The organism is Streptomyces sp. NPDC052721, assembly GCF_040678315.1.
Classification (GTDB): domain Bacteria; phylum Actinomycetota; class Actinomycetes; order Streptomycetales; family Streptomycetaceae; genus Streptomyces.
Map to the genome: position 1 here is coordinate 71,320 of NZ_JBFATL010000006.1, position 176,587 is coordinate 247,906.

The 176,587-nt window shown below is 71.0% G+C and carries 152 protein-coding genes, 6 tRNA genes and 2 riboswitches (1 of these 160 cut by a window edge); of the genes, 76 read left to right on the plus strand and 82 right to left on the minus strand.

Annotated features, from left to right (window positions below; genetic code table 11):
* The 5 genes from paaB to AB0L21_RS08450 all read left to right on the plus strand — a co-directional run.
* On the plus strand, positions 1 to 57 hold the end of the coding sequence (gene paaB / locus AB0L21_RS08430; RefSeq protein ID WP_014673816.1) for a 1,2-phenylacetyl-CoA epoxidase subunit PaaB. It extends 231 nt beyond the left edge of the window; only the last 57 of its 288 coding nucleotides appear in the window; its start codon lies off the left edge, out of view; it ends in the stop codon at positions 55 to 57.
* Positions 58 to 104: 47 nt separating this feature from the next.
* Complete coding sequence (paaC, locus tag AB0L21_RS08435) at positions 105 to 806, plus strand: 1,2-phenylacetyl-CoA epoxidase subunit PaaC (protein ID WP_365783060.1); 702 nt, start codon at positions 105 to 107, stop codon at positions 804 to 806.
* Positions 800 to 1,351, plus strand: a complete 552-nt coding sequence (gene paaD / locus AB0L21_RS08440; protein WP_365700083.1) for a 1,2-phenylacetyl-CoA epoxidase subunit PaaD — start codon at positions 800 to 802, stop codon at positions 1,349 to 1,351. The genes paaC and paaD overlap by 7 nt, the downstream gene beginning before the upstream one ends.
* Complete coding sequence (locus AB0L21_RS08445) at positions 1,351 to 2,415, plus strand: 2Fe-2S iron-sulfur cluster-binding protein (RefSeq protein ID WP_365782919.1); 1,065 nt, start codon at positions 1,351 to 1,353, stop codon at positions 2,413 to 2,415. The genes paaD and AB0L21_RS08445 overlap by 1 nt, the downstream gene beginning before the upstream one ends.
* Positions 2,416 to 2,610: 195 nt before the next feature.
* On the plus strand, positions 2,611 to 3,753 hold the full coding sequence (locus AB0L21_RS08450) for an acyl-CoA dehydrogenase (RefSeq protein WP_365700087.1): 1,143 nt from the start codon (positions 2,611 to 2,613) through the stop codon (positions 3,751 to 3,753).
* Between the two features lie 118 nt (positions 3,754 to 3,871).
* Here AB0L21_RS08450 and AB0L21_RS08455 read toward each other — a convergent pair whose 3' ends face one another.
* From AB0L21_RS08455 to AB0L21_RS08480, 6 genes are all read right to left on the minus strand, one after another.
* Positions 3,872 to 4,201 carry a rhodanese-like domain-containing protein gene (locus AB0L21_RS08455; protein ID WP_365700340.1) on the minus strand — a complete coding sequence of 110 codons (330 nt, stop codon included), beginning with the start codon at positions 4,199 to 4,201 and terminating at the stop codon, positions 3,872 to 3,874.
* Positions 4,202 to 4,250: 49 nt separating this feature from the next.
* Positions 4,251 to 5,063 carry a hypothetical protein gene (locus tag AB0L21_RS08460; protein WP_365700089.1) on the minus strand — a complete coding sequence of 271 codons (813 nt, stop codon included), beginning with the start codon at positions 5,061 to 5,063 and terminating at the stop codon, positions 4,251 to 4,253.
* Between the two features lie 133 nt (positions 5,064 to 5,196).
* The gene (locus AB0L21_RS08465; protein ID WP_365782921.1) at positions 5,197 to 6,627 is read right to left on the minus strand and encodes a DUF2252 domain-containing protein; all 1,431 of its coding nucleotides are present in this window, start codon (positions 6,625 to 6,627) and stop codon (positions 5,197 to 5,199) included.
* A 208-nt stretch (positions 6,628 to 6,835) separates the two neighbouring features.
* Positions 6,836 to 7,342: a DUF3293 domain-containing protein gene (locus AB0L21_RS08470; RefSeq protein ID WP_365782923.1), complete on the minus strand. Its 507-nt coding sequence runs from the start codon at positions 7,340 to 7,342 to the stop codon at positions 6,836 to 6,838.
* A 45-nt stretch (positions 7,343 to 7,387) separates the two neighbouring features.
* Positions 7,388 to 7,503, minus strand: a riboswitch (SAM riboswitch).
* Between the two features lie 140 nt (positions 7,504 to 7,643).
* Positions 7,644 to 10,901, minus strand: a complete 3,258-nt coding sequence (locus AB0L21_RS08475; protein WP_365782925.1) for an FG-GAP-like repeat-containing protein — start codon at positions 10,899 to 10,901, stop codon at positions 7,644 to 7,646.
* A 322-nt stretch (positions 10,902 to 11,223) separates the two neighbouring features.
* Positions 11,224 to 11,307: transfer RNA gene (locus AB0L21_RS08480), tRNA-Leu, on the minus strand.
* Between the two features lie 484 nt (positions 11,308 to 11,791).
* Between AB0L21_RS08480 and AB0L21_RS08485 the strand changes: the two genes are divergently transcribed.
* The 6 genes from AB0L21_RS08485 to pknB all read left to right on the plus strand — a co-directional run bounded on the left by AB0L21_RS08485 (position 11,792) and on the right by pknB (position 20,081).
* Positions 11,792 to 12,658, plus strand: coding sequence for a DUF3662 and FHA domain-containing protein (locus AB0L21_RS08485; RefSeq protein WP_365700095.1), 867 nt, complete (start codon positions 11,792 to 11,794; stop codon positions 12,656 to 12,658).
* Between the two features lie 10 nt (positions 12,659 to 12,668).
* The gene (locus tag AB0L21_RS08490) at positions 12,669 to 13,199 is read left to right on the plus strand and encodes an FHA domain-containing protein (RefSeq protein ID WP_365700097.1); all 531 of its coding nucleotides are present in this window, start codon (positions 12,669 to 12,671) and stop codon (positions 13,197 to 13,199) included.
* A 140-nt stretch (positions 13,200 to 13,339) separates the two neighbouring features.
* Complete coding sequence (locus AB0L21_RS08495; protein WP_365783062.1) at positions 13,340 to 14,932, plus strand: Stp1/IreP family PP2C-type Ser/Thr phosphatase; 1,593 nt, start codon at positions 13,340 to 13,342, stop codon at positions 14,930 to 14,932.
* A gap of 27 nt (positions 14,933 to 14,959) precedes the next feature.
* Positions 14,960 to 16,405: an FtsW/RodA/SpoVE family cell cycle protein gene (locus tag AB0L21_RS08500; protein ID WP_365782927.1), complete on the plus strand. Its 1,446-nt coding sequence runs from the start codon at positions 14,960 to 14,962 to the stop codon at positions 16,403 to 16,405.
* Positions 16,402 to 17,889: a penicillin-binding protein 2 gene (locus AB0L21_RS08505; protein WP_365782929.1), complete on the plus strand. Its 1,488-nt coding sequence runs from the start codon at positions 16,402 to 16,404 to the stop codon at positions 17,887 to 17,889. Before AB0L21_RS08500 ends, AB0L21_RS08505 begins: the two co-directional genes overlap by 4 nt.
* Before the next feature lie 194 nt (positions 17,890 to 18,083).
* Positions 18,084 to 20,081 carry a Stk1 family PASTA domain-containing Ser/Thr kinase gene (gene pknB / locus AB0L21_RS08510; RefSeq protein WP_365700103.1) on the plus strand — a complete coding sequence of 666 codons (1,998 nt, stop codon included), beginning with the start codon at positions 18,084 to 18,086 and terminating at the stop codon, positions 20,079 to 20,081.
* A gap of 67 nt (positions 20,082 to 20,148) precedes the next feature.
* Here pknB and AB0L21_RS08515 read toward each other — a convergent pair whose 3' ends face one another.
* Genes AB0L21_RS08515 through AB0L21_RS08540 form a run of 6 tightly spaced genes read right to left on the minus strand, consistent with a single transcriptional unit; the run spans position 20,149 to position 24,430 of the window.
* Entirely contained in the window at positions 20,149 to 20,904 is a 756-nt protein-coding gene (locus tag AB0L21_RS08515; RefSeq protein WP_365782931.1) for a class E sortase, read from the minus strand.
* A gap of 28 nt (positions 20,905 to 20,932) precedes the next feature.
* A complete protein-coding gene (locus AB0L21_RS08520) occupies positions 20,933 to 22,108 on the minus strand; it encodes a class E sortase (protein ID WP_365782933.1) in 1,176 nt (391 codons plus the stop codon).
* The gene (locus AB0L21_RS08525) at positions 22,105 to 22,743 is read right to left on the minus strand and encodes an aminodeoxychorismate/anthranilate synthase component II (protein ID WP_365700108.1); all 639 of its coding nucleotides are present in this window, start codon (positions 22,741 to 22,743) and stop codon (positions 22,105 to 22,107) included. Before AB0L21_RS08525 ends, AB0L21_RS08520 begins: the two co-directional genes overlap by 4 nt.
* A complete protein-coding gene (locus AB0L21_RS08530) occupies positions 22,740 to 22,901 on the minus strand; it encodes a hypothetical protein (RefSeq protein ID WP_030609287.1) in 162 nt (53 codons plus the stop codon). The genes AB0L21_RS08525 and AB0L21_RS08530 overlap by 4 nt, the downstream gene beginning before the upstream one ends.
* 53 nt (positions 22,902 to 22,954) lie before the next feature.
* Positions 22,955 to 23,620: a class E sortase gene (locus tag AB0L21_RS08535; protein ID WP_365700110.1), complete on the minus strand. Its 666-nt coding sequence runs from the start codon at positions 23,618 to 23,620 to the stop codon at positions 22,955 to 22,957.
* Between the two features lie 21 nt (positions 23,621 to 23,641).
* A complete protein-coding gene (locus tag AB0L21_RS08540; RefSeq protein WP_365700112.1) occupies positions 23,642 to 24,430 on the minus strand; it encodes a DUF881 domain-containing protein in 789 nt (262 codons plus the stop codon).
* A 152-nt stretch (positions 24,431 to 24,582) separates the two neighbouring features.
* On the opposite strand from AB0L21_RS08540, the gene crgA reads away from it, so the two are divergent.
* Entirely contained in the window at positions 24,583 to 24,837 is a 255-nt protein-coding gene (gene crgA, locus AB0L21_RS08545; protein WP_059250060.1) for a cell division protein CrgA, read from the plus strand.
* Between the two features lie 249 nt (positions 24,838 to 25,086).
* Here crgA and AB0L21_RS08550 read toward each other — a convergent pair whose 3' ends face one another.
* Positions 25,087 to 25,974, minus strand: coding sequence for a rhomboid family intramembrane serine protease (locus AB0L21_RS08550; protein WP_365700114.1), 888 nt, complete (start codon positions 25,972 to 25,974; stop codon positions 25,087 to 25,089).
* Between the two features lie 85 nt (positions 25,975 to 26,059).
* Positions 26,060 to 26,590, minus strand: coding sequence for a peptidylprolyl isomerase (locus AB0L21_RS08555; RefSeq protein WP_365700116.1), 531 nt, complete (start codon positions 26,588 to 26,590; stop codon positions 26,060 to 26,062).
* 275 nt (positions 26,591 to 26,865) lie between these two features.
* On the opposite strand from AB0L21_RS08555, the gene AB0L21_RS08560 reads away from it, so the two are divergent.
* A complete protein-coding gene (locus AB0L21_RS08560) occupies positions 26,866 to 27,567 on the plus strand; it encodes a DUF5324 family protein (protein WP_365782935.1) in 702 nt (233 codons plus the stop codon).
* A 130-nt stretch (positions 27,568 to 27,697) separates the two neighbouring features.
* Here the strand turns inward: AB0L21_RS08560 and AB0L21_RS08565 are convergent.
* Positions 27,698 to 27,770: transfer RNA gene (locus AB0L21_RS08565), tRNA-Ala, on the minus strand.
* Positions 27,771 to 27,952: 182 nt separating this feature from the next.
* On the opposite strand from AB0L21_RS08565, the gene AB0L21_RS08570 reads away from it, so the two are divergent.
* Both AB0L21_RS08570 and AB0L21_RS08575 read left to right on the plus strand, forming a co-directional pair.
* Positions 27,953 to 28,501 carry a DNA-binding protein gene (locus AB0L21_RS08570; RefSeq protein WP_365700120.1) on the plus strand — a complete coding sequence of 183 codons (549 nt, stop codon included), beginning with the start codon at positions 27,953 to 27,955 and terminating at the stop codon, positions 28,499 to 28,501.
* A gap of 109 nt (positions 28,502 to 28,610) precedes the next feature.
* Positions 28,611 to 29,963, plus strand: coding sequence for a serine/threonine-protein kinase (locus tag AB0L21_RS08575; RefSeq protein ID WP_365782937.1), 1,353 nt, complete (start codon positions 28,611 to 28,613; stop codon positions 29,961 to 29,963).
* Here the strand turns inward: AB0L21_RS08575 and AB0L21_RS08580 are convergent.
* Together AB0L21_RS08580 and AB0L21_RS08585 are read right to left on the minus strand one after the other, a co-directional pair.
* Positions 29,927 to 31,267, minus strand: coding sequence for a hypothetical protein (locus AB0L21_RS08580; protein ID WP_365782939.1), 1,341 nt, complete (start codon positions 31,265 to 31,267; stop codon positions 29,927 to 29,929). The genes AB0L21_RS08575 and AB0L21_RS08580 overlap by 37 nt on opposite strands.
* Before the next feature lie 337 nt (positions 31,268 to 31,604).
* Positions 31,605 to 31,733 (minus strand): DLW-39 family protein, encoded by a 129-nt coding sequence (locus AB0L21_RS08585; protein ID WP_003999697.1) that lies wholly within the window; start codon positions 31,731 to 31,733, stop codon positions 31,605 to 31,607.
* Positions 31,734 to 31,988: 255 nt separating this feature from the next.
* Here AB0L21_RS08585 and AB0L21_RS08590 point away from each other — a divergent pair, with 255 nt between their 5' ends.
* Complete coding sequence (locus AB0L21_RS08590) at positions 31,989 to 32,372, plus strand: DUF6344 domain-containing protein (RefSeq protein ID WP_365700126.1); 384 nt, start codon at positions 31,989 to 31,991, stop codon at positions 32,370 to 32,372.
* 161 nt (positions 32,373 to 32,533) lie between these two features.
* Complete coding sequence (locus tag AB0L21_RS08595) at positions 32,534 to 33,316, plus strand: glycosyltransferase (protein ID WP_365782941.1); 783 nt, start codon at positions 32,534 to 32,536, stop codon at positions 33,314 to 33,316.
* 56 nt (positions 33,317 to 33,372) lie between these two features.
* Here AB0L21_RS08595 and AB0L21_RS08600 read toward each other — a convergent pair whose 3' ends face one another.
* On the minus strand, positions 33,373 to 33,573 hold the full coding sequence (locus tag AB0L21_RS08600; protein WP_365782943.1) for a ferredoxin: 201 nt from the start codon (positions 33,571 to 33,573) through the stop codon (positions 33,373 to 33,375).
* A gap of 97 nt (positions 33,574 to 33,670) precedes the next feature.
* The gene (locus tag AB0L21_RS08605; protein WP_365782945.1) at positions 33,671 to 34,087 is read right to left on the minus strand and encodes a hypothetical protein; all 417 of its coding nucleotides are present in this window, start codon (positions 34,085 to 34,087) and stop codon (positions 33,671 to 33,673) included.
* A 552-nt stretch (positions 34,088 to 34,639) separates the two neighbouring features.
* Here AB0L21_RS08605 and AB0L21_RS08610 point away from each other — a divergent pair.
* Positions 34,640 to 39,010, plus strand: a complete 4,371-nt coding sequence (locus tag AB0L21_RS08610; protein WP_365782947.1) for a WD40 repeat domain-containing protein — start codon at positions 34,640 to 34,642, stop codon at positions 39,008 to 39,010.
* A 188-nt stretch (positions 39,011 to 39,198) separates the two neighbouring features.
* Here AB0L21_RS08610 and AB0L21_RS08615 read toward each other — a convergent pair.
* The 9 genes from AB0L21_RS08615 to dnaA all read right to left on the minus strand — a co-directional run bounded on the left by AB0L21_RS08615 (position 39,199) and on the right by dnaA (position 52,077).
* Positions 39,199 to 39,275: transfer RNA gene (locus tag AB0L21_RS08615), tRNA-Ile, on the minus strand.
* A 111-nt stretch (positions 39,276 to 39,386) separates the two neighbouring features.
* On the minus strand, positions 39,387 to 40,136 hold the full coding sequence (locus tag AB0L21_RS08620) for a DUF3566 domain-containing protein (protein WP_365782949.1): 750 nt from the start codon (positions 40,134 to 40,136) through the stop codon (positions 39,387 to 39,389).
* 18 nt (positions 40,137 to 40,154) lie between these two features.
* The gene (gene gyrA, locus AB0L21_RS08625) at positions 40,155 to 42,749 is read right to left on the minus strand and encodes a DNA gyrase subunit A (protein ID WP_365700162.1); all 2,595 of its coding nucleotides are present in this window, start codon (positions 42,747 to 42,749) and stop codon (positions 40,155 to 40,157) included.
* A 42-nt stretch (positions 42,750 to 42,791) separates the two neighbouring features.
* Complete coding sequence (gene gyrB / locus AB0L21_RS08630) at positions 42,792 to 44,873, minus strand: DNA topoisomerase (ATP-hydrolyzing) subunit B (RefSeq protein ID WP_365700164.1); 2,082 nt, start codon at positions 44,871 to 44,873, stop codon at positions 42,792 to 42,794.
* Positions 44,874 to 45,269: 396 nt separating this feature from the next.
* Positions 45,270 to 45,836, minus strand: coding sequence for a DciA family protein (locus tag AB0L21_RS08635; RefSeq protein ID WP_365782951.1), 567 nt, complete (start codon positions 45,834 to 45,836; stop codon positions 45,270 to 45,272).
* Positions 45,833 to 46,990, minus strand: a complete 1,158-nt coding sequence (gene recF / locus AB0L21_RS08640; RefSeq protein ID WP_365700168.1) for a DNA replication/repair protein RecF — start codon at positions 46,988 to 46,990, stop codon at positions 45,833 to 45,835. The genes AB0L21_RS08635 and recF overlap by 4 nt, the downstream gene beginning before the upstream one ends.
* Before the next feature lie 53 nt (positions 46,991 to 47,043).
* Positions 47,044 to 47,919, minus strand: a complete 876-nt coding sequence (gene gnd, locus AB0L21_RS08645) for a phosphogluconate dehydrogenase (NAD(+)-dependent, decarboxylating) (protein WP_365700170.1) — start codon at positions 47,917 to 47,919, stop codon at positions 47,044 to 47,046.
* A 228-nt stretch (positions 47,920 to 48,147) separates the two neighbouring features.
* Positions 48,148 to 49,278 (minus strand): DNA polymerase III subunit beta, encoded by a 1,131-nt coding sequence (dnaN, locus tag AB0L21_RS08650; protein WP_365700172.1) that lies wholly within the window; start codon positions 49,276 to 49,278, stop codon positions 48,148 to 48,150.
* Between the two features lie 891 nt (positions 49,279 to 50,169).
* Positions 50,170 to 52,077, minus strand: coding sequence for a chromosomal replication initiator protein DnaA (dnaA, locus tag AB0L21_RS08655; RefSeq protein WP_365782953.1), 1,908 nt, complete (start codon positions 52,075 to 52,077; stop codon positions 50,170 to 50,172).
* 374 nt (positions 52,078 to 52,451) lie between these two features.
* On the opposite strand from dnaA, the gene rpmH reads away from it, so the two are divergent.
* From rpmH to AB0L21_RS08700, 9 genes are all read left to right on the plus strand, one after another.
* Positions 52,452 to 52,589, plus strand: coding sequence for a 50S ribosomal protein L34 (gene rpmH, locus AB0L21_RS08660; RefSeq protein WP_003956500.1), 138 nt, complete (start codon positions 52,452 to 52,454; stop codon positions 52,587 to 52,589).
* Positions 52,590 to 52,610: 21 nt separating this feature from the next.
* The gene (rnpA, locus tag AB0L21_RS08665; protein WP_078611778.1) at positions 52,611 to 52,982 is read left to right on the plus strand and encodes a ribonuclease P protein component; all 372 of its coding nucleotides are present in this window, start codon (positions 52,611 to 52,613) and stop codon (positions 52,980 to 52,982) included.
* Positions 52,979 to 53,353 carry a membrane protein insertion efficiency factor YidD gene (gene yidD, locus AB0L21_RS08670; protein WP_365700176.1) on the plus strand — a complete coding sequence of 125 codons (375 nt, stop codon included), beginning with the start codon at positions 52,979 to 52,981 and terminating at the stop codon, positions 53,351 to 53,353. Before rnpA ends, yidD begins: the two co-directional genes overlap by 4 nt.
* A 3-nt stretch (positions 53,354 to 53,356) precedes the next feature.
* Entirely contained in the window at positions 53,357 to 54,628 is a 1,272-nt protein-coding gene (gene yidC / locus AB0L21_RS08675) for a membrane protein insertase YidC (protein ID WP_365782955.1), read from the plus strand.
* A gap of 15 nt (positions 54,629 to 54,643) precedes the next feature.
* Positions 54,644 to 55,156, plus strand: a complete 513-nt coding sequence (locus AB0L21_RS08680) for a R3H domain-containing nucleic acid-binding protein (RefSeq protein ID WP_030786398.1) — start codon at positions 54,644 to 54,646, stop codon at positions 55,154 to 55,156.
* A 117-nt stretch (positions 55,157 to 55,273) separates the two neighbouring features.
* Positions 55,274 to 55,990: a 16S rRNA (guanine(527)-N(7))-methyltransferase RsmG gene (gene rsmG, locus AB0L21_RS08685; protein ID WP_365700180.1), complete on the plus strand. Its 717-nt coding sequence runs from the start codon at positions 55,274 to 55,276 to the stop codon at positions 55,988 to 55,990.
* A gap of 319 nt (positions 55,991 to 56,309) precedes the next feature.
* Positions 56,310 to 57,383, plus strand: coding sequence for a ParA family protein (locus tag AB0L21_RS08690; protein WP_365700346.1), 1,074 nt, complete (start codon positions 56,310 to 56,312; stop codon positions 57,381 to 57,383).
* Positions 57,380 to 58,480 (plus strand): ParB/RepB/Spo0J family partition protein, encoded by a 1,101-nt coding sequence (locus AB0L21_RS08695; protein ID WP_365700182.1) that lies wholly within the window; start codon positions 57,380 to 57,382, stop codon positions 58,478 to 58,480. Before AB0L21_RS08690 ends, AB0L21_RS08695 begins: the two co-directional genes overlap by 4 nt.
* A gap of 222 nt (positions 58,481 to 58,702) precedes the next feature.
* A complete protein-coding gene (locus AB0L21_RS08700; RefSeq protein WP_365782957.1) occupies positions 58,703 to 59,320 on the plus strand; it encodes a GNAT family N-acetyltransferase in 618 nt (205 codons plus the stop codon).
* Positions 59,321 to 59,392: 72 nt separating this feature from the next.
* Here AB0L21_RS08700 and trxA read toward each other — a convergent pair whose 3' ends face one another.
* From trxA to AB0L21_RS08735, 7 genes are all read right to left on the minus strand, one after another.
* Positions 59,393 to 59,725, minus strand: coding sequence for a thioredoxin (trxA, locus tag AB0L21_RS08705; RefSeq protein WP_356335619.1), 333 nt, complete (start codon positions 59,723 to 59,725; stop codon positions 59,393 to 59,395).
* A 48-nt stretch (positions 59,726 to 59,773) separates the two neighbouring features.
* Positions 59,774 to 60,742 carry a thioredoxin-disulfide reductase gene (gene trxB / locus AB0L21_RS08710; protein WP_365700187.1) on the minus strand — a complete coding sequence of 323 codons (969 nt, stop codon included), beginning with the start codon at positions 60,740 to 60,742 and terminating at the stop codon, positions 59,774 to 59,776.
* A gap of 153 nt (positions 60,743 to 60,895) precedes the next feature.
* On the minus strand, positions 60,896 to 61,837 hold the full coding sequence (locus AB0L21_RS08715) for a hypothetical protein (protein ID WP_365782959.1): 942 nt from the start codon (positions 61,835 to 61,837) through the stop codon (positions 60,896 to 60,898).
* Positions 61,834 to 62,583, minus strand: a complete 750-nt coding sequence (gene sigM / locus AB0L21_RS08720) for an RNA polymerase sigma factor SigM (protein WP_365782961.1) — start codon at positions 62,581 to 62,583, stop codon at positions 61,834 to 61,836. The genes AB0L21_RS08715 and sigM overlap by 4 nt, the downstream gene beginning before the upstream one ends.
* A 26-nt stretch (positions 62,584 to 62,609) precedes the next feature.
* The gene (locus tag AB0L21_RS08725) at positions 62,610 to 64,331 is read right to left on the minus strand and encodes a protein kinase family protein (RefSeq protein ID WP_365782963.1); all 1,722 of its coding nucleotides are present in this window, start codon (positions 64,329 to 64,331) and stop codon (positions 62,610 to 62,612) included.
* 118 nt (positions 64,332 to 64,449) lie between these two features.
* Positions 64,450 to 66,825, minus strand: coding sequence for a murein biosynthesis integral membrane protein MurJ (murJ, locus tag AB0L21_RS08730; RefSeq protein ID WP_365782965.1), 2,376 nt, complete (start codon positions 66,823 to 66,825; stop codon positions 64,450 to 64,452).
* A gap of 45 nt (positions 66,826 to 66,870) precedes the next feature.
* Positions 66,871 to 69,243, minus strand: coding sequence for a DUF6049 family protein (locus AB0L21_RS08735; RefSeq protein ID WP_365782967.1), 2,373 nt, complete (start codon positions 69,241 to 69,243; stop codon positions 66,871 to 66,873).
* A gap of 257 nt (positions 69,244 to 69,500) precedes the next feature.
* On the opposite strand from AB0L21_RS08735, the gene AB0L21_RS08740 reads away from it, so the two are divergent.
* Positions 69,501 to 70,943, plus strand: a complete 1,443-nt coding sequence (locus tag AB0L21_RS08740; protein WP_365700199.1) for a CCA tRNA nucleotidyltransferase — start codon at positions 69,501 to 69,503, stop codon at positions 70,941 to 70,943.
* A 92-nt stretch (positions 70,944 to 71,035) separates the two neighbouring features.
* Here AB0L21_RS08740 and AB0L21_RS08745 read toward each other — a convergent pair whose 3' ends face one another.
* From AB0L21_RS08745 to AB0L21_RS08755, 3 genes are all read right to left on the minus strand, one after another.
* Positions 71,036 to 72,298 carry an MFS transporter gene (locus AB0L21_RS08745; protein ID WP_365782969.1) on the minus strand — a complete coding sequence of 421 codons (1,263 nt, stop codon included), beginning with the start codon at positions 72,296 to 72,298 and terminating at the stop codon, positions 71,036 to 71,038.
* 100 nt (positions 72,299 to 72,398) lie between these two features.
* Positions 72,399 to 73,481 carry an inositol-3-phosphate synthase gene (locus AB0L21_RS08750; protein ID WP_365700203.1) on the minus strand — a complete coding sequence of 361 codons (1,083 nt, stop codon included), beginning with the start codon at positions 73,479 to 73,481 and terminating at the stop codon, positions 72,399 to 72,401.
* Between the two features lie 43 nt (positions 73,482 to 73,524).
* Complete coding sequence (locus tag AB0L21_RS08755) at positions 73,525 to 74,208, minus strand: helix-turn-helix transcriptional regulator (RefSeq protein ID WP_365700205.1); 684 nt, start codon at positions 74,206 to 74,208, stop codon at positions 73,525 to 73,527.
* Between the two features lie 396 nt (positions 74,209 to 74,604).
* Here AB0L21_RS08755 and AB0L21_RS08760 point away from each other — a divergent pair, with 396 nt between their 5' ends.
* Entirely contained in the window at positions 74,605 to 77,283 is a 2,679-nt protein-coding gene (locus AB0L21_RS08760) for a transglycosylase domain-containing protein (RefSeq protein WP_365700207.1), read from the plus strand.
* A 129-nt stretch (positions 77,284 to 77,412) separates the two neighbouring features.
* A complete protein-coding gene (locus AB0L21_RS08765; RefSeq protein ID WP_365782971.1) occupies positions 77,413 to 78,966 on the plus strand; it encodes a glycosyltransferase 87 family protein in 1,554 nt (517 codons plus the stop codon).
* 124 nt (positions 78,967 to 79,090) lie between these two features.
* On the opposite strand, the gene AB0L21_RS08770 is transcribed toward AB0L21_RS08765, so the two are convergent.
* From AB0L21_RS08770 to AB0L21_RS08780, 3 genes are all read right to left on the minus strand, one after another.
* On the minus strand, positions 79,091 to 80,122 hold the full coding sequence (locus AB0L21_RS08770; RefSeq protein WP_030640115.1) for an alanine racemase: 1,032 nt from the start codon (positions 80,120 to 80,122) through the stop codon (positions 79,091 to 79,093).
* An 85-nt stretch (positions 80,123 to 80,207) separates the two neighbouring features.
* Positions 80,208 to 81,326: a peptidoglycan bridge formation glycyltransferase FemX gene (gene femX / locus AB0L21_RS08775; RefSeq protein WP_365700211.1), complete on the minus strand. Its 1,119-nt coding sequence runs from the start codon at positions 81,324 to 81,326 to the stop codon at positions 80,208 to 80,210.
* A gap of 120 nt (positions 81,327 to 81,446) precedes the next feature.
* The gene (locus tag AB0L21_RS08780) at positions 81,447 to 81,761 is read right to left on the minus strand and encodes a hypothetical protein (protein ID WP_365700213.1); all 315 of its coding nucleotides are present in this window, start codon (positions 81,759 to 81,761) and stop codon (positions 81,447 to 81,449) included.
* Between the two features lie 273 nt (positions 81,762 to 82,034).
* Between AB0L21_RS08780 and rpsF the strand changes: the two genes are divergently transcribed.
* The 4 genes from rpsF to rplI all read left to right on the plus strand — a co-directional run bounded on the left by rpsF (position 82,035) and on the right by rplI (position 83,767).
* Entirely contained in the window at positions 82,035 to 82,325 is a 291-nt protein-coding gene (gene rpsF, locus AB0L21_RS08785; RefSeq protein WP_014673750.1) for a 30S ribosomal protein S6, read from the plus strand.
* A gap of 80 nt (positions 82,326 to 82,405) precedes the next feature.
* Complete coding sequence (locus AB0L21_RS08790; protein WP_208033179.1) at positions 82,406 to 82,984, plus strand: single-stranded DNA-binding protein; 579 nt, start codon at positions 82,406 to 82,408, stop codon at positions 82,982 to 82,984.
* Between the two features lie 81 nt (positions 82,985 to 83,065).
* Entirely contained in the window at positions 83,066 to 83,302 is a 237-nt protein-coding gene (gene rpsR, locus AB0L21_RS08795; RefSeq protein WP_003949403.1) for a 30S ribosomal protein S18, read from the plus strand.
* Between the two features lie 18 nt (positions 83,303 to 83,320).
* Complete coding sequence (gene rplI, locus AB0L21_RS08800) at positions 83,321 to 83,767, plus strand: 50S ribosomal protein L9 (RefSeq protein WP_365257341.1); 447 nt, start codon at positions 83,321 to 83,323, stop codon at positions 83,765 to 83,767.
* Between the two features lie 148 nt (positions 83,768 to 83,915).
* On the opposite strand, the gene AB0L21_RS08805 is transcribed toward rplI, so the two are convergent.
* Entirely contained in the window at positions 83,916 to 85,259 is a 1,344-nt protein-coding gene (locus AB0L21_RS08805) for an MATE family efflux transporter (protein ID WP_365782973.1), read from the minus strand.
* A gap of 475 nt (positions 85,260 to 85,734) precedes the next feature.
* On the opposite strand from AB0L21_RS08805, the gene dnaB reads away from it, so the two are divergent.
* Together dnaB and AB0L21_RS08815 are read left to right on the plus strand one after the other, a co-directional pair.
* The gene (gene dnaB / locus AB0L21_RS08810) at positions 85,735 to 87,213 is read left to right on the plus strand and encodes a replicative DNA helicase (protein ID WP_365700219.1); all 1,479 of its coding nucleotides are present in this window, start codon (positions 85,735 to 85,737) and stop codon (positions 87,211 to 87,213) included.
* Positions 87,214 to 87,318: 105 nt separating this feature from the next.
* Entirely contained in the window at positions 87,319 to 88,704 is a 1,386-nt protein-coding gene (locus tag AB0L21_RS08815; protein WP_365782975.1) for a serine hydrolase domain-containing protein, read from the plus strand.
* A gap of 65 nt (positions 88,705 to 88,769) precedes the next feature.
* Here the strand turns inward: AB0L21_RS08815 and AB0L21_RS08820 are convergent, their stop codons facing one another.
* Both AB0L21_RS08820 and AB0L21_RS08825 read right to left on the minus strand, forming a co-directional pair.
* Entirely contained in the window at positions 88,770 to 89,222 is a 453-nt protein-coding gene (locus tag AB0L21_RS08820) for a GNAT family N-acetyltransferase (protein ID WP_365782977.1), read from the minus strand.
* 9 nt (positions 89,223 to 89,231) lie between these two features.
* A complete protein-coding gene (locus AB0L21_RS08825) occupies positions 89,232 to 89,690 on the minus strand; it encodes a MarR family transcriptional regulator (RefSeq protein WP_365700225.1) in 459 nt (152 codons plus the stop codon).
* Positions 89,691 to 89,835: 145 nt separating this feature from the next.
* On the opposite strand from AB0L21_RS08825, the gene AB0L21_RS08830 reads away from it, so the two are divergent.
* Complete coding sequence (locus tag AB0L21_RS08830) at positions 89,836 to 91,044, plus strand: MFS transporter (protein WP_365782979.1); 1,209 nt, start codon at positions 89,836 to 89,838, stop codon at positions 91,042 to 91,044.
* A gap of 100 nt (positions 91,045 to 91,144) precedes the next feature.
* Positions 91,145 to 91,564 (plus strand): heme-binding protein, encoded by a 420-nt coding sequence (locus tag AB0L21_RS08835; RefSeq protein WP_365700229.1) that lies wholly within the window; start codon positions 91,145 to 91,147, stop codon positions 91,562 to 91,564.
* Between the two features lie 74 nt (positions 91,565 to 91,638).
* Here the strand turns inward: AB0L21_RS08835 and AB0L21_RS08840 are convergent, their stop codons facing one another.
* From AB0L21_RS08840 to AB0L21_RS08865, 6 genes are all read right to left on the minus strand, one after another.
* A complete protein-coding gene (locus AB0L21_RS08840; RefSeq protein WP_365782981.1) occupies positions 91,639 to 92,505 on the minus strand; it encodes a GNAT family N-acetyltransferase in 867 nt (288 codons plus the stop codon).
* 248 nt (positions 92,506 to 92,753) lie between these two features.
* Positions 92,754 to 93,236 (minus strand): NUDIX hydrolase, encoded by a 483-nt coding sequence (locus AB0L21_RS08845; RefSeq protein WP_365700233.1) that lies wholly within the window; start codon positions 93,234 to 93,236, stop codon positions 92,754 to 92,756.
* Positions 93,237 to 93,319: 83 nt separating this feature from the next.
* A complete protein-coding gene (locus AB0L21_RS08850; protein WP_365783064.1) occupies positions 93,320 to 94,225 on the minus strand; it encodes a LysR family transcriptional regulator in 906 nt (301 codons plus the stop codon).
* A 215-nt stretch (positions 94,226 to 94,440) separates the two neighbouring features.
* A complete protein-coding gene (locus tag AB0L21_RS08855; RefSeq protein WP_365782983.1) occupies positions 94,441 to 95,589 on the minus strand; it encodes a cystathionine gamma-lyase in 1,149 nt (382 codons plus the stop codon).
* Positions 95,586 to 96,077 carry a low molecular weight protein-tyrosine-phosphatase gene (locus AB0L21_RS08860; protein WP_365782985.1) on the minus strand — a complete coding sequence of 164 codons (492 nt, stop codon included), beginning with the start codon at positions 96,075 to 96,077 and terminating at the stop codon, positions 95,586 to 95,588. The genes AB0L21_RS08855 and AB0L21_RS08860 overlap by 4 nt, the downstream gene beginning before the upstream one ends.
* A 4-nt stretch (positions 96,078 to 96,081) precedes the next feature.
* A complete protein-coding gene (locus AB0L21_RS08865) occupies positions 96,082 to 96,459 on the minus strand; it encodes a phage holin family protein (RefSeq protein ID WP_365700241.1) in 378 nt (125 codons plus the stop codon).
* A 104-nt stretch (positions 96,460 to 96,563) separates the two neighbouring features.
* On the opposite strand from AB0L21_RS08865, the gene AB0L21_RS08870 reads away from it, so the two are divergent.
* From AB0L21_RS08870 to AB0L21_RS08885, 4 genes are all read left to right on the plus strand, one after another.
* Positions 96,564 to 96,881 (plus strand): cupin domain-containing protein, encoded by a 318-nt coding sequence (locus tag AB0L21_RS08870; RefSeq protein ID WP_208033166.1) that lies wholly within the window; start codon positions 96,564 to 96,566, stop codon positions 96,879 to 96,881.
* 133 nt (positions 96,882 to 97,014) lie between these two features.
* Positions 97,015 to 97,227 carry a DUF5326 family protein gene (locus AB0L21_RS08875; protein WP_030640080.1) on the plus strand — a complete coding sequence of 71 codons (213 nt, stop codon included), beginning with the start codon at positions 97,015 to 97,017 and terminating at the stop codon, positions 97,225 to 97,227.
* 421 nt (positions 97,228 to 97,648) lie between these two features.
* The gene (locus AB0L21_RS08880; protein ID WP_365783066.1) at positions 97,649 to 98,383 is read left to right on the plus strand and encodes an IclR family transcriptional regulator C-terminal domain-containing protein; all 735 of its coding nucleotides are present in this window, start codon (positions 97,649 to 97,651) and stop codon (positions 98,381 to 98,383) included.
* Between the two features lie 99 nt (positions 98,384 to 98,482).
* Positions 98,483 to 98,920, plus strand: a complete 438-nt coding sequence (locus AB0L21_RS08885; protein ID WP_365700246.1) for an SsgA family sporulation/cell division regulator — start codon at positions 98,483 to 98,485, stop codon at positions 98,918 to 98,920.
* 154 nt (positions 98,921 to 99,074) lie between these two features.
* On the opposite strand, the gene AB0L21_RS08890 is transcribed toward AB0L21_RS08885, so the two are convergent.
* Positions 99,075 to 100,493, minus strand: a complete 1,419-nt coding sequence (locus tag AB0L21_RS08890; RefSeq protein WP_365700248.1) for a YibE/F family protein — start codon at positions 100,491 to 100,493, stop codon at positions 99,075 to 99,077.
* 71 nt (positions 100,494 to 100,564) lie between these two features.
* A riboswitch (TPP riboswitch) is annotated at positions 100,565 to 100,742 on the plus strand.
* Here AB0L21_RS08890 and thiC point away from each other — a divergent pair.
* On the plus strand, positions 100,735 to 102,519 hold the full coding sequence (gene thiC / locus AB0L21_RS08895; protein WP_365782987.1) for a phosphomethylpyrimidine synthase ThiC: 1,785 nt from the start codon (positions 100,735 to 100,737) through the stop codon (positions 102,517 to 102,519). (Overlaps the previous riboswitch by 8 nt.)
* Positions 102,520 to 102,635: 116 nt before the next feature.
* Here the strand turns inward: thiC and AB0L21_RS08900 are convergent, their stop codons facing one another.
* The 3 genes from AB0L21_RS08900 to AB0L21_RS08910 all read right to left on the minus strand — a co-directional run bounded on the left by AB0L21_RS08900 (position 102,636) and on the right by AB0L21_RS08910 (position 106,158).
* On the minus strand, positions 102,636 to 103,499 hold the full coding sequence (locus tag AB0L21_RS08900; protein ID WP_365700252.1) for a hypothetical protein: 864 nt from the start codon (positions 103,497 to 103,499) through the stop codon (positions 102,636 to 102,638).
* A gap of 181 nt (positions 103,500 to 103,680) precedes the next feature.
* Entirely contained in the window at positions 103,681 to 104,757 is a 1,077-nt protein-coding gene (locus AB0L21_RS08905) for a metallophosphoesterase (protein WP_365782989.1), read from the minus strand.
* Positions 104,758 to 105,045: 288 nt separating this feature from the next.
* Positions 105,046 to 106,158: a LacI family DNA-binding transcriptional regulator gene (locus AB0L21_RS08910; RefSeq protein ID WP_030982269.1), complete on the minus strand. Its 1,113-nt coding sequence runs from the start codon at positions 106,156 to 106,158 to the stop codon at positions 105,046 to 105,048.
* 453 nt (positions 106,159 to 106,611) lie between these two features.
* On the opposite strand from AB0L21_RS08910, the gene hisC reads away from it, so the two are divergent.
* From hisC to cydD, 4 genes are all read left to right on the plus strand, one after another.
* The gene (gene hisC / locus AB0L21_RS08915) at positions 106,612 to 107,691 is read left to right on the plus strand and encodes a histidinol-phosphate transaminase (protein WP_365700256.1); all 1,080 of its coding nucleotides are present in this window, start codon (positions 106,612 to 106,614) and stop codon (positions 107,689 to 107,691) included.
* A 381-nt stretch (positions 107,692 to 108,072) separates the two neighbouring features.
* Positions 108,073 to 109,581: a cytochrome ubiquinol oxidase subunit I gene (locus AB0L21_RS08920; RefSeq protein ID WP_365782991.1), complete on the plus strand. Its 1,509-nt coding sequence runs from the start codon at positions 108,073 to 108,075 to the stop codon at positions 109,579 to 109,581.
* A gap of 15 nt (positions 109,582 to 109,596) precedes the next feature.
* Positions 109,597 to 110,616 (plus strand): cytochrome d ubiquinol oxidase subunit II, encoded by a 1,020-nt coding sequence (gene cydB, locus AB0L21_RS08925; protein WP_365700260.1) that lies wholly within the window; start codon positions 109,597 to 109,599, stop codon positions 110,614 to 110,616.
* A 61-nt stretch (positions 110,617 to 110,677) separates the two neighbouring features.
* The gene (gene cydD / locus AB0L21_RS08930) at positions 110,678 to 114,427 is read left to right on the plus strand and encodes a thiol reductant ABC exporter subunit CydD (protein WP_365782993.1); all 3,750 of its coding nucleotides are present in this window, start codon (positions 110,678 to 110,680) and stop codon (positions 114,425 to 114,427) included.
* A 222-nt stretch (positions 114,428 to 114,649) separates the two neighbouring features.
* On the opposite strand, the gene AB0L21_RS08935 is transcribed toward cydD, so the two are convergent.
* The 5 genes from AB0L21_RS08935 to AB0L21_RS08955 all read right to left on the minus strand — a co-directional run bounded on the left by AB0L21_RS08935 (position 114,650) and on the right by AB0L21_RS08955 (position 120,335).
* Positions 114,650 to 115,522, minus strand: a complete 873-nt coding sequence (locus AB0L21_RS08935) for a Cof-type HAD-IIB family hydrolase (protein WP_365782995.1) — start codon at positions 115,520 to 115,522, stop codon at positions 114,650 to 114,652.
* A gap of 102 nt (positions 115,523 to 115,624) precedes the next feature.
* Positions 115,625 to 116,527, minus strand: a complete 903-nt coding sequence (locus AB0L21_RS08940) for an LLM class flavin-dependent oxidoreductase (RefSeq protein WP_365782997.1) — start codon at positions 116,525 to 116,527, stop codon at positions 115,625 to 115,627.
* A 529-nt stretch (positions 116,528 to 117,056) separates the two neighbouring features.
* Positions 117,057 to 117,605, minus strand: a complete 549-nt coding sequence (locus AB0L21_RS08945; RefSeq protein ID WP_365700268.1) for an RNA 2'-phosphotransferase — start codon at positions 117,603 to 117,605, stop codon at positions 117,057 to 117,059.
* Positions 117,606 to 117,741: 136 nt separating this feature from the next.
* Positions 117,742 to 119,496, minus strand: a complete 1,755-nt coding sequence (locus AB0L21_RS08950; RefSeq protein WP_365782999.1) for an SDR family oxidoreductase — start codon at positions 119,494 to 119,496, stop codon at positions 117,742 to 117,744.
* Positions 119,493 to 120,335 carry a M24 family metallopeptidase gene (locus tag AB0L21_RS08955; RefSeq protein ID WP_365783001.1) on the minus strand — a complete coding sequence of 281 codons (843 nt, stop codon included), beginning with the start codon at positions 120,333 to 120,335 and terminating at the stop codon, positions 119,493 to 119,495. The genes AB0L21_RS08950 and AB0L21_RS08955 overlap by 4 nt, the downstream gene beginning before the upstream one ends.
* A gap of 205 nt (positions 120,336 to 120,540) precedes the next feature.
* Here AB0L21_RS08955 and AB0L21_RS08960 point away from each other — a divergent pair, with 205 nt between their 5' ends.
* From AB0L21_RS08960 to AB0L21_RS08980, 5 genes are all read left to right on the plus strand, one after another.
* Entirely contained in the window at positions 120,541 to 121,506 is a 966-nt protein-coding gene (locus AB0L21_RS08960) for an ABC transporter ATP-binding protein (RefSeq protein WP_365783068.1), read from the plus strand.
* Complete coding sequence (locus AB0L21_RS08965; protein ID WP_365783003.1) at positions 121,496 to 122,407, plus strand: ABC transporter permease subunit; 912 nt, start codon at positions 121,496 to 121,498, stop codon at positions 122,405 to 122,407. Before AB0L21_RS08960 ends, AB0L21_RS08965 begins: the two co-directional genes overlap by 11 nt.
* A 49-nt stretch (positions 122,408 to 122,456) precedes the next feature.
* Positions 122,457 to 123,368, plus strand: coding sequence for an ABC transporter ATP-binding protein (locus tag AB0L21_RS08970; protein ID WP_365700276.1), 912 nt, complete (start codon positions 122,457 to 122,459; stop codon positions 123,366 to 123,368).
* Positions 123,369 to 123,378: 10 nt separating this feature from the next.
* Positions 123,379 to 124,098: an ABC transporter permease gene (locus AB0L21_RS08975; RefSeq protein ID WP_365700278.1), complete on the plus strand. Its 720-nt coding sequence runs from the start codon at positions 123,379 to 123,381 to the stop codon at positions 124,096 to 124,098.
* Positions 124,099 to 124,176: 78 nt separating this feature from the next.
* Complete coding sequence (locus AB0L21_RS08980) at positions 124,177 to 124,419, plus strand: hypothetical protein (RefSeq protein ID WP_365700280.1); 243 nt, start codon at positions 124,177 to 124,179, stop codon at positions 124,417 to 124,419.
* 401 nt (positions 124,420 to 124,820) lie between these two features.
* On the opposite strand, the gene AB0L21_RS08985 is transcribed toward AB0L21_RS08980, so the two are convergent.
* The 9 genes from AB0L21_RS08985 to AB0L21_RS09025 all read right to left on the minus strand — a co-directional run bounded on the left by AB0L21_RS08985 (position 124,821) and on the right by AB0L21_RS09025 (position 134,768).
* Positions 124,821 to 125,621 carry an HAD family hydrolase gene (locus tag AB0L21_RS08985; RefSeq protein ID WP_365700282.1) on the minus strand — a complete coding sequence of 267 codons (801 nt, stop codon included), beginning with the start codon at positions 125,619 to 125,621 and terminating at the stop codon, positions 124,821 to 124,823.
* Complete coding sequence (gene serS / locus AB0L21_RS08990) at positions 125,618 to 126,895, minus strand: serine--tRNA ligase (protein WP_365700284.1); 1,278 nt, start codon at positions 126,893 to 126,895, stop codon at positions 125,618 to 125,620. Before serS ends, AB0L21_RS08985 begins: the two co-directional genes overlap by 4 nt.
* 564 nt (positions 126,896 to 127,459) lie before the next feature.
* Positions 127,460 to 128,392 (minus strand): prephenate dehydratase, encoded by a 933-nt coding sequence (pheA, locus tag AB0L21_RS08995; RefSeq protein ID WP_365700286.1) that lies wholly within the window; start codon positions 128,390 to 128,392, stop codon positions 127,460 to 127,462.
* A gap of 108 nt (positions 128,393 to 128,500) precedes the next feature.
* Positions 128,501 to 129,781 carry an iron uptake transporter deferrochelatase/peroxidase subunit gene (efeB, locus tag AB0L21_RS09000; protein ID WP_365700288.1) on the minus strand — a complete coding sequence of 427 codons (1,281 nt, stop codon included), beginning with the start codon at positions 129,779 to 129,781 and terminating at the stop codon, positions 128,501 to 128,503.
* 8 nt (positions 129,782 to 129,789) lie between these two features.
* Entirely contained in the window at positions 129,790 to 131,769 is a 1,980-nt protein-coding gene (locus AB0L21_RS09005) for a copper resistance protein CopC (protein ID WP_365783005.1), read from the minus strand.
* Between the two features lie 13 nt (positions 131,770 to 131,782).
* Entirely contained in the window at positions 131,783 to 132,247 is a 465-nt protein-coding gene (locus AB0L21_RS09010) for a copper chaperone PCu(A)C (protein ID WP_365783007.1), read from the minus strand.
* A complete protein-coding gene (locus tag AB0L21_RS09015) occupies positions 132,244 to 132,897 on the minus strand; it encodes an SCO family protein (RefSeq protein WP_365783009.1) in 654 nt (217 codons plus the stop codon). The genes AB0L21_RS09010 and AB0L21_RS09015 overlap by 4 nt, the downstream gene beginning before the upstream one ends.
* Positions 132,898 to 133,002: 105 nt before the next feature.
* A complete protein-coding gene (locus tag AB0L21_RS09020) occupies positions 133,003 to 133,725 on the minus strand; it encodes a YcnI family protein (RefSeq protein WP_365783011.1) in 723 nt (240 codons plus the stop codon).
* A gap of 173 nt (positions 133,726 to 133,898) precedes the next feature.
* Positions 133,899 to 134,768 (minus strand): hypothetical protein, encoded by an 870-nt coding sequence (locus tag AB0L21_RS09025; RefSeq protein ID WP_365783013.1) that lies wholly within the window; start codon positions 134,766 to 134,768, stop codon positions 133,899 to 133,901.
* Between the two features lie 186 nt (positions 134,769 to 134,954).
* Between AB0L21_RS09025 and AB0L21_RS09030 the strand changes: the two genes are divergently transcribed.
* Complete coding sequence (locus AB0L21_RS09030) at positions 134,955 to 135,398, plus strand: ATP-binding protein (RefSeq protein ID WP_365783015.1); 444 nt, start codon at positions 134,955 to 134,957, stop codon at positions 135,396 to 135,398.
* Here the strand turns inward: AB0L21_RS09030 and AB0L21_RS09035 are convergent.
* The 3 genes from AB0L21_RS09035 to AB0L21_RS09045 all read right to left on the minus strand — a co-directional run bounded on the left by AB0L21_RS09035 (position 135,388) and on the right by AB0L21_RS09045 (position 139,883).
* Complete coding sequence (locus AB0L21_RS09035; RefSeq protein WP_365783017.1) at positions 135,388 to 136,785, minus strand: PLP-dependent aminotransferase family protein; 1,398 nt, start codon at positions 136,783 to 136,785, stop codon at positions 135,388 to 135,390. The two genes, AB0L21_RS09030 and AB0L21_RS09035, sit on opposite strands and share 11 nt — an antisense overlap.
* Before the next feature lie 70 nt (positions 136,786 to 136,855).
* Positions 136,856 to 138,340, minus strand: a complete 1,485-nt coding sequence (locus AB0L21_RS09040; RefSeq protein ID WP_365700305.1) for an aminopeptidase P family protein — start codon at positions 138,338 to 138,340, stop codon at positions 136,856 to 136,858.
* Positions 138,341 to 138,497: 157 nt separating this feature from the next.
* On the minus strand, positions 138,498 to 139,883 hold the full coding sequence (locus AB0L21_RS09045) for a PP2C family protein-serine/threonine phosphatase (protein WP_365700306.1): 1,386 nt from the start codon (positions 139,881 to 139,883) through the stop codon (positions 138,498 to 138,500).
* Between the two features lie 612 nt (positions 139,884 to 140,495).
* Between AB0L21_RS09045 and AB0L21_RS09050 the strand changes: the two genes are divergently transcribed.
* Entirely contained in the window at positions 140,496 to 141,161 is a 666-nt protein-coding gene (locus tag AB0L21_RS09050) for a bifunctional DNA primase/polymerase (protein WP_365700307.1), read from the plus strand.
* A gap of 172 nt (positions 141,162 to 141,333) precedes the next feature.
* Complete coding sequence (locus AB0L21_RS09055) at positions 141,334 to 141,807, plus strand: hypothetical protein (protein WP_365783070.1); 474 nt, start codon at positions 141,334 to 141,336, stop codon at positions 141,805 to 141,807.
* 261 nt (positions 141,808 to 142,068) lie between these two features.
* On the opposite strand, the gene AB0L21_RS09060 is transcribed toward AB0L21_RS09055, so the two are convergent.
* From AB0L21_RS09060 to AB0L21_RS09070, 3 genes are all read right to left on the minus strand, one after another.
* Positions 142,069 to 143,031: a DUF5926 family protein gene (locus AB0L21_RS09060; RefSeq protein ID WP_365783019.1), complete on the minus strand. Its 963-nt coding sequence runs from the start codon at positions 143,029 to 143,031 to the stop codon at positions 142,069 to 142,071.
* Positions 143,032 to 143,186: 155 nt separating this feature from the next.
* Positions 143,187 to 143,840 carry an ATP-binding protein gene (locus AB0L21_RS09065; protein WP_365783021.1) on the minus strand — a complete coding sequence of 218 codons (654 nt, stop codon included), beginning with the start codon at positions 143,838 to 143,840 and terminating at the stop codon, positions 143,187 to 143,189.
* 87 nt (positions 143,841 to 143,927) lie between these two features.
* Positions 143,928 to 144,755, minus strand: coding sequence for a glycerophosphodiester phosphodiesterase (locus AB0L21_RS09070; RefSeq protein ID WP_365700310.1), 828 nt, complete (start codon positions 144,753 to 144,755; stop codon positions 143,928 to 143,930).
* Between the two features lie 238 nt (positions 144,756 to 144,993).
* Here AB0L21_RS09070 and AB0L21_RS09075 point away from each other — a divergent pair, with 238 nt between their 5' ends.
* On the plus strand, positions 144,994 to 146,427 hold the full coding sequence (locus tag AB0L21_RS09075) for a trypsin-like peptidase domain-containing protein (protein ID WP_365783023.1): 1,434 nt from the start codon (positions 144,994 to 144,996) through the stop codon (positions 146,425 to 146,427).
* Between the two features lie 142 nt (positions 146,428 to 146,569).
* Here the strand turns inward: AB0L21_RS09075 and AB0L21_RS09080 are convergent, their stop codons facing one another.
* From AB0L21_RS09080 to AB0L21_RS09090, 3 genes are all read right to left on the minus strand, one after another.
* On the minus strand, positions 146,570 to 146,929 hold the full coding sequence (locus AB0L21_RS09080; RefSeq protein WP_365700313.1) for an ASCH domain-containing protein: 360 nt from the start codon (positions 146,927 to 146,929) through the stop codon (positions 146,570 to 146,572).
* Positions 146,926 to 148,041 (minus strand): hypothetical protein, encoded by a 1,116-nt coding sequence (locus AB0L21_RS09085; RefSeq protein ID WP_365783025.1) that lies wholly within the window; start codon positions 148,039 to 148,041, stop codon positions 146,926 to 146,928. Before AB0L21_RS09085 ends, AB0L21_RS09080 begins: the two co-directional genes overlap by 4 nt.
* A gap of 338 nt (positions 148,042 to 148,379) precedes the next feature.
* On the minus strand, positions 148,380 to 148,634 hold the full coding sequence (locus AB0L21_RS09090; RefSeq protein WP_365700317.1) for a hypothetical protein: 255 nt from the start codon (positions 148,632 to 148,634) through the stop codon (positions 148,380 to 148,382).
* Positions 148,635 to 148,729: 95 nt separating this feature from the next.
* Between AB0L21_RS09090 and AB0L21_RS09095 the strand changes: the two genes are divergently transcribed.
* The 4 genes from AB0L21_RS09095 to AB0L21_RS09110 all read left to right on the plus strand — a co-directional run bounded on the left by AB0L21_RS09095 (position 148,730) and on the right by AB0L21_RS09110 (position 152,178).
* Complete coding sequence (locus tag AB0L21_RS09095) at positions 148,730 to 149,473, plus strand: XRE family transcriptional regulator (RefSeq protein WP_365700319.1); 744 nt, start codon at positions 148,730 to 148,732, stop codon at positions 149,471 to 149,473.
* A 2-nt stretch (positions 149,474 to 149,475) separates the two neighbouring features.
* Complete coding sequence (locus AB0L21_RS09100; protein ID WP_365783027.1) at positions 149,476 to 149,946, plus strand: NUDIX domain-containing protein; 471 nt, start codon at positions 149,476 to 149,478, stop codon at positions 149,944 to 149,946.
* 755 nt (positions 149,947 to 150,701) lie between these two features.
* Positions 150,702 to 151,835: a Shedu anti-phage system protein SduA domain-containing protein gene (locus AB0L21_RS09105; protein ID WP_365700323.1), complete on the plus strand. Its 1,134-nt coding sequence runs from the start codon at positions 150,702 to 150,704 to the stop codon at positions 151,833 to 151,835.
* Positions 151,836 to 152,091: 256 nt separating this feature from the next.
* Positions 152,092 to 152,178: transfer RNA gene (locus AB0L21_RS09110), tRNA-Ser, on the plus strand.
* An 81-nt stretch (positions 152,179 to 152,259) separates the two neighbouring features.
* Here AB0L21_RS09110 and AB0L21_RS09115 read toward each other — a convergent pair.
* A complete protein-coding gene (locus AB0L21_RS09115; RefSeq protein ID WP_365700325.1) occupies positions 152,260 to 153,132 on the minus strand; it encodes a bifunctional DNA primase/polymerase in 873 nt (290 codons plus the stop codon).
* Positions 153,133 to 153,398: 266 nt separating this feature from the next.
* Here AB0L21_RS09115 and AB0L21_RS09120 point away from each other — a divergent pair, with 266 nt between their 5' ends.
* The 5 genes from AB0L21_RS09120 (at position 153,399) to AB0L21_RS09140 (ending at position 158,396) form a co-directional block, all read left to right on the plus strand.
* On the plus strand, positions 153,399 to 154,289 hold the full coding sequence (locus AB0L21_RS09120; protein ID WP_365783072.1) for an OB-fold domain-containing protein: 891 nt from the start codon (positions 153,399 to 153,401) through the stop codon (positions 154,287 to 154,289).
* Positions 154,286 to 154,678, plus strand: coding sequence for a MaoC family dehydratase (locus AB0L21_RS09125; RefSeq protein ID WP_365783029.1), 393 nt, complete (start codon positions 154,286 to 154,288; stop codon positions 154,676 to 154,678). The genes AB0L21_RS09120 and AB0L21_RS09125 overlap by 4 nt, the downstream gene beginning before the upstream one ends.
* Positions 154,675 to 155,841: a lipid-transfer protein gene (locus tag AB0L21_RS09130; RefSeq protein ID WP_365783031.1), complete on the plus strand. Its 1,167-nt coding sequence runs from the start codon at positions 154,675 to 154,677 to the stop codon at positions 155,839 to 155,841. Before AB0L21_RS09125 ends, AB0L21_RS09130 begins: the two co-directional genes overlap by 4 nt.
* A 146-nt stretch (positions 155,842 to 155,987) precedes the next feature.
* On the plus strand, positions 155,988 to 156,545 hold the full coding sequence (locus AB0L21_RS09135; RefSeq protein ID WP_365783032.1) for a SigE family RNA polymerase sigma factor: 558 nt from the start codon (positions 155,988 to 155,990) through the stop codon (positions 156,543 to 156,545).
* 195 nt (positions 156,546 to 156,740) lie between these two features.
* Positions 156,741 to 158,396 carry a long-chain fatty acid--CoA ligase gene (locus AB0L21_RS09140; protein ID WP_365783034.1) on the plus strand — a complete coding sequence of 552 codons (1,656 nt, stop codon included), beginning with the start codon at positions 156,741 to 156,743 and terminating at the stop codon, positions 158,394 to 158,396.
* A 68-nt stretch (positions 158,397 to 158,464) separates the two neighbouring features.
* Here the strand turns inward: AB0L21_RS09140 and AB0L21_RS09145 are convergent, their stop codons facing one another.
* Both AB0L21_RS09145 and AB0L21_RS09150 read right to left on the minus strand, forming a co-directional pair.
* Positions 158,465 to 163,501, minus strand: coding sequence for a PAS domain-containing protein (locus AB0L21_RS09145; protein WP_365783036.1), 5,037 nt, complete (start codon positions 163,499 to 163,501; stop codon positions 158,465 to 158,467).
* Positions 163,502 to 163,727: 226 nt separating this feature from the next.
* A complete protein-coding gene (locus AB0L21_RS09150) occupies positions 163,728 to 164,198 on the minus strand; it encodes an SSI family serine proteinase inhibitor (RefSeq protein ID WP_365783038.1) in 471 nt (156 codons plus the stop codon).
* A 257-nt stretch (positions 164,199 to 164,455) separates the two neighbouring features.
* On the opposite strand from AB0L21_RS09150, the gene AB0L21_RS09155 reads away from it, so the two are divergent.
* Both AB0L21_RS09155 and AB0L21_RS09160 read left to right on the plus strand, forming a co-directional pair.
* Positions 164,456 to 164,546 (plus strand) — tRNA-Ser (locus AB0L21_RS09155).
* A gap of 203 nt (positions 164,547 to 164,749) precedes the next feature.
* Positions 164,750 to 164,822 (plus strand) — tRNA-Arg (locus AB0L21_RS09160).
* 49 nt (positions 164,823 to 164,871) lie between these two features.
* On the opposite strand, the gene AB0L21_RS09165 is transcribed toward AB0L21_RS09160, so the two are convergent.
* A complete protein-coding gene (locus AB0L21_RS09165; protein ID WP_365783040.1) occupies positions 164,872 to 165,363 on the minus strand; it encodes a MarR family transcriptional regulator in 492 nt (163 codons plus the stop codon).
* Between the two features lie 86 nt (positions 165,364 to 165,449).
* Between AB0L21_RS09165 and AB0L21_RS09170 the strand changes: the two genes are divergently transcribed.
* From AB0L21_RS09170 to AB0L21_RS09210, 9 genes are all read left to right on the plus strand, one after another.
* Positions 165,450 to 165,833: an HGxxPAAW family protein gene (locus tag AB0L21_RS09170; protein WP_365783042.1), complete on the plus strand. Its 384-nt coding sequence runs from the start codon at positions 165,450 to 165,452 to the stop codon at positions 165,831 to 165,833.
* Positions 165,834 to 165,963: 130 nt separating this feature from the next.
* Positions 165,964 to 166,161 carry a hypothetical protein gene (locus AB0L21_RS09175; RefSeq protein ID WP_365783044.1) on the plus strand — a complete coding sequence of 66 codons (198 nt, stop codon included), beginning with the start codon at positions 165,964 to 165,966 and terminating at the stop codon, positions 166,159 to 166,161.
* 119 nt (positions 166,162 to 166,280) lie between these two features.
* On the plus strand, positions 166,281 to 167,153 hold the full coding sequence (locus AB0L21_RS09180) for a DUF2797 domain-containing protein (RefSeq protein ID WP_365783046.1): 873 nt from the start codon (positions 166,281 to 166,283) through the stop codon (positions 167,151 to 167,153).
* Positions 167,154 to 167,247: 94 nt separating this feature from the next.
* Positions 167,248 to 167,988: a response regulator transcription factor gene (locus tag AB0L21_RS09185; RefSeq protein WP_365783048.1), complete on the plus strand. Its 741-nt coding sequence runs from the start codon at positions 167,248 to 167,250 to the stop codon at positions 167,986 to 167,988.
* A complete protein-coding gene (locus tag AB0L21_RS09190) occupies positions 167,985 to 169,589 on the plus strand; it encodes a HAMP domain-containing sensor histidine kinase (protein WP_365783050.1) in 1,605 nt (534 codons plus the stop codon). Before AB0L21_RS09185 ends, AB0L21_RS09190 begins: the two co-directional genes overlap by 4 nt.
* 14 nt (positions 169,590 to 169,603) lie before the next feature.
* The gene (locus tag AB0L21_RS09195; RefSeq protein ID WP_365783052.1) at positions 169,604 to 171,106 is read left to right on the plus strand and encodes a glycosyltransferase; all 1,503 of its coding nucleotides are present in this window, start codon (positions 169,604 to 169,606) and stop codon (positions 171,104 to 171,106) included.
* Entirely contained in the window at positions 171,103 to 173,244 is a 2,142-nt protein-coding gene (locus AB0L21_RS09200; protein ID WP_365783054.1) for a glycosyltransferase family 39 protein, read from the plus strand. Before AB0L21_RS09195 ends, AB0L21_RS09200 begins: the two co-directional genes overlap by 4 nt.
* Positions 173,245 to 173,333: 89 nt before the next feature.
* Positions 173,334 to 174,719, plus strand: a complete 1,386-nt coding sequence (locus tag AB0L21_RS09205) for an MFS transporter (RefSeq protein WP_365710710.1) — start codon at positions 173,334 to 173,336, stop codon at positions 174,717 to 174,719.
* A 171-nt stretch (positions 174,720 to 174,890) separates the two neighbouring features.
* Entirely contained in the window at positions 174,891 to 175,649 is a 759-nt protein-coding gene (locus AB0L21_RS09210) for a TetR/AcrR family transcriptional regulator (RefSeq protein ID WP_365710746.1), read from the plus strand.
* Positions 175,650 to 176,017: 368 nt separating this feature from the next.
* Here the strand turns inward: AB0L21_RS09210 and AB0L21_RS09215 are convergent, their stop codons facing one another.
* Positions 176,018 to 176,485 (minus strand): PPOX class F420-dependent oxidoreductase, encoded by a 468-nt coding sequence (locus tag AB0L21_RS09215; protein ID WP_365710708.1) that lies wholly within the window; start codon positions 176,483 to 176,485, stop codon positions 176,018 to 176,020.
* Positions 176,486 to 176,587: the final 102 nt, after the last annotated feature.

A 176,587-nucleotide genomic window follows, 5' to 3' on the forward strand; every position in this document is an offset into this window, starting at 1 on the left:
AAGCCCTACCGGCACCCGACCTTCTACGAGATCCCGGAAGGGGTGAAGCACCTGTGACCGCCACCGGCCCCGCGGCCCGCCCCGCCACCGGCTCCCCCGTCCCCGTGACCGCCGCGCTCGCCCTCGGCGACGACGCCCTGGTGCTCTCCCACCGCCTGGGGGAGTGGGCCGGGCACGCCCCCGTCCTGGAGGAGGAGGTCGCCCTCGCCAACATCGCCCTGGACCTGCTCGGCCAGGCCCGGGTGCTGCTGTCCCTGGCCGGCGACGAGGACGAACTGGCCTATCTGCGCGAGGAACGCGCCTTCCGCAACCTCCAGTTGGTCGAGCAGCCGAACGGCGACTTCGCGCACACCATCGCCCGCCAGCTGTACTTCTCCACCTACCAGCAGCTGCTCTACACCGAACTCGCCGCAGGCGACGGCCCCTTCGCACCGCTGGCCGCGAAGGCGGTGAAGGAGGTGGCCTACCACCGCGACCACGCCGAGCAGTGGACGCTGCGGCTCGGCGACGGCACCGGGACCAGCCACGAGCGGATGCGGCGGGCCTGCGACGCGCTGTGGCGGTTCACGGGCGAGATGTTCCAGCCGGTGGAGGGCCTGAGCGCCGACTGGGCCCGCCTGGAGCAGCGCTGGCTGGAGTCCGTCACCGATGTGCTCGGCCGGGCCACCCTCCCGGTCCCGGACGGTCCGCGCACCGGAGCCTGGTCGGCGGGCGCCGGCCGGCAGGGCCTGCACACCGAGCCGTTCGGCCGGATGCTCGCCGAGATGCAGCACCTGCACCGCAGCCACCCGGGGGCGTCATGGTGACCGCCACCGCCCTGGAGGAGCGGCTGCTGGAGCTGGCCGGCGCGGTCCCCGACCCCGAGCTGCCCGTACTCACGCTGCGCGAGCTGGGCGTGCTCCGCGCGGTGCGCGTCCACGGCGGCGACGCGGTGGAGGTCGACCTGACCCCCACCTACACCGGCTGCCCGGCCATCGAGGCGATGAGCCTCGACATCGAGCGGGTGCTGCGCGCCCACGGCATGCGCGAGGTCACCGTCCGCACGGTGCTCAGCCCCGCCTGGTCCACCGACGACATCACCCCCGAAGGGCGCGAGAGACTCCGGGAGTTCGGCATCGCCCCGCCACGCGTGCGCCACGGCGACGGCCCGGTGCCGCTGACCCTCGGCCCGACCCGCACGCACGCCACACCAGGCACGCACGCCACGGACACCGCGACCGAACCGGTCCGCTGCCCGCACTGCGGATCGGCCGACACCGAACTGCTGAGCCGGTTCTCCTCCACCGCGTGCAAGGCACTGCGCCGCTGTCTGGCCTGCCGTGAACCGTTCGACCACTTCAAGGAGTTGTGATGGCCCGCTTCCACCCGCTCCCGGTGGCCGCGGTCGACCGGATCACCGACGACTCCGTCGCCGTCACCTTCTCCGTCCCGCCCGAGCTGCGCGAGGAGTACCGGCACGCGCCCGGCCAGCATCTCGCGCTGCGCCGCCGGGTCGACGGCACGGAGATCCGGCGCACCTACTCGATCTGCTCCCCCGCCCCCGATCCGGCCGGCGACGGCCCGGACAGCCTGCGGGTGGGGGTGCGGCTGGTCGAGGGCGGGGCCTTCTCGGCGTACGCGCTGAAGGAGATCAACGTCGGGGACGAGCTGGAGGTGATGACCCCGGCGGGCCGCTTCACACTGGAACCGGCGCCCGGCCTGTACGCGGCTGTCGTCGGCGGCAGCGGCATCACCCCGGTGCTGTCCATCGTCGCCACACTGCTGGCGCGCGAGCCGGCGGCCCGGTTCTGTCTGATACGCAGCGACCGTACGGCCGCCTCGACGATGTTCCTGGAGGAGGTCGCCGATCTGAAGGACCGCTACCCGGAGCGGCTTCAGCTGGTGACCGTGCTCTCCCGGGAGGAACAGCAGGCGGGTCTGCCGTCCGGCCGGCTCGACCGGGAGCGGCTCACCGGGCTGCTGCCCGCGCTGCTGCCGGTGGACGAGGTGGCGGGCTGGTTCCTGTGCGGGCCGTACGGGCTGGTGCGGGGCGCGGAGCAGGCGCTGCGCGAGCTGGGAGTGACCCGGGACCGGATCCACCAGGAGATCTTCCACGTGGACGCGGGCTCGGCCCCGGCGGCCACGGCTCCGGCGCCCGCGCACAGCACCGTCACCGCGCGGCTCGACGGTCGCGGCGGCACCTGGCCGGTGCGGGAAGGCGAGTCGCTGCTGGAGACGGTGCTGCGCAACCGGCCCGACGCGCCCTACGCCTGCAAGGGCGGGGTGTGCGGGACGTGCCGGGCCTTCCTGGTCGCGGGCGAGGTGCGCATGGACCGCAACTTCGCGCTGGAGACGGAGGAGACGGAGGCCGGGTATGTGCTGGCCTGCCAGTCGCATCCGCTGACGGAAAGGGTGGAGCTGGACTTCGACCGCTGAGGCACGCAGGACCGTTCCCTTCTCCTAGAACCTGTTCTATCTTGACGGATCGTCAGACGGTCGGCCTGTAAGACGGCCGGCCCGTCAGACGGTCGGTTCTTCGCACGGTCGCACGGTCGCACCTTCAGACCGTCAGACGTCGGACCGTCGGACGACCGGATGACCGGATCACCGGACCCGCCAGGAGGACAGGCCGTGGACTTCACCTTCAGCGAGGAGCAGCGGGCGGCGGCCGAGGCGGCACGCGGGGTGTTCGCCGGGGTCGCGCCGGACGCGGTGCCCAGTCCGGCGCTCACCACCGGCGCCGTGGCCGAGGGCTTCGACCGGGCGCTGTGGTCCCGGCTCGCCGACGCGGACCTGCTGAGCCTGCTGCTGGCCGAGACGCACGGCGGAGCGGGCCTGGACGCCATCGCGCTGTGCCTGGTGCTGCGCGAGGCCGGCCGGGTGCTCGCCCGGGTGCCACTGCTGGAGCACTGCGCCGCCGCGGCGGCCGTGCAGGCCTACGGCGGTCCGGAGCTCGCGGACCGGCTGCCGGCCCCGGCGGGCCGGGGGGAGCTGGTGCTGACCGTCGCGGCACAGGGCCGTACCGGACACGATCCGGCCGAGCTGGCCGTCACCGCACGGCGGGAGGGGCGGGCCTGGCTGCTGGACGGGGTGCAGACGGCGGTGCCATGGGCGTTCGACGCGGACCTGGTCGTCGTACCGGCGCACGTCGAGGGCGCGGCCGGCGACCGGACCGTGCTGGCGCTGGTGCCGCGCGAGGCGGCCGGGCTGGTGCTCGCCGAGCAGGTCTCCACCAGCGGTGAGCGGCTCGCCGAGCTGCGGCTGCGGTCCGTGCGGGTCGAGCCGGGTGAGGTGATCGAGGCCGACGGCGCCTGGGAGTGGCTGCACGGGCTGCTGGTGACGGGCACGTGTGCGCTGGCGCTCGGGCTGGGCGAGCGGGTGCTGCGGATGACCGGTGAGTACACGGGCAAGCGGGAGCAGTTCGGGTATCCGATCGCCACGTTCCAGGCGGTGGCCGTGCAGGCCGCGGACCGGTACATCGACCTGCGTGCCATGGAGGCCACCCTGTGGCAGGCCGCGTGGCGGTTCGCGTCCGGGGCGCCGGGGGCGCTGCCCGCCGCCGGGGACATCGCCGTGGCGAAGATCTGGGCGGCGGAGGGGGTACGGCGGGTGGTGCAGACGGCACAGCATCTGCACGGCGGGTTCGGCGCGGACACCGACTACCCGCTGCACCGCTATCACGCCTGGGCCAAGCACCTGGAGCTGGCGCTCGGCCCGGCGGCGGCGTACGAGGAGAGGCTGGGCGACCTGCTGGCCACCCATCCCCTCGGCTGACCGGCACCGGGGGCCGGTCAGCCGAGAGCCGGGGGCCGGCAAGCCCCGGGGCTAGGCCCTGTCGTCAAACTCCCGTCTGCCGCGCTCCGGGCGGACGACGGGAGTTTGACGACAGGACCTAGAGGACGAAGCCCGGCTTGCCGTCGTCGGTGACGACCGGGCGGCCGGCGGCCTGCCAGTGCTGCATGCCGCCGTCGACGTTCACCGCGTCGACGCCCTGCTGGACCAGGTACATGGCGACCTGGGCGGAGCGGGCGCCCGAGCGGCAGATGACGTGGACGCGTCCGTCCTGCGGGGCGGCCTCCGTCAGCTCGCCGTAGCGGGCGACGAACTCGCTGAGGGGAATGTGCAGGGCTCCCCCGGCGTGACCCGCCTGCCACTCGTCGTCCTCGCGGACGTCCAGCAGGAAGTCGCCGTCCTTGAGGTCCGTGACCTGGACCGTGGGCACACCAGCTCCGAAATTCATGGCTCCGACGCTACCCGAAGCGAGGGGCGGGTCAGGCCTGGCCCAGCAGGGCGGCCAGTTCCGCCTCCCGCTGGGTGATGTCGGCGCGCAGCCGGTCGGCGATCTCGTCGAGCAGCCCGTCGGGGTCGTCGGGGGCGAGGCGGAGCATGCCGGCGATCGCGCCCTCCTCCAGTTCGCGGGCGACGAGGGTGAGCAGTTCCTTGCGCTGGGCGAGCCATTCGAGGCGTGCGTACAGCTCCTCGGCGGGGCTCGGGCTCCGCTCGGGCGGTACCGGTCCGGCGGCCCACTCCTCGGCCAGCTCCCTGAGCAGGGTCTCGTCGCCACGGGCATAGGCGGCGTTGACCCGGCTGATGAACTCCTCGCGCCGCTTCTGCTCCGTTTCCTCCTGGGCCAGGTCGGGGTGGGCCTTGCGGGCCAGCTCGCGGTAGAGCTTGCGGGCCTCCTCGCTGGGCCGCACCCGCTGCGGGGGCCGTACCGGCTGGTCGGTGAGCATGGCGACGGCCTCCGGGTACAGGCCGTCACCGTCCATCCAGCCGTGCAGCAGCTCCTCCACGCCCGGGATCGGCATCACCTGGGCACGGGCCTCCGCGGCGCGGCGGATGTCTTCGGGGTCGCCGGTGCGGGCGGCCTTCGCCTCGGCGATCTCCGCGTCCAGCTCCTCGATGCGGGTGTAGAGCGGGCCGAGTCGCTGTTCGTGGAGGCGGGCGAAGTTCTCGACCTCGACGCGGAAGGTCTCCACGGCGATCTCGTACTCGATCAACGCCTGCTCGGCGGCCCGTACGGCCCGTTCCAGCCGTTCCTCGGGGCGGGGGGCCTGGGACTGGTCGGCTTCCGGGGTTGTCACCCGCCCAGCGTAGCCGTTGCCCGCGGCTCGGTCCGGGTGCAGTTCCCCCGCTCCCGGCGAACCGCCCCTCGGACCCGGCGAGCCGTCCCGCACCACGCCCGGGGAACCCGCCCCCCGGCCCCCGGGAACCCCCTCACACGCCCAGCTCCGCCTCGATCCGCCCCGCCCTGATGCCCGCGACCAGCTCGGCGTGGTCCGCCTCCGTGCGGTCGGCGTAGGCGACGGCGAACGCGGCCATCGCCTCGTCCAGCTCCTCGTTCTTGCCGCAGTAGCCGGCGATCAGCCGGGGGTCGGCGCTGTGGGAGTGGGCGCGGGCCAGCAGGGCGCCGGTCATGCGGCCGTAGTCGTCGATCTGGTCGGCGGCGAGGGCGGCCGGGTCGACGCTGCCCTTGCGGTTGCGGAACTGCCGCACCTGGTACGGGCGCCCTTCGACGGTGGTCCAGCCCAGCAAGGTGTCGCTCACGACCTGCATCCGCTTCTGCCCGAGGACCACGCGGCGTCCCTCGTGCGGCACCGCGGGCGCGGCGAAACCGGCCGTGGCCAGGTGCGGGACGAGCGCGGAGGGGCGGGCCTCCTTCACCTGGAGGACCAGGGGCTCGCCGCGGTGGTCGAGGAGCAGGACGACGTAGGACCGGGTGCCGACGCTGCCGGTGCCGACCACCCGGAAGGCGACGTCGTGCACGGCGTGCCGGGCGAGCAGCGGGTGACGGTCCTCGCCGAGGGTGTCGACGTACGACTCCAGGGACGCGGCGACCGCTGTGGCCTCCGCGTCCGGTATGCGGCGCAGCACCGGCGGCGCGGGCACGAACCGCCGTCCGCCGTCCGGCACCGACTCGGTCGACTTCGCGGCGAACCGGCCGCTGGTGTTGGCCCGGGCCTTCTCCGCGACCCGCTGGAGCGTGCCGAGCAGGTCGTGGGCGTCGGTGTGGGAGACCAGTTCCTCGTCCGCGATGGCGTTCCAGGCGTCGAGCGCGGGCAGCTTGGCGAGCAGCCGCATGGTGCGGCGGTAGGCGCCGGCCGCGTCCCGGGCCGCGGCGCGGCAGGTGTCCTCGTCGGCGCCCGCCTCGCGGCCGGCGAGCACCAGCGAGGCCGCGAGCCGCTTGAGGTCCCACTCCCAGGGGCCGTGCGCGGTCTCGTCGAAGTCGTTGAGGTCGATGACGAGGCCGCCGCGGGCGTCGCCGTACAGCCCGAAGTTGGCCGCGTGGGCGTCACCGCAGATCTGGGTGCCGATCGTGGTCGTGGGGGTGCGCGCGAGGTCGTACGCCATGAGTCCGGCGGATCCGCGCAGGAAGGCGAAGGGGGTGGCCGCCATCCGGCCCACCCGCAGCGGGGTCAGTTCGGGGATGCGGCCGGCGTTGGACTCGGCCACCGCGCTCACCGCGTCGGGGCGGGCGGCGTCCAGGTCCATCGTGCGGTGGGCGGAGCGCGGCACGCTCGACCGGAGCGCCTTGCCCTGCTCCTTCGGCGAGCCCTGCGGCGGCCATGCGGCGAACCCGCGCACCCGGGGCAGGCGGCGCGCGCCCCGGTCCGCCGCGTCCGTCACTCCCACATCGGTTCCGGTCACCGCGACCGCCTCCCCCGCACGGCCCGCCGCCTTCGAACAGGCGACGGTACGAACATCAACTCGGGGAGACCGTACAACCGGTGGCCGAAACGCGTCAGACCCTGTGGAAAACTCCGCCGACGCCGGGGCGGTCGCCGTGGCCGGAAACCGCGGCCGGCGCCACGGCCCGGCCCGGCAGCCGTGCGGTACTCGACGCCGCGCTCGGCCCTCACCCCACCGGGAAGCCCCGCGCTCCCTCGGGCGAAGGCTCCGCTGTCGCCCGCCATCCGAGTGTCAGTGCCTCTTCGGCGCCGAAGCAGGTGAGCAGCCTCCATGCCGGCGCCGACCAGGCGAACACCGCGTCCTGCCCGAACTCCCGTCCCAGCGCGCGTGCTTCGTCGTCGCTCAGGCCGGCGATCGCCGCGCTCGCCTCGGTGTGCCGGCCGTCCGGGTCACCGCCGGCAGCGGGCCACCACGGAAGCCCCCGCCGGCGCAGCAGGCCGAGCAGTTCCTGATGCGCGCGGTGGTTGTGCTGTCGGGAGGCGCGGGCGCCCCGGGGGTTGTGGGCCGTGACCACATGGATCGTCTCCCCGTGGGGGACGGGAAACCGGCCGACCACCACGCCGGGCGGTGCCGGGGTGATGCGGACCGGCCCTTCGGGCAACTCCACGTCCACGACGGCCTGCTGGTAGAGGCCCCACTGGCGGGTTCTCGTGATCGGGATGCCGGCGGTCATGAGGGTCTCCGTTCGGGAGGGACCCCCTTACCCGCCGGGCAGGGAGATCCGCGCTTACCCCCACGGGAGCGTGGGGGCCCGGTCTTCCCTGGAGGGCACCTTGCGCGGTGAGCGAGGTTGCCAGCCGACGCTCGTCCAGGGGCGCGATCGGCTTCGTGACCGAGGCGGATCCTGACACAGGGTCCGGCGGGAAGTCCAGCTTCCGGAAGGCGGAGGCGCCTCCACGCCGCCTCGCGAAGAACCGGCCACGGACCCCGCGTCCGGATCCGTGGCCGGCCCCCCGACGGCCCCGGCGCAGCCGTCACATGACGGCCTTGTACCCCTTCCACCCCGTGGCGATCTTCACGCGGCCCCCGAACGAGCCCTTGCCGTTGCCGTTGTAGCGCCACACGGTGCCCGCGGTGTCGCGGGCCACGAGGTCCGCGCGGCCGTCGCCGGTGAAGTCGCCTGCGCCGACGACCGCGTTGTAGGAGGCGCCCCAGTCGGCGAACACCTTGACGCGGGCCTTGAGACCGCCCGTGCTCGTGGTGTTCGCCTCGTACCGCCACAGCTCGTCGGACTTGTCCTGGACGAGGAGGTCGCCGCGGCCGTCGCCGTTGAGGTCACCGGCGCCGACGATCTTCTTGTAGCCGGTCCAGTGGGAGGCGATCTTCGTGCGGGTGGAGAGCTTGCCGTTCGCCGCGCCCTTGAAGAGGTAGACGTCTCCGGTCGAGGACTGGCGGCCGATCAGGTCGGGCCGGCCGTCACCGTTGACGTCGCCGGGTGAGGTCAGGACGTCGTACGCGTTCCAGCCGGAGGTGCCGAGCGAGGTGTACTGCGTGCCGGGCGTGGGGGCCTTGCCGCAGGCCGGGCGGTAGGCCCGCAGGGCGCCGCCGGTGCGGACCAGCACGTCGTTGCAGTGGTCGCCGTCGAGGTCGCCGAACGGCACGATCCGGGCGGTGGCCGGCCAGCCGGAGCCGGAGACCGTGCCGCCCAGTGTGCCGGTACCGGTGCCGCGCCGGACGGTGAGGGTGCCGGAGGAGCTGAGGGTGAGGACGTCACCGACCCCGTCGTTGCCGGCGTAGTCGCGCGGTGCCGCCGCTCCGGCCGTCACCTTGACGTCTCCGGAGAGGGTGAGCGCGGCGCCCTGGCCGTCGGCGGGCCGGGCGGTGAGGGTCCAGGTGTAGGTGCCGTTGGCGACCAGACGGCCGGCGGTGTCCTTGCCGTCCCAGGCGGCCTTCAGCAGGCCCCGGGCCGTGGCACCGGAGAGCGTACGGACGGTGGCGCCGGACGTCTTCCGACGGACGGTCACCTTCCAGTCGGCGGCGGGCTTGGACAGCCACCAGGTGCCGGACCAGGTCGCGGGGCCCGCGGTGACCGTGGCGTCGACGGCCGTGAGGGGGGACGCCGGCACGCCGGCCGGTACGACGTGCACGCGCTGGTCGCGGTCGGCGTAGGCGACGCCGCCGCCGAAGCGGTCCACGGTCCAGCTGGTCCCGGCCCCGGTGTTGTCCTGGCCGATGTCGGTCCAGTCGGCGAGCTCGCGGCTCGGCAGGTCGGTGTGACTGCCGCCGTCCGGCAGCCCGTTGTGCAGGTCGAGCAGCCTCAGCCCGCTGTCCGACTGGGTGCCGGCAACCCGCTCGACCAGGTATCCGTCCCCGAGCAGGACCCGGCCGTCCGGGGCGGTGGAGGTGCGCTTGGTCGTACGGTCGTACAGGCCCGAACCCTGGACGTCGCCCCAGGCGTCCCGGCACACCCAGTAGACGAAACGGCCCACGGCCTGGAGGGCGGACGGGGTGCAGCCGTTGCGGGTGGTGAAGGACTCGACGGCGGTGCCCGCGGGCAGCCGGGTGGCCGTGACCTTTCCGCCGCTCGCCGCGCCGCTCCACAGGGTGTTCCCCCACACGGCCGCGGCGACCCGGTCGCGCTTGAGCAGGACCTTGCCCGCCCCGGCGGTGGCGAACTCACCGATGTACTGCTTGCCGGAGGAGGCGCCGTCGACGACGGCGTACCGGCCGGAGAGATCCGTGAGCTGCGGGGAGTCGTCGCCGGTGTCGAGGGTCGGGCCCCAGTCGGCGGCGCCGTTGGCGCGGAGCATCGTCAGGCCGGACTCGGTGGCGTCGCGGCGGCCGTGGTGGCCGGTGCCGTCGGCGAACATCCGGATGCAGCGGGGCGTGGTCTCGTCGCAGAACCCGTCCCAGCCGCTGACCAGGCCGTCCACGGTGGTCCGCGCGGGGCTCGGGGCGCCGCTCGTGGTGAGCCAGGTGCTGCGGTAGGCGCCGAGGATCGTGTGCGGCTCGTAGAGCGTGCTGTTGTCGGCCGTGGTGAGGACGCCGCTGCCGAGGGAGAGTCCGTGGACCTGCGCGGGCATCGGCTGTACGGCGGTCAGGCGGCTGCGGGTGACCGAGCCGTCGGCGCCCTGGGCGACCCGGTACACGCCCCAGTCGAGGTCGCCCCGGTCGATGTACTTCGCGGCGCCCGCCACCAGGACGGAGCCGTCCGGGGCCTGGACGAGCTGACGGGCGGCCGGGTCCATGACCTTGGTCATGGCCGTGTCCGAGCCGTCGGACGTGAGGGCGAACAGGGGCTGGCCCCGGTACTTGTTGTCCCCCGGTGACATCGGCTCGACGCCCAGCAGGGCCGAGCCGACGACACCGTAGGCGGCCTGGTACGACAGCGAACTCGTCTCCAGGGTGCGGGGCGTCGCGTCCGGGTCGGCCCGGTCGAGCAGGTCCGCCTTGCCGCGTCCGGTGCGCAGCCGCAGCACCGAGCCGGGGCTCAGCCGGAAGCCGGTCACCTCCCAGGCCTCCTGCGGACTGGGCCGGTCGGGCAGCGCCTGCGCCCCGCCGGTGGCGAGGTCGACGATGCTCCAGTGGCCGCCGTCCTCCGTCTCGTAGCGCAGGATGACCGACCGGGCGTCGCCGTCCTCGACGCGGAGGTCGTGGGCGCCGCCGGGCAGGCCCGTCACCGGCGTCCGGCGGACCTCGCCGTTCTCGGCCCGCAGCAGCTCCCACGCGTCCGGGTTGCCGGCGACGTTGCTCGTGCTGGTGAGGATGGTGTCGCCGAACGTGCCCTGGTACGTGTGGCCCTCGGGCACCGGCACCACGACGGTGCCGCCCGGCGTCCCCGCGCCCCGGACGAGGGTGACCTGGGCGTCCTCCTCCGAGTAGAGGGCGACGGTGTCCGACCCGTCCCCGTAGTGGCCGGGTGCGAAGGAGACGTCCCCGCGGTAGGTGCCGTTGTCGATGTCGTACCAGAGCGGGACCGGCAAGCGCTGTCGCAGCGCGGTGGTGGCGCCGGTGGCGTAGTCCGTCCACAGGAACCGGTCATCGCCCTCCTGCACCCACAGGAAGCCGCTGGTCCCGGCGTTGAGGATCCAGGTGAACCGGGGGACGGCCCGCGCGGCGGCGGGCAGGACGAGTTCTCCCGCGGAGACCGTGGGCGCGGCCGGCGCCGCCGTCGCGGGCGTGTTCGCGAGGGGCAGGCCGAGGCCGAGTGCCGCCGCGAGGACGGCCGCGGTGCGTCGTGCCGGGCGTGATCCGGGCCGGGGTCTGTGCCGGTGCGTACCGAGTCGGGCCACCGTTCCTCCAGAGAGCAGGGGTGGCATGGGCGGAGGTACGGCAACGCCCTGGCATCCCCTCCGGCCCCCCGGCCGCTCCCCCCACGCGCGCGTGCCGAGAAGGCTAACAGCATGGACATGACTCTCTCGGCGCGTCTCCCGAGGGAGAGCGGAGCCCGGCATGGCGCCTGGACCCCGGACCTCGTCCGTGACTTAGTTCACAGACGGGTCCCAGCACACCCACGCCTGGCTGTGCGATCCCTCACAACTCCGCACACAACGAGAAACGGGCCCCTGCCGTGACTTCCGTCACCGGCAGAGACCCGTCTCATCGGTTTCTCTGTGCGCGAGGGGGGAGTTGAACCCCCACGCCCTTGCGGGCACTGGAACCTGAATCCAGCGCGTCTGCCTATTCCGCCACCCGCGCATTGGGTGTGTCTTCCGGCTCCGGCCCTTTCGGCCCGGCCCCTTCCGACACGCAGAACATTAGCACGTCGTACGGGGTGGCTTCACATCGCTTCCCGCCGGTCCCACCCCCGGCCACCGCCCCCGGCGCGCGCGGCGCGCCCATCAACGACGCACCCACCGAACGCCGCACGTATCAGGGAGGCGCGCTTCTCGTATCAACCTCGTACCGGTCCAGGCCATCTGCCCGGGAGGCGGACCGGGTCCACAGCCGGGTGCGGGACACTGGACTTCGCCCGCCTCTACGATCCATGACAGCAGGACACGCACCCAGGAGTTCGAAGGGGAGCCGCTGGGGGAACCGGCTGATTGGCGGGCGCGTAGATACGATCAGTGAGCAGTACCAGCAGTACCCGGCAGGACAGCCGCCCGAGCGGCGGCCGAGCAGCGGCCAAGGCAGCGGCACAGATCAGGCAAGACGACGGCAGGGACGGAGGAGGTGCCCCATGGGAGTCCTGAAGAAGTTCGAGCAGCGTCTCGAAGGTCTGGTGAACGGCACCTTCGCCAAGGTCTTCAAGTCCGAGGTCCAGCCCGTGGAGATCGCCGGAGCGCTCCAGCGGGAGTGCGACAACAACGCCACCATCTGGAACCGTGACCGGACCGTCGTACCCAACGACTTCATCGTGGAGCTGAGCGCGCCGGACTACGAGCGCCTGAGCCCCTACTCCGGGCAGCTCGGGGACGAGCTGGCCGGCATGGTGCGCGACTACGCCAAGCAGCAGCGCTACACCTTCATGGGCCCGATCAAGGTCAACCTGGAGAAGGCCGACGACCTGGACACCGGCCTGTACCGGGTGCGCTCGCGCACCCTCGCCTCCTCCAGCAGCCAGCCCGGCGCCCCGGCTCCCGGCGCGCCGGCGGCCGGCCGCCCCCCGGCGGGCGCCCCCGGCGGCTACGGCTACCCGCCGGCCGCCCCGCCCGCCGGCGCGCCCCCGATGCCGTCCGCACCGCCGCCCGGCACCCGCCCCGGCGGGTACGGCTACCCGCAGCCCGCCACACAGCGGCCGGCCGCGGCCCCGATGAGCGGCGCGCGCACCCGCTACTGGATCGAGATCAACGGCACCCGCCACCAGATCTCCCGCCCGACGCTGGTGCTGGGCCGCAGCACCGACGCCGACGTGCGGATCGACGACCCCGGCGTGTCCCGCCGGCACTGCGAGATCCGGACCGGAACGCCCTCGACGATCCAGGATCTCGGCTCCACCAACGGCATCGTGGTGGACGGGCAGCACACCACCCGCGCTACGCTCCGCGACGGCTCGCGGATCGTCGTGGGCAGCACCACCGTTATCTATAGGCAAGCCGAAGGGTGAAGCGGGGGCAATGTCAGAGCTGACCCTCACGGTCATGCGGCTGGGTTTCCTGGCCGTACTGTGGCTGTTCGTGATCGTGGCCGTGCAGGTCATCCGGAGCGACCTGTTCGGTACGCGCGTCACCCAGCGCGGATCGCGTAGGGAGGCGGCCCGGCCGCAGCAGCCGGGCCGGCAGCAGGCCCGGCAGCAGGCCACGCCCCCGCCGCAGCGCGGCCAGCAGGGCGGCGGCGGCCGGCGTGGCCGCAACGCCCCCACCAAGCTGGTCGTGACCGAGGGCACGCTGACCGGCACCACCGTCGCGCTGCAGGGCCAGACGATCACGCTGGGCCGGGCGCACGACTCCACGATCGTGCTGGACGACGACTACGCCTCCAGCCGCCATGCCAGGATCTACCCGGACCGTGACGGCCAGTGGATCATCGAGGACCTCGGTTCCACCAACGGCACCTACCTGGACCGGTCCAGGCTGACGACCCCCACACCGATCCCGCTGGGCGCGCCGATCCGCATCGGCAAGACCGCAATCGAGCTGCGGAAGTAGTGCTACGTCATGAATGAGCGCGAGCGGAGCGAGCACGCAGCGGCAGGCCGCCACCCGGTCTCCGGCGCGCTCCCAACCGGAGGGTGGGCAGTGTGGCTCGACACGACCGGCTGTACCCGGAGCCGACGGGCGAGGTGCGCATGAGTCTGTCACTGCGCTTTGCCGCCGGATCGCACAAAGGCATGATCCGGGAGGGCAACGAGGACTCCGGTTACGCCGGTCCGCGCCTGCTCGCCATCGCCGACGGCATGGGCGGCCAGGCGGCGGGCGAGGTCGCCTCCTCCGAGGTGATCTCCACCCTGGTCACACTCGACGACGACGTGCCCGGCTCCGACATCCTCACCTCCCTCGGCCAGGCCGTGCAGCGCGCCAACGACCAGCTGCGCGCCATGGTCGAGGAGGACCCCCAGCTCGAAGGCATGGGGACGACCCTCACCGCGCTGCTGTGGACCGGGCAGCGGCTCGGTCTGGTGCACGTCGGCGACTCGCGCGCGTACCTGCTCCGTGACGGTGTGCTCACCCAGATCACCCAGGACCACACCTGGGTGCAGCGGCTCGTGGACGAGGGCCGGATCACCGAGGAAGAGGCCACCACCCACCCGCAGCGCTCGCTGCTGATGCGCGCCCTCGGCAGCGGCGACCACGTCGAGCCCGACCTGTCGATCCGCGAGGTCCGGGCCGGCGACCGCTATCTGATCTGCTCCGACGGCCTGTCCGGCGTGGTCTCCCACCAGACGATGGAGGAGACCCTCGCCAGCTACCAGGGCCCGCAGGAGACCGTGCAGGAGCTGATCCAGCTCGCGCTGCGCGGCGGCGGCCCCGACAACATCACGGTCATCGTCGCCGACGTGCTCGACCTGGACACCGGTGACACCCTGGCCGGGCAGCTGTCCGACCAGCCCGTCGTGGTCGGCGCCGTCGCCGAGAACCAGCACCACCTGCACGACAACGGCATCATGCAGACCCCGGCCGGCCGCGCCTCCCACCTGGGCCGTCAGGGCCGGGGGCACGGCGGCGGCGAGTTCGGCCCGCCCGGCTCCGGCGACACCACCGGCTACATCCCGGCCGGCGGCTTCGGTGACTACGCCGACGACGACTTCACCAAGCCGCGCAAGGGGCGCAGATGGCTGAAGACCTCGCTCTACGGCGTCCTCGCCCTCGCCGTCGTCGGCGGCGGCCTGTACGGCGGCTACCGCTGGACGCAGACCCAGTACTACGTCGGCGCCAAGAACGAGCACGTCGCGCTGTACCGCGGGATCAGCCAGGACCTGGCCTGGGTGTCGCTGTCGAAGGTGGAGAAGGACCACCCCGAGATCGAACTCAAGTACCTGCCGCCGTACCAGCAGAAGCAGGTGAAGGCGACGATCGCGGAGGGCGGCCTGCAGGCGGCCCAGACGAAGGTCCAGGAGCTGGCCGTACAGGCTTCCGCCTGCCGCAAGCAGGCCGAGCGCCAGGCGGCCGAGCGCGCCAGCAAGGCCAAGAACGGCCAGGACAAGACCGGCCAGGACAAGACCGGCGGCACCAACAGCTCCGGTGGCACCGGCACGACCACGCAGACCGCCTTCGTCAAGGCCTCCCCGACGCCGAGCACGACCCCGAACCCGTCGGCCTCGAAGACGTCCCCGGCGTCGCCTTCGAAGTCTCCGTCCACGACCCCGTCCGCGACCCCCAGCCCCGGCCCCACTCTCTCGGAGGATGAGCAGAAGGTCGTCTCGCTGTGCGGTAAGCAGTAGGCAAGCCGTGAGAGGCCCTGTCACACGATGAGCAGTACTACGAACTCGCCGACGCACCACACGTCCACGATCGGCGCGATCGGCGCGCCGAGCCGCCGCAACACCGAGCTGGCCCTGCTGGTCTTCGCCGTGGCCATCCCCGTGTTCGCCTACGCGAACGTGGGCCTGGCCATCGACGGCCAGGTCCCCGCGGGCCTGCTGAGCTACGGCCTCGGGCTCGGTCTGCTGGCCGCCGTCGCCCATCTCGTCGTACGGAAGTTCGCCGCGTACGCCGACCCGCTGCTGCTGCCGCTCGCCACCCTGCTCAACGGGCTCGGACTGGTGTGCATCTGGCGGCTGGACCAGTCCAAGCTGCTCCAGCAGCTCCATGTCGCGGGCGGCAAGGCGACCAACCAGCTGATCTACACGGCGATGGGCATCGCGCTGTTCGTGGCGGTGCTGATCTTCCTCAAGGACCACCGCACGCTCCAGCGCTACACCTACATCTCCATGGTGGCCGCGCTGTTCCTGCTGCTCCTGCCGCTGGTCCCGGGCCTCGGCGCGGACGTGTACGGCGCCAAGATCTGGATCTCGATCGGCAGCTTCACCATCCAGCCCGGTGAGTTCGCCAAGATCGTGCTGGCCGTGTTCTTCGCCGGCTACCTGATGGTCAAGCGCGACGCGCTCGCGCTCGCCAGCCGCCGTTTCATGGGCCTGTACCTGCCGCGCGGCCGCGACCTCGGCCCGATCCTCGTCGTCTGGGCGATCTCGATCCTCATCCTCGTCTTCGAGACCGACCTCGGTACGTCGCTGCTGTTCTTCGGCATGTTCGTGATCATGCTGTACGTCGCCACCGAGCGGACCAGCTGGATCGTCTTCGGTCTGCTGATGTCCGCCGTCGGGGCGATCGGCGTGGCCAGCTTCGAGCCGCACATCAAGGTCCGTGTGCAGGCCTGGCTCGACCCGATGCGCGAGTACACGCTCAGCCGCACCCCCGGCGTCGCCGGTGTCCACTCCGACCAGCTCCAGCAGGCCCTGTGGGCGTTCGGCTCCGGCGGCACCCTCGGCACCGGCTGGGGCCAGGGCCACTCCGAGCTGATCCGGTTCGCCGCCAACTCCGACTTCATCCTCGCCACCTTCGGCGAGGAGCTGGGCCTGGCCGGCATCATGGCGATCCTGCTGATCTACGGCCTGATCGTGGAGCGCGGCGTGCGCACCGCCCTCGCCGCCCGCGACCCGTTCGGCAAGCTGCTCGCCATCGGCCTGTCCGGCGCCTTCGCGCTCCAGGTCTTCGTCGTGGCCGGCGGTGTGATGGGCCTCATCCCGCTGACCGGTATGACGATGCCGTTCCTCGCCTACGGTGGTTCGTCGGTCATCGCCAACTGGGCACTGATCGGCGTCCTGATCCGCATCAGCGACACCGCCCGCCGCCCGGCGCCCGCCCCCGCCGCCAACCCCGACGCCGAGATGACCCAGGTGGTCCGCCCGTCATGAACAAGCCCCTGCGCCGGATCGCGATCTTCTGCGGCCTCCTCGTCCTCACCCTGCTGCTGCGGGACAACTACCTGCAGTACGTCCGGGCCGACAAGCTCAAGGACGACCCGAACAACCGCCGCGTCACCATCGCCCGCTACGCCACCCCGCGCGGCGACATCATCGTGTCGGGCGGCGACCCGATCACCGGGTCCACCCTGACCAGCAAGACCGGTCTGAACGACCTGAAGTACAAGCGCACGTACAAGAACGGCCCCATGTGGGCGCCGGTCACCGGCTACGCCTCGCAGGCCTTCGGCGCCACCCAGCTGGAGTCCATCGAGGACGGCATCCTCACCGGCGACGACGACCGGCTGTTCTTCCGCAAGACGCTGGACATGATCACCGGCAAGGAGCAGCAGGGCGGCAACGTCGTCACCACGCTCAACGCCGCCGCGCAGAAGGCGGCGTACGAGGGTCTGAAGCAGCGCGGCGGCAAGGGAGCGGTCGTCGCCCTGGAGCCCTCCACCGGCAAGATACTGGCGCTGGCCTCCTACCCGTCGTACGACCCCTCGTCGTTCGCGGGCAACACCAACGACGACGCCGCGGCCTGGAAGAAGCTCCAGAAGAAGTACAACCCCAGCGACCCGATGCTGAACCGGGCGCTGCGCGAGACCTACCCGCCGGGCTCCACCTTCAAGGTGGTCACGGCCGCGGCGGCGCTGGAGAACGGCAAGTACACCTCGGCCGACGAGAAGACCGACTCGCCGCTGCCGTGGACCATGCCGGGCACCACGACCCAGCTGAAGAACGAGGGCAACATCCCGTGCGAGAACGCGACCATGCGGGTCGCGCTCCAGTACTCCTGCAACACCGTCTTCGGCAAGATCGGTTCCGACCTCGGCAACGACAAGATGCTCGCGGAAGCGAAGAAGTTCGGCTTCGACGCCGAGCAGTTCACCCCGGTCCGATCCAGCGCCTCGGTGTTCTCGGACGACATGAACCAGTCGCAGACCGCGCTGTCCTCCATCGGCCAGTACAACACCGCCGCCACCCCGCTGCAGATGGCCATGGTCGCCTCCGCGGTCGCCAACGACGGCAAGCTGATGAAGCCGTACATGGTCGACTCGCTGCAGTCCTCCAACCTGGACCCGGTCGCCACGACCCAGCCGGAGGAGCTGAGCCGGCCGCTGTCGCCGAAGAACGCGCAGATCCTGCAGGACATGATGCAGACCGTGGTCGAGAAGGGCACCGGTACGCGCGCGAAGATCGACGGCGTCACGGTCGGCGGCAAGACCGGTACCGCACAGCACGGCGTCGAGAACAGCGAGAACCCGTACGCCTGGTTCATCTCCTACGCCAAGCTCAGCGACGGCAGCTCGCCGGTCGCCGTGGCCGTGGTGATCGAGGACGAGAGCGCCAACCGCGACGACATCTCCGGTGGCGGCCTGGCCGCGCCGATCGCGAAGAACGTCATGGAGGCGGTCATCGACTCCAAGAAGTGACCGCGCCGGCCACCGGGAGTGACCCCGCTCACACCTCCTTCACATCGCCGCACGTTGCGATACCGGTCCTGTATCGGGTTACGGGCTTGGCCAGGTCACACACAGCGAGCCGGGTACGGTAGGCCCGGACGGCAGCCTCCGGCCGCGCACAGGGGTGCGCGGCCGAGACCGACGGAGAGGGCTGGTAGGTAGCTATGGAAGAGCCGCGTCGCCTCGGCGGCCGGTACGAGCTGGGCCAGGTGCTCGGCCGCGGTGGCATGGCGGAGGTCTACCTCGCGCATGACACCCGGCTCGGCCGCACCGTGGCGGTGAAGACGCTGCGCGCGGACCTCGCGCGCGATCCGTCCTTCCAGGCCCGGTTCCGCCGGGAGGCCCAGTCGGCCGCCTCGCTCAACCATCCCGCGATCGTCGCGGTCTACGACACGGGCGAGGACTACATCGACGGAGTCTCCATCCCGTACATCGTGATGGAGTACGTCGACGGCTCCACGCTCCGCGAGCTGCTGCACTCCGGCCGCAAGCTGCTGCCCGAGCGCGCCATGGAGATGACCATCGGCATCCTCCAGGGCCTGGAGTACGCGCACCGCAACGGCATCGTCCACCGCGACATCAAGCCGGCCAACGTCATGCTGACCCGCAACGGCCAGGTCAAGGTGATGGACTTCGGCATCGCCCGCGCCATGGGCGACGCCGGCATGACCATGACCCAGACCGCGGCGGTCATCGGCACCGCCCAGTACCTCTCGCCGGAGCAGGCCAAGGGCGAGCAGGTCGACGCCCGGTCGGACCTCTACTCCACCGGCTGCCTCCTCTACGAACTGCTGACGGTACGGCCCCCCTTCGTGGGCGACTCCCCGGTGGCCGTGGCCTACCAGCACGTCCGGGAGGAACCGCAGGCCCCGTCGGTCTTCGACCCCGAGATCACGCCCGAGATGGACGCGATCGTCCTGAAGGCACTGGTCAAGGACCCCAACTACCGCTACCAGTCGGCCGACGAGATGCGCGCCGACATCGAGGCGTGCCTGGACGGCCAGCCGGTCGCGGCCACGGCCGCGATGGGCGCGGTCGGCTACGGCGGCTACCCCGACGACCAGGCGACGACCGCCCTGCGCTCGGAGCCGGGCGGGGGAGCGACCACCATGCTCCCTCCGATGAACCCCGACGACGGCGGCTACGGCTACGACGAGCGCCCGGACCGCCGCCGCCAGCAGAAGAAGTCCAACAGCTCCACGATCCTGCTGGTCGTCGCGGGCCTGCTGGTCCTCGTCGGCGCGATCCTGATCGGCATGTACGCGTTCGGCGGTGACGGCGGGGGCGACGGCAAGGTGCCCGTGCCGTCGTTCGTGGGCCAGCCGGAGAAGACGGCCCGCAAGATGGCCGGCAACGTCGACCTCAAAGTGTCGGTCACCAAGAAGGCCTGCGAGAACCAGGCCACGGGCAACGTGTGCTCCCAGAACCCGGAGCCGGGCCAGAAGGTCGAGAAGAACAGCACGGTCGACCTGGTGATCTCCACGGGCGCCCCCAAGGTCACCGTGCCGGACGTGCGCGGCATCCAGTTCGACCAGGCCGAGGCCCAGCTCAAGGAACGGGGCTTCCAGGTCGAGAAGAAGACCCAGGTGTCGACCCAGACGCCCGATGTCGTCATCACCCAGGACCCGGAGGGCGGCTCCCGCAAGGAGAAGGGCACCACGATCACCCTCACGGTCGCCAAGGCCGAGGAGAAGGTCACCGTCCCCGACGTCAGCGGCAAGTCCTGCGACGAGGCTAAGGCCGAACTCCAGGCCAAGGGCCTGGCGCCGAACTCCAGCTGCACCGAGACCCCGGTCACCGACCCCGCCCAGGACGGCAAGGTCCAGAACACGAACCCGGCGGCGGGCCAGCAGGTCTCCAAGAACACCCCCGTCGCGATCAACGTGGGCAAGGCGCAGCAACCGCAGCAGAAGCCGGTGCCGGACGTGCAGGGCAAGCCCCTGAAGGAGGCCCAGCAGATCCTGCAACAGCAGGGATTCACCCAGATCCAGGTCAACGGACCCAGTGACGACAAAGCACGGGTCGTCCTCCAGACCCCGCCGCAGGGCACCCAGGGCGACCCCGGCAGCACGCAGATCGTCCTGACGACCGCGGACTTCGACGGCGGCAACAACGGCGGCGGCAACGGCGGCGGCAACTTCTTCGGCGGCATCACCGGCTGACGCGTCCCGCACGCGCGTGGGCCCCTGCCGGGAATCCCGGCAGGGGCCCACGCGCGGTCTCAGCGTCTCAGCGCAGTTCCTTCGGCGGCGTCCGGTCGGCGTCCACCTTCTCCACGCGGACCAGCTCCCCCCACACCACGTACCGGTAGCGGGAGGTGTAGACGGGGGTGCAGGTCGTCAGGGTGATGTAGTGGCCCGGCTTCTTCCTGCCGGACTCCCTGGGGACGGCGGAGAGGACCTTGACGTTGTACTTCGAGGTCTCGGGGAGGACCGAGTAGACCTTGTAGACGTACCAGTCGTCCCGCGTCTCGAAGACGATCGGGTCGCCCTTCCTCAGCTTGTCGATGTTGTGGAACTTCGCGCCGTGCCCGTCCCGGTGGGCGGCTACGGAGAAGTTGCCGTCCTTGCCGGTGGTGGGCAGCGTGGCCTTGACCGGGTCCGTGTAGTAGCCGGCCACACCGTCGTTGAGGACGTCCGTGTCCGTGCCCTTCTCGACCAGCACCTCGCCGTTGCGCATCGCGGGCACGTGCAGGAAGCCGATGCCGTCCTTGGTGTCGAGCGCGCCGGGACCGGACTGCTGCTGCTCGGCCCAGTGCTCGCGCACCTTGCCGGCCTGCCGGTCCGCCTTGCGGTCCGCTATCACGTTCGTCCACCACAGCGAGTAGACGACGAACAGGCCGAGCAGCACGCCCGCCGTGATGAGGAGTTCCCCGAAGACGCTGACCGCCAGCGCGATCCGGCCGGGGCGCCGGCGCGGAGCCGGATCCGGGTCCGGTTCGGACGCGTCCGTGGTCTCTTCGGTCTCGTCGGCGGTCGCTGCCACTGTGTCCTCTGCCCTTACTCGATGAGCCCTACTCGATGAGCGCGTCCGGCTTGCCCTTGCTGCGCGGGCGTTCCTGGACCATCTTGCCCCAGACGATCAACCGGTACTTGCTGGTGAACTCCGGCGTGCAGGTGGTGAGGGTGATGTAGCGGCCGGGCGCGGTGAAGCCGGAGCCCGGCGGGACCGGGTCCAGCACGCTGGTGTTGGACGGCGGGGTCACCGGAAGCATCGAGGTCACCTTGTACACGAAGTAGGTGTCCTGCGTCTCGACCACGACCGCGTCGCCGGCCTTGAGCCTGTTGATGTACCGGAACGGCTCACCGTGCGTGTTGCGGTGCGCGGCGAGACCGAAGTTGCCGGTCCTGGCGTCGGGCATCGCCGTCTTCAGCGGGGCCTCGCCGTAGTGCCCCACCATGCCCTTGTCGAGCACCCTCTTGTTGCTGACGCCCTCCGCGATGGGCGCCACCACGTCCAGCTTCGGGATGTGCAGGATGGCGAAGCCCTGCCCGGGCTCGAAGACGCCCGGATTGCGCTTGCCGTTGGCCCAGTCGTCCTGGAGCTGGTGCGTCTCGCTGCCGGCCTGCGCGTGCGCTCGGACATTCGTCCACCACAGCTGGTAGGTGACGAACAGCAGCATCAGGACGCCGGTGGTGATGAACACCTCGCCGATCGCCCGGCTCGCGACGGTCGCCGGGCTCGGTTTGCGCAGCCGGGCCTGCCGCCGGGCCTCCACCCGGCTCAGGGGCCGCTGCGGGTCCCGTGCCGTGGGGGGAGCCGCCGGCTCACGGACGTCCCTGGCCCCGCCGTGCCGCCCACCACGCCGCTTGGCTGCCCTTCTCCGGGCCGCACGGCCGCCGGGTGTGACTCGGGTGGCCTCAGCGGCTGATGGGGCTCCAGAGGCCCCTGTGCCTGTCCGAGTGGCGTCGCTCCGCGCGCCGTACCCCGCCGGCCGCGGAATCCGCAGCGCCATCGTCTCCTCGTCGACGGGAGGCAGGGATGCCGTGAGGTCCTCGCCGAGAGCAGGCGGCGGCACCGTCAGGTTCTCCTCGGTGAGCCGGGGCATCGGAGCCGTCGGCGGATCCTGCCGCCGCCCGGCGTACGGCCGCGCGCCACCGGAGGACTCGTACGGCCGCGCACCGCCGGAGGACTCGTACGGGCTCTCGCCGCCGTACAAGTCCTCGCGCTCGGGGCGCAGCGCGGTCACGCCGTGGCCCTGCCCACCACCGGGGCGAGCCCCGCCGATCTCGCCACGGCACCGTGGTCGCCGCACTCCGCCAGCCAGTTGGCCAGCATCCGGTGTCCGTGCTCGGTCAGCACCGACTCGGGGTGGAACTGCACGCCCTCCACCGGGAGTTCCCGGTGGCGCAGGCCCATGATGATGCCGTCGTGGGTGCGGGCGGTCACTTCCAGCTCGGCCGGGACCGTGGCCGGTTCGGCGGCCAGGGAGTGGTAGCGGGTCGCCGTGAAGGGGGAGGGCAGGCCCGAGAAGACGCCCTTGCCCTCGTGCTCGACCAGCGAGGTCTTGCCGTGCAGCAGCTCGGGCGCCCGGTCGACCACACCGCCGTACGCCACCTGCATCGACTGCATGCCGAGGCACACCCCGAAGACCGGCACCCCGGTGGCCGCGCAGTGCCGGACCATGTCCACACACACGCCCGCCTCCTCGGGGGTCCCGGGCCCGGGCGACAGGAGCACGCCGTCGAAGCCGTCCTGAGCGTGCGAGGTCGACACCTCGTCGTTGCGCAGGACCTCACACTCCGCGCCCAGCTGGTACAGGTACTGGACGAGGTTGAAGACGAAGCTGTCGTAGTTGTCGACGACGAGAATCCGCGCACTCACTGGTTGTCCACCGTCACATCGTTGAAGGGCAGCAGCGGTTCGGCCCACGGGAAGACGTACTGGAAGAGGACGTAGACCACGGCCAGGATCAGTACGAGGGAGATGAGGGCCTTCACCCACGCGTTGCCCGGCAGATGCCGCCAGATCCAGCCGTACATGCCGTCCCTTCCGTATCCCCTACGGCACCAGACCCACGCCGTACGTCACCAGACTAACGGCGCAGAGCCCTCGGTTCGCCTGCCTCCACAGGCTGTGTGGAATCCAGGTGCGCCCAGACGATCAGCCGGTGACTGTGCCCCCATTCCGGATCGCACGTGGTCAGCGTCAGATACCGGCCCGGACGCGTGTACCCGGACTTACGGGGGACAGGATCGATCACCTCGACATCGGTCGGCACTGTTTTGTAGGGGCCTTTGTCCATCCGATACGTGAACCAGGTCGTCCCGTCCGTGAGCACCACCGCGTCGCCCGGCCGGAGCCGGGGGAAGTCCTTGAACGGGTCGCCGTACGTCCGCCGGTGCCCGGCCACCGCGAAATTGCCCTTCTGGCCGAGCCGCGCGGTGCTCGCGTAGTGGCCGAGGCCCTTCTTCAGGGTGCCGGTGCCGGTGCCCTCCAGCACCGGCTTGTTCCACGTGAAACCGAGCCGCGGGATGTACATGATCGCGAAGGGGGCGCCCGGTTCATACCTTCTGGGTGCCGCCACGGTTTCCGGCTGGACGTTCCCCCGCGACCACTGCTGCTGCAACCGGTCGATCTGGTCGCCCATCACCCGATCGGCCTGCACGCCCGTCCAGAACAGCACATAGACGACGAAGAGCACGATCACGGTGCCGACGGTGATGCACAGCTCGCTGACGGTCCTGACGATCACGCGCACCGGCGGCTCCCGGACGGACGTCTATCCCACTGGCTTCGCGTAGCGCAGATCCACTGTGCCGGAGTAGCCGGGAAGAGTCACCGTCCCGTCGTCGGTGACTTTCCAGCCGAGGCCGTACACATTGACGTAGACCATGTAGGTCTGGATCGCCTTGCTCGCGGCGAGCGCCTGCTTCAGCCGGTCCGGGTCCCCGACCGCCGTGATCTTGTACGGCGGTGAGTACACGCGGCCCTGGAGGATCAGGGTGTTGCCGACGCAGCGCACCGCACTGGTGGAGATCAGGCGCTGGTCCATGACCTTGATGCCCTGGGCGCCGCCCTGCCACAGCGCGTTCACCACGGCCTGGAGGTCCTGCTGGTGGATGACCAGGTAGTCGGGCTGCGGCTCGGGATAACCGGGGAGTTTGGCGGTGGCGCCCGGCGGGGCGTCGTTCAGGGTGACGGTGATCGCCTTGCCGGTCAGCTTCTGGGTGCCCGCGCTCTTCTCCAGCCGGCCGAGTTTCTCGTCCTCGGCCTTGGTGCTGCCGTCGTCGCTCTCGGCCAGCGACTCCACGCTGTCGCGCAGGGTCGCGTTGGACTCGTCCAGCTCCTTGTTCTTGCGGCTGCGCTGCTGGATCAGGTCGGACAGCTTCAGCAGGGAGCCGTCCTGGCGGATGTCCGTGCCCCTGGCCGTGTTGAAGCTGGTGAAGAAGATGAGCCCGGCGAGCGCGAAGACGGCCGCCGTGAGGATCCGCACGGGCCGCACACGCGGCCGGCGGGCGGGGCCCGAACCCGTTGATCCCGTCCCGGGGGAGTCGGCAGAATTGCTCAACGTACCCTTATCTCCTTCGGCGCCACGGAAGCACTACGCTAACGGACGCCCGGGGGAGCACACAGAGTCGTCATGTTGGCCCCTTGTACGCTGCCCCGAGCCCGACCCCGTTACCTGCGCGGCCACGCAGCGCATCGACAGGAGAGACCCTCGTGCCGAAGTCACGTATCCGCAAGAAGGCCGACTACACGCCGCCGCCGGCGAAGCAGGCGCAGGCCATCAAGCTCACCAACCGCGCGTGGGTCGCGCCCGTGATGCTGGCCATGTTCCTGATCGGCCTGGCCTGGATCGTCGTCTTCTACGTGACCGACGGCTCGCTGCCGGTCGACAGCCTGGACAACTGGAACATCGTGGTCGGGTTCGGCTTCATCGCCGCCGGCTTCGGCGTCTCCACGCAGTGGAAGTAGCTCTGCCCAGGGCTATCCGCGGAGTTATCCACAGGCCAGGGGTGCTGTCCACAATCCCCCTGGGGAAAAGAAACTACGATCTGTGGATAACTCATCGGGCGTTGACGCCGGTGTGACTGGCCCACCGATTCCCATACATCTGTTCGCCCCCTGCCTGACCTGCGGAAACACATCCGAGCGGCAGGGGGCGCAGCTGTGTCCGCACGCCATGCACAAGATCCGCCACAGCCTGTGGACAACGGTTCGGTATCAGGTGAGCTGAGCGGTCCTGACCAGCGCCAGCGCCACCGCCAGCACCAGGACGACGGCACAGGTGCCGTACTGCACCAGTGCCCGCTTCTCGCGCGGGGCGTGGACCATCGCGTACCCGGTGACGACACCGGCGACCAAGCCGCCGATGTGTGCCTGCCAGGCGATGTTGCTGAACCCGAAGGTGAAGATCAAGTTGATCACCAGCAGCGCGATGACCGGGCGCATGTCGTAGTTGAGCCGGCGCATCAGCACGGCGGTCGCGCCGAAGAGGCCGAAGATCGCGCCCGAGGCGCCGAGCGAGGCGGTCTGCGGGGAGGTGAGCAGATAGGTCAGCGCGCCGCCGGCCAGGCCGGAGACGAAGTAGACCGCCAGGTAGCGGGCCCGCCCGAGGGCCGCTTCCAGCGGGCCGCCGATCCACCACAGGCTCAGCATGTTGAAGCCGATGTGCCAGTACTCCTCGTGCGCGAACATCGAGGTCACGAAGCGGTACCACTCGCCGCCGGCGACGCCCGAGGTCGGTGCGAACGGCTTAGGGGGCCAGGCGCCGTAGAGCACCAGGTGGTCCAGGAGGGAGCTGTCGGCCTGGACGGCGATGAACACCGCGAGGTTGATCCCGATCAGGATCTTGGTGAGCAGCCGTGGGTCGGCCGTGACCGTGCCCCCGGCGACCGTGCGCGGCCGGGACGCCGCCGCCGCGTGCCCCGTGCCCGACCCCTCGCGGACGCAGTCCGGGCACTGGAAGCCGACCGAGGCGCTGACCATGCACTCCGGGCAGATGGGCCGGTCACAGCGGGTGCAGCGCACGCCGGTCTCGCGGTCCGGGTGCCGGTAGCACACGGGCACGCTCCGGGCAGCGTCCTGCGCGCTCCCTGCGGCCTGGTCCATCAGATCCCCTTGTTCGTCGTGTCCGTCCTGACGGTACTGTCCTGCCCCGTCCATCCTTACGGACGGGCGGGGTATTTGGTTCCCCTCAGTCCTCGCGCGTCTCCACCACCACCGTCTCGATGACGACATCGGCCAGCGGACGGTCGTTGCGACCGGTCGGCACGTTCGCGATGGCGTCGACCACCTTCCGGGAGGCCGGGTCGGTGACCTCGCCGAAGATGGTGCGCTTGCCGTTCAGCCAGGTGCTCGGGGTGACGGTGATGAAGAACTGCGAGCCGTTGGTGTCCGGGCCGGCATTGGCCATGGCCATCAGATACGGGGTGTCGAAGGCCAGGTCCGGATGGCACTCGTCCTCGAAGCCGTACCCGGGCCCGCCGAGGCCGTTGCCCAGGGGATCACCGCCCTGGATCATGAAACCGCTGATGACGGAGTGGAAGACCGTGCCGTCGTAGAGCGGGTTCCTGCTCTTCTCGCCGGTGCCCGGGTGGGTCCATTCGCGTGCGCCGCGGGCGAGCTCGACGAAGTTTCTGACCGTGACGGGGGCGTGGAGGGGGAAGAGCCGCACCTCGATGTCGCCGAGGGTGGTCTTCAAGGTGGCATACAGCTGCTCGGCCACGATCTGCCTTCCGTCGTCGTCCGCCGCGACACCTTCGATCCTTCCACGGTCCCGTCCGCGCGTCGCCGGGCGGCCGTGACTTCCGCCGGGTGGGCGGCGCGCGCCGGAGATTCGTGGCAGTGTCGACCGCAAGCCCCTGCTTGCCCTGGAACAGGCCGGAGGGGGCGATGGGCACCCATATGCCCGCCCGCGCATGCCGCACCGGCCGCGGACAGGCATGATCCGTAAAAGGGTGGAAAGTCGAAATACCGTACGCCACCGAGGAGGAGGAACCCGTGACCCGCATCGACAGCGTGCGCGCCGCGACCGGCTCGGCGAAGGACAGCGTGCTGCACGCCGCGGAAGTGGTGGCGCCCTACGCCGACACGGCCAAGGAGCGTGCCGCGTACTACGCGCAAGAGGCACGCGTACGGCTGGCGCCCGTGGTGTCGCAGGCCGCCGAACAGGCCCGCGTGCAGTACGACGCCCGGCTCGCCCCGCGCCTGGAGCAGGCCCGCACGCATGTACCGCCGAAGGTGGACCTGGCCGCACAGGAAGCCGCCGTCCGCACCCGCAAGGCGGCCCGGCAGGCCGCAGCCTACTCACGTCCGAAACTCGAACACGCCGTGGCCGCGACCGCTCCGGTCCGCGACGAGGCCGCCGCGCGCGGCGCCGCCGCGCTGGCCGCGCTGCGCGGCCAGGTCTCGGCCCAGGACATCCAGAAACTGGCCCGGCGCAACGCCCGGCGGTCCCGGACCGGCCGCGCCCTGAAGGTGGTGGCGGTGCTGACCGCCGTGGCGGGCGGCGCCTTCGCGGCCTGGAAGTGGTGGGACAAGCAGGCCAACCCCGACTGGCTGGTCGAACCGCCCGCGGCGACGGAGGTCCCCGACGAGGGCCGCATCACCTCCGTGGACGGCAGCGACGCCCAGAGCCTGGACCCCGAGGTCCAGGCGAAACAGGCGGAGGGCGACGCCGCGGACCGCGACGACGAGGTCTGAGCGCCAGGCATACATCGGGCAGACACCAGGAGACCCTCCGGCCGTGATCGATCGGGCCGGAGGGTCCTTCATGCGCGCAAAAAAGCCCCCTGAGACCGCGTTTCCGCAGATCAGGGGGCATTTCTCGGGGTGGAGCCTAGGGGAGTCGAACCCCTGACATCCGCCATGCAAAGACGGCGCTCTACCAACTGAGCTAAGGCCCCGGGAAGGAGCGACCGGCCGGAGGGATCACGTTCCGGCGGGCGCCGCAGACCAGAGTACCGGGTCACCCCCCGTATCCCGCAAAAAGATTGGGGGTCCCCGCGGATGACCACTCTCCGTAAGATGCTCGGCGTGGTTCGCTACAGCGAACCGCGGTTTTCAGGGGAAGCGATGGGGAGACGCAATGGACGCCGCACAGCAGGAAGCCACCGCCAGAGCGCGGGAGCTGCAGCGGAACTGGTACGGGGAGCCGTTGGGGGCGCTCTTCCGCAAGCTCATCGACGATCTCGGGCTGAACCAGGCCCGGCTCGCGGCGGTCCTGGGCCTGTCCGCGCCGATGCTCTCGCAGCTGATGAGCGGCCAGCGCGCGAAGATCGGCAATCCGGCGGTGGTCCAGCGGGTGCAGCTGCTGCAGGAACTGGCGTCCCAGGTCGCGGACGGCAGCGTCAGCGCCGCCGAGGCGACCGAGCGGATGGACGAGATCAAGAAGTCGCAGGGGGGCTCCGTGCTCAACAACACCACCCATACCACGAACAGTTCGGGTGCGCCCACGGTCAAGCGGGTGGTGCGCGAGATCCAGTCGCTGCTCCGCTCGGTGGCCGCCGCGGGTGACATCATCGACGCCGCGGACACCCTCGCCCCGAGCCACCCCGAACTCGCCGAGTTCCTCCGCGTCTACGGCGCCGGCCGCACCTCCGACGCCGTCGCGCACTACCAGTCCCACCAGAACTGACCGGCGGCCGGTTCGGGCAGGGGTCCGGGCCGGCCGGACGCGGGTACGTGGGGCAGGGGCGCGGGGGCGTGGGGGGCTTCGTCGGACCAGGGGAGGAGCGGCGGCTGCCATGGGTGAGGTCTTCGCCGGCCGGTACGAGCTGGCCGACCCGATCGGACGCGGTGGCGTGGGCGCCGTATGGCGTGCCTGGGACCATCGCCGCCGGCGGTATGTGGCCGCCAAGGTCCTCCAGCAGCGCGACGCCCACTCCCTGCTCCGCTTCGTCCGTGAGCAGGCGCTGCGCATCGACCACCCGCACGTCCTCGCCCCGGCCAGCTGGGCCGCCGACGACGACAAGGTGCTGTTCACCATGGACCTGGTCGCCGGCGGCTCCCTGGTGCACCTGGTCGGCGACTACGGCCCCCTCCCGCCGGCGTTCGTGTGCACGCTGCTGGACCAGCTGCTGTCCGGGCTCGCCGCCGTCCACGCCGAGGGCGTCGTCCACCGGGACATCAAGCCCGCCAACGTGCTCCTCGAAGCCACCGGCACCGGCCGGCCCCGGCTGCGGCTGTCCGACTTCGGCATCGCCATGCGGCTCGGCGAACCCCGGCTGACGGAGACCAACCTCGTGGTGGGGACGCCCGGTTACCTCGCCCCGGAGCAGATGCTGGGCGCCGAACCCGACTTCCCCGCCGACCTGTTCGCCGTCGGCCTGGTCGCCCTGTACCTCCTCGAAGGCGCCAAGCCCGACGCCAAGGCGCTGGTGCAGTACTTCCTGGAGCACGGAACGCCCGGCCCGCCCCAGGGCATTCCGGAACCGCTCTGGCAGGTCGTCGCCTCACTGCTCCAGCCCGATCCCGTGGACCGGTTCCGCACGGCCACGGGCGCGCGCAAGGCGCTCGCCGCCGCCGCGGAACTCCTGCCTGAGCCGGGTCCCGACGACGAACTCATCGAGATCTTCGACCAACTCGGCCCGCTTCCGCCGGGGTTCGGTCCCGGCGGTCCCCTCCAGCAGGCATCCGGCGTGGCGTCGGAACTGGTTCCGGGCGGGGTGGACGACTCGGGCGCGGCGGCTGATCCGGTTCAGGGCAGGGCGGTTGAGCGTGTCGACGGCAGGACGGCCGACCCCGTTCCGAGTTCCGCGGTGGAGACGGGTACGACGTCCCCCTACACCGGCTCCCTCTCGGACACGGGAAGCTTCCGCCTGCCGCAGCCCCAGCAGGTACCGGTCCACCCGGCCACGCCCCCGGGCCTCCTGCCGGCCCCGGCGCCGGACCCCCGTGTCGACACCGCCACCGCCGCCTACACCACCCGCGACCCGCAGGCTCCACCGCCCCCATCGGCCCCCCGTACGACCACCCGCGGGCGTCGGGCGCGGCGCGCGGCCCGGCGGCCCGGTCCCCCGGCCAGGGCCGCGATCCCGATCCTGCTGCTGGCGCTCGCCTGCTACGCCGTGGGTTTCTGGGCGCTGACCCGGGTGTGAGCCCGCCGGGCCGCCACCGTCCACCCGCCCAGGACCAGCAGCAGCGCGGTGCCCGTGCCGATCCCGCCGACGGCGACCAGCCGCATCACCCGGTCGCCGGCCCCGCCCCCGGTGTTCCCGGTCAGCGCGGCCTCCCGGTCCTCGTCGGTGACCGTGAAGACGTCGTCCGGCACGGGCCGGCCGGCGTACGCGGGCCCCGCCTGCGCGTGTCCGCCCACCCGGACCCGCAGGGTCACCTCGAACGGCCCCTGCCCGAAGGTGCCGGCCAGCTGCGTGCTGAGGTGCAGGACCAGGTAGTACGCGCCGGCGAAACGGACGGAGGTCACCCCTGCCGGAACGGCGTACCGGTTGGTGTACTCCACCGGCGGGAGCGGTGCGAGGGTGGCGGACTTCGGGGCGCCGGTGTAGCCGAGGGAGGCGTCGTCGACGTAGCCGCGGACGGGGTTGTGGAGGGAGAGGTTCAGGGCGCCGCCGACGTAGCCGTGGCCCGGGGCTCCGCGCAGGTCGGCGGAGGCGTGCAGCTGCCGGCCCCAGTCCAGCGGCACCTTGTAGAACCGGGTCTCGCCGGGGGTGAGACGGGTGCGCCAGATCCCTTGGCCCACCGGGCGCGCCGTGGCGAAACCGGTGCCGCCGGAGCGGTCCCGGGGGGTGCCGGTGAGGGGTTCCGGGGTGGCGGAGTCCCAGGTCCGCGGCGCGGTGCTGGGCGCGGCCCGCGTGAGGCCGGGTTCCGTGGCGGGCGCGATCTCCAGGTCCCAGGGCTCGGCCGAGGCCGCCGCGCCGGAACCCTCGGCGTCGAGGCGTTCCACGAGCAGGTAGTACGTCCCCCCGCCCTGGCACAGCGCCTTGCCGGCCTCGCGCTGGGCCAGGGCCGTGACCGGGCGGGGGCTGAGCCCGGCGCCGATGCGGGCGGAGGCGTAGAAGCAGGAGGCGCCGTTCGCGTCCCGGAGCGAGACGCGGATGCCGTCGGTGGCGGAGACGGTGGCGTCCGCCGGCGGTACGGCGGTGACGGGGACGTACGCCGTGTCCGTGGCGGTCAGGCGGAGGCGGTAGTACAGCCTGCCGTTGCGGGGCAGGGAGCTGCGGTAGGTGTGGCGGGGGTCGAGCAGGGCGGCGTCCGTGGTGCCCTTCGTGCCCGCGACGGTCAGGGCTCCGGGGGTGAAGGTGTACGGCTCCGGGCGCGCGTCGGCGGCGGCCGGAGGACCGGCCGGCAGGGCGAGGGCGGCGGTCGGCAGAGCGAAGACGGCGGAGACTCCCAGCAGCAGCACGATCACGGCACCCCGGGCGACGACGACCCGCCGCCGCACCCACGCCCCCGCCGGACACGCCGCCGGCCACCCGGCCGGCCCCGCCCCCGCCGCCGTACCGCCCCCTCGGCCCCGCACGCGCCACACCCCCAGTCGTCGGACGGCCGCACCGGACCGGCGACCGCAGGCCCATCCTGCCCCGGCCACCGCTGCGCCATCCGGGCAACGCGTACGCCCGTCCGAAACGCCCGGCACCGTCCGGCCCCGCCCGCCCCGCCCGTCTACCTCACCCGCCGGGACCCCGCAACACGCGGCAGGCGCCCGCGCGGCACGGCCGGGGAACGCGAAACCCCGACCGCGCAGGCGGCCGGGGTCGGTACAGATCGGGTATCGGGACTCACGAACCCGTGGGCACGGAGTCAGTCGCCTCCGTCCACAGATCCTGCTCGGCGCGATCCGCCTGGATCTGGCGGTACACGAGGAGCCCGCCGATGGCGGCCAGTGCGACCAGGAGCAGCTTCTTCACCGCGCGACCTCGTCTTTCCTTGACGTAGGGGACCTCTGGCGCCCGACTATACACACCGACCGATATCGATCGGTGACCTGCGTCGGGGCCCAACTCCCGCCCCGGGCAGCGGCCGAGGTTCCTCGCCCCCGTGCACCCGTCCGAGTGGTGTTGATCTGAACATCGACGCGCCACGGGCGTCGGTCCACCACTTCCCGGCCCACATACACATCATGAGGAAAGTACGCAAATCGCCCAACCCGAAAGTGAGGGGCCATGACCGCCCAGAACAAGGTCATGAAGCTGTGGACCGCCATCGTCACCGCCTTCCTCGCGCTGTGCACGGCGCTCGGACTCGTCTCCGCCACCACCACGACCGCCGCCGCGGCCGCACCCCAGACCGAGACCCCGAGCACCGGCACCGGCACCGCGCACCGCACCACCCCGACGATCCCGGCGATGCGCCACCGGGCCTGGTCACATGCCAGGGCCCTGCCCCCCACGATGAAGCAGCGGATCCGGGCCGAGGCCCACGGCAAGACGCCGAGCTGCCGCCACCGCCCCCTCGCCGAGACGCAGACGGAATCGCAGACGTGGGTACCGGAGCAGACGGGCACCAGGGCCCACGACCCCCACCTCTCGGACTCCCTCGACTGCTGATCCCTCCCCCACCGCAGTACCGCAACGTCTCGACCGCACGGCGACTTGCGTACGCACCAGTCGACACGGAACAGACCCCCGGCCGGGTTCGGCCGGGGGTCTCGCGCTTTTCCCGGTAGGTCATCCTCGTACGGCAACGACCCGCACCCCACGGAAAGGTGGTGAGCGCTGCCGTGAACCGGCGCGTCACCGTAGTCACCGCTGTCCACGGCCCGTCCGCCCGGTTCCTGCCGGACGCGTACACGTCCCTGTGCGCGCAGCGGCTGCCCTCCGGGTGGGAGTGGGAGTGGATCGTCCAGGAGGACGGCACGACGGACGCGGTCCGCCCGTACGTCCCCGACGACGCCCGCGTGAGCTTCCGCCAGGGCCGGCCGGGCGGACCCGGGGTCGCCCGGACGATCGCGCTGGCGCGCGCCGAGGGCGCGTACGTCAAGGTGCTGGACGCCGACGACCAGCTCACGCCGGGCGCGCTCGCCCGCGACCTGGCCGTACTGGAGGCGGACCGCACCGTCGGCTGGACGACGTGCCGCGTCCTCGACCTGCTGCCCGACGGTTCCACGGCCGCCTTCCCCAGTGATCCCGACGAGGGCCCGGTCGAGCGCGGTACCGTCCTCGACCACTGGAAGCGGAACGACTTCCTGGCCCCGGTCCACCCGGCGAGCCTGTGCGTGCGGCGGGAGCTGCTCACCGCGCTGGGCGGCTGGATGGCGCTGCCGGCCTCGGAGGACACCGGCCTGCTGCTGGCGCTGGACGCGGTGAGCCGCGGCTGGTTCTCGGCGGAGCCCGGTCTGCTGTACCGGAAGTGGGAGGGTCAGCTCACGGGGCGGGCGGCCCATGTCGACCCCGCCGAACGCGAGGCCCGCATGGCCGTCGCGGAGGCCCGGGCGCGCGCGCTCGCGGCCTTCGGCTGGACCTATCCACCGGCTCCTTCCGCTGCTCGGTGAACGACGGCCGTGCTACTCGGTCACGAAGGCCGTGCTGCTCGGTGACGACGGCCGTGCTACTCGGTGAGGACGATCGCCTGCGAGGGGCACTTCTCGGCGGCCTCCAGGATCGCCTCCCGGACCCGCGGGTCCCCGGCCGCGTCCGCTCCGCCGGACCGGACGACGCCGTACCCGTCCTCGAACGCGAACACGGCCGGCGCCCGGTGCGCGCACTCGGCGGAGCCGTAGCACAGGGAGCGGTCGACGGAGACCTTCATCTGTCCTCCAGTCGTCGGCGGTGGCCTTCAGATGGCCTTCAGGACGTCACTGCCCGGCCGCGCACCGCCTGAACCGGACCACCGGCTCGGCTCGTGACTACCGCTGCCCGCCCGCCGCCGCCAGCCAGTGGGCCACCCGGCGGACCGTCGGCTCGTCGAGCCGGTCGGCCAGGGTGCGGAGCGCCTCGCCGTCCTCGGGGCTCAGGTCGTACAGGCCCGCCTTGCTCAGCCCGGCCATGAGCACCTGGTGGCGGCGGTCCGTCATGCGTTCCGCGAGCCGGGCCGGTTCCGGGGAGCCGGGCGCGGGCCGCTCCGGTGCGGGGGCGGGGGCCTTGGCGGACGGGGTGCCGAAGAGCTGCCAGGCGCCGTCCTCGGGGCCCCACAGCGCGACCGTCACCTCGTCTCCGCGCGCCCGCGCGGTCCGGGTCATGTCGCCGACGGCGTACAGCACGGGAGCCCGGTACGGGGACTCCGCGCCCACCGTCCAGGAGTCCCGGGCGGGCTCGTGGAACATCGCCACCCAGCGTGGTTCGCCAGGCGGTCGCGGGCACCGGGGACGCTGCTTCTCCATGGCACTCACCCCTTCGGGAACGGCGGGCGAGCCGAACCGTAGCTGACACACCCTCAGATAGCCAGGTTCCCGCCCGCCCGGCACCGGTCCCTCCCCTCGTGGGGACCGGTGCCGAACGGTGCGGGGCTGTCGACCCGCGCCAAGTCGGCGGGGCGGCGCGGGTCGAAGAACGAGGACGGTTTCCGGGGTGCGCGCGGGTGGGCGCGGTCGCGGCGGGCGTACGTGGGTGTGCGTGAGGCTCACCCGCCGGGCGCGATGGGAGGTGGCCGACTTTGACCGAGAACGTTCGGTGCCATGGGCTGTCTCTCCGAGCGCTGAGCCGGTGGCCTGTCCGGACGGTACGTGACGGGTCCGCTACCGGGTTCGGATCCTGCCATCTGTCGCCGCCGCGGAGGAGGTTCCGGACTCCGGTCCAGCCCTTAACCGCAGGTCAGGCGTATAAGGTGAGTTTTCCGGTCCGGACGTCACACGCGGGGGAAAGTAAGGGGTGGGACCTTGAGTTCCGACTCAGGGGCACGCACAGCCTTCGCCGAGCGCCTCGCGCTGCTGTACAAGGAGGCCGGAAATCCTCCCCTCAAGAGCGTCGCCGAGGCGGTCGTACGGCTCCAGCGGGTCGATGAGCGCGGCCGGCCGGTCCGGGTGTCCGCGCAGCGGATCAGCGACTGGCGCCGGGCCAGGAACGTACCGGCCCAGTTCGCCGCACTCGCGGCGGTCCTGCAGATCCTGATCCCGGAAGCGCGCCGGCTGCGTCCCGCCCCGGTCTCCGCCGGCCTGTACGACCTCGCCCACTGGCAGCGGCTGTGGGAGCTGGCGCTGGCCGGACCGGCCGGTGACCGGCCCGTGCCGCCCTCGGAGGAGAACCGGCGGCCACCGGCCCAGGCCCCGCCCGTCGCCGGTGGGGTGTGTCCGTACCGGGGGCTGGCCCCGTACCGGCGGGAGGACGCCCGGTGGTTCTTCGGCCGGGAACGGAGCACGAAGGCCCTCGTCGCCCAGCTCCGCGGTGCCGAGCGGTCCGGTGGGCTGGTCATGCTGGTCGGCGCCTCCGGAGCCGGCAAGTCGTCCCTGCTGAACGCCGGCCTGGTCCCGGCGGTCCGGGGCGGGGCCCTGGGCGCGGGCGCTCATGGCGGGGCCGGGAACGCGGGCGCTCATGGCGCGGGCGCTCATGGCGGGGCCGGGAACGCGGGAGCTCATGGCGCGGGCGCTCACGGCGGAGCCGGGAACGCGGGCGCCCACGGCGGGGCCCTGGGCGCTGGTGGGGGCGCGGCCGGCAAGGGTGCGGCAGCCGACGGGACGGTCCCGTCCCGGCAGGAGCGGACACCCACCGGGGATCCCCCCGCCCAGGTCTCCTCGCCTCCGCCCCCGGTCGAGCGCTCCGACCACCCCGGCGACCGCTCCACCGACCAGCCCGGTGACCGCTCCACCGACCACCCCGGCGACGGTTCCTCCGGCCACCCCGCCGACCCGCCCGGCCCCGTCCTCCAGCTCGTCCCGGGTGCCGATCCGCTGGGCGAGCTGGTCCGCCGTATCCCCGATCTCGCCGCCGTCGCGGCCGACGCCCGCGCTGCCGAACGGGAGGCGGCGCAGAACCCGGCGCTGCCGGGCTGCGACGCCCCGCACATCGCCCGGGCCGTACGCGAGGCGGTCACGGCCTGGGCGGAGCGTGCGACGGGCCCCGGCGACCGGCCGGTCGTGATCGTGGACCAGTTCGAGGAGACGTTCACCCTCTGCGCGGACGAGGCGGACCGGCGCGTCTTCATCCACTTCCTGCACGCCGCCTGCACCCCGTCCGCCGGCGCCGCCGGACCCGCGCCCGTCCGGGTCGTCCTCGGCATCCGCGCCGACTTCTACGAGCAGTGCCTCGGCTACCCCGAACTGGCCGACGCGCTCCAGCACCGGCACATGGTGCTCGGCCCGCTGACCAGCACCGAACTGCGCGAGGCGGTGACCGGTCCGGCCAAGGCGGTGGGGCTGGAGCTGGAGCCGGGGCTCGCCGAGCTGATCGTGCGTGAGGTGAGCGCCGACGGACCGCGCGGCGCGCACGACGCGGGCGTGCTCCCGCTGCTCTCGCACGCCCTGCTGGCCACCTGGCAGCGCCGGAAGGCCGGCCGGCTGACGCTGGCCGGCTACCGCGCGGCCGGCGGCATCCAGGGCGCGGTCGCGGCGACCGCCGAGCGCGCCTGGTCCGGGCTGGACCCGGCGGCCCGTGCCGCCGCCCGGCTGCTCCTGCTGCGGCTGGTCCGGCTGGGCGAGGACACCCAGGCCACGCGCCGGCGCGGCACCCGGCGGCAGCTGGCGGAGGAGTCGTCGGACCCCGGCAAGACGGAGGAGTCGCTGGAGGCCCTGGTGCGGGCCCGGCTGGTGACGCTCGACGCGGGCACCGTGGAGATCACCCACGAGGCGCTGCTGCACGCCTGGCCCCGGCTGCGGCACTGGATCGACGAGGGCCGGGGCGACCATCTGCTGCGCCAGCGGCTGGAGGAGGACGGCCGGGCCTGGGAGGACTCGGGCCGGGACAGCTCCCTGCTGTACCGGGGGTCGCGGCTGGAGCAGGCCCGCAGCTGGGCCCGGTCGGCCGGCGACACGTATCTGACCCGGAGCGCGGTGGAGTTCCTGGCCGCCTCGGTGCGGCTGCGCAAGCGGTCGGTGTGGCTGAGCCGGGCCGCGGTCGCGGCGCTGGTGGCGCTGGCCGTGCTCGCGGCCGGTACGGCGGTGATCGCCTGGAAGCAGCGGGACGACGCCGTGTTCGAACAGGTGCTCGCCGAGGCCGACCGGGTCCAGCACACCGATCCGTCGCTGGCCGCCCAGCTCGACCTGGTCGCGCACCAGCTGCGCCCCGGCGACGAGAGCACGTACAGCCGCCTGATCTCGATCGTGAACGCACCGCTGGCCACCCCGCTGTCCGGCCACACCGGCGCCGTCTACCTCACCTCCTTCAGCCCCGACGGCAACACACTGGCCACGGCCAGCTACGACCGCACGGTCCGGCTGTGGAACGTGACCGACCCGCACCGCCCGGCCCCGCTGGGCACACCCCTGACCGGCCACACCAGCTGGGTGAGCAGTGCCGTCTTCAGCCCGGACGGCCGCACCCTGGCCAGCGCCGGCGACGACGGCACCGTCCGGCTGTGGGACGTCACCGACCCGGCGCACGCCCGCCCGCTGGGCAAGCCGCTCACCGGCCACCGGGGCACGATCTACCTGGTCGCCTTCAGCCCCGACGGACGCACGCTGGCCACGGCCGGCGAGGACCGGACCGTGCGGCTGTGGGACGTCACCGACCCGCGCCGGCCCGGCACCCTCGCCACGCTGCGCGGGCACAGCGCCGCCGTGCGCTGTGTGGCGTTCGGCCCGGACGGGCGGACGCTCGCGACGGGCGGCGACGACGACACGATCCGGCTGTGGGACGTGTCCGCGCCGCGCCGGCCGGAGCCGGTCAGGACCCTGCGGGGGCACACGGGCCTCGTGCACTCGGTGGCCTTCGGCCCCGACGGGCGCACCCTGGCCAGCGGCAGCGCGGACGACACCGTCCGGCTGTGGAACGTGACCGACCCCGCCCGCGCCGCGGCGGTCGGCTCGCCGCTGACCGGCCACACCGGCCCGGTCTGGTCGGTGGCGTTCAGCCCGGACGGCGGCCGGCTCGCCGCCGCGAGCGCGGACAGCACGGCGAGCCTGTGGAACGTCAGCGACCCGGCGTCCCCGTCCCAGGTCGGCGAGCCGCTCGCGGGCAGCAGCGGTGAGATGTACGCCCTGGGGTTCCGCCCGGACGGCCGTACCCTCGCCACCGGCAGCGGGGACGGCAAGGTGCGCCTGTGGTCGGTCCCGACCTCGGACATGATCGGCCGGAGCGGGGCGTTCCGACCGGACGGCCGGGTGCTGGTCACGGCCGCCCGGGACGGCAGGCTGCGGCTGTGGAACGTGACGCGGCCCGGCCGGCCCGTCCTGCTCGGCAAGCCGTTCATGCGGGCCGACGGCGACCAGCGCTCCCTCGTGTTCTCCCCCGACGGCCGCACGCTCGCCGTCCTCACCGGCGTGCGGACGGTGCACCTGTGGAACGTCACCGACCCCGCCCGCCCGGTCGCCGCCGGCCCGCCGCTGCGCCTGCGCACCCGCTTCATGGGCCCCGACGCGCTGGCCTACAGCCCGGACGGCCACACCCTGGCCACCGCCTACGACGACCGCACCGTCCAGCTGTGGGACGTACGCGACCCGGACCGCCCGGCCCCGCTCGGCAGGCCTCTCACCGGCCACCGGGGCTACATCAACAGCCTCGCCTTCAGCCCGGACGGCCACACCCTGGCCAGCGGCAGCGCGGACAGCACCATCCGGCTGTGGAACGTGACCGGCCCCGCGCACGCCCGCCCGCTGGGCAGGCCCCTCACCGAGCACTCCGGCCCGGTCAACGCGCTCGCCTTCGGCCCCGACGGCCACACCCTGGCCAGCGGCAGCGACGACGACACGGTCCGCCTGTGGAACACCACCGACCCCGCGCACACCGAACCCCTGGGCAAGCCGCTCACCGGCCACACCGAGGCGGTCACGTCCCTGACGTTCGGCGCCGGCGGCCACACCCTGGCCAGCGGCGGCAACGACAACACGGTCCGCCTGTGGAACGTCTCCGACCCCGCCTCGGCGTCTCCCATCGGCCAGTCGATGAGCCCCAACGCCAAGACGGGCAACTTCCTCGCCTTCAGCCCTGAGAGCCACGTCCTCGGCGTCTCCAGCGGCACCGACACGGTCCGCCTGTGGAGCCTGGACGCCGGCACGGCGATCCGGCACATCTGCTCGGTCACCCGCGGCGTCCTGACCCCGGGGCGCTGGCACGAGTACCTGCCGCGCCTCGGCTACGACCCCCCGTGCGGTCGATGATCGGCCAACCTGCCCGATTCCCCCCGGACTTGGCCCCACACAACCGACAACCTTGTTACCCTTGGCCATAGCCCGATCGCTGGTGCATCCCCCGTCGCCAGCGGTCGGGCCTTTTTCGTCCCCGGAACACCCCACCGCCCCAAAAAAGCAGAAGATCCCCGGCCCTGCTGGACCGGGGATCTTCGTGCTGGTGGGGCTAACAGGATTTGAACCTGTGGCCTCATCCTTATCAGGGATGCGCTCTAACCAACTGAGCTATAGCCCCGCCGCGCTCTGCGGTGTGTGTCCCGCGCGCTGACTCCTGAAGATTAGCGCACGACCGCGTCAGTCCCAAAATCGGTTGTCGGGGACCGTCAGAACGCCGCTGGTCCGGAGGTCACTCGTCCTCCGCCAGCGTCAGCTCGATGCCGCCCACGAAGCCCGCGGAGAGGTTGTAGATGAACGCGCCGAGCGTCGCGAGCGCCGTGGCCAGGACCACGTCGATGACCGCGATGATCGCCGCGAACGTCAGGACGTGGGGGAGCGACAGGAACGCCTGGAGGTCGAAACCGTTCGCCTCGTTCGAGCCGGTCGCCTCCGAGATCGTGCCGCCGACCGTCGAGAACACGCCCATCGCGTCCATGACCATCCACAGCACCGCCGAGGCGACGATCGTGCAGATGCCGAGCGCGATGGAGAGCAGGAAGCTGACCTTCATCACCGACCACGGGTCGGCCTTGGCCACCCGCAGCCGCGCCTTGCGGGTCCGCGGCGCCGTCCGCACGCCCGTACGCGGCTTGCGCATCGCACCGGTGGGCGCCTGCGCCGGGTAGGCCTGCGGCGGGTGGTAGGGCCCGTCGGGCTGCTCCGGTCGCCGCTCCCCGGGAAGCGGCGACGCCGGCCGCGCCTCACCGGACGCGGCCGGGCCTCGGGTGTCCGTCACAGTTCCCCCCTGGGATCCAGACGTACGGGAAGAGTCCGTCTCGGACACCTTCACCGGCTTCAGGTTCGTCGTCTGCGGGTCGTGCGCACCGCCGGCGGGCGCACTCCCCGCGGGCAGTCCGTTCGCGGCGGAGCCACGGCCGCCGCCGTCCGTTTCCGTACCCGTGGAGGTACCGGCCGATCCGGCGCCCGTGGCTCCGCTCACGCTGACTCACTCCTCGTGCTACTCGGCCGAGGGTGCCTCACCCTCGTCCGTGCCGGTGGTCGCGGCACCCTCGGCGGTCTCGTCCACGGCCACGTCGCCGTCGACTTCCTCCGCCTCGCGCCCCGCTTCGGCGTTACGTGCGATACCGACCACGGCATCGCGCTTGCCCAGATTGATCAGTTGGACGCCCATGGTGTCACGGCCCGTCTCCCTGACCTCGCTGACTCGCGTGCGAATCACACCGCCGGAGAGGGTGATCGCGAGGATTTCGTCGTTCTCCTCGACGATCAGCGCGCCGACGAGCGAACCACGGTCCTCCACGATCTTGGCGGCCTTGATGCCGAGGCCGCCGCGGCCCTGGACGCGGTACTCGTCGACGGCGGTCCGCTTCGCGTACCCACCGTCGGTGGCAGTGAACACGAACGTACCTGGTCGCACCACATTCATCGAGAGAAGCTCGTCGCCCTCCCGGAAACTCATCCCCTTGACGCCGGAGGTGGCGCGGCCCATCGGGCGCAGGGACTCGTCCGAGGCGGTGAACCGGATCGACTGCGCCTTCTTGCTGATCAGCAGCAGGTCGTCGTCCGCCGAGACCAGCTCGGCGCCGATCAGCTCGTCGTCCGAACCGTCCTCGCGCTCGCGCAGGTTGATGGCGATGACACCGCCGGAGCGGGGCGAATCGTAATCCTTCAGTGGCGTCTTCTTGACCAAGCCCGACTTGGTGGCCAGCACCAGGTAGGGCGCCGCCTCGTAGTCACGGATCGCCAGGATCTCGGCGATCGCCTCGTCCGGCTGGAAGGCGAGCAGGTTCGCCACGTGCTGGCCGCGCGCGTCCCGGCCGGCCTCGGGCAGCTCGTACGCCTTCGCCCGGTACACCCGGCCCTTGTTGGTGAAGAACAGCAGCCAGTGGTGCGTGGTGGAGACGAAGAAGTGGTCGACGATGTCGTCTTCCTTCAGCTTCGCGCCGCGCACGCCCTTTCCGCCGCGCTTCTGCGCCCGGTAGTCGTCCGTCTTCGTCCGCTTGACGTAACCGCCGCGCGTGACGGTGACGACGATGTCCTCCTCGGCGATCAGGTCCTCGATGGACATGTCGCCCTCGTACGGGATCAGCTTGGTCTGCCGGTCGTCGCCGTACTTCTCGACGATCGCGGCCAGCTCCTCGCTGACGATCCCGCGCTGGCGCACCGGCGAGGCGAGGATCTGGTTGTACTCGTTGATCTTCGCCTGGAGTTCGTCGTGCTCCTGGACGATCTTCTGCCGCTCCAGGGCCGCGAGGCGCCGCAGCTGCATCTCGAGGATGGCGTTGGCCTGGATCTCGTCGATCTCCAGCAGGTCCATCAGGCCCGTGCGCGCGACGTCGACGGTCTCGCTTCGCCGGATCAGCGCGATGACCTCGTCGATGGCGTCCAGGGCCTTCAGCAGACCGCGCAGGATGTGGGCGCGCTCCTCGGCCTTGCGCAGCCGGAACTTCGTCCGGCGGACGATGACCTCGATCTGGTGCGTCACCCAGTGGCGGATGAACGCGTCCAGGGACAGCGTGCGCGGCACGCCGTCGACCAGCGCGAGCATGTTCGCGCCGAAGTTCGTCTGCAGGTCCGTGTGCTTGTACAGGTTGTTCAGCACGACCTTGGCGACCGCGTCCCGCTTCAGGACGATCACCAGGCGCTGGCCGGTACGAGAGCTGGTCTCGTCGCGGACGTCCGCGATGCCGCCGATCTTGCCGTCCTTCACCAGGTCGGCGATCTTCTGCGCCAGGTTGTCCGGGTTCACCTGGTACGGCAGCTCGGTCACCACCAGGCACTGGCGGCCCTGGATCTCCTCGACCTCGACGACCGCGCGCATCGTGATGGAGCCGCGGCCGGTCCGGTACGCCTCCTCGATGCCCTTGCGGCCCACCACCAGGGCGCCGGTCGGGAAGTCGGGGCCCTTGATGCGCTCCATGAGCGCGTCCAGCAGCTCCTCGTGCGAGACCTCGGGGTTCTCCAGGTACCACTGGGCGCCGGCCGCGACCTCGCGCAGGTTGTGCGGCGGGATGTTGGTGGCCATGCCGACCGCGATCCCGGCCGAGCCGTTGATCAGCAGGTTCGGGAAGCGGGCCGGCAGGACGGTCGGCTCCTGGGAGCGGCCGTCGTAGTTGTCCGTGAAGTCGACGGTCTCCTCGTCGATGTCCCGGACCATCTCCATCGACAGCGGCGCCATCTTGCACTCGGTGTAGCGCATGGCCGCCGCCGGGTCGTTGCCCGGGGAGCCGAAGTTGCCGTTGGAGTCCACCAGCGGCATCCGCATCGACCACGGCTGGGCGAGGCGCACCAGGGCGTCGTAGATGGAGGAGTCGCCGTGCGGGTGGTAGTTGCCCATGACGTCGCCGACGACACGGGCGCACTTGTAGAAGCCGCGCTCGGGGCGGTAGCCGCCGTCGTACATCGCGTACAGCACACGGCGGTGGACGGGCTTGAGACCGTCCCGGACGTCGGGCAGCGCGCGGGACACGATGACGGACATCGCGTAGTCGAGGTACGAGCGCTGCATCTCCGTCTCGAGCCCGACGGGCTCGACACGCATCGCGAGTTCGCCGCCCTCTTCCGGGGTGACGGGAGTGTTCTCGTCGGCCATTGCTGGTGAAGATCCTTCCTGGTGCGGTCAGCTGAGACCGACTCAGATGTCGAGGAAGCGGACGTCCTTGGCGTTGCGCTGGATGAACTGGCGACGGGCCTCGACGTCCTCGCCCATGAGGACCGAGAACAGGTCGTCGGCCTGGGCGGCGTCGTCGAGGGTGACCTGGCCGAGGACCCGGTGCTCCTGGTCCATGGTGGTCACGCGCAGCTCCTCGGCGTTCATCTCGCCGAGACCCTTGAAGCGCTGGATCGAGTCCTCGCGGACGCGCTTGCCACGCTGGCGGCCCATCTCGATCAGCGCGTCGCGCTCACGGTCCGAGTAGGCGTACTCCACGTCGTCGCGGCCCCACTTGATCTTGTACAGCGGGGGGCGGGACAGGTACACGTGCCCGGCCTCGACCAGCGGCCGCATGAAGCGGAACAGGAAGGTCAGCAGCAGGGTGCTGATGTGCTGGCCGTCGACGTCGGCGTCCGCCATCAGGATGATCTTGTGATAGCGGAGCTTCTCGATGTCGAAGTCCTCGTGCACACCGGTGCCGAAGGCCGAGATCAGCGCCTGGATCTCCTGGTTCTGCAGGATCTTGTCGATCCGGGCCTTCTCCACGTTCAGGATCTTGCCGCGGATCGGGAGGATCGCCTGGTACTGCGGGTTCCGGCCGGACTTGGCCGAGCCGCCGGCGGAGTCACCCTCGACGATGAAGATCTCGCACTTGGCCGGGTCGTTGGACTGGCAGTCGGCCAGCTTGCCCGGCAGCGACGCCGACTCCAGCAACCCCTTGCGGCGGGTCAGGTCACGGGCCTTGCGGGCCGCCACACGCGCGGTGGCCGCCTGGATGCCCTTGCGGATGATGTCCGCGGCCTCGACCGGGTTGCGGTCCAGCCAGTCGTTGAGGTGCTCGTAGACCGCCTTCTGCACGAAGGTCTTCGCCTCCGTGTTGCCCAGCTTGGTCTTCGTCTGGCCCTCGAACTGCGGCTCGCTCAGCTTGACCGAGATGATCGCGGTCAGACCCTCGCGGATGTCGTCACCGGTGAGGTTGTCGTCCTTCTCGCGGAGCAGCTTCTTGTCGCGCGCGTACTTGTTGATGAGCGACGTCAGCGCGGCCCGGAAGCCCTCCTCGTGGGTACCGCCCTCGTGGGTGTGGATGATGTTCGCGAAGGAGTACACGCCCTCGGTGTAGCCGCTGTTCCACTGCATGGCGACCTCGAGGGACAGGCTCTTGTCCTTGTCCTCGGCCTCCAGCGAGACGACCGTCGGGTGCACCGCGTCTCCCTTGCGGGAGTTGAGGTACTTCACGAAGTCGACGATGCCGCCCTCGTAGTGGTACGTGACGGTCTTGACCTCGGCCTTCTCGTCCGCACCCGCCTCGTCCGCGCCGCTCGTGGCCTTCGCCGACTCGCGCTCGTCGGTGAGCCGGATCGTCAGGCCCTTGTTGAGGAACGCCATCTCCTGGAAACGCCGGGACAGCGTCTCGAAGGAGTACTCGGTGGTCTCGAAGATCTCCGGGTCGGCCCAGAAGGTGACCGACGTACCGGTCTCCTCCGTCGCCTCGTGCTTGGCCAGCGGCGCCGTCGGGACGCCCATCTTGTAGTCCTGCGTCCAGCGGTGGCCGTCGGTCCTCACCTCGACGGCGACCTTGGTGGACAGCGCGTTCACGACGGACACACCGACACCGTGCAGACCGCCGGAGACGGCGTACCCACCGCCGCCGAACTTGCCGCCCGCGTGCAGCACGGTCAGCACGACCTCGACGGCCGGCTTGCCCTCGGAGGGCACGATGCCCACCGGGATGCCACGGCCGTTGTCGACGACGCGCACGCCTCCGTCGGCGAGGATCGTCACGTCGATGGTGTCCGCGTAGCCGGCCAGTGCCTCGTCGACCGAGTTGTCGACGACCTCGTACACCAGGTGGTGCAGACCGCGCTCGCCCGTGGAGCCGATGTACATGCCGGGCCGCTTGCGGACCGCGTCCAGCCCTTCGAGCACGGTGATGGCGCTGGCGTCGTAGGACGCGGAGGCCGCGGCAGACTCCGTGGCCTCGGCGTTCACGCCGGCGTCGATGGACGGGATGTTCTCGTTGGGGTTGCCGGAATCGGCCACGAAGCGCCCTTTCTGGCACAGCACGAGCCGGGCTCGTCGGCAGGTTGCCGGAGCGGCTGCGGCATGTTGCGTTGGTAAGCCTTGATCAGCGTTGCTCAGCTTTTCCCGGGCGGTCCCCACGTTGGGGCGGGATTGTCTTCCAGTCTACCGGTAGCACTGACATCGATGGGGGTTTGCGGGCACCTGAGCCCCCATGTGCCGCCCTCAACCGGTCTCCGCCGGGTACCGATATACGGAAGGGGGCTCCAAGGGGCTCACAGCGGCACTCAGCGCTTCGAGCCGTCAACCGGTGGCTACTGGCGGGTCAGATGGCGATCCGAGGCCGTATCACGGGCGCCGCACGGTGCGACACCTCCGTGATCCACACCTGTGGACGCGGGTACGGCGGCTCGCCGGGCCGGGCGCCCGACGTGAGGTACATCACCCGTAGGTGTCGCCGGGTCCGGTGCTCCCCGGAGCCCGCAGCGGGCCGTAGCGGCGGGCCTGGCCGCCCGGATTGAGCACCTTGATCATCCGCACGCTGCCGTGCCCGAGATCCTCGTTGATCCGCGCCACCAGGGTGGGGGCGAGCACCCGCAGCTGGGTCGCCCAGGCCGTCGAGTCGCACTGGACGGTCAGCACCCGCTCGTCCTCGTCGTACCGCTGCGGCACACAGTGCTTGGCCAGGTCCTCGCCGACGATCTGCGGCCAGCGGCCCATCACCCCGCCCACCGCGGCCGGCTTCTCCCAGCCGCGCTCGGTGATCAGCCGGTTGATCGCCGCGCCCAGCGCCATGGGGTCGCGTCCGTCCGCGCGCGCGCCGGAGCGCAGGCCGCCGCCGCGCCGCGCCTGCTTCTTCTGCCGCGCCGCGTCCCCACGCGCGCGTGCCTGTTCCCTCGCCGCGCGCAACGCCACGCGCGCGAGGTCGACGCCGGAGGGCTCGTCGCTGCTCCCGGCGCCCGTGCTCCGGGGCTTCGGGGTGTTCGGGACCGGCTCTTCGGTGCTCATACGCGCTCCACCGTCCCGCCGGCCACCGCGTACCGCGCTCCGGCCAGCACAGGGGGTACGTCGTCGTCCACGGCGGCGGTGACCAGCACCTGCTCGCCGGGCGCGACCAGCTCCGCCAGCCGCTCCCGGCGGCGGGCGTCCAGCTCGGCGAAGACGTCGTCCAGGATCAGCACCGGCTCGTTGCCCTCGGCGCGCAGCAGGTCGTAGGAGGCCAGCCGCAGCGCGAGGGCGTAGGACCAGGACTCGCCGTGCGAGGCGTAGCCCTTGGCCGGCAGCTGACCGAGTTTGAGAAGCAGATCGTCCCGGTGCGGTCCCACCAGGGTGACGCCCCGCTCGATCTCCTGCTTGCGCGCCTCCGCGAGGGCCGCCATCAGCTGGGCGTAGAGGTCCTCGCGCGTGTGCGCCTCGCCGGGCGCCGACGGCTTGTACTCCAGCGCGACCGGACCGCCGCCGGGAGCGAGCTGTTCGTACGCCTTGTCGGCGAGCGGCCGCAGCGCGGCGATGAGATCCATCCGCTGGGCGAGCAGCTCAGCGCCCGCGCGCGCGAGGTGCTGGTCCCAGACGTCGAGGGTGGACAGATCCGCCCCCGGGCTCGAATCCGCTCCCCCGGGAGGTGCCCCCCTCCGCCCACCGTGCCGACGGGCCAGCGCGGCCGTCTTCAACAGGGTGTTGCGCTGCTTGAGCACCCGCTCGTAGTCCGAGCGCACGCCGGCCATCCGCGGGGACCGCGCGGTGATCAGCTCGTCGAGGAACCGCCGCCGCTCACCCGGGTCGCCCTTGACGAGCGCGAGGTCCTCGGGCGCGAACAGCACGGTCCGTACGATCCCCAGCACATCCCGCGGTCTGACCTGCGAGGACCGGTTGATGCGGGCGCGGTTGGCCCTGCCCGGGTTCAACTCCAGCTCGATCAGCTGCTGCCGGTCGCCCTGCCGGACCTGCGCCCGCACGACCGCCCGCTCGGCGCCCATGCGGACCAGGGGGGCGTCGGAGGCGACCCGGTGGCTGCCGAGGGTCGCCAGATATCCGACCGCCTCCACCAGATTGGTCTTGCCCTGCCCGTTGGGCCCGACGAAGGCGGTGACACCCGGGTCGAGCGGGACCTCGGCCCGGGCGTACGAGCGGAAGTCGGCGAGCGACAGATGCGTGACGTGCATGGTGGTACCGCCGACCTCCCTCAGGGGTGTGGATCGCGGAGCGATCCTGTGGATTACTTCTTCTCCACGGCGTGACCGCCGAACTGGTTGCGCAGCGCGGCGATCATCTTCATCTGCGGCGAGTCCTCCTGACGGGAGGCGAACCGCGCGAACAGCGACGCGGTGATCGCCGGCAGCGGCACCGCGTTGTCGATCGCGGCCTCCACAGTCCAGCGTCCCTCACCCGAGTCCTGTGCATAACCGCGCAGACCCTCCAGGTGCTCGTCCTCGTCGAGGGCGTTCACCGCGAGGTCCAGCAGCCAGGAGCGGATGACGGTGCCCTCCTGCCAGGAGCGGAACACCTCACGGACGTCCGTGACGGAGTCGACCTTCTCCAGCAGCTCCCAGCCCTCGGCGTAGGCCTGCATCATGGCGTACTCGATGCCGTTGTGGACCATCTTCGCGAAGTGGCCCGCGCCGACCTTGCCCGCGTGCACGGAACCGAAGTCGCCCTCCGGCTTCAGCGCGTCGAAGACCGGCTGCACCTTGGCGACGTTCTCGGCGTCGCCGCCGTACATCAGCGCGTACCCGTTCTCCAGGCCCCAGACGCCGCCGGAGACACCGCAGTCGACGAAGCCTATGCCCTTGGCGGCCAGCTCCTCGGCGTGCCTCTCGTCGTCCGTCCAGCGGGAGTTGCCGCCGTCCACGACCACGTCGCCGGGCTCCAGCAGCTCGGCCAGCTCGTCGATGGTCGACTGGGTGGGCTCGCCGGCCGGGACCATCACCCAGACCACGCGCGGGCCCTTGAGCTTGCCCACAAGCTCTTCCAGGCTGTGGACATCCGCGAGGTCCGCGTTGCGGTCGTATCCGATGACGGTGTGGCCCGCGCGGCGGATCCGCTCGCGCATGTTGCCGCCCATCTTGCCGAGGCCGACGAGACCGAGCTCCATCAGTTGTGTTCCTTAGGTCGCTGTGTGGCGTGAGAGGCACCGGAGTGCCGAGCCGAGCCTAAACCCGGACGCTCATGCACAGCTGTGGGCATAGCCGCTCACCTGCGGGAACGGTCCTGTCCGCGGATCATGCCGCCGTGGCTGCGCGGCCGGCGGTACTCCACCCGGCCGACCACGGTGCCGGGCGCCCCTACGGAACCCGGCACCGTGCACAGCTGTGGACAACGATCAGCCGCTGAGCCGCACCGGCATGATCAGGTACTTGTACGCCACGTCGGCCTCCGCGTCCACCGCCGGCTTACCGCTCAGCAGCGCCGGCTTCGTGGACGTGGTGAACGACAACTGCGCCACCGGGGAGTCGATCGCGCTCAGGCCGTCCAGCAGGAACGTCGGGTTGAAGGCGATGGAGATGTCATCGCCGTCCAGCTGGGCGTCCACCCTTTCCACAGCCTGTGCGTCGTCGCTCGACCCGGCCTCCAGGATCAGCACACCCTGCTCGAAGCTCAGCCGCACCGGGGTGTTCCGCTCGGCCACCAGCGCCACACGCTTCACAGCCTCGACGAACGGCGCGGTCTCGATCACGGCGACGGAGTTGAACTCGGTCGGGAAGAGCGTGCGGTACTTCGGCAGGTCGCCTTCGAGCAGGCGCGTGGTCGTACGCCGCCCGGCGCCCTCGAAACCGATCAGGCCCTCACCGGCACCGGACCCGGACAGCGCCAGGGTGACGCTGTCCCCGGCACCCAGCGACTTCGCGGTGTCCAGCAGGGTCTTCGCCGGGACCAGGGCGACCGCGGACGCGTCGGGGTTCTCCGGCTTCCACAGGAACTCGCGGACCGCGAAGCGGTAGCGGTCGGTGGAGGCCAGGGTGACCGTGTCGCCCTCGATCTCGATGCGCACACCGGTGAGCACCGGGAGCGTGTCGTCCCGGCCGGCCGCGATGGCGACCTGGGAGACGGCGGCGGCGAAGACCTCGCCGGGGACGGTGCCGGTCGCGTTCGGCATCTGCGGCAGCGCCGGGTACTCCTCCACAGGCAGGGTGTGGAGGGTGAACCGGGAGGAGCCGCACATCACGGTGACCCGTACACCGTCTGTGGAAATCTCCACCGGCCGGTTGGGGAGGGCGCGGGAGATGTCGGCGAGCAGCCGGCCGGAGACGAGGACGGTGCCCTCCTCCTCGACCTCCGCCTCGACGTTCACCCGCGCGGAGACCTCGTAGTCGAAGCTGGACAGGCTGAGCTGACCGTCCTCGGCCTTCAGCAGCAGGCCGGCGAGGACAGGCGCCGGCGGACGGGCCGGGAGGCTGCGTGCGGCCCACGCCACTGCCTCCGCGAGTACGTCGCGTTCCACCCGGATCTTCACCGTAAGCCGCCTCCTGATGCTGCCGTTGCTGCTGAGTCCTCCGACTCGGTGTCACCGCCCTCTGCGACGGGAAGGACACCGGAACCAGTCTGACGCACGGCACTGACAGTAGGTGCCCGTTGGGGTCAAGTCCGACCGAGGGGCAGCCGGGCTCCCGACAGCGAGTTGTGCACAGGCCCCGCTTCCAAACGATTCCCGAGCTCTCTCTAGTCGGGAGTAGTAGTAGGGCCTGTGGATACCGTGGATAACCACGTTTTCCCAGCTCAGCGCGGCAATTTTGTCCACCGGTCCTGTGGGTGGAGGCAGTGGACAACCCGGGCTGTCTGTGGAGAACGGAAAGTTCTGCACACGTCGCCCACAGGCTGAGGGCAGTTCTCCCCAGCTGTGTCCCCAGGAATACCCGGGTTTCCCACACCCCAATCCGGCAGCTTCCTGTGACGGCTTTCACTCGACGCGGTGAGCAGGTGCGTCGGGTTGCCGAACAGTGGACAGCGCTGTGGAGAAGCCGGGGATCGCTGGGGACAACTGCCCCCAGCCTGTGGGCCGCCGGTGGACAACTCCGTGCACAGGCTGTGGATCTCCGCGTTGTCCACAGTCTGTGGAGATCGTTCATCCACGATTCCACAGGCCTCTGAGCTGGGCGGAAGCCGTGGACGAGGCTTCCCTGTGGACGCAGTTCGGGACAACTCCACAGTCCCCAGGATGTGGACGGAAGAAAGTCGCCGAATCTGTGGAGAGTGGCCGTAACCAGGCAAGTAATCGAACACCGGGTGACGAGCGACCCCACCCCGTTCAGCCGGGCACCGGGCAAGGAGAGGCCCGCCGCCACGCGAAAAGGCGCCCCCGGGATCCGCGTCCCGGGGGCGCCTCTGTGCCGGCGCCGGCCGTACGTCAGCCGTTCTTGATCCGGTTCGTCAGCTCGGTCACCTGGTTGTAGATCGACCGCCGCTCGGCCATCAGCGCCCGGATCTTGCGGTCGGCGTGCATGACGGTCGTATGGTCCCGCCCACCGAACTGCGCCCCGATCTTCGGCAGCGACAGGTCCGTCAGCTCCCGGCACAGGTACATCGCGATCTGCCGTGCCGTGACCAGCTGACGGCCGCGCGAGCTGCCGCACAGGTCCTCGACCGTGAGCCCGAAGTAGTCCGCGGTGGCCGCCATGATGGCCGTCGCGGTGATCTCCGGCGTCGAGTCCTCGCCCCCGGGGATCAGATCCTTCAGGACGATCTCCGTCAGGCCCAGGTCCACCGGCTGCCGGTTGAGCGAGGCGAACGCCGTCACCCGGATCAGCGCGCCCTCCAGCTCACGGATGTTCCGTGAGATCCGGGAGGCGATGAACTCCAGCACCTCCGGCGGGGCGTTGAGCTGCTCCTGCACCGCCTTCTTCCGGAGGATCGCGATGCGCGTCTCCAGCTCGGGCGGCTGCACGTCGGTGATGAGGCCCCACTCGAAACGGTTCCGCAGCCGGTCCTCCAGCGTGACCAGCTGCTTGGGCGGCCGGTCGCTGGAGAGCACGATCTGCTTGTTGGCGTTGTGGAGCGTGTTGAAGGTGTGGAAGAACTCCTCCTGCGTCGACTCCTTGTCCGCGAGGAACTGGATGTCGTCGACGAGCAGGATGTCCATCTCCCGGTAGCGCTTGCGGAAGCTGTCGCCCTTGCCGTCGCGGATGGAGTTGATGAACTCGTTGGTGAACTCCTCCGAGCTGACGTACCGCACGCGCGTGCCCGGGTAGAGGCTGCGCGCGTAGTGCCCGATGGCGTGCAGCAGGTGCGTCTTGCCGAGCCCCGACTCCCCGTAGATGAACAGGGGGTTGTAGGCCTTCGCCGGAGCCTCGGCGACCGCGACCGCCGCCGCGTGCGCGAACCGGTTGGAGGCGCCGATGACGAACGTGTCGAACAGGTACTTCGGGTTCAGCCGCGCGGTCGGCTCACCGGGGCCGCTCGCCGGCGCGGGCTGCGCGGCCAGCGGTCCGGGGGCGCCCGTCGAGGGCACGTCCGGGCGGCCGGGACCACCGCGGTGCACCGGCGGCTCCGGCAGCTCACGGCGGACCGGGTCGCGCTGGTCGTACTCGGCCCGGGACGGGTCGTAGTCCGCGCGCGGGCCGTCGTAGTCGCCCCGCTGCTGCTCGTACGGCGGCCGGTCCATGCCCTGTGGCCGGTAGTCCTGGGACGGCGAGCCGTACGCGTCCGCGCCCGAGCCGTAGCCGTCCTGGGACGACGGCGAGGCGTACGGATCCCGCTCGGGGAAGCCGAGCCGGGGCTGCTGCCAGCCGTACTCGTCCTGCCCGTGGCGCGGCCAGGCGCCGGGCTCGGGGCGCTGGTACTCGGACGGGTAGGCCGGGCGGGCGGTGGGGAGCTGGTCCGGGCGGGCGGGCGGCAGCTGCTCGGCGCGCGGGTCGCTGCCCGGGCGGTCGGCGCGGTGGCGGCCGTAGCCCTCATACGGCCCGGCGGGCAGTTCCGGTTCCTCGTAGCGCGGCTTCGGCGTCTGCTGCGCGGGGGGTGCCGCGGGCGTCGGCGGCTCGCCCGCAGAGTCGTCCACGGTGATCGCGATCCGGATGGGACGGCCGCACTCCCGGCTCAGGGTCTCACTGACGATCGGTGCGAGACGGCCTTCCAGGACGTTCTTGGCGAATTCGTTCGGTACGGCGAGCAGCGCGGTGTCCGCGACCAGCGCGAGCGGCTGGCAGCGCCGGATCCAGTGCTCGTCCTTCGCCTCCACACCCTGACCGCGGCCCTCTCCGAGGAGCTGCTCCAGTACTCGTGGCCACACTGCGGCAAGATCGGCAGGTACGTCAGCCACAGGGCACGCTCTCTCACAGGTCCCACGAACGTGTGGTTCAGGGACGGGTCGGGATGAAAATCAGGTCGGGCGGGGATAAGGGAACGAATCGGAGTTCAGCCACGGTAGTCAGCGCGGCGGCTGCGGTTCAAGTTGTTGTCCCCAGCCTGTGGATAGTGTCTCTCGGTGACCCCCGGTTTGACCGGATGGCGTAGCCCCGCGTACCGTAACCAGGTCGAGTTGTCGATGGCTGCTGCCGCCTGCCTCCGATGGGCACAGATCACGTCAGGTGATCGGGAAGCGGTGCACTCGGGCGTGACGCGAGCTACTCGTGGGCGCACGGTGACAGCCAGGACGGCACCCCGCCACTACCGATTTCTTTCTGGAGCCCCCGAGTGAGCAAGCGCACCTTCCAGCCGAACAACCGTCGTCGCGCGAAGACCCACGGCTTCCGGCTGCGTATGCGCACCCGTGCCGGCCGCGCGATTCTCGCGTCCCGCCGTAGCAAGGGTCGCGCCCGCCTGTCCGCCTGATCCCGATCAGGTCATGACGTCGTGCTGCCCACCGAGAACCGGCTGAGGCGGCGCGAGGACTTCGCGACCGCGGTACGACGAGGTCGTCGGGCCGGACGCCCGACCCTCGTCGTCCACCTTCGAAGCGGTGCCACGGACCCGCACGCGCCTGGGGAGAGCGCTCCCCCGACGCGTGCGGGTTTCGTCGTGAGCAAGGCCGTGGGTGGCGCGGTCGTGCGCAACACAGTGAAGCGCAGACTGCGTCATCTGATGCGTGACCGAGTCGCCCTGTTTCCCCCCGGTAGCCTGGTAGTCGTACGAGCGCTGCCCGGAGCGGGCGACGCAGACCACGCACAGCTGGCCCGAGACCTGGACGCCGCCCTTCAGCGGCTGCTGGGAGGGGGCGCGCGATGAAGTACCCGCTGCTGGCTCTGATCAAGCTGTACCAGTGGACGATCAGTCCGTTGCTGGGGCCGGTGTGCAAGTACTACCCGTCGTGCTCCCACTACGGCTACACGGCCATCGACCGGCACGGTGCGATCAAGGGAACGGCACTCACCGCCTGGCGCATCCTCCGGTGCAATCCGTGGTCGCTCGGCGGTGTGGACCATGTTCCGCCGCGTAAGCGCCCGCGGTGGCACGAAATGCTGCGCAACGCGTGGCGCGCACGCAGGGGCGGGCCCTCCGCCGCCGAACCGGCCACCGAAGCGAAGCCCGCGAAGCCTGCTTCCGAGCTTCCTCCGAGCCCGGCCGCAGAGACCTCGTCCCATGCCCAAGGAGCATGATTAGTGGACACGATTGCCAGCCTCTTCAGCTTCATCACGACACCCGTCTCATGGGTCATCGTCCAGTTCCACACGGTGTACGGCGCCCTCTTCGGCCCTGACACCGGATGGGCCTGGGGCCTGTCCATCGTGTCCCTGGTGATCCTGATCCGCATCTGCCTGATCCCGCTCTTCGTGAAGCAGATCAAGGCGACCCGGGCCATGCAGACGCTCCAGCCCGAGATGAAGAAGATCCAGGAGCGCTACAAGAACGACAAGCAGCGTCAGTCCGAAGAGATGATGAAGCTGTACAAGGAGTCGGGTACCAACCCGCTCTCCTCGTGCCTTCCCATCCTGGCGCAGTCCCCGTTCTTCTTCGCCCTGTACCACGTGCTCAACGGCATCGCCTCGGGCCACACCATCGGTGTCATCAACGATTCGCTGCTGGCCAGCGCCCGTCAGGCGCACATCTTCGGGGCTCCGCTCGCCGCGAAGTTCAAGGACGGCTCCGGCACGATCCACGCCCTGGGCGCCTCGGTCACCGACGTCCGTGTCGTGACCGTAATCATGATCGTCCTGATGTCGGCGTCGCAGTTCTACACGCAGCGCCAGCTGATGACGAAGAACGTCGACACGACGGTGAAGACGCCGTTCATGCAGCAGCAGAAGATGCTGATGTACGTCTTCCCCATCATGTTCGCCGTCTTCGGCATCAACTTCCCGGTCGGTGTCCTCGTCTACTGGCTGACCACCAACGTGTGGACCATGGGCCAGCAGATGTACGTCATCCACAACAACCCGACCCCGGGCTCCAAGGCCCAGGCCGCCTACCTGGAGCGTCTGACCAAGCACGTCACGCACCACGGCAAGGTCCGCCGGCGGAGCGAGAAGACCATCGTCAAGGCGATCGTCGCCAAGGGACGCGACCGCAACGAGTTCGAGCGCAAGTTCATCAACGCGCTGACCAAGGCCGGCCTCGCCGCCCAGAACGACGGCACCGTGGTGAAGAGCACGGTCCACGCCGCGGCGCAGACCGAGGACGGTGCGCCCGTCGACACCACCACGGCCACCGCCGCCCGGCGCCAGCAGCCCAAGCGTCAGACCAAGGCCCAGCGCCAGTCCGGGCCCAAGCAGGCGGGTGAGCCCACCTCGCTGGAGAAGTCCGACGAGCCGCAGGACGCCAAGCCCGCCACTGCCAAGCAGCCCCAGAAGCCCGGCTCCGGCACCCGCAGCAAGGCCCAGTCCGGCCAGCGCAAGGGTGGTCCGCAGCGGCCCAAGTCCCCGTCCAAGAAGTAAGAAGGAGCCCATCCCGTGACGGAAGGCACCACCTCCGCCGCTGCCGAGGGTGCAGACACCCTCACCCGCCTGGAGCAGGAGGGTGAGATCGCGGCGGACTACCTGGAGGGTCTGCTGGACATCGCCGACCTCGACGGCGACATCGACATGGACGTCGAGGCCGACCGCGCCTCCGTGTCGATCATCAGCGACACCGGCAGCCGCGACCTGCAGAAGCTGGTCGGCCGGGACGGCGAGGTGCTGGAGGCGCTGCAGGAGCTGACGCGCCTGGCGGTGCACCGGGAGACCGGCGACCGCAGCCGGCTGATGCTGGACATCGCGGGGTACCGGGCGAAGAAGCGGTCCGAGCTGTCCGAGCTGGGTGCCAAGGCCGCCGCCGAGGTCAAGAGCACCGGCGAGCCCGTGAAGCTCAAGCCGATGACCCCGTTCGAGCGCAAGGTCGTGCACGACGCGGTCAAGGCCGCGGGGCTGCGCAGCGAGTCCGAGGGCGAGGAGCCGCAGCGCTTCGTCGTCGTGCTGCCCGCCTGATCGGCTCTCCCGTTCCACCGGCCCCGTCTGTTGAGCAGGCGGGGCCGAACTTTGTCAGCCTGGTAGTTCTGGTGGCCGGTGCGCGAAGCGCCGGCGCTGTACGGAAGGACGGTCCCCGTGACGGAGGCAGCGGAGCTTCCCCCCGCGCCCGAGCAGGCGCGCGAAGTGTTTGGTGATCGCTTCGCCGATGCGGTCCGCTATGCGGAGCTGCTCGCCGAGGCGGGCGTGCAGCGTGGCCTGATCGGCCCGCGGGAAGTGCCTCGTCTGTGGGAGCGGCACATCCTGAACTGCGCGGTGCTCTCCGAGGCCGTCCCCGAGGGAGTGACGGTCTGCGATGTCGGCTCCGGCGCCGGGCTGCCGGGCATCCCGCTGGCCCTGGTCCGCGAGGACCTGAACATCACGCTGCTGGAGCCCCTGCTGCGGCGCACCAACTTCCTCACGGAGGTCGTCGAGCTGCTCGGCCTGGACCACGTCACCGTGGTGCGCGGCCGTGCCGAGGAGGTCCTGGGCAAGCTCCCGCCGGTCCATGTGGTCACCGCCCGGGCCGTGGCCCCGCTCGACCGCCTGGCCACCTGGGGCATTCCGCTGCTGCGGCCGTACGGCGAGATGCTCGCGCTCAAGGGCGACACCGCCGAGGAGGAACTCAAGGCATCCGCTGCCGCGCTCAGCAAGCTCGGCGCGGTGGAGACGTCCATCCTCCATGTGGGTGAGGGCATTGTGGATCCGCTGTCGACAGTGGTGCGGGTCGAGGTCGGTGAGAGCCCGGGCGGCGTCCGCTTCGCCGCCAAGCGCGCGAAGGCGGCTCGGACTGGCCGGACGCGCCGACGTCGCTGATCCGTCCTGACGACGAGACGTACTCCACACAAGCTGCCAAACCTGCGCAAGCCGGAGTGTCGCGACGATCCGGTCGCAGCCGCTGTGCATCGTGTTTCACGTGAAACGTCGCTCACTGCTGCACGGCATCATCAGTCGTGGCCGCGCTGCGGCCGAACCGCGCGACCGTAAGCCTCTCGGTTCCCTCGGAGAGGCCCCCTCCCCGGACACTCCGGCCCTATCCCTGGCAACTCCGTCCTCCTCCGGAGGCACGGAGTTGTCCACAGAGGTGGATTTCTCCACAGAAGACCAGGCCTCACTGGTTCACGACCCCGAAGACATGGGAGGCTCTGTTCATTGCGAGCCTGAAGTCGAGGAGAGTGAATCCTTGCGGTCCGACGCCAACATCGCGGGACCGATGACCGATCCGGTCCCCGGTCCCCGTACCGAGTCGATGGGGGCGGATGTTTCACGTGAAACACCGCCTCCGATGGACGACACTCCCATCGGTCGTGCGGCCCAACTGGCGGTGGAGGCTCTCGGCCGCGCCGGCGAAGGCCTGCCTCGACCGGAGCAGACCAGAGTCATCGTGGTCGCCAACCAGAAGGGTGGCGTGGGCAAGACGACGACGACCGTCAACCTTGCCGCTTCGCTGGCTCTGCACGGTGCCCGCGTCCTGGTGATCGACCTCGACCCGCAGGGCAACGCGTCCACGGCCCTCGGGATCGACCACCACGCCGACGTTCCTTCCATCTACGACGTGTTGGTCGAAAGCAAGCCTCTCGCCGAGGTTGTCCAGCCCGTCGTGGATGTCGAAGGCCTCTTCTGTGCCCCCGCCACCATCGATCTCGCCGGTGCGGAGATCGAGTTGGTGTCCCTGGTGGCCCGGGAGAGCCGGCTTCAGCGGGCCATCCAGGCGTATGAGCAGCCGTTGGACTACATCCTCATCGACTGCCCGCCCTCGCTCGGTCTGTTGACGGTCAACGCGCTTGTCGCGGGTGCCGAGGTACTCATCCCGATCCAGTGCGAGTACTACGCGCTCGAAGGCCTCGGTCAACTCCTGCGCAACGTCGACCTGGTGCGGGGGCACCTCAACCCCGCCCTGCATGTGTCGACCATCCTGCTCACCATGTACGACGGCCGGACGCGCCTTGCCTCCCAGGTCGCGGAAGAGGTGCGCAACCATTTCGGTGACGAGGTGCTGCGGACGAGCATTCCCCGCTCCGTCCGTATCTCCGAGGCACCGAGCTACGGGCAGACGGTGCTGACTTACGATCCAGGATCAAGCGGCGCCCTCTCGTATCTTGAGGCGGCCCGAGAAATCGCGCTGAAGGGCATCGGCGTCAGCTACGACGCGAGCCAGGCCCATATCGGCGCTCAAAAAGACCCGAGCATGGTGGAGGGGATCCAGTGAGCGAGCGACGGAGGGGTCTGGGCCGTGGTCTCGGCGCACTGATCCCTGCTGCCCCGACGGAGAAGGCACCGGCTCCGGCGGCGATGGGGGGCGGAGGATCCGGCTCCCCCGGAGTCGTCCCGGTGCTGGCGACCGACCGCGGGGTGGCCGCGGCGAAGGTGGCCACACTGCCGCCGGTTGCACAGGAGACAGAGGTGGCTCCGACGAGCCCGGTCGCCGAGGCGCCCGCGCCCCCGATGGGCGCCCACTTCGCCGAGATCCCCCTCGACGCCATCGCGCCGAACCCACGCCAGCCACGTGAGATCTTCGACGAGGACGCGCTCCAGGAACTGGTCACCTCCATCAAGGAGGTCGGTCTGCTGCAGCCCGTCGTGGTGCGGCAGCTGGGGCCCGGCCGCTATGAGCTGATCATGGGCGAGCGGCGCTGGCGCGCCTGCCGTGAGGCCGGCCTGGAGGCCATCCCGGCCATCGTGCGGGCCACGGACGACGAGAAGCTTCTCCTGGACGCACTGCTGGAGAACCTGCACCGCGCGCAGCTGAACCCGATCGAAGAGGCCGCCGCCTACGATCAGCTGCTGAAGGACTTCAACTGCACGCATGACCAGCTGGCCGACCGGATCGGTCGATCCCGTCCGCAGGTCTCCAACACTCTGCGTCTGCTGAAGCTGTCCCCGACCGTCCAGAAGCGGGTGGCGGCCGGAGTGCTCTCGGCCGGCCACGCCCGGGCGCTGCTGGCCGTCGAGGACTCGGAGGAGCAGGACCGGCTGGCGCACCGGATCGTGGCCGAGGGACTGTCGGTGCGCTCCGTGGAAGAGATCGTGACGCTGATGGGCTCGCGGCCTCAGAAGGCCGCGCGCTCCCGGGGTCCCCGCGCCGGGTCGGTGCCCTCCCCGGCGCTGAGCGAGCTGGCCACGCGGCTCTCGGACCGCTTCGAGACGCGGGTGAAGGTCGAGCTGGGCCAGAAGAAGGGCAAGATCACCGTGGAGTTCGCCTCCCCGGACGATCTGGAGAGGATCCTCAGCACGCTCGCCCCGGGCGAGAAGCTGGCCCTGCAGAAGAGCCTCCAGGAGAGCGACGGCGAGGATACGCACGACTGATCCTCGTGCGGGGCCGCCCCGTGGAGCAGTGGAGCGGGCCGTGTCCGGTGTGTACCGGAACACGGTCCGCTCTTTGCTTTGGTGCGGTATCGAGTGAATCCGATCGTGGATACGATGCGATCAGATAGGGCACATCCACCGGACAGCGTCTGCATCTGTGAGTGGAGAGACGGGGGCAGCCGCTCGCGATGCGGCGGGCGAAGGAAGCGAGGATCAGCCTTCATGGGGCGTCGGCTCGTGCCGCTCACACTGGACAACGTTCAGGACCTTCCCCACCGTTGTCGTTCGTGTGTCTTCTGGGAGCTGGACCCCGTCAGCGGCGAAGCGGCGGTGAAGGCGGGCACCGCCGCGCTGGAGAAGGAATCCTGGATCTCCGCCGTCCTGCTGGACTGGGGGTCGTGCGGCCGGGTGGTGTACGTCGATGACGTACCGGCGGGCTTCGTCCTCTACGCTCCTCCGGCCTATGTCCCCCGCTCGACGGCCTTCCCCACGAGCCCGGTCTCGCCGGACGCCGTCCAGCTGATGACCGGTTTCATCATGCCGGGATATCAGGGGCAGGGGTTGGGCCGGGTGCTGGTGCAGGCGGTCGCCAAGGATCTGCTGCGTCGGGGCTTCAGGGCGATCGAGGCGTTCGGCGACTCCCGCTGGAAGGAGCCCGCCTGTCTGCTGCCCGCCGAGCATCTGCTGGCCGTGGGCTTCAAGACGGTCCGGCAGCATCCGACGCATCCCCGGTTGCGGCTGGAGTTGCGGTCCACGCTCTCTTGGAAGGAAGACGTGGAGATGGCGCTCGACCGGCTCCTGGGGGCGGTCCAGAAGGAGCCCGCGCTGAGGCCGCTGTAGCGCAGAAGGCTCACCACGAAACGAAAGGGGCCGACCCTTGCGGGCCGGCCCCTTCATGTTTCACGTGAAACGTCACTTGGTGATGAACTCTTCGAGGTCGCGGAGAAGCGCGGCCTTGGGCTTGGCGCCGACGATGGTCTTGGCAACCTCGCCGCCCTGGTAGACGTTCAGGGTCGGGATGGACATGACGCCGTACTTGGCGGCCGTGCCCGGGTTCTCGTCGATGTTGAGCTTGACGATCTCGATCTTGTCGCCGTGCTCAGCGGCGATCGCCTCCAGGGACGGGGCGATCTGACGGCACGGCCCGCACCACTCCGCCCAGAAGTCCACGAGGACAGGCTTGTCGCTCTTGAGGACCTCCTGATCGAAGGAGTCGTCGGTCACAGTCTTCAGGTTGCCGGCCACGGTGGGCTCCTTACCTTGGTCGTGCGGTGGGGTGAGGGAGAGGAAAGGTCAGACGGCGGTCTTCTCGGGCTCCGCCTTCTCCTCGTCCGCGAGGGCGGCGAGGAAGCGCTCGGCGTCCAGGGCGGCGGAGCAGCCGGTCCCGGCCGCGGTGATCGCCTGACGGTAGGTGTGGTCGACCACGTCACCGGCGGCGAAGACACCGGTCACGTTGGTGCGGGTGGACGGGGAGTCGACCTTCACGTAGCCCTCCTCGTCCAGGTCCAGCTGGCCCTTGAACAGCTCGGTGCGCGGGTCGTGGCCGATCGCGATGAACAGGCCCGTCGCGGGCAGCTCGGACAGCTCGCCGGTCTTGACGTTGCGCAGCTTCAGGCTGGAGAGCTTCTGGTCGCCCTGGATCTCAGCGACCTCGCTGTCCCAGACGAACTTGATCTTCGGGTCACCGAAGGCACGCTCCTGCATCGCCTTGGAGGCGCGCAGGGTGTTCCGGCGGTGGACGATCGTCACGGACTTGGCGAACCGCGAGAGGAAGGTGGCCTCCTCCATCGCGGTGTCGCCACCACCGATCACGGCGATGTCGTGGTCCTTGAAGAAGAACCCGTCACAGGTGGCGCACCAGGAGACGCCACGGCCGGAGAGCGCGTCCTCGTTCGGCAGGCCCAGCTTGCGGTGCTGGGAGCCGGTGGTGACGATGACGGCCTTCGCCCGGTGCACGGTACCCGCGGTATCGGTGACGGTCTTGATCTCACCGGTCAGGTCGACGGAGACGACGTCGTCCGGAACCAGCTCGGCACCGAATCGCTCGGCCTGGGCGCGCATGTTGTCCATGAGCTCGGGGCCCATGATGCCGTCGCGGAAGCCCGGGAAGTTCTCCACCTCGGTGGTGTTCATCAGCGCACCACCCGCGGTGACAGCGCCCTCGAACACCAGGGGCTTCAGCGACGCACGGGCGGTGTAGAGCGCCGCCGTGTAGCCTGCGGGCCCGGAGCCGATGATGATCACGTTACGGACGTCGCTCACGGCTTGATTCCTCGTCTCTGGTCTGTGTCAGTCGACCGGTGGGAGTCCCTTTCGGGACTCTCACCCCACCCAACGGATCCTACGGGGCCCGCATTCCCGGTGTGCCCCGGCACACGCGTGCCCAGGAACGACCGAAGGAGTGTTCCAACCGGCTCAGTGACGCGCGACGGACTGCTTCAGAAGGACCTGGCCGGCCGAAGCCGTCGGCTGGTGCACACAGGCCGCGTCCACCACATAGGCGGTGACCCGCTTCCTGTCGTGTGCGTCGGCTACGACGACGAGGTAGGCAGGCTTCCCCGCGTACGTTCCCGTCTTGGCGCCCAGGACGTCAGCGCTCTGGTTGAGCGCTTGCCGGACACAGTCGGGGACCGGAACCGCGGTCTGGAGCAGGGTGTTGGGGCCCTCGGTCGAGCCGGGTGTGTCCGACCCGCCGTCGCCGCCCAGTCGGGGCTTCACGCTGTCCGGCGGCAGGCCCTTCTTGGGGGTGAGGAGGGCGTGCACCTGGTTCTGCACGCTGTCGCCGGAGAAGGTGTCGGCGGAGGCGGTCGGTGTCCCGTGGGCGGTCGTGTGGTCGCTGGTGTCCCCGAGCGACTTCACGATCAGGCCTCCGGCGCCCAGCACCGCGGCGGTGAGAACGGCGCCCAGGACGAGCCGGCCACGGCGCCGCCCATGCTGGGACCCCTTGCGCCCAGGCCCGGTCCCCGCACGCGGACGCCCCGCGGGGCGGTCGGCGGGGTGATCAGTGGCAGGAACAGTGGAGTGGACAGCGGGGGGTGTACTGGGGTGGGCAGTGAGGGGCGATGTTTCACGTGAAACATCGCCTGCGGTGTCCTCGCCGCCCGCGTTCCGTGGTGCCTCGGCGGCAAGGGCGACGCCGAGGCGCTCGACCACATCGTCCGGCATGGGCTCCAACGCCGCTGCGGACCCCAGCAGGCCCCGGATCTCCCCCAGTGACGTATAGACGTCCGCGCACGCTTCGCACGCGTCCAGATGGCGTCGTACGTCAGCGCTGCGGTCCGGCGGAAGGAGGTCTTCGGTGAGGTCGGAGATCTCCGCGACGTCCGGGTGCCCGGCCGTGTCTGTCGTGGACGTCACGCTCGCCCACCTCCGCCCTTCACTACGGCTGAATCGCTCGGTCCCGCGTCCCTGGGATGCCCGCTCGGTGACCCCGTTGCCGGTGGGACGGATGACCCCTGCCCCCGGTTCCGTTCCCGGCCGGTCTCCTTCCCGCTCCCGGCACCGGCCGATCGTGCCTCCGGGGCGCCTTCGGGCCGTAGATGCGTGAGCAGCGGCAGCAGCCTGGCCCTGCCCCGGGCGCACCGGCTCTTCACCGTCCCCGTCGGGACATCGAGGATCCGCGCGGCCTCCGCCACGGGGTAGCCCTGCATGTCCACCAGGACCAGAGCGGCCCGCTGCTCCGGCGGAAGGGTGCCGAGCGCTTCGAGGAGCTGGCGGTGCACGTCCTTCCGCTCGGCCGGTGCCGAGGCGGACTCGTACGGCTCCAGCAGCTGCTCCAGCCGTTCTGTGTCGTCGACCGGAGCCGTCTTCCGGGACGCCGTCTTCCGCGCCCGGTCCAGGCAGGCGTTCACCGTGATCCGGTGCAGCCACGTCGTGACGGCCGACTGCCCCCGGAAGGTGTGGGCGGCCCGGTAGGCCGACACCAAGGCGTCCTGAACCGCGTCAGCGGCCTCCTCACGGTCCCCCAGGGTCCGCAGGGCGACCGCCCAGAGCCGGTCCCGGTGGCGCCGCACGATCTCACCGAAGGCCTCGGGGTCGCCTTCCACGTGGCGGGCGAGCAGGTCGCGGTCGCCCACTCCGTCGTATCCGGCGCCCTCCGCCATCTGCCCCCTCCGGTCCGGGTGAGACGTCAGCCCGTGAACTTCACTTCGCCGATGGCCTGCTTGTAGCCGGCACTGGCGTACAGGGTGGAGTCGTACCCCGAGTTGGGCACGGCCGTCAGCCAGACGAGAACGTACCGCGTCTTGACCGGCTTGGTGACCTTCACCGTGGCCGTGGTACCCGTCGTCGTGACGCTGCCGATCTTCGTCATGGAATCCAGCGAGGCCGGCGACAGGGAATCCGCGGTGTACAGCTCGACCGTCGTGTGGTCACCGCCGTAGCGGAGGTCGACGGTGGCCGTGCTGAGCTTCTCGGCCGAGCCGAGGTCGTACACGATGCCGACGCCCGGCTTGAACGGCGCGATCGTCGGACCTTCGTTGAAGCTCTTGGTCTTCCAGTACGTCGAGGTGTCGCCGTCGTAGGTCTTCGGGATGTTGCCGGGGCTCTGGGCATCGCCCTCGGCGACGAACTCCTGGCCGTTCTGGATCTTTATCGGAGTCGGCTTCGGCTTCACGGCGTTCTTGTCGCCGCCGTCCGTCGTCTGGCTCTTGTTGGTGTCGTCCGAGTTCCCGCCCCGGTCCATCAGAGCGTCCGCCAGCTGCCAGCTGCCCAGACCCAGGGCGGCGATGAGCAGGGCCGACACCGCCCACTTCAGGGCCTTCCCGGTGCGGCTCTGCAGCGGGGGCGGCGGGGGAGCGATCGGCTGGGTGGCCCCCGGGTGCGGGGCCGGGCGGCCGTAGGTCCCCTGCTGATAGGTGGTGCGCTGGTACTCCGGCGGGGCCGTGAACGCCGGCTCGGGCGGGCGGATGCGCGGCATCTCACCGATCGCCTTCACCAACTCCTCCGGTGTCGTGCACGGAGCCTCGTGACGGGACGCCGTGGCGCCGTCGTTGACGAGGGCGCGCATGGCGAGTTCGGACAGGCCGCGGTGCACACCGGCCCGCACCTGGTCCGGAGGGATGAGGCCGATGTCCTTGGGGAGACCGGACAGACCGTAGGCGTCGCTCTCGTAGGGCCAGCGCTGGGTCAGCGCCGCGTACAGCAGGGCGCCGATCGCCTCGGTGTCGGTGCGCTGCGGGGTGTCGGAGCTGACGCCCCGCAACGCGGCGTTCACGGCGAGACCACGGATGCGCCACTGGCCGGTGGACGTGCGCAGCACGGCGTTCGGGTTCAGCCGCAGATGGGCCAGACCCTCCCGGTGCGCGGCGGCCATCGCGGAGGCGACCTGACTGACCATCTGGTAGGCGTCGTGCGGCTCCAGCGGGCCGCCGGCGAGCAGCGTGGACAGTTCTGTGGCGTCGGGCAGCCACTCGTGGACGACGTAGACGAGCTCGTTCTCCTCGACGGCGTCGAGGACCTGGACGAAGCGTGGATCGCCCAGGAGGGCGGAGGAACGGGCGGCGGCGAGGACGGAGCGGGCCCGGGCGTGGTCCGCGGGCAGTACATGGACGCCGACGGCACGACGGAGTTTCTCGTCGACCGCACGCCAACTGCTGAATCCGTCCAGACGGGTGACGCACTCCTCCAGCCGGTAGCGTCTGGCGAGCTTGTGACCGCTGTGCAACTCCGCAGGCGAGGCCTTCCGTCCGGAACCTTCGGTTTCGCCGCTCCCCTGTGCCTCGTCGCTGTCCGTGTCCCGCTCCGGGTTCTTGGCCACCCCGTCGGCCGTGGACTGGTCCGCCTTGGCGGTCAGCGGTTGCTCACCGCTGTTGTCTGCCACGTCGACGGCAGCCGTGCTCCGTTCCGCCACCGTCGTCCCTGCCTCCCCATCCGTTGCACGCTGTCCGACGCCGAAACCAATTGTGCCCACAGTCCGCCGCTATGCACGACACACAGCAGCGGACGATGGTTGTGCGCCTACCCCCGCCTCAACGCCCCAGACGCCCGCGCACCATTCCGACGAGCGAGTTGAGTTCCTCGATGCGCATCCGGCGGGCGGCGACGAAGAAGACTCCGAACAGGACGGCACCACCGGCGATCAGTGCGGCGAAGGAGCCGACGACGCCGAGGCCGAGGGTGTGCCCGATGCCGTAGCAGGCCGCGCCGCTGAGCAGAGCCGCCGGAACCGAGGCGATACCCAGCCGTGCGTAGGTGCGCAGCACCCGGGCGCCGTCCAGGTCCCCGCCCAGCCGCTTGCGCAGTCGGCGCCAGGCGACGCCCACCCCGATGGCATAGGCGAGGCCGTAGGCGGCGGCCATGCCGGCGACGGCCCAGCGCGCCGGCAGCAGGAAGTAGCACAGGAGCGACGCGCCCGCGTTGACCACGGCCACGATGACCGTGTTGTAGAAGGGCGTGCGGGTGTCCTCGTAGGCGTAGAAGGCGCGCAGGACGACGTACTGCACGGAGTAGGGGATCAGACCGAGGGCGAAGGCCATCAGCATGTAGCCCATGTTGGTGGCCGCGCCGGTGCCGGCGGAGCCGAAGATCAGCGTGCACATCGGGATGCCGAGCGAGACGAACCCGAAGGCGATCGGCACGATGGCGACCGCGGTGGTGCGCAGACCCTGGGAGATGTCGTCGCGGATGGCGCCCGCGTCGCCCTCGGCGGCCGAGCGCGAGATACGCGGCAGCAGGGCGGCCATCAGGGAGACGGTGATGATGGCCTGCGGCAGGCCCCAGATCAGCTGGGCGTTGGCGTAGGCGGCGAAGCCGGTGCCCTTGACCCCGGAGTCCTTGCCGGCGGCGGTGGACAGCTGGGTCACGACCATGGCGCCCGCCTGGTTGGCGAGGACGAACAGGACTGTCCACTTGGCGAGCATCGCGGCCTTGCCCAGGCCGTGGCCCCTCCAGTCGAAGCGGAGCCGGATCCGGAAGCCGGTCTCGCGCAGGTAGGGGATCATCGCCAGGGCCTGGACGACCAGGCCGAGCAGCACGCCGACGCCGAGCAGGCGCTGGCCCTCCGGCGGGATGGTGGTGACGTCCATGTGGGAGTTGGCGGCGGTGCCGTAGACCCAGATGAACATGCCGAGCGTCACGATGATGACGATGTTGTTCAGGACCGGGGTCCACATCATCGCGCCGAACTTCCCGCGCGCGTTGAGGATCTGACCCATCACCACATGGATGCCCATGAAGAAGATCGAGGGCAGGAAGTAGCGGGTGAAGGTGACCGCGACCTCGTTCGCCGCCGGATTGCTGGCCACCGGGTTGGCGAGCAGCCGCACCAGGAGAGGCGCGGCGAACATCGCGAGTCCGGTCAGGGCGGCCAGGGCCACCATCACGAGGGTCAGCAGCCGGTTGGCGAAGGCCTCGCCGCCGTCCTCGTCCTCCTTCATGGAGCGCACCAGCTGGGGCACGAACACGGAGTTCAGGCCGCCGCCGACGGTGAGGATGTAGATCATCGTCGGCAGCTGGTAGGCCACCTGGAAGGAGTCGGCGAGGAAGCCGAGGCCCAGCGCCGCGGCGATCAGCGCGGAGCGGATGAAGCCGGTGAGGCGGGAGACCATCGTGCCCGCCGCCATGACCGCACTGGACTTCAGCAGCCCGGCGGCCCGCCCGCCCTTCTTGGCGGGAGCGGCCGTGTCACCGGCCGTGGTGGCTTCCGGGTCGAGGATCCCGGGCGGGGCCGCGGGGTCCGGAGCGGCGGCCGGAGCGGGCACCTGGGACTGTGCCGCGTATCCGGTGGCGGACGGACCGGCAGGGTACCCGGCGCCGGCGTACGGGTGGCCCTGCTGCGGGCTGTGACCGTGCGCCGGCGGGTACGGGCCGGCGGGGCCGTGCCCACCGCTCGGCGCCGCGGCGGGTCCCGGAACGGCCGGGGGATCCATGGGCGCGTGGCCGCCGCTGTGCTGCTGGTCCTTGAAGAGGTGCGCGAAGGCGTCCGGCTCGTGGTACTCCTCGCCGGAGTGCGTGACCAGATCGTCCACGCCCACGAACTGGGTCGTGCGCGGGTCCTCGCCGTACGGCAGGTACTGGGTCGCGCTCCCCGGCTCCGGCGCCGGGGTCTGCGCCCACACGTTCGGGTCGGGCGCGTAGGGCGACTGGGCGGGCGGGGCGTACAGCGGCTGCTGCTGCTCGTACGTGCCCGGGGCCGGCGGCGGGTGCGCGGCACGGTCGTACAGCGCCTCGGCGACCGGGTCCTGGGCGGCCAGGTCGCGCGCCCGGTAGGGGTCCTGCTCGTAGGCGTCCTGGAGATACATGTCCGCCGCGTGCTGCGGCGGCACCTGGCCGGGCTCGGGCGGCGTCTCGGGGTAGCCCGAGCCGGCCGCGCCCTGACCGCGGTCACCGTCGTACGGCGCGTTCATGCTTACCCCACCTCATCGTCCCGGGCCAACCGGCCACGACATCGCTCAACGGTCCACTCTCTCACCCGTCCCGGACGGGTCGGCGCTTTCCGGTGCGGTGTCCGGCGCAGGGTCACTCGGCTGCTCCGGGTCGTCTGCCCCGGAGGTGGAGTCGGACTCTTCCGGGAGACGGTCGCCGGGCGCTTCCGGGTTCCCGGGATCGCCTATGTCCTCCCCCGCCGTACCGGGGCCGTCCTCGTCGGCCTGCCGGGCGGCCGCGCGCTTGCGCTGGGTGTACATCCGGAAGCCGGCGAGCACGAGGAGCAGGACGCCGCCACCGATGACCAGCATCACGGTGGGCGTGACCTCGGTGACCTTCACGTCGAAGCTGACGGGGTCGCCGTACTCCCGGCCGTCCTCGGTGTACAGCTGGGCGATGACCGTGACCCGGCCGTTGGCGTTGGCCGAGGTGGTGAACTTCACCGACTGGCTGTGCCCGCCGGAAACCTCCACACGCTGCTCCGCGTAGGCCTTGCCGTCGAGCTTCAGACGGGTCGGCATGGACGAGGTGAGGCGCAGCACCAGATGGCCCACGGGCTGGACCAGGTTGTTCTGGACGGTCACCGGGATGGTGGCGCTCCGGCCCGAGAGCTTGGTCTCGGACTTGTCGATCAGCTTGACCTGCTCGGTCAGCTCGTCGAGCCAGGCCTCCACGCCGCCGCGATAGCTGTCCGCCTCGCCGCCCCGGCCCCGCCAGGACGTGGACATCTCGCGGTTTATGGCCCGCCCGAACGGCGTGACCACGCGGGACTGGTCGGAGAGGATCACCCGGAAGTTGTCGAGCTTGTCCTGGGTGCGGGCGATCTGCTCGAAGACCGCCCTCGGCAGCTCCTGCCGACGCAGCGAGGAGGGGTAGGCGGACGTCGACGGGATGCGTGTGGTGGCGCCCGGGTCCGGCTTGTCCTTGGCTGCCGCGGAGAGGTCCTGGAACTGGGACCAGGTGCCGCCCTGGAGCGCCTTCAGCGCCGCCGCCATCGCCTGCGCCTGGCTCGCCGTGGGCATGCGCTGCGGAGCGACGACGATGCTGCGCTGTTTGTCCGTCTGCGCGTTCAGCGCCAGGCTCTGGGCCAGGAACCGCTGGACGGCGAGGGTGGCCGAGCCCGCCTTCGTGAGGTCGCCTTCGAACGCCGTGGACAGCCGGGCGTCGGCGACGACCGCCGTGGTGCCTCCGCCGACCGGGCGGGCGGCGGACGGCGTGTACGGCAGCCCGCCGGTCTCCTGAAGGCTGTCGCTGCGGGCGATCACCCGGTCGGCCCCGGCGGAGGTCGCGACCTTCATGATCGACGGGTCCACGGCGCCGTTCACCGGCCAGGCGAAGTCGGTGCTCGGTGTGACATGGAGCACGGTCTTCACGGTGATCGCGGCGACGTCGGTGGCGTCCTTGAGGTGGCTGAGCGAGCCGGTGACACTGGTGCCCTTGTGCGCCAGGGAGGCCAGGTCCGGGTCGGCGAACGGCAGGGCGACGACCTCCTTGCCGGCCACCGCCTTCTGCAGGGCCGCCAGCCACTGCTTGGCGACCGCCTGGTGTTCCCGCGGGCCGGGCGTGCTGGTGCCGTCGGCACCCTGGAGCCGGTAATTGCCCGCGGCCATCGCGTCGACCGAGGCGAGCAGGTCGGGGTCGATCACCCAGGTGACGTCGAGGTCCTTGCCCAGGTCCACCATCTGGGCCAGCCGGCCGCCGGGGGCCAGATCCTTGGCCAGGTCGTCGTCGAGGAACTCCGGCGTCTGCAGGTCGCCCGCGCCCGTCTTGGCCGTCATGTGGACCGTGGAGATCAGCGGCCACAGGAACGACGTCTTCGTCTTGGTGTCGGCCTCCGACGACTGCCAGGGCAGGAACGTCCGCTGGATACCGAGCACCTGGTCCCAGGCCTGGGCGGAGGTCTGGCCGGACAGGGTGACCCCGAACTCGTAGACCCCGTCGTCGCCGAGGTCGAGCTGGTCCACGGGGACGGAGAGCGTGAAGTGCTCGGCGACCCCCGGGGCCAGCTTGTCGAACTTCTCCTCGTACTTGTCGTCGACGTCCGTGCCGGTGCTGCCCTGCGGTTCGTCGGAGTGCCGGGCGACGGAGTCGATCTCCGAGCGGGTGGTCAGCTCGCGGCCCACCCGCAGACCCACATGGGCGTCGGTGACGGCCTGCTTGCCGTTGTTCGTCACCGTGCCCGACACGGTCAGCGTGTCGCCGTCCGTGGGAGCACTAGGGCTGAGCGAGTCCAGGGAGACGGACACCGTGCCGGAGGAGGCCGCCTGCGCGGGCCCGGCTGCGGGCAGCTGGAGCACACCGGCCAGCAGTGGTGCCCCGGCGAGCAGTGCTCCGGCGCGCCGCAGCCACCGGCGGGCAGGTGAGGCACTGGTCCCCTGGAAGTCAGCCGCCTCGGCCACGCGCTCGCCCGTCCCTCGTCGTCGTCAGTGGTCGTCGGAATGTGCGTCCACGCATGGTAACGATGCGCGCTGAAGGGAAGTGCCGCGGTCTCCTCCACAAGATCGAAGGACAACCGTGACCCGTCCCCTATATCCAGTATCGAGGGGAGAGCGGCCGTACGCCGCAAGAGCAGTGCTTGCACGGGTATGCCGGGAGCTGTCCGCACCGCGTTATCGGGGGCGCCCCTGGTCGCGCGGGGCACGTACCCTCTTCTGTTGTGCCGAACCCGAACGAAGACACTCCCTCTGCCCTGAGCCAGGCGCAGCAGCGCGCGCTCGCCGAGCTGCTGCGGGTGGCCCCCGTCGCCGACGACCTCGCCCGCCGATTCCAGGACGCGGGCTTCTCGCTCGCCCTGGTCGGCGGATCGGTCCGCGACGCGTTGCTCGGCCGGCTCGGCAACGACCTGGACTTCACCACCGACGCCCGCCCCGAGGACGTACTGAAGATCGTCCGGCCCTGGGCGGACGCCGTCTGGGAGGTGGGCATCGCCTTCGGCACGGTCGGCGCACACAAGGACGGCTACCAGATCGAGATCACGACCTACCGGTCCGAGGCCTACGACCGCACCTCGCGCAAGCCTGAGGTGTCGTACGGGGACTCCATCGAGGAGGATCTCGTCCGCCGCGACTTCACGGTCAACGCGATGGCCGTGGCGCTGCCGGAGAAGGAGTTCATCGACCCGCACGGCGGACTGGAGGATCTCGCGTCTCGTGTCCTGCGGACGCCGGGCACGCCCGAGGCGTCGTTCTCGGACGATCCCCTGCGCATGATGCGGGCTGCCCGGTTCGCCGCCCAGCTGGGCTTCGAGGTCGCCCCCGAGGTCGTCACCGCCATGACGGAGATGGCCGGGCGGATCGAGATCGTCTCGGCCGAGCGGGTCCGGGACGAACTGAACAAGCTCATCCTCTCCGCCCACCCGCGCGAAGGTCTGACCCTGCTCGTCGACACCGGGCTCGCCGGGCACGTCCTGCCCGAGCTGCCGGCACTGCGGCTGGAGAGGGACGAGCACCACCGGCACAAGGACGTCTACGAGCACACGCTGATCGTCCTGGAGCAGGCGATCGCGCTGGAGGAGAACGGCCCGGACCTCACCCTCCGCTTGGCCGCGCTGCTGCACGACATCGGCAAGCCGCGCACCCGCCGCTTCGAGAAGGACGGCCGGGTCTCCTTCCACCACCACGAAGTGGTCGGCGCCAAGATGACCAAGAAGCGCATGACCGCCTTGAAGTACTCCAACGAGCTGGTGAAGGACGTCTCACGGCTGGTCGAACTTCACCTGCGCTTCCACGGCTACGGAACCGGCGAGTGGACGGACTCGGCGGTCCGCCGGTACGTCCGTGACGCGGGCCCGCTGCTGGACCGCCTGCACAAGCTGACCCGTTCCGACTGCACCACGCGCAACAAGCGCAAGGCGGTGGCACTGTCCCGGGCCTACGACGGCCTGGAGGAGCGCATCGCCCAGCTTCAGGAGCAGGAGGAACTGGACGCGATCCGCCCCGACCTCGACGGCAACCAGATCATGGAGATCCTGGGGATCGGTCCCGGCCCGGCTGTCGGCAAGGCGTACAAGCACATGCTGGAGCTGCGTCTGGAGAACGGTCCGATGGAGCACGACGCTGCGGTGGCGGCGCTCAAGGAGTGGTGGACCGAGCAGAGCTGAGCCGATCTGGGCGATGTTTCACGTGAAACACCCGTCTGCGACGGAGACACCGAGGGGCGATGTTTCACGTGAAACATCGCCCCTCGCTCTGTCTACCGGCGTGCGAAGCGGGCCAGCCCGGCGGTGATCACGCCATAGATGACGGCGACGAGAACCACCAGCACTGCCGAGCGGCCGTCCGGTGGAAGCATCAGGGCTGCCACTCCCGCCGCACCGACGAAGGCGACGTTGAAGAGCACGTCGTACACGGAGAAGACCCGGCCGCGGAAGCCGTCCTCGATGCAGGACTGGACGATCGTGTCCGTGGCGATTTTGGCGCCCTGGGTGATCAGGCCCAGAACGAAGGCCGCGACCATGAGCGGTCCGGTGGCGAAGGGCAGGCCCAGCGCGGGTTCCAGCACCATGGCCGCGCCGGAGCACACCACGATCCAGCGGATGGGGCCGAGCCGCCCCGCCGCCCAGGGCGTCACCACGGCCGCCGCGAAGAATCCCGCGCCGGAGAGTGCGAGCGCCGGTCCGAGCAGCCGCAGCCCTTCTTCCGGAGTGTCGGCCAGGGCATAGCGGCAGAGCATGAGCAGCAGGACGAGGAGGGCGCCGTAGCAGAAGCGCATCAGCGTCATCGCGCCCAGAGCCCAGGCCGCTTCCCTGCGTCCCGGCGCGGCCAGGTGCCGCATGGCCGCCAGCAGCTCGCGCGCCGTCGTGGCCAGCGCCGTGCCGAGGCGGGGTCGGGCCGGGTGACGGTCGGGACCTAGCAGGCCGGGTGCCAGGCGAAGAGACGTGAGGCTCGCGCACAGGTACAGGAAGGCGCCGAGCAGCACCACCGCCGCGTCGGAGTCCGATGCCACGATCCGCACGCCGAAGGCCAGGGCTCCGCCGGCGGTCGCGGCGAGGGTGCCGGCGGTCGGAGAGAGTGAGTTGGCCAGCACCAGGCGCTCGGTGTCGACGACCCGCGGCAGGGCGGCGGACAGCCCGGAGAGGACGAAGCGGTTGACGGCCGTGACGCACAGCGCGGACACGTAGAAGAGCCAGTCGGGAGCGTGGTCGAGCATCAGCGCGGCGGTGGCCACGGCCAGCAGGGCGCGCAGCAGATTGCCGTACACGAAGACCTGCCGGCGGCGCCAGCGGTCCAGCAGGACACCGGCGAAGGGCCCGACCAGCGAGTAGGGGAGCAGCAGGACCGCCATCGCCGAGGCGATCGCGGCGGCCGAGGTCTGCTTCTCCGGGGAGAAGACGACGTACGCGGCGAGCGCGACCTGGTAGACGCCGTCGGCGCCCTGGGACAGGAGGCGCACGTACAGCAGGCGCCGGAAGTTCCCCAGGCGCAGCAGGACGCGCAGGTCACGGACGACGGGCATGGATCACACCCTCACACATGCGGAAGGTCCCCGGGTCGCGGAACCCGGGGACCTTCACAGCCCTGGCAGGAGCGTTCTCGTGCGAGCGGCGCCGGACGCCTTAGCGCTCGACCTCGCCGCGGATGAACTTCTCGACGTTCTCGCGGGCCTCGTCGTCGAAGTACTGGACCGGCGGGGACTTCATGAAGTACGAGGAGGCGGACAGGATCGGGCCGCCGATGCCGCGGTCCTTGGCGATCTTCGCGGCGCGCACCGCGTCGATGATGACACCAGCGGAGTTGGGGGAGTCCCAGACCTCCAGCTTGTACTCCAGGTTCAGCGGGACGTCACCGAAGGCGCGGCCCTCCAGACGGACGTAGGCCCACTTGCGGTCGTCCAGCCAGGCCACGTAGTCGGACGGGCCGATGTGGACGTTCTTCTCGCCGAGGTCCCGGTCGGGGATCTGAGAGGTGACGGCCTGCGTCTTGGAGATCTTCTTGGACTCCAGGCGCTCGCGCTCGAGCATGTTCTTGAAGTCCATGTTGCCGCCGACGTTCAGCTGCATCGTGCGGTCGAGGATGACACCGCGGTCCTCGAACAGCTTGGCCATGACGCGGTGCGTGATGGTGGCGCCGACCTGGGACTTGATGTCGTCACCGACGATCGGCACACCGGCCTCGGTGAACTTGTCCGCCCACTCCTTGGTGCCGGCGATGAAGACCGGGAGGGCGTTGACGAAGGCGACCTTGGCGTCGATGGCGCACTGGGCGTAGAACTTCGCCGCGTCCTCGGAACCGACGGGCAGGTAGCAGACCAGGACGTCGACCTGCTTGTCCTTCAGGATCTGGACGACGTCGACCGGCTCGGCGTCCGACTCCTCGATGGTGGCGCGGTAGTACTTGCCGAGGCCGTCGAGGGTGTGGCCGCGCTGGACGGTGACACCGGTGGTGGGCACGTCACAGATCTTGATGGTGTTGTTCTCGGAGGCGCCGATGGCGTCCGCGAGGTCAAGACCGACCTTCTTGGCGTCGACGTCGAACGCGGCGACGAACTCGATGTCGCGGACGTGGTAGTCACCGAACTGCACGTGCATCAGGCCGGGGACCTTGGACGCCGGGTCGGCGTCCTTGTAGTACTCGACTCCCTGCACCAGCGACGCGGCGCAGTTGCCCACGCCGACGATGGCTACGCGAACCGAACCCATTCCGGTTGCTCCCTGTGTGTACGAGTGAGGCCCTGACTGGGACTCACGTGGCGGTGTCGTCGGGCGTATCCGTCCGGGGGGTGTCCCCGGGACGGGGCAGGCCGCCCGTCGATCCAGTGGTGGTGTCCTGCTGAGCGGACCCCCCGGACGCGGAACCCCTCAGGTCCCGTCCGGCCCGCTCGCTCTCGATGAGCTCGTTCAGCCAGCGCACTTCGCGCTCCACGGACTCCATCCCGTGGCGCTGGAGCTCAAGTGTGTAGTCGTCGAGGCGCTCCCGGGTGCGCGCCAGGGAGGCGCGCATCTTCTCCAGGCGCTCCTCCAGGCGGCTGCGCCGGCCCTCCAGGACGCGCATGCGCACATCGCGCGAGGTCTGCCCGAAGAAGGCGAACCGTGCGGCGAAGTGCTCGTCCTCGTACGCGTCGGGGCCGGTCTGCGAGAGCAGCTCCTCGAAGTGCTCCTTGCCTTCCGCGGTCAGCCGGTAAACGATCTTGGCGCGGCGTCCGGCGAGGGGAGCGGCGAGGGCGTCGTCGTGGGTGTTTCCGGGTTCCTCGATCAGCCAGCCGTTGGCGACCAGCGTCTTGAGGCAGGGGTACAGCGTCCCGTAGCTGAACGCGCGGAACACACCCAGTGACGTGTTGAGGCGTTTGCGCAGCTCGTAGCCGTGCATCGGGGACTCCCGGAGCAGGCCGAGCACGGCGAACTCAAGGATGCCGGAGCGCCGGCTCATCGTCGCCTCCTCTCGGTCCCGCAGGTCCGTCCCGCAGGTCTCGCACTGCCTGGCAGCGTCTTTATCTCGCACTGATGTATCGGCTCGATACATCACGACGATAGAACGGCCTACCGCACGCGACAAGAGGGACGGTGGTGAACGGGATCACATCACCGATTCGTACGAGGCAACTTGCCTGTTTTGGGGTGAACTTCGGGGCCCGGTGCGTTTTGGTGGTGCGTAGTCTGTGCGGCATGCACACCACCGGGAACCGCGTGATGCCTGGGGAGCGTCGTCGTCCCCGGTGCAGTACGGGTGAATGCAGGACCGACCACATCCGTACTTCGGGGGGACCGGAAACCAGCCGCCGTTCCAGGCGCGCACGGGTGCGCCTGCCCGAGGAGTAATCGTTCGATGAGCGAGCACCGTCGCAAACCGCCGCAGCCGCAGGGAGGCGGACGTGCCGCGGCCCGACGCGGCCAGTCCGGCTCGTCCTCCGGCCGCCGTGCGGCACCGCGAGGCGCCACCGGGTCCCCTGCCGACCCCTATGGGTCCCGTTTCCCGGGGTCGGAGTCCACTGGCCCGGGTGGTGAGGAGCGTTCCTACGGCGGCCGTGCCGAGGCCCGCCGTGCTGCCCAGAGAGGTGGCCGACGCCGAGCGGCCGACAACGCCGGCGGCCGTCGCGGCGGCCCAGGCGGTCCGACCGGTCCCGGACGCGGCAAGGGCCGCGCGACCACGGCACCCGGCAAGAAGCGGTTCATCGACTACCCCAGGGCCGACAAGTACGGCTGGCGCCGCTGGGTGCCGTCCTGGAAGCTGGTCAGCGGGCTGTTCATCGGCTTCGTCGGCGGCCTGGTGGTGATGGTCGGCGTCGGCTTCGCCATGGTGGAGGTGCCGAGCGAGAACCTCGCCGCCAAGTCGCAGAACAACGTCTACTACTGGGCCGACGGCACCCAGATGGTGGCTACGGGCACGGGCGTCAACCGACAGAACGTAACCATCGACAAGATCCCCAAGGCCATGCGGTACGCGGTGATCTCTGCCGAGAACAAGAGCTTCTACCAGGACTCGGGTGTCGACCCCATGGGCATCGCCCGGGCCCTGGCCAACATGGCGCGGGGCGGTCAGACACAGGGTGGTTCGACGATCACCCAGCAGTTCGTCAAGAACACCTACCTGAGCCAGGACCAGACGTTCACCCGCAAGTTCAAGGAGATGTTCATCTCCATAAAGGTGGGCGCGAAGTTCGACAAGGACCAGATCCTGCAGGGGTACCTGAACACCTCGTACTACGGTCGAGGGGCTTACGGCATCCAGGCGGCGGCGCAGACGTACTACGGCAAGAACTCCGAGGAGCTCACGCCGAGTGAGTGCGCGGTCCTCGCGGCACTGCTCAAGGGCCCGACGTACTACGACCCGGCAGGCAACCCGGACCTCGACAAGTCGGCGACTCCGTCGGAGAACAAGAGGCGCTCCACGGAGCGCTGGTCCTGGATTCTCAACGAGATGCACAAGGACAAGCACCTCAGCGACGCTGACTATCAGAAAGCCATCAAGAAGTACCCGATGCCCGACGGCCGCAAGGCGACCAAGGGCATGACCGGCCAGATCAGCTACCTCGTCGACACGGCCAAGAAGTACGTCCTGAACCACTCGGAGATCACCGAGGCGCAGTTCGACCAGGGCGGCTACCAGATCTACACGACGTTCGACAAGAAGAGCGTCAATGCCCTGAGTGCGGCCGTGAAGAAGGTCCAGAAGGAGCGCCTCGACCCGAAGCATCGCGATCTGGACAAGTATGTCCAGTTCGGTGCGGCCTCGGTGAAGCCCAATGACGGGGCGATCGTCGCACTGTACGGCGGTGACGGCTACGAGAACGCGCACTTCACCAACAACGCGGACACTTCGGGTGTCCCCGTCGGTTCGACATGGAAGCCGTTCGTCCTGGCCGCGGCGATGCAGTACGGCACCTACAAGTCCGAGGGTGAGGGCATCTCGCCGCTGAGCAAGTACAACGGCAACGACAAGCTCAAGGTGAGGAACCAGGACGGGAGCTACGTCCTGAAGAAGGACGGCTCGGTCTTCTACCAGCGCAACGAGGGCCCCAAGCCCTGGGGCTACATCACGCTGCGCAAGGCCATGGAGCAGTCCATCAACACCCCGTTCGTACAGCTCGGCATGGACGTGGGGATGTCGAAGGTCCGTGATGTCGCGAAGGCCTCCGGCATCCTCGACGCAAGCTTCGCCACGCTCAACCCGTCCTTCGCCATCGGCACCTCGACGCCGAGCGCGATCCGTATGGCTGACGCCTACGCGACGTTCGCCGCGTCCGGCCAGCACACGGATCCGTACTCGGTGACGAGCGTCACGAAGGACGGCCAGGAGCAGCCGGGCTTCACCAAGCCCAGGCGGACGCAGGCGATGCCGGAGAACGTGGCCAACAACGTCACGGACACGCTGGAGAACGTGATCCAGAACGGTACGGGCCAGAACGCCAAGGCCCTGGGTCGTACCGCGGCCGGCAAGACCGGTACCACCGACAGCAACAAGTCGGCCTGGTTCGTCGGCTACACCCGGCAGCTGTCGACCTCGGTCGCGATGTTCCGCGAGAACCCCAAGGACCACGAGCTGCTGTCCATGAACGGAACGGCGGGTGTGGACTCCATCCACGGTGGTGACATCCCGACGCAGGTGTGGACCGAGTACATGAAGGCCGCGCTCAAGGGCAAGAACGACCCCGGCTTCCCGGACGCCACCGAGATCGGCAAGGTCCAGGACGAGGCGGGTGCTCCCTCCCCGACCCCGAGCGTCACCATCACGCCGAGCCCGACGCCCAGCGACACGCCGAGCCCGACGCCGAGCAAGACGACCACCTCACCGTCTCCGTCGGTGAGCGAGTCCTGCCAGCTCGGCTGGGACCCGAACTGCAACGGCAATGGCGGGGGCAATGGCAATGGCAGCGGAGGAGTGGACACGGGTGGTGTCGACGGGGGCGGAGGCGAGTCACCGACGCCCACGGTCACGGACACGACCGGCACCGGTAACACCCGAGGAAACGGCAACGGAGGCTTCTTCGGGGGCCAGACCGGTTAGTCCGGGGATCTGACCGGTTGGCGACCATATCGCCCACCGAGGGTGTTTCACGTGAAACATGGGCCGCCGCACCCACAAGGTGCGGCGGCCCTCGGTGTTTTCCTAGCCAGGTACGGCAGGATGTGCCCCATGCCCAGTGCAGAGATGACGCCCGCGAGCATGCACGAGCCCGAGTCCGTGCGGTCCGCCACGGCAGAGCCGGTGCAGCCGACCAGGGAGGACGAGGTCGCCGCCGCCGGCAGTGAGCTGATCGGCGGTCCCCTGGGGCGGCACGCCCTGCTGGGGACCTCCTGGTGGACCCCCGTCCGGGTCGTGGCGCTCGTGGCGATCGGCATGTTCGCCCTCGGCCTGGTCCAGAAGGCGCCCTGCTACCACAGCGGCTGGTTCTTCGGAGCGAGCAGTCAGTACACGCACGCCTGCTACTCGGACATCCCGCACCTCTACCAGGGCCGTGGGTTCGCCGACCATCTCGTGCCGTACTTCGACAAGCTTCCCGGCGACATGGACTACCTCGAATACCCGGTGCTCACCGGCGTGTTCATGGAGGTGGCCTCCTGGCTGACCCCGCACAGCGGCAGCATCCAGCACCAGGAGCAGTGGTACTGGTTCGTGAACGCCGGGATGCTGATGGTGTGCGCCGCCGTCATCGCCGTGTGCGTGGCCCGTACCCACCACCGGCGTCCCTGGGACGGCCTGCTGGTCGCCCTGGCGCCCGCCCTCGCGCTGACCGCGACCATCAACTGGGACCTGCTGGCCGTGGCGCTGACGGCCGCCGCGATGCTGATGTGGTCCCGGGGCCGCGCCCTCGCCTTCGGCGTCCTCCTGGGGCTCGCCACGGCCGCCAAGCTGTATCCCGTCCTGCTGCTGGGGCCGCTGCTGGTGCTGTGCTGGCGGGCGGGCAAGTGGCGCGCGTTCTTCCAGGCCGCATGCGGGGCGGTGGTCGCCTGGCTGGTGGTGAACCTGCCCGTGATGATCACGCACGACGCGACGGGCTTCCACATCCGTGAGGGCTGGGCGAAGTTCTACACCTTCAGCAAGGAGCGCGGCGTCGACTTCGGCTCCTTCTGGCTGATCTGGGCGCAGAACTCCAGCAACCCGCCCACCACCGAGTTCGTCAACACCGCCGCCACGGTGCTCGTGGTGCTCTGCTTCCTCGGCATCGCCACGCTGACGTTCACCGCCCCGCGCCGGCCGCGCTTCGCCCAGCTGGCCTTCCTGATGGTGGCCGCCTTCGTCCTCACCAACAAGGTCTACTCCCCGCAGTACGTCCTGTGGCTGGTGCCGCTGGTGGTCCTCGCCCGGCCCAAGTGGCGGGACTTCCTGATCTGGCAGGCGTGCGAGGTGGCGTACTTCCTGGGCATCTGGATGTACCTCGCCTACACGACCAGCGGAGACGCCCACAAGGGCCTGCCGACGCAGGGCTACCACTGGGCGATCGTCCTGCACCTGCTGGGCACGCTGTACCTGTGCGCCGTCGTCGTACGGGACATCCTCATGCCCGAGCGGGACGTGGTGCGCCGGTCCGGTGACGACGATCCGTCGGGCGGGGTGCTCGACGGCGCGGAGGACGCGTTCGCGCTCGGCGCTGGAGCCCATCCGCCGCGCCACGCCGCCCCGTTCGACAGGCCTCCGGTGGACTGGGGCCGGCCGGAGACGCTGTCCCACGACGATCGTTCGCTCTGAGCGAACACGCGTCACGCCTCATCGGCACGCGGCACGGCGAGTCCGCCGCCCCGCCGGAGGCGGTGCACACAGAAGGCCGTATCCGGGAGCACCGGATACGGCCTTCTCGGCGTTCTGGACGGGCTCAGCGGTCCACGAGACGGTCGAACTGGGTCGTGGTGTGCCGCAGATGGGCCACCAGCTCGTCGCCGACCTTCGGCTCGGGGGCGTCCGAGGGCACGAACAGGATCGACACCTGCATGTGCGGCGGCTCGGCGAACCAGCGCTGCTTGCCGCCCCAGACGAACGGGGAGAGGTTCCGGTTGACCGTGGCGAGGCCGGCCCGGGCGACGCCCTTGGCGCGCGGCATGACGCCGTGCAGGGCCTTCGGGGCCTCCAGGCCCACCCCGTGGGACGTTCCGCCCGCCACGACCACCAGGAAGCCGTCCGAGGCCGCCTTCTGCTGCCGGTAGCCGAACCGGTCGCCCTTCGCCACGCGCGTGACGTCCAGGACGGCGCCGCGGTACTCGGTGGCGTCGTGGTCCCCCAGCCACAGCCGCGTACCGATGCGGGCGCGGAACCGGGTCTGCGGGAACTGCTGCTGGAGCCGGGCCAGATCGTCCGCCTTGAGGTGGCTGACGAACATCGTGTGCAGCGGCAGCCGTGCCGCGCGTAGCCGGTCCATCCAGCCGATGACCTCCTCGACGGCGTCCGAGCCGTCGGTGCGGTCCAGCGGCAGATGGATGGCGAAGCCCTCCAGCCGGACGTTCTCTATGGCCTGGTGCAGCTGCGGCAGGTCGTGCTCGCTGATGCCGTGCCGCTTCATCGAGGACATCACCTCGATGACGACACGGGCGCCCACGAGGCCGTACACGCCGTCGATCGACGACACCGAGCGGACGACCCGGTCGGGCAGCGGCACGGGCTCCTCGCCGCGCCGGTACGGCGTCAGCACCAGCAGGTCACCGCTGAAGAAGTCCTTGATGCGCGCGGCCTCGTAGGTCGTGCCGACGGCGAGCAGGTCGGCACCGAGCCGTGTGGCCTCCTCCGACAGCCGTTCGTGCCCGAAGCCGTAGCCGTTGCCCTTGCAGACCGGGACGAGTCCCGGGAACTGCTCCTGCACGTGCTTGTGGTGCGCCCGCCAGCGCGCGGTGTCGACGTAGAGCGTGAGCGCCATGGCCGGACCCGGAACCTTTCTCGTGGCTGCGGTGGATCAGAGGTGTGAGAGCTGCGAAGGCTATGGAATCAAACGCCCGCGCGGCTCAGCGGCGCGACATGTAGATGTCGAGCGCCTTGTGGAGCAGCTTGTTCAGCGGGAAGTCCCATTCGCCGAGGTACTCGGCGGCCTGGCCGCCCGTGCCGACCTTGAACTGGATGAGACCGAAGAGGTGGTCGGTCTCGTCCAGCGAGTCGGAGATGCCACGCAGGTCGTAGACGGTGGCGCCGAGCGCGTAGGCGTCGCGCAGCATCCGCCACTGCATGGCGTTGGACGGCCGGACCTCGCGGCCGATGTTGTCGGAGGCGCCGTAGGAGTACCAGACGTGCCCGCCGACGATCAGCATCGTCGCCGCTGAAAGGTTCACCCCGTTGTGGCGGGCGAAGTACAGCCGCATGCGGTTGGGGTCCTCGGTGTTGAGGGCCGTCCACATGCGCTGGAAGTACGACAGCGGGCGGGGCCGGAAGTGGTCGCGGACGGCCGTGATCTCGTACAGCCGCTGCCACTCGGGCAGGTCCTGGTAGCCGCCCTGGACGACCTCGACGCCGGCCTTCTCGGCCTTCTTGATGTTGCGGCGCCACAGCTGGTTGAAGTTCTTGTGGACCTCTTCCAGGGAGCGGTTCGCCAGCGGCACCTGGTAGACGTAGCGGGGCTGCACGTCGCCGAAGCCGGCGCCGCCGTCCTCGCCCTGCTGCCAGCCCATGCGGCGCAGCTTGTCGGCCACCTCGAAGGCGCGCGGCTCGATGTGGTCGGCCTCCAGGTCGCGCAGGCGCTTGACGTCCGGGTCCTGGATGCCCTTCTTGATCGTTTCCGCGTTCCAGCGGCGGATGATCACCGGCGGGCCCATCTTCACGGAGAAGGCGCCCTGCTGCTTCAGATGCGCGAGCATCGGCTGGATCCAGTCGTCCAGGTTCGGCGCGAACCAGTTGATGACGGGGCCCTCGGGCAGATAGGCGAGGTAGCGCTTGATCTTGGGCAGCTGGCGGTAGAGGACCAGGCCCACGCCGACCAGCTGGCCGCTCCTGTCGAACCAGCCGAGGTTCTCCGAGCGCCACTCCGCCTTCACATCTGCCCAGGCCGGGACCTGCATGTGGCTCGCCGCCGGCAGGCTCTGGATGAAGGCCAGATGCTGCTCGCGACTGATGGTCCTCAGGGTCAGGCTCATTCGGGGCGCTCCTCGGGCTGGTGTGTCCCCATGGGTACAGGGGCTCCGGCTCTCGCGCCGAAGCCTACTGCGCCTGGCGAGCGCCCCGACTGGGCGTACGGGGCTTTGAGTCCGGTGAGGTCAGCTGATGACACCGCCGAACAGGCCGCCGTGCGCCATGCCGATGAGGAAACCGACTCCGGCGGCGCCGAGACCCAGGATCAGACCGAACCGCTGCCGCGTGGTCACCGAGGTCCACTGTCCGTACACGCCCGTGCACAGCGCCACCAGGCCTGTCCACGAGGTCAGCAGGTGAAGGCTGTGGAAGAAGGACGTGATGAAGGACAGCAGGCCCAGGACGAGCGTCACCGCCATCAGGGTGTCCTGAAGCGGATGGGGCTTGCCGTCCGTGGCGAAGAGGGAACCGGCGGTGTTGGGTCGCAATGCCTGTGCCATGGGCACCTCCTGCGGAAGGCGGCGCATCGTAGCGCCGTACACACCCGATGTGTACAGATTGTCGGGGTCGACGGCCGGATTTCAACCGGAAGCGTGTGTGCGGGTAGTCTGTACCGTCTGCACTGGTGTCTGCCCAGACCTGCCCAGGTCACACTGCCGGCTTCCCTGAAGGAACCCCGATTGTCAGTGGCGGCCGATACCGTTGCGTACGCATCACAACCCTCCTGCCACGGAACGACCGTGGCCGCTGAGTCCAAAGGAGGTGGGTTCCACATGCGTCACTACGAGGTGATGGTCATCCTCGACCCCGATCTCGAGGAGCGCGCTGTCTCCCCGCTGATCGAGAACTTCCTGTCCGTCGTCCGTGACGGCGGCGGCAAGGTTGAGAAGGTCGACACCTGGGGCCGTCGTCGTCTCGCCTACGAGATCAAGAAGAAGCCCGAGGGCATCTACTCGGTCATCGACCTGCAGGCCGAGCCTGCGGTCGTCAAGGAGCTCGACCGCCAGATGAACCTGAACGAGTCGGTCCTCCGGACCAAGGTCCTCCGCCCCGAGACCCACTGAGCTCTCCCGCTCAGCTGATCTCGGGATTCGAGTAGCAGCAACAAGCAGCCAGAGCAGCAAACCCGCCGAGAGGTTCCCCCATGGCAGGCGAGACCGTCATCACGGTCATCGGCAATCTTGTCGACGACCCCGAGCTGCGCTTCACCCCGTCCGGTGCGGCGGTCGCGAAGTTCCGCGTCGCGTCCACTCCCCGCACCTTCGACCGCCAGACGAACGAGTGGAAGGACGGCGAGAGCCTCTTCCTGACCTGCTCGGTCTGGCGTCAGGCGGCGGAGAACGTCGCCGAGTCGCTTCAGCGAGGCATGCGCGTCATCGTGCAGGGCCGGCTGAAGCAGCGGTCCTACGAGGACCGTGAGGGCGTCAAGCGCACGGTCTACGAGCTGGACGTCGAGGAAGTCGGCCCCAGCCTGCGCAACGCCACGGCCAAGGTCACCAAGACCGCCGGTGGCGCTCGCGGTGGCCAGGGTGGTTACGGCGGTGGTGGCGGCCAGGGTGGCGGCGGCTGGGGCGGAAGCCCCGGCGGCGGCCAGCAGGGCGGCGGCGCTCCGGCCGACGACCCGTGGGCGACCGGTGCTCCCGCCGGCGGCAACCAGGGTGGCGGCGGCTGGGGCGGAGGCTCCGGCGGCGGTGGCGGCTACTCGGACGAGCCCCCCTTCTAAGCCTTCGGGCCAGGCCTTCCGGGCCGGTCCGGGTCGAGGGCGGGTCGTATCCCAACTTCTTGATCACACAGGAGAATCACCATGGCGAAGCCGCCTGTGCGCAAGCCGAAGAAGAAGGTCTGCGCTTTCTGCAAGGACAAGGTCACGTACGTGGACTACAAGGACACGAACATGCTGCGGAAGTTCATTTCCGACCGCGGCAAGATCCGTGCCCGCCGCGTGACCGGCAACTGCACGCAGCACCAGCGTGACGTCGCCACGGCCGTCAAGAACAGCCGTGAGATGGCGCTGCTGCCCTACACGTCCACCGCGCGATAAGGGAAGGGTGACCGACTCATGAAGATCATCCTCACCCACGAGGTCTCCGGCCTCGGTGCCGCGGGCGACGTCGTCGACGTCAAGGACGGTTACGCTCGCAACTACCTGATCCCGCGGAAGTTCGCTATCCGCTGGACCAAGGGTGGCGAGAAGGACGTCGAGCAGATCCGCCGTGCTCGCAAGATCCACGAGATCCAGACCATCGAGCAGGCCAACCAGGTCAAGGCCCAGCTCGAGGGCGTGAAGGTCCGTCTGGCCGTCCGCTCCGGCGACGCCGGCCGTCTCTTCGGTTCCGTCACCCCGGCCGACATCGCGTCCGCGATCAAGGCTTCCGGCGGCCCCGAGGTCGACAAGCGCCGCATCGAGCTGTCCGCTCCGATCAAGACCCTGGGCGCCCACGAGACGTCCGTGCGTCTGCACCCCGAGGTTGCCGCCAAGGTCAACGTCGAGGTCGTCGCGGGCTGATTGCCGCGTGATCGCCGCGCTCGTTTGAGCCGGTGAAAGGGGCCGCACCCTTCATGGGGTGCGGCCCCTTTCCCATGGCCGAGGCTCCAAGGATGGGCTTCCCCGACCGCGCTGCCGTCATCGGGACGGCATGTTTCACGTGAAACGGTCAGCGGGTCGCACCCGTCACGATCCAGCGGCCCGAGCGGGTTCGCAGCCACAGGGTCAGCATGCGGACCGCCATCATCAACGTCATCGCGCCCCAAAGGGCGGTGAGGCCGCCGCCGACCGTGGGAACGAGTAGGGCCGCCGGAGCGAACACCGCCAAGGTGACGACCATGGCCCAGGCCAGATACGGGCCGTCCCCCGCGCCCATGAGGATCCCGTCCAGGACGAAGACGATTCCGCAGATGGGCTGCGACAGCGCCACGAGCAGAAGGGCCGGCAGGGCGGCGTCCTTCACCAGGGAGTCGCTGGTGAACAGCGGCAGGAAAAGCGGTCGTGCGGCCACCACGAGGAGGCCCAGCACGACACCGGTCGCGACGCCCCACTGGACCATGCGGCGGCACGCTTCGCGGGCTCCCTGAGCGTCGTCCGCTCCGAGGTAGCGGCCGATGATGGCCTGTCCCGCGATCGCTATCGCGTCGAGCGCGAAGGACAGCAGGCTCCACAGGGACAGGACGATCTGGTGCGCGGCGATGTCGGCGTCACCGAGACGGGCCGCGACCGCCGTGGCGATCATGAGGATCGCCCGCAGGGACAGCGTGCGGACCAGCAGCGGGACGCCTGCCTGAGCCGAGGCCCGGATACCGGCGGCGTCCGGCCGGAGAGAGGCGCCGTGCCGTCGCGCCCCGCGGACTACGACGGCCAGGTACACGGCTGCCATGCCGAACTGTGCGATGACCGTGCCCCAGGCGGAACCGGCGATACCGAGTCCGGCGCCGTAGACGAGCCCCGCGTTGAGCGCGGCGTTGGCGATGAATCCCGCGACGGCGACGTAGAGCGGGGTCTTGGTGTCCTGCAGGCCACGCAGCACTCCGGTCGCGGCCAGGACGATGAGCATGGCCGGGATGCCCAGCGCGGAGATGCGCAGATAGGTGATGGCGTAGGGGGCGGCGGTCGGGGAGGCGCCGAAGAGGTCCACGATGCCGGGCGCGAGGGGCAGGACGACGGCGATGACGGCGAGGCCGAGCAGCAGCGCCAGCCAGATGCCGTCCATGCCCTGCCGGATGGCCGCCGGGAGATCACCGGCGCCGACGCGGCGGGCCACGCCGGCCGTGGTGGCGTAGGCGAGGAAGACGAAGACACTCACGGCGGTGGTGAGGAGCGCCGAGGCGACGGCGAGACCGGCGAGCTGGGCGGTTTCGAGATGGCCGACGATCGCACTGTCCGCCATGACGAAGAGAGGCTCGGCGACGAGGGCGCCGAAGGCCGGGACGGCCAGCGCGACGATCTCTCGGTCGTGCCGACGCCAGGTGGCCTTGGGGATCTCTGGAGCCTGTGTCATGAGCATCAATGTAATCGTCCACAGGTAAGAGATGCAATCCGTAGGTGGTCCTTACTGTTGGTCGCGGGTCGTGTCCTTTCGGGTGCCGTTCGAAGCGATCTTGGCCCGACTGGGGAAGTTTTTTCTCTGCACAGCCAGTGGATCACAAAAGCGCAGGTCAGGGGCTCGGTCTCGGTCGGAGCGAGGGCTTGTTCACAGGGCTTTCCACCGGGTCGTGCACAGGTTTCGGTGAGTTCTCCACAGCATCCGGGCCGTCGTCCACATGGCCTGTGGATAACCAGATTGGCTGACGGTGCCGACGGGCCTACGGTGGTCCGGCGCCCGCTCCTTCACCGGGCCCCGAAGGTGTCCTTCTTCGGGCCTCGGAACCGTCACAAACCCGACGCGCCAGAACCGGAGTTGGGCGTCTTATTTGTCAGTGCCGTGCCGTACAAAAGAGGACACGGCGAGGTCCGCCGTGCGGACGGGAGGAGGTGGCTCGGTGAGCATTTCCGAGCCCTTGGACGATCCGTGGGCCGACACCGGACCCAGTGATCGTCTGCCGGCCTCCCGTCGGCGCGGTGACGTCGGCCGGGGTCGTGACGAGCAGCACGACCGGGGCGGGGAGAACGGCGCCTGGGACGGCGGGGGTTCGTCCTTCGAGCGGGTGCCGCCGCAGGATCTGGACGCCGAGCAGTCCGTGCTGGGCGGCATGCTGCTGTCCAAGGACGCCATCGCCGATGTCGTGGAGATCCTCAAGGGCCACGACTTCTACAAGCCCGCGCACGAGACGATCTACCAGGCCATCCTGGACGTCTACGCCAAGGGGGAGCCGGCCGACCCGATCACCATCGCCGCCGAACTCACCAAGCGCGGCGAGATCAACAAGGTCGGCGGCGCCGCGTATCTGCACAGCCTCGTCCAGACCGTGCCGACGGCGGCCAACGCCGAGTACTACGCGGAGATCGTCCACGAGCGGGCCGTCCTGCGCCGTCTGGTCGAAGCCGGTACGCGCATCACGCAGATGGGATACGCGGCTGACGGAGACGTGGACGAGATCGTCAACCGCGCCCAGGCCGAGATCTACGCCGTCACCGAGCAGCGCACCAGCGAGGACTACCTCCCGCTCGGCGACATCATGGAAGGCGCCCTCGACGAGATCGAGGCGATCGGGTCCCGCAGCGGCGAGATGACGGGTGTGCCCACCGGGTTCACGGACTTCGACTCGCTGACGAACGGCCTCCACCCGGGCCAGATGATCGTCATCGCGGCCCGTCCCGCCATGGGTAAGTCGACCCTCGCCCTGGACTTCGCGCGGGCCGCCTCCATCAAGCACAACCTCCCGAGCGTCATCTTCTCCCTCGAAATGGGCCGCAACGAGATCGCGATGCGTCTGCTGTCCGCTGAGGCCCGGGTCGCCCTGCACCACATGCGGTCCGGCACGATGACCGACGAGGACTGGACACGGCTCGCCCGTCGCATGCCGGACGTGTCGGCCGCGCCGCTGTACATCGACGACTCCCCGAACCTGTCGATGATGGAGATCCGCGCCAAGTGCCGGCGCCTGAAGCAGCGCAACGACCTGAAGCTGGTCGTCATCGACTACCTCCAGCTGATGCAGTCCGGTGGCTCCAAGCGCGCCGAGAGCCGTCAGCAGGAGGTCTCGGACATGTCCCGTAACCTCAAGCTGCTGGCGAAGGAGCTGGAGATCCCGGTCATCGCGCTCTCGCAGCTCAACCGTGGTCCCGAGCAGCGGACCGACAAGAAGCCGATGGTCTCCGACCTGCGTGAGTCCGGTTCCATCGAGCAGGACGCCGACATGGTCATCCTGCTGCACCGTGAGGACGCGTACGAGAAGGAGTCCCCGCGCGCTGGCGAGGCGGACCTGATCGTCGCTAAGCACCGAAACGGTCCGACGGCCACCATCACGGTCGCCTTCCAGGGCCACTACTCGCGTTTCGTGGACATGGCCCAGACCTGATCCACCGGGCCCGGCCGCGGTTACGGGCAGGGTGCGCGCGGGCACGGCAGGGATCGCACGGCAAATGCATTCGACGCCCGCCTCCACACCAGGTGGACTGGCCCCATGACGAGAACTCAGGAAGCGCTGCTCCCCGCCACCCGCCGGGCCTTGCTGCACCGGATCGCCGTCGCTCAGGCCGAAGGACGGGCTCCGTCACTGGTCGCCGCCGTGGTACGGGACGGGCAGGCCGTGTGGCACGGGGCGCGGACCTCGGTGGACGGGCACGGACCGGACGAGACCGTGCAGTACCGGATCGGATCCATCACCAAGACCTTCACCGCCGTACTGGTGATGCGGCTGCGAGACGAGGGCGTCCTCGATCTCGGCGACCCGCTGGAGAAGCATCTGCCGGGTACCGGCGCGGGGGAGGCGACGATCGCGGAACTGCTCGCCCACACCGCGGGGTTGGCGGCCGAATCGCCCGCGCCCTGGTGGGAGCGGACGCCCGGCTCCCTGCGGCCCGAACTGAGCGATGTGCTCGGGGAACAGCCCCTCCTGCATCCCGTCGGCCGACGGCACCACTACTCCAACCCCGGCTACACCGTTCTCGGCGCCTTGGTGGAAGAACTGCGCGGCGCCCCGTGGGAGGAGGTGCTGCGCGCGGAGATCCTGGAGCCACTGGCCCTGCACCGGACGAGCACGCAGCCGGAACCCCCGCACGCGGGCGGATGGGCGGTGCACCCGTGGGCTGACGCGATGCTGCCCGAGCCGACGGAGGACTTGGGCCGGATGGCGCCGGCCGGCCAGCTCTGGTCGACCACCGGGGACCTGGCGCGGTTCGCCGCGTTTCTGGCCCGGGGAGACGAGCGGGTCCTGAGTGCGGAGTCCGTCCGGGAGATGCGTACTCCGGCGGCGCAAGCCGAGACCGCGGATGTGGTGGACGGGGTCACGTACGGCCTGGGCATGCAGATCCAGTGCCGTGACGGCCGGCTGCTCGTCGGGCACTCCGGCTCCCTGCCGGGATTTCTGGCCAACCTCACGATCAGCGTGGAGGACGATGTGGCCGCGGTGGTGCTCGCCAACTGCACCAGTGGTCCGCTGCTGGGTGCCGTGGGAGCGGATCTCGTCCGGATCGTCGCGGAGGCGGAGCCGCGCATCCCCGAGCCCTGGCGGCCGCTGCGTGAGGTCGACCCGGCAGTACTGGAGCTGGTGGGGCAGTGGTACTGGGGCACCCAGGCTTTCGGCCTGCGTGCGACCGCCGACGGCCTGCTGGCGCTGGCGCCACTGGCGGGTGGCGGACGGAAGGCCCGCTTCCGTGCGAACGGTGACGGCACCTGGACGGGGCTGGAGGGCTACTACGCCGGTGAGCTGCTGCGGCCCGTACGGCGTCCGGACGGGTCGGTGAGCCACCTCGATCTGGGCTCGTTCGTGTTCACCCGGCAGCCGTACGACCCCGAGGCCCCGGTGCCCGGTGGCGTGGACCCGGAGGGATGGCGGGGCATCGGCTAGCCCGGACATACACAAGGGGGGTGTTTCACGTGAAACACCCCCCTGTCCCGTTCTACGGGCAGCCGTCAAAGGCGCAGCTTGAAGCCCTCGTGCGAGGCGGTGAAGCCCAGTCGCTCGTAGAAGCGGTGGGCATCGGTCCGCGACTTGTCGGACGTGAGCTGCACCATCTGGCAGTCGAGCCGTCGGGAGGTGTCGATCGCCCACTCGATCAGCCGGCTGCCCAGCCCGCTGCCCCGCTCGTCGGCGTGGATGCGCACGGCCTCGATGAGCGCACGAGTGGCCCCCTTGTGTGAGAGCCCAGGGATGATCGTCAGCTGGAGGGTCCCGATCACGCGGCCTTCGCGTACGGCGACGACGACATGCTGGTTGGGGTCGGCGGTGAGGCGTTCAAGCGCGTTCCGGTACGGCGTGAGATCGCCGGGCGACTCGCGCTGGGCCCCGAGCGGATCGTCAGCGAGCATGGCCACGATCGCCGGGAGGTCGCCGGCGGTCGCGGCACGTATCTCAAGATCTCCCATGAGCGCACCCTACGCGGGCACGTTCAGGGACTCCACGACTCGCACCAGCGGCGCCAGTTCAGGGTTCTGGGCGGCGCTGTCCAGGGCTTCGCGCAGGGCGGCGTCATTGGTGGGCCGTGCCTCCTCCAGCAGCCGCAGGCCCGCCGGGGTGACGTTGGTGTAGATGCCGCGGCGGTCGGTGGGGCACAGATAGCGCTCCAGCAGGCCGCGGTCCTCCAGCCGGGTCACGAGGCGTGTGGTGGCGCTCTGGCTGAGTACGACCGCGTCGGCGACCTGCTTCATCTGCAGATGCCCGCCCTCGCCTTCGTGCTGTCGGCTGAGGACGTCCAGCAGTGAGTACTCGCGGACGCTCAGGTCGTGCTTGGCCTGCAGAGCGCGCTCGATGTGCGCCTCGATCCGTCCGTGCAGCGCAGAAAGGGCGCACCAGCCCTGTGCGAGGGCGGTGAGCGCGGGGTCCGTCGCTGTCATTGGCGTTTTCCTCCGTCCCGGAGTGGCTGCATCACAAGAGTAGAGCACCACCGCAATAGACGTCGCTTGCATTTAGCCCGCGTCTGCAACTATTGTGAATGAACGCAAAGCGCTCCTGCAATCGTCTGGGAAGGTGTACCCCCTCATGCCTCTCGCGCTTCTGGCCCTCGCGATCGGGGCCTTCGGAATCGGAACCACCGAGTTCGTGATCATGGGCTTGCTGCCCGAGGTCGCGGACGACTTCGGGGTATCCATCCCCATGGCGGGCCTTCTCGTGACCGGCTATGCGCTCGGTGTGGTCATCGGCGCTCCGCTGATGACCGTGCTCGGCACCAAGGTCCCGCGCAAGCGGATGCTGATGCTGCTGATGGGCCTGTTCATCGCCGGGAACCTGCTCTCGGCCGTCGCCCCGGTCTTCGCGGTCATGCTGATCGGACGAGTGGTCGCTTCGCTCGCCCACGGTGCCTACTTCGGCATCGGCTCGGTCGTCGCCGCCGAGCTGGTCGCGCCCCACAAGAAGGCCGGCGCCATCGCCATGATGTTCACCGGTCTGACCATCGCCAATGTCGTCGGCGTCCCGCTGGGCACGTTCATCGGGCAGAGCGCCGGCTGGCGCGTCACCTTCGGCATCGTCGCCGCCCTCGGTGTCGTCGGCCTCGCCGGCATCGCCAAGCTCGTTCCCGAGCTGCCGCGGCCGGAGGGCGTACACCTGCGCCACGAGCTGGCCGCCTTCAAGAACGCCCAGGTCCTGCTGGCCATGGCCATGACCGTCCTCGGCTTCGGCGGTGTCTTCGCGGCCATCACGTACATCGCCCCGATGATGACCCACATCGCCGGCTTCGCCGACGGCTCGGTCACCTGGCTGCTGGTGCTGTTCGGCCTCGGCATGGTCGGCGGCAACCTCCTCGGCGGCAAGTTCGCCGACCGCGCCCTGATGCCGATGCTGTACGTCTCCCTGGGCGCCCTGGCCGTCGTCCTGGCGCTCTTCACACTCACCGCCCACAACAAGATCGCGGCGGCGGTGACCATCGCCCTGATCGGCGCCCTCGGTTTCGCCACCGTGCCGCCGCTGCAGAAGCGGGTCCTCGACCAGGCGCACGGCGCTCCGACGCTCGCCTCGGCCGTCAACATCGGCGCCTTCAACCTGGGCAACGCCCTGTCCGCCTGGCTCGGCGGCCTCGTGATCGCGGCCGGCTTCGGCTACACGTCTCCCAACTGGGTCGGTGCCGTTCTCGCCGCTGCCGCCCTGGTCCTCGCCTTCGTCTCGGCTGCCCTGGAGCGCCGCGACGGCGCCCACGGCACCGTGACCGCCTCCGGCACGCCGGCGGAGCAGCGGACCCCCGTCCACCACTGAGCGCCCGCACCCCCGGGCGCCTCACACCCACAGGCCTCCGTACCGGGGCTCTTCCGGTACGGCAAGCACCCACCACAGCACCATCGGAGGAGACATCTCCATGACCACCACCGCCGTCGCCCCGCTCACCATCGAGGACGCCGAGCTGCTGGTCGCCACCGCCCGGCGGGCGGCCGAGGACGCCGGAGTCGCCGTCAGCGTCACCGTCCTGGACGCCGGCGGCCACCTGCTCGCCTTCCGCCGGGATGACCGCGCCGTGCTGATCTCCGGCGAGACCAGCACCCGCAAGGCCTACACGGCTCTCCAGCTGAACGCGCCCACCGCCGACCTCGTCGACGCCGTCCAGCCCGGCGGCCTCTTCCACACCCTGCCCACGGCGCTCGACCGGCCCCTGCTGTTCATCGCGGGCGGTGTCCCGGTCCACCGCGACGGCCGGCTGGTCGGCGCGATCGGTGTCGGCGGCGGTGCTCCGGACCAGGACCACGGCTTCGCCACCGCGGCCGTGCAGGCACTCGCCTGAGCCACAGCTACAGCCCGGACCTCATGACACCGGCCCCGCCGCTTCAAGCGGCGGGGCCGGTCCGCGTCGTACGCTCAGCCTGCGGCGACCGTCAGCGGTGCGAACCGCCGGGTCCAGTCCCCCGGCAGGTCTGTGATGCCATAGGTCATCACCGAGTTGAAGGCCACGGAGGCCAGTCCCCGTTCCTTCGCCCAGGCCAGCAGCTCTTCATGGCGCACGTCGATGTCGGTCCGCAGCGGACGGTCCGTACGGGCCGCCAGCGAGGCGATCAGTGCCTTGGCGGTCTCCGTGTCCCGGGCGATCAGCGGACCGACGACATGGGTGTCCATGTTGGGCCACGCGGCGGTGTAGCCGATGAGCCGGCCGCCCTCCTCGGCCACTCGCAGCTGATCGGCGAAGGCGGGCAGGCGGGTGATGAGAGAGGTGCGATCGGTGCCGAACACCTCCTCATCCAGGTGGAGGATCGCCGGGAGGTCTTCTGCGGTGGCGGCACGCGTGGCGACCTCGGAAACCTGGCCGCCGGGAACGAAGCGGCCCGTCAGCATCTCCGCCCGGCCGGTCACCTTGAAGCCCAGCTCCTCGTAGAGAGGACGGCCGTACGGCGTGGCGTGCAGGGTCAGCGGAGTGGTCCCCATGCTCGACAGTACGTGCCGCATCAGGCGGCGCCCGACGCCCCGCCGGGCGTGGCGTTCGGCCACCAGAACCATGCCGATGGCGCCGAGATCCGGCCGTCCCCACGCGCCGTACTCCGTGACCACGCAGGCGGCGACTAGGCCGCCCTCGGGGTCGTCGATGCCGAAGCCCTTCCCGGCTGTGAGAAGGAAGCCCCACTTGTGTTCCTCGCGTGGCCACCCCCGGTCCTCGGACAGGTCGGCGCAGGCAGGGAGATCGCGAAGCGTCAGGCGGCGAATGGGCAGAGCGGTGAGGGAAGGAGTTGGCACGCAGGTCAGGCTGTCCGACCGGCACCCCCGCCGTCCACCCGTTTCGATGCGGACGCAGGTGCTTTTGGCCATCTCGTGGCCCTGCGCACAGGCGATGGACAGCTCTGTGTGTTTCACGTGAAACACCGACAGCCCACTGGCCTCGGGCCATGGCGAGCGTTCATTTCTTCGATCTCTGTGTGGAGTTCGGGGTGGTACGGCACGACACGGTGTTGGAGGAACTGCTCGTCGGCGCGGGCTGACCGCGCCTAGCCGAGGTCGGGGGCGTGCATGGCCCGTACCCCTTCGATGTTCCCGTCCAGGTAGTGGCGCAGGGACAGCGGGACGAGATGGACGGAAGCGATGCCGACGCGGGTGAACGGGACGCGGACGATCTCGTACTCACCGGCCGGCTCGTCCACTTCAGGGCCGTGACGCAGGGCCGGGTCCATGGACTCCAGCCGACAGACGAAGAAGTGCTGCACCTTCACCCCGGTCGCGCCGCCGTCCTCCCCGATGTGTTCCACCGTGTCCACAAAACACGGCACCACATCGGTGATCTTGGCGCCGAGTTCCTCGTACACCTCCCGGTGGAGGGCGTCCACGACGGTCGAGTCCCCGGGTTCGACTCCACCACCGGGGGTGACCCAGTAGGGATCGACACCGGGCTTGGTGCGCTTGATCAGGATCAGGTCGTCACCGTCCAGGAGAATGGCACGGGCGGTGCGCTTGACCACGGGTCGGACGGTCATGGGAGAAATGTGGCCCGGCTGGTTCCACGTGAAACATCGCAAAGTGCCACGACATGACCGCAGTGCGTGCACGGGCGACGGCGTCAGCTCCAGGCCGTGGCGGCGCGCTGGAGCCACTCATGGGCGCGCGCGATATGGGGCAGGGCGAGCGTGCCGGTCCGCACCACGAGGAAGTACGTGCGCAGCGGAGGGACCGGCGGGTCGTGGAGGGTGGCGATCGTTCCCCGCTCCAGTGCCGGGGCACAGAGATAGCGGGGCAGCACCGCCAGTCCGGCCCCGGCGATCACGCAGGAGAGTACGGCCCGCAGATCGGGCACGATGACCGTGCCCGTGGCGGCCGGCCGGGAGTCGAAGACGGAGGCCCAGTAGCGCGAGACGAACGGCAGTGACTCGTGGACCTCTACGAGCGGCAGGCGCTCCAGGGCCGGAGCGCCCTTCAGCCGCAAGGTGTCCGAGCCGATCCGCCCCGCCCAGCGTGGGGCCGCGACCAGCGCATGCTCCTCGTCGCAGAGCGGAACGGCGGTCAGCAGGGCTCCGCGCGGCCGTGCCGTGCTGATGGCCAGATCATGGTGGCCGCAGGCCAGCCCCTCCAGCGCCTCCTCGGCCGTCCCGAAGGAGGCCCGTAGCGCGAAGCTCCGGCCGTCGTCGCCGGTCAGCCCGGTAAGCGCCGGCAGAGCACGTTCGGCGGTGAACTCCGGAGGCCCGGCCAGGTGCAGCGTCCGGGACGAGGACTCGTCGTCCAGGCCGCTCTCCACTATCTCCACCAGGGCGTCGAGATGCGGTGCGGCCCTCTGTGCGAGTTCATCGCCGATCGTCGTCGGGGTCACCCCGCGCGCCTGACGAAGGAACAGCGGTCTGCCGAGCTGGCGCTCCAGCGTGCGGATCTGCGAGGTGACGGCGGGCTGGGAGAGGCCGAGCAGAGCGGCGGCGCGGGTGAAGGAGCCGGCTCTGTGCACGGTGACGAAGGTCCGCAGCAAGGCCAGATCCATGGGCATGCCCTCCCCTGTCGCTGCCTCCTCCGGCCCCCAGGCAGGCACCAACTATAAATAAGTCGATAGGTCTCTGTCGCTACCGTGATTGGACACTGACGCAGAGTCAACTAGCCTGGGTCGCGCGGACTTTCCCTCGCGAAAGCCGCAGACGGTCCGAGCCACGAGGGGGGAGGCTCGGACCGTCCTGACGGCATCGGCGAGGGACGCGGACGCTATTCGGCGGACTCGTCCAGGGCGCGCAGCACGTCGGCCACCAGGTCCTCAGGGTCCTCGGCGCCGACGGACATGCGGATGAAGCCCTCAGGGACGGCGTCCCCGCCCCAGCGGCGGCGGCGTTCGGCCGTGGACCGCACCCCGCCGAAGCTCGTCGCGTCCTCCACCAGCCGCAGGGCAGCCAGAAAACGCTCGGCACGCGTGCGCGTGGGCAGGGTGAAGGAGACGACGGAGCCGTAGCGGCGCATCTGCTGCGCGGCGATCTTGTGCGAGGGGTCGTCGGGCAGGCCCGGGTAGCGCAGGCCGGAGACCTCGGGCCGCTGTCGCAGCGCCTCCGCGACGGCGAGGGCGGTGGCGTTCTGCCGGTCGACGCGCAGCTGGAGCGTGGCGATGGACCGGTGCGCGAGCCAGGCCTCCATGGGGCCGGAGATCGCGCCGACGATCTTGCGCCAGCGGCGCACGGCGGCCATCGCCTCGGTGTTGTGGCCGGTGACGTAACCCAGCAGGACATCGCCATGGCCGGTGAGCTGCTTGGTACCGCTGGCCACGGAGAAGTCGGCGCCCAGCTCCAGCGGGCGCTGGCCGAGCGGAGTGGCGAGGGTGTTGTCGACGGCCACCAGTGCGCCACGCGCGTGGGCCGCCTCGGCCAGGCGCCGGATGTCGCAGACATCGAGCCCGGGGTTGGAAGGCGACTCGATCCACAGCAGCCGCGCCCCGTCGAGCACCTCCAGCTGGGCGTCCCCGCCGGTCGGCGCGGTGCGCACCTCGATGCCGTACGCCTCCAGCTGGGCGCCTACCAGCGGCAGCACCTGGTAGCCGTCGGACGGCAGCACGACCGCGTCTCCGGCGCGCAGCTGCGAGAACAGCACGGCGGAGATCGCCGCCATGCCGGAGGCGAACACCAGCGTCTCGGCGTCCTCCCGCCCGGGCGCCTCCAGCTCGCTGACGGCGCGCTCCAGCAACGTCCAGGTCGGGTTGTCGTCACGGCCGTACGCATACGGTCCCGATACCTCGCCGGGCAGGTGGAAGTGGGCCGCGAACACCGGTCCGGGCAGGGTCGGCTCGTTCTTGGCCGGCTCGGGCAGTCCGGCCCGTACCGCGCGCGTGCCGTCGCCGGTGCGGCCCTCGTCCTTCGTGGCATCGCTCATGCCGCCCGTCCTTCCAGTTCGTCCCGTACGGCGGCGAGCAGACCGGTGCTCGCCGCCTCCACCATCTCAAGGCACTCCTCGAAGCCGTCCCGGCCCCCGTAGTACGGGTCCGGCACGTCGAGGTCGTCGCCGGTGGCGGGGTCGTAGGAGCGCAGCAGGCGTATCTTGCGCGTGTCCTCCTCGGTGGGCGCGAGGCGGCGCAGGGCCTTGAGATGGCCGGTGTCGAGGGCGATCACGAGGTCGAGGCGGGCGAACCACGACGGCAGGAACTGGCGGGCGACGTGCTCGCTGTCGTAGCCGTGCTCCTCCAGGACCGAGACGGTACGCGGGTCGGCGGGCTCGCCCTCGTGCCAGCCGCCGGTGCCGGCGCTGTCGACCGTCACCAGGTCCTCCAGCCCGGCCTCCGCCACGCGCGCGCGGAAGACGGACTCGGCCATCGGGGAGCGGCAGATGTTGCCGGTGCACACGAAACAGACACGGTAGGTCATGCGCTCAGTCCTCGTCGGGCAGGACGACGTGCAGCGCCCAGGAGACGACGGAAACGATCAGACCGCCGACGACTGCCGTCCAGAATCCCTCCACGTGGAAACTCAGGTCGAGCTTGCCGCACACCCAGGAGGTCAGCAGCAGCATCAGCGCGTTCACGACCAGGGTGATCAGGCCCAGGGTCAGGATGAACAGCGGGAAGGTGAGCACCTTCACGATCGGCTTGACCAACCAGTTCACCAGACCGAAGACCAACGCGACGACGATCAGCGTGCCGGCCTTCTTGGCGGTGCTGTCACCCGTCAGAGTGATCTTGTCGAGCAGCCATACCGCGACCGCCAGGGCGCCCGCGTTGGCGATCGTCTTGACTACGAAATTCTTCATGTGTCTGATCGTGGCAGACCGGGCGCACCCTGGCCGGACGGACGGCGAGCGGTGCGACGGCGGGCAGCGGAACGGCGAGCAGTGAGGCGAGGGCGGCAGCGGCGATGAAGGCATTCCGGCTGGACGAACTGGAGGCGGAACGCGCCGCCAACGAGGGCGCCTACCTGCAGTTCCTGCGCGAGCGGAACATGTCGGTCGGCCTGTACGCCCTCAACGCGGGCGAGCACGACCCGCAGAAGCCGCACGGCCAGGACGAGGTGTACTTCGTGGTCAGCGGCCGGGCCTCGATCACCGTCGGTCTGGAGACGACCCAGGTGGCGCGGGGCAGCGTCGTGTACGTGCCCGCCGGGGTCGCCCACAAGTTCCACCACATCAGCGAGGACCTCAGGGTGCTCGTCGTGTTCTCTCCGCCCGAGGCGTGACCTGCAGCCCCGGGTTCCCTAGGGGACGGATCAGGGGAGGACAAGGGATGCGAGGCCCCCGTGAGGGCCCTCCGCGGCCCTAGCATCGAGTGCGGAACATCGACAACGCACGAGAACGCAAAGGACGAGGGCGATGCGAGAGATCTTCGCGGGGCTGCCGTGGTGGGTGAAGTGGGTCGCGGTGCCGGTCATCGCCCTGGTCGTGTTCGGCGGCCTGATAGCGACGGTGGTCGGGTTCGTGATCGGCCTGCTGTTCAAGGCGCTGGTCTTCGTCGCCCTGGTCGGCGGACTGATCTACATCGTCCGCAAGTTCATGGGGAACTCCTCGTCGCGCAGCGACTGGTGAGGCCCCCGGGAGCCGGTCACCTGTGACGAGGCCGGTTCCCTCGGGGGAGGGAAGTTTCCCCGGGAGCCGTCTGCGGGCGGTGGCGGGCGGTTAAAGTCCGGAACTCCCCACGGGGTCCGGCCCCGTGGGCGGCGCAGACCCCCCTCCGTGCTCTTCCTCGCACGGGCTGCCCCTCGCGCTCCGGGAGTGACCCTTGGCCACGGTTGACACCGCACCGGCAGAACCCCACGCACCCCACGCACCCCTCGCCCCACCGCGCCCCTGTGCGCCCTCCGTCCAGCGACCGGTGCCCCTGGCCGTCCCCGGCCAGCCACAGGCGGCGGAGATCCCCGGACCCCCGCGTGCCGCGGACCGCTCCGGACCACCGCCCTCCGCCGGCCGGCCGGGACCACCGGCCGCCCCTCCGTCCACCGCCACGCTCATCGGGTCCGTCCAGCGCGCCATGCGCCTGCTGGAGACCGTCGCTGCGCACGCATACGGCGCACCCGCCAAACAACTCGCCCGTGAGACCGGCATCGCGCTGCCCACGACGTACCACCTGCTGCGCACCTTGGTCCACGAGGGCTATCTGCGCCGCGAGAAGGGGCTGTTCTTCCTCGGTGACGCGGCGGAGCGACTGGGCCGCGGCGGAGCGCAGCAGAAACGTCGCAGCACGGTGGTGGACACGCTCGCCCACTGGCGCGATTCCATCGGTGTGCCGGTGTACTACGCGATGTACCGGGACGGTGAGATCGAGGTCATGTGCGTCTCCGCCTCCCGTCAGGCGCCCGCGGCGGAAGAGTGGGCGGACTTCCGTGAGACCGGCCATGCGCACGCGATCGGACAGTGCCTGCTCTCCCAGCTGGACGAGGACGCACGGCGCGACCACCTCGCCCGGTATCCCGTGCGGCCCATCACGCCGTACACCGTGCGGGACAACGACGCGCTGCTGCTGCGGCTGGCCCGGATGCGGCGCATGGAACCGGTGGTGGAGCGCCAGGAGTACGCGGTCGGCACCGTCTGCGCGGCGGTCCCGATCACGGTCGGCACCACCGCGGCCACCATGGCCGTCTCCCTGCCCGTCCACCAGGCCGACCGGCTGATGCCCGTGGCGCAGCGGCTGCAGGCGGAGATCGGGCGGCATCTGGGGTCCCTCGCGCTGTCTATCAGTATCTGAAAACTTACTGCTTGTGATCTCTCGTGTACTTTCAGCAAGATTTGACCACGGTCAGAGGGATCAATCCCGGCCAGTCGATGTCATATGACGGGATAGGCAATGCGCGAGTCCGTACAGGCAGAAGTCATGATGAGCTTTCTCGTGTCGGAGGAGCTCTCCTTCCGCATCCCGGTGGAGTTGCGCTACGAGACCTGTGATCCGTATGCCGTACGCCTCACCTTTCATCTTCCCGGCGATGCCCCGGTGACCTGGGCTTTCGGGCGGGAGCTGCTGGTCGACGGGGTCGGCCGTCCGTGCGGGGAGGGGGATGTGCACATCGCCCCCGTCGATTCCGAGGTGCTGGGTGAGGTGCTGATCCGGCTTCAGGTCGGTGGCGACCAGGCCCTGTTCCGCTCGTCGGCGCCACCGCTCGTGGCCTTCCTCGACCGTACGGACAAGCTCGTGCCGCTCGGCCAGGAGGGTGCGCTCGCCGATTTCGACGCTCATCTCGACGAGGCCCTGGACCGCATCCTGGCCGAGGAACAGAGCGCCGGCTGAAGCGTTACGGCAAGGGTGGCGGGGTGATCCGCCGTGGCCGCGCCGGACGGTGCAGGAACGCTTCTGCGGCGGGGGCCCGTTCCGGCGGGCCCTCCTCTCCGCGATGCCCACCTCACCGCGGGGCTGACCGCTTCCGGCGGTCAGCCCTCGTGCGTCACCGCTTCCGGCGTCGGCCCCGGCCGCCGCGTGCCGGTGCGAGCTGTGCCCCGGCGGGCGCCGGGGCATCGGGTCCGGGCCGGTCGGCCGACACGACGAGCGCGGCCAGCGCGGTGGTGACCGGGACCGAGGCGACCAGACCGATCGAGCCCACCAGCGTGCGCACGATCTCCTCGGCCACCAGCTCGCTGTTGGCCACGGTGCCTACGCTGCTCTGAGCGATGGAGAACAGCAGCAGCAACGGGAGTGCGGCACCGGCGTAGGCGAGCACGAGGGTGTTGACCACGGACGCGATATGGTCCCGGCCGATGCGGATGCCCGCCCGGTACAGCCCGCGCCAGCCCATCGACGGGTTGGCCTCGTGCAGCTCCCAGACGGCCGAGGTCTGTGTCACCGTCACGTCGTCCAGGACGCCGAGCGAACCGATGATGACGCCGGCCAGCAGCAGGCCACTCATGTCGATCGACGGATACAGGCCGTGGATCAGGCCGGTGTTGTCGTCCGTGTTGCCGGTCAGCGCGGCCCAGCCGATGAACAGTGAGCCGAGCACGCCGATCAGCGAGAGCGAGATCAGCGTGCCGAGCACGGCCACCGACGTACGCGCCGACAGACCATGGCACATGTACAGGGCGATCAGCATGATGGCACTCGACCCCACCACGGCCACCAGCAGCGGGTTCGCCCCCTCCAGGATCGCCGGCAGGATGAACAGCGTCAGCACGAGGAAACTCACGGCCAGTGCGACCAGCGCCATGACACCGCGCAGCCGGCCCACCACCACGACGGCCACCGCGAAGATCCCCGCGAGCAGGGCCATGGGGAACTTCCGGTTCACATCGGTGACCGAGTACTGCAGGTCCTTGGGGGCCGAGGGCTCGTAGGCGACCACGACCTTCTCGCCCTGGTGCAGTTGCCGCGACTGATCCGGCTGCACGATCTCCGTGAAGGTACGGCCCTCGTCCTTGCCCGTGTCGACCCGGATGGTGGCCTTCTTGCAGGTTCCGTTGGCCTCCGCCTCCGCGGACGTGCCCTCGGCGGTGGAGATGTCGCCGGTCGGTGTGCTGCCGGACGCGTTCACCGACTTGCAGCTGACCTCGACGACCCGGGTGACCGTGGCCTGCTGGGTCTGCCGGTCGAAGCCGACGCCGGTGCGCTTGTGGGAGGGGGCTTGCCCGGGCCAGAGCACCACGAGGCCGACCAGGACCGCCGCGGTGAAGGGGACCAGGATCGCCGCGATGACCTTGCGCAGGTGCTGGGAGACGGGCGCGGCGGGGCCGTGGCTGTGGCCGTGCGAGTGGCCACTGCCTTGTGAGTGACCGTGGCCGCGTGGACCGTGGCCGTGTCCGTCGCCCTGTTCCGGGCCGTCTCGGCGGGGCGGCTCGGGCGGCTGGTAGGGGTACTGCTCCATCCTGGTCACCGCCCGATCATCGCAAGAACGGCGGGGGCCCACTGTTCACCGCGCCACACATGACGCTAGCGTGGAGGCACCTTTGCACACGCGGGAGCTCGGAGCACCGGGCTGAGAGGGCGCTGACCTCCGTACACGCGATGTTTCACGTGGAACAAGAGGTGTTCCACAGGAAATGTCGGCAGACGGAAACCGCTGCGTCGACCGCCGAACCTGTTACCGGGTAATGCCGGCGTAGGGAGTAGGTCTCATGGCCAACAAGGACGCACGCACGCCTGCCTCCGTCCAGGACGAGAAGTCCCAGGAGGCCGGGAAGTCCATCGGCTGGCACAAGGCGTACGTCGAGGGCTCGCGCCCCGACCTGCGTGTGCCGGTCCGTCAGGTGCACCTCACGAACGGGCAGTCGGTCACGCTGTACGACACGTCAGGCCCGTACACCGATCCACTCGTCGACACGGACGTCCGCCGTGGCCTGCCGCCGCTGCGGGAGAACTGGATCATCGCCCGCGGCGACACCGAGGAGTACGCGGGCCGTCCGGTCCGTCCCGAGGACGACGGGATCAAGCACACCTCGCCGCGCGGCGGGCTGCGGAACCTGGACGCGGTCTTCCCCGGACGCCCGCGTCAGCCGCGGCGGGGTCGCAGCGGCCAGGCGGTGACCCAGCTCGCGTACGCCCGCCGTGGCGAGATCACGCCGGAGATGGAGTTCGTGGCCCTCCGGGAGAACGTCTCGCCCGAGGTGGTCCGCGAGGAGATCGCGGCGGGCCGGGCCGTGCTGCCGGCCAACGTCAACCACCCGGAGATCGAGCCGATGATCATCGGCAAGCGGTTCCTGGTGAAGGTGAACGCCAACATCGGCAACTCCGCGGTGACGTCCTCCATCGAGGAGGAGGTCGAGAAGATGACCTGGGCGACCCGCTGGGGCGCCGACACGGTCATGGACCTGTCCACCGGCCGCAACATCCACACCACGCGCGAGTGGGTGCTGCGCAACTCCCCCGTCCCCATCGGCACCGTGCCGCTCTACCAGGCCCTGGAGAAGGTCGACGGCAAGGCCGAGGAACTGACCTGGGAGATCTACAAGGACACCGTCATCGAGCAGGCCGAGCAGGGCGTGGACTACATGACGGTCCACGCAGGCGTCCGGCTGCCGTATGTCCCGCTCACCGCCAACCGCAAGACCGGCATCGTCTCGCGCGGCGGTTCGATCATGGCCGCGTGGTGCCTGGCGCACCACAAGGAATCGTTCCTGTACGAGAACTTCGAGGAGCTGTGCGAGATCCTCGCCGCCTATGACGTCACGTACTCGCTGGGCGACGGCCTGCGGCCGGGTTCGATCGCGGACGCCAACGACGAGGCGCAGTTCGCGGAGTTGAGGACGCTCGGGGAACTCAACCGGATCGCCAAGCGTTTCCACGTACAGACCATGATCGAGGGTCCGGGACACGTCCCGATGCACAAGATCAAGGAGAACATCGACCTTCAGCAGGAGATCTGCGATGAAGCCCCGTTCTATACGCTCGGCCCGCTGACCACGGACGTCGCGCCGGCGTACGACCACATCACCTCCGGCATCGGCGCCGCGATGATCGCCTGGTGGGGCACGGCGATGCTCTGCTACGTCACGCCCAAGGAGCACCTGGGCCTGCCCAACCGGGACGACGTCAAGACCGGCGTCATCACCTACAAGATCGCCGCACACGCGGCGGACCTCGCCAAGGGGCATCCCGGCGCGCAGGAGTGGGACGACGCACTGTCCGACGCCCGCTTCGAGTTCCGGTGGGAGGACCAGTTCAACCTCGCGCTGGACCCGGACACGGCACGGGAGTTCCACGACGAGACCCTGCCGGCCGAGCCTGCCAAGACGGCCCACTTCTGCTCGATGTGCGGCCCGAAGTTCTGCAGCATGAAGATCTCGCAGGACATCCGGCGTGAGCACGGTGGCAGCCGGACCGAGATCGAGGAGGGCATGGCACAGAAGTCGAAGGAGTTCGCGGCCGCCGGCAACCGGGTGTACCTGCCGATCGCCGACTGAGCGCCACACGCTGAAGTCGCCGCGCCGGCCGGCCCCGCGACGGTCGGCTGGTGCGGCGGGGCGGTAAGGCTCGTGGCCGGCCGGGGTGATGGCAGCACACCGGTGGGCCGCTCGGGTCACTCGGGCTGGTGCTCGGGGCCGCCGAAGTCCGGGCTCGTGTAGTCGGGACTGCTGAAGCTCGGGCGGCCGGTCGCGGTGCCGTCGTCGGGGCTGCTGAAGCCGGGGCGGTCGTAGCCGAGGCGGGGTATCCGGCCGGTTGGTGCGGGTGGTGTCTGGGGTTTCCCGGCGGTCGTGCCGGGATCGGCGAGTGCCTCCCGGAGGAAGGGCAGGACGCCGCGCTCCAGCAGGGCGTCCCGCCAGGCCTCCTTGGCCCTGGCCAGCTCCTCGTGGGCCGCGTCCCGTGCCCGGTCGTCCGCAGCGGTGCTGTTGCGCAGGGCGGTGAGCAGCAGTCCGACCGCGGCGACGAGGATCGTCGCCGCGGTGATGGCGCCGAACACCCAGCCGGCGGTGAGCATGGTCCGGGCGAAGGTCTGGCCGGGGTCGAGCATCTTCAGGATGTAGCCGACGAGCAGGAAGATCACCGCGGCGGTTCCGGACAGGACGGGAGCCAGGACGGCGATGACCGCGATGGCGCCCGCGCCGGTGCTCTCGGCGGCTTCACCGAGGGTGGTGGCGAGACCCGCGGCGGCCGAACCAGGATCCGCCTCCTCGGAGTCGCCGACGGCCGACGGGCCGGACAGCGCCGGGTGACGCAGTTCGTCGCGCAGCTTGACGTAGTGCTGGTACTCGGCCGCCGCGGCTGCCGTGATCAGGGCGGAGGCGTTGAGCGCCATGGTGCGCAGTTGTTCGGAGTTGAGCCGCTGTCCGACAGCGGCCAGTTCCGGTCGGTGCGGTGCGGAGCGCAGCGCCTCATCGAGGAGCCGCTCGAATTCCTGGCGGTCCTCGCTCTGCAGGTGCTGCGGAACGCTGTTCATGTGCATCCCCCGATGCTCCGTAGGGCTTGGGGCTCGCACGCCGGCGAGCCGTCGGGCAGAAACGGAGGGGAGCCTGCTACGGATAAGCCGATGGTAGAGCCGTGACGGCGCACGGTGACAGGGGATTGCCGGAAATTGCGGTCCGGCCTGCGCGTACGCGGCTGGGGGATGCCTGCCCGACGAACGGTCAGATGTCCAGGGGCAGTTGCTGGACCAGCAGTTTTCCGGCCATGGTCACTCCGCCGTCCATGGCGATGGCGAGCCCGTCGGCGTAGACGTGCGGTCCCTCGACGACCGGGCCGGTGCTCTCCTCGCCGTCCTCGGAGCCGACCTGGCCGAGGAGATAGGGAATGGGGCTGTGCCCGTGAACGACCCGGGTGCCGCCGTACGTATCGAGGAGGGAGCGCACGGCATCGGCGCCGCCCTCGTCGCGGAAGGAGAAGCGCTTGGTGAACTTGCGGAACAGGTCCCAGACCTCGTCGGCGTCGTTGCGGGTCAGAGCCTCGCGGACGGTGTCGTTGACCGCCTCGATGGAGTCGCCGTAGTCGAGGTAGGCGGTGGTGTCGGAGTGGAGGAGCAGATAGCCGTCGACCTCCTCGACGGCGTCGAGGCGGGCCATCCACTGCAGGTGGTGGTCCTGGAGGCGGTCCATGTCGGTCTTCTGGCCGCCGTTGAGCAGCCAGGCCGCCTGGAAAGTGGCCGTGCCCGCACCGGAGTTGACGGGGGTGTCGCCGAACCGTTTGGCGCCGAGGAGCAGTAGTTCGTGGTTGCCCATGAGGGCCTTGCAGTAGCCGCCGGCCGCCGCGGCCTCGGCGGACAGCCGCATGACCAGGTCGATGACGCCGATGCCGTCCGGGCCGCGGTCGGTGAAGTCGCCGAGGAACCACAGCCGGGCGGTGCCGGCGCACCACTGGCCCGAGGCATCGATCAGGCCCTGCTCCTGCAGGGCTGCCACCAGCTCGTCCAGGTAGCCGTGGACGTCACCGACGACATAGAGCGGTCCGGGCCCGGTCGCCGGCTGTGGGGCCGGGGCGGGGACGGGCTCGACGGGGACCTGGAGGGTGTCACCGCGGTTGATGACGGGCAGGTCGCGCTGCGTGGGGGTGTAGCCCTCGGGGTAGGCCTCGTCGGCGGGCGGTACGACGTCGCCGGGGTGGACGCGCTGGACGTACGGACCGGTCTCGTGGACGTACGCGGGCACCCGGAAGTCGCGCAGCGTCGCCGTCCGCTCCGCATCGGGTCCCTGACCGGCCCCCTGAGTCATCAGACCCCTCCACCATCGCGCCGCATCTGCACCGCTTCGGACTGCCTGGTCGCAGCGGTCCGCGGTGTCGTGGGCCCATCATAGGAATGCGCGTCGCGCCGTGTGATGACCCAGGGGTGGTGAATCGGAACAAGACTCCAGTTCGCCGCGGCTTTCGCCCCGTTTGGGCAGATGTTCGACCGGCTGTCGACCGGCCGAACTCTCGGTCCACCCCCGCCCGCATCCCGTGACCGATCACCCTATGCCGCACCGGCCGGGACCGTGGGGGTCGGTGCGGCGGGCGCGGTGCTACTTCTCGTCCGGTGTCCGCGGCGGGCTGACCGTCGTGCGCGGGGACCGCCGCTGGGAGGAGGTGCGCACGATCAGTTCGGTCGGTATCACCTGCTCGACCGGCTGGTCCGACTCGACGCCCTCGATGGCGTCGATGAGGAGCTGGACGACGGCGGTGCCGATGCGGCGCGGCTTCAGGGACAGGGTGGTGATGGGCGGCTCGGTGCTGGCGTACACGGTGGACTCGCTGCAGCACACCAGCAGCAGGTCGTCGGGGACGCGCAGACCGTAGCGGCGGGCGGCGGCGAGCAGGTCGGTGCCGTTGGGGTCGAACAGTCCGTAGACCGCGTCGGGCCGGTCGGGGCGGGCGAGCAGCCGGTCGGCGGCGACGGCGCCGGCACACGGGTCGTGCGCCGGGTAGGCCTCGTAGACCGGGTCCTGGCCGACCCGTTCGCACCAGCGCAGGTACGCGGTGGTCGACAGATGGGTGTACGTGTCCGTCGTGGTGCCCGTGAGCAGGCCGATGCGGCGGGCGCCGGCGGCGGCGAGGTGGTCGAGGATGCCGAGTACGGCGGCCTCGTGGTCGTTGTCGACCCAGGCGGTGACGGGGAGCGCGCCGGCCGGGCGGCCGTCCGAGACGACCGGTAGCCCCTGCCGGACCAGCTCGCTGACCACCGGGTCCTGGTCGGAGGGGTCGATGACGACCGTGCCGTCCAGGGCGACGTTGGACCACACGTCGTGGCGGGAGGTCGCGGGCAGGATGACCAGGGCGTAGCCGCGGGCGAGCGCGGCCGAGGTCGCGGCCCGGGCCATCTCGGCGAAGTAGGCGAACTCCGTGAAGGTGAAAGGTTCATCCCCGTACGTCGTCACGGTCAGGCCGATCAGACCCGACTTGCCGGTACGGAGGGTGCGGGCGGCGGCCGAGGGCCGGTACCCCAGCCGGTCGGCGACCTCGCGGACATGGCGCCGGGTGGCATCCGGGAGCCGGCCCTTGCCGTTGAGGGCGTCGGATACGGTCGTGATGGAGACCCCGGCGGCGGCGGCGACGTCTCTGATGCCCGCCCGACCCGGCCGGCTGCCTCGACGTGAGGTTTCCGCGCGGCTCACCTGGTGCTTCCCTGCTGCTGTCATGGCGAGCCGATAGTAGGGCTCATGCGGTGGGGTAGTGCGGACGCATATGCACGCGTTGACAGGCACGTTTCTGCATGGTCATGGGAGGTCAACTTCCTTGGAAACCAAGGTTGTTGATTGATCCAATAGTAAGACGTGACTTGTCGACGCGGATGGACCTACCAAGTCCCCGATGTCTCGAAGAGGTCTCAACTCACCTTCACGGGGGACGCGCGCCACGGCGCAAGCTACCGGCGCATAGATATATGTACGGCGCGCCCCCCGAAACGTACGCCTTCGTACGAGGATGCCCTTGATGCCAGTGGGAGACGTGAGCCTCGCCTCTTTCCCCGGCGGCGGCCGCACCGCTGGGCGTCCCGCACCTGTTCGCAGCGGCGCCGAATCCTCATAAGGTGAGGAGTATTGGATGCCGGCGGTGTCGACAGGCCGCCGGTGGTCGCGAGGAGGACTGCGGTGAGCGAGACGAGCCCCAAGCTGCGCGCCGAGCTGGAGGGTATCCCCACCTACAAGCCGGGCAAGCCGGCCGCGGCCGGCGGACCGGTCGCCTACAAGCTGTCCTCCAACGAGAACCCGTACCCGCCGCTGCCCGGCGTGCTGGAGAGCGTGACCGCTGCGGCCTGCGACTTCAACCGCTACCCGGACATGGCCTGCACAGGTCTGATGAACGAGCTGTCCGACCGCTTCGGTGTACCGCTCTCCGACCTGGCCACGGGCACCGGCTCGGTGGGTGTCGCCCAGCAGCTGATCCAGGCCACCAGCGGCCCCGGCGACGAGGTGATCTACGCCTGGCGGTCGTTCGAGGCGTACCCGATCATCACGCAGATCAGCGGCGCCCGTTCGGTCCAGGTGCCGTTGACGCCGGGCGATGTGCACGACCTGGACGCGATGGCGGACGCGATCACCGACCGGACCCGGCTGATCTTCGTCTGCAACCCCAACAACCCGACCGGCACGGTGGTGCGGCGGGCCGAGCTGGAGCGGTTCCTCGACCGGGTGCCCGCTGATGTACTGGTGGTGCTGGACGAGGCCTACCGGGAGTTCATCCGCGATCCCGAGGTGCCCGACGGTGTCGAGCTGTACCGGAAGCGGCCCAATGTCTGCGTCCTGCGGACCTTCTCCAAGGCGTACGGGCTGGCCGGGCTGCGCGTCGGTTTCGCGATCGCCCATGAGCCGGTGGCGGCGGCACTGCGCAAGACGGCGGTGCCGTTCGGAGTGAGCCAGCTGGCACAGGAGGCTGCGATCGCTTCACTGCGGGCCGAGGACGAGCTGCTGGGCCGGGTGGGCTCGCTGGTGTGCGAGCGCACCCGCGTGGTCGACGCGCTGCGGGCCCAGGGCTGGACGGTGCCGGAGACGCAGGCCAATTTCGTGTGGATGCGGCTGGGGGAGCGCACGGTCCCGTTCGCACAGGCCTGCGAGGAGCACGGGGTGGTGATCCGGCCGTTCCCGGGCGAGGGTGTGCGGGTGACGGTCGGGGAGGCCGAGGCGAACGACATCTTCCTGAAGGTGGCGGAGGGGTTCCACAAGGAGCTGTAGTCCGGCGGTAGCGCTACTCGTCGATCAGTTCCACCCTGATGGGGGCGCCGTCGCGTACAGACGCCGGGAGGCCGGCGTCCCCTTCCACGCTGCCGAGGACAGTGCAGGGGCTGTGAGGCGGCAGTCCTCGACCTGCCGGGCGTCCGTTTCACGTGAAACAGAGACGCCTGTGTCTACATGCGCCTCCTCACCTGTAGAAGTCGCCGCCGAGGTCTTGACGTGACGGCAGAGGGGGACCCCCCTGCGCAGGCCGAAAATCAGTACGTCATAATGGCTTGTGAATGTGAACGCGTTCACAAGCGCGTCTCGTTTGCTCCGTATGTGTGCAACAAAAAGGGGCAAACCGCCGCTGTACCACGCCGTAGTAAGGAGAGTGACGACGTGGACCTGGCTTTGGCGCCGGAGACACTGGCGCGCTGGCAGTTCGGCATCACCACCGTCTACCACTTCCTGTTCGTTCCGCTGACGATCTCCCTGGCCGCCCTCACGGCCGGGCTGCAGACGGCCTGGGTGCGTACGGAGAAGGAGAAGTACCTCAGGGTGACGAAGTTCTGGGGCAAGCTCTTCCTGATCAACATCGCGATGGGCGTGGTCACCGGCATCGTGCAGGAGTTCCAGTTCGGCATGAACTGGTCCGACTACTCGCGCTTCGTCGGTGACATCTTCGGCGCGCCGCTCGCCTTCGAGGCGCTGATCGCGTTCTTCTTCGAGTCCACCTTCATCGGTCTGTGGATCTTCGGCTGGGACAAGCTGCCCAAGAAGATCCATCTGGCCTGCATCTGGATGGTCTCGATCGGCACGGTCCTGTCGGCGTACTTCATCCTGGCGGCGAACTCCTGGATGCAGCACCCGGTCGGCTACAAGATCGACAAGGCCAGGGGGCGGGCCGAGCTGACCGACTTCTGGGCCGTGCTGACCCAGAACACCGCCCTCAGCCAGGCCTTCCACACCCTGTCCGCGGCCTTCCTGACCGGTGGTGCCTTCATGGTGGGCATCTCCGCCTACCACCTGGCCCGCAAGAAGCACATCCGCGAGATGAAGACCTCGCTGCGGCTCGGCCTGGTCACCGTGGTCATCGCCGGCCTGCTCACCGCGATCAGCGGCGACACCCTCGGCAAGGTGATGTTCAAGCAGCAGCCGATGAAGATGGCCGCCGCCGAGGCGCTGTGGGACGGCCAGAAGCCCGCACCGTTCTCGATCTTCGCCTACGGCGACGTGGACAAGGGCCACAACACCGTGGCCATCGAGATCCCGGGGCTGCTGTCCTTCCTCGCCGACGACAGCTTCACCTCGTACGTGCCCGGCATCAACGACGTGAACAAGGCCGAGCAGCAGAAGTTCGGGCCCGGTGACTACCGGCCCAACATCCCCGTCGCCTTCTGGGGCTTCCGCTGGATGATCGGCTTCGGCATGGCCTCCTTCGCCATCGGGCTGGCCGGGCTCTGGCTGACCCGCAAGAAGTTCATGCTGCCGCAAGCCCTGAGGGTCGGCGAGGACGAGGTGCCGCACCTGGTGCTGTTCAAGAACACGGCGCTCAGTCCGAAGCTCACCCCCTGGTACTGGCGCATCGCGACCTGGACCCTTGCCTTCCCGCTGATCGCCAACTCGTGGGGCTGGATCTTCACCGAGATGGGCCGCCAGCCGTGGGTCGTCTACGGCGTCCTGCAGACCCGGGACGCCGTCTCCCCCGGTGTCTCCCAGGGCGAGGTCCTCACCTCGATGACCGTCTTCACCGCGCTGTACGCCATCCTCGCCGTGGTCGAGGTCAAGCTGCTCGCGAAGTACGTCAAGGCGGGCCCGCCGGAGCTGACCGAGGCCGACCTCAACCCGCCCACGAAGATCGGCGGCGACACCCGTGACGCCGACAAGCCGATGGCCTTCTCGTACTAGGCCGAGGGAACAGTCATGGAACTTCACGACGTCTGGTTCGTCCTGATCGCCGTCCTGTGGACCGGCTACTTCTTCCTGGAAGGCTTCGACTTCGGGGTCGGCATCCTCACCAGGCTGCTGGCCCGCAACCGGCCCGAGCGCCGGGTGCTGATCAACACCATCGGCCCGGTCTGGGACGGCAACGAGGTGTGGCTTCTCACCGCGGGCGGTGCGACCTTCGCCGCGTTCCCCGAGTGGTACGCCACCCTCTTCTCCGGCTTCTACCTCCCCCTGCTGCTCATCCTGGTCTGCCTGATCGTCCGGGGTGTCGCCTTCGAGTACCGGGCCAAGCGGCCGGAGGAGAACTGGCAGCGCAACTGGGAGACAGCGATCTTCTGGACCTCGCTGCTCCCCGCGTTCCTGTGGGGCGTGGCCTTCGGGAACATCGTGCGGGGGGTGAAGCTCGACCGGAACTTCGAGTACGTCGGCAACGTCTGGGACCTGCTCAACCCCTACGCCCTGCTCGGCGGCCTGGTGACGCTCACGCTGTTCACCTTCCACGGAGCGGTGTTCACCGCACTCAAGACGGTCGGGGAGATCCGGGTGCGGGCCCGGAAGCTGGCCCGGTGGGTCGGTCTGCTCGCGGCCGTCGTGGCGCTCGCCTTCCTGTCGTGGACGCAGGCCGACAGCGGTGACGGCAAGAGTCTGGTGGCTCTGGTCGTGGCCGTCGTCGCCCTGGTGGCGGCTCTCGTGGCCAACCAGGCCGGGCGGGAGGGATGGTCGTTCGCACTGTCCGGCGTCACCATCGTGGCAGCCGTGGCGATGCTCTTCCTGTCACTGTTCCCGAACGTCATGCCGTCCACCCTGAACGGGGACTGGAGCCTGACGGTCACCAATGCCTCGTCGAGTCCGTACACCCTGAAGATCATGACATGGTGCGCCGCGATCGCCACGCCGCTCGTTCTGCTCTACCAGGGCTGGACCTACTGGGTTTTCCGTAAGCGGATCGGTACGCAGCACATCGCTCCTGACGCTGCGGCCGGCGCCGCACACTGAGTCCGCCGAGGGTGCCGTTTCACGTGAAACAGCACCCTCGGTGCCGAAGGGCATGTTTCACGTGAAACCAATCGATCCCCGCCTTCTGCGGTACGCCCGCGCCACCCGTATCTTCCTCGTCGCGGTCATCGGCCTGGGGGCCGTCGGCGCCGGTCTGGTCATCGCTCAGGCCATGCTCGTCGCCGAGATCGTCGTCGGAGCGTTCCAGCATGGGCAGTCGGCCGCTGAACTCCGTACTCCCCTGTTGTTGTTGGCCGCCGTGGCCGTCGGGCGATCGATGGTCGCGTGGCTCACCGAACTCGCGGCCCACCGCGCGAGCGCGGCCGTGAAGTCGGAGCTGCGCGGGCGGCTGCTCGACCGGGCGGCGGCGCTCGGTCCGGGGTGGCTGAGTGGTCAGCGGACCGGTTCGCTGGTCACCCTGGCCACGCGCGGGATCGACGCCCTGGACGACTACTTCTCGCGCTACCTGCCGCAGTTGGGGCTCGCTGTGGTGGTGCCCGTGGCGGTGCTGGCCCGGATCGTCACCGAGGACTGGGTGTCGGCGGCGATCATCGTCTGCACCCTGCCGCTGATTCCGGTCTTCATGCTGCTGATCGGCTGGGCGACTCAGTCCCGGATGGAGCGTCAGTGGCTATTGCTGTCCCGGTTCTCGGGCCACTTCCTGGACGTGGTCGCGGGACTGCCCACGCTGAAGGTGTTCGGCCGGGCCAAGGCACAGGCGGAGTCCATCCGGCGGATCACCGGGGAGTACCGGCAGGCCACCCTGCGGACGCTGCGGATCGCTTTCCTGTCCTCCTTCGCGCTGGAGTTGCTGGCCACGCTGTCGGTCGCGCTGGTCGCCGTGACGATCGGGATGCGGCTTGTCCACGGGGACATGGATCTCTCCATCGGTCTGGTGATCCTCGTGCTGGCGCCCGAGGCCTATCTGCCGCTGCGGCAGGTGGGTGCGCAGTACCACGCGGCGGCGGAGGGGCTTGCCGCGGCGGAGGAGATCTTCAGCGTCCTGGAGACGGCGGTGCCGGGGTCGGGTACCGGTGCGGTGCCGACGGGTGGCGTGGCCTTCGAAGGGGTCACCGTTCGGTATCCGGGACGCTCCTCGGACGCGGTGACCGATGTGTCGTTCACCGTCGAGCCCGGCGAGACCGTCGCGCTGGTCGGGCCGAGCGGGGTGGGCAAGTCGACGCTGCTGAGCGTGTTGCTGGGGTTCGTACGGCCCACCGAGGGGCGGGTGCGGATCGGGGGCGCGGATCTCGCCGGGCTGGATGTGGCGGACTGGCGGTCGCGGGTCGCGTGGGTACCGCAGAGGCCGCATCTGTACGCCGGGACGATCGCGGAGAACGTGCGGCTGGCTCGGCCTGACGCCGACGAGGAGGCCGTGCGGCGGGCGTTGCGGGACGCGGGGGCGTGGGAATTCGTGGCGGCGCTGCCTGACGGGGTCGACACCGTGCTCGGGGAGGACGGGGCGGGGTTGTCGGCGGGGCAGCGGCAGCGGCTGGCGTTGGCGCGGGCGTTTCTCGCGGATCGGCCTGTGCTGTTGCTGGATGAGCCGACGGCTGCGTTGGACGGGCGGACCGAGGGGGAGGTCGTGGCTGCCGTGCGGAGGCTTGCCGCTGGGCGGACCGTGGTGCTCGTCGTGCATCGGCCTGCGTTGTTGGGGGTGGCTGACCGGGTGGTACGGCTGGGAGGGGCCGTGGCTGTTCCGTCCCCGGGGTGCAGTGGGCCCACCAGGGGGCTCCGCCCCCTGGACCCCCGCCCTCGCCCACCCGCCACCCGACTCGGTCGGCTGGAGGGTGAGCCGACGGGGTCCCGGCTCGGTGGGCTGGATGGTGGGCCGGTGGAGGCTGGGCTCGGTCGGCTCGGAGGTGAGTCGGTAGGGGATCGGCTCGGTGGGGTCGGGGGTGGTTCGGCTCGGGACCGGCTCGGTGGGCTGCTGCGTGAGTCGGTGGAGGGGCGGCTCGGTGGGGTCGGGGGTGGGCCGGTTCGGGATCGGCTTGAGGGGCTGGATGGTGGGCCGGTGGGGGATCGGCTCAGTGGGCTGGAGCAGGGGGCGGTGCGGCGGGCCGCGGGGAGCGTGCTGCGGCGGGTTCGGGGGGAAGGCGGGCGGCGGGGGCGGTTGGTCGGGGCCCTGGGGCTGGGGAGTCTTGCCCTGGGGAGTGCCGTGGGGCTGATGGCTACCTCCGGCTGGCTCATCTCGCGGGCCTCACAACAACCCCCGGTGCTGTACCTGATGGTGGCCGTGACCGCGACCCGGGCGTTCGGGATCGGGCGGGCCGTCTTCCGGTATGCCGAGCGGCTGGTGTCGCACGACGCCGTTCTGCGCATGCTGGCCGACACCCGGGTCGCGGTGTACCGACGGCTGGAGCGCCTGGCCCCCGCAGGGCTGCGCGGCGCCCGGCGCGGTGATCTGCTCACCCGGCTGGTCTCGGACGTGGACGCGTTCCAGGACTACTGGCTGCGCTGGCTGCTGCCCGCCGGAGTGGCCCTCACCGTGTCCGCCGCGTCCGTCGGCTTCACGGCCTGGCTGCTGCCCGAGGCCGGTGCCGTCCTCGCGGCGGGCCTGCTGGCGGCCGGTGTCGGTGTCCCCCTGCTGACCGCTACCGCGGCCCGGCGGACCGAGCGGCGGCTGGCGCCCACCCGGGGAGTGCTCGCGACCCGCGTGACCGACCTGCTCACCGGCACGGCCGAGCTGACCGTCGCCGGTGCGCTGCCGGCCCATACGGACGCGGCCCGGCGGGCCGACGGCACCCTCACCCGGATCGCCGCGCGCGCCGCCGCCGTCACCGGGCTCGGGGACGGGCTCACCGCGCTCGTGTCCGGGCTGACCGTCACGGCCACCGCGGCGTTCGGCGCCCAGGCGGTGGCGGCCGGCCGGCTGAGCGGCGTGGCGATGGCCGTGGTCGTCCTGACCCCACTGGCCGCCTTCGAAGCCGTACTGGGGCTGCCGCTCGCCGCGCGGTACCGGCAGCGGGTGCGGCGCAGCGCGGAGCGGGTGTACGAGGTCCTGGACGCCCCCGAGCCCGTGCGCGAGCCCGTCCCGCCCCGGCAGGCGCCCGCCTCGCCGTTCCCCGTGGTCGTCAAGGGCGTGGTCGCGCGGTACGCGGGGCAGCGGGGGAAGGCGCTCGCCGGGCTGGATCTGACGCTGGAGGAGGGGCGCCGGGTCGCGGTGGTGGGCGCGTCCGGCTCCGGCAAGACGACCCTCGCGCAGGTGCTGCTGCGGTTCCTCGACCCGGAGGCGGGCTCGTACACGCTCGCCGGTGTGGACGCGTGCGCGCTGGACGGTGACGACGTACGGCGGTTCGTCGGGCTGTGCGCGCAGGATGCGCATCTCTTCGACAGCTCGGTGCGCGAGAACCTGCTTCTGGCCAGGAAGGACGCCACCGAGGCCGACCTGCGGGGAGTGCTGGCCCGGGCCCGGCTGCTGGACTGGGTGGAGGGGCTGCCCGACGGCCTGGACACGCTCGTCGGCGAGCACGGGGCGCGGCTGTCCGGCGGGCAGCGGCAGCGGCTGGCGCTGGCCCGCGCGCTGCTGGCCGGCTTCCCCGTCCTGGTCCTGGACGAGCCCGCCGAGCACCTGGATCTGCCGACGGCGGATGCGCTGACCGCCGATCTGCTGGCCGCGACGGAGGGCCGTACGACGCTGCTGATCACCCACCGGCTGGCGGGGCTCGACGCGGTGGACGAGGTGATCGTGCTCGACGCGGGCCGGGTGGTGCAGCGGGGGCCGTACGAGCGGCTGATCACCGAGGACGGGCCGCTGCGGGAGATGGCACGCCGGGAGGCCGAGGCGGAGGCGCCGGCCGGCGTGGGGTGACGGCTCGCCGACGGGGCCGCCCCGCGGGGCCTGGGCGGGGTATCAGCGGACCGCTTGCTTCGACCGGGTCCACCGAGCATGGCGGGCCATCAGGCCAGGCCGAGGTCCCTCGGGGCAGCCGGTCTGGGCGGAGTCTTGGCCGGCCCGGCTGCTTCGGCCGGGTCTGTCGGCATGACGGGCGCGTCGGCGGGGCGGGCGTCCCACCGGAACCCGCGCGGAGCGCTACCCCACCCGGTCGGCGAGGAGGTGTTCGATCACCACCGCCACGCCGTCGTCGTTGTTGGCGACCGTGCGGCCCGACGCGGCGGCGATGACGTCCGGGTGGGCGTTGCCCATCGCGTAGGACTGGCCGGCCCAGGTCAGCATCTCGACGTCGTTGGGCATGTCGCCGAAGGCCACGACCTCCTCGTTCGAGATGCCGCGCTCGGCGCAGCACAGGGCGAGGGTGCTGGCCTTGGAGACGCCGGGGCCGCTGAGTTCCAGCAGGGCGCTGGGGCTGGAACGGGTGACGTTGGCGTGCTCGCCGACGGCCAGCCGGGCGAGGGTGAGGAACGCGTCGGGGTCGAGGGACGGGTGGTAGGCGAGGATCTTGAGCACGGGCTGGTCGGCGTCGGGGCCGTCGGGTGCGAGCAGCGTCTCGGCGGGCAGGAGATGGTCGGGTATCTCCATGTGCAGCTTGGGATAGTCCGGCTCCTGGTGGAAGCCGTACGTCTGCTCCACCGCGAACACCGTGCCGGGCGCCGCCTCGCGCAGCAGTTGTACGGCCTTCAGGGCGTTGTCCCGGGCCAGCTCGCGGACCTTGACGAACCGGTGGGCGCCGGGGCCGCCGTGCAGGTCGACCACGGCGGCGCCGTTGCCGCAGATCGCCAGGCCGTGGCCGTGGACGTGGTCGCTGACCACGTCCATCCAGCGGGCCGGCCGGCCGGTGACGAAGAAGACCTCGATCCCGGCCTCCTCGGCGGCGGCCAGCGCGGCGACGGTCCGCGGGGAGACCGACTTGTCGTCGCGCAGCAGAGTGCCGTCCAGGTCGGTGGCGATCAGCCGCGGTGGCAGGGCGGCGGCAGGGGTCCCGGGCTGTCTGGTCGCTGAGGTCACCCGGCCATTCTCACCCAGGCCTCCGCACGGCCGTGCGGGAGTCCGCACGGATGAGACACAGGCGACGCTCAGGGCGGCCGACGCGGACGGTTGGTCCGGGGGTCAGTCCAGCTGGGCGAGGGCTTCCATGGCGATCCGCTCGAAGACCTTCTCGTCGGCGGCGAAGTCGGAGTCCGGGATGGGCCAGTGGATCACGATCTCGGTGAAGCCCAGCTCCTGGTGGCGGCCGGCGAAGTCCACGAAGGCGTCCAGGGACGCGAGCGGCCGGCCGCGGTCCGGGGTGAAGCCGGTGAGCAGGACCTTGTCCAGCTCGGCCAGGTCCCGCCCGGCGGCCTCGCAGGCCTCGGTCAGCTTGCCGATCTGGCCGCTCAGGGCCGCTACGGACTGCTCCGGCGTGCCGGTCTCGTACAGCTTCGGGTCGCCGGTGGTCACCCACGCCTGGCCGTAGCGCGCGGCGAGCCTCAGACCGCGCGGGCCGGTGGCCGCCACCGCGAACGGCAGCCGGGGCCGCTGTACACAGCCCGGTATGTTGCGGGCCTCGTGCGCCGAGTAGAAACGGCCCTCGGACGACACCGCGTCCTCGGTGAGGAGCCGGTCGAGCAGGGGCACGAACTCGGCGAACCGGTCGGCGCGCTCACGCGGGGTCCACGGCTCCTGGCCGAGGGCGGTGGCGTCGAAACCGGTGCCGCCCGCGCCGATGCCGAGGGTGACCCGGCCGCCGGAGATGTCGTCCAGCGAGATCAGTTCCTTGGCGAGGGTCACCGGGTGGCGGAAGTTCGGCGAGGTGACCAGCGTGCCGAGGCGCAGCCGCTCGGTGGCCGCCGCGGCCGCCGTCAGCGTCGGGATCGCGCCGAACCAGGGGCCGTCACGGAAGCTGCGCCAGGACAGGTGGTCGTAGGTGTACGCCGTGTGGAAGCCGAGCTGCTCGGCGCGCACCCAGGCCGAACGGCCACCCTCGTGCCAGCGGCGGTACGGCAGGATCACGGTGCTCAGACGCAGACTCATGCGTCCGAGCGTAAGCGGCCCCGCCGGCAACGGACGAAACGGTCACCGTGTGCGGTCCGGCGGTCGCGGAGTGCTCAGTGCGGTCCGGTGGTGGCCGAGTGCTCGGCGCGGTCCGGTGGTGGCGTAGTGCTGGGTGCGGTCTGGTGGTGGTGGGTGCTCAGTGCGGCCCCGGAGGTCACGCAGTGCTCAGTGAGCGGTCCGGTGGTGGCGGGGTGCTCAGTGCGGTGCGGTGGTGGCGGAGTGCTCGGTGCGGCCCCGGAGGTCACGCAGTGCTCAGTGAGCGGTCCGGTGGTGGCTGAGTGCTCGGCGCGGTCCGGTGGTGGCGGGGTGCTCAGTGCGGTCCGGTGGTGGCGGGGTGCTCGGTGCGGTCTGGCGGTTGCGGGGTCCTGGGTGCGGTCCCGCGGCCACGGGTGCTTGGTGCGGTCCGGTGGCGGCGGGGTGCTCGGTGCGGCCCGGGCGGCCACGGAGTGCTCGGCGCGGCCCCCGAGGCCACGCCGTGCTCAGTGGCGGGCCGGTGGCCACGCCGTGTTCAGTGCGGGCCCGGGAAGCGCAGGTAGCGCGGGGGCACGGTCGCGGTCAGCCAGACGCCGTTGGCGCTGATGTGGAACACATGGCCGTCGCGGTGCATCGCGCCGGAGTCCACGGACAGCACCACGGGCCTGCCCCGGCGGGCGCCGACGCGGGTGGCGGTCTCCCGGTCGGCGGAGAGGTGCACGGCGTGCCGGTTCATGGGACGCAGGCCCTCCGCGCGGATCGCGTCCAGGTGACGGGCGACCGTGCCGTGGTACAGGTACGGCGGTGGGGTCGCCGGGGGCAGGCCGAGGTCGACCTCGATGCTGTGGCCCTGGCTGGCGCGGATCCTGCCGTTGTGGACGGCGAAACGCCGCTTGTCGTTCGCGGCGACCACGTGGTCCAGCTCCTCGCGGGTGAACGGGAACCCATGGGCGGCGGCTGCGGAGAGCAGTGTGTCGATCTCCACCCAGCCGCCCGGGTCCGGTGCGAGCCCGATCCTTCCGGGCTGGTGGCGCAGGTGTCTGGAGAGGTACTTCGACACCTTCACGGTGCGGCGTTCGTCCATGGGTCCAGCGTGCGGGAGAGACGTGGATCACGCAGGTCGTTTTCGCTCCGAGGTTTGATCCACAACCAAGTGCGGTTTTCCACAGGGGAATTGGCGAAGTTGTGGACAACTGGCGCGCCCTTTGCGGTGTTTCGCGTCACAACCTCGGTTCCACCCGCGCGATCCTCCTCAGCAGGCCCGGCGCGAAGCGGGACAGCAGGAGGGCGCCGCGGGCCTCCGGGGTCACCGGTGCCACCGCCCTGTTGTCGGCCACCGCGTCCAGGATCGCGTCGGCCACCTTCTCCGGCGGGTAGTTGCGCAGGCCGTACAGGCGGGCCGTCCTTTGTCGGCGGCGGCGTTCTTCCTCCTCGTCGACACCGGTGAAGCGGGCCGTGGCGGTGATGTCGGTGTTGACGAAGCCCGGGCAGACCGCCGTGACGCCGATGCCCTCGGTGGCCAGTTCGGCGCGCAGGCACTCGGAGAGCATCAGGACCGCCGCCTTGGAGGTGCTGTAGGCGGGCAGCGCGCGCGAGGGCTGGTAGGCGGCGGCCGACGCGACGTTGACGATGTGACCGCCCTGGCCGCGTTCGGCCATGCGCGCGCCGAAGAGCCGGCAGCCGTGGATCACGCCCCACAGGTTCACGTCCAGCACCTTGCGCCAGTCGTCGGTCGTCGTGGCGAAGAAGGAGCCAGACAGACCGATGCCCGCGTTGTTGACCAGCACGTCCAGCACGCCGTACGCGTGGTGGACCTTCTCCGCGAGCTTCTCCATGGCCTGCTCGTCGGAGACGTCGGCCGGCTCCGCCCAGGCGTCGGGAGCGCCGACCGTCCGGGACAGTTCGGCGGTGCGGGCGGCGGCCTCGGCGTCGCGGTCGACGGCGATCACGCGGGCGCCGGCCTCGGCGAAGGCGAACGCCGTGGCCCGGCCGATGCCGCTGCCCGCGCCGGTGACCAGCACCAGCTGTCCGGCGAACCGGTCGGCGTGCCGTCCGGTGGGCTGCGGGGCGGGACGGCCGCCCTCGACGGACGTCGCGAACTCCTGGATCCAGGAGGCCACCTGGTCGGGGCGCGTGCGCGGGACCCAGTGCCCGGCCGGGAGCGTGCGGCGGGTCAGCCGCGGCACCCACCGGTCCAGGTCGTCGTACAGCCGCTCGGAGAGGAACGCGTCGCCCTGGGGCGTGATGAGCTGCACGGGCGCGTGTGCGTACGCGTCCGGGCGTGGCCTGCGCAGCCGCGCGCGGACGTTGTCCCGGTACAGCCAGGCGCCGTGCGCGGCGTCGGTGGGGAGTGAGGCGGTCGGGTAGTCGCCGCCGGGGACCCGCTCGACCCGCTCCAGGATCTTCGGCCAGCGCCTGCCGAGCGGCCCGCGCCAGGCCAGCTCCGGCAGGGCCGGCGTGTGCAGCAGGTACACGTACCAGGACTTGGCGCCCTGGCCGAGGAGCTGGCCCACCCGGCGGGGCGTGGGGCGTTTCACGCGCGCGTTGATCCAGTGCCCGAAGTGGTCGAGGGACGGCCCGGAGATCGAGGTGAAGGAGGCGATACGGCCCTCGGTGCGGCCCACCGTGACGAACTCCCAGGACTGCACCGAGCCCCAGTCGTGCCCGACGAGGTGGACCGGCCGGCCGGGGCTGACCGCGTCCACGACGGCCAGGAAGTCGTCGGTGAGCTTGGCCAGGGTGAAGCCGCCGCGCAGCGGACGGGGTGCCGTGGAGCGGCCGTGGCCCCGGACGTCGTAGAGGACGACGTGGAAGCGGTCGGCGAGCCGGACGGCGACCTCCGACCAGACCTCCTTGCTGTCCGGGTAGCCGTGCACCAGCACCACCGTCGGCCGGCCGGGGTCGCCCAGCTCGGCGACGCACAGCTCGATCCCGCCCGTGCGCACCCAGCGCTCGCGTGCACCCTCCAAGGTCACTTCTCCTCCGCCCAGCGCCGCGTGTGCGGCAGATCGTCGTCCAGCCGGAACGCGCTCTCCTCGGGGTCCCGGGAGTCGGTGACCACCAGGATCTCCTCGAACTTCGCGCCCGTCCCCCGGAAGCCGAGGTGGGGTTCGACCGCCCAGAGGCCCGGCCGCGGCGGGTGGTCCGAGGAGCGGTACGGCGACCACAGCGGCGACCAGCCCTCGCGGTGGCCGTGCAGCGCGTCGGCGGCCAGGCCTTTCAGGGACTGGGCGCCGAACCCGAACAGGTGGGGTGACCAGCGGCGCCGCTTCACCCGGTCCACTTTGTGGGCGATCACCCCGAAGGGGTAGGCCCGGTGCCGGTTGGCGTAGCCCTGGCGGACCATGAGCCGGTCCACGTCCTGGTAGATCTCCCGCAGCGGGCGCCGTTCGCGCACCTCGCGCAGGATCAGCTCGCGGTGTGCTTCCAGGTCGGCCATCAGCCGGTCGTGCACCGGGTTCACGCCCAGCGAGCCCGAGTAGCCGATGTCCGCCGTGCAGCCCTCGTACACCGGCGCCAGGTCGAGGATGAACGGCATCCCGGGCTCCAGTGCGCGGCCGGCCGGGAAGAACTGCCACGGCACACGGAAGTTCACGAACGCCGTGCGGTCCCCGAACCAGGCGAAGGGCAGGTGGAACCAGTCCCGCACCCCGCGCCCGCGCAGCCACTCGCGCTGCATCCGGGCCGCCCGGCGCTCGGTCACGCCCGGCTCCAGGCGGGCCGCGACCGCCTCCGCGCACGCGTAGGCGAGGCGCTGTACGGTCCGGAAGCCCCGCAGCTCGGCCGAGCGCTCGCTGGTCGGCGTCGTCGCCATGCCACCTCGCCCCACCCTTGCGGTACGTGTCCGTAACGTGACACCCCAGAATCTGGCACTTGTTAGACCGGACGTCAACAGGGGTGCCCGTACCTCTCAAGGAGGGGGTCCCTTACGGAACCCCTACACCTGGAGGCTGATGCCAAGACGGCTCTTCGGTCTGACGACGGACGTGGTCCGCGTCACTACCGTCGACGCCGTGACTGTGATCGCGACCGAAAGCCTGAGCAAGCGGTTCCCCCGGGTGACCGCGCTCGACCGGCTGTCCGTGGACATCGGAGCCGGTGTGACCGGACTCGTCGGGGCCAACGGCGCCGGCAAGTCCACCCTGATCAAGATCCTGCTGGGGCTGTCCCCCGCCACGGAGGGCCGAGCCGAGGTGCTCGGCCTCGACGTCGCCACCAAGGGCGCCGCCATCCGCGAGCGCGTCGGGTACATGCCGGAGCACGACTGCCTGCCGCCGGACGTCTCGGCCACCGAGTTCGTCGTCCACATGGCCCGCATGTCCGGCCTGCCGCCCGCCGCCGCCCGCGAGCGCACCGCCGACACCCTGCGCCATGTCGGGCTGTACGAGGAGCGGTACCGCCCCATCGGCGGCTACTCGACCGGCATGAAGCAGCGGGTGAAGCTCGCCCAGGCGCTGGTGCACGACCCGCAGCTGGTCTTCCTGGACGAGCCGACCAACGGCCTCGACCCGGTCGGCCGCGACGAGATGCTCGGCCTGATCCGCCGCATCCACACCGACTTCGGCATCTCGGTCCTCGTCACCTCGCACCTGCTCGGCGAGCTGGAACGCACCTGCGACCACGTCGTCGTCATCGACGGCGGCAAGCTCCTGCGCTCCAGCTCCACCACCGACTTCACCCAGACCACGACCACCCTCGCGATCGAGGTCACCGACAGCGACACCCACCCGGACGGCACCCGCGCGGTCCGCGACGCGCTCCACGCGCGCGGGGTGGACACGCACGCGGAGGCCGGCGGCCTGCCCGGCGCCGGACACATCCTGCTGCTGACCGCCACGGGCGAGGAGACCTACGACCTCGTCCGGGACCTGGTCGCCGACCTCGGTCTCGGCCTGGTGCGCATGGAGCAGCGCCGGCACCACATCTCCGAGGTGTTCACCGGCAGTGACGAAGAGCGGAAGGAGGCCGTCGGCCATGGCGGTTGAGCAGCCCACGCCGGCGATGGCCGGCGCCGACCAGTCCCGCATCCACGACATCGGCTACCGCGGCTACGACGGCCCCCGCCTCGGCCGCGCCTACGCCCGCCGCTCGCTGTACTCGCAGTCCCTGCGCGGCGCCTACGGTCTCGGCCGCTCCGTGAAGTCCAAGGTGCTGCCGATGCTGCTGTTCGCGGTGATGTGCGTGCCCGCCGCCATCATGGTGGCCGTCGCCGTCGCCACCAAGGCGCACGAGCTGCCGGTGTCCTACACCCGGTACGCGATCATCATGCAGGCCGTGATCAGCCTGTACGTCGCCTCCCAGGCGCCCCAGGCGGTCTCCCGCGACCTGCGCTTCAAGACCGTACCGCTGTACTTCTCGCGGCCCATCGAGACCGCCGACTACGTCCGCGCCAAGTTCGCGGCGCTCGCCTCGGCGATGTTCATCCTGACCGCCGCACCGCTGATCGTGCTCTACGTGGGCGCACTGCTGGCCAAGCTGGACTTCGCCCACCAGACCAAGGAATTCGCCCAGGGACTGGTCTCCGTGGCCCTGCTCTCACTGCTCTTCGCCGGCATCGGCCTGGTCATCGCCGCGTTCACCCCGCGCCGCGGCTTCGGCATCGCCGCCGTGATCGCCGTACTGACCATCTCCTACGGCGCGGTCTCCACCCTCCAGGCCATCGCCTACACCCAGGACAGCACCAGCGCCATTCCGTGGATCGGTCTGTTCTCGCCGATCACGCTGATCGACGGCGTGCAGTCCGCGTTCCTCGGCGGCAGCTCGGCCTTCCCCGGCGGGGTCGGCCCGTCCAGCGGCGAGGGCGTGGTCCACGTCCTGTTCGTCGTCGGCCTGATCGCCGCCTGCTACGGCCTCCTGATCCGCCGCTACCAGAAGGTGGGACTGTGACGGCCCACCCGTCGCCCACCACCACCCTTCCAAGGAATGGGCCGCGCCCATGAGCACTCTTTTCATCGACCACGTCTCCCGCTGGTTCGGCAACGTGGTCGCCGTCAACGACATCACCATGACCATCGGCCCCGGCGTCACCGGCCTGCTCGGTCCCAACGGTGCCGGGAAGTCCACCCTGATCAACATGATGGGCGGCTTCCTCGCCCCCTCGACCGGCACGGTCACCCTCGACGGACAGCCGGTGTGGCGCAACGAGGCCGTCTACCGGCACATCGGCATCGTCCCCGAGCGGGAGGCGATGTACGACTTCCTCACCGGCCGCGAGTTCGTCGTCGCCAATGCCGAGCTGCACGGCCTCGGTGACAAGGCCGCCCAGCGCGCCCTCGCCACGGTCGAGATGGAGTACGCCCAGGACCGGAAGATCTCCACGTACTCCAAGGGCATGCGGCAGCGCGTGAAGATGGCGAGTGCCCTGGTGCACGACCCGTCGCTGCTCCTGCTGGACGAGCCGTTCAACGGCATGGACCCGCGCCAGCGGATGCAACTGATGGACCTGCTGCGGAAGATGGGCGACGAGGGCCGCACGGTGCTGTTCTCCTCGCACATCCTGGAGGAGGTCGAACAGCTCGCCCGGCACATCGAGGTCGTCGTCGCCGGACGGCACGCGGCCAGCGGCGACTTCCGCAGGATCCGCCGCCTGATGACCGACCGCCCGCACCGCTACCTGGTCCGCTCCAGCGACGACCGCGCTCTCGCGGCGGCGCTGATCGCCGACCCGTCGACAGCCGGCATCGAGGTCGACCACGCCGAGGGCGCCCTGCGTATCCAGGCCGTCGACTTCGGCCGCTTCACCGCCCTGCTGCCGAAGGTCGCCAGGGACCACGGCATCCGGCTCCACACGGTCTCGCCGTCCGACGAGTCCCTGGAGTCCGTCTTCTCGTACCTGGTCGCGGCGTAGGAGGCCGAAGATGTACGACCCCACTGTCGCCCGGCTCACCTACCGGGCCCTGCTCGGCCGCCGCCGGGCCCTCATCCTCGGCGCGCTGCCGCTGCTGCTCATCGTGATCTCCGTGGCCGTCCGCGCCCTGACCGGAGCCGACGACCAGACGGCCTCGGACGTTCTCGGCGGGTTCGCGCTCGCCACCATGGTGCCGATCATCGGTGTCATCGCCGGCACCGGCGCGATCGGCCCGGAGATCGACGACGGCTCCGTCGTCTACCTGCTGTCCAAGCCGCTCAAGCGGCCCACGATCATCTTCACCAAGCTGATCGTCGCCATCGCCGTGACCATGGTCTTCTCGGCGGTGCCGACCCTGCTCGCCGGACTGATCCTGAACGGCAACGGCCAGCAGATCGCGGTCGCCTACACGGTCGCCGCGCTCGTCTCCTCCATCGCCTACTCGGCCCTGTTCCTGCTGCTGGGCACGGTCTCCCGGCACGCGGTGGTCTTCGGGCTCGTCTACGCCCTGGTCTGGGAGGCGCTGTTCGGCTCCCTGGTGCCGGGAGCGCGCACGCTGAGCGTCCAGCAATGGTCGCTGGCCGTCGCCCACAAGATGGCCGGAGGGGATCTCGTGACCTCCGAGGTGGGCCTGCCGACGGCCACCGTGCTGCTGGTGGCGGTCACCGTCCTCGCCACCTGGTACGCCGGTCAGAAGCTGCGGTCGCTGACGCTCGCGGGCGAGGAGTGACGGGCCCCGGCCTTGACGGGGGCTTCATCTCGGCCCGGGCACACTGGGCCGAGCGGATGTACGGCTAGGAGGCCGGAGATGGCTGAGGAGACGCCGCAGCACGAAGGACGGGAGCGCACCGGCGAGGACGTGTGGGACGGCGTCGTCCTGGACGCGGCGTTCGTCCGGGCGGCCGAGACCTCCGAACCGTCGGCCCGGGCCCGGATGCTCGCCGCGCGCTGGCGGTCCGAGGCACCCGAACCGCAGCCGTGGCGCTCCGACGAGCCACCGGCCGGCTGGTTCTTCAGCAAGGCGCGGCGCCGCAGGTGGCGCCGCCGGTAGCGGTCGTCCATCTGTTCGTTTTATTCGGTGGCGTTCACATCCCGCGCGGGGCACAGTGGTTGTGCCCCTTCTGCCGGGATCGTCCCGGCGTCACCGACTGGGAGCGGAGCTGGGCGATGCCCATGCACGGCAGTACGCCCAGCTCCCGGCAGGGCAGTCCGAGGCCGGCTCCGGGGTGGTGCGCCACCCCTCCGTGGAGCTACGGGTGCTGCCCGGGGCGGCCGCTTCGAGCACGCGATGTCGCTCTCGCGTGGGCCGCCCACCCAGCCGTTGCCACGGGGGCTCGGCCGCCCGCGGTGGTCGAGTCCCCCTGGCGTCGGGCCGGGTTGCACCCAAGCGTGAGCGTCTTTCCCGGGTAGGTGCCGCCGCTTTGCGGCCGACCGTCCGCCGCGGCGCTCGCGCTAACCGAGCAGCCGCTCCAGTACGACCGCGATGCCGTCCTCCTCGTTGGAGGACGTGATCTCGTCGGCCACCGCCCTCAGTTCCGCGTGGGCGTTGGCCATGGCCACGCCGCGGGCCGCCCAGGCGAACATCGGGATGTCGTTGGGCATGTCGCCGAAGGCGATCGTGTCGGCGGCCTTCAGGCCCAGGCGGCGGGCCGCCAGGGAGAGGCCCGTGGCCTTGGACAGGCCGAGCGGGAGCAGTTCGACGATGCCCTCGCCCGCCATGGCCACCGTGACGAAGCCGCCGGCCGCCTGCCGGGCCGCCTCCGCCAGCTCGTCGTCGCCCATCGTCGGATGCTGGATGTAGATCTTGTTCAGGGGCGCCGTCCAGAGGTCGGAGGCGTCCGTGAAGGGCGTGGCGGGCAGCTTGCCGGTGACCGCGTAGCCCGGGCCCACCAGCACCTCGCCGTCCAGGCCGTCCCGGCTGGCCGCCAGGTACAGCGGACCCACCTCGGCCTCGATCTTGGCCAGGGCCACGCCCGCCAGCTGCCGGTCCAGGGTGACCGAGGTCAGCAGGCGGCGGGAGCCGGCGTCGTACACCTGGGCGCCCTGGCCGCAGACGGCGAGGCCGTCGTAGCCGAGGCCGTCCAGGATGGGCCGGGTCCAGGGGACCGCGCGGCCGGTGACGACGATGTGCGCGGCGCCCGCCGCGGTGGCCGCGGCGAGCGCGTCACGGGTGCGCTGCGAGATCGACTGGTCGGAGCGCAGCAGCGTCCCGTCGAGATCGGTGGCGATCAGCCGGTACGGGAACCCGGTCACTTGGCGACCGGCTCCAGGACCTCACGGCCGCCCAGGTAGGGGCGCAGCACCTCGGGGACCCGGACGGAGCCGTCGGCCTGCTGGTGGTTCTCCAGGATCGCCACGATCGTGCGCGGTACGGCGCACAGCGTGCCGTTGAGCGTGGCGAGCGGCTTGACCTGCTTGCCGTCGCGGACCCGGATGGACAGCCGGCGGGACTGGAACTCGGTGCAGTCCGAGGTCGAGGTCAGCTCCCGGTACTTGCCCTGGGTCGGGATCCACGCCTCGCAGTCGAACTTGCGGGCGGCCGAGGAGCCGAGGTCACCGGAGGCCACGTCGATGACGCGGAACGGCAGCTCCAGCGAGGTCAGCCACTGCTTCTCCCACTCCAGCAGGCGCTGGTGCTCGGCCTGCGAGTCCTCGGGAGCGACGTACGAGAACATCTCGACCTTGTCGAACTGGTGCACCCGGAAGATGCCCCGGGTGTCCTTGCCGTGCGAGCCTGCCTCGCGGCGGAAGCACGGGGAGAAGCCCGCGTACCGCAGCGGCAGCCGGTCCGCGTCGATGATCTCGTCCATGTGGTAGGCCGCCAGCGGGACCTCGGAGGTGCCGACCAGGTAGAGGTCGTCCTTGTCGAGGTGGTAGACGTCCTGGGCGGCCTGGCCGAGGAAGCCGGTGCCCGCCATGGACTGCGGGCGGACCAGCGCGGGGGTGAGCATCGGCGTGAAGCCGGCGGCGGTGGCCTGGGCGATCGCCGCGTTCACCAGGGCCAGCTCCAGCAGGGCGCCGACACCGGTGAGGAAGTAGAAGCGGGAGCCGGAGACCTTGGCGCCGCGCTCGACGTCGATCGCGCCGAGCAGCTGGCCCAGCTCCAGGTGGTCCTTGGGCTCGAAGCCCTCGGCGCCGAAGTCGCGGATCGTGCCGTGCGTCTCCAGCGTGACGAAGTCCTCCTCGCCGCCGACGGGCACGTCGGGGTGGACGAGGTTGCCGAGCTTGAGCAGCAGCTCCTGGGTCTCGGCGTCGGCCGCGTCGCGTTCGGCGTCGGCGGCCTTCACGTCCGCCTTCAGCTGCTCGGCGCGGCGCAGCAACTCGGCCTTCTCCTCGCCGGTGGCCTTGGGGATCAGCTTGCCGAGCTGCTTCTGCTCGGCGCGCAGCTCGTCGAAGCGGACGCCGGAGGACCTGCGTCGCTCGTCGGCAGACAGGAGGGCGTCGACGAGCGCGACGTCCTCTCCACGGGCGCGCTGGGACGCGCGCGCACGGTCGGGGTCCTCACGGAGCAGGCGAAGGTCAATCACGAGGGCAAGGCTACCGGTGCGGGGTCGCGGCTCACGAATCACTAATCCGGGGGGTTCTGATTCGCGGCGTACGTTCCGTTATGCGGTAATTGCCGAGCGTGTTCCGCTGTGTCGTCCCTACGCCATGCCGAGCGTCAAGGGAAAAGTGTCTCACTCCCTGGGACGGGTCACGTCCTGGGCGCCTGGTTGACTCGACTTCCTTGTGGTGAACGGGATTTGGCGGTCCGGTTGTCCACAGCGATCCACACCCTCCGCAGAGTTATCCACAGGCTGTGGGGAAGATCTGTGGACTTCGGAATTGATCACTCCGGAAAGCGCGGACGGACTGAAGAATTCCCGGGTCAAACCGCATCGAGACCCACGTTCGGGTGGAAAACGGTCGCCCCAAAAGATGAACCAAAGGAAACGGGTGGACGAAGGGTGAGTCGGGCGCCGGTGACCGCGACCGGGGCCCCCTGGGTGATTTGTCGACCCGATGGCACCGCCCTGTCGACTTGTCCCCAGGTCGAGAAGGGCACCTGTGGATAACTTCTGTGGATAACGTTCGTCCGCAGGTACGACTGGCTAGAACCGGCCGTCCTGGCAGCGCGCCACCCAGTCCGCCGCCGCCATGAACTCCTCGTCCGACGTCCCCGGCAGCGTCGGCCGGGCCCCGCCCGGCGCGATGTCCGCGCGCGGATAGGAGCCGAGGAAGCGCACCTGCAGACAGATCCGCCGCAGCCCCATCAGCGCCTCCGCCATCCGCCGGTCGGCGATGTGCCCCTCGGCGTCGATGCAGAAGCAGTAGTTTCCGATGCCGGCGCCGGTCGGCCGGGACTGGAGCAGCATGAGGTTGATGCCGCGCGAGGCGAACTCACCGAGCAGGTCGCGCAGGGCGCCGGGATGGTCGTCCCGCTGCCACAGCACCACGGAGGTCTTGTCGGCACCGCTGGGCGCGGCGGGCCGGGCCGGACGGCCGACCAGCACGAACCGGGTCTGCGCGTTCTCCGCGTCGTGGATCCCGGTCTCCAGCGCTTCGAGGCCGTACCGGGCGGCGGCGAACTCGCCGGCGAAGGCGGCGTCGTAGCGGCCCTCCTGGACCAGGCGGGCGGCGTCCGCGTTGGAGGCCGCCGACTCCCAGGCGGCGTCCGGGAGGTTCGCGCGCAGCCAGTTGCGCACCTGGGGCTGAGCCGCCGGGTGGGCGGAGACCGTCTTGATGTCCGCGAGCTTCGTGCCGGGGCGGACCAGCAGCGCGAAGGTGATCGACAGCAGCACCTCGCGGTAGATCATCAGCGGCTCGCCCGCGACCAACTCGTCCAGGGTGGTGGTGATGCCGCCCTCGACGGAGTTCTCGATCGGCACGAACGCGGCCTCGGCCTCGCCCGCGCGGACCGCGTCCAGCGCGGACTGCACCGAGACGTACGGGATCAGCTCCCGGGTGGCTGCCTCCGGAAGCGTGCGCAGGGCGACCTCCGTGAAGGTGCCCTCCGGGCCGAGATAGGCATAGCTCGCTGGCATGTCCTCACCCTAATGGCCCCAGGCCCGGTCGGCTGAGGCGTCTCACGACAACCACTCGACCGGGTGGTTTGAACCCGGTTCACCCGCACACTCCTGGTTCCCCGTGGTTCACCCCTCCAGCAGCCGCTGCCCCACGTACTCCCCCTTGGCCGCCCCGCCCGGCACCGCGAACAGGCCGCTCGCCTCGTGCCGGATGTACTTCGACAGCGCGTCGCCCCGGTCGAGCTTGCGCTGCACCGGGACGAAGCCGCGCAGCGGGTCCGCCTGCCAGCAGATGAAGAGGAGACCGGCGTCGGGCGTGCCGTCCGCGTCGATGCCGTCGTGGTAGGAGAACGGGCGCCGCAGCATGGCAGCGCCGCCGTTCTTGTCGGGCCGGGTGATCCGGGCGTGCGCGTTGAGCGGGACGACGTAGTCGCCGTGGGCGTCGGTCTTCTCCAGGTCCATCGGGGTCGTCTCGTCGCCGCCGGACAACGGCGCCCCGTCGGCCTTGCGCCGCCCGATGACCTGCTCCTGGGCGGCGAGCGACAGCTTCTCCCAGTCGTCCAGGAGCATGCGGATACGGCGCACGACCGCGTAGGAGCCGTGTGCCATCCAGGCCGGCTCGCCCGAGGCCGGCACGAAGATCCGCTGGTCGAAGTCGGTGTCGGTGGGCTTGGGGTTGCGGGTGCCGTCGAGCTGGCCCATGAGGTTGCGGGCGGTCATGGGGTGGGCGGTGGCGCCCGGGCTGCGGTTGAAGCCGTTCATCTGCCAGCGCACCCGTGCGGCCGAGCCCGCGTCCTTCTGGATCGCGCGCAGGGCGTGGAAGGCGACCAGGGCGTCGTTCGCGCCGATCTGCACCCACAGGTCACCGTCGCTGCGGGACTTGTCGAGGTGGTCGGAGGAGAAGTCCGGCAGCGGGTCGAGCGCGCCGGGCCGCTGCTTCTCCAGCCCCGTCCTGCCGAAGAAGCTGTACCCGAAGCCGAAGGTGAGGGTGAGTGAGGACGGCCCCGCGTCCCGGGCCACGTCGGTGTCGCCGTGCGGAGCGGCCTCGCCCGCCATCAGCCGCTCGGCGGTCGTGGACCAGCGGCGCAGCAGGGCCGCCGCCTCCTTGCGGCCCGCCCCCGCCGCCAGGTCGAAGGCCACGAGGTGGCCGCGCGCCTGGAGACCCTCGGTGATGCCGGGCTGATGTTTCCCGTGAAACATCGCCCGGCCCTTGCCCAGCGAGGTGAGCGGGGTGGCCTCGGCGGGCGCGGAGGCGTAGCCCACGGCACCGCCGGCCGCGCCGAGCACGAGTCCGGTGGCGCCGGCGGTGCCGAGCAGGGCGCGCCGCGAGATGCCGCTCGCCCCGGACACGGGCTCCGCCGTCGGCGCGTCGGGCGTACGGGCCTGAGGGATGGACTGGTCGGGCATGGTGTGGTTCAGCCGATCTGCGCGTTCTTGGAGACGGTCGCCTGGTCGATGTCGGAGGTACGGACCGTGACGGCGATCTTCCAGTCGCCGGCCATGGGGATCTGCACTCCGTTCGCCGACCAGTGGCCGGTGGCGATGTGGTCGGGGTTCACCGGAAGCGGGCCGATCTTCTTCGCCTCCAGGGTGAAGGAGACCTTCACCTCCGGGACGTCGAAGGCCCGGCCGTTGGGGCGCTGGACGTAGACGTGCATCTCGTTGCCGCCCACGCGCGCGGGGTCGAGGCCGATGCTGACGACGCCCTTGCCGTCGGTGCCGCCGGTGTCGAACGGCATGTCCAGCGTGAGCGCGCCGGACGCCGCCGAGGTGCCGGATCCCGCCGACGTGGAGGTGGCCGCCTTGGCCTCCTGCTCGGTGCGGCCCGGCTCGGTCTGGGTCAGCGCGGTGGTGACGGCGAGCAGCACGAGGGCGACGCCGGCCTCGGCGAGCACGGAACGGCGCAAACCGAAGCGGTTCGGGTCGCCGTCCCGCAGTCGCTTCTCCCGGGCGGCGTCGACGGCCGCGCGCTGCCGGGCGAGCTGGGCGGCGCGCTGGGGTGCACCGGCACCGGCCGTCTTCGACGCGGCGACCTGCTCCTTGTGCGCCTGCGTCTCTTCCTTCCGCGCCTGAGCCTGCCCCTTCCCCGCCTCTCCGGTGCGGACGGCCGGGTCCGTGAGCCGCCCCGTCCACCGCCGGGACACGGCCGCGATGCCGACCAGCACCGCCACCAGCCCGATCTTGACCAGCAGCAGCTGTCCGTACCGGGTCTCGGTGAACGCCGACCAGGAGCCGAGCTGCCGCCAGGACTGGTAGACGCCGGTGACGACGAGGGCGAGGACGCTGCCGAAGGCCACCCGGGAGAAGCGCCGTACGGCGGCGGCCTCGACCGGGGTCTCGGCGGGCGCCCGGTACAGCGCGGTCAGCAGGGCGGTGAGGCCGCCGAGCCAGGCGGCGACGGCCAGCAGGTGGACGACGTCGACCGGCATGGCGATACCCGGCTGGAGTCCCGTGGAGGCGTGTTCGGCCATGGCCCAGCTGGTGGCGAGCCCGGCCGCGACGACCACCCCGCCGACGGCGAGCCCGAAGGTCAGGTCGCGCTTCTCCTCGCCCTGCTCCCGGGGATCAGGCAGTCGGCGCGCAGCGCCGTCGTTCAGGGCGGTGGTGGGTGACGGGCGGGGATAAGCGCCGAAGAGGACGGCGACGAACAGCGCGGCGGCGGCGAGCAGCAGCAGCCGGGAGACCAGCGCGGCACCGGTCTTGGTCTGCATCACCTGCCCGAGCAGATCGAGGTCGAAGACGTCGGCGAACTTCCCGGAGCCGGTGTACGCGCCGCGCAGGAGCAGCAGCCAGAGGGTGGCCGCGGTCAGCGCGACCCAGCCGCCGACGACCAGCCGCTGCAGGGGCCGTACGCCGGCGCCGCGCCGCCAGCAGGCGAGCACGAAGGCCGCGCCGCCGGCGAGCACGATGAAGCCGGCGTACGACGCGTACCGCCCGAACGCGTAGAGCCCGCCCACGACTCCACCGCCCGCGGCCGGGCCGGTGCCGGAGACGACGGTCTGCGAGGGCGCCCCGATGGAGAAGGTGTAGGCGCCGGCGACGGGGTGGCTGTCCGCGGAGACGACCTGGTAGGTGACGGTGTACGTGCCCTTGGCCAGGCCGCTTCTGAGCTGCACGGCGTACGTCGTCCCGCTCACGTTGGCCGGGCTGCCCGTCTGGACCGGCTTGCCCTTCGGGTCGAGGACGCGCAGGGAGTCGTCGTTGAGGGCCACCTTCTCGGAGAAGGTGAGCGACACCTGGGTGGGTGCCTTGTCGGCCACCACCCCCTGCGCGGGGTCGCTGCCGGTCAGCGCCGCGTGGGCGGAGGCCGGTCCGGCACCCGCCAGCAGCGTGCCCGTGACGGCGATGAACAGCAGCACCAGGATCCGCACGCGGGGGGCGATGGTCCGGGTCACGGTGGTCCCTCCCTCAGTGTCCGGTCGACGGGTTGTACGTGGCGGACTTCACGGGCATCTCGACCGTGAGCGGCCCGGACCTGCTGAAGGTGAGCTTCACGGTGACCGTCTGGCCCTGCTTCGGCGCGTGCTTCAGCTTCTCGAACATCAGGTGGTTGCCACCGCTTCTGAACACGAGCCGTCCGTGGGCCGGTATCGCGAAGGCGGACTTCTCCGTCATGGCGCCGCCGGCCGTGCCGTGCATGGTCACCTCGCCGGCGACGTCACTGGTGACCGAGGTCAGCTCGTCCCCGGCTCCGCCCTTGTTGGTGATCGTCAGGAACCCGGCGGCCATGTCGGCGGAGACGGGCTGGGGCATGTAGGGGGAGCCGACGGACAACTCGGCCTTGTCCGGCCCCGTGCCGGATCCGGAGCAGCCGGTGAGGGCCAGGGCTCCGGCGAGCGCGCCCCCGGTCAGGGCGGCGGCACGGCGCCTCACGGGTTGGCTCCCTTGACGAGCTTGGGCAGGTCCTTGGTGTAGTCGTCGACCGTGGCGTCCTCGCGGTAGAGGACGTACCCGGCGTCGGTCTTCGGCGAGAAGGCGACGACCTGGGTGCCGTGGACGGAGACCAGTTTGCCGTTCTTGTCCTTCGTCGTCGGCTCCACGGAGATGCCGACGGACCGGGCGCTGGCCTGGATCTTGGCGAAGTCGCCGGTCAGGCCGATGAACTGGGGGTCGATGCCCTTGAGCCACTTGCCCAGCTCGGCCGGGGTGTCGCGGCCGGGGTCGGTGGTGACGAACACGACCCGGAGGTCGTTCTGCTCGGTCTTGGGCAGCGCCTTCTTGGCGACGGCGATGTTGCTCATCGTCGTCGGGCAGATGTCGGGGCAGTGCGTGTAGCCGAAGTAGACCAGGGTCGGGTGTCCCTCGGTCTCCTTGCGGAGGTCGTACTTCTTGCCGTGGGTGTCGGTGAGGACCAGGTCCGGCTTGTCGAACGGCTGGTCGAGCACGGTGGCGACCTTGCCCGCGTCGGTTCCTCCCGAGACCACGGCGATCGGCGACTGGCTGTCGTCATCGCTCCCGCAGGCGGAGAGGGTCAGGGTGGCGGCGGCGAGCAGTACGGCCGCGGCGAACGTCTTCTTGCGCATAGAAAAATGTCCCAGATGTGTGAACTCCGGCGCGCACCGGGGTCGTACGACGGGTCCGGGTGACGGGGTCGCACGACGCCCGGTGCGCGCTGCGGAACGAAGGGCTCAGGCGGCGGTGCGGCGGCGGCCCGCGAGGACGCCGTAGGCCACGCCCGCGACGCCGACGACGATGCCGACCACGCCGAGCACGCGCGCGGTGGTGTCACTGCCGTCGCCGGAGTCCTCGGCGGCGGCCGTCTTCTCGGTCTTCTCGGCGGTGTTCTCGGCGCTCGACGTGCCGTGGTGGTCGTCGGTGGCGGCGGACAGCTCCAGGACCGGGGCGGGGTTCTCCGGTTCGTCCTGGCCCTCCTGCGGCACCTCGATCCAGCGCACGACCTCCTTGTTGGAGTACGTCTGGATCGCCTTGAACACCAGCTGGTCGGTGTTCTCGGGCAGCGCGCCCAGGGAGAGCGGGAACTTCTGGAAGTAGCCGGGCTCGATGCCCTTGCCGTCGGCGGTCCAGGTGACCTTGGTGACGGCCTCGTCGATCTTCTCGCCGTGCATGGTCAGCGGCTTGGCCAGCTTGGACTTGGTGATGTCGGTCTTCCAGCCCGGGATCGGCTCCGGCATCACCGAGGCGATCGGGTGGTCGGCCGGGAAGTTCACCTCGACCTTGGTGGTCGAGGCGTTGTCACGCTCGTTCGGGACCTTGAAGTCCACGACCGCGTAACCGCCCTTGGCCGCGGCGCCCTCCGGCTGCACGGAGACGTGCGCGAAGGCGGGAGCGGACAGGGTGAGGACGGCCGTACCCGCGACGGCAGCGGCGGCGGCGAGACGAGAAGCCTTCATGGAAGGAAGCACTCCACTCTGAGTGAGAACCGGTGATGAAGAGGGATACGCGCGCGTGACCGGCGGTGTGGCAGTACGGCACGGAAACCGGCCGTACGGCGCGGAAGAACGCGCACGCACGCGTGCCGCGCGTCGGCGGCGCACCGGGTCCTGTCGGGGGAGCGGTGGCCGCGTCAGGCGGCGAGGAGGAGGGCGGCGGCGGGCGGGCCGCGCCGGATCACCGTGTGCTGGAGTACGGCGGTGTGCGGGGCCGGTGCCTGGTCCCGGTCGGGGCGCGGGCCGCGCGGGCCGGGTCCGGTGGCGGGCAGCAGCCCGGCGCACAGGGCGCGCGTCAGCGCGAGAGCCGCGCGCAGGGATCGTACGAGCGCCCCCTCCGCGACTCCGTGCGCCGATAGCTCGATCAGCCGCAGCACGGCGAGATCCCCGCGGCGCAGCAGCCAGCCGGCGGCGACGGCCGCGAGCACATGGCCGAGCAGCATCGGCAGCGAGGGCAGCAGACCGGCCGAGGCGCCGGTGGCGTCGTGGGCGTGCTCGAAGGTGCCCAGGGCGGACGTCGGCCGGCCGGCGCGGTCGATGAGACGCGCGTCGAGCAGCAGGCGGAAGGCGTGCCCCGGAGTGAGGGACGCGGCGGTCGAGCCGCACATGAGCCGCGTGGCCTGTTCGACCAGCGCGCTGTCGCTCAGCACGGTGCCCGTCGACCCGCCGGCCGCCGTCGACGCCGCCCCCATGGAGCCCCTCGGCATCCCGGCAAAGGCCATCGTCGCCCCGTGCTGGCCCAGGCCGAACAGCGTGTGCAGCACGGTCTGGCCGAGGGCGAGGAGCACGGCGATGCCCGGCAGCGAGCGGGCCCGCCCGGCGAGCGGTGCCACGAGCAGCAGGGTGCCGAGGAAGCCCGCGCCGAGCGTCCACAGCGGCACGCGCGCGCAGGAGGCCAGGAAGTGCCCGCCCGCGGCCAGCGCGACGCAGACCGCGGCGAACACCGCGGCCCGCAGAATCCGGAGCCCGGCTCCGGGGTGCGCCGTGCGTGGGTGGGGGGCAGTCATGGCGGGCCCATCATCGCACTGCCCTTACCGCGCGCACACGGCAGGGCGCCTGAGGTGTCCCTCATACACCGATTCCTCCCCCGGCGCATCGGCCGTATGGGCGCGGTCACGCCGACGGAGTGCTTACGGCCGCCTACGGGCGGCAATACGTAACGGTATGTCGAGCCGCGGCCTGGAGGCTGGAGCATGAGCATCTGGTGGTCACTCCATCTGCGGCGCGAGGCTGCCAGCGTGCCGCTCGCCCGGCGGCTGCTGATCGGCACGATGGAGACGGCGGGGGTCGACCCGGAGGTCTCGTACGACCTGTCCGTCGCCCTGAGCGAGGCCTGCGCGAACGCGGTCGAGCACGGCGGGGACGCCGCGCGCGGCGCCTCGGAGGCGTACCGGGTGACCGCCTATCTCGACGGCGAGAAGTGCCGTATCGAAGTGGCCGATTCCGGTCCCGGCTTCGCCCGCCCGCAGGATCCCCGGCCGCCCCGGCCCGACGCCGAGCACGGCCGCGGGCTCTGTCTGATCCGCGAACTGGCCGACCACGTCCACATCGGCGCCAGGCCCGGCCGGGGCGGGACGGTGGTCAGCTTCGACAAGATCCTCAAATGGCGGAAGGACCCGTCCCTCCTCACGGCCTGAGGGCCGCTCTGCCGGTGCCGCCGAGCTGCCCGAGGACCTTCGCCAGGGTGTCCAGGGCCTCCGGGTACACCCGCTCCCTGGGGGTGCCGTAGCCGACGACCAGGCCCTGGGGACGGCCGGGGCCCGGGCTGTGCCAGTGGTCGCCGAGGGCGCCGAGCGCCAGGCCCTCCGCCTCCGCGCGGGCCAGGACCGCGTCCTCGTCCGGCACCTCGATCAGCGCGTGCAGGCCGGCCGCGATCCCCCGCACGCTCCGCCGCGCCCCCAGCCGGTCCAGCAGCTGGTCCCGGCGCCGCCGGTAGCGCAGCCGGCACGCGCGCACATGGCGGTCGTACGCGTGGCTGTCGATCAGCTCGGCGAGCGCGAGCTGGCCGATGGTCTCGGTGTGGTGGTCGCTGTGCAGCTTGGCGTCGGCGACCGCGTCGACCAGGTGCGGCGGCAGCACCATCCAGCCGAGCCGCAGCGCCGGGCCCAGGGTCTTGGAGGCGGTGCCCAGGTACACCACCTGGCCCGGTGCCATCCCCTGCACCGCGCCCACGGGCTGGCGGTCGTAGCGGAACTCGCCGTCGTAGTCGTCCTCCACGATCAGTCCGCCCCGCGCGCGGGCCCAGTCGGTGAGCGCCCGGCGCCGCTCGGGGTGCAGGGTCACCCCGGTCGGGTACTGGTGGGCCGGGGTGACCACCACGGCCGCCGCCTCGCCCAGCTCCTCGGGGCGTACCCCGCGCGCGTCGACGGACACCGGCAGCACCGTTCCGCCGTTGTGCCGCACCACCTCCCGGTGGAAGGGCAGCCCCGGGTCCTCCATGGCGACGGCGGCGCCCTCCAGCACCCGCGTGAGCAGCGCCAGACCCTGCACATAGCCCGAGGTGATGACGATCCGCTCCGGCGGCGCCAGCACGCCGCGCGCCCGCCCCAGATAGCCGGAGAGCGCGGTGCGCAGCTCGATCCGGCCGCGCGGGTCGCCGTAGTCGTACGCCAGCGAGGGCGCCGTCGCTATGGCGCGGCGCAGCGCGCGCAGCCACGCCGCCGCCGGGAACGCGCCGACGTCCGGGCTGCCGGGACGCAGATCGAGACGCGGCGCACGCGCGCGCGTGTCCGTCCCCGGCTCCTCCGCCTGCACGGCCGGCAGCTCGGCGACCCGGGTGCCCGAGCCCTGCCGTGCCGTCAGATACCCCTCGGCGACCAGCTGGTCGTAGGCGGCCTTCGCGGTGCCGCGCGAGATCCCGAGGTCGGCCGCGAGCCGCCGGGTCGCGGGCAGCCGGGTACCGGGCGCGAGCCGCCCGTCCCGTACGGCGTCCCGGAGGGCTCGTTCGAGCCCTACCCGGCGGCCGTCCAACGAGTCGGGTTCGAGGTGCAGATCCGCACCGAAACCGGACCAGAAGTCGTTCACGATCCCCCCCAACGTGACGTACCGCGAAATGGCCGGGCACCTCCCCGGTACCCGGCCATTCAAACGCAGATCAGCCCTTCAGGGAGGCCATCCACGCCTCGACCTCGTCGGAGCGACGCGGCAGACCGTCGGAGAGGTTCCGGTTGCCGTCCTCCGTCACGAGGATGTCGTCCTCGATCCGGACGCCGATGCCCCGGTACTCCTCCGGCACGGTCAGGTCGTCGGCCTGGAAGTACAGCCCCGGCTCGACGGTGAGCACCATGCCCGGCTCCAGCGTGCCGTCCACGTACGTCTCGGTCCGCGCGGCGGCGCAGTCGTGGACGTCCATGCCGAGCATGTGCCCGGTGCCGTGCAGGGTCCAGCGGCGCTGCAGGCCCAGCTCCAGGACCCGCTCGACCGGACCCTCGACCAGGCCCCACTCGACGAGCTTCTCGGTCAGCACGCGCTGCGCGGCGTCGTGGAAGTCGCGGTACTTGGCGCCCGGCTTCACGGCCGCGATACCGGCTTCCTGGGCCTCGTACACGGCGTCGTAGATCTTCTTCTGGATCTCGCTGTACGTGCCGTTGACCGGCAGCGTGCGCGTGACGTCGGCGGTGTAGAGGGTGTGCGTCTCCACGCCCGCGTCCAGCAGCAGCAGGTCGCCGGAGCGGACCGGGCCGTCGTTGCGGACCCAGTGCAGGGTGCAGGCGTGCGGGCCGGCCGCGCAGATGGAGCCGTAACCGACGTCGTTGCCCTCCACGCGCGCGCGGAGGAAGAACGTGCCCTCGATGTAGCGCTCGCTCGTCGCCTCGGCCTTGTCGAGGACCTTGACGACGTCCTCGAAGCCGCGGACGGTCGAGTCGACGGCCTTCTGCAGCTCCCCGATCTCGAACTCGTCCTTGATGAGACGGGCCTCGGAGAGGAAGACGCGCAGCTCCTCGTCGCGCTCGGCGGTGACCTTGTCGGTCAGGGCCGCCTCGATGCCGGCGTCGTGGCCGCGCACCACGCGGACCGGGCCGGTGGCCTCGCGCAGCTTGTCGGCCAGCTCGCGCACGTCGGCGGCCGGGATGCCGTACAGCGCCTCGGACTCGGCGAGGGAGTGCCGGCGGCCGACCCACAGCTCGCCCTGGCCGGAGAGCCAGAACTCGCCGTTCTCGCGGTCGGAGCGCGGCAGCAGGTAGAGGGTGGACTCGTGCCCGTCGCCCTTGGGCTCCAGCACCAGGACGCCGTCCTCGGTCTGGTTGCCGGTGAGGTACGCGTACTCGACGGAGGCGCGGAAGGGGTACTCGGTGTCGTTCGAGCGGGTCTTCAGGTTGCCCGCCGGGATCACCAGCCGCTCGCCCGGGAAGCGGGCGGAGAGCGCGGCGCGGCGGCGCGCGGTCTCGGCGGCCTGCGGGATCGGCTTCAGGTCACGCAGCTCCGTGTCGGCCCAGCCGGACTTCATGTTCTCGGCCAGCTCGTCGGAGACGCCCGGGTACAGGCCGTTCTTCCGCTGCTTGACGGTCTCCTCGGCCTCGGTCTCCGGGCCCTCCGCGGTAGCGGAGTCGGGAACAGCCGGGTTGAGCTCGTCGGACACGTGATCCTCCTCGATACGCCATTGATCTCCCCCGGGGCCCGCGACGCTCCTGCTTGTGGCCGAGCGGGGACCACCATCATCGTACGGTCGTACGAGGAGCGGGCGGGGGCGGATGACCTGTTATGCCCGGTCATGCCGGCCGCCCGGACCGTGGGGCTCAGTCGAACCGGGCCGCCAGCAGGACCACGTCCTCCTCGCTGTCGGCCGCGTCCAGGCCGTCCGGCAGGACCGCGCGCAGGACGTGGTCGGCGACGGCTCCCGGATCCTGCCGCACCGCGCGCGGGACGCCCGCGGCGGCGGCGTGCAGCCGGGCGAAGGCCCGGTCCATGGGGTCGCCGGTACGGTGCAGCAGCCCGTCGGTGTAGAGCAGGACCGTCTCCCCGGCCTCCGCCTGGATCTCCACGCTGGGCGCCTCCCAGCAGGCGAGCATGCCGAGCGGCGCGGAGACGGAGGTCTCGGCGAACTCGGTGCGCCGCTCGCCGATCAGCAGCGGCGGACTGTGCCCGGCACCGGCCAGGGTGACCTTGCGCACGGCGGGCTCGCAGTAGGCGAACAGCGCGGTGGCCGAGCGGGCGGGCTCGGTCAGCCGCAGCAGCAGCTCCAGGTCGGACAGGACGGCGACCGGGTCCTCGCCCTCCATCACGGCGTACGCGCGCAGGGAGGCGCGCAGCCGCCCCATGGCGGCCACCGCGCTCGGCCCGGAGCCGGTGACCGAGCCGACCGAGAGGCCGAGGGCGGCCTCCGGCAGCGGCAGGGCGTCGTACCAGTCGCCGCCGCCGCGCGGGCCGGTGCGGTGCCGGGCGGCGAGCTGGACGCCGGCCACCCGGGGCAGCCGGGCGGGCAGCAGTTCGTCGGTGAGGGTCGCCACGCACGCGCGTGTGCGCTCCACCTCCAGCAGCCGGGCGAGGTGCTCGGTGGCGTGCCGGACGTACAGGCCGGCGAGGTGGCGCCGGCGCTCGTGCGGCTCGGCCGGTTCGTCGTAGAGCCAGACGGCGGCGCCGAGGCGGCCGGCGGACTCGGTGGCGAGCGGGAGGGCGTAGCTGGCGGCGTAGCCGAGGCGGGCGGCCACCTCGCGGTGGCGCGGGTCCAGGCCGTCCTCGGCGAACAGGTCGGGGTGGACGATCTCGGCGACGCCGCCGGCGTCGTACGGCAGGGCGCCGCGCGGCACGGTCTCGAGGTGGCCGAGGTCGGCGCGGCCGAGACCGAGGCCGAGGGTGGTGCGGGGACCGCCGCCGTCGGCGGGCTCCAGGACGACCAGGCCGCGGCGGGCGCCGACCAGGGCGGCGCCGGCGCGCAGGAGTTCGTGCAGGGCTGGGTCGAGGGCGCTGGTGCGGGAGAGGCGTTCGGTGAGTTCGTGGAGGGTCGTGAGATCGGAGACCCAGCCGGCCAGCCGGTCCTGGAGCAGGGCACCGGGGGCGGGGCTGTGCGGCGCCGGGACCGCGGGGGCGGGGCCGGAGGTGGGGGAGACGGGTGCGGCAGTGTGTGCGCGCGTGGGAACCGTAGGATCGATTCCAGCCACTTTCGGAGGGTGCGGGGCGTTCATGGCGCCCGGCCTTCAGACCGGTGCGTATTGCTCAAAAGCATCGCAAACCCCCATGTCATTCTGCGCCGCTAGCAGTGTCTCCACATGTACACGCACTCGTGAGGGGATGTCCAGCATTGTCCTGCGGGGATTCCTGGTGTCCATGAGGTTGGTGAGGGTTTTTCCTGAACCCCTTGCCTTACTGCCAAGTTGGCTCAAAACTGCCTTAGGTATCGGTTCATTGCGGTCGACTGGCGTTGCTCCACGGAGCGTCACAGCGGTCGTGATGGGTACGTACTCGGAGAAGGCCAGGGGTGGTTGGGGGCCACCCGGAACCTGGCGACGGACCCGGGCGTCATAGCCACCGACGGCCGAGCCCCATCCTCCCGTGGCGGAGGCGGAGAGAAATACGCGCGACGGCAAAACGCCAGACTTCGCCACCCCCATGCCGCAGCCGTGCTTTTGATAGACGCACGATGGACGCGGACGCGGCCAACGCTCGACCCCCTGGGGTTCCCCCTGCCGTACGCGGGGGTGTGATGCGCCAACAGGTACGCACAGTGAAGTGATCGACACATGGTGTGATGTAGCCCACGGTGTTGCCAGCGGTGCAACGGAAAGGAACGAGCGCTCATGCGCGAGATCCTCGGAAGGCGACGCAGGCGTCTGTCCAGGCGGGACGACGGGAGGCCTGAACTGATCGGCGCGGCCCTGACCTTCGCCACGGAATGGCAGTGGCCGGTGCTCCCCGGTGTGGCGCCGGACCCGCAGGGGCGGGCCCGCTGCGCCTGCCCCGACCCGGAGTGCACGGTGCCCGGCGCGCACCCCTTCGACCCCGGCCTGCTCGCCGCCACCACGGACGCGCGCATGGTGCGCTGGTGGTGGACCAACCGGCCGGCCGCCCCGGTCGTCCTGGCCACCGGCGGCAAGGCGCCCTGCGCGGTCAGCCTGCCGGCGCTCGCCGCCTCCCGTGCCCTCGCCCTGCTCGACCGGCGCGGCATGCGGCTCGGACCGGTGATCGCCTCGCCCGCCCGCTGGGCGCTGCTCGTCAAGCCCTACTCCATGGAGCAGCTCGGCGAACTGCTCTACGCCAAGGACTTCGTCCCCGGCTCCCTGCGCTTCCACGGCGAGGGCGGTTATCTCGCGCTGCCCCCGTCCGAGACCGGCCAGGGCGCCGTCCGCTGGGAGCGGGCGCCGCTGCCCGGCTCGGCCGCGCCCTGGGTGCCCGATGTGGAGGCCGTCGTGGACGCCGTGGTCGACGCCCTCACTCGTACGGGTGTGAGCGCCCCCGAGTTGTAGGGGTGTCGGGCGCGGGCGGGGCCGGCGAGCCCCGTTCGCTCGTTATCGTCCGCATATGCAGCGTCAACCGGGCGGCCACCGCGCCCCACGGCCGCACCGCGGCCGGCGGAACCACCGAAAGTCCGACCCCCGGCAGCTCCGTCTGCTCGCCCTCGCGGGCTTCGTGGCGGCCATGGTCGCGCTGCCGCTGGCCGTGGCCTCCGCGCGGCAGGCGGGCGACGCCGGCCGGACCGACGTACCGGCCGCCTCCCGCGGTGACGCCAAGGCCCGCCCGGACACCGGTGGCCGCTCCCCCCGGCCGCCCGGCCTCGGACTCGCCACCGCCGCCCGCTGCGGCCCCGAACTCACCTCGCCCGACGGCATCGAGGCGCAGACCTGTGTGCTGACGCGGGGCGAGGACACCTGGGCGCGCACCTACTACCGCAACGCCACCGGCCGGCGGCTGGACTCCGTGCTGAGCCTGATGGGCCCGGGCGACCGGACCGTGCAGATGCGCTGTGCCACCGGGGCCGACGACGAGCCCGCCACCTGTGAGACTCCGCGCGAGCGCAGCCGGGGCGGGCCGGACGCCTACACGGCCGTCACCGAGTTCGCCGAGCGCGGCCCGGAGGGTGCGCTGCTGCTTCGCTCCGGCAGCAACTCCTGAGCGGCGCGGGGGAGTTGGCGACCGGCTGCGCGCTGTCCGCCGTACGCGGGCATGGAAAGGCCCGGTTGCTGGCGACGGGGGATGCACCAGCAACCGGGCTACTGGAACGGTAACAAGAGATCGGCGGTTCGCAAATTCCGGGTTGGCTATTCGGACACCGATTGCCCTGTCGGACCCGGGAGTTGTGACAGGAGTCACCTGCCGCACGGTCCGGTGTCACGGCTGACCGACCGGTCAGCCGTGACACCCGCGCGCGGAGCGTCAGCTGAGCGTGACCTGCCGGTTGGTCAGGCCGCCGCGCGCCCGGCGCTCGTCCGGAGTCAGCGGCTCCTGGACGGCGAGGGCGGCGGCGAGGCGCTCGGCGAACTCGGCGGCCGGCTTCTCCACGTCCTCCGCGGTGACCCCGGTCGGGAGGTCCCAGACCGGCACGATGAGGCCGTGAGCACGGAAGGAGCCCACGAGCCGGGTGCCCTCGCCGAGGCTGGAGCGGCCCGCCGCGTGCAACCGCGCGAGGGCGTCCAGAAGCTGCTCCTCCGGGTGGGGCATGACCCAGCGCAGGTGGTTCTTCTCCGGGGTCTCGCACCAGTAGGCGGCGTCGACGCCGGACAGCTTCACGGTCGGGATGGCGGCGGCGTTGGCCCGCTCCAGGGAGGCCGCCACCTCCGGGGTGGCGTTCTCCGCGTCCGGCACCCAGAACTCGAAGCCGCTGTGCACGACCGGCTCGAACGCGCCCTCCGGGTCGATCAGATCCTGCAGGCGCGGACCCTCGGCGGGGGCCCGGCGGCCCTGCACCGGGGTGCCGGGCGTGGCCTCCAGCGCGCGCAGCAGCGTGTCGGCGAGGTCGCGGCTGATGTCGCCGGACGCCGTGTCGTTCTGCAGGCCGAGCAGGACCGAGCCGTCGTCGCGGCGCAGCGCGGGCCAGGCCATCGGCAGCACGGTGGCCAGGGTGACGGACGGGACGCCCTCGGGCAGGCCGCCCCGCAGGGTCAGCTCGGCCGTCGCGGCCGGGACCAGCTCCCGCAGCGCGACCCAGTCGCACTCGCCGGGCAGTCCCTCGAACGGGCGCTGCACCAGTTCGGTCGCGGCGTGCGCGGCGGCCCGGCCGTGGCAGGCCTTGTAACGCCGGCCGCTGCCGCAGGGGCAGGGTTCGCGGGCGCCGACAACCGGGATCTCCCCGTCGATCAGCTGCGGCTTGGCCTTCGTCTGGGGTCGCTTTTTGGCCATGGTGGGTGTCTCCCGGTTACGGCTCTTCTCGTACGTCCGGAGCCTAGCCGTTCGGACCATGACCGACGGGAACCTGTGGACAACGCACGCGCGCTCGACGCCGGTGGGTGAATGCGCGGGCGGTGGATGGAGGACACGCCCGCTGCCGCCCTGGTTCAGTCCAGGTCGTCGAACGCGTCGTCGAACGCGTCGGCGAAGGCCAGGCCGGACAGGTCGGGCAGCGGTACGGAGCGGGTGACGCGCGTAGCGAAACCGTCGCCTCGGCACCCGGCATCGGGATCGTGGACGTCCTCGTGGACCAGCGCCCAGACCGTCACCTCGCCCTGGACGTCGTCCCGGACGCCCCAGTCGTCGGCGAGGGCCGTGATGATGTTCAGCCCGCGACCGCCGTGCGCGGTCACCGAGGGCGTGGCCGGCGCCGGGCGGGTCGGGCCGCCGCCGTCCGTGACCTCCACGATGAGCCGCCCCCGCGCGTCGACCCGCCATGCGGCGCGGACGTCCCCGTCCCCGGCCGGCGCGTCCCCCAGGGGCCGCCCGTGCTTGCAGGCGTTGCTCAACAGTTCGGAAAGGATCAGTACGGCATCGTCGATGACCGATTCGCATACGCCACCGCTGCGCAGCTGCGCCCGCATCCGGTGCCGCGCCTTCCCCACGCCCGCAGGGCCATGGGGTACGGCCATGCTCGACGACGTGGGCACCTCCTGTGCCACCACCAACGCCACCCCCGAGACCTCCTTCGCCCCACGCCACGGAGTGGATGCCCTCTCGGCCTGTACCGGAAACCGGCCAATCCTCTTCCGGTGACGCATTCGACACGGGTGGACACGCAGCGAACGCGCCGGAGCACCCCCCGTGACGGGACCGCCCAGGCAGGGGGTACGGGGGTTCCGGCCGGATCAGCGGCCCAGTTGTCGCAGCACCGCGCGCGGGCGGTTGGTGATGATGGCGTCGACGCCCAGCCCGACACAGAGATCGACGTCCTCGGGCTCGTTCACGGTCCACACGTGGACCTGGTGACCGGCCCGCTTCAGCCGCTCCACGTAGCCGGGGTGACCGCGCACGATGCGGATCGAGGGGCCCGCGATGCACACGCCCGCGGGCAGCCGGCCGTCGCGCAGCCGGGGTGAGACGAACTGCATCAGGTACACCGTCGGCAGCGTGGGCGCCGCGGCGTGCACGCGGTGCAGCGAGCGCGCCGAGAAGCTCATGACCCGGACCGGCGACTCGGCGGCGGAGACCGGCGCGTCCAGCCCGAACCGTTTCAGCAGGGTCAGCAGCCGCTCCTCGACCTGGCCCGCCCAGCGGGTGGGGTGCTTGGTCTCGATGGCCAGCTCCACCCGCCGCCCGGCGTCCGCGACGAGCTCCAGCAGCCGCTCCAGGGTGAGCACGGAGGTCTCCTCGCGGTCCTCCGGCCGGTGCTCCCAGTCGGGCTCCTCGTCCCGCCCGCGCCAGGCCTCGCGCGTCTTCCAGGAGCCGAAGTCGAGGGCGGCCAGATCGGCCAGTTCCAGCGCGGAGACCGCGCCGCGGCCGTTGGAGGTACGGTTCACCCGCCGGTCGTGGACGCAGACCAGATGGCCGTCCGCGGTCAGCCGTACGTCGCACTCCAGGGCGTCCGCGCCGTCCTCGATCGCCTTCCGGTAGGCGGCGAGGGTGTGCTCGGGAGCGTCCTCGGAGGCGCCGCGGTGGGCGACGACCTGAAGGGAGTGCTGTCGTGCGTGGGTCACCGCGTCATGGTGCCACCGTCGCCGGGTACACGTGGCGGCGCGGGCGCGTCCGTGCGACGAACGGGGGCATAGGGCATGCACGATTGAAAACCTTTGCTCGAAAGATCCTCTATAAACCTATATAAAGACGGCTGCCGGACCCACAGCCACCGCTTATGGTGCTCTGACGGCCCATGGGAAAAGCTGACTGCAGACCAGTGCGAGCGACGACACCAGGCGTGGATCGAGGAGAAGACCTGTGAGCACCGAGAACGAGGGCAACGCGGTACCCCCGGCGCCGTCCGCACCTCCCGTGCCGATGGCCTCTCCCGCCGCTTCCCCGCAGGGCCCCGCGCCCGAGGGCAACGCGCCGACGGCTCCGCTCCCGCCCGTGCACCACGAGGCCCCGGCGGCCTCCGCCGCGGACCACGGCCCCGCGCACCAGCCCGGCCCGGCCCCCGACGGCTCCTGGCCGCCTCCGCCGCCGGCCACCCCGGCCTACGTGGACGGCGGCTCCGGCGGTGCGGGGACCGGCTGGGGAAGCACGTACCAGCAGCCCGCCCCCAAGCCGCGCGGCGGACGCGGCGGACTGGTGGCGGCGGTCCTGGTGGCCGCGCTGGTGGCGGGCGGACTCGGCGGCGGCCTCGGCTACACCCTGGCCAAGGACCGGGACGACCGCGGCTCCACCACCGTCTCCGCGTCCGACAGCGGCGCCACGCAGGTCAAGCGCGCGCCGGGGACGATCGCCAACGTGGCCGCCAAGGCGCTGCCCAGCACGGTGACCATCCAGGCGGAGAGCACCAACGGCGAGGGCGGCACGGGCACCGGGTTCGTCTTCGACACCCAGGGCCACATCGTCACCAACAACCACGTGGTGGCGGACGCCGTGGACGGCGGCAAGCTGACGGCCACCTTCCCGGACGGCAAGAAGTACGACGCCGAGATCGTCGGCCACGCGCAGGGCTACGACGTCGCGGTCATCAAGCTCAAGAACGCCCCCTCCGACCTCAAGCCGCTCGCCCTCGGCGACTCCGACAAGGTGGCCGTCGGCGACGAGACCATCGCCATCGGCGCCCCCTTCGGCCTGTCCAACACGGTCACCACCGGCATCATCAGCGCCAAGGACCGCCCGGTGGCCTCCAGCGACGGCAGCTCCACCAGCAAGGCGTCGTACATGAGCGCCCTGCAGACCGACGCGTCCATCAACCCCGGCAACTCCGGCGGCCCGCTGCTGGACGCCTCCGGCGCGGTCATCGGCATCAACTCCGCGATCCAGTCCACCGGCAGCGGCGGCTTCGGCACCGGCCAGTCTGGCTCGATCGGCCTGGGCTTCGCCATCCCGATCAACCAGGCCAAGTACGTCGCCCAGCAGCTGATCAAGACCGGCAAGCCGGTGTACGCGCGCATCGGCGCCTCCGTCTCCCTGCAGGACTCCAGCGACGGAGCGCAGATCACCGACCAGGGCACGGGCGGCGCCGCCGCGGTCGAGGCGGGCGGCCCGGCGGACAAGGCCGGCCTCAAGCCCGGTGACGTCATCACCAAGCTCGACGACCACGTGATCGACAGCGGGCCGACCCTGATCGGCGAGATCTGGACCCACAAGCCGAACGACAAGGTGACGGTCACCTACAAGCGGGGCGGCCAGGAGCACACGGTGGAACTGACGTTGGGTTCCCGGGTGGGCGACAACTGACCCGAGGGGACCATGCCCCCACGCCCCGGCCCGGGCCCGGCTCTTGCTTGTGGGCGCCCGCCGCTCGCGAGCACGGGTGGCGAGCGACGGGCGCCGGGGAAGCCGTACGCCTTCTCGGGGGAGCAAGGGCGGTACGACGGGCTTACTGCGGCAGGAGCTCGATTTCGATGGCGAGCGCGCCGAGCGCTTCCTTCTCCGCCGGGTAGATCTCGCGGATGTTGGCGAGCTGCTGCTCGCGGGAGGAGGCCGGGTTGACGTTCGCCGGGCCCTCCCCGTCGAGCAGTTCCTCGAACGTCTTGTACTCCGTGACCCGCTTCACCAGGACGTCACAGGTCTCGTCCGTGCCCTTGATGCGGAAGCGGATGACGTCTCCGGTGGCCAGGTCTGCGAGGTGGGGATACTTCACCCGCACCTCGATCGTCTTCTGACCAGCGGCGACAAGATCGAAGTAACGGCGGTAGAGGTTCAGTTCGTGGACGCGCGCGGCGGCAGTTTCCGTCATCGGGCGGGAACGCTCCTAGCTGTTGCAGTGGACATGAGCCGGCCGAGTTCACCGGCCGAGTACGAGCGGAAGAAGTGGCGGGGGTCGGCGAGTAACACGTCCGTCAGACCGAGCAAGCGGTCGACGTACTCAGCCAACGAGCCGGGCCACTCTCGGGTGTCGAGCATCCACGGGGCCGTACCGTCCGGCAAGGGTGCTCGGCCCTCGCGGATGAGGGACTTGGACAGCTTCGCGCCCGTGTCCGTGACCACCTGGGGGCAGAACAGCCGGGCGGGCAATTGCCCGCGGGTGAGGCCGACCGCTTGTAGGGCACCGTCGACGAGGATGCAGCCGGGCATCCAGTCGCTGCCCTTGACCATGACGTACAGGGTGCCGACTGCCCCGCTGATCATCAGTTCCTTGACGAGGTTCCGGTACAGGGTGGCCAGGTCCAGGTATCCACCATCGGTGGGTTCGATGACGACCTCGTACTCGCCATGGTGCAGGCACACGGCCGAGACCGTTGCCTGCTCGAAGCCATCGTCACGCACACGGGTGCGCTCGGCGTACTTCTCGGCCCACCCGCAGCCGGGACGCGGGCAGGGGACACGGACGTGCGGCACACCCGACGACGGGGACAGGTACCACCGGGCAGCGTCCATGCGGGGCAGCACCCGCAGCCAGGTGCGCCGGAAGTGCTGGGCCGCTTGCTGCTGGCTGTACGTCTCCACGGAGAACGGCACCCTCAGCCGCTCGGAGAGCGCGGTGAACAGCGGCCGGTAGAGCTTGTCGATCTGCTCGGCGATGCCGGCCGCGCCGAGGGCGTGAGCGTAGGCCCGCTGATAGCGGTGACCGCTCTCCTTGTCGGTGACGATGGCGTACGGGGCGTTGTCCAGAGCGCCGAACTGCACAACGGCCGGGACGCCGAACCGGTCCCGGATGCGGGCCGCCGTGGCGAAGGTGAGCGACTGGACCAGGGACGTTCCGATGTGCGGGGCCCCGTTGATCTGCGTCCCCACCACGAACACGATGCGCTCGGGCTCCGCGTTGACGATGTGCGGCCTGATCAGGTCTTCCGCACTCGTGAGCGCGTTGGCGAGCACGGTGTTCGGCGATACGGGATAGGTGGTCACCGCGTCTTCCCCTCGGTAGATGGGCAGGACTGTGCCGCAGAACGGCGGGTGTGCTTCAGCGGTCGAGTGGTGGACCCGCCCCCGCGCCGGGGGGAACCAGGAAAGACGCGGGGGCGGGGGGCATCGGGCGGTGTGCCGCCCCCGAGTCTCCGGTGGCGACCAGTCCCCGCCAGGGAGAGGACTGAGCACGGGGAAGGAACGGGGAGCAGGGAAACGGGCACCCGTCGCGAGGCAGTTGCGCTACTGGCTGGTGCCGAGGGCCATGCCGATCACCAGGCCACACGATCCGCTGATCAGGATGATGAACAGGACCCCGGCATACCGGCCGATGGCGCGCATCACAGGCCGTCCCGGCTGTTGCCGTTCTTGATGGCCAGGCGGGCGCTCAGTTCTTCCCGCGCGGTCGGGGCCACCACGTTGTCCGGCAGGGCATCCCACTCGACGCCGCCGCCGACGGGCCTTATCTGCACCCGGGCACCGACCTCGCCCATGACGACGCCGATACGTCCACTGGCAGTGTCCTTCGCCAGTTCACCGATGCCTGGTCTGGTCTGCTGGTTGCTCGCCATGCGGACGAGCATCCTGCCGCTCATCAGGACGTCGGAACCTCCGACAAACCCCACTTCGGGACGTCCCGCGTCGGGTAGAACGTCCCTAGTGCCGTCCCCGGCTGTTAGGAGAGATTGGGATGCCGAACGAGAGGTTACGTGCTGCCATGGCGGCCGGCGGCTGGACTTACGCCGCCCTTGCGGACAAGGTCGAAGTCGACCCCAAGTCCGTTGAACGATGGGTCAATCTGGGGCGTACGCCGCGCCGGGCCACGGCCATGCTGGCAGCGGAAATACTAGGAGAAGATGTGCACGCTCTATGGCCCGCGCTCCGGCAGGCACGCCCTGCCCGCGCTGTCAGTCCGGAACTTATGGCTCTCTACGACCAGCGGGCGGACATCCCCGTGTCCACCTTCGTGGACATGCTGACCCAGGCGCGCGAGCACATCGACGTGCTGGTGTACGCCGCCGTCTTCCTGCACGAGGCGTACCCGCGGCTCAACGACTTGTTGCGAGAGCGAGCGGACGACGGGTGTGCGGTCCGTATCGCGATCGGTGACCCGGACAGTACGAATGTCCAACAGCGCGGCGAGGAAGAGAGGTTCGGCCACGGGATCGAGTCACGCTGCCGACTCGCCCTCATGCACTATCGCCCCCTTGCCGGGGTACCTGGCATCGAGGTTCGGACCCATTCCACCACGCTCTACAACTCGATCTATCGTGCGGATGACCAAGCACTGGTCAATGCCCATGTCTGGGGCGTGAATGCCTACGGTGCTCCGGTGTGGCATCTCCGGCGCAGCGGGAAGGGCGGCATGTTCGACACCTACGCCAGCAGCTTCGACGCGGTGTGGGAAACCGCGACGCCGGTGCGAGAAGGGTGACCATGGCACGGACCGAGTACTACGACGACCCAGCGGCACCCGAGCCTAACAGCCTGGTGGTCGCTGCGTCCGCCGTGGTCACCGACGACGAAGGGCGCGTACTCCTTCAGCGCCGCCGGGACAACGATCTATGGGCGCTACCTGGCGGCGGCATGGAGATGACCGATTCACTTCCAGGAACGGCCGTCCGCGAGGTGAAAGAAGAAACCGGTCTTGACGTAGAGATCACCGGGCTCGTGGGCACGTACACCGACCCGCGCCACGTCATCGCTTACTCGGACGGTGAAGTGCGCAGGCAGTTCAATGTCTGCTTCACCGCCCGCGTGGTCGGGGGCCGGCTCGCAATCTCGGACGAGTCCACGGAATTGCGGTTTATCCCGCCGGACGAGATCGATCAGTTGCCGATGCACCACACACAGCGCCTCCGGATCCGCCACTTCCTGGAGCACCGTGAGCGGCCCTACCTCGGCTGATCGAACCTGCGACACCTGATTTGGGAGAGGGGCGGGGGTGTTTTGCCGGTGACCAGCGGCTTCATCGGTTGGGGTAACGGGCACGGATGCGCCGGCTCATCCCCGCTGCTGACTGCAGCTACCCCCTGTATCTGGCACGGCTGTGGCACGCGACCTCTTCATCCCGAACTATCGGCGAGACGGTCGGTATAGCTCCCAATCTCGGCGTGTGGCAGGCCTCCCGGCTAGCCACTCGTATGGCGAACTGAGCTACTTGGGTGCACGAGCCATCGGTCGACGCTACGGTGCCGCGCGTGAAGATCCACGATGGGCCGTCCGTGGCGTGACAGCGGTGGCCGTGGGTGGGGCATTGATCATCGGGCGCGCGCTCCAGGGGGCTGCGGCGCGGTCGGGCAGTGGTGGCGGCGGTCCGAGCACTCGGACGCTCTGGCATTGGCGCTGTGAGTGTGGCGCTCACTCTCGCTGCGGCGATCCCTTCAAGGTCGACGCGGAGTACAACGCCCAGCGGCACATGTGGCGCAAAGGCGTGGGGCATCCGATGCGGAACTCGCGTAGTCGGAGTGTCCCGCACGCCAGGTGGGCCCGGTGGTGTCAGTCCGATCACGTTGGCAGGCAACTCGCGGCCGGCGTTGCTGTACCAGCCGTTCGCACCTTCGATCATGCTGCCAAGATCTCCACGAACACCCTTTCGATTGCCAAACATGTGGTATGGGTGCGAATCTACAACCTCTTCTAGATCCACCAAGGGGGGGGCCTTGGAAAACGAGGAAGAAAACCTCAATGTCTGGCACGTTCCTGGCGATGAATCGTCGGGAAAGTTCGGGAGTGTCGGCATTGAGCTCAAGAAGGGGCCGAGAGCCTATAAAGCGGCTTACCTGGCACGCTACGGAGACCCAGTCACAGGGGAAGTGAAAAAGCAGGAGCTACGGTTTCGCACGTATGGCTCATCACCTTGGGGGCAGGGGTATGACTTCGATGACGCCTCAAGCTCCTGGTTCTGCGAGAATGGAGAGATTCTTCGTCTCGCTGCGTTTCTCAATGAACACTTCACCGAGCCTGGCAGTTACCGGGTTATCAAAGACGGCTCCGTCACGGGAAGTATTCTCTCAATCCTAGAAGCAACGGGAATCGATGCGGCAGAACTAGGACGCGCCCTTGCCGAGCGAGGCGACGTTAGTGCCGTAGTGTCTGGGCTTGCTTCAACCCCTGCGGGCTTAGCGGCCACAGAAGCAGCCGTCATCGCCCAGCGTCGACAAGTGGTCGCCCATCTTAAGCGGCTCGCCGAAACGCCCGGAACCAATGAGACGCAGATGCAGTCTTCCATCGGCGACAACTACTGGCTCTTTGGCGGGAAATACACAGGCATGGCCAACCGCCGGGACATGACTTACCTCGATCAGCACGACATCCCGCTCATCTGCTCAGACGGCTCCCTGCACATCGTAGAACTCAAGGGCCCAAATATTCCGCGACTCGTTAAGCGACACCGCAATCATTGGATCGTCGGTAACGACGTACACGAAGCGGTCGGCCAGGCTCAGAATTACCTTCGGGCGCTCGATGAGCAAGGGCTTAACCTCCAAGCTACATACGAGAACGAGCTGGGCGTAAGGTACGACATGAGGCGGGCAAAAGCGACGGTCTTGATTGGTCACCCTGACCACGTGAATGCTCCGCTGGCGACAAGAAGGAGCATTGATCAAGCGATCCGCACTTACAACTCTCACCTAACACGGGTCGAGGTACTTACGTACGCGGATCTCCTGGAGAGCGCCGAGCGAGCTCTCACCTTCGAAGAGGGGATCGCTGAGGATCGCCTCTCCGTAGAAGACCCCGGCTTGGCCGAAGACTCTGATGTCTTCGATTTCGACGAGTCCCCGCCCTTCTAGTCACTAGGAACAACGAAGGTTCGCGGTGAACCGCTGTCCAGGCTCCTCCATCATGGGTGGTAGACCAGGGGAGGACGGACGCGGCCGGCACGGCAGTAGGCGTCTGGGCCGTCGGCATGGGTAGTGTGCCAGCCAAGGGTCGATCCCGAGGACTGGGCCGGGTCGGAGCTAGTGGACCCCGTGTGGACCAGGAGCCCCGTCAGAGGCCGGAGGCCGGTACGCTGTACCCGCTCTGCCCCAGGTGGGCGAGGAGCGAGGTGGGTTGCCCGAGCGGCCTAAGGGAACGGTCTTGAAAACCGTCGTGGCAGCGATGTCACCGTGGGTTCAAATCCCACACCCACCGCGTGGACGGAAGGCCCCTGACCAGCGAAGCCGGTCGGGGGCCTTCGTCATGCACGCTGCCTGATCGCCGGCCCCGCCCGCCTCACGGCCGGTGCCCGGTCAGCCGGGCCGCCGACGCGATCGTGGCGCGGGCCTCGCGTTCGGTCAGCCCGGTGTCGAGGGCGGCGGCCACCAGCGGGTCCGCGAGGGCGGGCCCGATGCCGTTCTCGTAGGCACGGCAGGCCGCCCAGAACAGGCGGGTGTTGCGCTGCCCCTCGTGCGCGCCGAGCACGAACTGGACCAGTCCCTGTCCGTGGTCGCCCGCCGCCGGACGGGTGGGGTGGGGCACGCGGGGCGGCGGGAGCAGCAGCCGCAGGAGGGAGGGCGGGCAGGGGGCGGGGGCGAGGTCGGCGGTGCCGGGCGCGGCGGTGTAGACGCCGTGGTCGGTGCGGGAGCCGGGGCCGACGAGGTAGCCGCCGGCGCCCCGGATGTCGATGCCGGGGGCGAGCCGGCCGGCCGAGTTCGGTACGGCGGTGCCGGGCGGGCCGGTCAGCCACAGGTGGCGGCCACCGCTCGGGGTGAGGACGACGACCGTCTCCGGGATCGTGAACAGATGGCGCAGGGCCAGTTCGCGCAGGGCGGCCGAGGAGTCCGTGCCGGACTTGGTGTCGAGGTCGACGCCGATCAGGTGGTACGGGGGGAGCCCGCAGGCGATGCCGTAGCCGGTGGCCCAGGGCGCGGCGGCGAAGAGCTCGCGGATGCGGACGGGGTCGGTGGAGGCGTCGTACACGCCATGGCCGAAGCGGCCGCACTCGCCGTGGCAGGGCCGCTCCGCAGGGCTCGGGCCGTCGCGGTGCGGGGAGCGCAGGGCCGGGAGCTTCGTCCGGGACAGGGGGAGCACGGCCAGTCCGCGTTCGGCGGCTGACAGAGCGTGTGCGAGGGCCAGCGTCGTGGCCTGCCGGTCGATGGTGGCCATGACTCCATGTTCGTACACGCGTTCGAAAATGGGAAGGGCGGGCAGGGTGACGCGCCGGTGCGGGGTCGGCCGGTGTGCTTCGGGGGCGTGACGCGTCGGTGTTTCGGTGCCGCCGCGCCGGCGTTTCTCCGGCGCCCCGGTGCCGCCCGCGTCGGAGTCGTCCGGTGCTCCGGCCCGACCGCGGCCGACCTTGACACTCCAAGCGATCTGACGGACAGTCAGAAACCGTCTGGTGAGACCAGGGGGTGCCGGTGAGCGACGAGCAGGTGCACGACGAACTGGGCGCGCGGCTCAAGACGTTCGAGGGCCGGCCGGCCGCCGTCGCCGGTGCCGGCAAGGACCCGGTGAACGCGCCGATGATCCGGCACTGGTGCGAGGCGCTGGGCGACACCAACCCGGCCTACAGAGGCCCGGACGCCATCGCCCCGCCCACCATGCTCCAGGCCTGGACGATGGGCGGCCTGACCGGACACCGGGGCCGCACCGGTGCGTACGACGAACTCCTCGGCCTGCTGGACGCGGCGGGCTGCACCGCCGTGGTGGCCACCGACTGCGAGCAGGAGTACCTGCGGCCGTTGCGGCCGGGCGACGAGATCGCCTTCGACACGGTCATCGAGCACGTGTCCGCCCGCAAGACGACCAGGCTGGGCACCGGCTACTTCGTCACGACCCGCATGGACGTCCGGGTGGACGGCGAACCGGTGGGCGTCCACCGCCTGCGCATCCTCAAGTACGCCCCCGCGCCCCGCAGGCCCCGGGCCCGCCGCCCCCGCCCGGTGATCAACCGGGACAACGCCGGCTTCTGGGAGGGCGTGGCCGGGAACCGGCTGCTCCTCCAGCGCTGCACGGCCTGCGGCACCCCGCGCCACCCCTGGCTGCCGGGCTGCAACGCCTGCGGAAGCCCGGACTGGGACACGGTGGAGGCGAGCGGCGAGGGCACGGTCTACTCCTACGTGGTGCAGCACCACCCGCCCTTCCCGGCCTTCGACCCCCCGTACGCGGTCGGTCTGATCGAACTCGCCGAGGGCGTGCGGATGGTGAGCAACGTGATCGGGGTGCCGTACGACAAGGTGCGCATCGGGCTGCCGGTCCGGGTCGAGTTCCTGCGGTGCGACGAGGAGCTGACGCTGCCGGTGTTCCGGGTGGTGGACCGGTGAGGGCCGGCGAGCGGCTGCCGCCGCTGGAGATCCCGGTGACCCGCACCCTGATCGTGGCGGGCGCCCTCGCCTCCCGCGACTACCAGGACGTCCACCACGACCCGGAGCTGGCCCGGCAGAAGGGCGCGCCGGACGTCTTCATGAACATCCTGACGACGAACGGCCTGGTCGGCCGGTACGTCACCGACCACTTCGGCCCTACGGCGGTGCTCCACAAGGTCGCCATCAGGCTGGGCGCGCCCAACTACCCGGGGGACACCATGGTGCTGACCGGCAGGGTCGAGGCGGTCGAGGGCGACACGGCCGTCGTCCGGGTCGTCGGGGCCAACGGTCTCGGCGACCACGTGACGGGCACGGTGACGGTCACGGTCCCGGAGGCCGGATCATGAGCCTGCGCACCCGCGACACCCTCGGCGGACGCGCGGCGATCGCCGGCATCGGCGCCACCGAGTTCTCCAAGGACTCCGGCCGCAGCGAGCTGCGCCTCGCGGTGGAGGCCGTACGGGCCGCGCTCGACGACGCCGGGCTCACCCCGGCCGACGTGGACGGGCTGGTGACGTTCACGATGGACACCAGCCCGGAGATCACCGTGGCCCAGGCCTGCGGGATGGGCGAGCTGTCCTTCTTCTCCCGGGTGCACTACGGCGGCGGGGCGGCCTGCGCCACCGTCCAGCAGGCGGCCCTCGCGGTGGCCACGGGCGTGGCCGAGGTGGTGGTCTGCTACCGGGCCTTCAACGAGCGGTCGGGCCGCCGGTTCGGCGCGGGGGTGCAGCACCGGGAGCCGTCGGCGGAGGGGGCGGCGCTCGGCTGGACGCTGCCGTTCGGGCTGCTCACCCCGGCCTCCTGGGTGGCGATGGCGGCCCAGCGGTACCTGCACGCGTACGGGCTGACGCCGGAGGCGTTCGGGCACGTGGCCGTGGTGGACCGCGCGTACGCGGCGACCAACCCGGCCGCCTGGTTCCACGGCCGCCCGATCACGCTCGCCGACCACGCCGCCTCCCGCTGGATCGCCGAGCCGCTGCGCCTGCTGGACTGCTGCCAGGAGACCGACGGCGGGCAGGCGGTCGTCGTCACCTCCGTGGAACGGGCCCGGGATCTGCCGCAGCCGCCCGCCGTGATCGCTGCGGCGGCCCAGGGCGCGGGCCGGGCACAGGAACAGATGACCAGCTTCTACCGGGACGACCTCACCGGCCTGCCGGAGATGAGCACGGTGGCCCGCCAGCTGTGGCGCACCTGCGGACTCGGCCCGGACGGCATCGACGTGGGCATCCTGTACGACCACTTCACCCCGTTCGTGCTGATGCAGCTGGAGGAGTTCGGGTTCTGCGGGCGGGGGGAGGCGGCGGACTTCGTGGCGGAGCGGCGGCTGCCCCTGAACACGCACGGGGGGCAGCTGGGGGAGGCGTACCTGCACGGCATGAACGGCATCGCGGAGGCGGTCCGCCAGCTGCGGGGCACGGCCGTGAACCAGGTCCCGGGGGCGGCCCGCACCCTGGTGACGGCCGGCACCGGGGTGCCGACATCGGGGCTGGTCCTGACGGCGGACGGCTGACCCCTCCGGGTCGTACCCGCAGACGGGACGCACTCGCAGTCCACCTTCAGGAGGTGGAGGCAGCCCCACCCCTACAACCTGAGGGGGACTCGCCTTCGGGACCTGCGGCCGATCCGCCGGACCGGGCCCGCTCCTAGCGTGGAGCCATGACCACACCCGTCTGCACCAGCGCCTCGGCCGCCGCCGCACCCGGGCGGCAGACTCCCGCCTACCCGTCGTTCGCGTCGTACGTGCGGGCCCGTCAGCCGGTGCTGCTGCGCACCGCGCGCTCGCTGACCGCGAACCCGAGCGATGCCGAGGATCTGCTGCAGACCGCGCTCGCCAAGACGTACGTGGCCTGGGAGCGGATCGAGGACCAGCGCGCGCTCGACGGCTATGTACGCCGGGCGCTGCTGAACACCCGGACCTCGCAGTGGCGCAAGCGCAGAGTGGACGAGTTCGCCTGCGACGAACTGCCCGAGCCGGAGCCCGCGGCCGGCGGCGACGACCCGGCCGAGCGGCAGGCGCTGCGCGACGCGATGTGGCGGGCGGTCCTGCGGCTGCCGGCCCGGCAGCGGGCGATGGTGGTCCTGCGGTACTACGAGGACCTCAGCGAGGCCCAGACCGCCGAGGTGCTCGGCGTGTCGGTCGGCACGGTGAAGTCGGCGGTGTCGCGCGCGCTGGGCAAGCTGCGCGAGGACCCCGAACTGGAGCCGGCCCGCTAGGACCTAGCCGCGATGCGGGTGCCGGCCCGCCGGCCGCGATCGGGGTACCGCCCCCTGGCCGCGCTCCTCCTTCCCCGCCGGCCGGGATTTCCTCCCCCTCAGTGACACACCCCCTAGTGACATACCGCGCGGTATGTGCGCAGAATCAGCGCACCCCCTACTACCGCGTAGGCAACGTCGCCCGGGAGGAACGCCGTGCTGGCCACCATGCAGGACGTACCGCTGCTGATCTCCAGGATCCTGACCCACGGGTCGACGGTCCACGGCTCGTCGCGGGTGACCACCTGGACCGGGGAACCCGAGCCCCACCGGCGCACCTTCGCCGAGGTTGGGGCCCGCGCCGCCCAGCTGGCGCACGCCCTGCGGGACGAACTCGGCGTGACCGGCGACGACCGGGTCGCCACGCTCATGTGGAACAACGCCGAGCACGTCGAGGCGTACTTCGCGATCCCGTCCATGGGCGCGGTGCTGCACACGCTCAACCTGCGCCTGCCCGCCGAGCAGTTGGTGTGGATCGTCAACCACGCGGCCGACAAGGTCGTCCTCGTCAACGGCTCGCTGATCCCGCTGCTCGCGCCGCTGCTGCCCAAGCTGCCCACCGTCGAGCACATCGTCGTGTCCGGGCCCGGCGACCGCGCCCCGCTCCAGGGCGCCACCGCCCAGGTGCACGAGTACGAGGAACTGCTCGCCGGCCGGCCGACCGGCTACGACTGGCCCGAGCTGGACGAACGCCGGGCCGCCGCCATGTGCTACACCTCCGGCACGACCGGCGACCCCAAGGGCGTGGTCTACAGCCACCGTTCCATCTACCTGCACTCCATGCAGGTCAACATGGCCCAGTCGATGGGACTCACCGACCAGGACACCTCGCTCGTCGTCGTCCCGCAGTTCCACGTCAACGCCTGGGGCCTGCCGCACGCCACCTTCATGACCGGCGTCAACATGCTGATGCCGGACCGCTTCCTCCAGCCCGCCCCGCTCGCCGAGATGATCGAACACCAACGGCCCACCCACGCGGCGGCCGTCCCGACCATCTGGCAGGGCCTCCTCGGCGAGCTGCACGCCAGGCCCCGTGACGTCTCCTCCCTCACCCAGGTCACCATCGGCGGCTCGGCCTGCCCGCCCTCCCTGATGGCGGCCTTCGACGAGCTGGGCATGCGGGTCTGCCACGCCTGGGGCATGACGGAGACCTCCCCGCTCGGCACGGTCGCCCGCCCGCCGGCCCACGCGGCGGGCACCGACGAGGAGTTCGCCTACCGCCTCACCCAGGGCCGCTTCCCGGCCGGCGTCGAGGCCCGCCTCACCGGCCCCGGCGGCGCACGCCTGCCCTGGGACGGCGCGTCGGCGGGCGAGCTGGAGGTCCGCGGCCCCTGGATCGCGGGCGCGTACTACAACGGCCCCGACGCCGAACCCCTGCGCCCCGCCGACAAGTTCAGCGCGGACGGCTGGCTGAAGACGGGAGACGTCGGCACCATCTCCCCCGACGGCTTCCTCACCCTCACCGACCGCGCCAAGGACGTCATCAAGTCCGGCGGCGAATGGATCTCCTCCGTCGAGCTGGAGAACGCGCTGATGTCCCACCCGGACGTCGCCGAGGCCGCCGTGGTCGCCGTACCGGACGAGAAGTGGGGCGAGCGCCCGCTGGCCACGGTCGTCCTGCGGCCGGGCGCGACCGCCGACTTCGAGACCCTGCGCACCTTCCTCTTCGAGGAGGGCCGCATCGCCAAGTGGCAGCTGCCCGAGCGCTGGACGGTCGTCGAGTCGGTACCGAAGACGAGCGTGGGCAAGTTCGACAAGAAGGTGCTGCGCAGGCAGTACGCGGACGGACGGCTGGACGTCACCCGGCTCTGACGGCCCCTGCGGGCCGCCTCCAGGCAGGAGGCGGCCCGCAGACTGATCGCCGCGCAGGCCGACAGGGCCTAGTTCGTGCCGATCCGGGCCAGCAGGTCCACGATCCGCGACTGCACCTCACCGCTGGTCGACCGCTCGGCGAGGAACAACACGGTCTCGCCGGAGGCCAGCCGGGGCAGGTCGGCCGGGTCGACGGCGGCGGTGTAGACGACCAGCGGGGTCCGGTTGAGCTGCCCGTTCGCCCGCAGCCAGTCCACGATCCCGGCCCGCCGGCGGTGCACCTGCATCAGGTCCATCACCACGAGGTTCGGCCGGAACTGCCCCGCCAGCGTCACCGCGTCGTTGTCGTCCGCGGCCCGCGCCACCTGCATCCCGCGCCGCTCCAGCGTCGAGGTCAGCGCCAGCGCGATCTCCGCGTGCTCCTCGATGAGCAGCACCCGCGGCGGATGCTGCTCGCTGTCCCGGGGAGCCAGCGCCTTCAGCAGTACGGCGGGGTCGGCGCCGTACGCCGCCTCGCGCGTCGCCTGCCCGAGCCCGGCCGTGACCAGCACCGGGACCTCGGCGGCCACGGCGGCCTGACGCAGCGACTGCAACGCCGTCCGCGTGATCGGCCCGGTCAGCGGGTCCACGAACAGCGCGGCGGGGAAGGCCGCGATCTGGGCGTCGACCTCCTCGCGGGAGTGCACGATCACCGGACGGTAGCCGCGGTCGCTGAGCGCCTGCTGGGTCGTCACGTCCGGCGCGGGCCACACCAGCAGCCGGCGCGGGTTGTCCAGCGGCTCCGGGGGCAGCTCGTCGTCCAGCGGCTGCGGACGGGGCGTGTCCGCCACCTCCACGGCCCCGCCGGGACCGTCCAGCGGCTCCGGCCCCTCGGCGGCATTGGGCTCCGGGGCGCCTATGGCGTACGATCGCCCGCCCCCCTCGGTGCCCTGCGCCGGCCGCGCCTGCCCACCGAGCGAGGGCTGCGGCACGGGTGCCGACGCCTGCCCGGCGAGCGAGGCCTGGCCGCCGAGCGAGTTCTGGCCGCCGAGGGATGGTTGCCCGGTCGGCGCGGGGTGCGCGGGCGCGGGTTCGGCGGACGGGTGCGGCCGGGCCGCCTGGTCCGGCTGTGGCTCCTGGCCGGTGGGGGCCGGGTCCGGGCGCGTGCCCAGCTTGCGCCGCCGGCCGGAACCGCCCGGCGCGTGCGGCGGCGGAGTCGCCGTCGGCTGCTGCACCTGGGCGGCCTGCCGCGAGAACGGCACGCCCTGCCCGAGCGTACGGACGCTGATCGCCCGCCCCTGCGTCGAGTCCGGGTCGGCGGGGGTACCACCGGCGGCTTCGGCGGGCAGCGGCATCGCCACCCGCTGCGACCGGCCACCGGCAGGGGTGCCGGGGGCGGGGGTGTGCGTCCCGGTACCGGAGGTGTCCCCGGAGCCGGGCCATTGCTGCGGAACGTTGGCCGCGGGGGTGCCCGGGGCCGGTGCGTGGGTGCCCGTCCCGGAGGTGTCGCCGGAGCCCGGCCACTGCTGCGGGACGCCGGCCGCGGGGTTGCCACCGGGCGGCACCGGGGCGGCCTGGATCCCCTGCGCACCCGCAGGCACCTGACCGGTGCCGGCCTCGGCGGGCAACGGCAGCGCACCCGGGGACACCACCGGAGTACCGGCGGCCGGGGTGCCGCCCGGGGCGGGAGTGAGAGGGGGAGCGGTGCCCTGGCCGGATACGGCCGGGGACTGCGGGGCCTGCGTGGGCGCAACGGCCTGCGCCGCGGTGGCCTGGGCGGGCATGCCCTGGGCAGGCGTGGCCGAGGCCGGTGCTGCCGGGGCGGGTGCGGGCTGACCAGGGGCGCCCGGGGCGGGCGCGGGCTGGCCCGGCGTGCCCGGGGCCGGAACCGCCGGTCGGCCTCCCACGGCCGGCCGGCTCGGAGCGGCGGCACCGGGGCCCGCAGGGCCGGCACCCTGCGCCTGGGCGGACGGCTGCCCCGCCGGTGCGACGGGACCGGCCTGGACGGGGTTGCCCGGTGCGGCCGTACCCTGCGCCGGAACGCTGTGCGCCGGGGTCCCCGGAGCGGGGGCCGGCGGTACGGCCGCACCCTGCGGGACCTGGCCCGGAGCGGCCGGCGCCGGAAGGGGCTGCGGCGGCATCTGCCCGGTCGCGGGCGCCACCGCCTGGGCGGGCTGGGCCACGGCCCTGCGGCGTCGGCCGGTCGGGGCGCTGGTGGGATGCGGCTGCGGCGGGGTGTGGTCCTCCGCCTGGTCGAGCGGTACGGCGTCGTGCCGGCCGTCGTCACCCGGGACGCCCTCGGCGGACACCGGCATCTGGGCGGGAACCTGCACCTGACCGGGCAGCGGCCCGGCACCGGCCACCGGACCGGCGACGCCGGGTCGACCGTCGGCGACGGGACCCGCGCCGGGGGCGGCCGGGGCGACGGCACCGGGAGCCACGGGTACACCGGCGCCGGGGCCGGAGCCCGTGGGCGCGACGGCACCCGGGGCGACGGGAACCCCGGCACCGGGAGCCCCAGGCCCACCGGCGGGGACACCGGCATGCGGGCCGACGGGCGCACTGGCACCCGGAGCGACAGGAACTCCGGCCTCGGGAGCCACAGGAACCCCGGCAACCGGGCCTGCGGGCGCGCCGCCACCCGGCGGCACCGGCACAGCCGTACCCGCGCCCGCACCCATGGCACCGGCCGCGCCACCCTCCGGGCCCGTGGTGTCCGGGGACCGGTCCGCCTCGGCCGGCGGCAGGGCGAAGACCGTACGCGCGCCGCCCGCCTCCTGCGCCGCGGCTCGTTCCGCCGCCGCGGCCAGCGCCCGTCGGCGCCGTCCCGTCGGCTGCGCACCGTCGGCCGGAACCGCCTCGCCGCCCTGCGCCGGAACCACGGAGGCACCCTCGGCCGGCACCGCCCGCGCACCCGGCTCGCTGCCTGCCGCGGGAAGCGCCGGAGGCAGCGCGGCCTGCGGGGCGCCGGAGTCGCGGCGGGCGCGCCGGCCCGTCGGCCCGGGCACGCCCTGCGGCGGCACGGTGCCACCGAGTCCCGTACCCGAGGCGGCGGCCCCCGCGCTCTGCTCGGCCGAGGTCACCACGGACCCCTCGGACACGCCCTCGCCGTCGCCCTCACCGGCGTCGGCGTTGTCCGCGGGCCGGCCGCGGCGGCGTCCGGTCCCGCCGGACGCGGTCTCCGCGCCCTCGGCCGGGACCGCGGCACCCTGCTCGGCGGGCTGGGCGGCCCGCCGCCGGCGCCGTCCGGTCGGCGCGGGCGCCTCCGCGTCACCGGCGTCACCGGTGCCGGCCATGTCACTGTCCAGGAAGGCGTCCGTGGAGGCCCGCCGGGCCCGCCGTCGCCCACCAGCGGGGCCCTGTCCGGCCGCACCGGCGTCGTCCGCGCCGCCCTCACCGCCGTCCGGCACCCGCACCGCGACCGACGTCTCAGCGGCACCGGCCGCCGCCGCCGCGACCGCGCCCGCCCCGCCGCCGAGCGGTACTTCGAGGACGTACGCGCTGCCGCTCATGCCCGGCACCTCGTGCGTCTGCAGCACACCGCCGTGGGCCCGCACGATCCCGCGCACGATCGGCTCGTGCACCGGGTCTCCGCCGGCGTACGGACCGCGCACCTCGATCCGGGCCACCTCACCGCGCTGCGCGGCGGCCACGACGACGGTGTTGTCCAGGTAACCGCCCGCCGAGACGGGCGTGTTGCCGGTGGCGTCGACCCCGGCCACGTCCGCCACCAGATGCGCGAGCGCGGTGGCGAGCCGCTGCGGGTCGACCTCGGCCTCGATGGGCGGCGCGTGGACGGCGAACTGCACGCGCCCGGGCCCGATCAGCTCGACGGCCCCGTCCACACCGGCGGCGACGACGGCGTCCAGCATCACCTTCGTACGGGTGATGTCCTCGCTGCCCGCGTCCAGCCGCTGGTACCCCAGGACGTTGTCGATGAGGGTCGTGATGCGGGAGTAGCCGGCCGAGAGGTGGTGGAGCACCTGGTTGGCCTCGGGCCACAGCTGCCCGGCGTCGTCGGCGGCGAGCGCGGACAGCTCGCGGCGCAGCTCGTCCAGCGGCCCGCGCAGCGACTGCCCGAGCAGCGTGAGCAGCTGTTCGTGCCGCCCGGCGAGGGCCTCGTACCGGTCCTTCTCCCGCTCGGCGAGCGCCGCGTACCGCTCCTCGCCCGCCGCCAGCTCCTCCGCGTGGTTCTCGCGCAGTTCCTCGACCTCGGTGACGTGCTGCTGGCGCAGCGCGGTCAGGTCGGAGGCGTGTTCCTCGGAGAGCCGTTCCAGCTCCTCGGCGTGCGCCTTCTCCAGCGCGGCCTTCTCCTCCACCAGGGCGTCGAACGGCCGCCGGTCGGTGAAGGTCATCACGGCGCCGACGAGCTGGTCGCCGTCGCGCACCGGCGCGGTGGTCAGATCGACCGGCACCTTCTGGTCGCCCTTGGACCACAGCACCTGCCCGCGCACCCGGTGCTTGCGGCCGGAGCGCAGGGTGTCGGCGAGCGGCGACTCCTCGTACGGGAAGGGCGAGCCGTCGGCGCGGGAGTGCAGCACCAGCGTGTGCAGCTCCTTGCCGCCCAGCTCACCGGCCCGGTACCCCAGTATCTGAGCGGCGGCCGGATTGACGAGCACGATCCGTCCGTCGGTGTCGGTGCCCACGACACCTTCCGAGGCCGCCCGCAGGATCATCTCGGTCTGCCGCTGCGACCGGGCCAGCTCCGCCTCGGTGTCCACGGTCCCCGACAGGTCCCGGACCACGATCATCAGCAGCTCGTCGCCGGTGTAGCCGTAACCGTCGTACGCCTGCTGCCCGTTCTCCAGGTTCGCGCTGGTGACCTCGACCGGGAACTCGGCCCCGTCGGTCCGCCGCGCGATCATCCGGGTCGGTTTGGTCCGTCCCGTGGGATCCATGTGATCGGGCCGCCGCATGGAGCCGGGGATGAGCCGGGAGTCGAACTCGGGCAGCAGATCGAGCAGCCCGCGCCCCACGAGAGCCGTGCCGGGCGTCTCGAAGGCCTCCAGCGCGATGGTGTTGGCGTTGACGACGGTTCCGTTGGCGTTGACCAGGACCAACGCGTCCGGCAGCGCGTCGAGTATGGCTGCGAGGCGAGCAGCGCCTCGGGATGGCCTGCTGCTCACGAGACGCCTTCCTCCCTGTTACCGCACCTTGCCGACCGCTCGGGCCATCTTGCCAACCGGCCCGCGACGTGTCACGCGAGGGAGTCTAAGGGCACGGGTCGCGCTCGCGGCGCCGGATGAGAGGGAGGTCCCACGAGGAAGTGACGGCGAACGCGTGACCGTATACGCCGGCTCCCCGAGTCCTCCCCGGGACCTTTACGGAACCAATGCGTCCGCCCACCCCTCGCTACGCCGGCCCGCCCATGTCCGGCAGCAGGGGCACCATGCGGTCCCACCGCTCGATCTCGCACCCGTCGCTGCGGTCGTACGAGGCGTCGACCGGGCGTCCGGCCCAGGTCCCGGTGACCCGGGCGGTGGCCGGGCCGCCGTAGAGCATGGTGCAGATGGTGCCGGGAGCGACCGGCGCGAAGGGATCCCGCCCCCACCGTGTGTTCGCGTCGAGCACCCGGCAGGCCCCGGCGACGTCCGGATGCCGCCCCGCGCTGGGATGGCAGCGCACCTCGTACGTCCCGTCCCGCCCCGCCCCGGCGTGCCGCACCACGACGGTGAGGTGATCACCCTGGTCCCCCGGCCGGACGGGCGGCGGCATGGCGCCGGCCGCGGCGGAGGGCCCGGCGGTGAGGGGGACGAGGGAAGCGACGGCGGAGAGCGACGCGAGCAGAAGGCGCCGCCCGGCGCCCGGCAGCACAGAATCCATGCCCTTTCCAACGCGCCCCCGCCCAACACGTTGCGCCTGGGCCCCGCTCCTCACCCGTTCTCCCCCTTCTCCCTGTCCTCCCTGTCCTCCCTCTCCCCTCCCCTCCCCTCCCTCTTTGCACCTTCGCGCCCCGCCGGGGGAAGCCCTTTGCCCTGCGACCCGAGTGCCTAGTACCGTGGGGGGCGATTGGTGACACGGCGCTCGCCTGTGTCATCATCTGCACGCACCACTCGCGCGCTCGCGTGAGCGGTTGTGCTGGAGGCGTCGCCTAGTCCGGTCTATGGCGCCGCACTGCTAATGCGGTTTGGGCCTTAAAGCCCATCGAGGGTTCAAATCCCTCCGCCTCCGCCCGATCCCGAAGCCCCGGTCCCCAGGACCGGGGCTTCGGCGTTCACCGGACTCTGCCGCCTCCTCGGCCCCCGTCGGCATTTCCGCAGGTCACAAGGGGTGTGCGGATCGGATTTCACAGGACGGCGGCAGTCATGTAATGTTCTTCCTGTCGCCGCGAGCGGGCCGAAAGGACCGGGAGCGGGGGCGAAACAAAAGAACAAGCACTCGTAGCTTAACGGATAGAGCATCTGACTACGGATCAGAAGGTTGCAGGTTCGAATCCTGCCGAGTGCGCAGAGAACGAAGGCCCCGGATCACTCCGGGGCCTTCGGCGTGTTCCGGGTCAGCACTCCTCGGTCGGGTCGTTGCGGTTCAGCTTCTCCAGGTATTCGTGGGCCAGGGCCGTGGCGCGGGTGAACCAGTCGGTGATGATCGCCAGTTCCTCCGGGGAGTAGTCGGAGAAGAGAGCCGTCAGGCGCTTGTAGTGGCCCGCGTACACCGCCTCGACGCGGGTGACGGCGTCCGGTACGGCGGCCACGCGGACCCGGCGGCGGTCGGAGGGGTCGGGGCGGCGGGTGACGTAGCCGGCGCGTTCGAGGCGGTTGAGGATGCCGGTGACCGCGCCCGTGGTGACGTGGGCGCGGGCCGCGAGGTCGCCCGCCGTCAGCAGTTCGTCGCCGGCCTCCAGCACGAAGGCGAAACAGGTCAGGTCGGTGACGTTCAGTCCCAGCCGCCGGGCCAGCTCCTGCTGTCCGATGAGGTGGGCGGCGATGAGGTGGTCCATCGCCGACAGCGCCTGGGCCGGAGTGGCGGGCGGGCGCGGCATGCCGTGCATCTTTCGGAATCCCTTAGCTCGTGAGATATTCAGGCTGTAACTTCTTAGCTCGTGAGGAAACTGGGTCGTCCCCTGGAGGCGGTTCCATGAGTCTGTACGACGAGGGTCACACGATCGCCGGCTGGACCGGCGTCGCCATCGCGACCGCGGGAAGCGCCGTGGTGGGGCTGGGGGTGTGTACGGCCTCCCTCCCCGTGGCCGGTGCCGGGCTGGCCGTGGTGGCGGTGAGCGTCCTGGTGACCTGGGCCCTGCATCTGTCCGGCTGGGGCAAGCCGCCCGGGGTCCGGCCGCGCGAGCAGTGGGGGATGCGGGTCCGGGACGCCCAGGTGCGGGAAGGCCACCCGGGGTGTGTCGGGTGCCGGCTGGCGGGGCGGGGGCGGAAGCGGTCGGCCGAGGCGGCTGCCTCGGTGTCGGCCTCGGCGCCGGATGCGATTCCTGCCGAATCGATCCCTCTGTCCCCTATCGATTGAACGAGCTTTCTTCGAACGACAGTTGTTGATCGTCGACCCTAGCTTCCGGGGTGGACACCCCGGCGGAGCAGCCGACGGGAGCGAAGCGGGACGCCATCGACATCAACGACTTCGTGTTGGCAGAGCCTGCGTGAGATTGCACAAGGAACCCGCCTCGGACGGCACAACTGCCTACCTCATGTCCCAGCAGGTCGCCGACGCGATCGTCCGGCTGGAGGAGCGGAACATCCGGGCGGACGGGGAGCTGGCGGTCGCGCAGATCGAGCGGGGTTGCATGCGGCAGGTGGGAGTGGGGGCCGGGGGCATGCCGGTGTACGTGCTGCCGTAGCCGAGAACCGGAAGGAGGCCGAAGTCGCAAAACGAGGTTGCGGCTTCGGGCCTGCGCCTTCCGTACCCCCACTCATCTCCCACAGCCGCTGTCAGAGCCACCCCTTACCCTCACGAGTGATGGCACAGGTCTGGAAGTGCACGGGACTGCGGTGGGCGGCAGGCGGTCCGGTGCTGGAGTGGGACGGCGGGCGGCGTAGTGCGCTGCCCCGGGGGAAGCGGGTCGCCTTCGCGGTGCCGGAGGGGGGAGGGCGTACGTGTGTGGGGGCGCGGGGGCATGCCTGTCCGGTGCGGGCCGCCGTGCCGGGGCGGAGTACGGGGGCCCGGTGCGAGGAGTGCGCGCGGCTGGACCGGGCGCACTCCGTGGCCGCCGACACGATGGCCGACGATCCACGGCCGTACCGCGTGTATCTGGCGTGGTTCGGGCCGGGGATGGTGAAGGTCGGCATCACCGCTGTCGAGCGGGGGCCGGCGCGGCTGCTGGAGCAGGGCGCGGTCTGTTTCAGCTGGCTCGGCACCGGTCCGCTGATGGCCGCCCGGCGCACCGAGGAGCTGTTGCGGGCCGCGTTGCGGGTGCCGGACCGGATTCCGTACGCCGAGAAGCGGGCGGTGCGGTCGGCGCTGCCGGGGACGGAGGCGGAGCGGGCCGCCGAGGTGCGGGAGCTGCACGCGCGGGCCGTCGCGCTCGCCGGGTGGCCGGAGTCCCTGCGGTCGGAGCCCTGCGAAGTGGTCGACCATGTGGGGGTGTTCGGGATCGGTGGGGGGCCGGAGGCGTTCGGGGAGGTGGTCGAACTCGTTCCCGGCGGGGGTGTGGGCGGTGAGCTGGTCGGGGTCGCCGGGCCCGATCTTCATCTGGCGGTCGGCGGTCGTGGGGTCGTCGTCCTGGACACGCGGCTGATGACCGGCTGGGAGCTGGTGCCGCCGGAGTCGACGGCGGCCGGATGCACCTTTCCTGTGCGGGAGTTCAGGAGGGAACCGGACGGGCTGTTCTGACCCAGGTGTTCGCTGAGAGACGCCTGTGTGTTTCTCAGAGAAATCACAGACTCTGGAAAGCGTGTTCTCACAGGGCCTCGACACGGTGTCCAGCATGACCACGACCTCGCCCCAGGGGCGCACCGAACTGCTGAGGCCGGACGGGAGTCCCGTCCGCGTGCTGGTGGTGGACGACGAGATGTCGATCACCGAACTGCTGAGCATGGCTCTTCGTTACGAGGGCTGGCAGATCAGGAGTGCGGGGGACGGGCAGGGGGCCATCCAGACGGCCCGTGAGTTCCGGCCCGACGCCGTCGTGCTCGACATGATGCTGCCGGACATGGACGGGCTGACCGTCCTCGGCCGGCTGCGGCGTGAGCTGCCCGATGTGCCGGTCCTCTTCCTCACCGCCAAGGACGCGGTGGAGGACCGTATCGCCGGGCTCACCGCCGGCGGGGACGACTACGTCACCAAGCCGTTCAGTCTGGAAGAGGTCGTCGCGCGGCTGCGCGGGCTGATCCGGCGGGCGGGGGCCGCCGACCGGCGGTCCGACTCCGTGCTCGTCGTGGGCGATCTGACCCTGGACGAGGACAGCCACGAGGTGTCGCGGGGCGGTGAGAACATCCATCTGACCGCCACCGAGTTCGAGCTGTTGCGCTTCCTCATGCGCAACCCCCGGCGGGTGCTGAGCAAGGCGCAGATCCTGGACCGCGTGTGGTCGTACGACTTCGGCGGGCAGGCCAATGTGGTCGAGCTGTACATCTCCTACCTGCGGCGGAAGATCGACGCAGGACGGGAGCCGATGATCCACACCCGGCGTGGAGCCGGCTATCTGATCAAGCCCGCCGCGTCATGAGCGGGCGGCGACGGCCGGATCCGCAGCGGCGGCAGAAGCGACGAGCCGGACAGCCGCGCACGCTGCGGACACGGCTCGTCGTCGCGTCCGTGACGCTGATCGCCTTGGTGTGTGCCGTGATCGGCACGGTCACCACGCTGGCGCTGCGCTCACATCTGTACGAGCAGCTGGACGGGCAGGTGGCGGAGGCCGGCAAGCGTCTGTCGGGACCCATGAAGCCCGGCGGCATGAACGACTCCGGGCTGACGGACCGGCTCACGGGCTTCGTCAAGGGGCCGACGCAGCCGAAGACCATCGCCGCCGACGTCGGGCCCGACGGCACGGTCACCCGGGCGGTCATCGCCAGGCGCCCCGACACCGACAACGGCCCGTTCCAGCGGAACGACGCCGTCGCCCTCAGCGACGAGCAGAAGGCCGCCCTGAACAACGTGCCCACCAGGGGCACGCACACCGTCGTCATCCCGGGCCTGGGCGAGTACCTCGCGCGGTATGTCACCGGAGCCGAGGGCACCTACTACGTCGCCCTGCCGACCGAGACGGTCGGCAACACGATCAACACCCTGATCCTCGTCGAGATCAGTGTCACCGCCGCCGGACTCGTCGCCGCCGGTATCGCGGGGTACGTGCTCGTCGGCGTCGCCACCCGCCCCCTCCGCAAGGTGGCCGCCACCGCCTCCCGGGTGTCCGAACTGACGCTGCACACCGGCGAGGTGAACCTCAGCGAGCGGGTCCCGGATTCGGAGTGCGATCCGCACACCGAGGTCGGACAGGTCGGTGCCGCGCTCAACCGCATGCTGGACCACGTCCACGGCGCCCTGCACGCCCGGCAGCAGAGCGAGACGCGGGTACGGCAGTTCGTCGCCGACGCCAGCCACGAGCTGCGGACGCCGCTCGCCTCCATCCGGGGGTATGCCGAGTTGACCCGGCGCGGGCGGGAGCAGGTCGGCCCCGACACGCGGCACGCGCTGGGGCGGATCGAGTCGGAGGCGGGGCGGATGACCCTGCTGGTGGAGGATCTGCTGCTGCTCGCCCGGCTGGATGCCGGACGCCCGTTGCGCTTCGAGCAGACCGATCTCGTCCCGCTCGTCGTGGACACCGTCAGCGACGCCCGCGCGGCCGGCATGGACCACGTCTGGCGGCTCGAACTGCCCGACGAGCCGGCGCTGGTGTCGGCGGACGCGGCCCGGTTGCAGCAGGTGCTGGTCAACCTGCTGGGCAACGCCCGGAATCACACGCCGCCCGGTACGACGGTCACCGCGCGCGTGCAGCGGCGCGGGCCGTGGATGTGCGTGGACGTCGAGGACGACGGGCAGGGGATTCCGGCGGATCTGCTGCCGCACGTCTTCGAGCGGTTCGCACGCGGGGACTCCGCGCGCTCGCGCGCCACCGGGTCCACGGGGCTCGGGCTGGCGATCGTGCAGGCCGTGGCCGCCGCGCACGGCGGTGCGGTGACGGTGGACAGCGTTCCCGGCCGCACGGTGTTCACCGTGCATCTGCCCGCCCTCGGCCCGGCCGTTCCCCGGCCGGAGCCCGAAATGAGCCGGCAATCGGACTCACAGGCACAGCACAGTGCCACCACACGGGTGCGACAGGGCGCTTGAGAAGAGTCGGTGCCATGCGAACCGACTCTTCTCCCGGCACCCTGCCGGCGCGGGAGCACCTCCCGGCCGGAGACGCCGGTGCGCCTGTCCTGGACGTAGTGATCCCCGTCCACAACGAGGAGAAGGACCTCCAGCCGTGCGTCCGCAGACTGCACGAGCACCTCACGCGCACGTTCCCGTACGCGTTCCGCATCACGATCGCGGACAACGCGTCCACGGACACCACCCCGCTGGTGGCGGCGCGACTGGAGGCGGAGGTCCCGGAGGTCAGGAACGTCCGCCTGGAGCAGAAGGGGCGGGGGCGGGCGCTGCGGACCGTGTGGTCGGCGTCGGACGCCCCGGTCCTCTCCTACATGGACGTCGACCTGTCCACCGACCTCAACGCCCTGCTGCCACTGGTGGCGCCGCTGATCTCCGGTCACTCCGACCTGGCGATCGGCTCCCGGCTCGCCCGCACCTCCCGGGTCGTGCGCGGCCCCAAGCGGGAGTTCATCAGCCGGGCCTACAACCTGATCCTGCGCGGCTCGCTCCAGGCCCGCTTCTCGGACGCGCAGTGCGGCTTCAAGGCGATCCGGCGCGATGTCGCACAGGTGCTGCTGCCGCTGGTGGAGGACACCGGGTGGTTCTTCGACACGGAGATGCTGGTGCTCGCCGAGCGGGCCGGGCTCAGGATCCACGAGGTGCCGGTCGACTGGGTCGACGACCCCGACTCCACCGTGCACATCGCGAGGACCGCGACCGACGACCTGAAGGGTGTGTGGCGGGTCGGCAGGGCGCTGACCACCGGTTCGCTGCCGCTGGACCGGCTGACCCGGCCCTTCGGTGACGACCCGCGGGACCGTGAACTGACCGACGTGCCCAGGGGGCTCGCCCGTCAGCTCGTCGGCTTCTGTGCGGTCGGCGTCCTGTCGACGCTCTTCTACCTGCTGCTGTACAGCGTCTTCCGGCAGTTCTGCGGCTCGCAGCTCGCCAACGCGCTCGCGCTGCTGGTCTCGGCCGTGGCCAACACGGCCGCCAACCGCCGGCTCACCTTCGGGGTGCGCGGCCGGGGCGGCGCGGTACGGCACCAGGCGCAGGGCCTGGTCGTGTTCGGCATCGGTCTCGCGCTGACCAGCGGCTCGCTCGCCGCCCTGAACGCGGCCACGGACAGCCCGGCGCACTCCACCGAGCTGGCGGTGCTCATCGCGGCCAACCTGGCGGCCACCGTGCTGCGGTTCCTGCTCTTCCGCGCCTGGGTCTTCCCGCAGCGCCGGGAGCCCACCCCGTCCCCGGTGGCCGCCGCGCACACGCCGGGCGCCCCGGCCCACCGCACGACGGTTCCGTACGCCCCGGCCCACCGTAGGACGCCTCCGTACGCACCGCTCCCGCAGCGGCCGGTCGCGCCGCCGCAGCCGTACCAGACCACTCAGTTCCGCGCCGATGAGGCCGCGGACGGCAGTTTCAGCGGCGTCACCGACGCGACCACGCGGTCGCAGCCGGCGCGCCCTCATGACACCGACCCGGGGGATGCCCGATGACCGCCCACTACGACCCGCCGACGACAGAGCACGGCGCCCCGGCCGTCTGGGGGCCGCCGCCGGCCGCGCCCCCGCAGGGCCCCGAGGCCGGTGAGCCGAGGCAGCCGTTCGTACGGAGACTGTGGCGCGGCCGGCCCGAGGACCCCCGCTGGGTCCGCCCGGCCCTCCTCGGCCTGCTCGCCACCACCCTCCTGCTCTACCTCTACAACCTCAGCGCCTCCGGCTACGCCAACTCCTTCTACTCGGCGGCCGTCCAGGCGGGCAGCAGGTCGTGGAAGGCGTTCTTCTTCGGCTCGCTGGACGCGGGCAACGCGATCACCGTGGACAAGCCGCCGGCCTCGCTGTGGCCGATGGAACTGTCGGTCAGGGTCTTCGGCCTGAACTCGTGGGCGATCCTGGCGCCCGAGGTGCTGATGGGCGTGGCGACGGTCGCCGTCGTGTACGCGGCCGTGCGCCGCCGGTTCAGCCCGGTGGCCGGTCTGAGCGCGGGCGCGGTGCTGGCTCTCACGCCGGTCGCGGCGCTGATGTTCCGGTTCGACAACCCGGACGCGATGCTGGCCCTGCTGATGTCGGTGGCCTGCTACCTCGTCGTCCGGGGCCTGGAGGACGGCCGTACCAAGTGGCTGGTGTGGGCCGGGGCCGCGATCGGCGTCGCCTTCCTCGCCAAGACGCTCCAGGCGTTCCTGATCCTGCCGGCGCTGGCGGTCGTGTACGCGGTGTGCGCGCCGGTGTCGCCCAGGAAGCGGTTCGGGCAGCTGGCCGCTGCGACGCTCGCGCTGGTCGTGTCGGGCGGTTGGTGGGTCGCGATCGTCGAGCTGTGGCCGGCGTCGTCGCGCCCGTACATCGGCGGTTCGCAGAACAACAGCTTCCTGGAGCTGACCTTCGGCTACAACGGTCTCGGCCGTCTCAACGGCGAGGAGACCGGCAGCGTGGGCGGCGGCGGTGGCGGCGCGGGCGGCACCGGCATGTGGGGCGAGACCGGCTGGGACCGGATGTTCAACTCCGAGATCGGCGGGCAGATCTCCTGGCTGCTGCCCGCCGGGCTGATCCTGCTCGTCGCCGGCCTGGTGGCCACGCGCAAGGCCCGCAGGACGTCCGTCACCCGCGCCTCGTTCCTGGTCTGGGGCGGCTCCCTGCTGATGACCACGGTGGTCTTCAGCTACATGGCCGGCATCTTCCACCAGTACTACACCGTGGCCGTCGCCCCTTACCTCGCGGCCGTCGTCGGCATGGGCGCCGGGCTGCTGTGGGAGAGGCGGCGGGAGCCGTGGGCGTCGATCGCGCTCGCCGCGTCCGTGGTCGCGGCGGCGGCCTGGGGATACGTCCTGCTCAACCGCACCCCCGACTATCTGCCCTGGCTGAAGTGGCTGGTCCTGATCGGCGGGCTGACCGCTGCGCTCGGCCTGGTCTTCGCAGGCCGGATCTCCCGGCAACTGGCCCTCGGCGCGGCGGCGGTGGGTGTCGTGGCCGCGCTCGCCGGACCCACGGCGTACACCCTGAGCACGCTCCAGGAGGGGCACACCGGTTCGATCGTCACGGCCGGCCCGGCGGGCGCGAGCGTGATGGGCGGCCGGGGAGGGGGGCCCGGTGGCGGTATGCGGGGCGGTTTCGGCGGCGGGATGCCGGCCGGACAGGGGCAGCGGAACCAGCAGGGCCAGCGGAACCAGCCGGGCCAGCAAGGCCGGCAGGGTCAGCAGAACGGCAACGGCTTCGGTTTTCCCGGCGGCGGCCGCACGGGCGAGGGCGGCATGGGCGGCGCCGGTGGCGTCGGCGGCCTGCTGAACGGCGCGAGCGTGTCGTCCGAGGCGAGGAAGCTGCTGGAGAAGGACGCCTCGCAGTACACGTGGGTCGCCGCGTCCATCGGCTCCCAGAACGCGGCCGGCTACCAGCTCGCCACCGGCGACCCGGTGATGGCGATCGGCGGCTTCAACGGCACCGACCCGTCGCCGACACCGGCCCAGTTCAAGAAGTACGTCGAGGAAGGGAAGATCCACTACTTCATCGCCGGTGGTGGCATGGGCGTCGGCGGCAACAGCGGCAGCGCCTCGCAGATCAGCTCGTGGATCCAGAGCACCTTCAAGAAGGTGACGGTGGGTTCGGCCACGTTCTACGACCTCACGCAGAAGGCGAGCGGCTGAGGGCGGCCGGCTGAGGGGGCGGCTGAGGAGGAACGACCGGCAGGAGAACGCGTTGTACACCGTAGAGCGACAGCTATACGGTGTACGGCATGTCCACCCCCCAAGGCCATCCCCAACGCTGGCTGATCCTCGGCGTCATCTGTCTCGCGCAGCTCACCGTGCTGCTCGACAACACGGTCCTGAACGTGGCCATCCCCTCGCTGACCCGGGAACTCCACGCCGAGACCTCCGACATCCAGTGGATGATCAACGCGTACTCCCTGGTGCAGTCCGGCCTGCTGCTCACCGCGGGCAGTGCCGCCGACCGCTACGGCCGCAAGAAGATGCTGATCACCGGGCTCGCCCTGTTCGGCGTCGGTTCGCTCGTGGCCGGACTCGCCGGCAGCACCGGTCAGCTGATCGCCGCGCGGGCCGGGATGGGCATCGGCGGCGCGCTGCTGGTGACCACCACGCTGGCCGTGGCGATGCAGATCTTCTCCCCCGAGGAGCAGCCGAAGGCGATCGGCATCTGGAGCGCCGTCAACGCCCTGGGCTTCGCCGGCGGCCCGCTGATCGGCGGCTTCGTGCTCGACCACTTCTGGTGGGGCGCGATCTTCCTGATCAACATCCCGGTCGCGGCGCTCGGCCTGGTCGCGGTGGTGGCTCTCGTACCGGAGTCGAAGAACCCGCGTGGTGACCGCCCGGACCTGCCGGGCGCGGTGCTGTCCACCATCGGCATGGCCTCCCTGGTGTACGCGATCATCTCCGGGCCGGAGCACGGCTGGACGTCGGCGCGCGTGCTCGGCACGGCGGCCGTGGCGGTGCTGGTGCTGAGCGCCTTCGCCTGGTGGGAGAGCAGGGTCGACGAGCCGATGCTCGACCTCCACTTCTTCCGGGACCCGCGGTTCACGGGGGCGGTCGCCGGGGCCGTGCTCATCGTGTTCGGCATGGGCGGCGCGTTGTTCCTGCTGACGCAGCACCTCCAGCTCGTGCTCGGGTACGAGCCGCTGGAGGCCGGCCTGCGGACCGCTCCGCTGGCACTGACCGTGGTGGCGCTCAACTTCACCGGGCTGTCGGCGAAGTGGTCGGCACGGCTGGGCACGCCGGTGTCGATCGCGCTGGGGATGGTCTGCATGGCCGGGGGCCTGGTGTCCATCGCGGAGGTGGACTCCGGGGGCTATGCGGGGACACTGCTCGGGCTGCTGCTGATCGGCGCGGGATGCGCGGTGGCGAACCCGGCGATGGCGCACGCCATCATGAGCGCGATCCCTCCGGAGAAGGCGGGGGTGGGGGCCGGGATCAACGGCACCCTCGCTGAATTCGGGAACGGGCTCGGGGTGGCCGTACTGGGTGCGGTGCTCAGCTCTTCCGTCGCGTCGGGGGAGTCCTTGTCCGCCGGGCTGGGCACCGGTCAGCTGGTGGGGGCCGTTGCCGTGCTGGCCGGAGGGTTTGTGGCAGCGGGGCTGTTGCGGCGGGCGGAGCGGGTGTCCGCCTAGGTCCTGTCGTCAAACTCCCGTCGTCCGCCCGGAGCGCGGCAGACGGGAGTTTGACGACAGGGCCTAGCGGCCGTCGTGGCCGGTCGGCGCCCACGCGGCGGCAGCCGCACATCGACACGGCCCGGCGCCCCGTAGGTTGGAACCGTGAGCGGAATCGAGGAAGGGCCGCCGGTGGCGAAGGCAGCAGGTCGGTCGGCGCGGGACAGTGTGTGGCTGGAGGGCAAGGACCGGCGCGGTGGGCGCAGTGGGCAGCCGTCCGGGCTGGACCGGGAGCGGATCACCGCGGCGTCCGTGCGGCTGCTGGACGCCGAGGGTCTCGCCAAGTTCTCCATGCGGCGGCTGGCGGCCGAGCTGAACGTCACCGCGATGTCCCTGTACTGGTACGTCGACACCAAGGACGACCTGCTCGAGCTCGCCCTGGACGCGACCTACGCCGAGCTGCGGCTGCCCGACCCGGAGAACACGGACGAGGACTGGCGGGAGCAGCTGCGCGCGCTGGCCACCGCGTACCGGGCGCTGCTGGTCCGCCACCCCTGGCTGTCCCCGCTGGCCGGGCGTTTCCTCAACATCGGCCCGAACTCCCTCGCGTTCTCCCGGGTGGTCCAGCGGGTCGTCCGCCGGGCCGGGCTGCCCGCGCACGGGGTGACCGGGGCGATCTCGGCGGTCTTCCAGTTCGTGTACGGCTTCGGCACGATCGAGGGGCACTTCCTCACCCGGATCGCGGACACCGGGCTGAGCCCGGACGAGTACTTCGAGCAGGCCATGTCCATGGTGGACGAGGTCCCCGGTACCGCCGACGTGATGAAGGAGTCCAAGGACCTCATGGCGGCGCGCGGCGGCGACACGGTGGCCGAGATGCTGGACCGTGACTTCACCTTCGCCCTGGACCTGCTGATCGCCGGCATCGAGGCGATGGTCGCCCGCGGCTGACTGGCCCTCCGCCACCAACCGCGCACCCGGGTTTCGCCGACCGCCACCGTTCCGGGGCCAGGCCGGGTGGCGATGGTTCGGGCGCCAGTTGCGCCGGCCCTCTGGTCGCCATGGGGCCCATCGCTCCGGTAGCTGACGACCGGTCCGCCATCAGCCGCGCGCCGGGAATCGGCCGGCCGCCATGGGGCCCCGCCTTTTCCGGGGTCAGGCCGGGATTGCCGACCGTTCGGGCACCAGCTGCGCCGGCCCTCTGGTCGCCATGGGGCCCATCGCTCCGGTAGCTGACCACCGGTCCGCCATCAGCCGCGCGCCGGGAATCGGCCGGCCGCCACCGGGCCCCGCTCTTCCGGGGCAGGCAGGGGTGGCGGTTATTCGGACACCAGCCGTGCCGGAAAGCCGCCGGTCGCCACCGGGCCCCATCGTTCCGGGGTCACCCGGATGATGGACTTGCCCTGCTTGACCATCGCCTGGCGGTACTCGTCCCAGTCAGGGTGTTCGCCGGCGATGTTGCGGTAGTACTCGACCAGCGGTTCCACGGAGTCGGGCGTGTCGATGACCTCGGCCGTGCCGTCGATCTGGACCCAGGGGCCGTTCCAGTCGTCGCTGAGGACGACGAGGGTGACCCGGGGGTCCCGCTTGGCGTTGCGGGTCTTGGCCCGCTCGGGGTAGGTCGAGACGACGATCCGGCCGGAGTCGTCGACGCCGCAGGTCAGCGGGGACGCCTGGGGGGAGCCGTCGGCCCGGCGCGTGATCAGCAGGGCGCGGTGCCGGGGTCGTACGAAGTCCAGCAGCTCGTCCAGCGATACACGGGTGTTGGTAGCGATGTTCGGTGCCATGGGGGCAGCCTAGGCCCTGTCGTCAAACTCCCGTCTGCCGCGCGACGCCATGCACGCACTCTCGCCGCACCGGGCCCCGACCCAAGTACATCCAGTACGAGG

What these genes read in the sequence shown, in the direction of transcription:
- AB0L21_RS08965 (WP_365783003.1), top strand. Translation starts at nt 121,496, where the DNA reads ATGGCGGTTGAGCAGCCCACGCCGGCGATGGCCGGCGCCGACCAGTCC.
- gyrA (WP_365700162.1), bottom strand. Translation starts at nt 42,749, where the DNA reads ATGGCCGACGAGAACACTCCCGTCACCCCGGAAGAGGGCGGCGAACTC.
- AB0L21_RS08900 (WP_365700252.1), bottom strand. Translation starts at nt 103,499, where the DNA reads ATGCACATGAACAGCGTTCCGCAGCACCTGCAGAGCGAGGACCGCCAG.
- AB0L21_RS08860 (WP_365782985.1), bottom strand. Translation starts at nt 96,077, where the DNA reads ATGACCTACCGTGTCTGTTTCGTGTGCACCGGCAACATCTGCCGCTCC.
- gnd (WP_365700170.1), bottom strand. Translation starts at nt 47,919, where the DNA reads ATGGAGCTCGGTCTCGTCGGCCTCGGCAAGATGGGCGGCAACATGCGC.
- thiC (WP_365782987.1), top strand. Translation starts at nt 100,735, where the DNA reads ATGGCCAACAAGGACGCACGCACGCCTGCCTCCGTCCAGGACGAGAAG.
- AB0L21_RS08445 (WP_365782919.1), top strand. Translation starts at nt 1,351, where the DNA reads ATGGCCCGCTTCCACCCGCTCCCGGTGGCCGCGGTCGACCGGATCACC.
- AB0L21_RS09095 (WP_365700319.1), top strand. Translation starts at nt 148,730, where the DNA reads ATGCCGAACGAGAGGTTACGTGCTGCCATGGCGGCCGGCGGCTGGACT.
- AB0L21_RS09135 (WP_365783032.1), top strand. Translation starts at nt 155,988, where the DNA reads ATGACCACACCCGTCTGCACCAGCGCCTCGGCCGCCGCCGCACCCGGG.
- AB0L21_RS08875 (WP_030640080.1), top strand. Translation starts at nt 97,015, where the DNA reads ATGCGAGAGATCTTCGCGGGGCTGCCGTGGTGGGTGAAGTGGGTCGCG.
- AB0L21_RS09080 (WP_365700313.1), bottom strand. Translation starts at nt 146,929, where the DNA reads ATGACGGAAACTGCCGCCGCGCGCGTCCACGAACTGAACCTCTACCGC.
- rpsF (WP_014673750.1), top strand. Translation starts at nt 82,035, where the DNA reads ATGCGTCACTACGAGGTGATGGTCATCCTCGACCCCGATCTCGAGGAG.
- AB0L21_RS08495 (WP_365783062.1), top strand. Translation starts at nt 13,340, where the DNA reads ATGAGTCTGTCACTGCGCTTTGCCGCCGGATCGCACAAAGGCATGATC.
- AB0L21_RS08910 (WP_030982269.1), bottom strand. Translation starts at nt 106,158, where the DNA reads ATGACAGCAGCAGGGAAGCACCAGGTGAGCCGCGCGGAAACCTCACGT.
- AB0L21_RS08825 (WP_365700225.1), bottom strand. Translation starts at nt 89,690, where the DNA reads ATGACAGCGACGGACCCCGCGCTCACCGCCCTCGCACAGGGCTGGTGC.
- AB0L21_RS08600 (WP_365782943.1), bottom strand. Translation starts at nt 33,573, where the DNA reads ATGAAGGTCTCCGTCGACCGCTCCCTGTGCTACGGCTCCGCCGAGTGC.
- AB0L21_RS09215 (WP_365710708.1), bottom strand. Translation starts at nt 176,485, where the DNA reads ATGGCACCGAACATCGCTACCAACACCCGTGTATCGCTGGACGAGCTG.
- AB0L21_RS08955 (WP_365783001.1), bottom strand. Translation starts at nt 120,335, where the DNA reads ATGGCGACGACGCCGACCAGCGAGCGCTCGGCCGAGCTGCGGGGCTTC.
- AB0L21_RS08490 (WP_365700097.1), top strand. Translation starts at nt 12,669, where the DNA reads ATGTCAGAGCTGACCCTCACGGTCATGCGGCTGGGTTTCCTGGCCGTA.
- AB0L21_RS08970 (WP_365700276.1), top strand. Translation starts at nt 122,457, where the DNA reads ATGAGCACTCTTTTCATCGACCACGTCTCCCGCTGGTTCGGCAACGTG.
- AB0L21_RS09055 (WP_365783070.1), top strand. Translation starts at nt 141,334, where the DNA reads ATGGTCGCGCTGCCGCTGGCCGTGGCCTCCGCGCGGCAGGCGGGCGAC.
- AB0L21_RS08590 (WP_365700126.1), top strand. Translation starts at nt 31,989, where the DNA reads ATGACCGCCCAGAACAAGGTCATGAAGCTGTGGACCGCCATCGTCACC.
- AB0L21_RS08570 (WP_365700120.1), top strand. Translation starts at nt 27,953, where the DNA reads ATGGACGCCGCACAGCAGGAAGCCACCGCCAGAGCGCGGGAGCTGCAG.
- AB0L21_RS08805 (WP_365782973.1), bottom strand. Translation starts at nt 85,259, where the DNA reads ATGCTCATGACACAGGCTCCAGAGATCCCCAAGGCCACCTGGCGTCGG.
- AB0L21_RS09065 (WP_365783021.1), bottom strand. Translation starts at nt 143,840, where the DNA reads ATGCGTCACCGGAAGAGGATTGGCCGGTTTCCGGTACAGGCCGAGAGG.
- AB0L21_RS08605 (WP_365782945.1), bottom strand. Translation starts at nt 34,087, where the DNA reads ATGTTCCACGAGCCCGCCCGGGACTCCTGGACGGTGGGCGCGGAGTCC.
- AB0L21_RS08760 (WP_365700207.1), top strand. Translation starts at nt 74,605, where the DNA reads ATGAGCGAGCACCGTCGCAAACCGCCGCAGCCGCAGGGAGGCGGACGT.
- AB0L21_RS08815 (WP_365782975.1), top strand. Translation starts at nt 87,319, where the DNA reads ATGACGAGAACTCAGGAAGCGCTGCTCCCCGCCACCCGCCGGGCCTTG.
- AB0L21_RS08820 (WP_365782977.1), bottom strand. Translation starts at nt 89,222, where the DNA reads ATGGGAGATCTTGAGATACGTGCCGCGACCGCCGGCGACCTCCCGGCG.
- AB0L21_RS08885 (WP_365700246.1), top strand. Translation starts at nt 98,483, where the DNA reads ATGCGCGAGTCCGTACAGGCAGAAGTCATGATGAGCTTTCTCGTGTCG.
- AB0L21_RS08905 (WP_365782989.1), bottom strand. Translation starts at nt 104,757, where the DNA reads ATGACTCAGGGGGCCGGTCAGGGACCCGATGCGGAGCGGACGGCGACG.
- AB0L21_RS08945 (WP_365700268.1), bottom strand. Translation starts at nt 117,605, where the DNA reads ATGGACGAACGCCGCACCGTGAAGGTGTCGAAGTACCTCTCCAGACAC.
- AB0L21_RS09030 (WP_365783015.1), top strand. Translation starts at nt 134,955, where the DNA reads ATGAGCATCTGGTGGTCACTCCATCTGCGGCGCGAGGCTGCCAGCGTG.
- AB0L21_RS09025 (WP_365783013.1), bottom strand. Translation starts at nt 134,768, where the DNA reads ATGACTGCCCCCCACCCACGCACGGCGCACCCCGGAGCCGGGCTCCGG.
- AB0L21_RS09050 (WP_365700307.1), top strand. Translation starts at nt 140,496, where the DNA reads ATGCGCGAGATCCTCGGAAGGCGACGCAGGCGTCTGTCCAGGCGGGAC.
- AB0L21_RS08830 (WP_365782979.1), top strand. Translation starts at nt 89,836, where the DNA reads ATGCCTCTCGCGCTTCTGGCCCTCGCGATCGGGGCCTTCGGAATCGGA.
- AB0L21_RS09205 (WP_365710710.1), top strand. Translation starts at nt 173,334, where the DNA reads ATGTCCACCCCCCAAGGCCATCCCCAACGCTGGCTGATCCTCGGCGTC.
- AB0L21_RS08700 (WP_365782957.1), top strand. Translation starts at nt 58,703, where the DNA reads ATGGGGCGTCGGCTCGTGCCGCTCACACTGGACAACGTTCAGGACCTT.
- AB0L21_RS08850 (WP_365783064.1), bottom strand. Translation starts at nt 94,225, where the DNA reads ATGGATCTGGCCTTGCTGCGGACCTTCGTCACCGTGCACAGAGCCGGC.
- AB0L21_RS08485 (WP_365700095.1), top strand. Translation starts at nt 11,792, where the DNA reads ATGGGAGTCCTGAAGAAGTTCGAGCAGCGTCTCGAAGGTCTGGTGAAC.
- pknB (WP_365700103.1), top strand. Translation starts at nt 18,084, where the DNA reads ATGGAAGAGCCGCGTCGCCTCGGCGGCCGGTACGAGCTGGGCCAGGTG.
- yidD (WP_365700176.1), top strand. Translation starts at nt 52,979, where the DNA reads ATGAAGTACCCGCTGCTGGCTCTGATCAAGCTGTACCAGTGGACGATC.
- AB0L21_RS09200 (WP_365783054.1), top strand. Translation starts at nt 171,103, where the DNA reads ATGACCGCCCACTACGACCCGCCGACGACAGAGCACGGCGCCCCGGCC.
- AB0L21_RS09115 (WP_365700325.1), bottom strand. Translation starts at nt 153,132, where the DNA reads ATGGCCACCATCGACCGGCAGGCCACGACGCTGGCCCTCGCACACGCT.
- efeB (WP_365700288.1), bottom strand. Translation starts at nt 129,781, where the DNA reads ATGCCCGACCAGTCCATCCCTCAGGCCCGTACGCCCGACGCGCCGACG.
- AB0L21_RS09185 (WP_365783048.1), top strand. Translation starts at nt 167,248, where the DNA reads ATGACCACGACCTCGCCCCAGGGGCGCACCGAACTGCTGAGGCCGGAC.
- femX (WP_365700211.1), bottom strand. Translation starts at nt 81,326, where the DNA reads ATGAGCCTGACCCTGAGGACCATCAGTCGCGAGCAGCATCTGGCCTTC.
- AB0L21_RS08470 (WP_365782923.1), bottom strand. Translation starts at nt 7,342, where the DNA reads ATGACCGCCGGCATCCCGATCACGAGAACCCGCCAGTGGGGCCTCTAC.
- AB0L21_RS08975 (WP_365700278.1), top strand. Translation starts at nt 123,379, where the DNA reads ATGTACGACCCCACTGTCGCCCGGCTCACCTACCGGGCCCTGCTCGGC.
- AB0L21_RS09020 (WP_365783011.1), bottom strand. Translation starts at nt 133,725, where the DNA reads ATGAAGGCTTCTCGTCTCGCCGCCGCCGCTGCCGTCGCGGGTACGGCC.
- AB0L21_RS08865 (WP_365700241.1), bottom strand. Translation starts at nt 96,459, where the DNA reads ATGAAGAATTTCGTAGTCAAGACGATCGCCAACGCGGGCGCCCTGGCG.
- AB0L21_RS08780 (WP_365700213.1), bottom strand. Translation starts at nt 81,761, where the DNA reads ATGGCACAGGCATTGCGACCCAACACCGCCGGTTCCCTCTTCGCCACG.
- AB0L21_RS08845 (WP_365700233.1), bottom strand. Translation starts at nt 93,236, where the DNA reads ATGACCGTCCGACCCGTGGTCAAGCGCACCGCCCGTGCCATTCTCCTG.
- paaD (WP_365700083.1), top strand. Translation starts at nt 800, where the DNA reads ATGGTGACCGCCACCGCCCTGGAGGAGCGGCTGCTGGAGCTGGCCGGC.
- AB0L21_RS08745 (WP_365782969.1), bottom strand. Translation starts at nt 72,298, where the DNA reads ATGCCCGTCGTCCGTGACCTGCGCGTCCTGCTGCGCCTGGGGAACTTC.
- AB0L21_RS09100 (WP_365783027.1), top strand. Translation starts at nt 149,476, where the DNA reads ATGGCACGGACCGAGTACTACGACGACCCAGCGGCACCCGAGCCTAAC.
- AB0L21_RS09060 (WP_365783019.1), bottom strand. Translation starts at nt 143,031, where the DNA reads ATGGCCAAAAAGCGACCCCAGACGAAGGCCAAGCCGCAGCTGATCGAC.
- AB0L21_RS09045 (WP_365700306.1), bottom strand. Translation starts at nt 139,883, where the DNA reads ATGAACGCCCCGCACCCTCCGAAAGTGGCTGGAATCGATCCTACGGTT.
- AB0L21_RS08770 (WP_030640115.1), bottom strand. Translation starts at nt 80,122, where the DNA reads ATGGCGCTCACGCTCTACGTCGACACCGCGCGCTGGCGGGCGCACCAC.
- AB0L21_RS08635 (WP_365782951.1), bottom strand. Translation starts at nt 45,836, where the DNA reads ATGAGCACCGAAGAGCCGGTCCCGAACACCCCGAAGCCCCGGAGCACG.
- cydB (WP_365700260.1), top strand. Translation starts at nt 109,597, where the DNA reads ATGGAACTTCACGACGTCTGGTTCGTCCTGATCGCCGTCCTGTGGACC.
- AB0L21_RS08575 (WP_365782937.1), top strand. Translation starts at nt 28,611, where the DNA reads ATGGGTGAGGTCTTCGCCGGCCGGTACGAGCTGGCCGACCCGATCGGA.
- rplI (WP_365257341.1), top strand. Translation starts at nt 83,321, where the DNA reads ATGAAGATCATCCTCACCCACGAGGTCTCCGGCCTCGGTGCCGCGGGC.
- AB0L21_RS09015 (WP_365783009.1), bottom strand. Translation starts at nt 132,897, where the DNA reads ATGCGCAAGAAGACGTTCGCCGCGGCCGTACTGCTCGCCGCCGCCACC.
- AB0L21_RS09170 (WP_365783042.1), top strand. Translation starts at nt 165,450, where the DNA reads ATGAGTCTGTACGACGAGGGTCACACGATCGCCGGCTGGACCGGCGTC.
- AB0L21_RS08980 (WP_365700280.1), top strand. Translation starts at nt 124,177, where the DNA reads ATGGCTGAGGAGACGCCGCAGCACGAAGGACGGGAGCGCACCGGCGAG.
- AB0L21_RS08835 (WP_365700229.1), top strand. Translation starts at nt 91,145, where the DNA reads ATGACCACCACCGCCGTCGCCCCGCTCACCATCGAGGACGCCGAGCTG.
- AB0L21_RS09180 (WP_365783046.1), top strand. Translation starts at nt 166,281, where the DNA reads ATGGCACAGGTCTGGAAGTGCACGGGACTGCGGTGGGCGGCAGGCGGT.
- AB0L21_RS09195 (WP_365783052.1), top strand. Translation starts at nt 169,604, where the DNA reads ATGCGAACCGACTCTTCTCCCGGCACCCTGCCGGCGCGGGAGCACCTC.
- recF (WP_365700168.1), bottom strand. Translation starts at nt 46,990, where the DNA reads ATGCACGTCACGCATCTGTCGCTCGCCGACTTCCGCTCGTACGCCCGG.
- AB0L21_RS08500 (WP_365782927.1), top strand. Translation starts at nt 14,960, where the DNA reads ATGAGCAGTACTACGAACTCGCCGACGCACCACACGTCCACGATCGGC.
- sigM (WP_365782961.1), bottom strand. Translation starts at nt 62,583, where the DNA reads ATGGCGGAGGGCGCCGGATACGACGGAGTGGGCGACCGCGACCTGCTC.
- AB0L21_RS08790 (WP_208033179.1), top strand. Translation starts at nt 82,406, where the DNA reads ATGGCAGGCGAGACCGTCATCACGGTCATCGGCAATCTTGTCGACGAC.
- AB0L21_RS08750 (WP_365700203.1), bottom strand. Translation starts at nt 73,481, where the DNA reads ATGGGTTCGGTTCGCGTAGCCATCGTCGGCGTGGGCAACTGCGCCGCG.
- AB0L21_RS09190 (WP_365783050.1), top strand. Translation starts at nt 167,985, where the DNA reads ATGAGCGGGCGGCGACGGCCGGATCCGCAGCGGCGGCAGAAGCGACGA.
- AB0L21_RS08530 (WP_030609287.1), bottom strand. Translation starts at nt 22,901, where the DNA reads ATGTACGGCTGGATCTGGCGGCATCTGCCGGGCAACGCGTGGGTGAAG.
- AB0L21_RS08870 (WP_208033166.1), top strand. Translation starts at nt 96,564, where the DNA reads ATGAAGGCATTCCGGCTGGACGAACTGGAGGCGGAACGCGCCGCCAAC.
- AB0L21_RS09090 (WP_365700317.1), bottom strand. Translation starts at nt 148,634, where the DNA reads ATGAGCGGCAGGATGCTCGTCCGCATGGCGAGCAACCAGCAGACCAGA.
- AB0L21_RS08940 (WP_365782997.1), bottom strand. Translation starts at nt 116,527, where the DNA reads ATGAGTCTGCGTCTGAGCACCGTGATCCTGCCGTACCGCCGCTGGCAC.
- AB0L21_RS09150 (WP_365783038.1), bottom strand. Translation starts at nt 164,198, where the DNA reads ATGGATTCTGTGCTGCCGGGCGCCGGGCGGCGCCTTCTGCTCGCGTCG.
- murJ (WP_365782965.1), bottom strand. Translation starts at nt 66,825, where the DNA reads ATGAACGCGCCGTACGACGGTGACCGCGGTCAGGGCGCGGCCGGCTCG.
- AB0L21_RS08765 (WP_365782971.1), top strand. Translation starts at nt 77,413, where the DNA reads ATGCCCAGTGCAGAGATGACGCCCGCGAGCATGCACGAGCCCGAGTCC.
- AB0L21_RS08755 (WP_365700205.1), bottom strand. Translation starts at nt 74,208, where the DNA reads ATGAGCCGGCGCTCCGGCATCCTTGAGTTCGCCGTGCTCGGCCTGCTC.
- pheA (WP_365700286.1), bottom strand. Translation starts at nt 128,392, where the DNA reads ATGCCAGCGAGCTATGCCTATCTCGGCCCGGAGGGCACCTTCACGGAG.
- rpsR (WP_003949403.1), top strand. Translation starts at nt 83,066, where the DNA reads ATGGCGAAGCCGCCTGTGCGCAAGCCGAAGAAGAAGGTCTGCGCTTTC.
- AB0L21_RS08505 (WP_365782929.1), top strand. Translation starts at nt 16,402, where the DNA reads ATGAACAAGCCCCTGCGCCGGATCGCGATCTTCTGCGGCCTCCTCGTC.
- AB0L21_RS08550 (WP_365700114.1), bottom strand. Translation starts at nt 25,974, where the DNA reads ATGGACCAGGCCGCAGGGAGCGCGCAGGACGCTGCCCGGAGCGTGCCC.
- AB0L21_RS09165 (WP_365783040.1), bottom strand. Translation starts at nt 165,363, where the DNA reads ATGCACGGCATGCCGCGCCCGCCCGCCACTCCGGCCCAGGCGCTGTCG.
- AB0L21_RS08690 (WP_365700346.1), top strand. Translation starts at nt 56,310, where the DNA reads ATGGGAGGCTCTGTTCATTGCGAGCCTGAAGTCGAGGAGAGTGAATCC.
- AB0L21_RS08855 (WP_365782983.1), bottom strand. Translation starts at nt 95,589, where the DNA reads ATGAGCGATGCCACGAAGGACGAGGGCCGCACCGGCGACGGCACGCGC.
- AB0L21_RS09130 (WP_365783031.1), top strand. Translation starts at nt 154,675, where the DNA reads ATGAGCCTGCGCACCCGCGACACCCTCGGCGGACGCGCGGCGATCGCC.